Annotated in this window: 220 protein-coding genes, 4 tRNA genes, 2 pseudogenes, 1 riboswitch and 1 other annotated feature (1 of these 228 running past the window's edge); of the genes and pseudogenes, 66 read left to right on the top strand and 160 right to left on the bottom strand. The window is 67.2% G+C overall.

The features are described 5' to 3' along the window. Positions 1-1,309, top strand: partial view of a hypothetical protein gene (locus AC0VYB_RS05115; RefSeq protein ID WP_280559863.1) — the 3' portion only. The gene continues 1,352 nt to the left of window position 1, outside the view; only the last 1,309 of its 2,661 coding nucleotides appear in the window; the start codon falls outside the window, past its left edge; its stop codon occupies positions 1,307-1,309. 279 nt (positions 1,310-1,588) lie between these two features. Further along, positions 1,589-3,109 (top strand): sodium/proline symporter PutP, encoded by a 1,521-nt coding sequence (putP, locus tag AC0VYB_RS05110; RefSeq protein WP_095376861.1) that lies wholly within the window; start codon positions 1,589-1,591, stop codon positions 3,107-3,109. Positions 3,110-3,651: 542 nt separating this feature from the next. On the opposite strand, the gene rplQ is transcribed toward putP, so the two are convergent. From rplQ to AC0VYB_RS05075, 7 genes are all read right to left on the bottom strand, one after another. Beyond that, a complete protein-coding gene (rplQ, locus tag AC0VYB_RS05105) occupies positions 3,652-4,251 on the bottom strand; it encodes a 50S ribosomal protein L17 (RefSeq protein ID WP_259801805.1) in 600 nt (199 codons plus the stop codon). A 23-nt stretch (positions 4,252-4,274) separates the two neighbouring features. Continuing rightward, the gene (locus AC0VYB_RS05100; protein ID WP_009379253.1) at positions 4,275-5,273 is read right to left on the bottom strand and encodes a DNA-directed RNA polymerase subunit alpha; all 999 of its coding nucleotides are present in this window, start codon (positions 5,271-5,273) and stop codon (positions 4,275-4,277) included. A gap of 155 nt (positions 5,274-5,428) precedes the next feature. Beyond that, entirely contained in the window at positions 5,429-5,833 is a 405-nt protein-coding gene (rpsK, locus tag AC0VYB_RS05095) for a 30S ribosomal protein S11 (RefSeq protein WP_009379251.1), read from the bottom strand. A 51-nt stretch (positions 5,834-5,884) separates the two neighbouring features. Further along, positions 5,885-6,253, bottom strand: a complete 369-nt coding sequence (rpsM, locus tag AC0VYB_RS05090) for a 30S ribosomal protein S13 (RefSeq protein ID WP_009379249.1) — start codon at positions 6,251-6,253, stop codon at positions 5,885-5,887. 189 nt (positions 6,254-6,442) lie between these two features. After that, the gene (gene rpmJ, locus AC0VYB_RS05085; protein WP_009379247.1) at positions 6,443-6,556 is read right to left on the bottom strand and encodes a 50S ribosomal protein L36; all 114 of its coding nucleotides are present in this window, start codon (positions 6,554-6,556) and stop codon (positions 6,443-6,445) included. A 63-nt stretch (positions 6,557-6,619) separates the two neighbouring features. Then, positions 6,620-6,841 (bottom strand): translation initiation factor IF-1, encoded by a 222-nt coding sequence (infA, locus tag AC0VYB_RS05080; RefSeq protein ID WP_009379245.1) that lies wholly within the window; start codon positions 6,839-6,841, stop codon positions 6,620-6,622. A 432-nt stretch (positions 6,842-7,273) separates the two neighbouring features. Further along, positions 7,274-8,089, bottom strand: a complete 816-nt coding sequence (locus AC0VYB_RS05075; RefSeq protein ID WP_475385063.1) for an MFS transporter — start codon at positions 8,087-8,089, stop codon at positions 7,274-7,276. Between the two features lie 40 nt (positions 8,090-8,129). Here AC0VYB_RS05075 and AC0VYB_RS05070 point away from each other — a divergent pair, with 40 nt between their 5' ends. After that, positions 8,130-9,164: an IS30 family transposase gene (locus AC0VYB_RS05070; RefSeq protein ID WP_009381402.1), complete on the top strand. Its 1,035-nt coding sequence runs from the start codon at positions 8,130-8,132 to the stop codon at positions 9,162-9,164. Here the strand turns inward: AC0VYB_RS05070 and AC0VYB_RS05065 are convergent. Beyond that, positions 9,100-9,615 carry an MFS transporter gene (locus AC0VYB_RS05065; RefSeq protein ID WP_280559629.1) on the bottom strand — a complete coding sequence of 172 codons (516 nt, stop codon included), beginning with the start codon at positions 9,613-9,615 and terminating at the stop codon, positions 9,100-9,102. The genes AC0VYB_RS05070 and AC0VYB_RS05065 overlap by 65 nt on opposite strands. Positions 9,616-9,772: 157 nt before the next feature. After that, the gene (locus tag AC0VYB_RS05060) at positions 9,773-12,742 is read right to left on the bottom strand and encodes an alpha/beta hydrolase (RefSeq protein WP_475385062.1); all 2,970 of its coding nucleotides are present in this window, start codon (positions 12,740-12,742) and stop codon (positions 9,773-9,775) included. Positions 12,743-12,940: 198 nt separating this feature from the next. Between AC0VYB_RS05060 and AC0VYB_RS05055 the strand changes: the two genes are divergently transcribed. Next, a complete protein-coding gene (locus AC0VYB_RS05055) occupies positions 12,941-14,092 on the top strand; it encodes a MalY/PatB family protein (RefSeq protein ID WP_415711709.1) in 1,152 nt (383 codons plus the stop codon). A gap of 14 nt (positions 14,093-14,106) precedes the next feature. Here the strand turns inward: AC0VYB_RS05055 and AC0VYB_RS05050 are convergent, their stop codons facing one another. Continuing rightward, entirely contained in the window at positions 14,107-14,952 is an 846-nt protein-coding gene (locus AC0VYB_RS05050; RefSeq protein WP_415711710.1) for a PaaX family transcriptional regulator, read from the bottom strand. A 144-nt stretch (positions 14,953-15,096) separates the two neighbouring features. On the opposite strand from AC0VYB_RS05050, the gene AC0VYB_RS05045 reads away from it, so the two are divergent. Further along, complete coding sequence (locus tag AC0VYB_RS05045) at positions 15,097-15,342, top strand: hypothetical protein (protein ID WP_009379229.1); 246 nt, start codon at positions 15,097-15,099, stop codon at positions 15,340-15,342. Between the two features lie 63 nt (positions 15,343-15,405). Here the strand turns inward: AC0VYB_RS05045 and map (AC0VYB_RS05040) are convergent, their stop codons facing one another. The 32 genes from map (AC0VYB_RS05040) to rpsL all read right to left on the bottom strand — a co-directional run bounded on the left by map (AC0VYB_RS05040) (position 15,406) and on the right by rpsL (position 39,835). Further along, positions 15,406-16,242 carry a type I methionyl aminopeptidase gene (gene map, locus AC0VYB_RS05040; protein WP_259821435.1) on the bottom strand — a complete coding sequence of 279 codons (837 nt, stop codon included), beginning with the start codon at positions 16,240-16,242 and terminating at the stop codon, positions 15,406-15,408. Further along, positions 16,239-16,805, bottom strand: coding sequence for an adenylate kinase (locus AC0VYB_RS05035; RefSeq protein ID WP_009379223.1), 567 nt, complete (start codon positions 16,803-16,805; stop codon positions 16,239-16,241). Before AC0VYB_RS05035 ends, map (AC0VYB_RS05040) begins: the two co-directional genes overlap by 4 nt. Before the next feature lie 90 nt (positions 16,806-16,895). Further along, the gene (gene secY, locus AC0VYB_RS05030) at positions 16,896-18,197 is read right to left on the bottom strand and encodes a preprotein translocase subunit SecY (protein WP_095376708.1); all 1,302 of its coding nucleotides are present in this window, start codon (positions 18,195-18,197) and stop codon (positions 16,896-16,898) included. Positions 18,198-18,511: 314 nt separating this feature from the next. After that, a complete protein-coding gene (gene rplO, locus AC0VYB_RS05025) occupies positions 18,512-18,964 on the bottom strand; it encodes a 50S ribosomal protein L15 (protein WP_009379220.1) in 453 nt (150 codons plus the stop codon). A 1-nt stretch (position 18,965) separates the two neighbouring features. Next, positions 18,966-19,148: a 50S ribosomal protein L30 gene (gene rpmD / locus AC0VYB_RS05020; RefSeq protein ID WP_009379218.1), complete on the bottom strand. Its 183-nt coding sequence runs from the start codon at positions 19,146-19,148 to the stop codon at positions 18,966-18,968. Further along, positions 19,148-19,816 carry a 30S ribosomal protein S5 gene (rpsE, locus tag AC0VYB_RS05015; protein ID WP_063249168.1) on the bottom strand — a complete coding sequence of 223 codons (669 nt, stop codon included), beginning with the start codon at positions 19,814-19,816 and terminating at the stop codon, positions 19,148-19,150. Before rpsE ends, rpmD begins: the two co-directional genes overlap by 1 nt. Then, the gene (gene rplR / locus AC0VYB_RS05010) at positions 19,813-20,193 is read right to left on the bottom strand and encodes a 50S ribosomal protein L18 (RefSeq protein ID WP_009379213.1); all 381 of its coding nucleotides are present in this window, start codon (positions 20,191-20,193) and stop codon (positions 19,813-19,815) included. Before rplR ends, rpsE begins: the two co-directional genes overlap by 4 nt. Before the next feature lie 2 nt (positions 20,194-20,195). Further along, the gene (gene rplF / locus AC0VYB_RS05005) at positions 20,196-20,732 is read right to left on the bottom strand and encodes a 50S ribosomal protein L6 (RefSeq protein WP_009379212.1); all 537 of its coding nucleotides are present in this window, start codon (positions 20,730-20,732) and stop codon (positions 20,196-20,198) included. A gap of 17 nt (positions 20,733-20,749) precedes the next feature. Next, on the bottom strand, positions 20,750-21,148 hold the full coding sequence (gene rpsH, locus AC0VYB_RS05000; protein ID WP_009379210.1) for a 30S ribosomal protein S8: 399 nt from the start codon (positions 21,146-21,148) through the stop codon (positions 20,750-20,752). Positions 21,149-21,218: 70 nt separating this feature from the next. Further along, a complete protein-coding gene (rplE, locus tag AC0VYB_RS04995; protein WP_009379209.1) occupies positions 21,219-21,788 on the bottom strand; it encodes a 50S ribosomal protein L5 in 570 nt (189 codons plus the stop codon). Beyond that, positions 21,788-22,156, bottom strand: a complete 369-nt coding sequence (gene rplX, locus AC0VYB_RS04990) for a 50S ribosomal protein L24 (protein ID WP_009379207.1) — start codon at positions 22,154-22,156, stop codon at positions 21,788-21,790. Before rplX ends, rplE begins: the two co-directional genes overlap by 1 nt. Before the next feature lie 2 nt (positions 22,157-22,158). Next, entirely contained in the window at positions 22,159-22,527 is a 369-nt protein-coding gene (gene rplN / locus AC0VYB_RS04985; RefSeq protein ID WP_009379205.1) for a 50S ribosomal protein L14, read from the bottom strand. Positions 22,528-22,678: 151 nt separating this feature from the next. Next, a complete protein-coding gene (rpsQ, locus tag AC0VYB_RS04980) occupies positions 22,679-22,966 on the bottom strand; it encodes a 30S ribosomal protein S17 (RefSeq protein ID WP_063249169.1) in 288 nt (95 codons plus the stop codon). Beyond that, on the bottom strand, positions 22,966-23,217 hold the full coding sequence (gene rpmC / locus AC0VYB_RS04975) for a 50S ribosomal protein L29 (RefSeq protein WP_009379201.1): 252 nt from the start codon (positions 23,215-23,217) through the stop codon (positions 22,966-22,968). The genes rpsQ and rpmC overlap by 1 nt, the downstream gene beginning before the upstream one ends. Positions 23,218-23,219: 2 nt before the next feature. Next, entirely contained in the window at positions 23,220-23,636 is a 417-nt protein-coding gene (gene rplP, locus AC0VYB_RS04970) for a 50S ribosomal protein L16 (protein WP_009379199.1), read from the bottom strand. A 3-nt stretch (positions 23,637-23,639) separates the two neighbouring features. Beyond that, positions 23,640-24,455, bottom strand: coding sequence for a 30S ribosomal protein S3 (rpsC, locus tag AC0VYB_RS04965; RefSeq protein WP_009379198.1), 816 nt, complete (start codon positions 24,453-24,455; stop codon positions 23,640-23,642). Further along, complete coding sequence (gene rplV / locus AC0VYB_RS04960) at positions 24,455-24,841, bottom strand: 50S ribosomal protein L22 (protein WP_009379197.1); 387 nt, start codon at positions 24,839-24,841, stop codon at positions 24,455-24,457. The genes rpsC and rplV overlap by 1 nt, the downstream gene beginning before the upstream one ends. 40 nt (positions 24,842-24,881) lie before the next feature. Further along, positions 24,882-25,163 (bottom strand): 30S ribosomal protein S19, encoded by a 282-nt coding sequence (rpsS, locus tag AC0VYB_RS04955; RefSeq protein ID WP_009379196.1) that lies wholly within the window; start codon positions 25,161-25,163, stop codon positions 24,882-24,884. A gap of 15 nt (positions 25,164-25,178) precedes the next feature. Beyond that, a complete protein-coding gene (gene rplB, locus AC0VYB_RS04950; protein ID WP_009379195.1) occupies positions 25,179-26,015 on the bottom strand; it encodes a 50S ribosomal protein L2 in 837 nt (278 codons plus the stop codon). 30 nt (positions 26,016-26,045) lie between these two features. Next, positions 26,046-26,345 carry a 50S ribosomal protein L23 gene (rplW, locus tag AC0VYB_RS04945; RefSeq protein WP_009379194.1) on the bottom strand — a complete coding sequence of 100 codons (300 nt, stop codon included), beginning with the start codon at positions 26,343-26,345 and terminating at the stop codon, positions 26,046-26,048. Continuing rightward, entirely contained in the window at positions 26,342-26,995 is a 654-nt protein-coding gene (gene rplD, locus AC0VYB_RS04940; RefSeq protein ID WP_111474945.1) for a 50S ribosomal protein L4, read from the bottom strand. Before rplD ends, rplW begins: the two co-directional genes overlap by 4 nt. Positions 26,996-27,000: 5 nt before the next feature. Next, on the bottom strand, positions 27,001-27,675 hold the full coding sequence (rplC, locus tag AC0VYB_RS04935; protein WP_313451387.1) for a 50S ribosomal protein L3: 675 nt from the start codon (positions 27,673-27,675) through the stop codon (positions 27,001-27,003). Positions 27,676-27,686: 11 nt separating this feature from the next. Next, the gene (rpsJ, locus tag AC0VYB_RS04930; RefSeq protein ID WP_009379191.1) at positions 27,687-27,995 is read right to left on the bottom strand and encodes a 30S ribosomal protein S10; all 309 of its coding nucleotides are present in this window, start codon (positions 27,993-27,995) and stop codon (positions 27,687-27,689) included. Positions 27,996-29,087: 1,092 nt separating this feature from the next. Beyond that, positions 29,088-30,425: an ABC transporter ATP-binding protein gene (locus AC0VYB_RS04925; protein ID WP_313451384.1), complete on the bottom strand. Its 1,338-nt coding sequence runs from the start codon at positions 30,423-30,425 to the stop codon at positions 29,088-29,090. Between the two features lie 94 nt (positions 30,426-30,519). Further along, on the bottom strand, positions 30,520-31,356 hold the full coding sequence (locus AC0VYB_RS04920; protein WP_009379189.1) for a carbohydrate ABC transporter permease: 837 nt from the start codon (positions 31,354-31,356) through the stop codon (positions 30,520-30,522). A gap of 2 nt (positions 31,357-31,358) precedes the next feature. Continuing rightward, positions 31,359-32,252, bottom strand: coding sequence for a carbohydrate ABC transporter permease (locus AC0VYB_RS04915; protein WP_375544636.1), 894 nt, complete (start codon positions 32,250-32,252; stop codon positions 31,359-31,361). Beyond that, positions 32,249-33,559 (bottom strand): extracellular solute-binding protein, encoded by a 1,311-nt coding sequence (locus AC0VYB_RS04910; protein WP_009379185.1) that lies wholly within the window; start codon positions 33,557-33,559, stop codon positions 32,249-32,251. The genes AC0VYB_RS04915 and AC0VYB_RS04910 overlap by 4 nt, the downstream gene beginning before the upstream one ends. A 71-nt stretch (positions 33,560-33,630) precedes the next feature. After that, positions 33,631-35,355 carry a glycoside hydrolase family 13 protein gene (locus tag AC0VYB_RS04905; RefSeq protein ID WP_259801613.1) on the bottom strand — a complete coding sequence of 575 codons (1,725 nt, stop codon included), beginning with the start codon at positions 35,353-35,355 and terminating at the stop codon, positions 33,631-33,633. Positions 35,356-35,489: 134 nt separating this feature from the next. After that, on the bottom strand, positions 35,490-36,683 hold the full coding sequence (gene tuf / locus AC0VYB_RS04900; protein ID WP_009379181.1) for an elongation factor Tu: 1,194 nt from the start codon (positions 36,681-36,683) through the stop codon (positions 35,490-35,492). A gap of 115 nt (positions 36,684-36,798) precedes the next feature. Then, a complete protein-coding gene (gene fusA / locus AC0VYB_RS04895) occupies positions 36,799-38,904 on the bottom strand; it encodes an elongation factor G (RefSeq protein ID WP_009379179.1) in 2,106 nt (701 codons plus the stop codon). Positions 38,905-38,990: 86 nt separating this feature from the next. Beyond that, positions 38,991-39,461 carry a 30S ribosomal protein S7 gene (gene rpsG / locus AC0VYB_RS04890; protein ID WP_009379177.1) on the bottom strand — a complete coding sequence of 157 codons (471 nt, stop codon included), beginning with the start codon at positions 39,459-39,461 and terminating at the stop codon, positions 38,991-38,993. Continuing rightward, on the bottom strand, positions 39,461-39,835 hold the full coding sequence (gene rpsL, locus AC0VYB_RS04885) for a 30S ribosomal protein S12 (protein WP_009379175.1): 375 nt from the start codon (positions 39,833-39,835) through the stop codon (positions 39,461-39,463). The genes rpsG and rpsL overlap by 1 nt, the downstream gene beginning before the upstream one ends. 474 nt (positions 39,836-40,309) lie before the next feature. Here rpsL and AC0VYB_RS04880 point away from each other — a divergent pair, with 474 nt between their 5' ends. The 4 genes from AC0VYB_RS04880 to AC0VYB_RS04865 all read left to right on the top strand — a co-directional run bounded on the left by AC0VYB_RS04880 (position 40,310) and on the right by AC0VYB_RS04865 (position 44,965). After that, a complete protein-coding gene (locus AC0VYB_RS04880; protein WP_100227484.1) occupies positions 40,310-40,774 on the top strand; it encodes a Fur family transcriptional regulator in 465 nt (154 codons plus the stop codon). A gap of 103 nt (positions 40,775-40,877) precedes the next feature. Next, positions 40,878-43,088: a catalase/peroxidase HPI gene (gene katG, locus AC0VYB_RS04875; protein ID WP_009379166.1), complete on the top strand. Its 2,211-nt coding sequence runs from the start codon at positions 40,878-40,880 to the stop codon at positions 43,086-43,088. A gap of 171 nt (positions 43,089-43,259) precedes the next feature. Further along, entirely contained in the window at positions 43,260-43,943 is a 684-nt protein-coding gene (locus AC0VYB_RS04870) for a DUF1707 SHOCT-like domain-containing protein (RefSeq protein ID WP_009379165.1), read from the top strand. After that, positions 43,940-44,965: a 6-phosphofructokinase gene (locus tag AC0VYB_RS04865; RefSeq protein WP_009379164.1), complete on the top strand. Its 1,026-nt coding sequence runs from the start codon at positions 43,940-43,942 to the stop codon at positions 44,963-44,965. Before AC0VYB_RS04870 ends, AC0VYB_RS04865 begins: the two co-directional genes overlap by 4 nt. 127 nt (positions 44,966-45,092) lie before the next feature. On the opposite strand, the gene AC0VYB_RS04860 is transcribed toward AC0VYB_RS04865, so the two are convergent. Both AC0VYB_RS04860 and rpoB read right to left on the bottom strand, forming a co-directional pair. Further along, positions 45,093-48,965, bottom strand: coding sequence for a DNA-directed RNA polymerase subunit beta' (locus tag AC0VYB_RS04860; RefSeq protein WP_009379162.1), 3,873 nt, complete (start codon positions 48,963-48,965; stop codon positions 45,093-45,095). A gap of 70 nt (positions 48,966-49,035) precedes the next feature. Beyond that, positions 49,036-52,515 carry a DNA-directed RNA polymerase subunit beta gene (gene rpoB / locus AC0VYB_RS04855; RefSeq protein ID WP_144588003.1) on the bottom strand — a complete coding sequence of 1,160 codons (3,480 nt, stop codon included), beginning with the start codon at positions 52,513-52,515 and terminating at the stop codon, positions 49,036-49,038. Positions 52,516-52,776: 261 nt separating this feature from the next. Here rpoB and AC0VYB_RS04850 point away from each other — a divergent pair, with 261 nt between their 5' ends. The 3 genes from AC0VYB_RS04850 (at position 52,777) to AC0VYB_RS04840 (ending at position 54,615) form a co-directional block, all read left to right on the top strand. Further along, the gene (locus AC0VYB_RS04850; RefSeq protein ID WP_313451396.1) at positions 52,777-53,298 is read left to right on the top strand and encodes a PadR family transcriptional regulator; all 522 of its coding nucleotides are present in this window, start codon (positions 52,777-52,779) and stop codon (positions 53,296-53,298) included. Next, the gene (locus AC0VYB_RS04845) at positions 53,295-53,672 is read left to right on the top strand and encodes a hypothetical protein (RefSeq protein WP_313451398.1); all 378 of its coding nucleotides are present in this window, start codon (positions 53,295-53,297) and stop codon (positions 53,670-53,672) included. The genes AC0VYB_RS04850 and AC0VYB_RS04845 overlap by 4 nt, the downstream gene beginning before the upstream one ends. Before the next feature lie 166 nt (positions 53,673-53,838). Beyond that, entirely contained in the window at positions 53,839-54,615 is a 777-nt protein-coding gene (locus AC0VYB_RS04840) for an IclR family transcriptional regulator (RefSeq protein WP_313451400.1), read from the top strand. On the opposite strand, the gene AC0VYB_RS04835 is transcribed toward AC0VYB_RS04840, so the two are convergent. Together AC0VYB_RS04835 and AC0VYB_RS04830 are read right to left on the bottom strand one after the other, a co-directional pair. Then, positions 54,543-55,718 carry an alcohol dehydrogenase catalytic domain-containing protein gene (locus AC0VYB_RS04835; protein ID WP_313451403.1) on the bottom strand — a complete coding sequence of 392 codons (1,176 nt, stop codon included), beginning with the start codon at positions 55,716-55,718 and terminating at the stop codon, positions 54,543-54,545. The genes AC0VYB_RS04840 and AC0VYB_RS04835 overlap by 73 nt on opposite strands. 71 nt (positions 55,719-55,789) lie before the next feature. After that, the gene (locus AC0VYB_RS04830; RefSeq protein ID WP_313451405.1) at positions 55,790-57,055 is read right to left on the bottom strand and encodes an alpha-hydroxy acid oxidase; all 1,266 of its coding nucleotides are present in this window, start codon (positions 57,053-57,055) and stop codon (positions 55,790-55,792) included. Positions 57,056-57,232: 177 nt separating this feature from the next. Here AC0VYB_RS04830 and AC0VYB_RS04825 point away from each other — a divergent pair, with 177 nt between their 5' ends. The 3 genes from AC0VYB_RS04825 to AC0VYB_RS04815 all read left to right on the top strand — a co-directional run bounded on the left by AC0VYB_RS04825 (position 57,233) and on the right by AC0VYB_RS04815 (position 60,940). Then, positions 57,233-58,006 (top strand): SDR family oxidoreductase, encoded by a 774-nt coding sequence (locus tag AC0VYB_RS04825; protein ID WP_313451407.1) that lies wholly within the window; start codon positions 57,233-57,235, stop codon positions 58,004-58,006. 83 nt (positions 58,007-58,089) lie between these two features. Beyond that, positions 58,090-59,463 (top strand): MFS transporter, encoded by a 1,374-nt coding sequence (locus AC0VYB_RS04820; RefSeq protein ID WP_313451409.1) that lies wholly within the window; start codon positions 58,090-58,092, stop codon positions 59,461-59,463. Between the two features lie 13 nt (positions 59,464-59,476). Further along, complete coding sequence (locus tag AC0VYB_RS04815) at positions 59,477-60,940, top strand: aldehyde dehydrogenase (NADP(+)) (protein WP_313451411.1); 1,464 nt, start codon at positions 59,477-59,479, stop codon at positions 60,938-60,940. Here the strand turns inward: AC0VYB_RS04815 and AC0VYB_RS04810 are convergent. Continuing rightward, positions 60,930-61,994 (bottom strand): GNAT family N-acetyltransferase, encoded by a 1,065-nt coding sequence (locus AC0VYB_RS04810; RefSeq protein ID WP_475385061.1) that lies wholly within the window; start codon positions 61,992-61,994, stop codon positions 60,930-60,932. The genes AC0VYB_RS04815 and AC0VYB_RS04810 overlap by 11 nt on opposite strands. Positions 61,995-62,121: 127 nt before the next feature. Between AC0VYB_RS04810 and AC0VYB_RS04805 the strand changes: the two genes are divergently transcribed. Continuing rightward, on the top strand, positions 62,122-63,018 hold the full coding sequence (locus tag AC0VYB_RS04805; RefSeq protein WP_144588009.1) for an MBL fold metallo-hydrolase: 897 nt from the start codon (positions 62,122-62,124) through the stop codon (positions 63,016-63,018). 124 nt (positions 63,019-63,142) lie between these two features. Here the strand turns inward: AC0VYB_RS04805 and AC0VYB_RS04800 are convergent, their stop codons facing one another. From AC0VYB_RS04800 to AC0VYB_RS04730, 15 genes are all read right to left on the bottom strand, one after another. Continuing rightward, a complete protein-coding gene (locus AC0VYB_RS04800) occupies positions 63,143-64,288 on the bottom strand; it encodes a hypothetical protein (protein ID WP_144588011.1) in 1,146 nt (381 codons plus the stop codon). Beyond that, positions 64,285-65,100, bottom strand: a complete 816-nt coding sequence (locus AC0VYB_RS04795; RefSeq protein ID WP_144588013.1) for a hypothetical protein — start codon at positions 65,098-65,100, stop codon at positions 64,285-64,287. Before AC0VYB_RS04795 ends, AC0VYB_RS04800 begins: the two co-directional genes overlap by 4 nt. Next, positions 65,097-66,344, bottom strand: coding sequence for a hypothetical protein (locus AC0VYB_RS04790; RefSeq protein ID WP_063249181.1), 1,248 nt, complete (start codon positions 66,342-66,344; stop codon positions 65,097-65,099). The genes AC0VYB_RS04795 and AC0VYB_RS04790 overlap by 4 nt, the downstream gene beginning before the upstream one ends. A gap of 159 nt (positions 66,345-66,503) precedes the next feature. After that, positions 66,504-66,890, bottom strand: a complete 387-nt coding sequence (rplL, locus tag AC0VYB_RS04785; RefSeq protein WP_009379144.1) for a 50S ribosomal protein L7/L12 — start codon at positions 66,888-66,890, stop codon at positions 66,504-66,506. 57 nt (positions 66,891-66,947) lie between these two features. Beyond that, entirely contained in the window at positions 66,948-67,481 is a 534-nt protein-coding gene (gene rplJ / locus AC0VYB_RS04780; protein WP_009379140.1) for a 50S ribosomal protein L10, read from the bottom strand. A 298-nt stretch (positions 67,482-67,779) separates the two neighbouring features. Continuing rightward, the gene (locus AC0VYB_RS04775; RefSeq protein WP_063249182.1) at positions 67,780-68,649 is read right to left on the bottom strand and encodes an alpha/beta fold hydrolase; all 870 of its coding nucleotides are present in this window, start codon (positions 68,647-68,649) and stop codon (positions 67,780-67,782) included. Between the two features lie 131 nt (positions 68,650-68,780). Beyond that, positions 68,781-69,800, bottom strand: coding sequence for an alcohol dehydrogenase AdhP (gene adhP, locus AC0VYB_RS04770; protein ID WP_063249183.1), 1,020 nt, complete (start codon positions 69,798-69,800; stop codon positions 68,781-68,783). Positions 69,801-69,987: 187 nt separating this feature from the next. Further along, the gene (gene exaC / locus AC0VYB_RS04765) at positions 69,988-71,511 is read right to left on the bottom strand and encodes an acetaldehyde dehydrogenase ExaC (RefSeq protein WP_063249184.1); all 1,524 of its coding nucleotides are present in this window, start codon (positions 71,509-71,511) and stop codon (positions 69,988-69,990) included. A 100-nt stretch (positions 71,512-71,611) separates the two neighbouring features. Then, positions 71,612-72,883, bottom strand: a complete 1,272-nt coding sequence (locus AC0VYB_RS04760; RefSeq protein ID WP_063249185.1) for a helix-turn-helix domain-containing protein — start codon at positions 72,881-72,883, stop codon at positions 71,612-71,614. A 199-nt stretch (positions 72,884-73,082) separates the two neighbouring features. After that, entirely contained in the window at positions 73,083-73,778 is a 696-nt protein-coding gene (gene rplA / locus AC0VYB_RS04755; RefSeq protein ID WP_009379130.1) for a 50S ribosomal protein L1, read from the bottom strand. Between the two features lie 64 nt (positions 73,779-73,842). Beyond that, positions 73,843-74,280: a 50S ribosomal protein L11 gene (rplK, locus tag AC0VYB_RS04750; protein ID WP_009379129.1), complete on the bottom strand. Its 438-nt coding sequence runs from the start codon at positions 74,278-74,280 to the stop codon at positions 73,843-73,845. 214 nt (positions 74,281-74,494) lie between these two features. Then, positions 74,495-75,292 (bottom strand): transcription termination/antitermination protein NusG, encoded by a 798-nt coding sequence (gene nusG, locus AC0VYB_RS04745; RefSeq protein WP_009379122.1) that lies wholly within the window; start codon positions 75,290-75,292, stop codon positions 74,495-74,497. A gap of 90 nt (positions 75,293-75,382) precedes the next feature. After that, positions 75,383-75,661: a preprotein translocase subunit SecE gene (gene secE, locus AC0VYB_RS04740; protein WP_009379120.1), complete on the bottom strand. Its 279-nt coding sequence runs from the start codon at positions 75,659-75,661 to the stop codon at positions 75,383-75,385. A 101-nt stretch (positions 75,662-75,762) separates the two neighbouring features. Further along, a tRNA-Trp gene (locus AC0VYB_RS04735) sits at positions 75,763-75,835 on the bottom strand. Positions 75,836-75,942: 107 nt separating this feature from the next. Then, positions 75,943-77,526, bottom strand: a complete 1,584-nt coding sequence (locus AC0VYB_RS04730) for a metallophosphoesterase family protein (RefSeq protein WP_063249186.1) — start codon at positions 77,524-77,526, stop codon at positions 75,943-75,945. A 48-nt stretch (positions 77,527-77,574) separates the two neighbouring features. On the opposite strand from AC0VYB_RS04730, the gene AC0VYB_RS04725 reads away from it, so the two are divergent. Continuing rightward, positions 77,575-78,600 (top strand): adenosine deaminase, encoded by a 1,026-nt coding sequence (locus AC0VYB_RS04725; protein WP_063249187.1) that lies wholly within the window; start codon positions 77,575-77,577, stop codon positions 78,598-78,600. A 29-nt stretch (positions 78,601-78,629) separates the two neighbouring features. Here AC0VYB_RS04725 and AC0VYB_RS04720 read toward each other — a convergent pair whose 3' ends face one another. The 4 genes from AC0VYB_RS04720 to AC0VYB_RS04705 all read right to left on the bottom strand — a co-directional run bounded on the left by AC0VYB_RS04720 (position 78,630) and on the right by AC0VYB_RS04705 (position 81,587). After that, positions 78,630-79,703 carry a UDP-N-acetylmuramate dehydrogenase gene (locus tag AC0VYB_RS04720; protein ID WP_063249188.1) on the bottom strand — a complete coding sequence of 358 codons (1,074 nt, stop codon included), beginning with the start codon at positions 79,701-79,703 and terminating at the stop codon, positions 78,630-78,632. After that, a complete protein-coding gene (locus tag AC0VYB_RS04715; RefSeq protein WP_009379115.1) occupies positions 79,700-80,143 on the bottom strand; it encodes a MaoC/PaaZ C-terminal domain-containing protein in 444 nt (147 codons plus the stop codon). The genes AC0VYB_RS04720 and AC0VYB_RS04715 overlap by 4 nt, the downstream gene beginning before the upstream one ends. After that, entirely contained in the window at positions 80,140-80,589 is a 450-nt protein-coding gene (locus AC0VYB_RS04710) for an FAS1-like dehydratase domain-containing protein (RefSeq protein ID WP_063249189.1), read from the bottom strand. Before AC0VYB_RS04710 ends, AC0VYB_RS04715 begins: the two co-directional genes overlap by 4 nt. Before the next feature lie 101 nt (positions 80,590-80,690). Beyond that, a complete protein-coding gene (locus tag AC0VYB_RS04705) occupies positions 80,691-81,587 on the bottom strand; it encodes a hypothetical protein (RefSeq protein ID WP_144588015.1) in 897 nt (298 codons plus the stop codon). Positions 81,588-81,600: 13 nt separating this feature from the next. Between AC0VYB_RS04705 and AC0VYB_RS04700 the strand changes: the two genes are divergently transcribed. From AC0VYB_RS04700 to AC0VYB_RS04690, 3 genes are all read left to right on the top strand, one after another. Continuing rightward, the gene (locus AC0VYB_RS04700) at positions 81,601-83,430 is read left to right on the top strand and encodes a biotin carboxylase (protein WP_144588017.1); all 1,830 of its coding nucleotides are present in this window, start codon (positions 81,601-81,603) and stop codon (positions 83,428-83,430) included. A 41-nt stretch (positions 83,431-83,471) separates the two neighbouring features. Continuing rightward, on the top strand, positions 83,472-84,815 hold the full coding sequence (locus AC0VYB_RS04695; RefSeq protein ID WP_222064871.1) for a serine hydrolase domain-containing protein: 1,344 nt from the start codon (positions 83,472-83,474) through the stop codon (positions 84,813-84,815). A gap of 290 nt (positions 84,816-85,105) precedes the next feature. Further along, positions 85,106-87,367 carry a response regulator transcription factor gene (locus AC0VYB_RS04690; RefSeq protein WP_063249192.1) on the top strand — a complete coding sequence of 754 codons (2,262 nt, stop codon included), beginning with the start codon at positions 85,106-85,108 and terminating at the stop codon, positions 87,365-87,367. Positions 87,368-87,371: 4 nt separating this feature from the next. Here the strand turns inward: AC0VYB_RS04690 and AC0VYB_RS04685 are convergent, their stop codons facing one another. The 8 genes from AC0VYB_RS04685 to AC0VYB_RS04650 form a co-directional block, all read right to left on the bottom strand. Further along, a complete protein-coding gene (locus AC0VYB_RS04685; protein ID WP_063249193.1) occupies positions 87,372-88,772 on the bottom strand; it encodes an FAD-dependent oxidoreductase in 1,401 nt (466 codons plus the stop codon). 72 nt (positions 88,773-88,844) lie between these two features. After that, the gene (fdxA, locus tag AC0VYB_RS04680) at positions 88,845-89,171 is read right to left on the bottom strand and encodes a ferredoxin (RefSeq protein ID WP_063249194.1); all 327 of its coding nucleotides are present in this window, start codon (positions 89,169-89,171) and stop codon (positions 88,845-88,847) included. Further along, complete coding sequence (cobA, locus tag AC0VYB_RS04675; RefSeq protein WP_119296349.1) at positions 89,168-89,959, bottom strand: uroporphyrinogen-III C-methyltransferase; 792 nt, start codon at positions 89,957-89,959, stop codon at positions 89,168-89,170. The genes fdxA and cobA overlap by 4 nt, the downstream gene beginning before the upstream one ends. Continuing rightward, the gene (locus tag AC0VYB_RS04670) at positions 89,956-91,275 is read right to left on the bottom strand and encodes a sulfate adenylyltransferase subunit 1 (RefSeq protein WP_475385060.1); all 1,320 of its coding nucleotides are present in this window, start codon (positions 91,273-91,275) and stop codon (positions 89,956-89,958) included. The genes cobA and AC0VYB_RS04670 overlap by 4 nt, the downstream gene beginning before the upstream one ends. Next, positions 91,275-92,183, bottom strand: a complete 909-nt coding sequence (gene cysD / locus AC0VYB_RS04665) for a sulfate adenylyltransferase subunit CysD (protein ID WP_181365659.1) — start codon at positions 92,181-92,183, stop codon at positions 91,275-91,277. The genes AC0VYB_RS04670 and cysD overlap by 1 nt, the downstream gene beginning before the upstream one ends. Continuing rightward, complete coding sequence (locus AC0VYB_RS04660) at positions 92,180-92,905, bottom strand: phosphoadenylyl-sulfate reductase (protein ID WP_137825464.1); 726 nt, start codon at positions 92,903-92,905, stop codon at positions 92,180-92,182. Before AC0VYB_RS04660 ends, cysD begins: the two co-directional genes overlap by 4 nt. Further along, positions 92,902-94,617, bottom strand: a complete 1,716-nt coding sequence (locus AC0VYB_RS04655) for a nitrite/sulfite reductase (RefSeq protein WP_140955534.1) — start codon at positions 94,615-94,617, stop codon at positions 92,902-92,904. The genes AC0VYB_RS04660 and AC0VYB_RS04655 overlap by 4 nt, the downstream gene beginning before the upstream one ends. A 155-nt stretch (positions 94,618-94,772) precedes the next feature. Beyond that, positions 94,773-95,522 (bottom strand): sirohydrochlorin chelatase, encoded by a 750-nt coding sequence (locus AC0VYB_RS04650; protein WP_140955533.1) that lies wholly within the window; start codon positions 95,520-95,522, stop codon positions 94,773-94,775. Between the two features lie 214 nt (positions 95,523-95,736). Here AC0VYB_RS04650 and AC0VYB_RS04645 point away from each other — a divergent pair, with 214 nt between their 5' ends. Both AC0VYB_RS04645 and AC0VYB_RS04640 read left to right on the top strand, forming a co-directional pair. Further along, complete coding sequence (locus AC0VYB_RS04645) at positions 95,737-96,300, top strand: hypothetical protein (RefSeq protein WP_198500769.1); 564 nt, start codon at positions 95,737-95,739, stop codon at positions 96,298-96,300. An 89-nt stretch (positions 96,301-96,389) separates the two neighbouring features. Beyond that, positions 96,390-97,070 carry a GntR family transcriptional regulator gene (locus tag AC0VYB_RS04640; protein WP_140955532.1) on the top strand — a complete coding sequence of 227 codons (681 nt, stop codon included), beginning with the start codon at positions 96,390-96,392 and terminating at the stop codon, positions 97,068-97,070. A 91-nt stretch (positions 97,071-97,161) separates the two neighbouring features. On the opposite strand, the gene AC0VYB_RS04635 is transcribed toward AC0VYB_RS04640, so the two are convergent. The 14 genes from AC0VYB_RS04635 to AC0VYB_RS04570 form a co-directional block, all read right to left on the bottom strand. After that, positions 97,162-97,737: a DoxX family protein gene (locus tag AC0VYB_RS04635; RefSeq protein ID WP_140955531.1), complete on the bottom strand. Its 576-nt coding sequence runs from the start codon at positions 97,735-97,737 to the stop codon at positions 97,162-97,164. A gap of 43 nt (positions 97,738-97,780) precedes the next feature. Then, entirely contained in the window at positions 97,781-99,523 is a 1,743-nt protein-coding gene (locus AC0VYB_RS04630; protein ID WP_140955530.1) for an FAD-dependent monooxygenase, read from the bottom strand. A 19-nt stretch (positions 99,524-99,542) separates the two neighbouring features. After that, positions 99,543-100,268, bottom strand: coding sequence for an SDR family NAD(P)-dependent oxidoreductase (locus AC0VYB_RS04625; RefSeq protein WP_140955529.1), 726 nt, complete (start codon positions 100,266-100,268; stop codon positions 99,543-99,545). 134 nt (positions 100,269-100,402) lie between these two features. After that, a complete protein-coding gene (locus tag AC0VYB_RS04620; protein WP_140955528.1) occupies positions 100,403-101,392 on the bottom strand; it encodes a squalene cyclase in 990 nt (329 codons plus the stop codon). Between the two features lie 161 nt (positions 101,393-101,553). Further along, positions 101,554-102,396 carry a sugar phosphate isomerase/epimerase family protein gene (locus AC0VYB_RS04615; RefSeq protein ID WP_140955527.1) on the bottom strand — a complete coding sequence of 281 codons (843 nt, stop codon included), beginning with the start codon at positions 102,394-102,396 and terminating at the stop codon, positions 101,554-101,556. Then, positions 102,393-103,859, bottom strand: a complete 1,467-nt coding sequence (locus tag AC0VYB_RS04610) for a sugar porter family MFS transporter (RefSeq protein WP_140955526.1) — start codon at positions 103,857-103,859, stop codon at positions 102,393-102,395. Before AC0VYB_RS04610 ends, AC0VYB_RS04615 begins: the two co-directional genes overlap by 4 nt. A gap of 68 nt (positions 103,860-103,927) precedes the next feature. Then, positions 103,928-104,941: an inositol 2-dehydrogenase gene (iolG, locus tag AC0VYB_RS04605; RefSeq protein ID WP_140955525.1), complete on the bottom strand. Its 1,014-nt coding sequence runs from the start codon at positions 104,939-104,941 to the stop codon at positions 103,928-103,930. A gap of 63 nt (positions 104,942-105,004) precedes the next feature. Next, the gene (locus AC0VYB_RS04600) at positions 105,005-106,033 is read right to left on the bottom strand and encodes a Gfo/Idh/MocA family protein (protein ID WP_250786260.1); all 1,029 of its coding nucleotides are present in this window, start codon (positions 106,031-106,033) and stop codon (positions 105,005-105,007) included. Between the two features lie 2 nt (positions 106,034-106,035). Further along, positions 106,036-106,923, bottom strand: a complete 888-nt coding sequence (locus AC0VYB_RS04595) for a TIM barrel protein (protein WP_311200335.1) — start codon at positions 106,921-106,923, stop codon at positions 106,036-106,038. Next, on the bottom strand, positions 106,920-107,888 hold the full coding sequence (locus tag AC0VYB_RS04590; protein WP_140955522.1) for an NAD(P)-dependent oxidoreductase: 969 nt from the start codon (positions 107,886-107,888) through the stop codon (positions 106,920-106,922). The genes AC0VYB_RS04595 and AC0VYB_RS04590 overlap by 4 nt, the downstream gene beginning before the upstream one ends. Further along, positions 107,881-109,131: a Gfo/Idh/MocA family protein gene (locus AC0VYB_RS04585; protein ID WP_475385059.1), complete on the bottom strand. Its 1,251-nt coding sequence runs from the start codon at positions 109,129-109,131 to the stop codon at positions 107,881-107,883. The genes AC0VYB_RS04590 and AC0VYB_RS04585 overlap by 8 nt, the downstream gene beginning before the upstream one ends. 52 nt (positions 109,132-109,183) lie before the next feature. Continuing rightward, positions 109,184-109,972, bottom strand: coding sequence for an HpcH/HpaI aldolase family protein (locus AC0VYB_RS04580; protein WP_140955521.1), 789 nt, complete (start codon positions 109,970-109,972; stop codon positions 109,184-109,186). Continuing rightward, complete coding sequence (iolD, locus tag AC0VYB_RS04575) at positions 109,960-111,891, bottom strand: 3D-(3,5/4)-trihydroxycyclohexane-1,2-dione acylhydrolase (decyclizing) (protein WP_140955520.1); 1,932 nt, start codon at positions 111,889-111,891, stop codon at positions 109,960-109,962. Before iolD ends, AC0VYB_RS04580 begins: the two co-directional genes overlap by 13 nt. Before the next feature lie 66 nt (positions 111,892-111,957). Next, a complete protein-coding gene (locus tag AC0VYB_RS04570; RefSeq protein ID WP_250786242.1) occupies positions 111,958-113,505 on the bottom strand; it encodes an aldehyde dehydrogenase family protein in 1,548 nt (515 codons plus the stop codon). Positions 113,506-113,632: 127 nt separating this feature from the next. On the opposite strand from AC0VYB_RS04570, the gene AC0VYB_RS04565 reads away from it, so the two are divergent. Next, positions 113,633-114,706, top strand: coding sequence for a LacI family DNA-binding transcriptional regulator (locus AC0VYB_RS04565; RefSeq protein WP_475385058.1), 1,074 nt, complete (start codon positions 113,633-113,635; stop codon positions 114,704-114,706). A gap of 29 nt (positions 114,707-114,735) precedes the next feature. Here the strand turns inward: AC0VYB_RS04565 and AC0VYB_RS04560 are convergent, their stop codons facing one another. Then, positions 114,736-115,518: an alpha/beta fold hydrolase gene (locus AC0VYB_RS04560; RefSeq protein ID WP_140955518.1), complete on the bottom strand. Its 783-nt coding sequence runs from the start codon at positions 115,516-115,518 to the stop codon at positions 114,736-114,738. A gap of 60 nt (positions 115,519-115,578) precedes the next feature. Here AC0VYB_RS04560 and AC0VYB_RS04555 point away from each other — a divergent pair, with 60 nt between their 5' ends. Together AC0VYB_RS04555 and AC0VYB_RS04550 are read left to right on the top strand one after the other, a co-directional pair. Continuing rightward, positions 115,579-117,318: a condensation domain-containing protein gene (locus AC0VYB_RS04555; protein ID WP_137825455.1), complete on the top strand. Its 1,740-nt coding sequence runs from the start codon at positions 115,579-115,581 to the stop codon at positions 117,316-117,318. Further along, a complete protein-coding gene (locus AC0VYB_RS04550; protein ID WP_137825454.1) occupies positions 117,311-118,444 on the top strand; it encodes a DUF998 domain-containing protein in 1,134 nt (377 codons plus the stop codon). Before AC0VYB_RS04555 ends, AC0VYB_RS04550 begins: the two co-directional genes overlap by 8 nt. Before the next feature lie 260 nt (positions 118,445-118,704). Here the strand turns inward: AC0VYB_RS04550 and AC0VYB_RS04545 are convergent, their stop codons facing one another. Then, positions 118,705-119,025, bottom strand: coding sequence for a hypothetical protein (locus tag AC0VYB_RS04545; protein ID WP_232623869.1), 321 nt, complete (start codon positions 119,023-119,025; stop codon positions 118,705-118,707). A 263-nt stretch (positions 119,026-119,288) separates the two neighbouring features. Between AC0VYB_RS04545 and AC0VYB_RS04540 the strand changes: the two genes are divergently transcribed. After that, positions 119,289-119,711, top strand: coding sequence for a YkvA family protein (locus AC0VYB_RS04540; protein WP_137825453.1), 423 nt, complete (start codon positions 119,289-119,291; stop codon positions 119,709-119,711). A gap of 340 nt (positions 119,712-120,051) precedes the next feature. On the opposite strand, the gene AC0VYB_RS04535 is transcribed toward AC0VYB_RS04540, so the two are convergent. The 3 genes from AC0VYB_RS04535 to AC0VYB_RS04525 form a co-directional block, all read right to left on the bottom strand. Beyond that, positions 120,052-120,125 (bottom strand) — tRNA-Met (locus AC0VYB_RS04535). A 35-nt stretch (positions 120,126-120,160) separates the two neighbouring features. Beyond that, positions 120,161-120,233: transfer RNA gene (locus AC0VYB_RS04530), tRNA-Thr, on the bottom strand. Positions 120,234-120,380: 147 nt separating this feature from the next. Further along, a complete protein-coding gene (locus AC0VYB_RS04525) occupies positions 120,381-121,181 on the bottom strand; it encodes a glycerophosphodiester phosphodiesterase (RefSeq protein ID WP_137825452.1) in 801 nt (266 codons plus the stop codon). 227 nt (positions 121,182-121,408) lie between these two features. Between AC0VYB_RS04525 and AC0VYB_RS04520 the strand changes: the two genes are divergently transcribed. Then, positions 121,409-122,581, top strand: a complete 1,173-nt coding sequence (locus tag AC0VYB_RS04520; RefSeq protein ID WP_137825451.1) for a hypothetical protein — start codon at positions 121,409-121,411, stop codon at positions 122,579-122,581. Continuing rightward, positions 122,578-123,774 carry a M20 metallopeptidase family protein gene (locus AC0VYB_RS04515; protein WP_259800756.1) on the top strand — a complete coding sequence of 399 codons (1,197 nt, stop codon included), beginning with the start codon at positions 122,578-122,580 and terminating at the stop codon, positions 123,772-123,774. The genes AC0VYB_RS04520 and AC0VYB_RS04515 overlap by 4 nt, the downstream gene beginning before the upstream one ends. Before the next feature lie 22 nt (positions 123,775-123,796). On the opposite strand, the gene AC0VYB_RS04510 is transcribed toward AC0VYB_RS04515, so the two are convergent. The 6 genes from AC0VYB_RS04510 to AC0VYB_RS04485 form a co-directional block, all read right to left on the bottom strand. After that, the gene (locus tag AC0VYB_RS04510) at positions 123,797-124,348 is read right to left on the bottom strand and encodes a DnaJ family domain-containing protein (RefSeq protein WP_137825449.1); all 552 of its coding nucleotides are present in this window, start codon (positions 124,346-124,348) and stop codon (positions 123,797-123,799) included. Between the two features lie 163 nt (positions 124,349-124,511). Beyond that, complete coding sequence (locus AC0VYB_RS04505; protein ID WP_137825448.1) at positions 124,512-126,848, bottom strand: heavy metal translocating P-type ATPase; 2,337 nt, start codon at positions 126,846-126,848, stop codon at positions 124,512-124,514. Then, the gene (locus tag AC0VYB_RS04500; protein ID WP_181365657.1) at positions 126,835-127,707 is read right to left on the bottom strand and encodes a heavy-metal-associated domain-containing protein; all 873 of its coding nucleotides are present in this window, start codon (positions 127,705-127,707) and stop codon (positions 126,835-126,837) included. The genes AC0VYB_RS04505 and AC0VYB_RS04500 overlap by 14 nt, the downstream gene beginning before the upstream one ends. Before the next feature lie 316 nt (positions 127,708-128,023). Beyond that, the gene (locus AC0VYB_RS04495; RefSeq protein ID WP_232623868.1) at positions 128,024-128,275 is read right to left on the bottom strand and encodes a CDGSH iron-sulfur domain-containing protein; all 252 of its coding nucleotides are present in this window, start codon (positions 128,273-128,275) and stop codon (positions 128,024-128,026) included. Between the two features lie 18 nt (positions 128,276-128,293). Further along, the gene (locus AC0VYB_RS04490) at positions 128,294-129,553 is read right to left on the bottom strand and encodes an NAD(P)/FAD-dependent oxidoreductase (RefSeq protein ID WP_137825447.1); all 1,260 of its coding nucleotides are present in this window, start codon (positions 129,551-129,553) and stop codon (positions 128,294-128,296) included. Further along, a complete protein-coding gene (locus tag AC0VYB_RS04485; protein WP_212743309.1) occupies positions 129,550-129,768 on the bottom strand; it encodes a ferredoxin in 219 nt (72 codons plus the stop codon). The genes AC0VYB_RS04490 and AC0VYB_RS04485 overlap by 4 nt, the downstream gene beginning before the upstream one ends. Positions 129,769-129,995: 227 nt before the next feature. Between AC0VYB_RS04485 and AC0VYB_RS04480 the strand changes: the two genes are divergently transcribed. Beyond that, positions 129,996-130,211, top strand: coding sequence for a heavy-metal-associated domain-containing protein (locus tag AC0VYB_RS04480; protein ID WP_111473052.1), 216 nt, complete (start codon positions 129,996-129,998; stop codon positions 130,209-130,211). A gap of 123 nt (positions 130,212-130,334) precedes the next feature. Then, positions 130,335-131,699: an MFS transporter gene (locus AC0VYB_RS04475; RefSeq protein ID WP_137825446.1), complete on the top strand. Its 1,365-nt coding sequence runs from the start codon at positions 130,335-130,337 to the stop codon at positions 131,697-131,699. Positions 131,700-131,745: 46 nt separating this feature from the next. Here AC0VYB_RS04475 and AC0VYB_RS04470 read toward each other — a convergent pair whose 3' ends face one another. Further along, positions 131,746-132,336 (bottom strand): TetR/AcrR family transcriptional regulator, encoded by a 591-nt coding sequence (locus AC0VYB_RS04470; protein ID WP_137825445.1) that lies wholly within the window; start codon positions 132,334-132,336, stop codon positions 131,746-131,748. Between the two features lie 173 nt (positions 132,337-132,509). On the opposite strand from AC0VYB_RS04470, the gene AC0VYB_RS04465 reads away from it, so the two are divergent. Beyond that, on the top strand, positions 132,510-134,036 hold the full coding sequence (locus AC0VYB_RS04465; RefSeq protein ID WP_475385057.1) for an MFS transporter: 1,527 nt from the start codon (positions 132,510-132,512) through the stop codon (positions 134,034-134,036). Between the two features lie 76 nt (positions 134,037-134,112). On the opposite strand, the gene AC0VYB_RS04460 is transcribed toward AC0VYB_RS04465, so the two are convergent. Continuing rightward, positions 134,113-134,194: transfer RNA gene (locus AC0VYB_RS04460), tRNA-Tyr, on the bottom strand. 159 nt (positions 134,195-134,353) lie between these two features. Here AC0VYB_RS04460 and AC0VYB_RS04455 point away from each other — a divergent pair. After that, entirely contained in the window at positions 134,354-134,845 is a 492-nt protein-coding gene (locus AC0VYB_RS04455; RefSeq protein ID WP_137825443.1) for a YajQ family cyclic di-GMP-binding protein, read from the top strand. Between the two features lie 881 nt (positions 134,846-135,726). Here AC0VYB_RS04455 and AC0VYB_RS04450 read toward each other — a convergent pair. From AC0VYB_RS04450 to AC0VYB_RS04400, 11 genes are all read right to left on the bottom strand, one after another. Then, the gene (locus AC0VYB_RS04450; protein WP_137825442.1) at positions 135,727-136,155 is read right to left on the bottom strand and encodes a DMT family transporter; all 429 of its coding nucleotides are present in this window, start codon (positions 136,153-136,155) and stop codon (positions 135,727-135,729) included. Between the two features lie 42 nt (positions 136,156-136,197). Further along, the gene (locus AC0VYB_RS04445; protein WP_137825441.1) at positions 136,198-136,518 is read right to left on the bottom strand and encodes a DMT family transporter; all 321 of its coding nucleotides are present in this window, start codon (positions 136,516-136,518) and stop codon (positions 136,198-136,200) included. A 36-nt stretch (positions 136,519-136,554) separates the two neighbouring features. Next, entirely contained in the window at positions 136,555-137,043 is a 489-nt protein-coding gene (locus tag AC0VYB_RS04440) for a nucleoside deaminase (RefSeq protein ID WP_137825440.1), read from the bottom strand. Further along, positions 137,040-137,660 (bottom strand): DsbA family oxidoreductase, encoded by a 621-nt coding sequence (locus AC0VYB_RS04435; RefSeq protein ID WP_137825439.1) that lies wholly within the window; start codon positions 137,658-137,660, stop codon positions 137,040-137,042. Before AC0VYB_RS04435 ends, AC0VYB_RS04440 begins: the two co-directional genes overlap by 4 nt. Positions 137,661-137,754: 94 nt before the next feature. Further along, positions 137,755-138,234: a MarR family winged helix-turn-helix transcriptional regulator gene (locus AC0VYB_RS04430; RefSeq protein WP_250786243.1), complete on the bottom strand. Its 480-nt coding sequence runs from the start codon at positions 138,232-138,234 to the stop codon at positions 137,755-137,757. A gap of 32 nt (positions 138,235-138,266) precedes the next feature. Beyond that, a complete protein-coding gene (locus AC0VYB_RS04425) occupies positions 138,267-139,040 on the bottom strand; it encodes an aspartate racemase/maleate isomerase family protein (RefSeq protein ID WP_137825438.1) in 774 nt (257 codons plus the stop codon). A gap of 14 nt (positions 139,041-139,054) precedes the next feature. Next, positions 139,055-139,720 (bottom strand): transglutaminase-like domain-containing protein, encoded by a 666-nt coding sequence (locus AC0VYB_RS04420; RefSeq protein WP_111353167.1) that lies wholly within the window; start codon positions 139,718-139,720, stop codon positions 139,055-139,057. Next, positions 139,717-140,847, bottom strand: a complete 1,131-nt coding sequence (locus AC0VYB_RS04415) for an acyl-CoA dehydrogenase family protein (RefSeq protein ID WP_137825437.1) — start codon at positions 140,845-140,847, stop codon at positions 139,717-139,719. Before AC0VYB_RS04415 ends, AC0VYB_RS04420 begins: the two co-directional genes overlap by 4 nt. A gap of 11 nt (positions 140,848-140,858) precedes the next feature. Next, positions 140,859-141,233, bottom strand: a complete 375-nt coding sequence (locus AC0VYB_RS04410; protein WP_137825436.1) for an ectoine synthase — start codon at positions 141,231-141,233, stop codon at positions 140,859-140,861. Between the two features lie 56 nt (positions 141,234-141,289). Continuing rightward, the gene (locus AC0VYB_RS04405) at positions 141,290-141,550 is read right to left on the bottom strand and encodes an acyl carrier protein (RefSeq protein WP_137825435.1); all 261 of its coding nucleotides are present in this window, start codon (positions 141,548-141,550) and stop codon (positions 141,290-141,292) included. 3 nt (positions 141,551-141,553) lie between these two features. After that, entirely contained in the window at positions 141,554-141,787 is a 234-nt protein-coding gene (locus AC0VYB_RS04400; RefSeq protein WP_475385056.1) for a hypothetical protein, read from the bottom strand. Between the two features lie 110 nt (positions 141,788-141,897). Here AC0VYB_RS04400 and AC0VYB_RS04395 point away from each other — a divergent pair. Further along, a protein-coding gene (locus AC0VYB_RS04395; protein WP_435382378.1) for an IS3 family transposase occupies positions 141,898-143,090 on the top strand; the annotation gives its coding sequence in 2 pieces (ribosomal slippage) (positions 141,898-142,182 and positions 142,185-143,090; 1,191 coding nt in all). 26 nt (positions 143,091-143,116) lie between these two features. Here the strand turns inward: AC0VYB_RS04395 and AC0VYB_RS04390 are convergent. Then, a complete protein-coding gene (locus tag AC0VYB_RS04390; RefSeq protein ID WP_475385055.1) occupies positions 143,117-144,214 on the bottom strand; it encodes an AMP-binding protein in 1,098 nt (365 codons plus the stop codon). Between the two features lie 104 nt (positions 144,215-144,318). Here AC0VYB_RS04390 and AC0VYB_RS04385 point away from each other — a divergent pair, with 104 nt between their 5' ends. Continuing rightward, positions 144,319-144,909: a 4'-phosphopantetheinyl transferase superfamily protein gene (locus tag AC0VYB_RS04385; protein ID WP_137825433.1), complete on the top strand. Its 591-nt coding sequence runs from the start codon at positions 144,319-144,321 to the stop codon at positions 144,907-144,909. Here AC0VYB_RS04385 and AC0VYB_RS04380 read toward each other — a convergent pair. The 3 genes and pseudogenes from AC0VYB_RS04380 to AC0VYB_RS04370 all read right to left on the bottom strand — a co-directional run. Beyond that, positions 144,906-145,049 (bottom strand): annotated as a pseudogene (locus AC0VYB_RS04380) (IS5/IS1182 family transposase); the annotation flags it as partial. The gene AC0VYB_RS04385 and the pseudogene AC0VYB_RS04380 sit on opposite strands and share 4 nt — an antisense overlap. Before the next feature lie 295 nt (positions 145,050-145,344). Next, on the bottom strand, positions 145,345-146,253 hold the full coding sequence (locus AC0VYB_RS04375; protein WP_259800805.1) for an IS3 family transposase: 909 nt from the start codon (positions 146,251-146,253) through the stop codon (positions 145,345-145,347). Beyond that, positions 146,176-146,304 (bottom strand) — a sequence feature (AL1L pseudoknot). It overlaps the preceding gene by 78 nt. Then, the gene (locus AC0VYB_RS04370; protein WP_181365656.1) at positions 146,265-146,570 is read right to left on the bottom strand and encodes a transposase; all 306 of its coding nucleotides are present in this window, start codon (positions 146,568-146,570) and stop codon (positions 146,265-146,267) included. (Overlaps the previous feature by 40 nt.) Positions 146,571-146,931: 361 nt before the next feature. Here AC0VYB_RS04370 and AC0VYB_RS04365 point away from each other — a divergent pair, with 361 nt between their 5' ends. Next, entirely contained in the window at positions 146,932-148,017 is a 1,086-nt protein-coding gene (locus tag AC0VYB_RS04365) for a methylenetetrahydrofolate reductase (protein WP_140955514.1), read from the top strand. 38 nt (positions 148,018-148,055) lie between these two features. Next, entirely contained in the window at positions 148,056-150,377 is a 2,322-nt protein-coding gene (gene metE / locus AC0VYB_RS04360) for a 5-methyltetrahydropteroyltriglutamate--homocysteine S-methyltransferase (RefSeq protein ID WP_137826835.1), read from the top strand. Between the two features lie 18 nt (positions 150,378-150,395). On the opposite strand, the gene AC0VYB_RS04355 is transcribed toward metE, so the two are convergent. Then, positions 150,396-151,004: a TetR/AcrR family transcriptional regulator gene (locus AC0VYB_RS04355; protein ID WP_137826836.1), complete on the bottom strand. Its 609-nt coding sequence runs from the start codon at positions 151,002-151,004 to the stop codon at positions 150,396-150,398. Between the two features lie 36 nt (positions 151,005-151,040). On the opposite strand from AC0VYB_RS04355, the gene AC0VYB_RS04350 reads away from it, so the two are divergent. Continuing rightward, complete coding sequence (locus AC0VYB_RS04350; protein WP_137826837.1) at positions 151,041-151,835, top strand: alpha/beta fold hydrolase; 795 nt, start codon at positions 151,041-151,043, stop codon at positions 151,833-151,835. Between the two features lies 1 nt (position 151,836). Here AC0VYB_RS04350 and AC0VYB_RS04345 read toward each other — a convergent pair whose 3' ends face one another. After that, on the bottom strand, positions 151,837-152,766 hold the full coding sequence (locus AC0VYB_RS04345) for a GTP pyrophosphokinase (RefSeq protein ID WP_198500767.1): 930 nt from the start codon (positions 152,764-152,766) through the stop codon (positions 151,837-151,839). 11 nt (positions 152,767-152,777) lie between these two features. Next, positions 152,778-154,190: an FAD-dependent oxidoreductase gene (locus tag AC0VYB_RS04340; protein WP_137826839.1), complete on the bottom strand. Its 1,413-nt coding sequence runs from the start codon at positions 154,188-154,190 to the stop codon at positions 152,778-152,780. Positions 154,191-154,293: 103 nt separating this feature from the next. On the opposite strand from AC0VYB_RS04340, the gene AC0VYB_RS04335 reads away from it, so the two are divergent. After that, on the top strand, positions 154,294-154,449 hold the full coding sequence (locus AC0VYB_RS04335; RefSeq protein WP_475385054.1) for a hypothetical protein: 156 nt from the start codon (positions 154,294-154,296) through the stop codon (positions 154,447-154,449). Positions 154,450-154,455: 6 nt separating this feature from the next. Next, positions 154,456-155,217: an EamA family transporter RarD gene (rarD, locus tag AC0VYB_RS04330; protein WP_475385257.1), complete on the top strand. Its 762-nt coding sequence runs from the start codon at positions 154,456-154,458 to the stop codon at positions 155,215-155,217. Here rarD and AC0VYB_RS04325 read toward each other — a convergent pair whose 3' ends face one another. Genes AC0VYB_RS04325 through AC0VYB_RS04315 form a run of 3 tightly spaced genes read right to left on the bottom strand, consistent with a single transcriptional unit; the run spans position 155,218 to position 158,263 of the window. Beyond that, positions 155,218-156,228, bottom strand: coding sequence for a polyprenyl synthetase family protein (locus tag AC0VYB_RS04325; RefSeq protein ID WP_137826843.1), 1,011 nt, complete (start codon positions 156,226-156,228; stop codon positions 155,218-155,220). Positions 156,229-156,272: 44 nt separating this feature from the next. Beyond that, positions 156,273-157,574 (bottom strand): geranylgeranyl reductase family protein, encoded by a 1,302-nt coding sequence (locus tag AC0VYB_RS04320; protein WP_137826844.1) that lies wholly within the window; start codon positions 157,572-157,574, stop codon positions 156,273-156,275. Beyond that, entirely contained in the window at positions 157,571-158,263 is a 693-nt protein-coding gene (locus AC0VYB_RS04315) for a demethylmenaquinone methyltransferase (RefSeq protein ID WP_137826845.1), read from the bottom strand. The genes AC0VYB_RS04320 and AC0VYB_RS04315 overlap by 4 nt, the downstream gene beginning before the upstream one ends. Positions 158,264-158,400: 137 nt before the next feature. On the opposite strand from AC0VYB_RS04315, the gene AC0VYB_RS04310 reads away from it, so the two are divergent. Next, positions 158,401-159,765, top strand: a complete 1,365-nt coding sequence (locus AC0VYB_RS04310) for an isochorismate synthase (RefSeq protein WP_137826846.1) — start codon at positions 158,401-158,403, stop codon at positions 159,763-159,765. Between the two features lie 64 nt (positions 159,766-159,829). After that, complete coding sequence (locus tag AC0VYB_RS04305) at positions 159,830-161,335, top strand: HNH endonuclease (RefSeq protein ID WP_475385053.1); 1,506 nt, start codon at positions 159,830-159,832, stop codon at positions 161,333-161,335. 125 nt (positions 161,336-161,460) lie between these two features. Here AC0VYB_RS04305 and menD read toward each other — a convergent pair whose 3' ends face one another. Beyond that, on the bottom strand, positions 161,461-163,290 hold the full coding sequence (menD, locus tag AC0VYB_RS04300; protein WP_475385052.1) for a 2-succinyl-5-enolpyruvyl-6-hydroxy-3-cyclohexene-1-carboxylic-acid synthase: 1,830 nt from the start codon (positions 163,288-163,290) through the stop codon (positions 161,461-161,463). Between the two features lie 59 nt (positions 163,291-163,349). Between menD and AC0VYB_RS04295 the strand changes: the two genes are divergently transcribed. Then, positions 163,350-164,885 carry an alpha/beta hydrolase gene (locus tag AC0VYB_RS04295; RefSeq protein WP_475385051.1) on the top strand — a complete coding sequence of 512 codons (1,536 nt, stop codon included), beginning with the start codon at positions 163,350-163,352 and terminating at the stop codon, positions 164,883-164,885. Positions 164,886-165,002: 117 nt separating this feature from the next. Further along, positions 165,003-165,716, top strand: coding sequence for a sensor domain-containing protein (locus AC0VYB_RS04290; RefSeq protein WP_095376753.1), 714 nt, complete (start codon positions 165,003-165,005; stop codon positions 165,714-165,716). Between the two features lie 9 nt (positions 165,717-165,725). Here AC0VYB_RS04290 and AC0VYB_RS04285 read toward each other — a convergent pair whose 3' ends face one another. Beyond that, on the bottom strand, positions 165,726-166,859 hold the full coding sequence (locus tag AC0VYB_RS04285) for an o-succinylbenzoate synthase (protein ID WP_095376754.1): 1,134 nt from the start codon (positions 166,857-166,859) through the stop codon (positions 165,726-165,728). A gap of 103 nt (positions 166,860-166,962) precedes the next feature. Here AC0VYB_RS04285 and AC0VYB_RS04280 point away from each other — a divergent pair, with 103 nt between their 5' ends. The 3 genes from AC0VYB_RS04280 (at position 166,963) to AC0VYB_RS04270 (ending at position 170,123) form a co-directional block, all read left to right on the top strand. After that, the gene (locus tag AC0VYB_RS04280; protein WP_095376755.1) at positions 166,963-167,880 is read left to right on the top strand and encodes a 1,4-dihydroxy-2-naphthoyl-CoA synthase; all 918 of its coding nucleotides are present in this window, start codon (positions 166,963-166,965) and stop codon (positions 167,878-167,880) included. Positions 167,881-167,884: 4 nt separating this feature from the next. After that, on the top strand, positions 167,885-169,099 hold the full coding sequence (locus AC0VYB_RS04275) for an AMP-binding protein (RefSeq protein ID WP_063249228.1): 1,215 nt from the start codon (positions 167,885-167,887) through the stop codon (positions 169,097-169,099). 91 nt (positions 169,100-169,190) lie between these two features. Then, positions 169,191-170,123 carry a 1,4-dihydroxy-2-naphthoate polyprenyltransferase gene (locus AC0VYB_RS04270; protein ID WP_119296364.1) on the top strand — a complete coding sequence of 311 codons (933 nt, stop codon included), beginning with the start codon at positions 169,191-169,193 and terminating at the stop codon, positions 170,121-170,123. An 82-nt stretch (positions 170,124-170,205) separates the two neighbouring features. On the opposite strand, the gene AC0VYB_RS04265 is transcribed toward AC0VYB_RS04270, so the two are convergent. Beyond that, the gene (locus AC0VYB_RS04265; protein ID WP_009380541.1) at positions 170,206-170,532 is read right to left on the bottom strand and encodes a DUF4229 domain-containing protein; all 327 of its coding nucleotides are present in this window, start codon (positions 170,530-170,532) and stop codon (positions 170,206-170,208) included. A 157-nt stretch (positions 170,533-170,689) separates the two neighbouring features. Here AC0VYB_RS04265 and AC0VYB_RS04260 point away from each other — a divergent pair, with 157 nt between their 5' ends. Further along, positions 170,690-171,121 (top strand): PLDc N-terminal domain-containing protein, encoded by a 432-nt coding sequence (locus tag AC0VYB_RS04260; protein ID WP_009380543.1) that lies wholly within the window; start codon positions 170,690-170,692, stop codon positions 171,119-171,121. Positions 171,122-171,129: 8 nt separating this feature from the next. On the opposite strand, the gene AC0VYB_RS04255 is transcribed toward AC0VYB_RS04260, so the two are convergent. Continuing rightward, positions 171,130-171,681, bottom strand: a complete 552-nt coding sequence (locus tag AC0VYB_RS04255) for a MarR family winged helix-turn-helix transcriptional regulator (RefSeq protein ID WP_040342412.1) — start codon at positions 171,679-171,681, stop codon at positions 171,130-171,132. 57 nt (positions 171,682-171,738) lie between these two features. Between AC0VYB_RS04255 and AC0VYB_RS04250 the strand changes: the two genes are divergently transcribed. Then, entirely contained in the window at positions 171,739-172,461 is a 723-nt protein-coding gene (locus AC0VYB_RS04250) for an SDR family NAD(P)-dependent oxidoreductase (protein WP_475385050.1), read from the top strand. A gap of 358 nt (positions 172,462-172,819) precedes the next feature. Here the strand turns inward: AC0VYB_RS04250 and ccsB are convergent, their stop codons facing one another. The 14 genes from ccsB to AC0VYB_RS04180 form a co-directional block, all read right to left on the bottom strand. Then, positions 172,820-173,839 carry a c-type cytochrome biogenesis protein CcsB gene (ccsB, locus tag AC0VYB_RS04245; RefSeq protein ID WP_119296365.1) on the bottom strand — a complete coding sequence of 340 codons (1,020 nt, stop codon included), beginning with the start codon at positions 173,837-173,839 and terminating at the stop codon, positions 172,820-172,822. Between the two features lie 105 nt (positions 173,840-173,944). Continuing rightward, the gene (gene resB, locus AC0VYB_RS04240; RefSeq protein WP_119296366.1) at positions 173,945-175,597 is read right to left on the bottom strand and encodes a cytochrome c biogenesis protein ResB; all 1,653 of its coding nucleotides are present in this window, start codon (positions 175,595-175,597) and stop codon (positions 173,945-173,947) included. Beyond that, complete coding sequence (locus tag AC0VYB_RS04235) at positions 175,597-176,352, bottom strand: cytochrome c biogenesis CcdA family protein (RefSeq protein ID WP_040342424.1); 756 nt, start codon at positions 176,350-176,352, stop codon at positions 175,597-175,599. Before AC0VYB_RS04235 ends, resB begins: the two co-directional genes overlap by 1 nt. Positions 176,353-176,357: 5 nt before the next feature. After that, entirely contained in the window at positions 176,358-176,954 is a 597-nt protein-coding gene (locus AC0VYB_RS04230) for a TlpA family protein disulfide reductase (RefSeq protein ID WP_063249234.1), read from the bottom strand. Further along, entirely contained in the window at positions 176,951-177,592 is a 642-nt protein-coding gene (locus AC0VYB_RS04225; protein WP_119296367.1) for a histidine phosphatase family protein, read from the bottom strand. Before AC0VYB_RS04225 ends, AC0VYB_RS04230 begins: the two co-directional genes overlap by 4 nt. Continuing rightward, entirely contained in the window at positions 177,592-178,959 is a 1,368-nt protein-coding gene (hemL, locus tag AC0VYB_RS04220; protein WP_119296368.1) for a glutamate-1-semialdehyde 2,1-aminomutase, read from the bottom strand. The genes AC0VYB_RS04225 and hemL overlap by 1 nt, the downstream gene beginning before the upstream one ends. Next, positions 178,956-179,423 carry a MarR family winged helix-turn-helix transcriptional regulator gene (locus tag AC0VYB_RS04215; RefSeq protein WP_009380562.1) on the bottom strand — a complete coding sequence of 156 codons (468 nt, stop codon included), beginning with the start codon at positions 179,421-179,423 and terminating at the stop codon, positions 178,956-178,958. Before AC0VYB_RS04215 ends, hemL begins: the two co-directional genes overlap by 4 nt. Beyond that, on the bottom strand, positions 179,420-180,403 hold the full coding sequence (gene hemB / locus AC0VYB_RS04210; RefSeq protein ID WP_475385049.1) for a porphobilinogen synthase: 984 nt from the start codon (positions 180,401-180,403) through the stop codon (positions 179,420-179,422). Before hemB ends, AC0VYB_RS04215 begins: the two co-directional genes overlap by 4 nt. A 1-nt stretch (position 180,404) precedes the next feature. Further along, on the bottom strand, positions 180,405-182,024 hold the full coding sequence (locus AC0VYB_RS04205) for a bifunctional uroporphyrinogen-III C-methyltransferase/uroporphyrinogen-III synthase (RefSeq protein ID WP_238614638.1): 1,620 nt from the start codon (positions 182,022-182,024) through the stop codon (positions 180,405-180,407). Beyond that, positions 182,021-184,513, bottom strand: a complete 2,493-nt coding sequence (gene hemA / locus AC0VYB_RS04200) for a glutamyl-tRNA reductase (protein WP_227007279.1) — start codon at positions 184,511-184,513, stop codon at positions 182,021-182,023. The genes AC0VYB_RS04205 and hemA overlap by 4 nt, the downstream gene beginning before the upstream one ends. Continuing rightward, positions 184,510-185,202, bottom strand: a complete 693-nt coding sequence (locus AC0VYB_RS04195; protein WP_119296371.1) for a redox-sensing transcriptional repressor Rex — start codon at positions 185,200-185,202, stop codon at positions 184,510-184,512. Before AC0VYB_RS04195 ends, hemA begins: the two co-directional genes overlap by 4 nt. Before the next feature lie 58 nt (positions 185,203-185,260). Further along, positions 185,261-185,506: a glutaredoxin family protein gene (locus AC0VYB_RS04190; RefSeq protein ID WP_009380568.1), complete on the bottom strand. Its 246-nt coding sequence runs from the start codon at positions 185,504-185,506 to the stop codon at positions 185,261-185,263. A gap of 78 nt (positions 185,507-185,584) precedes the next feature. Then, positions 185,585-185,683, bottom strand: coding sequence for a 30S ribosomal protein bS22 (locus tag AC0VYB_RS04185; RefSeq protein ID WP_005504750.1), 99 nt, complete (start codon positions 185,681-185,683; stop codon positions 185,585-185,587). Between the two features lie 138 nt (positions 185,684-185,821). Beyond that, a complete protein-coding gene (locus AC0VYB_RS04180) occupies positions 185,822-187,018 on the bottom strand; it encodes an acetoin utilization protein AcuC (protein WP_119296372.1) in 1,197 nt (398 codons plus the stop codon). Positions 187,019-187,076: 58 nt separating this feature from the next. Here AC0VYB_RS04180 and AC0VYB_RS04175 point away from each other — a divergent pair, with 58 nt between their 5' ends. Together AC0VYB_RS04175 and AC0VYB_RS04170 are read left to right on the top strand one after the other, a co-directional pair. After that, positions 187,077-188,495: a TrkH family potassium uptake protein gene (locus AC0VYB_RS04175; RefSeq protein ID WP_051995634.1), complete on the top strand. Its 1,419-nt coding sequence runs from the start codon at positions 187,077-187,079 to the stop codon at positions 188,493-188,495. Beyond that, positions 188,488-189,150 carry a potassium channel family protein gene (locus AC0VYB_RS04170; protein ID WP_009380573.1) on the top strand — a complete coding sequence of 221 codons (663 nt, stop codon included), beginning with the start codon at positions 188,488-188,490 and terminating at the stop codon, positions 189,148-189,150. Before AC0VYB_RS04175 ends, AC0VYB_RS04170 begins: the two co-directional genes overlap by 8 nt. A gap of 74 nt (positions 189,151-189,224) precedes the next feature. On the opposite strand, the gene AC0VYB_RS04165 is transcribed toward AC0VYB_RS04170, so the two are convergent. From AC0VYB_RS04165 to AC0VYB_RS04155, 3 genes are all read right to left on the bottom strand, one after another. Then, positions 189,225-190,184 (bottom strand): hypothetical protein, encoded by a 960-nt coding sequence (locus AC0VYB_RS04165; RefSeq protein WP_162909040.1) that lies wholly within the window; start codon positions 190,182-190,184, stop codon positions 189,225-189,227. Positions 190,185-190,766: 582 nt separating this feature from the next. Then, positions 190,767-192,383, bottom strand: a complete 1,617-nt coding sequence (locus AC0VYB_RS04160) for a solute symporter family protein (RefSeq protein WP_095376695.1) — start codon at positions 192,381-192,383, stop codon at positions 190,767-190,769. Beyond that, complete coding sequence (locus AC0VYB_RS04155) at positions 192,380-192,721, bottom strand: DUF485 domain-containing protein (RefSeq protein WP_009380586.1); 342 nt, start codon at positions 192,719-192,721, stop codon at positions 192,380-192,382. The genes AC0VYB_RS04160 and AC0VYB_RS04155 overlap by 4 nt, the downstream gene beginning before the upstream one ends. 110 nt (positions 192,722-192,831) lie before the next feature. Between AC0VYB_RS04155 and AC0VYB_RS04150 the strand changes: the two genes are divergently transcribed. After that, positions 192,832-193,710, top strand: a complete 879-nt coding sequence (locus tag AC0VYB_RS04150; protein ID WP_259801049.1) for a LuxR C-terminal-related transcriptional regulator — start codon at positions 192,832-192,834, stop codon at positions 193,708-193,710. Positions 193,711-193,817: 107 nt separating this feature from the next. Here the strand turns inward: AC0VYB_RS04150 and proC are convergent, their stop codons facing one another. Continuing rightward, a complete protein-coding gene (gene proC / locus AC0VYB_RS04145) occupies positions 193,818-194,654 on the bottom strand; it encodes a pyrroline-5-carboxylate reductase (protein WP_119296374.1) in 837 nt (278 codons plus the stop codon). 166 nt (positions 194,655-194,820) lie between these two features. Next, a complete protein-coding gene (locus tag AC0VYB_RS04140) occupies positions 194,821-195,930 on the bottom strand; it encodes a sugar phosphate isomerase/epimerase family protein (protein WP_119296399.1) in 1,110 nt (369 codons plus the stop codon). 162 nt (positions 195,931-196,092) lie between these two features. On the opposite strand from AC0VYB_RS04140, the gene AC0VYB_RS04135 reads away from it, so the two are divergent. After that, the gene (locus AC0VYB_RS04135; protein WP_095376691.1) at positions 196,093-196,632 is read left to right on the top strand and encodes a GNAT family N-acetyltransferase; all 540 of its coding nucleotides are present in this window, start codon (positions 196,093-196,095) and stop codon (positions 196,630-196,632) included. A gap of 130 nt (positions 196,633-196,762) precedes the next feature. Here AC0VYB_RS04135 and glpK read toward each other — a convergent pair whose 3' ends face one another. The 8 genes and pseudogenes from glpK to AC0VYB_RS04095 form a co-directional block, all read right to left on the bottom strand. After that, positions 196,763-198,295, bottom strand: a complete 1,533-nt coding sequence (glpK, locus tag AC0VYB_RS04130) for a glycerol kinase GlpK (protein ID WP_119296375.1) — start codon at positions 198,293-198,295, stop codon at positions 196,763-196,765. Positions 198,296-198,364: 69 nt separating this feature from the next. Continuing rightward, complete coding sequence (locus tag AC0VYB_RS04125; protein ID WP_162909043.1) at positions 198,365-199,087, bottom strand: MIP/aquaporin family protein; 723 nt, start codon at positions 199,085-199,087, stop codon at positions 198,365-198,367. Between the two features lie 130 nt (positions 199,088-199,217). After that, positions 199,218-200,891: a glycerol-3-phosphate dehydrogenase/oxidase gene (locus tag AC0VYB_RS04120; RefSeq protein WP_101623984.1), complete on the bottom strand. Its 1,674-nt coding sequence runs from the start codon at positions 200,889-200,891 to the stop codon at positions 199,218-199,220. Positions 200,892-201,073: 182 nt separating this feature from the next. After that, positions 201,074-202,039 carry a Ppx/GppA phosphatase family protein gene (locus AC0VYB_RS04115; RefSeq protein WP_009380609.1) on the bottom strand — a complete coding sequence of 322 codons (966 nt, stop codon included), beginning with the start codon at positions 202,037-202,039 and terminating at the stop codon, positions 201,074-201,076. Between the two features lie 30 nt (positions 202,040-202,069). Further along, complete coding sequence (locus AC0VYB_RS04110) at positions 202,070-202,873, bottom strand: enoyl-CoA hydratase/isomerase family protein (protein WP_063249252.1); 804 nt, start codon at positions 202,871-202,873, stop codon at positions 202,070-202,072. A 2-nt stretch (positions 202,874-202,875) separates the two neighbouring features. After that, positions 202,876-203,996, bottom strand: a pseudogene (locus AC0VYB_RS04105) (bifunctional 2-methylcitrate synthase/citrate synthase). Then, complete coding sequence (gene prpB / locus AC0VYB_RS04100) at positions 203,993-204,898, bottom strand: methylisocitrate lyase (RefSeq protein ID WP_063249254.1); 906 nt, start codon at positions 204,896-204,898, stop codon at positions 203,993-203,995. The pseudogene AC0VYB_RS04105 and the gene prpB overlap by 4 nt, the downstream one beginning before the upstream one ends. Beyond that, positions 204,898-206,394 carry an MmgE/PrpD family protein gene (locus AC0VYB_RS04095; RefSeq protein ID WP_063249255.1) on the bottom strand — a complete coding sequence of 499 codons (1,497 nt, stop codon included), beginning with the start codon at positions 206,392-206,394 and terminating at the stop codon, positions 204,898-204,900. The genes prpB and AC0VYB_RS04095 overlap by 1 nt, the downstream gene beginning before the upstream one ends. Positions 206,395-206,610: 216 nt before the next feature. Here AC0VYB_RS04095 and AC0VYB_RS04090 point away from each other — a divergent pair, with 216 nt between their 5' ends. From AC0VYB_RS04090 to AC0VYB_RS04070, 5 genes are all read left to right on the top strand, one after another. Further along, positions 206,611-207,150, top strand: a complete 540-nt coding sequence (locus AC0VYB_RS04090) for a DUF4916 domain-containing protein (RefSeq protein ID WP_009380619.1) — start codon at positions 206,611-206,613, stop codon at positions 207,148-207,150. 374 nt (positions 207,151-207,524) lie between these two features. Next, on the top strand, positions 207,525-208,502 hold the full coding sequence (locus tag AC0VYB_RS04085) for a universal stress protein (RefSeq protein ID WP_063249256.1): 978 nt from the start codon (positions 207,525-207,527) through the stop codon (positions 208,500-208,502). 90 nt (positions 208,503-208,592) lie between these two features. Next, positions 208,593-208,701: riboswitch (TPP riboswitch) on the top strand. A gap of 25 nt (positions 208,702-208,726) precedes the next feature. Further along, positions 208,727-209,356 carry an ECF transporter S component gene (locus AC0VYB_RS04080; RefSeq protein ID WP_009380623.1) on the top strand — a complete coding sequence of 210 codons (630 nt, stop codon included), beginning with the start codon at positions 208,727-208,729 and terminating at the stop codon, positions 209,354-209,356. Next, a complete protein-coding gene (locus AC0VYB_RS04075) occupies positions 209,356-210,846 on the top strand; it encodes an ABC transporter ATP-binding protein (RefSeq protein WP_475385048.1) in 1,491 nt (496 codons plus the stop codon). Before AC0VYB_RS04080 ends, AC0VYB_RS04075 begins: the two co-directional genes overlap by 1 nt. Beyond that, positions 210,839-211,675, top strand: a complete 837-nt coding sequence (locus AC0VYB_RS04070) for an energy-coupling factor transporter transmembrane component T family protein (protein WP_131248338.1) — start codon at positions 210,839-210,841, stop codon at positions 211,673-211,675. The genes AC0VYB_RS04075 and AC0VYB_RS04070 overlap by 8 nt, the downstream gene beginning before the upstream one ends. Before the next feature lie 7 nt (positions 211,676-211,682). On the opposite strand, the gene AC0VYB_RS04065 is transcribed toward AC0VYB_RS04070, so the two are convergent. Then, positions 211,683-212,225 (bottom strand): hypothetical protein, encoded by a 543-nt coding sequence (locus AC0VYB_RS04065; RefSeq protein WP_259801045.1) that lies wholly within the window; start codon positions 212,223-212,225, stop codon positions 211,683-211,685. A 71-nt stretch (positions 212,226-212,296) separates the two neighbouring features. Between AC0VYB_RS04065 and AC0VYB_RS04060 the strand changes: the two genes are divergently transcribed. After that, positions 212,297-212,602 carry a biopolymer transporter Tol gene (locus AC0VYB_RS04060; RefSeq protein ID WP_259801044.1) on the top strand — a complete coding sequence of 102 codons (306 nt, stop codon included), beginning with the start codon at positions 212,297-212,299 and terminating at the stop codon, positions 212,600-212,602. A gap of 8 nt (positions 212,603-212,610) precedes the next feature. On the opposite strand, the gene AC0VYB_RS04055 is transcribed toward AC0VYB_RS04060, so the two are convergent. From AC0VYB_RS04055 to AC0VYB_RS04045, 3 genes are all read right to left on the bottom strand, one after another. Beyond that, positions 212,611-212,931 (bottom strand): putative quinol monooxygenase, encoded by a 321-nt coding sequence (locus tag AC0VYB_RS04055; protein WP_167559686.1) that lies wholly within the window; start codon positions 212,929-212,931, stop codon positions 212,611-212,613. Positions 212,932-213,144: 213 nt separating this feature from the next. Further along, the gene (locus AC0VYB_RS04050) at positions 213,145-213,747 is read right to left on the bottom strand and encodes a class I SAM-dependent methyltransferase (protein WP_009380648.1); all 603 of its coding nucleotides are present in this window, start codon (positions 213,745-213,747) and stop codon (positions 213,145-213,147) included. Between the two features lie 46 nt (positions 213,748-213,793). Continuing rightward, positions 213,794-214,669: a LysR family transcriptional regulator gene (locus tag AC0VYB_RS04045; protein WP_259801042.1), complete on the bottom strand. Its 876-nt coding sequence runs from the start codon at positions 214,667-214,669 to the stop codon at positions 213,794-213,796. Positions 214,670-214,802: 133 nt separating this feature from the next. Between AC0VYB_RS04045 and AC0VYB_RS04040 the strand changes: the two genes are divergently transcribed. The 3 genes from AC0VYB_RS04040 (at position 214,803) to AC0VYB_RS04030 (ending at position 217,895) form a co-directional block, all read left to right on the top strand. Then, a complete protein-coding gene (locus tag AC0VYB_RS04040; RefSeq protein WP_231882184.1) occupies positions 214,803-215,954 on the top strand; it encodes an NAD(P)/FAD-dependent oxidoreductase in 1,152 nt (383 codons plus the stop codon). A gap of 118 nt (positions 215,955-216,072) precedes the next feature. Continuing rightward, positions 216,073-217,632: an L-piperidine-6-carboxylate dehydrogenase gene (gene amaB / locus AC0VYB_RS04035; protein ID WP_063249261.1), complete on the top strand. Its 1,560-nt coding sequence runs from the start codon at positions 216,073-216,075 to the stop codon at positions 217,630-217,632. 41 nt (positions 217,633-217,673) lie between these two features. After that, the gene (locus AC0VYB_RS04030; protein ID WP_063249302.1) at positions 217,674-217,895 is read left to right on the top strand and encodes a PLD nuclease N-terminal domain-containing protein; all 222 of its coding nucleotides are present in this window, start codon (positions 217,674-217,676) and stop codon (positions 217,893-217,895) included. A gap of 66 nt (positions 217,896-217,961) precedes the next feature. Here AC0VYB_RS04030 and AC0VYB_RS04025 read toward each other — a convergent pair whose 3' ends face one another. Beyond that, positions 217,962-218,186 carry a hypothetical protein gene (locus AC0VYB_RS04025; RefSeq protein ID WP_131248340.1) on the bottom strand — a complete coding sequence of 75 codons (225 nt, stop codon included), beginning with the start codon at positions 218,184-218,186 and terminating at the stop codon, positions 217,962-217,964. Positions 218,187-218,324: 138 nt separating this feature from the next. Between AC0VYB_RS04025 and map (AC0VYB_RS04020) the strand changes: the two genes are divergently transcribed. From map (AC0VYB_RS04020) to AC0VYB_RS04010, 3 genes are all read left to right on the top strand, one after another. Beyond that, positions 218,325-219,092 carry a type I methionyl aminopeptidase gene (map, locus tag AC0VYB_RS04020; protein WP_063249262.1) on the top strand — a complete coding sequence of 256 codons (768 nt, stop codon included), beginning with the start codon at positions 218,325-218,327 and terminating at the stop codon, positions 219,090-219,092. 35 nt (positions 219,093-219,127) lie between these two features. Further along, complete coding sequence (radA, locus tag AC0VYB_RS04015) at positions 219,128-220,504, top strand: DNA repair protein RadA (protein ID WP_095376681.1); 1,377 nt, start codon at positions 219,128-219,130, stop codon at positions 220,502-220,504. Positions 220,505-220,565: 61 nt separating this feature from the next. Beyond that, positions 220,566-220,958: a VOC family protein gene (locus AC0VYB_RS04010; RefSeq protein ID WP_223290026.1), complete on the top strand. Its 393-nt coding sequence runs from the start codon at positions 220,566-220,568 to the stop codon at positions 220,956-220,958. A 56-nt stretch (positions 220,959-221,014) separates the two neighbouring features. On the opposite strand, the gene AC0VYB_RS04005 is transcribed toward AC0VYB_RS04010, so the two are convergent. Then, positions 221,015-221,791, bottom strand: a complete 777-nt coding sequence (locus tag AC0VYB_RS04005; RefSeq protein WP_227007280.1) for a hypothetical protein — start codon at positions 221,789-221,791, stop codon at positions 221,015-221,017. A 36-nt stretch (positions 221,792-221,827) separates the two neighbouring features. On the opposite strand from AC0VYB_RS04005, the gene AC0VYB_RS04000 reads away from it, so the two are divergent. Then, entirely contained in the window at positions 221,828-222,874 is a 1,047-nt protein-coding gene (locus AC0VYB_RS04000) for an HhH-GPD family protein (protein WP_131248341.1), read from the top strand. A gap of 125 nt (positions 222,875-222,999) precedes the next feature. Next, complete coding sequence (locus AC0VYB_RS03995; protein ID WP_131248342.1) at positions 223,000-223,875, top strand: alpha/beta fold hydrolase; 876 nt, start codon at positions 223,000-223,002, stop codon at positions 223,873-223,875. Positions 223,876-223,900: 25 nt separating this feature from the next. Here AC0VYB_RS03995 and AC0VYB_RS03990 read toward each other — a convergent pair whose 3' ends face one another. After that, positions 223,901-224,479 carry an amino-acid N-acetyltransferase gene (locus tag AC0VYB_RS03990; protein WP_009380675.1) on the bottom strand — a complete coding sequence of 193 codons (579 nt, stop codon included), beginning with the start codon at positions 224,477-224,479 and terminating at the stop codon, positions 223,901-223,903. Positions 224,480-224,617: the final 138 nt, after the last annotated feature.

Raw genomic sequence — 224,617 nt, 5'->3', positions numbered from 1 at the left:
GGCGGGGTCGGGCCCGCAGTCGTCCCCCGGCATCAGCGCACGCCTACTGACGTCGCTGTTCCGCACGGCCGGGCGGGCACCCTCGGCGCACAACACCCAGCCGTGGATGCCGACCGTCGCGGGCATCGCTGAGGACGGTGCCGTCGCCGAGGTGGGTCTCACCGTCGACCCGGACCGGACCCTGCCGGCCGGCGATCCCCGTTCCGAGGACCTCCACCTCTCGCTCGGGTGCTGGATCGAGGCGTTCGCGATCGCCGCCGCCGAAGCGGACCTCGCGGTCGACGTCACCTCCGTCGACGGGTGGGGACCGGGGCTCACCGTCGGGCTCGACGTGCGCAGCGGAGCCGGCCGCCCGGGCGGCTCAGATTCCCCTGTCGCTGCCTGGCCGTCGTTCACGGTCGCCGATCTCGAGCACCGGCAGGTCGACCGCGGCCCCCTCGCCCGTGACGAGGCGACCCTCGCCGCCGCCGTCGAGACGGCCAACATCGCACTCGCACAGTCCGGGGCCCGGCTCGTCGAGGTCCCGGACGGACTGTGGGCGCGACTGCTCGACCGCGCCGAACACTGGTCATTCTCCACGCCCGCCGTCTTCACCGAGACCCTCGCATGGCTGCGCTTCGACCCGCGCGATCCGACGTACCGCGAGGACGGACTCACCGCCGAGTGCCTGCGCATCCCGCCCATCCCGGCACGAGCGGCGGAACTCCTCAATCGGGCGCCTCTGCGCCCATTCGTCGCCCGGGCGGTCTCCGGTGCTCTCACACCGGTCGGGTGGTTCACGCGCCGCCCGCAGGAGCCTTCTGTTGAAACACCTCCGAGGCGCACCGGCGCACCCCATCACCTCATCCTTGCCGCCACTGAGGCTGCCGAGGACACAGAACTCGCTGACGACGGAACGCCCGCGGCGAACCTGACGACGTTTGCCTCGGCAGTTGCGGACTCTGGTCAGGCAGACTCTGCAAGCGCGGCCCGGGCGGATACAGTCCCGGCGTATACGGCCCCAGCTGACGTGGCGGCAATGGCTGACGTGGAGGCAATGGCTGCTGCGCGGGAGCTCCGTCTCGGACGCGATCTGCTGCGCACCTGGCTGCTCTTCGATCGGGCGGGCCTGCGCGTCGATGTCCACTCGGAGATCAAGGACTGCCCGGAGACCCACGCCTCTCTGCGCGACCTGCTCGGCAGGCAGAACTCTTCCGGCAGCGAAACCCTCCCCGACGGCAGCGCCAGATTCACCCGTCCCACCGCCGCGTTCTCCGTCGGCCGGTCGACGACCCGGGTTCCCCGCTCGCATCGGCGCTCGGACGCCTGAGGGACAACACCCCGACCGGGACGGCCCACGGAACCGTCCCCCGCATCGGCGAGGTATCCGGACCACCTCAGCGGGACAAACACCCGCCTCGGCGGGGTACCCGGACCACCTCAGCAGGACGGGACAACCGCCTCGGCGGGACGGGAGCGACGACAACCCGCCTTCATACCTGTCGACCGGACCGCGATTCCACCCCTGGGCGGATCTTCACACGGTATTCACACCCGGCTCATGCTTTACTGTAAAGTCTCCGGTGCTGATCAAAGGAGACGAAACCCCATGTCCGAGACAACGTTCCGCACCATCGCCATCATCCTCTACTTCGCGGGGATGCTTGCCATCGGCTGGTTCGCCTACCGGAAGACCAAGGACAGCCTCGACGACTACATGCTCGCCGGACGCGGACTGCGACCCAGCGTCGCAGCGCTGAGCGCCGGCGCCTCCGACATGTCGGGCTGGCTGCTCATGGGCCTGCCGGGCGCGATCTACCTCTCGGGCCTCGTCGAAGCCTGGATCGCGATCGGTCTCACCGTCGGCGCCTGGGTGAACTGGAAGTTCGTCGCGCCCAGGCTCCGCGCCTTCACGGAGACCGCCGGTGATTCGATCACCATCCCGAGCTTCTTCGAACAGCGCCTCCAGGATCGCACGCATCTGCTGCGCATCGTCTGCGGCCTCATCATCCTCGTCTTCTTCACCTTCTACGTCTCCTCGGGGATGGTCGCGGCCGGGAAGTTCTTCGAATCGAGCTTCGGCCTCAACTACCTCGCGGGCATGCTCATCGTCGCCGCGATCACGATGGTCTACACGCTCTTCGGCGGCTTCCTCGGCGCCACACTCACCGATGTCGCCCAGGGGCTGCTCATGTTCGCCGCCCTCATCGCCGTGCCCATCGTCGCCGTCATCAATGCCGGCGGACCCGCCGAGGTGATTGCCAACGTCCGGGAGATCGACCCGAGCCTGCTCAGCCTCTTCGGGTCCGGGTCGTTCTGGGCCAGTGGGACCTACCTCGCCGTCATCTCCTCGCTTGCGTGGGGTCTGGGCTACTTCGGCCAGCCGCACATCATCGTCCGCTTCATGGCGCTGCGCACCCCTGCCGATGCGACGGTCGCCCGGCGGATCGGTGTGGGCTGGATGGCGATCTCGGCGGCCGGTGCGATCGCCACGGCCATCGTCGGCATCTCCTACTTCTCCCAGCACGCCGATCAGGCGCCCACCGACCCGGAGACGGTCTTCCTCGACCTCGCGCAGATCCTCTTCCACCCGTTCATCGCCGGGCTCGTCCTCGCCGCGGTGCTCGCGGCGATCATGTCGACGATCTCCTCGCAGCTCGTCGTCACCTCCTCGGCACTGGTCGAGGACCTCTTCAAGATCGTCGCGAAGCGCGCTGGGTCGACGCGCACCCTCCAGGACAAGACGTACGTGCTGCTCGGCCGCCTCGGCATCCTCATCGTCGCGGTCATCGCCGTCCTGCTCGCAATCTCGCCGTCGAACAGCATCCTCGATCTCGTCGCCTTCGCGTGGGCGGGCTTCGGCGCCTCGTTCGGCCCGATCGTCCTGCTCACCCTGTTCTGGAAGAAGCTGACGAACTGGGGCGCGCTCCTCGGCCTCATCTCCGGTGCCGTCGTCGCCTTCGTGTGGGGTCAGCTCAACACCCCGCTGACGGATTCGATCTACGAGATCATCCCCGGCTTCGCAATCAACCTCATCGTCGCGGTCGTCGTCAGCCTCGCAACCTACAAGCCGAACCCGGAGATCGACGCCGAGTTCGAAGAGGGCGTGGAGCTCTCGAAGGTGAGGTGAACGCCGAGGAGGTCGCGAGCTGATCCGCGCCTCGTCCCCCTCCGCCGGTACGACCTGCGGAACCCGCGCACACGGCCCGCCACTCCCCAGAGGAGTGGCGGGCCGACGTGCTTCCGGGGCCGCACCGGTTTCGGCGGGTCGGTGTGCTTCCTGGGCCGCACCGGGTTCGGCGCTCGCGTGGATCGAGCGGCGTCTGCTGGAGACCCCATGGCTCGATCCACAGTTGCACGGAAATCCGCGTCCGGCGCGACGCGGAAATCGAGCCACGCGTGGAACGAGCGCAGGCTGGACCGCAGGACTGTCGATTTCTGAGCCCCGCGTGGATCGAGCGCGGGCGCAGTCGTCGAACCCGCGGAAATCCGACCCCGCGTGGATCGAGCCGCCCTCGCGCAGACACAGCGCCCCTCCCCCGCGCCACCCCTGTGAATGCACTGCAGGCGGGCACCCAATGACTGGGTGCCCGCCTGCGGTGTCAGGAACGGATCGGCCTCTCAGCGAGGCAGTGCCTCACAATCAGGCGCGGCCTCACAGAGAGGCGGCGATCACTTGTCCTTGCCGGCCTCGGGGTCGACGGTCTCGACGGTCTCGTCGACCTCGACGTTGCCTTCGGCGTCCTCGGTGACCTTGACCTCGTCGACGACGACGTTGCCTTCGGCATCCTCGGTGACGGTGACGTCGTCGGAAACGACCTCTTCGTCGGAGGAGTCAGAGGAGTCAGTCGAGGCGGCAGCGGCGGTCGCGGTGGCCTGCTCGGCCTCCTTCACCGTGGCCTGCTTCGGCGAGTAGGGCTCGAGGACGAGCTCGATGACGGCCATCGGAGCGTTGTCGCCGTTGCGGGGACCGATCTTCGTGATGCGGGTGTATCCGCCCGGACGCTCGGCCATGGTCTCGGCGATCGTCGTGAAGAGCTCGTGGACGATCGACTTGTCGGCGATCTGGGCGAGCACGCGACGACGGGCGGCGAGGTCGCCCTTCTTCGCGGCGGTGATGAGGCGCTCGGCCACCGGACGGAGGCGCTTGGCCTTCGTCACGGTCGTCGTGATGCGCTTGTGCTCGAAGAGCTGCGCTGCCAGGTTGTTGAGCATGAGGCGCTCGTGGGTGGGCGAACCGCCGAGGCGGGGGCCCTTCGTTGGGGTAGGCATAGTGGAAAACTCCTAGGTCTTGATCAGTACTGTTCGTCTTCGACGTAGGACTGGTCCTCTTCCGCGAGACCGGATTCGAACCCGGCAGGACTGTCCTTGAGGCTGAGTCCGAGCTCGTTGAGCTTGGCCTTGACCTCGTCGATCGACTTCGAACCAAAGTTGCGGATATCCATGAGGTCGGCTTCGCTGCGGGCGACGAGCTCGCCGACGGTGTGGATGCCCTCACGCTTGAGGCAGTTGTAGGAGCGCACGGTCAGATCGAGGTCCTCGATGGCAAGCGCCAGGTCGGCGGCGAGAGCGGCGTCGACCGGCGACGGGCCGATCTCGATGCCCTCGGCTTCGACGTTGAGCTCGCGTGCCAGACCGAACAGCTCGACCAGCGTCTTGCCTGCCGACGCGATGGCGTCGCGCGGGGTCATCGACGGCTTGGTCTCGACATCGAGCACGAGGCGATCGAAGTCGGTGCGCTGCTCGACACGAGTGGCCTCGACCTTGTAGGTGACCTTGAGAACGGGCGAGTAGATCGAGTCGACCGGGATCCGGCCGATCTCGGCATCGGCGTTCTTGTTCTGGGCGCTCGACACGTAGCCGCGTCCGCGTTCGATGGTGAGCTCCATGTCCAGACGGCCTTCGCCATTGAGCGTGGCGATGTGCAGGTCCGGGTTGTGGATCTCGACTCCGGCGGGAGCCGAGACATCGGCAGCGGTCACGGTGCCAGGGCCCTGCTTGCGCAGGTACGCAACGACAGGCTCGTCGAATTCAGACGACACGACCAGGGACTTGAGGTTGAGGATGAATTCGGTGACATCCTCCTTCACTCCCGGGACGGTGCTGAACTCGTGGAGGACGCCGTCGATCCGGATGGAGGTGACGGCGGCTCCCGGAATCGACGACAGCAGAGTGCGACGAAGCGAGTTGCCGAGGGTGTAGCCGAATCCGGGCTCGAGCGGCTCGATGGCGAACCTGGAGCGGTTGTCGGAGACGACTTCTTCCGTGAGTGTTGGGCGCTGTGCAATGAGCACGTGGGCTTCCTTTCAGCGAACATCCGCTATATGACGTTCGCACTGCACGTCATGGCAGTCGGCCATGAAGAACGGTTCGGTTTATGCGATGAATCCGTTCTGCCTCAGGCGGCGGGCACAGCGGCCCGTCGCCTGCGGCAGTTCCACGGAAAGGGTCAGCCGCGGCGGCGCTTGGGCGGACGGCAGCCGTTGAACGGAACCGGGGTGACATCCTGGATGGTGCCCAGTTCCAGGCCGGCGGCCTGCAGGGAGCGGATCGCGGTCTCGCGGCCCGAGCCCGGTCCCTTGACGAAGACGTCGACCTTCTTCAGGCCGTGTTCCTGCGCGCGGCGGGCGGCGGATTCCGCAGCCATCTGAGCGGCGTAGGGCGTCGACTTGCGCGAGCCCTTGAAGCCGACCTCACCGGAGGAGGCCCAGGAGATGACAGCACCGGTCGGATCGGTGATCGACACGATGGTGTTGTTGAAGGTGGACTTGATGTGCGCCTGGCCGGCAACGATATTCTTCTTGATCTTGCGGCGAGGCTTGCGCGCTGAAGCGGCGCGTGACTTGGGAGGCATAGGTTTTACTCCTGATCGAGGTGGTTGACGCCGGTCAACCGGGTGAGCATGTTACTTCTTCTTACCGGCCACGGTGCGCTTCGGTCCCTTGCGGGTGCGCGCATTGGTCTTGGTCCGCTGTCCGCGAACCGGGAGACCGCGGCGGTGGCGCAGGCCTTCGTAGCTGCCGATCTCCACCTTGCGGCGGATGTCGGCGGCGACCTCACGGCGGAGGTCACCCTCGACCTGGAACGTGCCCTCGATGTAGTCACGCAGCTGAACGAGCTCGGCGTCGCTCAGGTCCTTCACACGGGTGTCGGGGTTGATCCCGGTTTCCGTCAGGGTCTGGCGCGCACGCGTGCGGCCCACACCATAGATGTATGTCAGGGCGACCTCCACGCGCTTTTCGCGCGGGATGTCGACTCCGGCAAGACGTGCCATAGGTTCTTACTCCTGTTGATGTTTCGGAGGTGCTGATGCAGACCTGTCCTCAGTGACCTGAGGTCCTCGGCCCCCGACCGAAGGTATCGTCCTGCTCATGCCGGTCCGGCATGCGCAGGGGGCGAGGTCTGCGTGGGTGTGGTGCTGCTGGCAGCCCCGTCTCGGGGCTCCCTCTGCTCGAAGAGCTGCTCAGCCCTGACGCTGCTTGTGGCGCGGGTTGGAGCAGATCACCATGACTCGACCGTGACGGCGGGTCACCTGGCACTTCTCGCAGATCTTCTTGACGCTGGGCTTAACCTTCATCGTTTTTCCTTCTCTCGGCCGGTCTCCCTTCCCAGGGAATCCGGCGCGAATGATCGAAGATCCTTACTTGTAGCGGTAAACGATTCGTCCACGCGAGAGATCGTAAGGAGACAGCTCCACGATGACTCGGTCCTCGGGCAGGATTCGGATGTAGTGCTGCCGCATCTTCCCTGAGATGTGCGCGAGCACCTTGTGCCCGTTGCTCAGCTCGACCCGGAATGATGCGTTCGGGAGAGCTTCGACAACGGTGCCCTCGATCTCAATGACCCCTTCTTTTTTGGCCATATCGTTCGCTAACCTCGTATTCCCGCGAAACCTTCGCGTTCGACGTAATCGTCGATCGTCGGTCGGCACCGACGATCCCCACAGACTGCTCCGGCCCTCCCCCACCACATGAAAGGCTGTGGATGGCGTGACGCCGCCCACAACCGTGAATGGATGAGTTGAGTGAGAACAGACCAATCATCTACTCTACACCACGATTCGAAGATCTTCCAGGCGGTCCTGGATTCCGCGCGTGACTTCCCCTACAATCCCGGCTCCCCTCGCCGAGGCGGCCCGCCGGATCGGCGTCACGTCCGTTCCTCACACCCCGTCACCCCGCCGAGGCGGTGCCCCGAAGCGATGTCCCCGTCCGTTCCGCACACCCCGCTCCCCCGCCGAGGCGGCCCTGCCCGACCGTCGTCCGGCCCCGAGTCCCTCGCAGGGGCGGGGCACTCACCCGCGGGCGCGAGCCCCGTAGCCGGTGCGGATGCCCATGGCCACGGCGACGGCGAGGACGAGGAAGCCGAGCACGGTGACCCATGCGAAGCCGCCGAGTGAGAGCAGCGGACCGGCGAGTGCGGCGACCGCGGCCGCTCCGAGGTTCATCCCCGCATCCGAGAGTCCCTGCACGGGGATCCGATGCGCCGGGTCGATCTCCTGGGTGAGCAGGGTCGAGCCGGCGATGAGGCACGCCGACCACCCGAGTCCGAGGAGGAAGAGTGCGAGGGAGAGCCGGACGAAGGAGGACTCGCCTGCCGCGTCGATGAAGCCGAGGATGAGCGCGGCGGCGAAGAGCACCTGCCCGAGGAGGATGACGCGTCCGGGAGCGAACCGGTCGGTGAGGTAGCCGAAGACCGGGGAGAGTCCGTACATGCCGAAGATGTGCCCGGCGATCGTCACGCCGATGAGCCCGAGGCCGAACCCGTGATGGTCCATGTGGACCGGGGTCATCACCATCGTCACGACCATGATCATGTGCCCGCTGACGACGGAGAGGAGACCGAGGAGCGCACCCGGGGATCGGCGCACGGACGCCCAGGTGCCGCCTCGGCGATGGGCCGTCGGGGCGGCGCCGATCCGGTCCGCCCCGACGCCGGGACGATCGGAGCGCGGGGTCCGGAGGAAGAGGACGCAGACGAAGGAGAGGAGGTATCCGCCGACGGCGATGAGGAAGGGACCGGCGAAGGGGTCGATGCCGAGCGAGCGCCCGAGCCGGGCACCGGGTTCGGCGAGGTTGGGTCCGAGGGTGGTGTCATAGCGTCGAAGCAACACTCCCGGTCGGCGGGGGTCTGATCGGTGGAGTGTGCAGATGGCGCGGGTGGGGTTGTCGTTCAGCGACAGGTCGGAGATCTCGGCGGCCTCGAAAGCGGGCTGGTCGGTGCGGAGGATCGCCCGTCACCTGGGGCGTTGCCCGTCGGTGATCTCGCGGGAGCTTCACCGGAACTCGACGAAGACCCGCGGCTACCAGGCCGTGACCGCAGACGTCAGAGCGCAGCGTCGGCGAGCTCGCCCGCAGCAGCGGAAGGTCGCGGGGGATCCGGTGCTGCAGGCGAGGGTGGACGCCGACCTGGCCGCGTCCTGGACGCCGAACGAGATAGCGGGCCGGTTGCGTCTGGAGGCGACAGACCCGACCGTTGAACGCATGGCGAACTCTCCTGACGCACGCGGCCGAACCGTCTCCGGTGAGGCTATCTACCAGTACATCTACGCAATCCCGAAGGGTGAGCTCGCCCGCAAGGGCATCTTCCTGCAGTCCAAGCGGACCAAGCGCCGACCACGTACGACCGGGCGGACGCGCGGTGGCCCAATCGTAGGTATGGTCCCGATCGCGGAGCGAGGTGAGGACGCCGCCCAGCGTCGGGTGCCGGGGCACTGGGAGGGTGACCTGATCATCGGGAAGAACGGCACCTCGTGCGCGGCGACGCTGGTGGAGCGGATGAGCGGGTTCACCGGGCTGCTGGCCCTGCCCTCGAAACACGCCGAGCCAACCGCTGACGCGGTCATCGAGTTTTTCAACGACCTGCCCGAGATGATGAAGGCATCGTTGGCGTGGGACCAGGGCAGCGAGATGGCCCAGCACGCGAAGGTCTCCCTGGCCACGGCGATGCCGGTCTACTTCGCCGATCCCCACTCGCCCTGGCAGAGGCCCAGCAACGAGAACACGAACCGGCTCTACCGGGAGTATCTGCCCAAGGGCACGGTGATCCCCGATCACCAGCCCTACCTCACCACCATCGCCGAGGAGATCAACAATCGACCCCGCCGCCGACTGGGCTATCTCACGCCCACCGAGGCATTCGCTCGACTGCTCGCCGGCGAGCCCCATGTTGCTTCGACGCCTTGACATCGCCGAGGACCGACCCGACGGTCGTCGCCCACACGACGATCGACATCGCTCGACCCTTGAGCTGCTCAGGCGCGGAGTCGGTGGCCGCGTACCGGCTCTGCAGGCCCGAGGCAGTCGCGGACCCGAAGAAGCCCATACCGACGAAGAAGAGCAGGGCGATGCCCGCGAGGATGGCCACGACGATGAGGAGCGCTCCGGTGAGGGCGAGTCCGTAGCCGACGGCGAGCGCCCAGCGGCGATTGCGCACCTGCGCGAGACGCGCGAGCGGCAGAGCGAGCAGTCCTGCGCCGAGGATCGAGGCCGTCTGCGCGAACCCGGCGAGTTCGGTGCGACCGGTGAGCTGTTCGGCGAGGATGCCGCCGACGGCGAACCCGGTGGCCACGCCGATGCCGGCGAAGAGCTGCGCCAGACACAGCGCCCACTGATTGCGCACGAACGTGCTCGCCACGTTCCCCTCCTCATATCCTCGGTCCGCATCGATGCTAGCCGAGACCCGCAGACGCCGAGGCGGCCGGGAACGGTGGCGAGATCCGCTCCCGGCCGCCTGCAGTGCTCGACCGGTGGTGTCAGGCCCGACGGTCAGGGCCGCCGAGCCCGGCCCGAGCTCAGTGCTTCGCGCCCTTTCCGCGCGTCATCCGGTAGACGACTCCACCGGCGGTGAGCAGGGCGAGCGCTCCCGCGAGCAGGGGCCAGATGTCGGCACCGGTGCGCGGGAGGCTGCCGCCGGATCCGCTGCCGGATCCGCCGCTGCCCGCGCCGGGGGCGTCCCCGCCGCCCTTCGGGTTCTCGTCATCGCCACCACCGGAGCCATTGCCGCCGTCGGAGTCCTTGCCTCCGTCGGAGCCCTTGCCGCCCTTGCCGTCGTCGTCGCCGACGACGGTGAGCGTCGTGTTCGCCACGGTCTTGCCCTTCGCGTCGAGGAGCTGGACGACGTAGGTGCCCGGCTTCGCCTTCTTCGGGACGACGACCTTGCTCACGGCGTTTCCGCCGTTGTCGGTCGTCAGCGTGCCGAGCGTGCCTCCGGTCTCGAAGGCGACGGTGTAGTCGGCTTCCGAGGCCTGGTGCTTGACCGAGGCGATGACGCTCTCCCCTGCCGCGACCTTCTCCTTGTCGAGCGAGAAGTCGTCGGCGCGGAACGTGTCCATCCGGCACCGGTTGGGCAGGGTGATCGTCTCCCCGCGGTCATCGACCGCGGTGTCCGGTGTCGGCAGCTTGGGTCCGAAGTCCCCGACCTTGGGCAGTGTGCCTGCGGAGAGGAACTCGTTGACCGTCTGGTCCGTGCACGCCTTGTTCTCGTCCCGCGACATGTACGAGGTGTGCGAGGCACCGGAGACCGAGAGCAGGCTGCCGTCGATCGTGCGGGCGAGTTTGACGCCCGAGGCGTACGGGGTCGCCGAGTCGTGCGAGGTCGAGACGACGAGGATGTTCGGCACCGCGGTGAGCTTCTCCGGCTTGGGCAGGGTGCCCTTGAACTTCCAGAAGTCGCAGTAGTCGTAGACGCCCGGCGAGACCGACGCCGCCTGGAACGGTCCGGCTTCGTCGTAGCGCTTGGCCAGGTCGCGCAGCTCCTCGATGTCCGGCTTGTTCCCGTAGCTGTTCTCATCCGTGCAGCGGATGTTCGTGAACGCCTGGAGCATCGGGTCGTAGTGGCCGGTCTCGTCGCGGGAGTTGTACGAATCGGCGAGCGTCATGAGCACCCCGGCGGTCTCTCCGGCCTTGAGTTCGGTCAGCCCGAGCGCGAGCTGCGCCCAGAGGTCCTCGGAGTAGAGGGCCTGGATGACGCCGGTGCGGGCATCGCCGAAGGTGACCTCGCGGTCCTCGCCCTCGGATCCCGCCGGCAGCGGTTTGCCTTCGAGGGAGCGGAGGATCCCCTGCACGGCCGTGGTCAGCTCCGCCCTGTCGGTGATCCCATCGCCGAGGGCGCAGGTGAACGGTGCGTCCTTGAGGTCGGCGAGCCGGTCAGGGTACTCGAGGTTCGGGTAGGTCTCGCCCCACGTCCTGCCCTCGGTGCCCTTGGCCGAGCAGTCGAGCGCGAACTGTTCGAAGGTGTCCTGGAAGCCGGCGATCTGCTTGACCGAGTCGTCGGCGTCCTCTTCGGCGTCGGCCTTGCTCACGAGCTTGCCGTCGGCGTCGAGGTAGGCCTGCGGGTCCCTGTTGATGTCCTTGAGAGCCTTGTACGCGGAGACGTTGCCGGGGTCGACGGCGCCGTCGAGGACGAGCCGGCCGACGCTGTCGCCGAACTTCTGCGCATAGACGTACCCGAGCCGGGTCCCGTAGGAGAAGCCGATGAAGTCGAGCTTGTCGTCGCCACTCGTCGAGCGGATGAGGTCGAGGTCGCCGACGGCGTCCCACGTCCCCAGGTGCTTCATGAGGTTCTCCTGGCCTCCCTCACCGAGGTCGAAGAGCTTGCCGGTGTTCTCGATGCAGTCACCGGCGAACCGCTCCGCCTGGTCGTTGAGGATGTCCTCGGCGTTTTCACGGTCACCGGCCCACGCGTCCTCGGCGCGGTCGGCGTCGATCTGCTCATCGGTCGAGCACTGGGAGAAGGGCATCGAGCCGCCCGTGCCGCGCGGGTCGAAGCCGACGAGGTCGAAGTTCGCTGCGAGGTCGGGTTCGAAGAGTGCACCGGCGACGCCGAGCGTCATGCCCGAACCGCCCGGTCCGCCCGGGTTCCAGGCGACGGTGCCCTGCGGGGTGGTATTGACGAACTTCCCGTCGACCATCTTGCCCGAGGGGACCTTCATCATCGCGATCGCAACGTTGCCGGCGGCAGGATCCTTCGCGTCGATGGGAGCGATGAGGTAGCCGCAGACCGGGGTGCGTCCGATGCGCTCGGTGTAGTCGGGGTAGCCGAGCTTGCCGCAGTTCTCGGCGCTGAGGTCGACCTTCTGGTTGTAGTACTTCTTCAGGCCCGCGGGGATGTTGCCCGCGCCCTTGCCGCCGCCCTTCGGGTCGGGGATGCGGTAGGTGCCGTCGTCCTGGCGGAAGAGCTCCTTCGCCAGCTGCGGGTAGTACTCGTCGAGGTCACCCGCCTGATTCGCGTCCTCGCTGGGCTCCTCCGTCGGCTCGGCGCTCGCACTGGGCGACTCGGTCGGAGTCTGCGTCGGGTCGTCGGTCGGTGTCGGTGCTGCGGTCTCGTCAGCGACGACCGTGAAGTCCTCGCTCGTCTTCAGTCCGTCGTCCGACTTGACGATGTAGGTGCCGGGGGTCAGTCCCGATCCGTCGAGTTCGGTCTCGACGGTGCCGGATCCGGCGGGGACGACGACGTCCGTGCCGGCGACGGCTTCGTTGTTCGCCGCGTGGACGATGTGCAGCGTCGTCGCTGCATCGGAGGCGCGGACGGTGACGGGGATGACGAGCGAGGTCGAGGCGGTCACCTCGGCGTCGGTACCGAGGACGATCTCGAGCTCGTCGACGTCTGTCGCTTCGTCGGCTGCGGGCTTCTGGATGGACTCTGCGGGTGACTCCGCGGGACCGGCGGCCGCGGCGGGCAGAGCCCCCGCGAACAGCAGAGAAGCGCCGATGATCGACGCTCCCAGGACACGCGAAGACCGTCTCAATGTGATTCGGGTCATGCTCGTCATCGTAACGCACAGATAACGGTCAGGAACTTTTCAAGGTTTTCGTTATCGTTTCGTGACCGTGGTCACAGTTGCCGGGCTCTCGCCGAGGCGGTCGCGGCTGTGACGGAGCATGTCGGACGGACGATCGCGGCCGGCGGGTCGACTGCTAGCGTGAGTGAGGTCGCCATCATCGAGGGGAGAGCAGGGACCATGGACGATCTGGACGCCATCACCGAGGAATCGCTCGTCGCGAAGGGCGGGCGGAAGTGGTCGACCTACCCCGGCAGCCTCGGTGCGTTCATCGCGGAGATGGACTTCGGGGTCGCTCCCGTCGTCCGGGAGGCGCTGACGGAGATCGACGACCGCGACCTCTACGGCTATGCGCCTGCGCAGATCGTCGCCGATCTCCGAGAGGCGACGGCCGACTTCTGCGCCGAACGCTACGGCTGGCGGTTCCCCGCCGCGCACGTCGAACCGGCGAGCGACGTCATCGCCGCGTTCATCGCCGTCCTCGACCTCCTCACCCCCGCAGGGACGCCGATCGTCCTCCCCACCCCTGCGTACATGCCGTTCTTCGACGTCGCCAGGGTGACCGGTCGCGAGCTCATCGAAGTGCCGATGCTGCGCACCGAGACCGGATGGTCGGTCGACCTCGAGGCCATCGACGCCGCGCTGAGCCCCGGTGCCACCCTCGTCCTGTGCAACCCGCACAATCCCATCGGCAAGGTCTACACGGAGTCCGAACTCACAGCGCTGGCGGAGGTGGTCGAAGCCAACAGTGCCCGTGTGTTCTCCGACGAGATCCACGCTCCGCTCGTCTATGAACCGGCGCGCCACGTCCCCTACGCGAGTCTGAGCGAGACCACCGCCGCCCACACGGTCACGGCGACCGCCGCCTCGAAGGCCTTCAACATCCCCGGGCTCAAGTGCGCCCAGCTCATCCTCACCTCATCCGAGGACCGGGCCGAGTGGAAGCGACGCGGACTGTTCGTCTCCCAGGCGGCGTCGAATCCCGGGATTCTTGCGACGACGGCCGCCTACACCCGCGGCGGTGAGTGGCTCGCCGAGATCACCGCGTATCTGGCCGGCAACCGCGACCTCCTCACCGAACTTCTCACGGCGGAGCTGCCGAACATCCCCTTCCTGCCTCCCGAAGGCACCTATCTCGCGTGGCTCGACCTGCGCGGCTACGGTTTCGACGACCACCTCACGAAGCACTTCACCGAGACGGCGAAGGTCGCGCTCACCGAGGGCCGACTGTGCGGAGAGGTCGGGGCCGGACACGTGCGCCTCAACTTCGCCCTCCCCCGCCCCCTCCTGCGCGAGGCCGTCGAGCGCATCGTCGCCGCGACGAAGGGCTGAGGGATCGGCCCGGATCAGCCCTCGGGCAGCCAGTCGACGAGGTCATAGGAGGGGCTCTCCGCCGCAGCCTCCCGGACCTGCTGGTCGTAGCGGAGGTAGTACTCGAGGTTGCAGCGGTCCATGACGGCCCGGAACCGCTGTGACGGCTGCTCCTCGCCGACGAGGTCGACAGGCAGCAGCGGATTCTCCATCACCGCGCGACCGACCCGGAAGTAGAGGTCGAAGAACCGGCCGATCGGCAGCTCCGGCAGCCCGGTGCCGGGTCTGCCCTGTTCTCCGGCGAGGAGCGCGAGTTCGGCCTCGAGGGTCTCGATCTCCGTGCGTGCACAGTCGAGGTCGAAGGCGATGGTCGTCAGCCGTTTCGCGGACTCGAGGTCGTCAGGGACGAGGCGCGTGAACTCGTACCAGCCGCCGTTCGTCATCTCCGGCAGCTGCGCGACGAGAGCACGGGCATGGTCGTGGAAGCCGATGAGCAGACCCGACCGCAGCTGCCGGTACCCGAGCATCCGCGCCGAGTACTGGAAGCGGTCGCGCAGCTGGCGGGAGGCCTCAGGGATCGTGTAGATCGCGGCGTGGAAATGCCCGTCGAACTCCGGCGCCGTCCGCTCTCCGCCGATGTCGTGGAACTGGGAGAGGATACGTTCGCGCAGACGGTAGAGGGTCACCCGGCCTCGGCGCTCGGCGCTGACGAGCTCGCGCTGGACCATGCGGGTGAGCTGGTTGTGCACGCTTGAGGCCGAATACCCGTGGTCGGCGAGGATGCGCACGATGATCGGACCGGGCACGGCGCTCGCGCGCAGACACCCGAAGACGGAGATCACGTCGAAGGTGATCCTGGTCAGCCGGTAGCGATCGCCCACATCTGAGCTCCGTTTCGTGACATCTTGGACTCGGCCCACAGCCTGATCGTACCTTGAGAGCAGGCAGTCAGCCCCCGCGGATCCGGGGATGTTCCCCTGCTCGGAACGCTTCCCCACCTGCGCCGATGTGAAGAGAGGTCAGTCATGGACGATGAGAAGCACACCCAGACCCTGCGCACCTACCACCAGGCCCGCACGACCGCCGCAATCGCCGGAGGAATCGCGACGTTCCTCGCCTTCGCGATCTTCCAGATCGTCGGAGCCGGGATCCTCGACACCGCCGCGTGGATGTTCGCGCTCGGGGCGATGACGTTCTCCGGCGTCTTCGTCGCCAGCTACCTCGGCTACGCTGCCGCCGGCAAGCGGACCCGAGTCGACGCGGCCGCCTGATCCGGTCCTCCCCTGCCTCCCCTCGAGGCCCGGAGCCGCCCCTCTCGGCGACGAGGTGACGGGTCAGCTGCCCGCGGGCGGCACCGGCACGATCCCGAACGGGGCGAGCCCGGCCGCACCGCCGTCGGCAGCGGTGAGCACCCAGACCCCGTCAGCGTGCCGGGCGACACTGTGCTCCCAGTGGCTGGCCCGGGAACCGTCGGCCGTGACGACGGTCCAGTCATCGGCGAGCGTCACAGTCTCGGGGCTGCCGGCGGTGAGCATCGGCTCGATGGCCAGGCACATTCCGGGCCGGATCTTCGGGCCGTTCGACTTCGCCCGGTAGTTGAGCACCTCGGGTGCCAGGTGCATGGCCGTGCCGATGCCGTGCCCGGTGAACTCCTCGACGAGGCCGAGCGCAGGCGCCGTCTCGGTGACGTAGTCGTCGATGGCGTCCCCGATGTCGCTCACCTTCGTCCCCGTCGCGAACGCCGCGATGCCCGCCCACATCGCGCCTTCAGTGGCACGGGAAAGGGCACGGTCCGCCTCGGTGCCGGCGTCGTCCCCGCCGACGACCATCGTGAACGCGGAATCGCCGTGGAATCCCTCGACGATCGCCCCGCCGTCGATGGAGACGAGGTCCCCGCGCTCAAGGACACGCTTCCCGGGGATCCCGTGGACGATCTCCTCGTTGACGGAGATGCAGAGGACCGCGGGGAACCCCTGATAGCCCTTGAAGTTCGACGTCGCTCCGGCGTCCGCGATCGCGCGTTCGGCTGCCGCGTCGACCTCCGCGGTCGTGGCCCCCGGCACCGCGGCTGCACGGGCCGCATCGAGAGCCGCCCTGGTGACCAGGCCGGCCCGATGCATCCGCACGAGCTCGGCGGGGGACTTGAGCTCGATCCGCGGACCGAAGATCATCGCAGGGCGGCGAGGATGCGGTCGGTGATCTCGGCGACCTCGCCGAGGCCGTCGACCTCGCGCAGGAGCCCGCGTTCGCGGTAGATGTCGGTCAGCGGCTGGGTCTGCTCGGCGTAGACGTCGAGGCGGTGGCGGATGACGTCCTCGCTGTCGTCGCTGCGCCCTTCCTTCTCCGCGCGCGCGAGCAGACGGGCGACGACCTCGTCGGTGTCGGCGGTGAGCTCGACGACGCCGGAGAGCTCGGTGCCCGCCTCGGCGAGCATCCGGTCGAGTTCGGCGACCTGCGCAGCGGTGCGCGGGTAGCCGTCGAGGAGGAAGCCCTCACGTGCGTCGTCCTGGCTGAGACGATCGGCGACCATCTTGTTCGTCACCTCGTCGGGGACGTACTCCCCGGCATCCATGTAGCGCTTGGCGAGCTTGCCGAGCTCCGTCTCCCCCTTGACGTTGGCGCGGAAGATGTCACCGGTGGAGATCGCAGGGATGCTCAGGGCCTCGGCCAGCCGTGCCGCCTGGGTGCCCTTGCCCGCTCCGGGCGGGCCGATGAGGATGATGCGTGAACTCATATCTGTCCTTCCCAGACCGTGATCGGTCTGTGCTTCCAGGGCCGTGACCGACGCCGGTGCGGCGCCGCAGGCCCTCGTGGTGGCGCGGGATCAGCGCAGCAGGCCCTCGTAGTGGCGCTGCTGCATCTGGGCGTCGATCTGCTTGACCGTCTCGAGGCCGACTCCCACGATGATGAGCAGCGACGTGCCGCCGAACGGGAAGTTCTGGTTCGCGTTGATGAGGACCAGGGCGATGAGCGGGATGAGCGCGACGAACGCGAGGTAGAGCGATCCGGGGAAGTTGATCCTGCTGAGCACGAAGCTCAGGTAGTCCGCGGTGGGGCGGCCGGCGCGGATGCCGGGGATGAAGCCGCCGTACTTCTTCATGTTGTCCGCGACTTCCTCCGGGTTGAAGGTGATCGCGACGTAGAAGTAGGAGAAGAAGATGACGAGCACCGCGTAGGCGGCGATGTAGATCGGGTGGTCGCCGCGCGTGAAGTACGTGTTGATCCACTCGACCCAGCCCGTCTGCGGGTCGAAGAACTGAGCGATGAGGCTCGGCAGGTAGAGGACCGAGGAGGCGAAGATGACCGGGATGACGCCGGCCATGTTGACCTTGATCGGAATGTACGTCGACGTGCCGCCGAACATACGGCGCCCGACCATGCGCTTGGCGTACTGGACGGGGATGCGTCGCTGCGACTGCTCGACGAAGACGACGAGGGCGACGAGGACGAGTCCGACGGCGATGACGATGAGGAAGACGTCGATGCCCTGCTCGCTGAGGATCGCCCCGAGCGAGGAGGGGAACGCCGAGGCGACGGAGGTGAAGATGAGGATCGACATGCCGTTGCCGACGCCGTGCTCGGTGATCTGCTCGCCGAGCCACATGATCAGACCGGTGCCGGCCGTGAGCGTGAGGACGAGGATCGCCAGACCCCACCATTCGTTGTTGACGATGAGGTCGGTGCAGCCCTGGATGCTGCCGAAGAGCGCACCCGACTCCACGGTGGCGACCAGTGTCGTCGAGTTGAGGACCGCGAGACCGATCGTGAGGTAGCGCGTGTACTGGGTGAGCTTCGCCTGGCCGGAGGCGCCTTCCTTGTGGAGGGCCTCGAAGCGCGGGATGACGACGCGCAGCAGCTGGACGATGATGCTCGCCGTGATGTAGGGCATGATGCCGAGAGCGAAGATCGACAGCTGGAGCAGGGCGCCGCCGCTGAAGAGGTTGATCATCGCGAACCCGCCGGAGTTCAGCTGCGGGGAGGCCACGCACTCCTGGACCTTCGTGTAGTCGATGCCGGGCGAGGGGATGAACGAGCCCAGTCGGAAGATGACGATGATGCCCAGGGTGAAGAGGAGTTTGTTCCTCAGGTCAGGCGTGGTGAAGGCCCTCCGAATTGCGCCGATCAAGCGTCCTCCTCAGTGGGGGATGGAAGTCAGGGTCGCTGTCACGACCTGGCGAATGAGACAAATACCTGCAAAAGACTACCAGGGTCGAGGGTCCAGACCGAAACCGGGCGGGCCCCTCTCCCCCGGTTTCTCGCCGTTCTCCCCGCCCCGCCGTGACCGGGGTCTCCGCGGGTGCCGGGTGCCGCCTCGGCGATGGTGTCCCCGCTCCCCCGCCGAGGCGGTGGCTGGGTGCGCAGGGACGACGAAGGGGACGGTCACCGAAGTGACCGTCCCCTCTCAGCCGTGGTCCGACTCAGCGCAGGGCGCCGAACGGATCAGGCCTCGGTGGCGTTGCCGCCCGCAGCCTTGATCTTCTCGAGCGCGGAGCCCGAGAACTTGTCTGCGGTGATGTTGATCGCCACAGTGATCTCGCCCGTGCCCAGAACCTTGACCGGCTGCTTCGGGCGCACAGCGCCCTTGGCGACCAGATCGGCGACGGTGACGTCGCCGCCTTCCGGGAACAGTGCCGACAGCTTGTCGAGGTTGACGACCTGGAAGGTCACCTTCGCGGGGTTCTTGAACCCACGCAGCTTCGGCAGACGCATGTGCATCGGCGTCTGGCCGCCCTCGAAGCCGTGCGGAACCTGGTAGCGGGCCTTCGTGCCCTTGGTTCCGCGTCCGGCGGTCTTGCCCTTCGAGCCCTCACCGCGACCCACGCGGGTCTTCGCGGTCTTGGCGCCCGGGGCCGGACGGAGATCGTGGAGCTTGAGTGCGTCGTTGTTCGCCATATCAGTCCACCTCTTCCACAGTCACAAGGTGACGCACGACGTTGATCATTCCCCGGATCTCCGGACGATCCTCGTGCACCACCACATCGTTGATCCGCTTGAGGCCGAGCGAACGCAGCGAATCACGCTGGTTCTGCTTGCCGCCGATCTCGGACTTCTTCTGAGTAACCTTGAGCTTCGCCATCAGGACTTCGCCCCGCTTTCGGCGGCCGCACGCAGGAGAGCGTGCGGAGCGACCTCGTCGACGGGCAGGCCGCGGCGGGCCGCGACTTCCTCGGGACGCTCGAGGTTCTGCAGAGCCTTGATCGCAGCGTGGACGATGTTGATCGCGTTCGACGAACCCAGCGACTTGGACAGGATGTCCTGGACGCCGGCGGCATCGAGCACGGCGCGGACCGGACCACCGGCGATGACGCCGGTACCCGGAGCGGCCGGGCGGAGCAGGACGACGCCTGCCGCTTCCTCACCCTGGACGGGGTGAGGGATCGTCTTCTGGATGCGGGGGACGCGGAAGAAGTTCTTCTTCGCCTCCTCGACACCCTTCGCGATCGCGGCGGGCACTTCCTTCGCCTTGCCGTAGCCCATGCCGACCATGCCGTCTCCGTCACCGACGACGACGAGGGCGGTGAAGGAGAACCGACGTCCACCCTTGACGACCTTCGACACGCGGTTGATCGTGACGACGTGCTCGATGAACTGGCTCTTCTCCTCGCGGTCTCCGCGACCGCCGCGTCCACGGCCTTCGCCGCGTCCGCGACCCTGGCCGCGTCCGCCGCGGTTGTCACCGCCGCGGCTGTCGCCGCCGCGGTTCTCCGCAGTCTCCTGCGATTCCTTGTTCTCTTCAGTGCTCATAGGGCCAATCCTCCTTCACGGGCACCTTCGGCGATGGCCTGCACTCGGCCGTGGTAGGCGTTGCCTCCACGGTCGAACACGACGGCCTCGACGCCGGCTTCCTTGGCGCGCTGAGCAACCAGCTCGCCGACCTTGCGGGCCTTGCCGGTCTTGTCTGCTTCGAGTGCGCGCAGCTCGGCTTCCATGGTGGACGCCGATGCCAGGGTCTTGCCGACGGTGTCGTCGATGACCTGGACGAAGACGTGGCGCGTGGAACGGGTCACTGAGAGACGCGGGCGCTCGGCCGTGCCGCTGACGTGCTTGCGCAGACGAGCGTGACGACGCTTGCGAGCAGCTGCCCTGCCCTTGCCGTAGCTTTCCTTCTTGCCAAAGGCCATCTCTACTTACCAGCCTTTCCGACCTTGCGACGGACGTTCTCGCCGGCGTAGCGCACACCCTTGCCCTTGTACGGCTCAGGCTTGCGCAGCTTCCGGATGTTCGCAGCGGTCTCGCCGACCAGCTGCTTGTCGATGCCGTGGACGGCCACCTTGTTCTGTCCTTCGACGGTGAACGAGATGCCCTCCGGCGGTTCGACGGTGATCGAGTGGCTGTAGCCGAGAGCGAACTCGAGGTTCGATCCCTTCGCCTGCACACGGTAGCCGGTGCCGACGATCTCGAGGCCCTTCGAGTAGCCATCGGTGACACCGATGATCATGTTGTTGATCAGGGTGCGGGACAGTCCGTGGAGCGAACGCGATTCGCGCTCGTCGTCAGGACGGGCCACGGTCACGACGCCATCCTCGAGCGACACGGTGATCGGCTCGGCGATGGTCACGGACAGTTCGCCCTTGGGTCCCTTGACGGCGACATCCTGGCCGTCGATCTTCACCTCGACACCAGAGGGAACGGAGATCGGGTTCTTGCCAATGCGTGACATGCTCTTCTCTCCTTTCCTTACCAGACGTAGGCGAGGACTTCCCCACCCACACCCTTCTTGGCGGCCTGTCGATCGGTCAGGAGACCTGAGGACGTCGACAGGATGGCGATGCCGAGTCCACCGAGGACCTTCGGCAGGTTGGTCGACTTCGCGTAGACGCGCAGCCCGGGCTTCGACACACGGCGGAGGCCGGCAATCGAACGCTCACGGTTGGGGCCGAACTTGAGATCGAGGCGAAGGGTCTTCCCGACGGTCGCGTCTTCGACGCTCCACCCGGTGATGTAGCCTTCCTCCTTGAGGATCTCGGCGATGTTCGACTTCAGCTTCGAGAACGGCATGCTGACGTCCTCGTGGTAAGCCGAGTTGGCGTTGCGCAGACGCGTGAGCATGTCTGCGACTGGATCAGTCATTGTCATTGTGGGCTCATGCCCTTCCTCGTTACGGTTTCCGCCCGCGACGTGCGCGCTTGGACCTGCAACGTAGAGATCATTTGGTCTTGAACGGGAACCCGAGGTGACGCAGCAGAGCACGTCCCTCATCGTCGGTCTTGGCGGTCGTGACGACGGTGATGTCCATACCGCGGACGCGATCGATGCGATCCTGGTCGATCTCGTGGAACATCGACTGCTCCGTGAGACCGAAGGTGTAGTTGCCGTTGCCGTCGAACTGACGGTCCGAGAGTCCGCGGAAGTCGCGGATGCGCGGAAGCGCCAGGGAGATGACACGGTCGACGAACTCCCACATGCGGGCGCCGCGCATGGTCACGTGCGCACCGATGGGCTGGCCCTCGCGCAGCTTGAACTGAGCGATCGACTTCTTCGCCCGGGTCACGACCGGCTTCTGGCCGGTGATGAGGGTGAGGTCGTTGATCGCACCTTCGATGAGCTTCGAGTCACGCGCAGCGTCACCCACACCCATGTTCACGACGACCTTGGTCAGGCCGGGAACCTGCATCGGGTTCGCGTAGTCGAATTCGTCCTGGAGCTTACCGACGATCTCATCGCGGTAGACCTGCTTGAGGCGCGGCGCCGGACGGTTCGTGCTTGTCTCCGTCATCAGATCTCCTCCCCGGTGCGACGCGAGTAGCGGACGCGAACGGTCTTGGTGCGACCGTCCCGCTCGACCTTCTCCTCGCGGTATCCGACGCGGGTCGGCTTGTTGTCCTTGGGATCAACGAGCGCCACGTTGGACACATGGATGGGGGCTTCGTGAGTCTCACGGCCACCGGCGGTGCCGCCGGCCTGAGTCTGGGTTGCCTTCTTGTGCTTGATCACGCGGTTGACGCCCTCGACGAGGACGCGGTTGCGCTCGGGGTAGACGGCAAGGACCTTGCCCTGCTTCCCACGATCGCCGCCGCGCGACTGACGGGCACCTGCGATCACCTGGACGAGGTCGCCCTTCTTGATCTTGAGCTTGTTCGCCATGCTCACAACACCTCCGGTGCCAGGGAGACGATCTTCATGAACTTCTTGTCACGCAATTCGCGTCCCACGGGTCCGAAGATGCGGGTGCCGCGCGGTTCCCCATCGTTCTTGAGGATGACTGCTGCATTCTCGTCGAACTTGATGTAGGAGCCGTCCGGACGACGGCGTTCCTTGGCGGTGCGGACGATGACGGCCTTGACGACGTCACCCTTCTTCACATTGCCGCCGGGGATTGCGTCTTTGACGGTGGCCACGATGGTGTCACCGATCGAGGCGTAGCGCCGACCGGAACCGCCGAGGATCCTGATGGCCAGGATCTCCTTGGCTCCGGTGTTGTCGGCGACTTTGAGTCGCGACTCTTGCTGAATCACTGTTTTCTCCTGTCGTCGCGCTGGTTCTCACGATGGTGCTGCGAGCCTTGCGGAACGGATTCATTGACATACTCACCCCGTTCCCGGTAGCCGCCCATGGTCTCGCGGACGAGACCATGGGCGGGACCAGGAGGGAGGGGCGACGCCGGCTTTACTTGGCTCGTTCGACGATCTCGACGAGCCGCCAGCGCTTCGCGGCCGAGACCGGCCGCGTTTCGGCCACGACGACGAGGTCGCCGATACCGGCGGTGTTCTCCTCGTCATGAGCCTTGATCTTGACCGACTTGCGCATGACCTTGCCGTAGAGGCGGTGCTTCATGCGCTCCTCGATCTCGACGACGATGGTCTTGTCCATCTTGTCGGACACGACGTAGCCACGCGCAGTCTTGCGGGAGTTGCGCTCGGGGGTCGTCGCCTCGGGCTTGGTGGTCTCCGCCATCACTTGTCCTCTTCCTTCGCATCAGCGGGGTTCGGACGGATGTCCAGCTCCCGCTCGTTGAGCACGGTGTAGATACGAGCGATGTCGCGACGCACAGCCTTGAGGCGGCCGTGGCTCTCCAGCTGGCCGGTGGCCGACTGGAAACGCAGATTGAACAGCTCGGCCTTGGCCTTCTTGAGCTCCTCTGCCAGACGCTCGTTGTCGAAACCGTCAAGCGCGTCCATGGACAGGTTCTTCGAACCGATTGCCATGCTCACTCACCACCTTCGCGGGCCACGATGCGGGCCTTGAGCGGAAGCTTGTGGATCGCCAGGCGCAGGGCCTCGCGAGCAACTTCCTCGGACACGCCGGCGAGTTCGAACATGACCCGACCCGGCTTGACATTGGCGACCCACCACTCGGGAGAGCCCTTACCGGAACCCATGCGGGTCTCGGCGGGCTTCTTCGTCAGCGGTCGGTCAGGGTAGATGTTGATCCACACCTTGCCACCGCGCTTGATGTAGCGCGTCATGGCAATACGTGCGGCTTCGATCTGCCTGTTGGTGACGTAGGCCGGCTCGAGGGCCTGGATGCCGTAGTCACCGAAGGCCACCGTCGTGCCACCCTTGGCGGCGCCGCCCCGCTTGGGGTGGTGCTGCTTGCGGTACTTCACTCGACGAGGGATCAACATGTCTCAGCCCTCCGTTCCGGCCTCAGCCGCGGGGGCCTCGGCGCTGTTCTCAGTGGTACGGGCCGAGTCGTTCCGGCGGGCTCCGCCTTCCTGACCGCGGCCACGGCCGCCACGACCGCGTCCACGACCACGCGGGCCGCGGGCAGCAGGAGCCTTCGCCTGCTCGGCGGCAAGCTCCTTGTCGGTCATGTCGCCCTTGTAGATCCACACCTTGACGCCGATGCGTCCGAAGGTGGTGTGCGCCTCGTGGAATCCGTAGTCGATGTTCGCGCGCAGGGTGTGCAGGGGCACACGGCCTTCGCGGTAGAACTCCGACCGGCTCATCTCGGCGCCGCCGAGACGACCCGAGCACTGCACGCGGATGCCCTTGGCACCGGCGCGCTGCGCCGACTGGATCGCCTTGCGCATCGCACGGCGGAACGCCACACGGCTCGCGAGCTGCTCGGCAACACCCTGAGCGACGAGCTGAGCGTCGATTTCGGGGTTCTTCACCTCGAGGATGTTGAGCTGGATCTGCTTGCCGGTGAGCTTCTCGAGCTGACCGCGGATGCGGTCGGCTTCGGCGCCGCGACGTCCGATGACGATGCCCGGACGGGCGGTGTGGATGTCGACGCGGACACGGTCACGGGTGCGCTCGATGTTGACCTTCGAGATGCCGGCCCGCTCGAGGCCCTTGGTCATCATCTGACGGATCTTGACGTCTTCGAGCACGTAGTCGCTGTAGCGCTGCCCCGGCTTGGTCGAGTCAGCGAACCACTTCGACTTGTGGTCCGTGGTGATTCCGAGTCGGAATCCGTTCGGATTGATCTTCTGGCCCATTAGCGGTTCCCCTTCCGGCTCTTGCGCTGAGGCAGGTCATCGCCGCTGGCCAGGACCACGGTGACGTGGCTGGTGCGCTTCTCGATGCGGAACGCACGTCCCTGAGCACGCGGGCGGAACCGCTTCATGGTCGGTCCTTCGTCCACGAACGCCTCCGAGATGACCAGGTCGTTCTCGTCGAACGCAAGGCCCTCCTCGTCGGCCTTGACACGCGCATTGGCGATGCCCGAGGCGACGAGCTTGTAGATCGGATCGGATGCGGACTGTTCTGCAAACTTCAACACTGCAAGTGCTTCGGTCGCCTGCTGACCACGAATGAGGTCGATGACGCGCCGAGCCTTGCGAGGCGTGACGCGCAGGTAACGCGCCTTAGCCTTGGCTTCCATCGCTTCCTTCTCTCTTGTCTAAGATCGAGAGTCCCCCGCCTCAGCGGCGGCGACCCTTGCGATCGTCCTTTTCGTGGCCACGGAACGTCCGTGTGGGTGCGAACTCGCCGAGCTTGTGCCCGACCATCGCTTCAGTGATGAAGACCGGCACGTGCTTGCGTCCGTCGTGAACGGCGATGGTGTGTCCCAGGAAGTCCGGGATGATCATCGAGCGACGCGACCATGTCTTGATTACGTTCTTGGTGCCCTTTTCGTTCTGACGAGCGACCTTCTGGTACAGGTGCTCATCGACGAAAGGACCCTTCTTGAGGCTACGAGGCATAAGTCAGTACTCCAATCAGCGCTTCTTGCCGGTCCGGCGACGGCGCACGATGTACTTGTCGCTCTCTTTCTTCGGCCGGCGAGTGCGGCCTTCTGGCTGACCCCAAGGGCTGACCGGGTGACGACCACCGGAGGTCTTGCCCTCGCCACCGCCGTGCGGGTGGTCGACCGGGTTCATCACAACACCGCGGACGGTCGGGCGCTTGCCCTTCCAGCGCATGCGGCCTGCCTTGCCCCAGTTGATGTTCGACTGCTCGGCGTTGCCGACCTCGCCGACCGTGGCACGGCAGCGGGCGTCCACGTTGCGGATCTCGCCCGAAGGCATCCGCAGCTGAGCGAAACGGCCGTACTTCGCGACGAGCTGCACGGACGAACCGGCAGAGCGGGCGATCTTCGCGCCGCCACCGGGGCGGAGCTCGACGGCGTGGACGACGGTGCCGACCGGGATGTTGCGCAGGGCGAGGTTGTTGCCCGGCTTGATGTCGGCGCCCGGTCCCGCTTCCACCTGTGCGCCCTGCTTGAGGTTGTGCGGGGCGATGATGTAGCGCTTCTCACCGTCTGCGTAGTGCAGGAGGGCGATGCGCGCGGTGCGGTTCGGGTCGTATTCGATGTGTGCGACCTTGGCGGGCACGCCGTCCTTGTCATGGCGACGGAAGTCGATGACACGGTACTGGCGCTTGTGTCCGCCGCCCTGATGGCGGGTGGTCACGCGTCCCTGGTTGTTGCGGCCGCCGCGCTTGGGCAGCGGGCGCAGAAGCGACTTCTCCGGCGTCGACCGGGTCACTTCGACGAAGTCGGCGACCGAAGAGCCACGGCGGCCCGGGGTCGTCGGCTTGTGCTTGCGGATTCCCATGAGTCTTGTCCTTCTCTGGCGAAGGATCGCTTAGAGCGATCCACCGAAGATGTCGATCGATCCGTCCTTGAGGGCGACGATGGCACGCTTGGTGTCCTTGCGCTTCCCCCAGCCGGTGCGGGTGCGACGGCGCTTGCCCTGACGGTTCAGGGTGTTCACCTTGGCGACCTGCACATCGAAGATCGATTCAATGGCGTTCTTGATCTCGGTCTTGTTCGAGCGCTGATCGACGATGAAGGTGTACTTGCCTTCGTCCATCAGGCTGTAGGTCTTTTCCGAGACGACCGGCGCGATGATGATGTCGCGCGGATCCTTGAAGTTGAGACTCATGATGCGTCCTCCGATTTGCGGTTTCCGCCCAGGAACGCGGCAAGAGCTGCCTCGGTGAACACGATGTCATCGGCGATCAGCACATCGTAGGTGTTGAGCTGATCGGAGGTGAGCACGTGGACGTGGGGCAGGTTGCGCACGCTGAGGTAGGTGACCTCGTCGTCGCGGTCGAGCACCACGAGGGTGTTCTTCCGGTCGGAGAGGCCGGCGAGCGCGAGCTTCGCCTGCTTGGTCGACGGGGCGTCGCCGGTGATGAGGTTCTTCACGACGAAGACCTGATCGAGGCGTGCGCGGTCGGAGAGGGCACCGCGCAGGGCGGCGGCCTTCATCTTCTTCGGCGTCCGCTGCGAGTAGTCGCGCGGCACCGGACCGTGCACGATTCCACCGCCGTTGTACTGGGGAGCGCGGATCGAACCCTGACGGGCGTTGCCGGTTCCCTTCTGACGGTAGGGCTTGCGACCGCCGCCGCGAACTTCGGAGCGGGTCTTGGTCTTGTGCGTGCCCTGACGGGCAGCAGCGAGCTGCGCGACGACGACCTGGTGGATGAGCGGCACGTTCGTCTGCACGCCGAAGACCTCGGCAGGCAGGTCGACCGAGCCGGTCTTCGCACCGGTGGCATCGACGACGTCGACTGTCTTGACATCAGACATATCGTTCAGGCCTCCTTCGCGGCCGAGCGAACGAGAACGACGGCGCCCTTGGGGCCGGGAACGGCGCCCTTGATGAGCAGGAAGTTGTTCTCGAGGTCCACGGCGTGGATCGTGAGGTTCTGGGTGGTGTGCTTGACGGCACCCATGCGGCCGGCCATGCGCATGCCCTTGAACACGCGACCCGGCGTAGCCGCTCCACCGATCGAACCGGGCTTGCGGTGGTTGCGGTGAGCACCGTGCGAGGCGCCGACACCGGCGAAGCCGTGGCGCTTCATGACACCGGCGGTGCCCTTGCCCTTGGTCTTCGCGGTGACGTCGACCTTGACTCCGGCCTCGAACGTGTCGACGCCGAGCTCCTGGCCGAGCGAGTACTCGCCGGCGTCAGCGGTGCGCAGCTCGACGAGGTGGCGACGCGGGGTCACGCCGGCCTTCTCGAAGTGACCTGCGGTCGGCTTGTTGACCTTGCGCGGGTCGATCTCGCCGAATGCGATCTGCACGGCGGGGTAACCATCGGTCTCCTCGTCGCGGATCTGGGTGACAACGTTGTTTCCGGTGGCCACAACGGTCACCGGCACGAGCTTGTTCTGCTCATCCCACACCTGGGTCATGCCCAGCTTGGTACCCAGAAGGCCCTTGACCTTGCGGGTGGTCGGGAGAGCTGAGGAACGAGTGTTCGCCATTTTTCCCTCCCTTAGAGCTTGATCTCGATGTTGACGTCGTCAGCGAGGTCGAGACGCATGAGCGAATCGACGGCCTTCGGCGTCGGATCGACGATGTCGATCAGACGCTTGTGCGTGCGCATCTCGAAGTGCTCACGGCTGTCCTTGTACTTGTGCGGCGAACGGATGACGCAGTACACGTTCTTCTCCGTCGGCAACGGCACGGGGCCCACAACAGTCGCACCAGCGCGAGTGACGGTGTCCACGATCTTGCGTGCAGCACTGTCGATCACAGCGTGGTCGTACGACTTGAGCCGGATGCGGATCTTCTGTCCCGCCATGGCGTCGTCTCTTTCTTCAGTTCCTTCCGGCCATCAACCATCACCCGAGAATGCTCGGGCGTGGTCTGTGCCGGCTGACTATGACCGGCCCCCACGGTCGGGCGTGTCGGCTGTTCCTAGCGGAGAAATCCTTCGATTTCCTCGCGCGGTCCGACGGCGCTTCTACTCATTGGCTGCTCGGTCCGAACCCGCAGTGAAGCAGATTCATCGATCCGATAGTGTTCCGGGCTGTTCGCGGCCGAAGGCCGCAGTGCAGGGGTCAACACCCGAAACGCAACCTGACCATCTTGTCACAGTCCCGGTGTCCCGCGCAATTCCGGGCTTCTCGCTTGTGAGAGAAGTCTCAGCGAACCACTCCGGCTCCCCGCCGCCGACCCCTCACGAGTGAGAAGGGTCTCAGCCCCGAACTTCCTCCGTCCCGAAGAGCGCAGCTCGCACCCGACTGACTCACCAGTCCGCGAAGTCTCCGTCGGGGTTCTTTCGGCCCGAAGTCGCGTCTGTGGTCGCAGAACCGTGGACTCGCAAGCTCACCGTCCCGTTAGTGGTCGAAGAACCGAGGACTCACAAGCTCACCGTCCCGTTAGTGGTCGAAGAACCGAGGACTCACAAGCTCACCGTCCCGTGAGTGGTCGCAAAACCGAGGTAAATACGCCGAAATCGCCGATTCTCCTCGGTTTAACGACCACAAACGGGGTGGTTCGGCGGCTGCCCCTGCTCGAGGCGCTCGTCTTCCACCCGTCATGTCCGCCCCGCCGAGGTGGTCGTCCTCCACCGCACGAGCCGCCCCGCCGAGGCGGCCTCGACCTCTAACCGCAGCGATGACGACGCTTCTCAGGGCGGCAACAGCGCGTTAGTGGTCGAAGAACCGTGGACCCGCAAGCTCACCGTCCCGTTAGTGGTCGCAGAACCGTGGAAAATGCGCCCAGATCGCCGATTCGCCTCGGTTTATCGACCACACACGGGTTGGTTCGGCGGCTGCACCTGCCCGAGGCCGTCGTCCTTGACCCGCAAGTGCCGCCCCGCCGAGGCGGCCTTCCCTCACGCAACCGGAGTCGTTCTCATGCTTCGACGGCGGTGGTGAACTGAGTGGGGCTATGCCTCGGTGGCGGACTGAGTCTGACCGTTCTGCTGGACCTCGCCGTCGGCCCGGACCCCGCCGTTGCGCTGCGCCTGCCCGTTCCCGTTCTGCTGGGCCTTGGCACGGTCGAGCGCGCGCTTCCGGGCGGCCTCCGATTCGGCTGCCAGACGCTTCGCGTTCTCCGGGTCGCGGGTGAGGTTCTCCCCCGTCTCGGGGTCGAAGACCATGACCTTGGCCGGGTCGAACCAGAGGTCGACGGTGTCACCCTCCTGGACATTCGTCGCCGGATCGAGGACGGCGACGACCTGAGTGCGCGCGCCTTCGCCGTCGAGGTCCCGGTCGAGCTCTTCGAGGGCCTCGCGCACGGCGGGCGCCGCCTCGAAGGGCAGGTAGGCGTAGACCTCGTTGCCCAGCCATTCGGTGACGTCGACCTCGGCGCTGAGCAGGGCGCCGCGTCCGCGGCGCTCCTCGTCGATCGTCGCCGCATCGTGGAAGTCCTCGGGTCGGATGCCGGCGACGAGGTACTGGGGTGCGTCGCGCAGCTTCTCCCACTCGCCCTCGGGCAGGGTGAAGACGCCGAAGGGCGAGCGCAGCTCACCGTCGACGTTCTCCACCGGCAGGAAGTTCATCGGCGGGGAGCCGATGAAGCCGGCGACGAAGAGGTTGACCGGCTCGTCGTAGAGCTCCTGCGGACTGGCGTACTGCTGGAGGACGCCCTTCTTGAGCACGGCGACCTTGTCCCCGAGCGTCATCGCCTCGGTCTGGTCGTGGGTGACGTAGACGGTCGTCACCGCGAGGTTGCGCTGCATCCGCGCGATCTCCGTGCGCATCTGGATCCGCAGCTTCGCATCGAGGTTCGACAGCGGCTCGTCGAAGAGGAAGGCCTTCGCATCGCGGACGATCGCCCGCCCCATCGCCACGCGCTGACGCTGACCGCCGGAGAGGTTTGCAGGCTTGCGGTCGAGGTGGTCGCCGAGTTCGAGGAGCTTCGCCGCCCGCGACACCCGCTCGTCGATCTCCTGCCTGCTGTACTGGCCCTTGGCGAGGATGAGCGGGAACGCGATGTTCTCGGCCACGGTGAGGTGCGGATAGAGGGCGTAGTTCTGGAACACCATCGCCAGGTCCCGCTCCCGGGGTGCGGAGTCGTTGACCCGTTCGGAGTCGATGCGGAGGTCCCCCTCGGTGATGTCCTCGAGGCCGACGATCATCCGCAGAAGCGTCGACTTGCCCGAACCGGAGGGCCCGACAAGGATGACGAACTCGCCCTCGGCGATGTCGAGGCTGACGTCGTTGATCGCCGGGAATCCGTCGCCGTAGCGCTTGACGATGTTGCGCAGTTCGATCACTGACATGGTCGTGTGCTCCGTATCTGTGCGGTCACGATCCGCGGGTCCGCAGAGTGCTGCTCTGCGCTCCCGCGACCGGTGGCTGTGGCTGCTGGGCTGATCATCCCTTCACCGCTCCCGAGGTCAGGCCGGAGACGATCTGGCGCTGGAAGAGGAGGACGATGATGATGATCGGAATGGTGACGATGATGGCGGCCGCGGAGATCGCCCCCGCCGGCTCTTCGAACTGGCTGGCTCCGGTGAAGAACGAGAGTGCCGCCGGCACCGGGCGCGCCGCCGAGGTGGAGGTCAGGGAGATGCCGTAGACGAAGTCGTTCCAGGCGATGAAGAAGGCGATGATCGCGGTGGTGAACACGCCGGGCGCGGCCAAGGGCACGATGACCTTGCGGAACGCCTGGAAGCTCGTCGCCCCGTCGACCTGTGCCGCCTGCTCGAGCTCCCACGGGATCTGCCGGAAGAACGCCGCAAGCGTCCAGATCGAGATCGGAAGGGTGAGCGAGAGGTAGGGGATGATCAGGCCCGCCCACGTGTCGTAGAGCCCGATCGCCGACCAGATCCGGAACAGCGGGGTGACGAGGGAGATGACGGGGAAGATCGAGACCGCGAGCGCCATGGTGAGGATGAACTTCTTGCCGGGGAAGTCGAGCCGGGCAACCGCGTATGCCGTCAGGGTGGCGAGCACCACGGCGATGACGGTGGCGATGAGGCAGATGCCGATCGAATTCACGAGCGCCGGGAGGAAGAGGTCCTTGGCCGCACCCGTGAAGATGAGCTCGTAGTTCGACCAGTCGATCGCCGTGGGCCAGAACCGCTTGTTCGCGATGTCCCCGGGCGACTTGAGCGACAGGGAGACGATCCACAGCACCGGGAACAGTGCGTAGACGGCGACGATGAGGCTGATGACGATCCACCAGACTGTGTGCTTGCGACCCGACATCGTCACTCTCCCCTCGCCTGGGCCAAGTCGACCTTGAAGACCTTGATGAAGATGAAGCAGATGAGGGCGACGCTGAGGAAGAGGAGGACCGAGAGCGCCGAACCCATTCCCAGCTGGAGCTGGCCGATCGACTGGTTGTACGTGAGGAAGGAGACCGTCGCCGTGTTCTGGGCGCCGGCGGTCATGACGAAGACCGAGTCGAAGACGCGGAAGGCGTCGAGGGTGCGGAAGAGGAGGGCGACCATGATCGCAGCCTTCATGTTCGGGATGATCACCTTCGACATCCGCTGCCACCAGGAGGCGCCGTCGACGGTCGCCGCCTCGAGCATGTCGCCGGGGATCTGCGCGAGGCCGGAGAGCAGGAGGAGCGAGATGAACGGCGTCGTCTTCCAGATCTCGGCCGCGCAGATGACGAGGAACGCCGACCAGAAGTCGCCGAACCAGTCGAACTCGGGCATCGAGAGCCACGTCCCGACGAAGCCTGTGCCGAGGTCGAAGGCGTACTTCCACGAGAAGGCGGCGACGACGGTGATGATGCCGTAGGGAATGAGGATCGCGGTGCGCACCCACGGGCGCACTGCTTTGAGTGCATTTAGCATGACGAGGGCGAGTGCGAACCCGAGGACGAGTTCGACGGCGACCGTGACCACGGTGAGCAGCAGAGTCACCCCGACCGTCTGCCACCACAGCGGATCGGTGAGGATGACGATGTAGTTCTGCCCCCAGTTGACGAAGCGGTTGTCCGGGTCCGTCATCCGGTAGTTGAAGAACGAGAAGTAGACGGCCTGGAGGATGGGATAACCGGTGACGGCGAGGAGGATGATGACCGCGGGGGCCGAGAGCATCCAGCCCAGCCGCGTCTCCCCTCGCTGCCGGTTCGACACACGTGCCTTCACAGCAGCCTCTCCCCTCGGAGGATCTCGAGGATGAACTCCTGAGATCGTGCCGGCGTCGACTCGGGGTCGACGCTGCCCGGCGGATGCCAGGACTTCTGGATGCCGCCTGTCACCTCGTTGTAGTACGGGGTGAGCGGGCGGGCTGCCGAGATCTTCAACGACTCGGCGACGGTGTCGGCGACGGGGAACTCCTTCTGGACCTCAGGGTCGTCGAAGGCGGCGAGGTTCGAGGGAGCATTGCCGTCGGTGAGGAAGTACTCCGCCTGCTTCTCCGGCTGCCTGATGCACGCGACGGCCTCGTAGGCGAGGTCGGGGTTCTCGGAGAACGCGCCGACGCCGAGGTTGATCCCACCCAACGGCGGTCGCGCCTCCTGGGATTCGTCGACCCGGGGGTAGATCGTCCAGCCGATGTCGTCGAGCACCGCCTGGTCGAGGCTTCCCTCGTCGACGGCGGCCTTCGTCGCCGGGTAGATGAAGGGCCAGTTGACCATGAACCCGCCGTCGTCGGACTGGAACTCGAGCATCGAGGCATTCTCGTCGAGGTTGGACAGCTGAGGTCCGCCGACACCGGTGGAGCCGATCTTGGACATGATCTCCGCGGCGCTCCTGCCCGCCTCGGAGTCGATGCCGAGCTTGACCTCGTCGGCGCCGTCGGAGTCGGGGTTCGTCACGATCGATCCGCCGGCGGATTCGATCATCGCATTGATCCACACGGTCAGGGACTCGGCCCGAATGCCCTGGACGCCGACGCGCTTGTCCTGCTCCGCGGCGGCGTCGATGATCTGGTCCCAGGTGACCGGCTGGGACATGTCGAGGCCCGCCGCCTCGGCGACGGACTTCCGATACCACAGCAGCTGCGTGTTCGCCCAGAACGGGGTCGCGACGAGTTCGTCCTGGCGAGTCGAGGACTCGACGGAGGACGGGATGACGCCTTCGGTGAACTCGTTCACGTACTTCTCGGGAACCGGGGTGAGGTAGTCGGCGTTGGCCATCTCGGCGACGTAGACCGGGTCGAGGCTCATGATGTCGATCGAGGAGTCCTGCGAGGCGAGGCGGCGGATGAGCTGCTCTCGCTGGCTGGGTGCGTCGTTGGGCAGCAGGCTCGTCGAGATCCGGTACTTCCCGTCCGCCTCCGCGGTGCACTGTTCGGCGATCTTCGCCTGACCCCCGTTGTCGGGGTTGATGTACCACGTCAGCGTCGGTGTCGATGTTCCGCTCGCACAGCCGGTGATCCCGACGAGTCCGAGCAGGGCGAACGCGGCCAGGCCCGTTCGCCAGGGCCGGAGCTTCCTTGCCGTATGCCTCATTGCCTACCTGCCAGTCTGCGACGTTGCCGGTGGCACTGCCACCTGGATCACACATTACCTCAAGTCGGCACTCATGCCAGTGGCACCCACACTGCGCTCTCGCCCGACAGCGTCCCCTCGTCCCATGCGGCAGGTCCGCTTGCGGCCAGGGTCGGCCGCCCGACCGCCTCGGGCAGGGCGATCGGCACCTCCGAGAGGTTCGCGGCCACGAGCACCGCGGCGGTCTCCGTCGTCACGGTGAAGGCGAGGAGTCCCCGCCGCGGATCGTGGAGGGGGTGCCACGCGAACGCTCCCCGACCCATCCCGAGCTCCCGGCGGGTCCGGAGCAGTCCCCGGTAGAGGTGGAGCTGGGACTCGGGGTCGTCGTTCTGGATGTCATGGGCGAGGACGGAGTGGCCCTTGGGCTGGGGAAGCCACGTCTCCTCCCCCGCCGGCGTGCCGAAACCCAGATGCGGCGCCGAGGCGGACCACGGGTACGGGGTGCGGGCCCCGTCACGGCCGAGTTCGGCTCCGCGGCTGCGCGCATAGACCGGGTCGCGCCGCGCCGAGGCGGGCAGCTGCGTGTGCTCGGGCAGCCCGAGTTCGTCACCCTGGTAGATGTAGGCCGATCCCGGCAGTCCCAGTTCGATGAGCGCCATCGCCGAGGCGCGACGACGTCCCAGCGTGAGATCCGGCTGCGGGTCGTCGGGTCCGATGCCCCGCTGGTGGGGCGGAGGTTCGGCGACCCCGAAGCGGCTGGGGTGGCGGACGGTGTCGTGGTTCGAGAGCACCCAAGTCGGTGCCGGGCCGACCTCAGCGGCCGCGGCGAAGGTGCCCTCGATCGCACGGGCGAGACCGGGAGCATCCCAGCCGGCCATGAGGAACGTGAAGTTGAAGGCCTGATCCATCTCATCGGCGCGGACGTAGCGGAAGAGACGCTCGAGGGGTTCGACCCACGCCTCGGCGACGAGGATCCTCTCCCCCGGGTACGCGTCGAGGATCCTCCTCCACTCACGGTAGATCTCGTGCACCCCGTCCTGGTCGAAGAACGGCGAGGCGGCCGTCGGTGAGGACGAGGGCACCGGCTCGCCCGAGGCTTCGAGCGCGGGGACATGGTCGGGCAGCCCCTCGGCCTTGACGAGTCCGTGGGCGACGTCGACGCGGAAGCCGTCGACGCCGCGGTCGAGCCAGAAGCGCAGGATATCGGCGAACTCCTCGTGCACGGCCGGGTTCGACCAGTCGAGGTCGGGTTGGGTGGGGTCGAAGATGTGGAGGTACCAGTCGTCGCTGCCGGGCAGGCGGGTCCAGGCGGGACCGCCGAAGACCGAGGTCCAGTTGTTCGGCGGGGCGTCCCCACCCTCTCGGCCGGGGCGGATGACGTAGAGATCGCGGGCGGGGTCCCCCGCCTCGGCGGTCAGGGCCGCTTGGAACCACGGATGCGTCGACGAGGTGTGGTTGGGCACGAGGTCGACGATGACGCGGATGCCTGCGTCGTGGGCGCGGGCGACGAGCTCGTCGAAGTCGTCGAGGCTGCCGAAGAGCGGGTCGACGTCGACGTAGTCGGCGACGTCGTAGCCGGCGTCGTTCTGCGGTGAGGGGTAGAAGGGCGAGAGCCAGATCGCGTCGACCCCGAGGTCGACGATGTGCGAGAGGCGATCGAGGGTGCCCCGCAGATCCCCTACTCCGTCGCCGTCTCCGTCGGCGAACGACCGGGGGTAGATCTGGTAGATGACGGCGTCGTCGGACCACCTCGGCGAGGGCGGGACCGAAGGCTGGGGCCTGCCGCGCTCCTGCGGCCTCGCTGCATCTGTCGTCATGGGTCTCCTCACGGGATCGAAGTCCGACGTCTCCAGCATAGACGCGACAGGGGCCGCAATCCCTGTACGGGATTGCGGCCCCTGAACTGCTTCAGACCGGGGTCCGAAGGCTGAGTTCACTCAGACGAGTCAGATCACTCGATGATCTTGGTGACTCGACCGGCGCCGACGGTGCGTCCACCTTCGCGGATGGCGAAGCGGAGGCCCTCCTCCATGGCGATCGGCTGGATGAGCTCGACCGACATGTCGGTGTTGTCGCCGGGCATGACCATCTCGGTGCCCTCGGGCAGCGTGATGACGCCGGTGACGTCCGTGGTCCGGAAGTAGAACTGCGGACGGTAGTTCGAGTAGAACGGGTTGTGACGGCCGCCCTCGTCCTTGCTCAGGATGTAGACCTGGGCCTCGAACTTGGTGTGCGGGGTGATCGAACCCGGCTTGACGATGACCTGACCGCGCTCGACGTCTTCGCGCTTGGTGCCGCGGAGAAGCAGACCGACGTTCTCACCTGCACGGGCGTCCGGCAGGGTCTTGCGGAACATCTCGATGGCCGTGACCGTGGTCTTCGAGGACTTCGGCTTGATGCCGACGATCTCGATCTCCTCGTTGGGGAGGAGGACGCCGCGCTCGACACGACCGGTGACGACGGTTCCACGACCGGTGATCGTGAAGACGTCCTCGACGGGCATGAGGAACGGCTTGTCGACGTCGCGCTCCGGCTCGGGAACGAAGTCGTCGACCTGGTCCATGAGCTCTTCGACGGTCTTGACCCACTTCTCGTCGCCCTCGAGGGCCTTGAGAGCGGAGACCTGGACGACGGGAGCGTTGTCCCCGTCGAACTCCTGGCTGGAGAGGAGGTCGCGGACCTCGAACTCGACGAGCTCGAGGAGCTCTTCGTCTTCGACCATGTCGGACTTGTTGAGAGCCACGACGATGTAGGGCACACCCACCTGACGCGCGAGCAGGACGTGCTCACGGGTCTGCGGCATCGGACCGTCGGTGGCGGCGACGACGAGGATCGCGCCGTCCATCTGAGCAGCACCGGTGATCATGTTCTTGATGTAGTCGGCGTGACCCGGGGCATCGACGTGAGCGTAGTGACGCTTCTCGGTCTGGTACTCAACGTGCGAGACGTTGATGGTGATGCCGCGCTCCTTCTCCTCAGGTGCGTTGTCCACCTGGTCGAAGGCACGTGCCTCGTTGAGATCGGGGTACTTGTCCGCCAGGACCTTGGTGATCGCAGCGGTCAAGGTGGTCTTTCCGTGGTCAACGTGGCCGATGGTGCCGATGTTGACGTGCGGCTTAGTCCTATCGAAACTAGCCTTTGCCACTGGGTTCCTCCTCGTGGTTGGCAAAAGATATGCGGTTCATATCTTAGACCTTTGTTGGTTATCTTTCATTCCGGTGATGTTGTTCTACATCACCTTGGCGATGAGCCTTAGGAGATCACTCTCCGCCGCGCACCTTCTGGATGATCTCGTCGGCAACAGCCTTCGGGACCTCCGCGTAGCTGGAGAACTGCATCGAGTACACCGCACGGCCCTGGGTCTTCGACCGCAGGTCGCCGATGTAGCCGAACATCTCCGAGAGCGGGACCATCGCGCGGACGACCTTCACGCCGGAAGCGTCGTCCATCGACTGGATCTGGCCACGCCGAGAGTTGAGGTCGCCGATGACGTCACCCATGTATTCCTCAGGGGTGCGCACCTCGACTTCCATGACCGGCTCGAGCAGAACCGGGTTCGCCTTCCGGACGGCCTCCTTGAGGACCATCGAACCGGCGATCTTGAACGCCATCTCCGAGGAGTCGACGTCGTGGTAGGCACCATCGACCAGGGTGGCCTTGATGCCGACCAGCGGGTAGCCGGCGAGGACACCGAGCTGCATGGCGTCCTGGATGCCAGCGTCGACGCTCGGAATGTACTCGCGCGGCACGCGGCCGCCCGTGATGGCATTCTCGAACTCGTAGATCGTGTCGCCGTCGACCTCGAGAGGCTCGAAGGTGACCTGGACCTTCGCGAACTGTCCCGATCCACCCGTCTGCTTCTTGTGGGTGTAGTCGTACTTCTCCACGGCCCGACGGATCGTCTCGCGGTACGCGACCTGCGGCTTGCCGACGTTCGCCTCGACCTTGAACTCGCGACGCATGCGGTCGACGAGGATGTCGAGGTGGAGTTCGCCCATGCCGCGGATGACGGTCTGACCGGTCTCCGCGTCGAGCTCGACCTGGTAGGTCGGGTCTTCCTTGACGAACTTCTGGATGGCAGCCGAGAGCTTCTCCTGGTCGCCCTTCGTCTTGGGCTCGATGGCCACGGAGATGACGGGCTCGGGGAAGGTCATCGACTCGAGCGCGATCGGGTGTGCCGGGTCGCACAGGGTGTCACCGGTGGTGGTGTCCTTGAGGCCGATGAACGCGTAGATGTGACCCGCGATCGCCTCTTCGACCGGGTTCTCCTTGTTGGAGTGCATCTGGAAGAGCTTTCCGACGCGCTCCTTCTTCCCGCTCGTGGCGTTGAGGACCTGCTCACCCGACTTCACCTGTCCCGAGTACACGCGGACGTAGGTCAGCGCACCGAAGAACGGGTGCGTGGCGACCTTGAACGCGAGCGCCGAGAACGGCTCCTTGACGTCGGGCTTGCGGACGATCTCCTCTTCCTCGTTGCTCGGGTTGTGTCCGATCATCGGAGGCACGTCGAGCGGCGAGGGGAGGTAGTCGAGGACCGCGTTGAGCATGGGCTGGACGCCCTTGTTCTTGTACGCGGAACCGCACATGACCGGGAAGGCCTCGGAGTTGATGACGAGAGAGCGGATGCCGGCCTTGATCTCCTCGATGGAGACCTCTTCGCCCTCGAGGTACTTCTCCATGAGCTCCTCAGAGCTCTCGGCGACGTCCTCGACGAGCTGGGCGCGGTATTCCTCGGCCTTGTCCTTGAGATCCGCGGGGATCTCGATCTCGGTCATGTCCTGACCCTTCTTGGACTCGTCAGGCCAGATGTAGGCCTTCATCTCAAGGAGGTCGACGATGCCCTCGAACTCGGACTCGGCGCCGATCGGCAGCTGGATGACGAGCGGCTTCGCACCGAGGCGGTCCTTGATGGTCTGCACGGTGAAGTAGAAGTCCGCACCGAGCTTGTCCATCTTATTGACGAAGCACACGCGCGGAACGTTGTACTTGTCGGCCTGACGCCACACGGTCTCGGACTGCGGCTCAACGCCTTCCTTGCCGTCGAACACGGCGACGGCGCCGTCGAGGACGCGGAGCGAGCGCTCCACCTCGACGGTGAAGTCGACGTGCCCGGGGGTGTCGATGATGTTGATCTGGTAGTCGTGCCAGTAGCAGGTCGTCGCGGCCGACGTGATCGTGATGCCGCGCTCCTGCTCCTGCTCCATCCAGTCCATCGTCGAGGCACCGTCGTGGGTCTCGCCGATCTTGTAGTTCACACCGGTGTAGAACAGGATGCGTTCGGTCGTGGTGGTCTTACCGGCATCGATGTGGGCCATGATGCCGATGTTGCGGACCTTGTTCAGGTCGGTGAGCACGTCAAGTGCCACGGTGTCTCTCTCTCAATCGATGACTTGATCGACTCCCCCGGCCCCCGGTCGGTCCGGAGCGGACCGACCGGGGGCGGGGGCGACGATTACCAGCGGTAGTGGGCGAAGGCCTTGTTGGACTCGGCCATCTTGTGGGTGTCCTCACGGCGCTTGACTGCGGCACCGAGGCCGTTGCCGGCGTCGAGGATCTCATTCATGAGGCGCTCGGTCATCGTCTTCTCGCGACGCTGGCGGGCGTAGCCGACGAGCCAGCGCAGCGCGAGGGTGGTCGAACGAGCAGGACGGACATCGACCGGAACCTGGTAGGTCGCACCGCCGACACGGCGGGAGCGGACCTCGAGGGACGGACGGATGTTGTCGAGGGCCTTCTTGAGGTTGGCGACGGGGTCGTTGCCGTTCTTCTCACGAGTTCCCTCGAGGGCACCGTAGACGATGCGCTCGGCCGTCGACCGCTTGCCGTCGAGCAGGATCTTGTTGATCAGCTGCGTGACGAGCGGCGAGTTGAAGACCGGGTCGATGACGATCGGTCGCTTGGGTGCGGGACCTTTGCGCGGCATTACTTCTTCTCCCTCTTCGCTCCGTACTTGCTGCGGGCCTGCTGACGGCCCTTGACACCCTGGGTGTCGAGGGAACCGCGCACGATCCGGTAGCGCACACCCGGGAGGTCCTTGACACGGCCGCCGCGGACGAGCACGATCGAGTGCTCCTGCAGGTTGTGTCCCTCGCCGGGGATGTACGCGGTCACTTCGATCTGGCTCGAGAGCTTGACACGAGCGACCTTGCGAAGAGCCGAGTTCGGCTTCTTGGGGGTCGTGGTGTACACACGGGTGCACACGCCGCGACGCTGGGGGCTGCCCTTGAGGGCAGGGGCGTCGGACCCTGCGGACTTGTTATGCCGTCCTTTGCGGACGAGCTGCTGGATTGTCGGCACTAAGCGTTCTCCATTGCTTCTCGATGAACCTAATTCCCACATCGGTCGCGCATGCGCGTCTGTGAACCGTGGGACATATCCGACTGAACACCGGGTGAAGCTTGACTCCCGATGCCAGTATCCGCGCGATGTCACGCACCCTGCGGTCGGGAGTGTCGCAAGGACACACACGCGCAGAGGCCCGCGGTTTCGGCGGCCTGCGCCGGTCGCACTCACACTGGTCCCAGGCCTCACAGAACACCTGGCATGATCGTCCGACGACGCAGATAACACAATCAGTCGCATCCCAGAATATCGCGTGCGCGAGCCTCTGGTCAAAACCACCGGCACCCTGCCGGAACGGGAGCGCGAGGGCCTCCGCCCCGGCGAGACCGGGGTCACACGGCCCTCCGGCCCGGCAGCCACCTCGGCGAGGAGGCACGGCTGAGGACCCGCTTCCTTGACTCATTCAAGAAAACGGGGCAGGGTGAAGGTGTGTCAGAGGAAGAACGCGTGCACGCCGAGGACTATTCCGCGACCCTGCGGAGCAGTTCCCTGCGCGTGACGAAGCAGAGGGTCGCGGTGCTGGCGGCGGTGGACACCCACCCCCATGCCGACACCGAGACCGTCATCCGGTCCGTCAGGGAGAGCCTGCCGGACGTCTCCCATCAGGCCGTCTACGATTCGCTGCACACGCTCACCGCGGTCGGCCTCGTCCGGAGCATCCAGCCGTCCGGGTCCGTGGCCAGGTACGAGCGGCGCATCGGCGACAACCACCATCACCTCGTCTGCCGGTCGTGCGGTCTCATCGTCGATGTCGACTGCACGGTCGGCCGGGCGCCCTGTCTGAGTCCGTCGCACGATCACGGATTCGCAGTCGACCAGGCCGAGGTGACGTTCTGGGGACTCTGCCCCGACTGCCGCAGCGGCAGTGAGGGACCGAGCGACCGGGGAGACTGAGCAACGCACCTCTGTCGCGTGAACCGGCGCAGACGCCTGCGGGCAACCGCTGCCGAGGACCACAGCTGAGCCGCGCTGCGGCTCGAACCCGAAAGGAACCCCCATGTCCGAAACCTCCACCACGGGCGGCTGCCCGGTCGTCCACGGCGACTCGACGGCAACCGCGACCACCGAGCCCGGGTCCCTGACCTCTCCGATGCAGGGCGACGCCAACTCCCACTGGTGGCCCAACCGCCTCAACCTCAAGATCCTCGCGAAGAACCAGCCGGCCCGCGACCCGATGGATGAGGACTTCGACTACGCGGCCGAGTTCAACAGCCTCGACTACTTCGCTCTCAAGGCCGACCTCGCGGAGATGCAGCGCACGAGCGAGGACTGGTGGCCCGCCGACTTCGGCAACTACGGCCCGTTCATGATCCGCATGGCCTGGCACTCGGCGGGCACCTACCGCGTCCAGGACGGTCGCGGCGGCGGCGGTGAGGGCCAGCAGCGCTTCGCCCCGCTCAACTCGTGGCCCGACAACGTCGGACTCGACAAGGCCCGGCGTCTGCTGTGGCCGCTGAAGAAGAAGTACGGCAAGAAGATCTCCTGGGCCGACCTCTTCATCCTCGCGGGCAACGTCGCCCTCGAGCAGATGGGCTTCAAGACCTTCGGCTTCGCCGGCGGACGCAAGGACGTCTGGGAGCCGGACAACGACGTCTACTGGGGCTCGGAGACCGAATGGCTGGGCACCGACAAGCGCTACGCGGGCAACCGCGAGCTGCAGAAGCCGCTGGCGGCGACGACGATGGGTCTCATCTACGTCAACCCGGAAGGCCCTGAGGGCGAGCCCGATCCGCTCAAGGCCGCTGCCGACATCCGCGACACCTTCGGTCGGATGGCGATGAACGACGAGGAGACCGTCGCCCTCATCGCCGGCGGTCACACCTTCGGCAAGACCCACGGCGCCGGCCCCGAGAGCCACAAGGGCGCCGACCCCGAGGGCGCCCCGCTCGAACAGCAGGGTCTGGGCTGGAAGTCCGACTTCGGCACCGGGCACGGCAATGACTCGATCGGCAGCGGCATCGAGGTCACGTGGACCTACCATCCGACCCGCTGGGACAACGAGTTCTTCCACATCCTCTTCGCCTACGAGTGGGAGAAGTTCGAGAACGAGGGCGGCCACATCCAGTGGCGTCCGATCGACGGCGGCGGCGACGACATGGTCCCGATGGCCCAGGGTGAGGGACGCCGGGAGCCGCGCATGCTCACCACCGACCTCTCCCTGCGCTTCGACCCCGCCTACGAGAAGATCTCGCGCCGCTTCAAGGACGACCAGGCCGCCTTCGAGGACGCGTTCGCCCGGGCCTGGTTCAAGCTCACCCACCGTGACATGGGCCCGGCCACCCGGTACCTCGGACCCGAGGTTCCCACCGAGGAGCTCATCTGGCAGGACCCGGTTCCCGTCGGCACCCCTCTCAACGACGGTGAGCTCGAGCTCGTCAAGGCCTCGATCCGCAACTCGGGTCTGAGCGTGTCCCAGCTCGTCTCGACGACGTGGGCCGCCGCCTCCTCGCACCGCGTCTCCGACATGCGCGGCGGCGTCAACGGCGGGCGCCTGCGCCTCGAACCGCAGCGTGACTGGACGGCGAACGAGCCCGCGAAGCTCGCCGAGGTGATCGGCGTCCTCGAGGGCATCGCCGACCAGACCGGCGCCTCCTTCGCCGACGTCGTCGCGATCGCCGGTGCCGTGGGCGTCGAGACCGCCGCCGCCGCGGCCGGCCACGACATCACCGTCCCGGTCTCGACCGGTCGCGGGGACGCCTCGCAGGAACAGACCGACATCGAGTCGTTCTCCTACCTTGAGCCCACCCACGACGGCTTCCGCAACTACCTCACCCCGGATCTGCCCCTGGCCGCGGAGTTCCTCCTGCTCGACCAGGCGAGCCTGCTCGGGCTCACCCCGTCCGAGCTCACCGTCCTCATCGGCGGCCTGCGCGTCCTCGGGGCGAACTACGAGGACTCCGAGCTCGGCGTCTTCACCGACCGCAAGGAGCAGCTGACGAACGACTTCTTCGTCAACCTCCTCGAGCTCGGCAACACGTGGAAGGCCGTCGGCGATTCGGCGACGACGAACCTCTACGAGAACTACTCCCCCGATGGTGAGAAGCTGTGGTCGGGCAGCCGCGTCGACCTGCTCTTCGGTGCGAACTCCGAGCTGCGTGCGATCGCCGAGGTCTACGCCTCCGACGATGCGCAGGAGAAGTTCGTCACCGACTTCGTCCGTGCCTGGACGAAGGTCGTCGAAGCCGACCGCTACGACCTGAAGCGCTGAGCCGACCCCCTCGCCGAGGCGGTGGCACGGACCCCGCGCCACCGCCTCGGCGAGGGCACGGTTCCGCACCGCACGGGCGGTGCCCCAACCAGGGGCACCGCCCGTGTGCTGTCCCCGGTCGGCGGGTGTGGTCCCCGGTCGACAGGTGTGGTCCCCGCTACACTGGTGACCATGTCCGACGAACAGCCAGAGCTCCCCTCCCGTCCGCGGATCCGCGCCTCTGACAAGGACCGCGACGCCGTGCTCGCCGTCATCACCGACGCCGTCTCGAACGGTCGCCTCGACCCCGAGGAGACCGCTGAGCGGCAGGACGAGGCGATCGCGGCGAAGTACCTCGACGAACTCATGCCGCTCATCGTCGACCTTCCCGAGGGCAACGACCTCCACCGATCGCTCGAGGCGCAGACGGGCGGAACGACCCCCGGATCGCAGATCGTCCCCGGCAACCGACCCGCACCGCTGTCGCCGCTCGCCGCACCCGGCACCTCGGCGCCGGTGAACTCCGTGGCGATCATGTCAGGCCGCGAGATCGACGTCCCCGCCGGCACCGCCGAGGTGACGACGTACGCGCTCATGGGCGGGGACAACATCGACCTCTGCGAGGTGATGGGCCCCGGCGTCACCGTCGAGCTTCACTCCTTCGCGATGTGGGGCGGCAACGACATCTACGTCCCGCCGGGTGTGCGGATCAAGGACGAGACGATCAACATCATGGCGGGCAACGAGGTCCGGCAGTCCGCCCGCGGCGACGGATCGAACGGAACGCTCGTGCTCAAGGGCATGTCGCTCATGGCCGGCCACGACATCCACCTGGCGAAGGGCTACCGAGGAAAGGACCAGGGACAGCTGACATGAGAATCGGGATCCTCACCTCCGGCGGCGACAGCCCCGGACTCAACGCCGTCATCCGCGGCATCGTCCGCAAGGGAATCCGCTCCCACGGCTCCTCGTTCGTCGGGATCAGAGACGGCTGGCGGGGACTCCTCGAGGACGACGTGTTCGAGATGTCGATGCTCGATGTCCGCGGCCTGTCCGGACGCGGCGGCACGATCCTCGGCACCTCCCGCACTCACCCCTACGAGGACGGCGGTCCGGCGCGGATGCGCGAGGTGATGGCCGCCCACGACATCGATGCGATCGTCGCGATCGGCGGCGAGGGGACGCTTTCGGGTGCCTCGCGCCTCGTCGAGGAGGAGGGGCTCAACATCGTCGGGGTGCCGAAGACGATCGACAACGACCTCGACAACACCGACTACACGTTCGGCTTCGACACCGCCCAGTCGATTGCCACCGAGGCGATCGACCGGCTGCGCACGACCGCTGAGTCGCACCACCGGTGCATGGTCATCGAGGTGATGGGCCGCAACGTCGGCTGGATCGCGCTGCACTCGGGTATGGCCGGCGGCGCGCACGCGATCCTCATGCCCGAGTTCCCCGTCTCGATGGACCAGATCGGGCAGTGGGTGACCTCGGCGAGGGACCGCGGTCGCGCCCCGATCGTCGTCGTCGCCGAAGGCTTCGTGCCCGAGGGCCTCGACGAGCAGATCGCCGACCGCGGTCTCGACAGCAGGGGCCGGGCCCGCCTCGGCGGCATCGCGAACTACCTCGCACCCCTCATCGAGGAGACCACGGGCATCGAGACCCGCGCGACGATCCTCGGACACCTGCAGCGCGGCGGCTCCCCCACCGCGTATGACCGGGTGCTCTCGACCCGGCTCGGCATGGCCGCAGCCGACCTCGCCCACGACGAGCAGTGGGGGAAGATGGCGAGCCTCAAGGGCACCGACATCGTCGCCGTCGAGATGGCCTCGGCCGTCGACAGCCTCAAGACGGTGCCGCTCGACCGCTGGGAAGAGGCGCAGGTTCTCTTCGGGTAGCGGCAACACGCGCGGAAGGCGTCGCAACCGCTCGAGCGGCGGCCCAAGCGTGAATGCACGAGGGGCACCCACCGTGTCGGTGGGTGCCCCTCTGCCGTTCAGACCTCAGGCGGTCTCGAACTCAGACTCAGCTGAAGGCGCCGTAGTCGTAGTCCTCGAGCGGGATCGCGGAGCCGGAGTCGGCACCGATGCCCGCGTAGAAGTCACCGTAGCTGTTGGTGAACATCTCGGCCTTCGCCTCCTCCGTCGGCTCCACAACGATGTTGCGGTGCGTCTGGAGGCCGGTGCCGGCCGGGATGAGCTTACCGAGGATGACGTTCTCCTTGAGCCCCATGAGCGTGTCCGACTTGCCTTCCATCGCGGCCTCGGTGAGGACGCGCGTGGTCTCCTGGAAGGACGCAGCCGAGAGCCACGACTCGGTGGCCAGCGAGGCCTTCGTGATGCCCATGAGCTCGTCACGGGCCGAAGCCGGCTGTCCGCCTTCGGCGACGACGCGACGGTTCTCCGCCTGGTAGCGGCCGCGGTCGACGAGCTCGCCGGGCAGCAGGTTGGTGTCGCCCGACTCGATGACGGTCACGCGACGCAGCATCTGCCGCACGATGACCTCGATGTGCTTGTCGTGGATGCCCACGCCCTGCGAGCGGTACACCTTCTGCACCTGCTCGACGAGGAAGCGCTCGGCCTCACGGCGACCGCGGATGCGCAGCACCTGCTTCGGATCGACAGCACCGACGACGAGCTGCTCGCCCGCCTTGACGTGCTGACCGTCCTCGACGAGGAGGCGGGCGCGCTTGGAGACTGCGTGCTCGATCTCCTCGCTGCCGTCATCGGGGGTGATGACGACGAAGCGGGTCTTGCGGCTGTCGTCGATCTTCGCCCGACCGGTCGCCTCTGCGATGGGGGCGAAGCCCTTCGGGGTGCGGGCCTCGAAGAGCTCGGTGACACGGGGCAGACCCTGGGTGATGTCACCCGAGGACGCCGCCACACCACCGGTGTGGAAGGTTCGCATCGTCAGCTGCGTGCCGGGCTCGCCGATCGACTGGGCAGCGACCGTGCCGATCGCCTCGCCGATGTCGACGAGCTTGCCGGTGGCCATCGAACGACCGTAGTGCATCGCCGAGATCTGCGTGTCCGAATCCGCGGTGAGCACGGAGTAGACCTTGAGCTCTTCGATGCCGGCGGCCACGAGGGTGTCGACGACCTCAGCGGTGACGTCCGTCTTCGCCGGGACGATGACGTTGCCGTCGGCGTCGGTGACGTCGGAGACCGTGAGACGGCCGTAGACGCTGGTCTCGACGAACTCGTGCGGAACGAGGTTGCCGTCGTGGTCGCGCTCGGCCACGGGCAGGGTGATGCCCTTGGTCGAATCGGTCTCCGCGGTGCGGATGATGACGTCCTGCGAGACGTCGACGAGTCGACGCGTGAGGTAACCGGAGTCAGCGGTACGCAGCGCCGTGTCCGCGAGGCCCTTGCGGGCGCCGTGGGAGGCGATGAAGTACTCGAGCACCGAGAGTCCCTCACGGTAGTTCGACGTGATCGGACGCGGGATGATCTCACCCTTCGGGTTCGTCACCAGACCGCGCATACCGGCGAGCTGACGGACCTGCATCCAGTTGCCGGACGCACCCGAGTCGACGAGGCGGAGCACGGAGTTCTCCTCCGGGAAGTTCGTCCGCATCACCTGGTCGACCTTCTCGGTGGTCTCGGTCCACAGCTTGACGAGCTCGTTGCGGCGCTCGTCGTCGGTGAGCGCACCGAGTTCGTACTGCTGCTGGACCTTCGTGTCGAGCGCCTCGGCGTTGTCGAGGATCTCCGTCTTCGCCTCGGGCGAGACGATGTCCGACATCGCCACGGTGATGCCCGAACGAGTCGCCCAGTGGAAGCCGCCGGACTTGAAGTTGTCGAGCGTGTGCGCGACCTCGACCTTCGGGTACTCCTCGGCGAGGTGGTTGACGATCCGGCTCAGCGCCTTCTTGTCGATCGTCGAGTTGACGAACGTGTAGTCGGCGGGCAGGTACTCGTTGAACAGGGCACGGCCCAGCGTCGTGGTGACGTCGAGCGGCATACCCGGCTCCCAGCCCTCGGGAACCTCGAGGTCCGCACCCGGAACGACGTTCTCGAGGCGGATGGTCACGACCGAACCGAGGTCGAGCTCGCCGTGGTCGAAGGCCATGATGGCCTCGCCGAGGCTGGAGAACGACCGGCCCTCGCCGGCGAGTCCCTTGCGCTCCGAGGTGAGGTGGTAGAGGCCGATGATCATGTCCTGCGAGGGCATGGTCACGGGCTTGCCGTCGGAGGGCTTGAGGATGTTGTTCGCCGAGAGCATGAGGATGCGGGCCTCAGCCTGCGCCTCGGGGCTCAGCGGCAGGTGGACAGCCATCTGGTCGCCGTCGAAGTCGGCGTTGAAGGCCGAGCACACGAGGGGGTGGAGCTGGATGGCCTTACCCTCGATGAGCTGCGGTTCGAACGCCTGGATGCCGAGGCGGTGCAGGGTCGGTGCGCGGTTGAGCAGCACCGGGTGCTCGGTGATGACCTCTTCGAGGACGTCCCACACCTGCGGGTGCTGGCGCTCGACCATCCGCTTGGCCGACTTGATGTTCTGCGCATGGTTGAGATCGACCAGGCGCTTCATCACGAACGGCTTGAACAGCTCCAGGGCCATGGTCTTGGGCAGACCGGCCTGGTGGAGGCTGAGCTGCGGACCGACGACGATGACCGAACGGCCCGAGTAGTCGACGCGCTTGCCGAGCAGGTTCTGACGGAACCGGCCCTGCTTGCCCTTGAGCATGTCGGAGAGCGACTTGAGCGGGCGGTTGCCCGGTCCGGTCACAGGACGTCCGCGACGGCCGTTGTCGAACAGCGAGTCGACGGCCTCCTGGAGCATCCGCTTCTCGTTGTTGACGATGATCTCGGGGGCGCCGAGGTCGAGGAGCCGCTTGAGGCGGTTGTTGCGGTTGATCACACGACGGTAGAGGTCGTTGAGATCCGAGGTCGCGAAGCGGCCGCCGTCGAGCTGGACCATCGGGCGCAGCTCGGGCGGGATCACCGGGACGACGTCGAGGACCATGCCCTCGGGGTTGTTGTCCGTGGTGAGGAACGCGTTGACGACCTTGAGGCGCTTGAGCGCGCGGGTCTTGCGCTGTCCCTTGCCGGTGTTGATCAGCTCGCGCAGCTTCTCGGCTTCGGCCTCGAGGTCGAAGTCGAGGAGGCGCTTCTGGATCGCCTCGGCGCCCATGGCACCGGTGAAGTAGAGGCCGAAGCGGGCGAACATCTCGCGGTAGAGGCTCTCATCGCCCTCGAGGTCGTTGACCTTGAGGTTCTTGAACCTGTCCCACACCTGCTCAAGACGGTCGATCTCGCGATCGGCGTTCTTGCGCAGCTTGTCCATCTCCTTGTCGGCGACATCGCGCAGCTTCTTCTTCGCCTGGGCGGAGCCGCCCTCGGCCTCGAGCGCTGCGAGATCCTCTTCGAGCTTCTTGGCACGACGGTCGATGTCAGCGTCGCGGCGGTCGCCGATCTGCTGCTTCTCGACGTCGATCTTGTTCTGCAGGCTCGGCAGATCCCGGTGACGGGACTCCTCGTCGACAGAGGTGATCATGTACGCGGCGAAGTAGATGACCTTCTCGAGGTCCTTCGGCGCGAGATCGAGCAGGTAGCCCAAGCGCGAGGGGACGCCCTTGAAGTACCAGATGTGGGTCACGGGAGCGGCGAGCTCGATGTGGCCCATGCGCTCACGGCGCACCTTGGCACGGGTCACCTCGACGCCGCAGCGTTCGCAGATGATGCCCTTGAAGCGGACGCGCTTGTACTTTCCGCAGGCGCACTCCCAGTCACGGGTGGGGCCGAAGATCTTCTCGCAGAAGAGTCCGTCCTTCTCCGGCTTGAGGGTGCGGTAGTTGATGGTCTCAGGCTTCTTCACCTCGCCGTGGGACCAGCCGCGGATGTCATCCGCGGTGGCGAGACCGATCCTCAGCTCATCAAAGAAATTGACGTCAGGCACGTAAATCCTCTTTCCTGGCGATGGACTCGTGGTCCATCAGAAATTCTTGTGTCGGTTGGAGTGGAAGTGCTCAGACTTCTTCGACGGTCTGGGCTTCGCGGTAGGACAGGTCGATGCCGAGCTCTTCGGCTGCGCGGTAGACCTCGTCCTCCGAGTCGCGCATCTCGACCTGGCCGCCGTCGGAAGACAGGACTTCGACGTTGAGGCACAGGGACTGCATCTCCTTGATGAGGACCTTGAACGACTCGGGGATTCCCGGGTCGGGCAGGTTCTCACCCTTGACGATGGCTTCGTAGACCTTGACGCGGCCCGGGATGTCATCGGACTTGATCGTCAGCAGCTCCTGGAGCGTGTACGCAGCGCCGTAGGCCTCGAGGGCCCAGACTTCCATCTCACCGAAGCGCTGACCGCCGAACTGCGCCTTACCACCGAGCGGCTGCTGGGTGATCATCGAGTACGGACCGGTCGACCGCGCGTGGATCTTGTCGTCGACGAGGTGGTGGAGCTTGAGCATGTACATGTAGCCGACCGAGATCGGGTACGGGAACGGCTCACCGGAGCGACCGTCGAACAGCTGGGCCTTGCCCGAGGAGTCGATGAGTCGGTCTCCGTCGCGGTTCGGGGTCGTGGCGTCGAGCAGTCCGCGCAGCTCCTGCTCGTGGGCACCGTCGAAGACCGGGGTGGCCAGGTTCGTGCCGGCCTCGGCTTCGCGGGCGAGCTGCGGAAGCTCCTCGGCCCACTCGGGGTTGCCCTCGATCTTCCAGCCCTGCTTCGAGATCCAACCGAGGTGGATCTCGAAGACCTGGCCGATGTTCATACGACGGGGCACACCGTGCGGGTTGAGGATGACGTCGACGGGGGTTCCGTCGGCGAGGAACGGCATGTCCTCGACCGGCAGGATCGTCGAGATGACGCCCTTGTTGCCGTGACGGCCGGCCATCTTGTCACCGATGGTGATCTTGCGTCGCTGGGCGACGTAGACGCGGACCATCTGGTTGACGCCCGGCGAGAGCTCGTCGTCGTCCTCACGGTCGAAGACGCGCACGCCGATGACGGTGCCGATCTCGCCGTGGGGCACGCGCAGCGAGGTGTCGCGGACCTCACGGGACTTCTCACCGAAGATCGCCCGGAGCAGACGCTCCTCCGGGGTCAGCTCGGTCTCACCCTTCGGGGTGACCTTGCCGACGAGGATGTCGCCGTCGGTGACCTCGGCGCCGATGCGGATGATGCCGCGATCGTCGAGGTCGGCCAGGGCGTCGGGCGAGATGTTCGGGATGTCCCGGGTGATCTCCTCGGCACCGAGCTTCGTGTCGCGGGCGTCGACCTCGTGCTCCTCGATGTGGATCGAGGAGAGGACGTCGTCCTGGACGAGGCGCTGCGAGAGGATGATCGCGTCCTCGAAGTTGTAGCCCTCCCACGACATGAACGCGACGAGGAGGTTCTTGCCGAGAGCCATCTCGCCGTTCTCCGTCGACGGTCCGTCGGCGAGCACGGCACCGGTCTCGACGCGGTCTCCCTCGTCGACGATGATGCGCTGGTTGTAGGACGTGCCGTGGTTCGAGCGCTTGAACTTCGACGCACGGTAGGTCTGCATCGTGCCGTCGTCGGCGAGCACGGTGACGAAGTCAGCCGAGACCTCGGTGACGACGCCCGCCTTCTCCGCGACGATGACGTCGCCGGCGTCGACGGCCGCACGGTACTCCATGCCGGTGCCCACGACGGGGGCCTCGGACATGACCAGCGGCACAGCCTGACGCTGCATGTTCGCTCCCATGAGGGCGCGGTTCGCATCGTCGTGCTCGAGGAACGGGATGAGCGCCGAGGCGACGGACACCATCTGACGTGCGGAGACGTCCATGAAGTCGATCTGGTCGCGGAGCACCAGCTCGGCTTCGCCGCCGCCGCCCTTCGGACGTGCGAGGACCTCTTCCTCGGCGAAGCGCTGATCGTCGGTCAGCGGGGCGTTCGCCTGCGCGATGTTGTAGTCGAGCTCGTCATCGGCGGTGAGGTACTCGGTCTCGTCCGTGACGACGCCGTCGACGACCTTGCGGTACGGGGTCTCGATGAAGCCGAACGGGTTGATCCGGGCGTAGGACGCGAGTGAACCGATGAGGCCGATGTTCGGACCCTCGGGGGTCTCGATCGGGCACATGCGGCCGTAGTGCGACGGGTGGACGTCTCGGACCTCCATCGCCGCGCGGTCGCGCGAGAGGCCGCCGGGTCCCAGCGCCGAGAGGCGGCGCTTGTGGGTCAGACCCGCGAGCGGGTTGTTCTGATCCATGAACTGCGACAGCTGCGAGGTTCCGAAGAACTCCTTGATCGCGGCGACGACGGGACGGATGTTGATGAGCGTCTGCGGCGTGATCGCCTCGACGTCCTGGGTGGTCATGCGCTCGCGCACGACGCGCTCCATGCGGGACAGGCCCGTGCGGACCTGGTTCTCGATGAGCTCGCCGACGGCGCGGATGCGGCGGTTGCCGAAGTGATCGATGTCGTCGAGCTTGACGCGCACCTCGATCTCCTCGCCGTCGCGCTCACCCTTCGTCGTCTCGACTCCGGCGTGGAGCGAGACGAGGTAGCGGATGGTCGCGGCGATGTCGTCGACCGAGAGCACCGAGTCCGACAGCGGGGCATCGACGCCGAGCTTCCGGTTGACCTTGTAGCGGCCGACCTTGGCCAGGTCGTAGCGCTTGGGGTTGAAGTAGAGGTTGTTGAGCAGGTTGCGCGCAGCCTCGGCGGTCGCGGGCTCGGCGGGACGCAGCTTCTTGTAGATGTCGAGCAGCGCCTCCTCCTGCGTGGAGACGGTGTCCTTCGCCAGGGTCTCGCGGATCGACTCGAACTCGCCGAACTCCTCGAGGATCTTCGACTCGGTCCAGCCGAGGGCCTTGAGCAGGACGGTGACCGACTGCTTGCGCTTGCGGTCGAGGCGGACGCCGACCTGGTCGCGCTTGTCGACCTCGAACTCGAGCCAGGCACCGCGAGAGGGGATGATCTTCGCGGAGAAGATGTCCTTGTCCGTGGTCTTGTCGACGCTCGACTCGAAGTAGGCGCCGGGCGAGCGGACGAGCTGCGAGACGACGACGCGCTCGGTGCCGTTGACGATGAACGTGCCCTTGTCCGTCATGAGCGGGAAGTCGCCCATGAAGACCGTCTGGGACTTGATCTCGCCGGTGTTGTTGTTCATGAACTCGGCGGTGACGTAGAGCGGCGCCGAGTAGGTCATGTCGCGTTCCTTGCACTCGTCGATCGAGTACTTGGGAGCTTCGAACCTGTGCTCACGGAACGACAGCGACATCGATCCACCGAAGTCCTCGATCGGTGAGATCTCTTCGAAGATGTCCTCGAGACCGGAAGTGGTCGCGACGGAGTCGTCTCCGATTTCGATGGCTTCGGCGACGCGGTCCTGCCACGCTTCTGAGCCGATGAGCCAGTCGAAGCTGTCGGTCTGGAGTCCGAGCAGGTCGGGAACCTCGAGCGGTTCGCGGATCTTCGCGAACGAGATTCTCTTAGGGGGGTTAGCGGTCCTGGTGTTATCGTTGGCGGCGGCCAATGGGATCCTTCCGAGTGCTTCACCATCTGACGCGTTGCCACCCCACCCCGACCGGGCGCCTATCCGTGTGTCGGTTTCGACACCGGGCGACGACGTGGTTCACTGGAGTGGAACTGACCTGCCCCCCGCTATATGAAGGCACGCCACAGGCACAGCAACGCAAATATCAAGCTTATAGCATTCGGTCAAGTCCCGCAAGGTCCATGTCCGACCTTTCTCTCCACCCGTGACCTCGATATCCCTCAAGGGTATATTCAGGTCATGGTGTTCCTCCTCCTCGGACTCCTCCACGACGGACCCCGCACCCTCTATGACCTCCATCGGAGGTTCGCAGACGGGATCTCGCTCTTCTATGCCGCGAGCTTCGGCAGCATCCAACGCGCCCTCGACCGCGCTCGCGACAGCGGCTGGGTCACGGTCGACGACGTCCCCGATTCGGCGCGCGGGCGCAAGCTCTACTCGCTCACAGCCGCCGGGCGGGCACGCTGGCGGGAATGGATGGCCGAACCGCCCACCGGGTCGAATCCCGAGCAGACCATGCTCGCGAAGGTCTACCTGCTCGGCCGGTTGCCCGAGACCGAGCGCGCGGCATGCCTCGTGGAGATCCGCGCACGGCTCGACGCCGACGCGGCTACGCTGGCAGCCCTCGCCGCTGACCTCGATGCCGCCGAGGTGCCTGATGCGGCGATAGAGAAACATCGCTTCGAACGTGCCACGCTCGACTACGGCCTCCGCTCCCACGCCTTGGCCCTCCAGTGGCTCGGCGAACTGGAGGCGTCGTGACCCTCGCCCTGGTCATCGCCCTGGTGCTGCTCGCCGCCCTCGCAGTGCTCCAGATTCTCGGGGCGGCGGGGCTGCCCGTCGGCAGTCTGCTGTGGGGCGGACGAGAACGGGTGCTGCCGACCCGGCTGCGGCTCTCGAGTCTCGCGACTCTCGCGGCCTACGCAGTCTTCGCAGCCGTGCTGCTCAGCCGCACGGGCGTGCTGCCCGGCCGGGACTCCCCCGTAGTCGTCGTCGCGACGTGGGGCCTCGTCGGCGTCCTCGCACTGAGCACCATCGCCAACGCGTTCTCCCGCAGCCGTGCCGAACGCTTGACGATGATGCCGACCGGGGCGGTGCTCACCGTGGCCGTGCTCGTCATCGCCCTCGGCCGGTGAGATCCCCGGCTCGGCCCGGCGACCTCCGAAGGCTGGGCCCGGAACCTGCCGGGCCGACACTGAGTCGACCGAGTGACAGGTTCCCCGCCTCAGCGGCGTACGGTTCCGCACCCGGTCACGCATTCGATATATTAGAAGCCGTCCGACAAGTGGAAGATGTGAGACCATGACGCGATTGACGGCACCAGCGCTCAGGCGCGGACTGGACATACTCGAGCTCCTCATCGACGAGGACCGCGGGCTGAAGGTCCCCGAGATCACCCAGCGGTTGGACCTGCCCCGAGCAACGACCCACGAACTCATCAATACGCTGGCCGACCGCGGATACGTCGCTGTCTCCGCTGACACCGGCCGGGTCACCCTGGGCATCAGGACGCTGCGCCTCGGCGCCGGATACGAACGCAACCTCGACATCGCCGAGGTGGGCCGGCAGTGCGCCTCCGAGGTGGCCCGGGAGTGCGGGGAGACGGTGCAGATCGCGGTCCGCGACAGCGCTTTCGCTGTCTACATCGTCCGCATCGACAGCACCCACCCGGTCCGCCTGGTCTCCCAGGTCGGCTCCCGCCTGCCGGCCACATGCACAGCGGGAGGGAAGATGCTGCTGTCCGCGCTGCCTGCTGCAGAGCTCACCGCCCTCATCCCCGACGACGATCATCTCGAGCAGATGACCCCCCGCAGCATCTCGACTCTCGAGCAGCTCGACGCTGAGATGGCCCGGGCTCGCGAGAACGGGTGGATCGACGAGTTCTGCGAATCCAACGACCATGTCACCTGCGTCGCCGCGCCCGTGTACGGCAAGCTCGGGGAAATGGTCGCCGCGATGAGCATCTCGATCCCGATGCTGCGCTGGAAGGACGAGGACCGGGAGCGCTACGTCACGCTCGCCCGCAGTGGGGCGCTGACGATGTCCGAACTCCTCGGAGCTCCGGACACCCGCTCCTGAGCTGCCGGCTGCGGGACCATGATCGCCCGGCCCGGTTCGCTTCCGGCCAAGGACGCGTAGGCGTCGTTCACCTCGTCGAGGCCGAAGCGGGCGCCGAGGAGGCGCTCCAGCGGGAGCCTGCCGCTGCGGTAGAGGGAGAGGATCCGCGGGATGTCGACGGGCGTGTTCGCCGACCCGTAGAGACTGCCGACAACGCGCTTCTGCTGTTGGACGATCTGGTTGACCGGAAGGTCGACCTCGGCCCCGACCCGTCCGAGGCCGAGGGCGACGACGGTGCCGCCGGTGCCGACGAGGTCGAAGGCCTGCCGCAGCGTCTGGGGAAGGCCCACGGCGTCGACGGCCCAGGAGAAGGGGCGCGGAGAGATCCGGAGCAGCTCATCGGCGAGGTCCTGTGAGGCGGCGTTGATCGTGCGGGTCGCGCCGAGCTCGAACGCCTTGTCGAGTTTGGCGTCGACGGTGTCGACGGCGACGATCGGGTCAACTCCGATGAGGGAGAGCCCCATGACCACGCTCAGCCCGACGCCGCCGGCCCCGATGACCACAGCGCCCTGGCCGCTCGCCTCTGACATCTCGTTGAGGGCGGCTCCGACGCCGGTGACGACAGCACAGCCGGTGATCGCGGCGATCTCTGTCGGGATCTCGGCGTCGACGCCGATGAGGGAGGTCTGGGATACTACGGCGCGTTCGGCGGCGCAGGAGACTCCCATGAGGTGGTGCACGGGCTCTCCGTCGATGCTCAGTCGGGTCGTCCCGTCGATGAGTCCTCCGGTCGGGGCCATGAGGCGCCCGGACGTGCACAGTGCCGGTCGACCGGTGGCGCAGAACTCGCAGTTGCCGCAGCGGGGACGCCACATCGTGATGACCCGGTCGCCGGGCGCGAAGCGGGTCACGCCGTCGCCGACGCGTTCGACGACTCCGGTGCCCTCATGGCCGATCACCATCGGCATGCGCCCCTGCAGGTCGCCATGCATGTAGTGGAGGTCGCTGTGGCACACGCCCGTGGCGAGGATCCGGATCTCGACTTCTCCGGGGCGGGGCGCCTCGAGGTCGACGTCTTCGACGGACAGCGGCTGTCCGGGGGTGCGAAGCACTGCTGCTCTCATGGTCGGTGTCCTCTTCTCTCGTTGGCTCTCTGGTGTCGGTTCCGGTGCGGGGTCATGCGACAGGTTCGGCGTCATGCGCTCGCGGGGTCGGGCAGGCGGACGTGGGAGCTCCTGATCCCTGCGGTCGAGGCGAGTCCGAGCAGTTGGAGACTGCGCGCGTACTCCTCCCTGAGGATCTCGACCACCCTCTCCACTCCGGCTCTGCCACCGGCCATGAGTCCGTAGAGGTAGGCTCGGCCGATCATCACGGCGTCGGCTCCGCGCGCCACGGCGGCGATGATGTCGGCCCCGTGGCGGACGCCGGAGTCGAGGAGGACGGCCACCTCGGGCCCGACGGCTTCGCGGATCTCCGGGAGCACGGAAAGGGTTGCGGGCGCCCGGTCGAGCTGCCTGCCGCCGTGGTTGGAGACGATGACGCCGTCAGCTCCGTGGCCGACCACCTCGGCGGCCGTGCGCGGGCTGAGCACTCCCTTGACCAGGAGATCACCCTCCCATTCCGAACGGAGCCAGTCGAGATGGCGATAACTCAGCGTGGGCTCGAACGCGATGTCGGCGACGTCGACGGCGTTGACGGCCCCTCCGGCTAGGGCGGCAAGGGAGGCGAAGGTGATCGGTGCGGTGGTGAGCTTGTTGAGCGCCCACATCGGGTGGCGGGCCATTCCGGCGATCGTCTTCGGCGTCAGGGTCGGAGGGATCGTCAGTCCGTTGCGGACGTCTCTGAGCCGGTGTGCGGCCACGGGGGTGTCGACGGTGAGCATGATCGTCCTCACCCCCGCCGCTCGGGCCCGCTCGAGAAGCATCTCGTTGATGCCCTGGTCGCGGGTGAGGTAGAGCTGGAACCAGTTGTCCCCTCCGGGTGCGGCGCCGGCGACCTCTTCGAGCGTCGCTGTACCGACCGTCGAAAGCGTGTAGGGAATCCCGGCGGATGCAGCCACGGCTGCCACCGCGCACTCCCCGTCGTGATGCATCATCCTCGTGTACCCGGTCGGAGCCATCACCAGCGGCAGTGAGACCTCTCGACCGAGCAGCGTCGTCGAAAGATCCGGGTCGGCGACGGGTGAGAGGTATTCGGGAACGAACTCGACGCTGTCGAATGCGGCGCGATTGCGGTCGACTGTGATCTCGCGGTCGGATCCGCCGTCGACGTACTCGAAGACCGACCGCGGAGTGGTGCGCACCGCGACCGCACGCAGCTCGTCGACGCTGAGTGCCGCACTGAGCCCGCGCCGAACCGGGTCGAGGATCGGCGCGCGGAACCGCAGCAGGGACTTGAGTTCGGCCAGGTCGGGCAGTTGACGGCCCTCGCTGAAACGGGTGAGTCGATCGAGTCCGTCCACCACATATCTCCTTTGACGAAATATCAGACGCTGTCTTGTGTATTAGATTCTGACCGACCAGGCTCGACGCGTCAAGCGCCGCCGCTGCGGGCCGCGGGGTTGACTCACGCCCTACTCCCCCCGCATGATGTATCTCACAACCTAGACAACGTCTGATATTTCAAACAGGAGGGTTCTATGGATCTCGGTCTCAACGGAAAGGTCGCACTCGTCTGCGCCTCGACCTCGGGCCTCGGCGCCGCCACGGCCGCCGCACTCGCCGCCGACGGGGTGAGGGTCGTCGTCACCGGCCGCTCTGAGGAGCGCGCACGGCAGGTCGCCGCCGAGCTGCCCGGAGCCGAAGCGATCGCGGCCGATCTCGTCGCCCCGGGCGGAGCCGACTCCCTCATCGCGGCCGTCCGCGACCGGGTCGGCGACCCGGACATCCTCGTGCTCAACGGCCCCGGCCCCGTCCCGGGCACCGCCGAGGACACCTCCTCCGAGTCCGTCACCGATGCAGTCGCCACCCTGGTTACCCCTCATGTCCGCCTCATCCGGGCGTTCCTGCCGGAGATGCTCGGCCGTGGATGGGGACGGATCCTCTCGATCAGCTCAACAAGCATCGAGGCACCGATCCCCAACCTCGCGCTGTCGAACCTCGGGCGTTCGGCGCTGGCCGGTTACCTCAAGACCTTGGCCACCGAGGTGGCCGGTCGCGGAGTCACCGTCAACATGCTTCTGCCCGGGCGCATCGACACCCCGCGCGCGCATGCCGTCGACGAGGCCGCAGCCTCGCTCAAGGACTCGCCCGTCGCCGAGGTGCGAGCCGCCTCGGAGGCGGCCATCCCGCTCGGACGCTACGGCAGGCCCGACGAGTTCGGGGCGGCCGCAGCGTTCCTCTGCAGCGGCCCTGCCGCCTACATCACCGGCACTGCGCTGCGCTGCGACGGCGGCATGGTGCCGACGCTCTGAAGACCCCTCCCCTCCCCCGGACGTTCCCACCCGGGCATCTTCGCCCATCGCAACCCCCACCCATCACGAAGGAGTGATCGACCGTGAGCCTGAGCTCTGACACCGCACCGATTCCGAGCGCCTCCAAGGAGGACATCCGACGGGCCGGTCTCGCCGGCCTCATCGGCACCACCATCGAGTGGTACGACTTCTACATCTACGGCCTCGCCGCCGCACTCATCTTCCCCGCACTGTTCTTCCCCAACGCCTCACCGACTGCCGGCGTGCTCGCCTCCTTCGGCACGTTCGCCGTCGGGTTCATCGCCCGCCCCATGGGTGCCGTGATCTTCGGGCACATCGGCGATCGCATCGGACGCAAGACGACTCTGATGGTGACCCTGTTCATCATGGGTTCGGCGACCGTGATCATCGGGCTCCTGCCCGGATACGACACACTCGGCATCTGGGCGCCGACCCTGCTCGTCACCCTGCGCTTCCTCCAGGGCTTCGCCGTCGGAGGCGAATGGGGCGGGGCTGTGACCATGGTCGTCGAGACCTCACCCCGCCATCGCCGCGGTCTCAACGGCAGTCTGCCTCAGATCGGCGTCCCCGCCGGCCTCGTCCTCTCCTCCTCAGTCTTCGCCGTGGTCTCCGCGCTCCCGGGCGATGCGATGGAGGAATGGGCATGGCGGATCCCCTTCGTCCTCAGCTTCGCCCTCATCATCGTCGGGCTCTTCATCCGCTCGCAGATCAAGGAGAACCCGACCTTCCAAGCGGTCAAGGAGTCCGGCAGCCGGCGCAAGCTGCCCATCGCCGAGGCGTTCACCCGCCATTGGCGGGACATCCTCCTGTGCATCGGCCTCTACGTCGCCGCGGGAGTCCCGTTCTACATCGTCACCACATTCGTCCTCTCGTACGGCACCGACAACCTCGGCATCTCCCGTGACACGCTCCTCGGGGGTCTGCTCGCAGCCGCCGTCGTCGAGGCCGTGACCGTCCCGGCCTTCGGCGCCCTCTCCGACCGCATCGGTCGGCGCCCGGTGTTCTGCGCGGCCGCGCTACTCACGGTCGTCCTCGCCTTCCCCTTCTTCCTCATGCTCGCCTCGGGACAGACGGTCCTCATCTGGGCGGCGATGATCCTCGCCCTCGCACTCTGCCACGCCGGGATGTACGGACCCACAGCCGCCATGTTCGCCGAACTCTTCGGTCCCGACGTCAGGTACACGGGCACCTCCGTGGGCTACCAGCTCGGCGGAGTCGTGGCCGGGTTCCTGCCGCTGGTCTCCGGCGCCCTCGTCGCGTCCGCAGGCGGGGCCTTCTGGCCCGTCGCCCTGATCTGGGCCGGTGTCGGTGCGATCGGGCTCGTCTGCGTCCTCGTCATGGGCGAGACCCTGGGACGCGACCTCAGCGCGCAGACCCCATCGCAGTCAACCCCCTCGCCGTCGACCCCGAAGTCCACCGAACCGCTCAACCGATGAAGGAGCTCACCCGATGACCGCTGTCGCCATCGACACCCCGACCGCCCTCGACTCCGCCGTCCGCGCCGCGGCGACCGCAGCAGAGCAGAACGCTCAGGCCGACCCTGCCACGCGGGCGGGGTGGCTCGAGGCCATCGCCCGCGAGCTGCGCGCCGCCGCCCCGGAGCTCGTGTCCATCGCGGACCGCGAGACCCACCTCGGCGAGAACCGTCTGCACACCGAACTCCGGCGCACCGCCTTCCAACTCGACCTCTTCGCCGATGAGATCCGCCGCGGCTCCACCCTCGAGGCGACCATCGACCATGCCGATCCGGACTGGGGCATGGGACCCCGACCGGACATCCGCCGGATGAACGTCCCGCTCGGAGTCGTCGGCGTTTTCGGAGCCTCGAACTTCCCGTTCGCATTCAGCGTTATCGGCGGCGACAGCGCCTCGGCACTGGCCGCAGGGTGCGCGGTCCTCCACAAGTTCCATTCGGCGCACACCGAACTCGCCCGGCGCACCGGGCAGCTGGTCGTCGACGCTCTCGCCTCTGCCGGCGCACCGGAGGGTCTGTTCTCCCTCGTCGAGGGACGCGAAGCGGGAATCGCCATTGTCGAGCATCCGCTGGTCAGAGCCGTCGGGTTCACGGGATCGACGGCGGTGGGTCGGGAGCTCTTCGCCCGGGCGGCGGCACGTCCCGAGCCGATCCCGTTCTTCGGGGAGTTGGGCAGCACGAACCCGGTTTTCGTCTTCCCCACCGCCTGGCAGGCTCGCGGGGAGGCGATCCTCGATGCGTTCGCGGGCTCATTCACCGCGGGCGTCGGACAGTTCTGCACGAAGCCCGGGGCGCTCCTCGTCCCCGAGGCCGGAACCGACGTCGCCGATCGTCTGGGACGGGCACTCTCCCAGGTCTCCATCTCGGCGATGCTCAGCCCCGGGCTGCGGACGAGCTACGGCGCCGCGGTCGACGCGATGGCGCAGCGTCCCGGCGTCAGGGTGCTCATCGACGGCAGGTCCGCCGATGAAGTCCCTGATCCGACGGTGTTCGAAGTCGACGCCGAGGAGGTCCTCGCCGATCCCGGGATCCTCGGTGAGGAGATGTTCGGTCCGGCGACCCTGGTTGTGCGCTACCGTGACGAGGCGCAGCTGCGCCGCCTCGCCGACGTCCTCGACGGTCAGCTGACTACGTCCATCCAGGCCGATGCTGCGGACTCGGCGACCGATCTCGTCGACCTTCTCGCAGCCGCATCGGGCCGAGTACTGTGGAACGAATGGCCGACTGGGGTGACGGTCTCCTACGCCCAGGAGCACGGCGGACCGTACCCTGCCACCACGGCACCGGGCACCACCTCCGTGGGGACATCGGCGATCCGCCGCTTCCAACGCCCCGTCGCCTACCAGGGGTTCCCGGATGCGGCTCTGCCTCCCGTTCTGCAGGAGGCGAACCCGTGGTCGGTGACGCGCCGGGTCGACGGCGTCTACGTCAACGCCTGACCTTCTTCCACACGCTCGTCCACGCGAAGGCCTCGAAGCCGGCGAGGTCGTTGATCGCGAGCATCCACGCATTCTCCGCCGCATTCCATGTGTAGACCCGTTCGACGGCCGAATCCCGCAGCAGCGCCGCGTGGTTGGCCCTCTTCAACCGCGCGCCGAGGTGGTGCCCGCGGTGCTCGCGGATGACGAGCGTTCCGCCCTGGTCCCCGACCTCGGGGCGGTCGGCGAAGTGGGCAGCCTGGGTGTAGCCGGCGACTTCGTCGCCCTTCATCGCCAGCGCCGTCATCATCCGTTTGCCCGCTGCCTCCCGGTCGGCGTCGTTCGCACGCACCCGGTCGGCGTCCCAGAACTCCTCCTCCTCGAGGTCGGCGGCCCCGGGCGTGTCCGTCGACATCCTCCGTTGGAGGAGGGCGAGCGCCTCGAGGTGCTCCTCGGGGGTGGGTCCGGCCCACGTGAGGATCGTGTAGCCGTCGCCGCCGTCGTCCTCGGCGCCGAGGCCTCCCCCAGCCTCGCGGATCCGCGCGACCGAGCACCGTTCGAGCTGGCGCAGAGAATACCCGTGGGCCCGGGCGAAGGCGACCTCCGGCAGGGTCGAGGGCAGCGCGCCCGTCCCCGAGGCCGCGGCGACCCGCGCGTCCCGGAGGTTCTCCTCGACGACCCGCACCGGAGATTCGCCGAAGCTCGTCAGCGTCCGCCGTCCCTCCGCCGCCAGCTGCTCCTCCATGGCGGAGAGCAGCTCGGAGCCGAGTCCCTGCCGGCGGTGCTCGGGGTGGACTGAGACGTGGATCTCGGCGGCGTCCTCGTTGTCCTTCAGGCTGAGGTAGGCGATGCCCCTGGCGACGATGTCCCCGCCGAGGCGGCCGAGCCACACCGCGTGCGTGAGGTAGTCGTTCGTCCGCTGCAGCTGCCTGCGCACCTCCCCGGGGCGGGGGTCGAAGTCGGGTCCGAGGCCGGAGGCGGAGTTGACGAGGAGATCGAAGGCGACCACCTCGGCGACGGTGTCCTCGATCTCGGACTCGGACAGCGCGCCCGCCCGGATGTGCGTGATCTCCATCGATCTCCTTGTCCTCGTGTGCCGCGCCCGCCGCGGTGCGGGGCGCTCCGTGAGCGAGTCTAGCCGCAGACGACGCTGACACGGTCGGGTCCAGGTTCGGGTCGGTGCCCGCCCGTACACTGGGGCCATGACGACCACTGTTCTCACGTTCGACCCGGCCGCCGTCAACTCCGGGATCATCACCGGCACCAACCGGACCCTCATCGTCGACTCGAGCCCCGGCCCCGCCACGGCCGCCCGCCTCGTCGAGCGCGCACAGGAGCTCAGCCGCGCTGCCAACGAGATCGTCACCCCCATCGATCTCGTCATCACCCACGACCACTGGGACCACCACCTCGGCGCCGCCGCCCTCGTCGCCGCCGGCATCGACCGGGTCTTCGCCTCCCCCGCCTTCGCCGCCGATCAGGCCGCGAGCACGTGGATCTCCCTCGACGCCCTGCGGACCAATCCCGACACCGCGGACTTCGCCGCGAGCCTGCCGGAGGATCCCGGCGACCTCCTCGTCGAGGTCACCCCCATCGCCGAGGCGGGTGCGGAGCCCACGGTGGTCGACCTCGGCGACTTCCCCGTCGAGCTCTCGGTGCTCGGCGGACATTCCACGGCCGATGTCATCGTCAGCCTCCCCGAGGCCGGGATCGTCTTCACCGGGGACCTCGTCGAGGAGGGCTCCGCCCCGCAGGCCGGTGCCGACGCGTCCCTGAGCCATTGGGTCGAGAGCCTCCACGCGCTGCTCGCTCTCCCCGGGGCCGAGGTCTTCGTCCCCGGGCACGGGGTCCCCGTCGATCGGGCGTTCGTCGAACGACAGCTCGAGGACATCGACGGCTTCCGGCTCGCGTCCGTGCCCGGGCAGAGACCGGACACCGACCTGTCGACCGGGGGTTTCGGTGCCGACAGCGAGGACGTGTGGGAGGACGCGCAGGAGCATGAGCACGGGCCCGTCGCCGAGGTGACCCTGCCCTCCCGTACCATGCCCGGTGACCGCGACCGCACGATCCCGCGGGAGCTGACATTGCCGTTGGAGTGAGCCGGTCACTCGGGGCCTCGACTTTTGGACGCTCAGTGTCGATCTGCCGGCCCAGAATCGACACTCAGCGTCCTGGACACGGCCGCTGGACGCCGGTGACTCTCAGCAGATGGAGCCGGTCCGGTCAGGCCTCGCGGTCGAACTCTGGTCGTTCGCGGTGCAGCGCGGTGACGAGGTCGCCGCCGATCGCACCGAAGAGCGTGCGCGCCCAGATGCTCCGGGCCTCGACGTAGGGCCTGTCGCCGTCGAAGATCCACTGCAGTTCGCGCCCGGCGGCGAGGTCCTCTGCGCACATCCGGCACACGGGCACGCGGATGCTCTGCCCGTCGGCGTCGACGCGGGAGGTCGACTGCGCCTCACCGTGGAGCGGGTTGACCGTGCACAGGCTCTCCGGAAGGCTGCCCGTGCGACCGCGCCTCCTCCGGCCACCGCGCTGCGCCTCGGCGATCTCCCTGCCCGCCTGGCGGATGAGGACCATGGCCCCGGCGAGGTCGATCCGCGACGAGCTCGTGTCGTCGACGATGCGGCGGGCGATCTGGTAGGCGTCGAGGGCCCGCTCGACGCGGTCGGCATCGGCGGCGGGCAGGTCCGCGGTGTGGAGGCGGTCGATCGACTCGGCCAATGCCGTCGTGTCGTCGCTGATCGAATCCCGCAGCGAGTCGCGCTGGAGGGTGTCGACGCGGTCGAGGAGCCTCGAGGGCAGTCGGTAGGCCGCGCCCTGCCGGCGACCGCGCAACAGCCAGACACCGGCGATGACGAGGGCGAGGACGAGGATGGAGCCGCCGAGGAGGAGCGGGGCGAGTGATCCCGAACCGCTGTCTACGACGACTTCGCTGCCGGGCACCTCCTGCCCCGTGCCCGCCTGCGCCTCGGTGCGCTCCTGCGGATCGGCGTAGTAGCCGAGGAGGATGTTGAGCTTCGTCGTCGACGGGGTCGAGACGTTCCACTCCCCCATAGCGTTGGTGTACTGGTCCATGACCTCGATCTTCTGGTCCGTGTCCGCAAACGTCTGGTCGGCGATGAGACCGTCGGTGCCGTTGATCATGACGAACGCCCCCTCGCCGCCGTGGGCGACCTTGACCTGCTGGAGCAGCTCGCGATCAACGCTCGGGGCGTCGACGGCGATGACGTAGACGGGGAAGTCGAGACCCTCGACCGTCGTCGTCGCCTTCTCCATCAGGGCGGGGTTGAGCCGGTCGGCGACGGCCGGGTCGATCCAGAACGGATCGGCCCCCAGCGCCTCGGCGATCTGCTCTCCGGTCGCGGTCATCGGCGCCTCCCTCCGGTCGGTCCCGACTGCACGGGCGCACCCTTCCGACTGCGGACCCTGCGCACGACCCACACGAGGAGAATCGCGGCGGGCACGCCGAGGACGAGGCCGAAGCCGACAGAGGTGATCGCGGACACCGCAGGGTAGGCGAGCTCCTCGGGTCGCTGCTCATCGCTGCGCTCGTCGACGTACTCGAGCTCGGCGTAGGGTTCGTCGACCTCGGTCTGCTTGAGCACCCGCACCCAGTCCAGCGCCCTGCCGGGCGGGGTGGAATCCGCGGCCGGCAGGGGGTAGTCGACGATCCTTCGTTCGATGCCCTTGTCCGCGACGTCCTCACTGGTGCTGCCGACGACGAGCACAGTCGCCTTCTCCTCCGGCAGCTCCCGGGCGATGCGGGCGGCGACGAGCTTCCCCTCACCGTCGGCGTCGTCGAGATCGGACAGCGTCATGAACGCGACGTAGACGGGGACCTCGGACCCGTCGAGTTCGTCGCGCAGGGTGTCGAGTTCGGGGTCGGTGACCGCCCACGCCTGGTACGCGTCGACGTAGATCGGGTCGGAGGCGAGGTTCTCGGCGATCGTGCGGTAGCGGGTCCGGTCGTAGTCGGCGTCGAAGCGGGACTCGATGCGGTCGGAGTAGATCGAGTCGACGCGGATGTCGTCGCTGTTCGCCCGCTCGACGCGCTCGTCCTTCGCGTCGTCGAAGAGGGAGACGCTCCAGACGATCGCCCCGGCGGTGACCGCGGAGAAGACGACTGCGGCGATCGCGATGCGGATGAGGAGGGCAGTGCGGGAGGCACCGGAGCGTGTCATGACCGCCTCCCCGTCCGGACTGGGCGTTCGGCACCGGGCACGCCGTCGTCGAGGATGGCGTCCTCGAGCGGGGTGAAGCTGCCGAACCCGGAGAGCGCGTAGGCGTCGTCGCGCCGGAAGTAGGGCACGGGTCGGGAGGTGAGGACGGTCGGGTCCTTCGGCACCATGAGGCAGACGGGGTCGTGTCCGGCGTCGAGGTCGGCGATGCACGTCTGACAGGCATCGATGGTAAGCACGGTCCCCGACTGCTTCCACGCGATGCTCTCCACGGGCTTCGTGTGCGCGGGGAAGAAGTAGCAGAACTCGGGCGCGGCGGTCTCGGCCGATGCCGCTCGGCGGCCGAGGCCGTTCATCGCCCGCAGCGCCCTGTCGGTGCGCACGAGGGCCCAGATCGCCTGGCGGTGGGAGTGGTCGGGAGAGGACGCCCAGTCGGGGTGGGCATCGGTGACCGCGTCGATGGCCCGCTGCACGCGCAGCCCGCGGTCGCGGATCGCCCAGCCCTCCTCGTCGGCGGAGGTGGGCTCCGGGAAGGGCTCGAGCGCCCGCGTGACCTCGGGGACGAGGCGGTGACGGCGGACGAGCTCCGGTTCGGTCGTCAGCTCCGACTTCCACCGGTACCGCGTCTTCCGGGTGAGCACCCACGCGGTGAGCCCGAGGGCGGCTAGGGTGGAGACGCCGAAGACGATGCCGTCGGGGTTGCCGAGGTCGAGGCCGGTCGCCTCGATGTAGTCCCCCCGTGACTCGCCGACGTCGACCGGGTCGAAGTCGGGCAGCGGTGGTGCCGGTTCCCCTGTCGCGGCGGCGACGAGGACGCGGAGGTGGTAGTCGACGGCGAGTTCGATGGGGAGGAAGTCGTCGCTGGACGAGCGCTGCAGGACCTGGGAGTTCGGCGGCACGCTCGGACCGTTCCCATCGACGAGGTAGGACCGGCTGCGGGCGGAGGTCTCGGCCTCGGTGAAGAGGACGAGAGCCTGGTCCTCTCCCGTCCGGTCGAACATCTCGAAGGCGAGGTCGGCGGTGAACGCGTCCCACTGGTCGTGGTGGCCGATCCAGATCTCCGGAGTCACGGCGACGAAGACGGGGAGTCCGGATCGGGCGGCGTTCTCGGTCGCCGTCTCGACCGCGCTCCGCTGCCTGTCGGTGAGACCGGGGGCGAGCGTGGGGTCGACCCAGAGCGGGCCGGTGTCCCAGGCCCCTCTGATGCGGTCCCGCAGCTGTCCGAGCAGGCGGTCGGTCGTCGTCATGGTTCCAACTCTACGGTGGGCGCTCACACCTGTTGTCACAGCCATGGTGCGGATCTGCCACCTGCCGCCCGGACAGGGCGCTGGGACGACGCGAGCCCCACAGCCGGATCGGCTGCGGGGCTCGTGTCTCTGCGGTCAGTCAGGCTGCCGCGAAGGTGATCACTTGAGGGTGACGGTCGCGCCGGCAGCCTCGAGGGTCTCCTTGGCCTTCTCGGCGTCTTCCTTCGAAGCGCCTTCGAGGACGGCCTTGGGGGCGCCGTCGACGAGGTCCTTGGCTTCCTTCAGTCCGAGCGAGGTGAGTCCACGGACTTCCTTGATGACGGGGACCTTCTTGTCGCCGGCCGATTCGAGGATGACGTCGAACTCGGTCTTCTCTTCAGCGGCGGCTTCTCCGCCACCGGCTGCCGGAGCGGCAACGGCGACAGCGGCCGGGGCAGCGGCCTCGACGTCGAATTCCTCTTCGAACTTCTTGACGAAGTCGGAGAGCTCGATGAGGGTGAGCTCCTTGAAAGCTTCGATGAGCTCGTCTGCAGTGAGCTTAGCCATGGTGGCCAATCCTTCCTGTGGTGGTCACCTGCGGTGACCGGGTTGATGGGGTGATGCTCAGGCGTCTTCGGCAGGAGCGGAGTCCTGCTTCTCGCGGAGGGCATCGACAGTGCGCGCGGCCTTGACCAGCGGAGCGGTGAAGAGGTAAGCCGCCTGGTGGAGGCTTGCCTTCATGGCACCGGCTGCCTTCGCAAGCAGCACTTCGCGGGATTCGAGGTCGGCGAGCTGGTTGACATTCTCAGCGCTGAGGGCGGCACCGTCGAAGTAGCCACCCTTGACGACGAGCTGAGAATTCGCCTTGGCAAAGTTACGCAGAGCCTTGGCAGCCTCAGGCGGTTCGCCGTTGACGAACGCGATCGCGGTGGGCCCGTTGAGGAGCTCATCGAGACCGGTCACGCCGGCTTCCTTGGCTGCAATCTTGGTCAGCGTATTCTTTACCACGGCGTAGCTGACGTTCTCACCAAGAGAGACGCGCAGCTCTTTCATCTGCGCGACGGTGAGACCGCGGTACTCGGTCAGCAATACAGCGTCGGAGTTCTCAAACTGCTGCTTGAGCTCCTCGACTGCGGCTGCCTTGTCTGGCCTCGCCATGGTATTCCTTTCGTACAGGCGCCGGTCTGCGTCCCGACAACGAAAAAAGCGCTCCACGCAGGTACGCGCGAAACGCTTCGAGGCTGAGAACGCGGTTCTCACTGAAGGATCTCTGGCTCACCTGCGAGGGTCACTCCTTGCGGAGTCTTCGTCTGCGGGCACAGGGATCCGATGGCGGATTCATGCATTCCCACAGAGACCGACGGTCTTCGGTGTCTCCAGCTTAGCCAGTCCCCCCGCGCTCAGTCCAATCGGGAGCCGTTCGACCCCGGAGACACTGGTCACACCGCCGAAGTCCTCATGCGGTATGCGAACGCAGAAAGGGAACGAGAGATTCGACGAGTTCACCGGGAGCCTCCTCAGCCACGTGGTGACCGGAATCGATCGAATGCCCCGTGAGGCAATCGGCCCACTCACGCCAGATCTCCAACGGATCGCCGTAGAGGTCTTCGAGGTCGTCGCGGCGCGACCAGAGGATCTGCACCGGCATCCGCAGGCGTCTGCCGGCGGCTCTGTCCGCCTCCTCGTCAGCCCGATCGACGGTGAGTCCCGCTCGATAGTCCTCGAGCATCGCCGTGACCACCTCGGGATCGCGGGTCGCCCGACGGAACTCCGCGAAGTTCTGCTCCCCCATCACAGCGGGGTCGCCGGAATACCAGGCATCCGGATCGGCGTTGATCACGCGCTCCGGCACATCGGGCTGTGCGAAGAAGAACCAGTGCCACCACTGCGCGGCGAACTTCGCATCCGCCCGTCGCAGGTGCTCACTGATCGGCACGCAGTCGATCAGGACGGCCGCCTGCGTCCGTTCGGGGCAGTCGAGAGCGAGCCGCAGACCCACGTAGCTGCCTCTGTCGTGACCGACGATGCTGAAACGCTCGTGGCCGAGGGCGGTCATGACCGTCGCGATGTCTCCAGCTGAGGCACGTTTGGAATGCGGTCGGTGATCCGACGCCGGGCGCGGTCCTCGCGATCGCCCATAGCCTCTGAGGTCCGGAACGACCACCGTGAAGCCGGCACGGACGAGAGCCGGCGCAACGGCGTACCACGTCGACCCGGTACGCGGGTGACCGTGGAGGAGGACGACGGCCGGGCCATCCCCACCATGGCGGACATAGATCTCAGCGTCGCCGGTCCCAAAGGTCTCCGCGGTGAATGACTCGAACATGGAGTCATGGTCGCATGCCGCCCTGACACGACCCTCCCCAGACACACATGGGAGGACCGTGCCGGCGTTCGCAGCGGACGACGGCACGGTCCTCGGTCGGTGTGGGCGGAAGCGGGCACCGCCTCGGCGGGTCAGAACTCGATGACGACGCGACCGTCGATCTTCGCGTGGAGCATCTCATCGAAGACGGCGTTGATGTCCTCGAGGGGGCGCTTGGAGTAGGTCGGGTGGATCTTGCCGGCTGCATAGAACTCGAGGGCCTCGACCATGTCCTGGCGGGTGCCGACGATCGATCCGCGGATCGTCAGGCCCTTGAGGACGATGTCGAAGATCGGGGCCGGGAAGTCGCCCGGGGGCAGGCCGTTGAAGACGATCGTGCCGCCTCGGCGGGTCATGCCGATCGCCTGCCCGAACGCTGCCGGGTGGACGGCGGTGACGAGCACGCCGTGGCTGCCGCCGATCTTCTCCTGGATGACCTCGGCCGGGTCCTCGGCGAAGGCGTTGACGGTGATCTCCGCCCCGTGCTTCTTCGCCAGGGCGAGCTTGTCGTCGGCGACGTCGACGGCGACGACGCGCATGCCCATAGCCACCGCGTACTGGACGGCGATGTGCCCGAGCCCGCCGATGCCGGAGATGACGACCCACTGTCCGGGTTTGACCTCGGTGCGTTTGAGTCCCTTGTAGACGGTCACTCCGGCGCAGAGGACGGGGGCGATCTCATAGGGATCGGCGCCGTCGGGGATGACGGCGGCGAACTTCTCGTCGACGAGCATGTACTCCCCGAACGACCCGTCGACGCCGTAGCCGCCGTTGACCTGGGATTCGCAGAGGGTCTCCCAGCCCTGCCGGCAGTGCTCGCAGACTCCGCAGGCCGCCCACAGCCAGGCGTTGCCGACCATCTGGCCGACCTCGACCTCGGTGACCCCTTCGCCGACCTTCTCGACGATGCCCACGCCCTCGTGGCCGGGGATGAGGGGCACCTTCGGCTTGACGGGCCAGTCCCCGTGGGCGGCGTGGAGGTCGGTATGGCACACGCCCGAGGCGATGAGCTTGACCAGGGCCTGACCCGGACCCGGCTCGGGGATCGGGTTGTCCCCGACGACGAGGTCCTCGCCGAATCCTTCTACGACTGCTGCTTTCATTGCCGACATCATCGACTCCTTCGTTGTGATGGGGTGGTTCCGGGGTTTCGCTTGGAGGGGCGGCGTTCGCCGAGGTGGGGGTGCTCGGGTGGGGCGGGTGCACCGGGTGGAGGGGAATGCGGAGGACCGCCGAGGCGATCGGCCGTGACGGTCCTGCGCGCTGGGGTCCGGCGCGCAGGACCGGCGGGAGGTCGGCTCAGAAGAAGCCGAGGGCCTCGTCGGAGTAGCTGACGAGGAGGTTCTTCGTCTGCTGGTAGTGGTCGAGCATCATCTTGTGGTTCTCGCGTCCGATGCCCGAGGCCTTGTAGCCGCCGAACGCCGCGTGCGCGGGATACGCGTGGTAGTTGTTCACCCACACGCGACCGGCCTGGATGTCGCGGCCGGCGTGGTACGCGGTGTTGCCGTCCCTGCTCCACACACCGGCGCCGAGGCCGTAGAGGGTGTCGTTGGCGATGCGCATCGCGTCGTCGTAGTCGGTGAACGTCGTCACCGAGACGACGGGGCCGAAGATCTCCTCCTGGAAGATGCGCATCCCGTTGTCGCCCTTGAAGATGGTCGGCTGCACGTAGTAGCCGCCGGAGAGGTCTCCGTCGAGTTCGGCCCTTTCGCCGCCGATGAGGACCTCGGCGCCCTCCTGCTTGCCGATGTCGAGGTAGGAGACGATCTTTTCGAGCTGATCGTTCGAGGCCTGCGCACCCATCATCGTGTCGGTGTCGAGCGGGTTGCCCTGGACGATCTTCTCAGTGCGGGCGACGACGGATTCGAGGAAGTCCGCGGCGATGCCCTCCTGGATGAGCGCCCTCGACGGGCACGTGCAGACTTCGCCCTGGTTGAGGGCGAACATCGTGAAGCCCTCCTGCGCCTTGTTCCAATAGGCGTCGTCCTTGGCCATGACATCATCGAAGAAGATGTTCGGGCTCTTGCCGCCGAGCTCGAGGGTGACCGGGATGATGTTCTGCGAGGCGTACTGCATGATGAGCCGGCCCGTCGTGGTCTCACCGGTGAACGCGATCTTGCGGATGCGCTTGTTCGAGGCCAACGGTTTGCCCGCCTCAAGCCCGAAGCCGTTGACGACGTTGACGACGCCGGGCGGCAGCAGATCGCCGACGAGCTCCATGAGGACGAGGATCGAGGCCGGGGTCTGCTCGGCGGGCTTGAGGACGACCGCGTTGCCGGCGGCGAGCGCCGGAGCGAGCTTCCACACGGCCATGAGGATCGGGAAGTTCCAGGGGATGATCTGTCCGACGACGCCGAGCGGCTCATGGAAGTGATACGCCACGGTCTGCTCGTCGAGCTGGGAGAGCCCGCCCTCCTGGGTGCGGATCGCCGCGGCGAAGTACCGGAAATGGTCGACGGCCAGCGGCAGGTCGGCGTTGAGGGTCTCGCGGACGGCCTTGCCGTTGTCCCAGGTCTCGGCGACCGCGAGCATCTCGAGGTTCTCCGCCATGCGGTCGGCGACCTGGAGGAGGATGTTCGCCCGCTCCGTCGGCGAGGTCTTCCCCCATGCGGGGGCCGCGGCGTGGGCGGCGTCGAGGGCGAGTTCGATGTCCTCGGCAGTGCTCGCGGGCACCTCGGTGAAGGGCTGGCCGGTCACGGGCGTGGGATTGTCGAAGTAGTTTCCGTTCGTCGGCGGCACCCACTCCCCGCCGATGTAGTTCTCGTAGCGGGGCTTGAAGGTGACGAGAGAGCCGTCTTCGCCCGGCCGTGCGTATACCGTCATGGCAACTCCTTTGCTGCGATGTCCTCGGGAGTGATCCCCGATTGACGATCACGCTACAGAGGGCAACGTTGCATGAGCGTTGCATCGCCGAGGCGGGACCTCAGCTGCCGAGCGCCTCGAGACGGACGAGTGCGGCGGTGCGCTCGGGGGCGTCGGGCGGGGCGAGCCGGAGGACGGCCATGAGCACCTCGGTGTCGGACTGGTTCTCCGGCAGCCTGGCGAAGCGCCACAGCTGCTGCCAGGTCCCGTCCTGGAGCAGGGTCTCGCGCAGCAGCGCCTCGAGCTCGCCGCTGATCTCCCGCACCCCGGGGGCGTCGGAGTCGGGAAGCACCCGGCCGCGGTAGGCCTCGAGTGCGGTCTCGACGTCGCCCTGGCCCAGGGCCCGATGGGCGGCGTCGACGTCGCTGTCGAGATCGCCGACCAGGCGGTAGGGCCGTCCGGCCACCTCGAGGTCGCTGAGGGTGGCGATCGTCTTGCGCAGGCGCGCGATCTCCGCGCGCACGGTGACGTCGCTGCCTCCGGTCGGCCAGAGCCGATCGGCGAGTTCGGCATTGGTCAGCCCGGCAGGGCTGCGGTGGAGCAGGAGGAGGAGTTCGGCGTGGCGCTTCGAGAGTTCGATGCGCGCGCCGTCCGGCCCGGTCAGGGCGGGAGCCGAACCGCTGACCGCGAGGCGGACGCGGGCGGCGGAGTCCCGGTCCCCCACCTCGGCGGCATCGGCGCGGTAGAGCCGAGAGAGGCCTGCGGCGGCGGCCTGAGCGGTCGACCCGAGCAGGGGCAGGACGATCGAGGACACGGCATCGTCTCCCCCGGTGACGTCGATGATGCCGATGACCTCGCCGGTGCCGGGATGGGTGACGGGCACCGCGCTGCAGCTCCACGCGTGGACGTCGCTGGCGAAGTGCTCGGCCTGGCTGATCTGGACGGCCGAACGGGACTGGAGGGCGAGACCCGGTGCCGAGGTGCCCATCGCATCCTCGGACCAGTCGGAGCCGGGGACGAAGCCCATCGACTCGGCACGCTCGCGCACGGACCGCTCCCCCTCGACCCAGAGCAGACATCCCTGCTCATCGCCGAGGGCGACGAGGAGGCCCGCGCCGGTGGCCGGTTCGATGAGGTGAGAGCGCAGCAGCGGCATGATCGAGTGGAAGGGATGACGGCGGCGCACCTCGGCGAGCTGAGCGTCCTCATAGGCCACCCGGGCACGGACGCCGGACGGGTCGCGGAGTCGAACGAGGGAACGGGTCCAGGACTCGAGGACCGTCGATCGCACCCCGGGGACGCCGCGCCGCTCAGGGTTGGGTGCGGCGAGGTCGCTGTGGGCCCGACGCACGATGAGCTGATAGTCGTCGTGCAGCAGCGGTGTCGTGCTCATCGCAGTCCGCTCCACCTCCGTCGGCGGTCGTCATGCAGGTCACTGGGGTCATCCCAATCTATCGGCTGCGACGAACGTGAGCAAGGTCACCGGCGCACGTGAGGACCCGTGGGAGGCGAAGAGGCGCAGATGCGACGAAGGGCGGGAAGTGAGAGACTCACTTCCCGCCCTTCAGGCGCGGATCACTCCACGGTCGGAATCAGGCGCGCAGCGCGGCTGCGTCGACCGGGATGCCGGGACCGTTCGAGGTCGTGATGGTCGCCTTCGTGATGTAGCGGCCCTTCGAGGAGGACGGCTTGAGGCGGAGGATCTCCTCGATCGCAGCATCGAAGTTCTCCTGCAGGGCCTGCTCGGAGAACGAGGCCTTGCCGATGATGAAGTGGAGGTTCGAGTGCTTGTCGACGCGGAATTCGATCTTTCCGCCCTTGATGTCGGACACGGCCTTGGCGACGTCCATGGTCACCGTGCCGGTCTTCGGGTTCGGCATGAGGCCGCGGGGACCGAGCACCTTGCCCAGACGTCCGACCTTGCCCATCATGTCGGGGGTTGCAACCGCTGCGTCGAAGTCGGTGAAGCCGTCGGCCACCTTCTCCAGCAGGTCATCGGAACCGACGTAGTCGGCACCTGCTTCGCGGGCTGCCTCTGCACGGTCGCCGGCGGCGAACACCAGGACCCGGGCGGTCTTGCCGGTGCCGTGCGGGAGGTTGACGGTGCCGCGCACCATCTGGTCCGCCTTGCGGGGGTCGACCCCGAGGCGGAGGGCGACCTCGACGGTGGCGTCGTACTTCGCCACCGAGGTCTCCTTGGCCAGGTCGATCGCCTGAGCCGGTTCGTACTTCACATCTGCGGCGATCTTCTCAGCCGCGGCCTGGTAGGCCTTCGAGCGCTTTGCCATCTGCTTCTCTCCTTGCAGTCGTGGTCGGGGCTGCGTCCGTCCTGCCACAGTGGGATGTCTGGTCTCAGACCTCGATGTCGGTGGTGATGCCCATCGAACGAGCGGTGCCCGCGATGATGCGATCGGCCATGTCGAGGTCGTTGGCGTTGAGATCGGGCATCTTCGTCGTGGAGATCTCGCGGACCTGGTCGGCGCTGAGGTGCGCGACCTTGACGGTGTGCGGGGTCGCCGAACCCGACTTCACGCCGGCGGCCTTCTTGATGAGTTCCGCGGCCGGCGGGGTCTTGAGGACGAAGGTGAACGAACGGTCTTCGTAGACCGTGATCTCGACGGGAACGATGTTCCCGCGCTGGGATTCAGTCGCAGCGTTGTACGCCTTCGTGAATTCCATGATGTTGACGCCGTGCTGGGCAAGCGCCGGACCGATCGGAGGCGCCGGGTTGGCGGCACCTGCCTGAATCTGGAGCTTGACGAGGCCGGCTACCTTTTTCTTGGGAGGCATGTGCGGTCCTTAATCTTGAGAGTGTCCATGCGCCGAGAGAACGCGGCGCATCATCCGATGCCGGCCTGCCGATACAGGGCCGACAATCAAACCACACCATCATTCCACGCTCGCCCGGCTTCGGGCAAATGGTCGTGAGCGGGAACACAGGGTGGAAGAACGCGTCAGGGGCCCGGTCGGAACCGGGCCCCTGCGATGGTGTGCGCTGGTCGGGTCAGAGCTTCGAGACCTGGTCGAAGCCGAGCTCGACGGGAACGTCTCGCTCGAAGATCGACAGCAGCACGGTGAGCTTCTGGGAGTCCGGGCGGATCTCCTGGATCGTGGCGGGGTGGCCTTCGAACGAGCCCTCCTTGACGAGGACGGATTCGCCGACCTCGAACTCCACCTCGGTGATGGGGGCGGACTTCGCCGCAGCCTCGGCGGCCACGCCCTCAGCGGCGGCGGCTTCGGCCTGGCGCTCCTCGAAGACGGGAGCGAGCATCGTGAAGACCTCGTCGATCGAGAGCGGGACCGGGTCGTAGGCGTTGCCGACGAAACCGGTCACACCCGGGGTGTGGCGCACGGCGCCCCACGACTCGTCGGTGAGCTCCATCCGGACGAGCACGTAGCCGGGCACGCGCACGCGGCGGACCTGCTTGCGCTGACCGTTCTTGATCTCGACGACGTCCTCCATGGGGACCTGCGACTCGAAGATGAAGTCCTCGAGGTTGAGGCTCACGGCGCGGTTCTCGAGGTTCTGCTTCACGCGGTTCTCGTAGCCGGCGTAGGAGTGGATGACGTACCAGTCGCCCTCCTGCATCCGCAGCTCGGCCTTGAACTCCTCGGCAGGGTCGACGTCGTCGCCGGACTCGGCGGAATCGTCAGCGGCGGAGTCCTCAGCCGGTGCCTCATCGGCAGCGGTCGCGTCGACGTCGGCGGTCGCCTCGGTCGTCGACTCCTCGACCGTCTCGGTCTCAGGCGCGTCGACCTCAGTCTCAGGGGCGTCCTGTTCGGGTGAACTGGTATCCGACACCGATCAATTCCTCGCTTCGCGTGTAGTCGGACGGCTTGCGTGTCCGAAGGATGTGCTGTTTGTATCCAGGTTATCGCCGCACGGGGCGACTCACCACAGTGGCCAGAGCGGAGTTCCGCCGAAGACGAATCCGACGAGCTTGCCGAACACGAGGTCGAGGACCGTGACGATGACCATCATGACGAGGATGAACCCCAGCACGACGAGTGTGTAGTTGACCAGCTGCTTGCGGGTCGGGGTGACGACCTTCTTCAGCTCCGCCACGACTTCGCGGAGGAACTGGATGATCCGTCCGAAGAATCCGAGCTGCTTGCGACGGGAGGCGTTCTCAGACGCGTTTCCTGTCTTCTTTGCCGGTGTGTCGCTCACACATCCTCACTCGGTCGGAATCCTTTGGGACTGCTCAACTGCCTCAGCCAGTCAGTCTGCGCTCTGTCCGGCGGTGATCGCCGCGGCAGGCTTCGACTGCGCAGGGGTGACAGGACTCGAACCTGCAACCTACGGTTTTGGAGACCGTTGCGCTACCAATTGCGCCACACCCCTTCGATTCGACTCCCCCAGCTGAGGGGGTGTCCAACCACGAGAAACGAGCATACCGTCTCCCACCGCGATCCGTCGAACCGAGCACGGTCCGCGTGTGCCGTGGCCCCCTACTCACTCGGTTCGACGGGGTCGGCGACGAGGGGCTGCGGCTCGGGGAAACGCACCCACGGACCGATGCTGACCTCCTCACCTGGGGAGACAGTGATGATCTGGAGGTCGATGGGTCTCTTCGTCCGGTTGTCGACGCGGATGATGCTCACCGTGGCATCCATCTTCAAGGGACCCGGGGTGAGCGCGTTCGCGAGCGCTCCGCCTGTCGTCGAACTCACGTATCGCACTCCCCGACCAAAGGCCTCGGGTCCGACAGTGCGGTGCCAGTGTCCGCTCAGGGCGTAGTCCGCGCACCCGGAGTCGAGGGCCGGTTGGACGATCCTGGGGTCGTGGACGAGCATGACGTCGAAGTCGGCCGTGCACGCCTCGTCGCGCAGCCGGGCTGCGTATTCGTCGGCGGTCAGCTCGGTCTCGAGCTGGGGTCCGGAGCCGAACACCGTCCGGCGCGGATCGGGACCGCCGAAGAAGCGCACGCCCGCGAGCTCCGCCGTGGAGTCGTCGAGGACCGTCCACCCGCTGCGTCGGGCATGGCGGGCGGTCTCCTGCGAGTCGTGGTTGCCCTTGACGAACATCCGCGGCAGTCCCTCGGGCAGTTCGTTCCCGAGGACGTCGATGCAGTAGTTCTCGGCCGAGGTCCCCGTCATCGTCACATCGCCGGCGTCGATGAGTGCGTCGGCCCCGCTCAGCCGGGTGACCGCACCGACGACGCGAGCCATGCCGATGTTGCAGTGGACGTCGGAGCTGAGCACGAAGGTCGAGACGCCGGCCTTCCCTGCCGGCGGGGGCACCATGCCCTGCGAGGTCCAGTCGCCGCTGAGGGGGCGTTCGCTCCACGCTCCGCGAAGGCCGGCGAGGACGGCGTCGTAGAAGGCGTCGTTGTCCTCGGAGAAGTCCCTGACCGCGGTGAACGCCTGGTCGATGATCCCGCCGAGGCGGCCGGTCACCTGCGATCCGGCCAGCGGGGTCCCCGCGAACGCCGGGTCCGGCCGCAGCGGTTCCGGACGGGTGAGCGCGATGGCGCTCACCCCGGACAGGAGAAGGACGACGACCGCGCCGATCGCCGTGAGCTCCCGGCTCGCCAGTCCCCGCCGCAGCGCGGCGATCCGTGCCGGTCCGAGCAGGTGGATGCCGCCGACGACGGCTCCCGAGAGCAGACACACCGCGAGCGCCCAGCGGATGAGGATCTCCCGCGTCAGGCCCTCGACGATGAGGTCGATCTGGACCTGCGGGGCGGAGAAGAGCGAGGCATAGGAAGCGATGTCCCCACCGAGGGCGTCGATCGTCCCTCCGCCGCTGTCGGCGGCACCGCCGGAGGCCGAGGTCGTGTCCTCGGCGGCACCGGAGACGGGGATCTCCCCGATGTCGACGCTCACCCCCAGTCCGAGCGGCAGATAGTCCCCGGCAGGGACGAGGAGGGTGCCCAGCGGCCCGAAGTCGAGGGTGAGCCGCGAATCGGCGGTGACGCGGTACTGCGCCTCATGGGGGCCGAAGCTCAGATCGGCACGGGCGGTGAAGAGCGCCCAGGGCAGGGTGACGACGGTGAGGACGAGGAGCAGGAGGAGGAGACGGGGTGACGACACGGACCCATTCTAGGGATGCGCCCTGGTCGTCGGACTATCCTTGGGCAGATGACGGACCCTCTCGTGTCCCTGCCCAAGGCACACCTGCACCTGCACTTCACCGGTTCGATGTCGGCCGACACCCTGCAGGACCTCGCCGCCGAGGCGGGCGTGAGCCTGTCCGATCAGCTCTTCGCCGACAAGGTCACGGGACTGAGTCCCGACGAGCGCGGCTGGTTCCGCTTCCAACGCCTCTACGACATGGCCCGCGGCGTCGTCCGCGGGGAGGACATCATGCGCCGACTCGTCCGTGAGGCGGCGGCAGCCGACCGGGCCGAGGGGTCCCGCTGGCTCGAGCTCCAGGTCGACCCGACCTCGTATGCCCCGTTCGTCGGCGGCATCACCCCGGCCCTGGAGATCATCCTCGACGAGGCGGCGAAGGCCAGCGACGACGATTTCGGGATGGCGATCATCGTCGCCGCCTCCCGCACCCGGCACCCCCTCGATGCGCGGATGCTCGCCCGTCTCGCCGCCCACCACGCCGGTGAAGGTCCGGGCACCGTCATCGGCTTCGGACTGTCCAACGACGAGCGCCGAGGTGAGACCGCGGAGTTCGCCCGGGCCTTCGACATCGCCCGCCGCGCCGGGCTGCTCTCGGTCCCGCACGGCGGGGAGCTGCTCGGTCCCGAGCACATCCGCTCGGTCGTCCGCGACCTTTCCCCCGACCGCCTCGGGCATGGGATCCGGGCCGGTGAGGATCCGCAGCTGCTGGGCGAGATCGTCGAGGCAGGTGTCGGCTTCGAGGTGTGTCCGGGGTCGAACGTCTCCCTCGGCGTCTACCCCGACATCGATGAGGTGCCGCTGCGGACGCTTCTCGATGCGGGTGCGAAGGTCGCCCTCGGTGCCGACGATCCGCTCATCTTCCACACCCGACTCGTCGACCAGTACCGGTTCGCCGAGCAGCTAGGTCTCACCCCCGGCGAACTCGCCGGCCTGGCCCGTGACTCGTTCGCGATCTCGGCCGCCCCCGAGTCCGTGCGCGAGGCCGCCGGAGCCGACATCGACGCGTGGCTGGAGGACCGGACGACGGCCTGAGGGGCCGGGTTCCGGCCCCGGGCCCAGGCCTACAGGTTCGCGCCGACGAAGGTGGGTTCGGGCTCGAGGACGATCCCGAACCGCTCCTCGACTCCGGCGACGACGGTTCGGGCGAGGTCGAGGACGTCGGCGGTCGTCGCCCCGCCGCGGTTGGTCAGAGCCAGCGTGTGCTTCGTCGACAGGCTCGCACGAGCGCCCGGCAGGGCGAAGCCCCTGTCGAACCCGGCGCGCTCGATGAGCCAGGCGGCCGAGGTCTTCGTCAGCCCGGGGATCGGTGCCCCGCTGAGGGGATCGGTGACCGGGAAGCGCGGAGCCTCCGCGGGCAGCGCGGCCTCCGCGTCGACGATCGGGTTGGTGAAGAACGACCCTGCCGACCACGTGTCATGGTCGTCCGGGTCGAGCACCATCCCCTTCGACCGGCGCAACGCGAGCACGGCGTCGCGGACGTCGGCGGCCGGAACGCTCTCGCCTATCCCGACCCCGAGCGCCGAGGCGAGCTGGGCGTAGCGCACCGGCAGAGATCCCGGTCCGCGCTGGAGCGTGAACGTCACCGAGAGGACGATGTGGGCGGGGGTGCCCGCGGCCTGCTGGGCGCGTTTGAGCAGTGATGTGCGGTATCCGAACTCGAGCTCTGCGGCGCTCAGCGAACGGATCTGCCCGGCGACGCGGTCGTAGACCTCGACGGAGGTGATGAGCTCGGCGACCTCGGTCCCGTAGGCCCCGACGTTCTGGATCGGGGTGGCCCCGACCGATCCGGGGATCCCGGAGAGGGCCTCGAGCCCGGTGAGACCCTGCGCGAGCGTGCCGGCGACGAAGTCGTCCCAGTCCTCCCCCGCCTCGGCGGTCACCTGGGCATGGGTGTCGGAGAGCTCCGTGGTCTCAACGCCCTTCGTCGCGACGACGCCGACGGGACCGGCGAAGCCCGCATCGGCGATGAGGAGATTCGATCCGCCGCCGACGAGGAGGATGCCGGGCATCCGGGGTGCGCTCGGGTCGAGGGCATTGTCAGCGGCGAACGCGAGCAGCTCCTCCCGGGAGCCTGCGACCGTGAGGTCCGGGGCTGGCCCGCCGAGGTGGAACGTCGTGAGCTCGGAGAGGTTCACCGTCCGACCCGGATCTGAGTGCGGCTGAGCACGTCGGTGCCGCCTGCGGTGACGGTGGCGTCGATGCGCAGGGTGCCGACGGCCGGGTCGACGGCGCCGACCTTCGCCGTGAGGGTGAGCGCAGTGGTCGGCGTCGACGGCGGACCCGACTCTGCGTCGGGGACGAGGACGGGGGCGGAGAACCGGGTGCGGTAGTCGACGATGGCCCCCGGGTCGCCGAGCCATTCGGCGATCGGGGAGACGACGACGGCCATCGAGAGCATGCCGTGGGCGATGACGCCCTCGAGGCCGACCTCCTGCGCGAAGCGCTCCGACCAGTGGATGGGGTTGTGGTCGCCCGACGCGGCGGCGTAGTCGATGAGCGAGGCGCGTGAGAGCGGGATCTCGGTCTCGACGACGACGTCGCCGATTTTCAGCTGGGACAGGTCGACGAGGCTCATTCTCCGTCTCCTCTCACGACGATGGTCGAGGTCACCGTGACCACCGGCTGGTCGGCGGCATCGGTGATCTCGGTGCGGGTGGTGATCATGGCGTTGTCGCCGGCGGCACGGACGCCGTCGACGTGGGTCGTCGCACGCAGGCTGTCGCCCGCGACGATCGAGCGGGCGAAGCTGAACTGCTCCGAGCCGTGGACGACCTTCGAGAAGTCGATGCCGGAGTCGGGGTCGGAGATGTAGGCGGCCTCGCTGCGCTGCGCGATGATCACGGCGAACGTCGTCGGGGCGATGACGTCCCTGTACCCCAGGGCCTCAGCCGCGGCGGGGTCGAAGTGGTAGTCGGCCGTCGCGTTCGTCGCGCGGGCGAACTCGGCGATCGCCTCACGGGAGACGTCATAGGGACGCGGCAGGGTGTACGAGGTTCCCTGCTTGTCGGCATTCACCGGCATGTCTGCTCTCTTTCGACAAAGGTCGGTACTCGCCCCAGCCTAACTTCACCGACCCGGGCACGCGGAATCGGCGACTTCGGTCAAGGAACCCTCGCCCGTGGTCACGATTTCGCTTCCCATTCACCCAATTGGTGCACCATCGGCCTCAGGCGTCGAAAACTGAGATAAGTTGTCCCCATCACATCTGCTGTAGGCGTCACCCGAAGCCCCGGCAGAGCCGACGAAACCCCGGCGTCGGGCGTTTCCCTAAGGAGCACTGCAATGACGAACCACCCCTCGAGCTCATCGTCCGCCGCCCCCCGCGGCAACAAGGAGTCCGGAGGCTCGACCTCCGCGAAGTCGCCCGCATCGGCTGCGAAGACGTCAGCGACGAAGAAGCCTCCGGCGAAGACGACGACGGCGACATCGGCCGCCGCGAAGAAGCCCACGACGAAGACGGCGACGACGAAGGTGAGTCCGACGGCGAAGAAGACGTCCTCGACGGCGAAGTCGGGGTCCGCGAAGAGCGCCTCGACGGCGAAGAGCTCACCGGCGAGCACGAGCACGTCCGCCGGCAGGAGCGGCGCGGCGAAGACGAACTCGTCCTCACCGGCGAAATCGTCGACGACGACGCCGGCTGCCGCGAGCACGTCGGCGAAGCCGGCCACGGGCGCGAGCACGGCGGCGAAGCCGACCACGGGCGCGGCGACGAAGTCCGCCGCGAGCACGTCCTCCACGGCGAAGTCCTCGGCAGCGAAGACGCCCGCGGCGAAGTCCTCGACGCCGAAGTCCTCGACGGCGACCACGGCGGCGAAGAAGTCGACTACGAAGTCGACGGCGGCGAAGACGTCGACTGCGACGAAGTCGACGGCTGCCAAGGCTCCCTCGACGAAGAAGGCTCCCGCAGCGAAGAAGACTGCCGCGACGAAGTCTGCCGCTGAGAAGTCGACGGCCGCGAAGGCTCCGGCGGCGAAGTCGACCGCGCCCGCCGCTCCGGAGGCCAAGCGACGGGCGGTCAAGGACGGAGTCGCCGTGCCCGCTGCGGCGGCGACCGACCCCGCCACCGCTGCGGCACCCGCAGCCGCAGCACCGGCAGCCGCAGCTCCCCCGGCCGCCGCTGCGGCCCCCGCACCGGCCGCCCCGGTCGAACCGGCCCTTCCGCCGGCTCCCGGCACCCCCATCGCACCCGCGCCGGCACCAGCCGCCGAAGTGGCCGCCGCATCGGTGGCCGCCCCGGCCGCGGCACCCGCGGCCCCGGTGACCGCACCCGCTGCAGCCCCGGTCGAGCCCCTCGCTCCCGTCGAGCCCGGACTCACCGACCCCGCCGAGGCCGAGGTCCACGTCGGCACCGACGCCGCCTACGCCGGAAAGGAGGCCGACCGCGCCCAGCTGCGCCGCCCGCTGCGCAACATCTCCGAGGTCCGCCACTTCTTCCGTACGAACCAGACGCCGATCTACTTCATCGGCGCCACCCCGTTCAACCTCCTCGGTCTCGACCGCTGGGTCCGCAACTTCTCCTACATCACGTACTACGACGGCTGGGACGGGGGACACCCGCGCGTGTTCTCGCCCCGCTACAAGCCGTTCGTCGAGTTCGAATCAGGGGAAGCGATCAACAACTGGCTCCTGCTCAACGCCGAGGTCCGCGCGCACATGACCCGCAACGTCCCCCACGGCGAGCGCCCGAAGGTCGCCATGGTCTTCTTCGACGAGGAGACCGAATGGATCTGCAGGGAGCTCGGCTACGACCTCATCCTCCCCTCGGCGAAGCTGCGCAACCAGCTGGATTCGAAGATCGAGACGACGAAGCTCGGCAACGAAGCCGGTGCCTACTCGGTGCCCAACGTCCTCACGACGACCGACACGTACGAGGAGCTGACGAAGGCGTCGACGGAGGCCGGTCTCGGCACCGACCTCGTCGTGCAGACCCCCTACGGGGACTCGGGCAAGACGACGTTCTTCATTGCCTCCGAGGAGGAATGGGACAAGCACCGGGACGACATCATCGGCGAGCAGCTCAAGGTGATGAAGCGGATCAACAACACGCCTGTGGCGGTCGAGGCCGTGATCACGAGCAGCGGCGTCGTCGTCGGCCCGTTCCTCACAGAGCTCGCCGGATTCCCCGAGCTCACCCCCTACAAGGGCGGCTGGTGCGGCAACGAGATGACGCCCGATGTCCTCACCGCCGACCAGCGCGGGCGGGCCCGCGAGCTCGTCCGCCGGATGGGCGAAGGCCTGCGCAAGCGCGGCTACCGCGGGTTCTTCGAGGTCGACGTCCTCGTCGATCTCGACACCAACGACGTCTACCTCGGCGAGCTCAACCCCCGGATCTCCGGAGCCTCGGCGATCACCAACGTCACCGCGGGAGCCTACGCCGACGTTCCGCTCTTCCTCTTCCACCTCCTCGAGTACCTCGACGTCGAGTTCGACCTCGACGTCGACGAGATCAACGAACGGTGGGAGGAGCTCTCCGGAGCCGACGAGTGGAGCCAGATGGTCATCAAGGAGACCGCGCCGATCACCGAGTACATCACGCACTCGCCGCTGACCGGACAGTACTTCCTCGACCAGTACGGGACGCTGACGTACAAGCGGGCAGCACTCGACTGGCATCCTCTGCAGAACGGCAGCGAGGTCTTCTTCCTCCGCATCTACGGAGCCGGCGAGTACCGGTGGAAGGGCGCCGACCTCGGTGTCCTCGTGACGAAGAACCCGCTCCAGGTCGATGCCGACGGCAAGAAGTCCCTGAGCATCCGTGCCAAGCACTTCATCGACTCGATCCGTGCGATGTACGCCGGAGTTCCCGTCGCCGCGGAGGATCCCGCGCCGACGATCGGCGGACCGGGGGCGAAGGGCGACTGATAGTCTCGTCCTCAACCCCTGCACAGATCGAGAGGTGAAGTGTGACCGAAGCGTCTTCGGATCCGACCCTGCCCGACCCTGCCCTCGCGGCGGAAGGGTCGGCTCCTGCCGGTCCCTCCGCCGAGGCGGTCGTCGCCCCGACCGACCCCGCTGAGTCGCTCGCCCCGCACGCCGAGCCGATCCCGGTCGACTCCGGTGAGGGCGTCGACAAGGACAACTGGCAGGACGCCGAGCATGTGCGCTGGTCGTTCCAGCACGTCGACGAGGTGCTGCCGACGACGCCGATCTCCCGCGGAGACGGCCCGGTCGCGCAGTTCCCCGTCGACCTCCGGGATCTCGGCGGGATCGAGATCCCGGAGACGGAGTACTCCGCGGCCCGCAGCGTCCGCAGCGTCATCGAGTCGAGCGACACGGACGCGTGGATGGTCCTCCACCAGGGAACCGTGCTCACCGAGGAGTATTTCGGCGCGATGCGGCCGGAGACCGAGCATCTCCTCATGTCGGTGAGCAAGTCGCTGGTGGGCACGGTCGCCGGGGTCCTCGTCGGCGCCGGGGAGATCGAGACGAGCCGACTCGTCACCGACTACGTCCCCGAGCTCGCAGAGTCCGGGTATGCAGGAGCGACGGTGCGCGACATCCTCGACATGCGCTCGGGCATCCGGTTCTCCGAGAACTACCTCGACCCGGAGTCCGAGGTCCGGCAGATCGAGCGGGCCATCGGCTGGTCGGAGGAGGAGCCCTCCCCCGAGGCGGTGGGCATGTACGCCTACCTGCGCACGCTTGAGCAGAAGGCCCCGCACGGCGGACCGTTCGAGTACCGCTCGTGCGAGACCGACGTGCTCGGCTGGGTGTGCGAGAAGGTCGCCGGTGAGAGCATGCAGACGCTCATGTCGCGGGTGCTGTGGTCGCGCATCGGTGCCGAACGCGACGCCCTCATCGCCACCGACCAGTTCGGCGTCGGAATGTTCGACGGCGGCATCAATGCCACCCTGCGCGATCTTGCACGCTTCGGCTACCTCTACTCGAATCGCGGCGTCTCGCTCACCGGCGAACAGGTCGTCCCCACCTCGTGGATCGGCGACACGCTCACCGGCAGCGAGGACACGAGGCAGGCATTCGCCGACAGCCCCGGCGACAACCGGATGCCCGGCGGGATGTACCGCAACCAGTTCTGGTTCCCGTACCCGGACTCGCACGCCTTCCTCGCGCTCGGCATCCATGGGCAGATGATCTACATCAACCCCGGAGCCTCCTTCGTCGGCGTCAAGCTCTCCAGCTGGGGGCTGCCGCAGGACGCGCGGAAGCTCTTCCCGACGATCCGGGCCTTCGACGCCCTCGCGAAGACCGTGGCCCGCCCCGACGTCGACGCTCCCGCCGCGCGGTGAGGTCAGCCGCAGCCCTCGTGCCCCGGGGGCTGCGGACCACCCATCCGCCGCGGCGGGCCCGGCCGCCCGGCGGCAGGGATTCCTGCCGGACAATTGCGACCCCGAAGTCACATCGACGTCATCGAAGGTTACCGACGGGTCATCCCGGCGCTTCCCGCGCAGATTCGCGCCCCGGCTGAATGTAGCCTTGGAAAGTGCTCCGACCCAGGAGCTGCAGCGTTCCCCAGCTGCGCCAGTGAGCCGCGGCGCCTCCGCCGAGGTTCGCCTCACGCACGACCGAAGGCACACAGGTGATCCCCCATCCCCCGACGCACTCCTCCCCCGAGCCCGGCCCCTTCGACGCGATCCTCGGTGAGCGGATCGACGATCTCGCCGAGTTCTCGGCCGGACTGACCGCTGGGACGCTGTCGGAGGAGACCGTCCGCACGCTGTTCGACCTCACCGCCGGTCATATCAGCCTCGCCCGCACCGTCGTCAGCGGCGCCCAGCGCGCACGGGTCGCGCTCGACGCCGTCGCCGCCGATGACTACAGCACCCTGCTCGCCCCGTTCTCCCTCGATGCGGACTCCCTCGACTGGGACTCCCCCGCCGTGCGCCTCTTCCTCCTCGTCGCGCAGGTCGAGACCATCGAGGCGCCCCTCATCGCGCTCGCCCATCGCGCGATCCCCCGCATCGGCGAGGCACCCGACGACGCCGTCCCGAGCGCCGACGAGCTCACCTCCCAACTCGTCTTCACCGGGGTGCTCAGCCTCTGCCCGAAGCACGCGGGCAGCTATGTCATGCCGGGCCTCATCCGTGCCGTGGCCCGCAGGATCGGTCCGAATCCCCCGGAGGGGCGGATCTCGCCGAGGCAGGCGCTCGGACTCGAGCTCGAGGAGTCCCACCGCTCCCTCCTCGACGTCGGCACGGTGCGTCCCGATGCGCTGCTCGCCCTCATCGGCGATCTCGGGGCGTGGTCTCTGCTCACCGAGGTGTGGTCGGAGCGGGGCTTCAACGTCTTCTACCCGGAGTTCGTCGCCGCCGTCCACACGATCCTCTCCGTCCCCGCCTCCGTCGTCCGCGGGTCGCTCGTCCTCGCCGAAGCGCAGAGCGCGGCCCGAGAGATCGCGAACATCAGCAACCGCACGGGATCGACCGACCCGCGTGAGGTCCTTCCGCTCGTCACCTTCGACCGCCTCGACGTCCCCACTCTCGAGCAGGAGAGGGCGCGCCTCGACGACGGTGACTTCACCGCCGACGAGGTGGCGGTGATGACCCTGCGGACCATGCGCGACCGCCGGCAGCACGGCGATCTCGACGGCGCAGTGGCCGCCGCCGAGGCGGGCATGGAGCTCATCTTCGCCCGGCAGTCCGGCTCGGGCTCGCTCTCGCGCCTCTACGATGCCCGTCTCCTCATGGAGCGCGGCCTCGATCTCGCTCGTACCGGGGACGTCCGCCGAGGCCTGCACCTCGTCGAACGCGCCGTCGTCATCGCCGAATCGATCCTCCCCTTCGAGCCCTTCCCTCTGCTCCCGTCACTCGCGGTGGCAGCCGTCGGCTACATCGCTGCGGGTTTCGGCCCGAAGAGCGAGCAGGTGCTCTCCCGCTACGACGAGCTGCGGGCCCGCTTCGAATTCCACACCCTGCAGACGGACTACATCGCCAACACCCCGCGCCTGCACCGGGCCCTCGACCAGCTCGACCTCGTCGCCTCCGCCGCGGCGATCGCGCTCGCGCGCACCCTCTCCCCCGCCCATCGCGGATCCGGCGTCTTCCGCTACGGCGAGGCCCTGCACGCGATGTACTCGGGCAATGCGGAGCTCTATCTCAAGGAGCACGCGCTGGCCCCGGAGTCCCCGATGGCCGGTCATGAACCGCAGGTGATGGGGTCGACGTTCTCGTTGACGACGATGCTCTCCGTGGCGACCGGAGCGCTGCGGGAGGCGCAGGCGCTCGCGTCGAAGGCGTCCCGACTCGACCGGGAACACGGTCTCTCCCGCGCCCGTGTCGCCTTCGCCCTCGGCCAGCACGACGTCGTCGACTCCTTCACCTCCCAGGTGCTCATCACCGGCACCGACCCACGGGAGAAGGGCGCGGCCCTGGCACTGCGTGCAGCAGCCCTCGTCCGCCGCGGCCGCGAGGCGGCGGCACTGGCCGATGTGCGCAACGCCCTCGACTACTGTGTCGTCTCCGGTTCGGTCCTGCCCTTCGCGCTGCTGCCGAGCGACCTCCGGTCGTACTTCGTCGAGATGACCGTCGACTTCCCGCAGTGGGAGTGGATCGCCGACACGTTCGCGATGTCCCCGGTCACCGGAGCCCAGCTGCGGGCGCGTCTCCTCGATCTGCCGGTGACGATGTCGGAGGCCAGGGTGGAGAACCGTCTGCTCGACTCCCATGAGCTCGATCTGCTCTACCGACTCGAGAAGGCCACACCGCTCGCGCGCATCGCCGCCGATCTCTCCCTCGCCGAGGGCACGGTGAAGAACCGTCTCTCCGCGATCTACCGCAAGCTCGGGGTCCGCAACCGCCGGGACGCCGTCGAGTACGGGTACCGCAACGGCTACTTCTCGTAGTGGATCAGCTCACGGACTGGGCGCGCGCGGCATCGCGGGCGGCGGCGAGCATCCCCTCACGGGTGGCGATCTTCACCCTCTCACGACCCCGAACCTCACCAGCGGCCTTCTCGGCAGCCTCGACCCGGTGGTACCCCTCCCAATCCACGAAATCCACACCCTTGGACTCGAGGAGGTCGACGATCGCCGACTCCTCGGGAAACACCGGCTCCGACAGAACACCCGCACCACGATCAGCGATGAGATGCCCGATCGTCTCCAGAGCATCACCCTTCGTATGCCCGATCAGACCCACTGGACCACGCTTGATCCAGCCGGTCGCATACACACCCGCCACCACATCAGCAGACGGGGCTTCGGCCTGATCCAAGGTGTCGACGACACGCCCCTCATGGTTGGGGATGACACCCTGGCGCGGATCGAACGGCAGCTGCGGCAGTGCTGAGCCGGCATAGCCGACGGCGCGGTAGACCGCCTGTACCGGCCAGTCCACGAACTCGCCCGTGCCGCGGACGTTGCCCGTCCCGTCGAGCTCCTGACGCTCGGTGCGCAGACCTTCGACCTGCCCATCGCCGAGGATCTCTGTCGGGGCATGGAGGAAGTGCAGATGCAGCCGCCTGCTCGCACCGGTCGGTTCACGCAGCGTGAAATCGGTCAGCGTCTTCGCCACCTGCTTGACCTGATTCGATGACTCGATCGCCTCCATCGACCCCTCATCGAACTCGAAGTCCTCCGGATAGACGATGATGTCGACATCCGGCACATGCCCGAGCTCCCGCAGCTCGAGCGGGGTGAACTTCGCCTGTGCCGGACCCCTGCGGCCGAACACATGGACGTCGGTGACCTTCGAGGACTTCAGACCCTCATACACATGATCCGGGATCTCCGTGACCTGCATGTCATCGGCCTGCTTCGCCAGCACCCGGGCCACATCCAAGGCCACATTCCCATTCCCGATCACCGCCACGGACTCGGCCTCGAGCGGCCAGGACTGGGAGACATCCGGGTGCGAGTCGTACCAGTTGACGAAGTCCGCCGCCCCGAACGAGCCCTCAAGGTCGACGCCGGGAATGTTCAGAGGCGCATCCGTGATGCACCCGGTGGAGAAGATCACCGCATCATACCGGTCGGTGAGTTCGTCCAAGGTGATGTCGGTGCCGTAGTCGACGTTGGAGAACAGGCGGATGTCTCCCCGGTCGAGGACTTTGATCAGGGCGTTGATGATGCCCTTGATCCGCGGATGATCCGGAGCCACTCCGTAGCGGACCAGACCGAACGGGGTTGGGAGTCGCTCGAAGAGATCGATGCTCACCTCGAAATCACGCTCAGCCTTCGTCAACAGATCAGCCGCATAGATCCCAGCGGGACCGGCACCGACAATAGCCACACGGAAAGGACGGGTCATGGTTCTCCTCAGTCGTCGTCGGGCACATCGACTGTGTGCCCGGTCAGGGTCGGGGTCGTGAGGGAGTTGCCCTCACTCCTCGGTGTTCTGCGGCGGCAGGGCCGCGATGATGGGGTGGTCGAAGGTGCTCACGCCGAAGCCGGCGGCACCTCCCGGAGAGCCGATCGTCTCGAAGAACTCGACGTTGGCGGTGTAGTAGGACTCCCACTGCTCGGGCACGTCGTCTTCGTAGTAGATCGCCTCGACAGGGCACACGGGTTCGCATGCCCCGCAGTCGACGCATTCGTCGGGATGGATGTAGAGGCTGCGTTCGCCTTCGTAGATGCAGTCGACGGGGCATTCCTCGATGCAGGCCCGATCCTTCACGTCGACGCAGGGCTGGGCGATGATGTAGGTCATGGGGTCCTCGTCAGGGCTGGTCGGTGGTTCTGGTCGAAGGCACCGGCGGCGTAAGGGCTGAGCCGGACGACGTCGCCGACGATGACGACGGCCGGTGAGCGCACACCCCGGTGTGCGGCCTGGAAGGCGATCGTATTCAGCGTCCCGACCGTCACCCGCTGGTTCTTGCCGTAGCCGTCCTCGATGATCGCGACGGGGCAGTCGCCGCCGCGGTCGCCGCGGGCGAGCACCATCGCCGAGTGGGTGAGCGTCCCGATGCCCATGAGGACGACGACGGTGTGGTCGCGTCCCCCGCCGAGGTCGCTGAGCTGGTCGTGGCCGGTGACGACGGTGTACGTCGTAGCCAGGCTGCGGTGGGTGAGCGGGATCCCGGCCACCGCGGGCACCGAGTTCGCGCTCGTCACGCCGGGGACCACCTGGGCGACGATCCCTGCCTCCCGGAGGTGGGCGAGCTCCTCACTCCCGCGGCCGAAGACGAACGGGTCCCCGCCCTTGAGTCGCACGACCCGGCGGCCGGCGCGGGCCTGTTCGACGAGGATCTCGTTGATCCGCTGCTGCGGCACCGGGTGGTGTCCGGGGGTCTTGCCGACGTCGATGATCTCCGCGTCCAGCGGCTCTCCCCGTTCGGCGGCGAGGTCGTCGAGGACGGTGCGGGCGCCGAGGCGGTCGGCGACGATGACGTCGGCGGTCTCGAGCGCGCGCAGTCCCCGAACCGTGAGCAGGTCGAGGGTCCCGGGTCCCGCGCCGACGAGGAGGACGCTGCCGGGGGCGAAGCGGTCGATGCTCATCCTTCGTCCTCCTCGGCGGGGGTGTGGATGCCGGCGGCCACGGTCGCTCCGGTCTGCTCGTCGATGACGAGGAATCCTCCGGCACGGCCGTGGATGCGGAAGTCGGGCAGGGTGAGCGCCGCGGACAGCCGCACCTCGGCCACGCCGATGTCGTTGCCGGCGAGCACCTCGGCGGGTTCCGATGCGTTCGTGAGCAGGTTCCGGCGGGATTCGATGCCGATGATGCCCTTGACGGTCGTCGTCCCGGCCTTGACGAGCACTCGGTCGCCGGTGCGGAGGCCTGCGGCGGTGAAGGGGAAGACCTCGGCGCGCAGGGTCTTGCGCACAGGCGGCAGGCTGCCGGCGGCGGCGAGCACGCTGCCGCGGGCGGTGTCGATGTCGTCGGCCAGCCGCAGCGCCACCGAGAGCGGGGCTCCGGCGGATTCGAGCGGGCCGTCGGCGGTGTCGATGCCGGTCACTCTCGTGCGCATCCCGGCCGGGTGGACGTCGATCTCGTCGCCGACGCGGACCCGTCCCGACGTGATCTGCCCGGTCACGGCCCGGTAGTCGCGGAAGTCCTCGGGATCGAGTCCGGGGGCGAGTCCGCCCTGCGGGCGGAGCACGGACTGGACGTCGAGGCGGAAGGGCTCGAGGTCGGCTTGGTCCTCCTCGATGCTCGGCAGGGTCTCGAGGAGTTCGAGCAGGGAGGGACCCTCGTACCACGGGGTGTTCGCCGAGGCGGCAGCGACGTTGTCCCCGGCGAGCGCGGAGACGGGGATGAGGTGGGGTGCCTCGAGGCCGATCTCCTCGGTGATCACACCGACCTCACGGGCCACCTCGGCGAAGGCGGCCTCATCGTAGTCGAGGAGGTCGATCTTGTTGATCGCGACGATGACGTGGCGGATGCCGAGGCGGTGGACGACGGTGAGGTGGCGGCGGGTCTGCTCGGTCGCGCCGTTGCGGGCGTCGATGAGGACGACGACGGCATCAGCGGTCGTCGCGCCCGTGACCATGTTGCGGGTGTACTGGACGTGTCCCGGGCAGTCGGCGAGGATGAACGAGCGCCGGTCGGTCGCGAAGTACCGGTAGGCGACGTCGATCGTGATGCCCTGTTCGCGTTCGGCGCGCAACCCGTCGGTGAGGAGGGCGAAGTCGAATTCGCCGCCGACGAAGCCGCGTTCGGCGCTCGTGGCTGTGACCTGCGCGAGCTGGTCGGCGAGGATCGCCTTCGCGTCGTGGAGGAGGCGGCCGACGAGCGTCGACTTCCCGTCGTCGACGGACCCGGCGGTCGCGAAGCGCAGCAGGGTCTTCGTGGTGGTGGGGGCGATGGTCGTCATCAGAAGTATCCGTCCTTCTTCCGGTCCTCCATGGCGGCGGCGGAGATCCTGTCGTCGGCGCGTGTGGCGCCGCGTTCGGTCACGGTGGTCACGGCCACCTCGGCGACGACGGCGGCGATGTCGGCGGCGTCGGATTCGACGGCGCCCGTGCAGCTCATGTCCCCGACCGTGCGGTAGCGCACGGACTTGGTCACGACGGGTTCGTCCGCGCGCGGGGCGGAGAACTCTCCCGTCGCCCACCACATGCCGTCACGGTGGAAGACTTCGCGGTCGGCGGCGTAGTAGAGGGGCGGAAGGTCGATGCCCTCGCGGGCGATGTAGTTCCACACGTCGAGTTCGGTGAAGTTCGAGATCGGGAACACGCGGACGTGTTCGCCGGGCACGTGACGGCCGTTGTAGAGGTTCCACAGCTCGGGCCGCTGGTTGCTCGGGTCCCACTGGCCGAACGCGTCGCGCAGGGAGATGATGCGCTCCTTCGCCCGGGCCTTGTCCTCGTCCCGGCGGGCCCCGCCGAACACCGCGTCGTAGCCGCCGGCGGCGATCGCGTCGATGAGCGGCTGGGTCTGCAGGGTGTTGCGGGTGCCGTCGGGGCGTTCGCGCAGCCGTCCGTCGTCGATGTAGTCCTGGACCTTCGCGACGGTGAGTTCGAGGCCGAAGCGCTCGGCCGTGCGGTCGCGGTAGTCGAGGATCTCCGGGAAGTTGTGCCCGGTGTCGACGTGGAGGAGGCCGAAGGGGATCTTCGCCGGCCAGAACGCCTTCTGGGCGAGGTGGAGGACGGTCACGGAGTCCTTGCCGCCGGAGAAGAGGAGGACCGGCTTCTCGAACTCCGCGGCGACTTCGCGGATGATGTGGATGGCCTCGGACTCGAGGACGTCGAGGGTCGTCGGTGCCTGGTGGTCGATGCTCATACGTGCAGCCCGCATTCTGTCTTGGAGAAACCTGCCCAGCGTCCGGCCCGGGGGTCCTCCCCCGGGGCGACGGGACGCGTGCAGGGCTCGCACCCGATCGACGGGTAGCCCTGGGACATGAGTGGATTGACCGGCACGCCGAAGGCGCCGGCGTAGTCGAGGAGGTCGTCGAAGGACCACGCGGCGACGGGGTTGACCTTGATGAGGCCGTTCTTCTCGTCGAACGTGATGAGCGGGGTGTTCGCCCGCGTCGGCGCCTCATCACGGCGCACCCCGGTGAACCAGAGTTCGTAGCCGGACAGGGACTTCTTCAGGGGCGCGACCTTGCGGCGGGCGCAGCACAGGCCCGGGTCGCGGGCGAAGAGCTCGGCCCCGAATTCGGCATCCTGCTCGGCCACGGTCTGCTCGGGGAGGACGTCGACGATGCGCACATCCATCGTCCGGGCCACCTCGTCGCGGGTCTCATAGGTCTGGGCGAAGTGGTAGCCGGTGTCGAGGAAGAGGACGTCGACGCCGGGCATGTACTGGGCGACGAAGTGCGGCAGCGCGGCATCGGCCATCGAGCACGCGACGGCCGCGGCCCGGGTGTCGACGTTCCGCGAGACCCAGCGGATGACGTCGGCGGGGGCGGCTTCGGCCACCCCGTTGTCCGGGTCACCGGCGAGCTCCCGGTTCCCCGCCTCGGCGAGGGCACGGAGATCATCGAGGGTGCGCGTGCTCATACCAGCTCCTCATCGTCGACGCGGTGCGCCCATTCGGAGAACGTCTCGGATTCGCCGCGGCCGTCGAGGAAGCGGCGCACGAGCTTCTCGACGTAGTCGCTGAGGTTCTCCGCGGTGACCTTGAGTCCGCGCACGGTGCGGCCGAGGCCGGCCTCGTCGCGGTCCTGCGAGGCCAGTCCCCCGCCGACGTGGACCTGGAAGCCGGGCTGCTGGGTGCCGTCCTCGGTGGTGACGAGCTGACCCTTGAGGCCGATGTCGGCGGTCTGGATCCGGGCGCACGAGTTCGGGCAGCCGTTGAGGTGGAGGCTGATCGGGTGGGGCAGGTCGATGCCCGCGAGACGGGCCTCGAGCTGCGCGACGGCATCGGCGGCGGTCTGCTTCGTCTCGACGATCGCGAGCTTGCAGAACTCGATGCCGGTGCAGGCCATCGTCGAGCGGCGGAAGAGGTCCTTCCGGCTCGAGAGCCCGAGGGCGTCGAGACCGGCGACGACGTCGTCGATGTCGTCCTCTGCGATGTCGAGGAGGAGGATCTTCTGGTGCGGGGTCGTCCGCAGCCGGGTCGAGCCGTACTTCTCCGCGAGGTCGACGATCTGCCCGAGCAGGGTGCCCGACGCCCGACCGGCGATGAGGCTCACCCCGATGTAGTACTTCCCGTCGGCCTGCCGGTGCACGCCGACGTGGTCACCGGCCGTCAGCGGCTTGTCCGGGGCGGGACCGTCGGCGAGTGCGTAGCCGAGGTACTCGGTCTCGAGGACTTCGCGGAACTTCTCCGGACCCCATTCGGCCATGAGGAACTTCAGGCGCGCCTTGTTCCGCAGCCGGCGGTACCCGTAGTCGCGGAAGATCTCCGTGACGCCCAGCCAGGTCTCGACGACCTGGTCGGGGGCGACCCAGGCGCCGAGGCGCTCGGCGAAGCGGGGCACGGTCGACAGGGCACCGCCGACCCAGAGGTCGTAGCCGATGCCGTGCTCGGGGTGTTCGACGGCGACGAACGAGCAGTCGTTGATCTCGTGGACGACGTCCTGACTGGGGTGACCGGTGATCGCGGTCTTGTACTTGCGCGGCAGGTTCGCGAGGCTCGGATCCCCGATGTAGCGGCGGGAGATCTCCTCGATCGCCGGGGTCGGGTCGATGAGCTCGTCGGCGGCGATCCCGGCCACCGGCGAGCCGAGGATGACGCGCGGGACGTCCCCGCAGGCCTCGGTCGTCTGCAGACCGACCGCTTCGAGGCGGCGCCAGATCTCCGGGACGTCCTCGATGGCCACCCAGTGGAGCTGGATGTTCTGCCGGTCGGTGAGGTCGGCCGACCCGCGGGCGAAGTCGTTCGAGATGTCAGCGATCGTCCGCAGCTGCTCGGTCGTGAGCTTGCCGCCGTCGATGCGGACCCGGAGCATGAAGTACTCGTCCTCGAGCTCGTGGGGTTCGAGGGTGGCGGTGCGACCGCCGTCGATGCCGGGCTTGCGCTGGGTGTAGAGACCCCACCAGCGGAAGCGACCGTGCAGGTCATCGGGGTCGATCGAGGCGAACCCGCCCTTGGCGTAGATCTCCTCGATCCGCGCGCGGACGTTGAGGCCGTTGTCCTCGGCCTTGTCGACTTCGTTCTTGTTGAGCGGTTCGTGACCGTCGATCTTCCACTGTCCGTTGGACTTCTTCGGTCGCGCTGCGGCCTTGCCTGCGGGCTTCGCGCCGCGCTGCTCCACATCTGTGGACATAGCCAACTCCCCATGCTGGTGCGATTGCTTGGTCAGTCACGCTACAGGCTAACAGAATTGCTCAACAAATTAGGATGGCCAAAGCCTGTCATGTTTCGACATATGACGGTCCGCGACAGCGGAAGACGTTTCCGCAGGGCGGGCTTGACGCAGCCTCAGAGGACTGCCATCATGCGCTCGCGCACGATGTCGACGAGCAGCGGCGACGCTGGTGACGTGCCGTGCAGCAGGGGGTCGGCGAGGCGTCCGCCGACGCCGTCGACGAGGCGCGCGGCGAGGTCGTCGAAGTAGCCGGGGGCGAGGAGGAGGTTGGCGACGACGAGGCGCTCACCGAGGCGGCACTTCTGCTCAACAATGTCACGGAGATTGTCGCGTTCGCCGGCGAGGAACGCCGTCTGCACGGGCCGGCCGAGGCGGTCGGCGAGGAGGCGTCCGACTGCGCGGCTCGCATCGTTGGCGCGCTCGTCGCTCGAGCCGGCCGCGACGAGGACGACCTCGTCGTCGGCGGTCAGGGCCCCGATGCGCTGTGCGAGGAGTTCCGCGAGCCGCGGGTCGGGCCCGAGGGTGCCGGCGACGCGGATGTCGCGCACCGCCTCGTGGGCGGAGCCGGCACTGTCCGGGGCGGGGCCGCCTGCGGCGGTGACCGCCTCGGCGAGGTCGACATGGACGTGATAGCCCGGGGAGAGGAGAAGGGGGACGAGCACGCTCGGCCGGTCGGCGGGCAGACGGCGGAGCACCTCGGCGACATCCGGGGCCTGCACGTCGACGTGCCCGAGGACGACGGTGTCAGTGATCCCGCGCTGCCGCACGTCGGCGGCGACCGCCTCGGCGAGGGCGGTGATGACGGCCTGCCCCTCGGGGGACGAGGTGCCGTGGGAGATGAGACCGAGCGCAGGGGTGGGCATCGGCTTATCGTGCCAAGCCGGGACTCGCGCGGTCAACGCCGACGTCACACGGCGTCGTCGGCGCACAGTGCCGTCGGCGCACGTCGTCGGGCCGTTGTTGCGTCGGGTCGGACACCGATGTCGCAGAATGCGCACATCGTCAGGCCCGCGGACGCGGGGTTCCGCGGAGAGAATGGCATCAGTCCCACCCCGTCACCCCACCCGAGGAGTCCCGATGTCCCCCATGCTCACCGCCCCCAGGATGCGCGCCGTCGTCGCCGCGTCCGTGCTCGCGCTCAGCCTCGGCCTGACCGGCTGCGGAGCCGGCGGGGAAAAGGATGCGCCCGCCGATGACACACCGTCCTCAGCGGACCCGAGCACTCCGGATTCGACTGGGGCGGGGTCGACCGCGCCGAGTTCGTCCGAGGCGGGGTCATCCGAGGAGGCGTCGACGGAGGGGGCACCGTCGGAGGATCCCTTCGCCGATTCCGCCCGCGCCCAGTCGTGGGCGAGCGACGAGGGGATGGACATCGACGCCGACGGCAACGGCACGATCCCCGCCGCCTCGCTCGAAGCCGATCTCGTCGATCTCTTCAGGAACAAGTTCGACCTCGAGGTCGAGGAGGCCACGTGCGACACGGACATGGAGGTCACGGCGTGGAGCGGCTTCGAGCCCTGCGATGTCGTCGTCAAGGACATGACGTACTTCGGCACGGTCGAGCTCATCGACCACAAGGATGCGATGGTGAAGTACGAGGTGCTGTTCCCGGGACTCAACAAGGACGACGTGAGCTTCTAAGCTGGGAGTGGGTCGCGCACGGAGTTTGTTCGCGCACGGAGTTTGTTCGAACAACACCGGCATTTGCGAATATAGGCTAGAGTGGCTCCATGTCACGTCAACGGGCGAGCACCGACAAGGTGCACGGACAGATCCGCGCCGACATCCTCGGCGGCGTCTTCGCGCCCGGGCAGAAGCTCAAGTTCGCCGATCTCGGGCAGCGCTACGGTGCGAGTGTGAGCGCGATCAGGGAGTGTCTGACGCGGCTGACGGAGCAGAGGCTCGTCGTCGCCGAGCCCATGGTCGGCTTCCGCGTCATGCCGCTGACCGCCGAGGATCTCTGCGATCTCACCGACACCCGCATCGACCTCGAAGTCCTCGCCCTGCGCGGGGCGATCGAGCACGGCGGAGTCGACTGGGAATCCGATCTCGTCGCCGCCCATCACCGCCTCGAGCGCACACCGATGACGGCACCCGACGCGCCGCGGACGATGTCCGATGAGTGGGAGCAGGCGCATACGGCCTTCCACGCGGCCCTGCTGGCCGGATGCCGGCGCCCCCGACTGCTCGCGATGACCGAGTCGCTGCGCGACGCCACCGCCCTCTACCGCCGCTGGGCGGTGCAGCGGGAGCCGAAGCGCGACGGCATCGACGAGCACCGCGCGATCCTCGAGGCGGCGCTGGCCGGCGACGTCGACGCCGCGACCGAGGCGCTGCGCGCGCACTATGCGACGACGGCGGAGATCCTCTCCGAAGGGCTGTCGTCGCCCCTTCCCCGCACCCAGGGGTGAGAGGCACCGCTGGGTCGGTGCAGAGTGTCGGGCGCAGGCTTTTCAGGCACAGAAACGGGCGCGTCGCCGGAATCGCGACGCGCCCGGCCCGTCAGTTCGCGGGGACGGTCTCCGTCTCGGTGACGACGACCGATTCGTCGGCGGCGTCAGCGGCCCGTGCCTCTGCGGCCTCCGCCTCGGCGCGGTTGCGCTGCGACCACACGATGAACGCGGTCGCCGGGACCGCGGCGAGGGCGAGGGAGGCGAGTCCGCTGGCGACGCCGTACTTCTTCGTCAGCCCGAGCGCACCGTCGACGGAGTACTCCCCGGGCCCGGTGAACCCGAGGACCCCGGCACCGGCGGCGTAGAGCAGCGGCAGCTCGTATCCGCCCTTCATCGCCCACAGGCCGTTCTTCGCATTCACCGAGGCGGCCACGGCGAGGGTGCCGCTGACCATCGCCGCACCGAGCGGCGTGCCGGCACCGAGGAGGAGCATCCCGGAGCCGACGGACTCCGTGGTCGCGGCGAGCTTGACCATCGACTTGCCGGGGACGAAGCCCCACTTCTCGAACATCGGCGCGGTGCCGTCGGGTCCGCCCCCGCCGAAGAGCCCGAAGGCCTTCTGCGAGGCGTGCCCGAGGATGAGTCCGCCGACGACGCCGCGCAAGAGCAGCAGTCCTGTGTTCATGGTGTCTCCTAACGGTTGAGCTGTGAGTGGACAGGTGGTGCGGTCAGCGGGAGAGGATCGCGGCGGCGGCCTCCCGCAGGGCGGCCTCGGGATCGGCGACCATGCCCGGAGCCCGCCACCCGATGTAGCGGTCGGGCCGGACGAGCACGGCGCCGCCGTCGCCGACTTCGCGCGCCTTCGCCCAGGCGCCGTAGGCGTCGTCGATGTCCTCACCGCGACCGATCGACCGAGTGCGCAGCGGGATGCCGAGGTCGGCGGACACCGCCTCGGCGGCGTCCTCCCAGGCTTTGCCGCCGATCCCGGTGAGCAGGGTGAACTCCCCGCCGCCGGTGAGGTCGAGGGTCGAGACCTTCCGTCCGTCCGCCACGACCCACACGTGCGGCAGGTAGGCGCCCGGCCACGTCGTCGGCTGGTAGTAGAGCTCGGCATCGCGGGTGTAGGCGGGCATCGGCTCACCGTCGGTGACGGCCGCCGTCGACTCGTAGCGCTGACCGAGCTCCACACCGTGGGCGTTGAAGTGGTACTCGTTCTGCGCGAGCACATCGTCGAGGTGACTGCGGCTCGCCGCTCCGGCCGGGGTGTCGCTGAAGAACTCGTCGAGCGCGGCCTGCCCTTCGGCATCGGTCTGCCCGATCCGGCAGCCGAGGGCCGAGGGCACCTGCCCGAAGGCCTGCACACTGGCCAGGGCCCGGTCGACGACCTGGCGGCCGACGGGCCGGCGTTCGGCGTCATACGTGTCGAGCAGGTCGGGTCCGGCGAGGCCGGTGACGACGTGCGCGAGCTTCCAGGCGATGTTGTACCCGTCCTGCACCGAGGTGTTGCTGCCGAGGCCGTTGGCCGGCGGGTGCCGGTGGGCGGCGTCCCCGGCGAGGAAGACACGTCCGCGGCGGTAGGTCGATGCGACGAGGTGGTTCATCTGCCATTCGCTCACCCCTTTGATCCGCACGTCGACGCTCGGATCGCCGATGACCTTGCCGATGCGCTCCTGCAGTCCGTCCTCGCTCGTGTCGATCGTCTCCGTCTCGGGGTCGTAGACGACGATGAGCACCCATTCGGTCCACGGCCGCACGGTGACGAAGGTGCCGGCCCCGAGCCAGAAGTCGCGGCCGGGCTGGATCGTGAAGAAGAGCGCTCCGGGGCGGTGTGCGCGATACTTCTCGAGGTCGGCTTCGATCCAGATGTTGATCGCCGAGCCGAGACCGGTCTCCCCTTCGAAGGGGAAGCCGAGCTCCTCGGCGATGAGGCTGCGACCGCCGTCGGCGGCGACGACGTACTGCGCCCGCACGAGGTAGTGCTCACCGGTCGCACGATCGAGCATCTCGGCCTCGACGTGGTCGGCGGTCTGGCTGATCGCGACGAGCTCGGTGGAGAACCGCAGGTCGCCGCCGAGGTCCTCGGCCCGCCGGCGCAGGATCGGCTCGAGGTCGTGCTGGCCGATGTTGCACATCGAGCTCGGGCTGGCATTGGCATAGTCGGCGCGACGTGCCGGTCCGCTCCCCCAGGCGTCCATCCGGGCGAGCTCGCGGCCGGCGACGCTCGTGGCGAAGACGTTCGTGCCCATGCCGTCTCCGGGCAGGGAGGCGGCGAGCACCTCGTCCTCGATGCCGAGGTCGCGGAAGATCTCCATCGCCCGCTGATTGGTGATGTGGGCCCGCGGGGTGTGCGCGGTGCTCGGGAACTTGCTCACGGTGATGGCGTCGATGCCGTCCCTGGCCAGGCACGCGGCGGCGGTGAGTCCGGCAGGGCCGGCGCCGACGACGAGGACGTCGGTGGTCTCGATTCTCATGGTGGTCGTCTCCTGCCGCTCAGATCGTGTGCATCGCGGAGTCGACGACGAGGTTGGCGGCGTTGATGCCGCGGTTGTCCATGAGCGCGAAGGACGCGTCGACGATGTTGTCCGGGGTCGGCAGGCGCTTGCCGGGGGTGCGCTGGCGCGCGGCCTCATAGGCTTCGGCGCGCACGGGGTCCGCGTTGTCGACGGCGTCCGTGCCGCCGACGACTCCGGGGGTGATGACGTTGACGCGCACCGGTGCGATCTGCACGGCCAGGGAGGTGGCGAGGCCGACGACTCCGGCGTTGGCCATGGAGATCGTCGTCGATCCCGGGAACGGACGCCACATCGACAGGCCGCTGAACATGAGGACGGATCCGTCGGCGGCGAGCTTCGGCAGGGCGTAGTGGACGCTCGTCGCATAGCCGACGTTCTTCATCAGCGAGGTGTGGGCGCTGTCGTCGGGTCGGAAGTCCCTGATGTCGTTGTTGTCGCGGTCGAGGGCGACGAGGACGAGGTGGTCGATCGGCCCGTCGACGGAGTCGAAGAAGGCCTGGAGCGACGCCCAGTCGGTGAGGTCGCAGACACCGTGGCGCGCGTTCTCCCCGAGTTCGGCCGCGCGCTCCGCGTTGCGCTGCGGGTCCCGGCCGGTCACCGTGACTCGGTCCCCGCGGGCCACGGCGGCGCGGGCGATCTCGAGTCCGAGGCCGCGGGTGCCGCCGATGACGACGATGTGCTCATTGGTGGTGCTCTCCGGCATGATGCCCTCCTGAGTCGACTGCGTTGTCGCGTGACATCAGTTCTACACGAGAACTTTCGAAGCCTCAAGATTTTTTCGAATATTCTCATGAGAGGCGGAGGCAGCATGGGTTCGGCAGGGGATCGTTGCCCGACTCAGGAGGGAGTCGCGGCGTCCGCAGTGTCAGCGGCCCCCGGAGGGTTCGCGGCGTCCCACCAGTCGAGGACGCGCAGGGCCTGGAGGGTCACCCACTTCGACGGTTCGCCCGCGGGGACGTCGACGTGGAACCAGACGTCGCCGGCCAGCCGGTGTCCCTGCAGCCATGTGCCGTCGGCCTGGCGCTGGTCCCGGATGCGCTCGATCGCGTCGGCCAGACGCGGATCCGGCCGCGTTCCGTCGGTGAACGCGGCGTCGCGGAAGTAGTCCGCGGCGGCGAGGATGCTGTAGTGCCAGCGCCTAGGGTGCGCGAGACTGAACGCGTTCATCGAGAATGGCTCGCCGGTGCTCAGGCGCCGGTAGAGGTCGCGTTTCAGCAGATACTCCTCCCCTGCGGCACGCGCCTGCGCGACCCGTGTGACATCGCCGGTGCGCTGCTGATAGTCGAGAAGGGCGCCGAGGGCGTTGAGGGTCGAGTGGAAGGACGACCGGGTCGAGCCCTCGACCCATTCGCAGTTCCAGCCGCCGTCGTCGAGCTGATGGTCGAGGAACCACTGGGCGATCCCGTCGACGTCGGCGCCGAGCCACAGGCCGTTCGACAGGGTCCACGCATTGATGCACACGTCGACCTCCCCACCCCAGTACAGCAGGTCCTTGAACTCCCACCGCACGGGCGCGAGCTTCTCCGCGGTCCCGGCGAGCACCTCGGCGTCGATGCCCCATTCGCGCAGATCCTTGAGCGCCCACGTCGTCGCCGTCCACGGCTGCTCACCCTCCCAGCTGAAGTCGGCGGGGAAGAACGGACCCCCGGCCCACTGGCCGTCGGGGTCCTGCCGCGCGAGCAGGTCGCGCCCGAACCCCTCGGTGGCGACTGCGGCCCGGGTGGCCTGCCAGGTGTCCTCGTCGGCCCCGAGGAGGTCGCGCTCGACCTGCCAGCGCAGCGCCGGATCGGAGTCGAGCAGCCAGTCCCTCATACGTGTGTCGATCATCGTCGATCTCCTCCACAGTCGGCTCGGAGCCCACTTCAGCCCGTGAGGTCGGGCTCACGGCCACCAGCTTAGTCCCGGTCGCCCCTGACGTCACGGGTTTGCGCGCGCGACATCGGCCGCGAGCACCCCCGGCCACTCAGCAAGGTCGGCCGGTGTCCGGGTCATCTGAAAGCTGACAGTGTCGTGGTCCGTGCCAGTTCCAGCCCTTCGCGCAAGGGTCGCTGTCGATGCTCCGCTGAGAGGATCTCCACTCCCCACGGGCCAGCGAAGCCGATGGCACGCATCGTCTCGACGAAGCCGGCCACGTCCTGCACCCCCTCCCCGATGAGTCTGCGGTTGTCCCGGGTGTCTTCGAAGAGTGTGCCGACCACCTCGGCGTCTGCGTCACAGAGTTCGACACCGAACACAACGTCAGCGTTCACACTCTCAGACAACTCGGCAAACGACGTTCCCGCACGGAACACATGCCAGAAATCGATGATGAGACCAGCGGCCGGGTGCGCGACTTGATCGATGAGCTGAGCACCCTGCGGGACCGTTGCGATCATTCCGAACGGGAAGGGCTCCAATGCCACGCGTGTTCCGTGCGCTTCGGCTTCGATCGCCAGACGCCGGAGGGGCTTGACGAACGGTTCGAGGTCATCGACCTGCGGTGCCATTGCGGTCGCGATTTTGATGAACGACGCACCGAGAGACTGCGCAGCGTCGAGCAGATCATCCCAGTCCCGCCGCCAAGCCCCATCGTCGGTCCACCATCCGGAGCACAACTCGACTTCGACGTGCGTCAGCTCCGACGATCTGATGTCGTCAGCCAAACGGTCGTAGCCGATGGAAGCCCGCACACGGCGCAGATCGTCGAGAACGAAGCCCAGGCCCTCCCATCCAGATGCCGACACCTCCCGGACACGCGTCTGGGCATCGTATGGGCTCAGTTCGGAAGCGCGCAGCGGCGCAGTGTCTCCGGCGCTGGTCCAACACGAGGCGATCAACGCAGGTTCGGTCATGACTCGTCTCTCAGCTTCTTCCAACCCCGGAAGTCATAGGCCATTCCCGACTCTATCCCCTCTTCCATCTTCTCCAATGAGATGCCCCGTGTTTCGGGAACCTGGGTGGCGACGAAGATCAGGGCAATGACCCCGACCCCGGCGAACACGAAGAACACTCCGGAAATGCCGATCGCAGCGACCATAGAGGGAAAGACCAGAGCGATAACCCCGTTCATCCCCCACCCGAAGAGCTGCGAGATGCCGATGCCGACGCCTCTCATGGGCAGAGGGAACACCTCGGCCAGCCATACCCAGACCGCAACGTTCAGGAAAGTCTGCATCGAAGCGACGAAGCCGACGATGAGGGCGAGGATCACCCAAGCACGGAGGGGGTTGTCTTCAGACATGTACATCGAGCACAGTCCGATGAGCAGATGGAAGGTCGTCGTGAGCGTGAGTCCGATGAGGAAGGTCGTGCGGCGGTCGACTCGGTCCATCATGTACAGCGCGACGAATCCTCCGATCACTGCCACGACTCCGGGGGCGATGTTCGCGATGAGGGCCGCATTCGCCGCGAAACCGGACTCGATGAGGACGATCTGTCCGTAGTACATGATCGAGTTGATGCCGGTCAGCTGCTGGCACACGGCGACACCGATGCCGACGAGAACGATCCTGATCAGCCACTTGTTGAAGACGAATTTCCGGTAACCGACTCGTTGGTCACCGGTGGTGGCTTCGGCAACCTGCTCCACAGCACCGAGTTCCGCGACGGCACGCTCTTCGGTACGCACGGTTCGCAGCACAGCCAACGCCTCTTCGTGTCGGTCGTGTTCGACAAGCCATCGCGGCGACTCCGGCATCCGCAGCATTCCGATGAACAGGCAGATCGCCGGCAGCGCGCAGACGGCGAACATCACGCGCCAGATGCCGTCGATGTGTCCCCAAACATTGCCGATGATGGCGTTGACGACGAAGGCTGCCAGCTGGCCGGAGACAATCGCGACTTCGTTGCGTCCGCTGATCGAGCCACGGATCTCGTAGGGTGCAAGTTCGGAGAGGTAGACGGGAACCACGATCGACGCACCGCCGACTGCCAGACCGAGCATGATTCGCCCGGCGACGAGCACCTCCAGGTTCGGCGCGAAGACAACGACAAGTGTTCCGAAGAAGAACAGACCCGACAGCATGAGGATAGTCCGCCGGCGCCCGATCATGTCACAGATCTTTCCGCACGACACCGCGCCGACAGCGGCAGCGAAGACGAGGGAGCTCGTCACCACTCCCTCGCTGACCGCTGTCAGACCCAGTTCCTGGGACATCGGGCGGAGAGCACCGTTGATGACACCGGTGTCATAACCGAAGAGCAATCCTCCGAAACACGCGATGATTGAAATTAGACCGATCCGCTTCCGGTGAGGACCGGTCTTGGGCATTGTCGGCAGCGCCGAGTCGTTCGACATTACTGAGTTGGCAACCATGGTGGTCTCCTATGCTGGGTGCTTCTTTGCACTGCGGGTTGCGCCTGAGCGCTGACCCGGGTCGGCGCTCAGGCGCCGCGGTCGATCTTGACTGCACGTCCTTCCCTCGCTGAAAGTCCTGCGGCATTGGCGAGGACGAGCGCCTCCCGGCCGTCGGCGAACGTCGAACATCTCGAGGCTTCTCCACGAACCAGCTTGCAGAACTCGCGAAGCTCGTCGACGTAGGCCTCGGCATAGCGTTCGAGGAAGAAGTGTTGGAACGGGGCTCCCGCCTGTACCGCCGAGGAGTTCGAGTACCTGAGGAGGCTCGTTCCGGCGTTGCCGACTTCGAGCATTCCCCGGCCGCCGAAGACCTCGATGCGCTGGTCGTAGCCGATCGCGCTGTGCCGCGAGTTCACAATCGTGATCTGGGCACCCCCAGCCGTGCGCATGAGCACCGTAGCGGTGTCGAAGTCGCTGAGCTCGGCTGCTCCTTCGTCGAACATCTGAGACCCGGTGGCGAACACCTCGACGATGTCGGGCGCGAAGAACCGCGCCATGTCGAAGTCGTGGATGGTCTGATCGCGAAACATTCCTCCGGTCGTCCGAAGGTTCTCGATCGTCGGTGGGGCCGGGTCACGACTGATGATCATGAGCTGTTCGAGGTCGCCGACGTCACCGGCCAGAAGGCGCTCCCTTGCGGCGGCGAAGCTGCGATCGAATCGCCGGTTGAAGCCCACGGCGAAGGGGACGTCGGATTCCTCGACCATCGGAGCCAACTCGTCGACTCGCTCGATGTCGAGATCGATGGGCTTCTCACACAGGATGGGGATCTTCGCCTCGATGGCCTCGGCGATGAGGCCGGCATGAGTCGAAGTGGGGGAGGCGACGATCACGGCGTCGATTTCGCCTGAATCGAACGCCCGGCGGGGCTCCGCCGAGGCGGAGGCTCCGTGCTCGGCGGCGATCCGCTCGGCACCTGCGAGGTGGGGGTCGACGACCCAGGTCAGGACGGTTTCCGGCAGTGCTGCGATGCTGGCGGCGTGGACCTTGCCGATGCGTCCGGTTCCGATCAGGCCGAAGCGAAGCTGTTCGCTGGACATTGGTGGGTTCTCCTTGTGGTGGAAAAGGGTTGCATGGACGGAGAGGGAGGCACAGTGGATTCGTCACCACTCGATTCGGGTCGGTCGTCCCGTGCGCGCGGACTCCTCTGCCGCCATGGCCAGTCGAGCGGCGACGATTCCCGCCGATGGCGGAGTGAGCGAGTCCGTTTCCCCTCGCACCATGGCGAGGAAGTGCCTGATCTCACCACGGAATGTCGCCGCGAAGCGATCCATGAAGTCTTCGTACGTGGTCACCGAGGGTGCTGTGCCGGATTCGAGAGGTTCAACCGGTGTATGGTCATCGACACCAGCGGAGAACGCCGCGTCGCTGCCGTAGACCGATGTGGCGACGTCCTGTCCTGACGCCACATTGCGCCCGCCGCTGACAAGCGCCTGGCTTCCTGAGGCGAACGTGATCACCGCCGATGCGGTGTCGAAATCGTCGCAATCTGAGTAGACCTCGGCATCGAGGACGCCCCCGGTGGCGTAGACGGACACAGGCCGGTCGTCGAGAAGCCAGGGAATGGTGTCGAAGTCATGGATGAGGAGGTCACGCCATATGCCCCCTGAATGCGGGATGTAGTCGGGATCAACGTGTCGGTGGTCATGGTTTACGGCGTGAATCAGGCGGATCGGGCCCATGGAGCCGCTGCGGATGCGCTGCCGCAGCCTCTGATGACCCTCGTCGTATCGCCGGTGGAACGCGACCATGATCGGCACTCCGTGCGACTCGAGCTGTTCAGACAGCTGGGGGATCTCAGCCAGGTCGAGACTCAGAGGCTTCTCGACGAGGCAGGGTACGCCATGCTCGACGGCATACCGAGTCAGGTCCGGATGCGTACCGGTCGAGGTCGAGATGATCACTCCGTCAAGACCATCGGCCCACGCGTCTGACAGCGTCCGCATGGAGATCTTCGGTTCCGCTTCGACCTCGCTTTCAGCCGAGAGCGAGACGGTGAGCGACTTCCGCGTTGCGTCGAGCCGGTCCACGCTGCGGCCGATGAGCACCAGCTCAGCGTCGGGGGCTTCCAGGACGACGTTGCGCGCGTGGAGCTGTCCGATCCGACCGAGTCCGACAACCCCGATGCGCATGCTCATCGGACTTCCCTCACGATCGATCGAAGATAGTCAAGGCTCTCCCGCGCCTGCGTCATCGGCCCGTCGCCCGCTTCTGGGTCGGCAACGACGACGGTGTCCTGTTCGAGAGTGAACCACCCGTCGAAGCCGGCTTTGACCAGAGTGGTCACGATCGCACGAATGTCGATATCTCCTTGGCCCAGCGGCCTGTACATTCCACCGACGACCGCGTCGTAGTATGTCGAGTCCCCGGCGCGCACCTGTCGGGCGTGGGAGAGCGAGACGTCCTTGAGGTGAACGTGGGAGATCCGTTCGGCATGGTCCTTGACGAAGGCCAGCGGGTCGATGCCCCCAATGAACATGTGTCCGGTGTCGAAGCAGATGTCGACGGCGCTGCCGTTGAGGACGTGATCGACATCGTCCGCAGTCTCCACCATCGTCCCTACGTGAGGATGAAGTGCAACCCTGACGCCATCTGCGGCCGCTCGCGAGACGATTCTGTCGATGTTTGCGCACAGGGTCTGCCACCCGTCGTCATCAAGGGGCGGCCTGACGTGATCGTAGCCGTCGATTCCGGTGGCCGCCGCGAGGACGAGGGTATCCGCTCCGGCAGCGACGAACGAACGCAGTTCCGCTTCGATCTGCGGGAGAGGATCAACCTCCGGGTCGTGGATGACTGCCGGGACGAAGCCTCCGACCGAACGCATGGAATGACGATTCAGGAGCTCTGCTCTGGTCTCGGGATCGACTGGCAGGAAGCCCTCCGGCCCGAACTCAGTGGCGTCGAATCCGAGCTCCTGCATCTCCGTGAGCACCCTGTCGGGCGCGAGTTGATAGCCCCACCCGGGGACCTCGCAGACTCCCCAGGAGATCGGGGCAGCTGCAATCCTGACATCGGCCATCATCGGACTCCGTTCTGTGTGAGGGGACCGCCGAAGCTGAGGTCGGCGGCGTTGACCACTGCAGTTGGACGTCCACCCTCGAGCACGTTCCTCACTGCCTGTGCCGCAGCGACGAAGGTCGCGCGACTCGATTTTGTCGTCAACCCCATGACATGTGGGGTGAGCACCGTTCGGGGATGCTGGTAGAGGGGATGCGGTCGGGGCGGCTCCGGGTCGAACGAGTCCAAGCCGACTCCGGCGAGTCTCCCCGATTCGAGACCCTCCAGCGCCGCGTCTTCGTCCACGAGTCCGCCGCGGCTGGTGTTGACGAGAATCGTGCCCGGCTTCATCTGTTCGATCATTCGGGCATTGACCATGTGCCGAGTGCTCTCGGTCAATGGCACATGCAGGGAGATGACATCGGAGCCCCGAACGATCTCCTCGAACGTGTCCACACGATTGGCGGAAGGAACCTCGGCGATCGGATCGTAGATGCGCACGGTCATTCCGAAAGCCTCGGCGAGTGCCTTCACGCGCTTCCCGATATTCCCGAAGCCGACAAGACCCAGGCTCGCCCCATCGAGATCACCGACGGGCACCTCCGTGCGGGCCGACCATTGGTCGGAGCGCACAAGGTCGGTCAGCTGCCCGAGCGACTTCACCAGATGGAGGATGTGGGCGAGCGCTCCCTCAGCGACGGCGGTGGAGTTCACACCCGGCGTCACGGCTACCGGGATGCCCCTGTGACTGGCGGCAGCGATATCGATGTCGTCGACCCCGACCCCGGTGCGGGCGATGACTCTGAGTTCGGGCATGTCATCGAGTTCGGCTGGCCCCACCCTGACTGCGGCCCGGACGATGGCTCCTGCAGCTCGCCGGAGTTCGGCATCGTCGGGGGTCGGAACGAATCGCACTCCCGGTCCGAGCACGGGTGCGACAACATCGCTCGGGACCGGCCCCAGGCCGACGACGGTCATCGTCTCAGTCATGGGTCACCGCCGTCTCCGAAGCTGCCCATCCCTGCTTCACGGCCGCCGAGGTACCTTCGACCTGCTCGACAGACTGCCAGTTCTCGTCGGCGATAGCTTGCTCAGCTGCGTAGACGACCCTATTGGCCGCCAACGCGTCATGGACGTCGGCATGTGCGGAATCTGCTCCGATATGGGCAAGCAGAAACTTCTTCGCCTCGATGACCTTGAGATCGTCGTAGCCCATCGAGGTGCCGGCCCCGGGCTGAAATTTCGAGAAGTCTCCGAATTCTGGGCCGGCCATGATCCGCGTGAAGCCGACATGGGGTCCGCGATATCCCAGAGCCAGTTCGAGCTCGTTCATCCTCTCGAAGTTCCACCGCAGAGAACCCTCAGTCCCGTAGACCTCGAAAGAGTACTCAGCACGAGGTCCGACGCTCACGCGTGACGCTTCGAGGGTGCCGACGGCTCCTGCGCCCTGGGCATCGGGGCCGAACTGCACGAGCAGTCCCGCGTAATCCTCGTTCTCCACGGGGGCCATCTCCCCACCTTCGACGACGGAGAAATGCGTGCCGCTGCCCATTTCGAGTTTGGGCCGTTCGGCGTAGGCGGTGTTCGACACCCCTGTGACTCGGTCGATGGGACCGACGACGTAGTGAGCGAGATCGGTCAAGTGACCGAGCAGGTCGCCGAGCACGCCCGAACCGGCGAGTCTGCGCACGAAACGCCATGACAGTGCACCGTTGGGTTCAGAAGAGTAGTCGGCGAAGAATGCTCCCCGTACATTGATGATCCGACCGAGCTGACCTTCGGCGATGATCCGACGGGCATATTCGATGGCAGGAGCATTGCGATAATTGAAGCCGACGGCGGTGACGATGCCCGCATCGTCTGCGGCCTGCGCCACCGTTTCCGTCTCTTCGGCGGACCGCCCCACCGGCTTCTCGATCCACAGGGACTTGTCTGCTCTGGCGACAGCTGTGCCGATCTCCTCGTGTAGGAAGTTCGGTGCACAGACGGAGACAACGTCGACGTCGGGATGTTCCAGGACCTCGTGATAATCCGTTGTGGCGGACTCATAGCCGAGCACATCGACGGCGTAGTCGGCGCGGTCCCGGTTTGTGTCGGCGGCGATGACGAGGCGCGGCCTGATGCCGAGTTCGGGGTAGACGACCGAAAGACTGGAGTAGGCGCGGCTGTGGAGCTGACCCATCCAGCCGACGCTGATGAGTCCGACGCCGATTTCGTGCTGTGGAGTGTTCATGGTGCTCAAGGCAGTTCCTTAGGTAGCAGAGTGAGGTTGACGTAGGTGCGGCTCAGGGTCTCAACACTGAGACGAGGTTCTGAGCTGCGGCGGCCAGGAGAGTGGAATCCGAGCCCACCGGCAGGAAGCTGAATCCCTGATCTGCTCGCATGGCAGCCGCGTCGGCATCGGCGCAGAGGATTCCTGCGGCAGTGCCATGTCGTCGCGCGGCGGTCACGACGGCCGACAGCGCCTCCTGGAACTCGGGTGCGTCGAAGTCCAAGGGAACTCCCAGGGCGTAGGAGAGATCGAGCGGACCGACGAAGACCACGTCGACGTCCGGATGCGCGGCGATCGCGTCGACATCGGCGAGTGCCCCGACGGTTTCGATTTGGACGATGGTGAGGACATCGCCGTTCGCCGCCGACAACGCTTCTCGGTCCATTCCCCAACGGACCGACCGGTTGTACGTGGCCACTCCCCTATCTCCTGTGGGCGGATAGTGCAGGTGCGGGATGATCGCTTCGACCTCCTCGGCAGAGTCGACTCGGGGAAGCATGACACCTGCGGCTCCGGCATCGAGGACCCGACCGATCCTGATTCGGTCAGGCGTCTCGACACGAACCAGCACTGGAGTGCCGTAGGCTCCTGCCGTGCTCACGGCATCGCCGACAGATCGTTCGTCTCCGCCCCCGTGCTCGAGATCGATGAGCACCCAGTCGAGCCCTGACGCCGCCAGCACTTCCACGGCCATAGCCGATCCCAAGCCTGCAAAGGATCCCAAAGTCGTCTCCCCCTTGCGGATGCGGCCGGCGAGTGCTCCCTGATCGAGTGGTGTCCGGAACGTGCTCACACGTGCCATCGCTGCTTCTCCAATCCCTGTTCGTAGTCGGCTCGGAGTTCATGCACTCCTGCCTGTTCGGCGACTTCGGCGGGAGCGACGTCCCAGAACACTTCCGACCCGGGCAGATCAACCAGGGGAATCGTCGGAACGACGATGGCGACAGGACCGCGTGCCGAACGGGTCCGTTCGAGGACATCGCGCACCTCATCTGAGGTCTCGACTCTGTAGGTCTGAGCGCCGAGGCCTTCGGCGATCTCCCGCAGGTCGATGCGGAGGTAATCTCCGGACAGTCTGCGGTCCTCATCGTTGCGGTATCGGAAGTCGTTGCCGAACTGCTCGCCGAACTTCATCATCTGCAGGCGCCTGATCACCTGGAATCCGTGGTTTTCGGAGATCACGTAGGTGATGTCGAGGCGTTCCTGGGCAGCCGTGAGGATCTCCGTGGGGTTCATGAGGAACGTGCCGTCGCCGATGAAGACCGTGACCCGCCCGGTACTCTGCGGATCAGCGAGGCGGACACCGATGCCGGCTGGGATCTCGTATCCCATGCAGGAGAATCCGAATTCCAGGTGACAATGGCGATCATCCGTGGCGTCCCAGACTTTGAGGAGGTCACCGGGCGGACCTCCGGCTGCGGCGATGATGGTGTCTCCGGGACGGGCGTGGTCCTGAAGAAGACCGATTAGCTGGCCCTGGGTGATTACGGCGTCCGTGTCGGGAATGTTGAGGTGGGCGTGCTCAGCTGCGTCCTTGTCGAACTGCGTGTCGGGGTCGAGGGCGGCCTGGCGGATCGGAGCCCACCGCTCCTTGTGTGCAGCGATCTCGTCTGCCCACGACCCGCTGACCCGATAGCCGCCTAGGGATTCTGCGAGCGCATCGATGCCGAGGCGGGCATCTGCCACGACGGCGGCAGCACCCTGCTTGATCGCGTCGAGTTCTGCGATGTTGATCGACGCGAAGCGCACTTCGGGGTTCGCGAACATCGTCTGCGATCCCGTTGCGAAGTCAGTCAGTCGGGTGCCCACGCTGATAATGAGATCGGACTCCGCGACGAGCCGATTCGTTGCAGGGTTCCCCTCCAGTCCGATCCCGCCGAGCGCCCACGGTGCCGCCCTCTGCACGGCTCCCTTGCCGCCGAACGTCTCCGCAACAGGGATTCCCGTCGCGTCGGAGAATCGGGCCAGAGCTGTCTGCGCCTGCGAGTAGAGAACCCCTCCCCCAGCGATGATGAGCGGCTTGGTCGAGGAGGCGACGAGTCCTGCGACTGCTGCGATGTCAGTTGGCTGAGGGATGGTGCGTCGGATCTCCCAATCCCGGGGAGAGAACATCTCCAACGGGTAGTCGAAGGCGTGGGATTGGACGTCTTGAGGCAATGAGAGAACGACGGCGCCGGTCTCGACAGGGTTGGCGAGCACACGGAATGCCTTGGGCAATGCGGTGACGAGCTGTTCGGGACGTGTGATGCGGTCGAAGAATGTCGACACCGGCCGAAACGCGTCGTTGACGCTCAAGCTGGGATCCTGCGGGTTCTCGAGCTCCTGAAGCACGGGCCCCTGTCGTCTGGTGGCGTAGGTGTCTCCGGGGAGCAGAAGCAGCGGCAGTCGATTGACTGTCGCGGTCGCGGCGGCTGTCACAAGATTCATAGCGCCCGGGCCGATTGAGGCAGTGACCGCCAATGTCTGAAGGCGACTGCTGGCTTTCGCGAGGGCAGTGCCGGCGTGGCCGAGCGCCTGCTCGTTGCGTCCCTGGATGAACGGCATGTCGTCGGCGTACTGGGCGAATGCCTGACTGAATCCGGCGACATTGCCGTGTCCGAAGATTCCGGCGGCCGCGGGAATGAAGCGCTGTCGATGCTCATCGAGCACAGAATGCTGATTGATGAGGTAGCGGACGACGGCCTGAGCAACGGTCAGTCGCACTGTCGGTTCGTTCTTCATTGGTGCTCCCTGTTGACTCGAATGGTGCTGGGTGATCGGCATGGATTCGCTGTTCGATGGGTCGGGCTACGACCGCCACGGCCGACCGTGGAGGACGACAGTCTTCGCCTCCGTCATCTCTTCGACTGCGGCCCGCGGTCCCTCTTTGCCGATTCCGCTGGCTTTGAGTCCCCCGTATGGCATGAGATCCGCTCGCCAGAGAGGCGTCCAGTTGATGTGGATGCTTCCGGCGTCGACGTCGCGCATGTATCGGATGGCGGCGTCGATGTCATTGGTGAAGATGCCGGCGGATAGGCCGTACTCGGTCGTGTTCGCCAGAGCGATCGCAGTCGCCGTATCAGGTGCATCGGTCACGGCCACAGCGGGTCCGAAGATCTCCTCCTGCGCGAAACGCGAGTGGGGATCGACTCCGCTGACGATCGCCGGCTCGACAATGGCTCCCGATCGATCGCCGCCGAGTTCCAAGGACGCGCCGTCTTCAACGGCGCGCAGAATGGACTCATGGACGCGCGTCGCTTCGCGTTCGGAGATCAGTGTTCCGACTGTTGTCTCAGCCGCGCTCGGATCACCGGTGCGATGTTGAGCGACCTCGGCGCGGAGGGCGTCGAGGAAATCGCCGTGCACCGCTTCGTGGACGATGACACGTTGGACCGAGATGCAGACTTGGCCTGCATTCGTGTAGCCGCCGGCGGCGACGGCCGCGGCAGCGAGCGGGATATCCGCATCCGGCAGAACTACGACAGGGGCCGACGAACCCAGCTCGAGCGAGAGCTTCTTCACCCCGGCCACTTCCGCAATATGGCGGCCGATTGCAGTGGATCCCGTGAAGGATACCTTCCTGATCCGCTGGTCCGAAGAAAGCCTGTCGCCGATTTCTCCCCCGGGTCCGGTGAGCACTGAGAGCACTCCTTCCGGAAGTCCCGCATCGACGAAACACTCGGCCAGGGCCAGTGCCGTGAGCGGTGTCGTACTGGCCGGTTTGAGGATGACGGCGTTGCCTGCAGCCAGCGCCGGGGCGATCTTGTGATTGACGAGCAAGGCGGGGTAGTTGAAAGGCGTGATCGCAGCGACGATGCCGACGGGCTGTCGCAGAGTGAAGCCGACCTTGTCGAGCCCGGTTCCGGGATTGGCATCGAGCGGAAGGCTCTCGCCGTAGAGCTGGGTGCCCTCGAACGCGGCCAGTCGGATGATCGATCCCGAACGGCTGGCTTCCCCCTGCGCCTCCTTGAGCGTCTTGCCGTTCTCTGCCGACAGCGTCTGTGCGATCTCCTCGGCTCGTTCGTCGGCCAGGTCCGCAGCGCGCATGAGAATCGAGAAGCGTTCGTGCGCAGGAGTGGCCCGCCACGTCTCAGCCCCGACGACCGCAGCTTCGACAGCCGCATTGACATCGTCGGCGCCGGCGATCGAACACTGCCCCACGACACGGTGATCGTAAGGCGAGACGACGTCGCGCATCGCCCCCGGCCCACTGCCGCGCTGCCACCGTCCACCGATGAGCAACTCATGACGCACCATCGCGTACTCCAAACTTCCAGCTCGATTGCATTCCCTCCACTTTGAACCGGTCCAATTCGTTTGCAAGAAGTTCCGCAAGGCACTTTTGGACCGGTCCAATACGGAGACAATGCGAACTTAGTGTGACCCGCCTCATGCTGTCAACCCCCTAGCGCGGATCCGATTTCGCGCTGTCGCGGATCGCCCGTCCATCAGGCGGAGATCCTGCGTGTGTGATGATGTTGTCATGGCGAACACGGGGGCAGATTCTGCGTCGGGTCAGCGGTCACGGCCCACAATCCGCGATGTCGCCGCGCGCGCCGGAGTCTCCAAATCACTGGTCTCACTCGCTTTCACCGATCCACAGAAGGTCGGTCCTCAGCGCCGGGAACTCATCCTCGAAGCCGCTCAGGCTCTCGGCTACGAGCCGAACTTCCTGGCTCGTTCGTTGGCCAGGGACTCCGCGCCCTTCGTCGGAATCCTCGTCGTCAATCTGCGCAACCCGATCTTTGCCGAGATCGCCGAGGCAGTCCGTCAAGAGCTAGATCTCAACGGCGAATACGGGCTGATCACCAGCGCCGCGATCACCGACTCGGATGACCTTCCGAACAGCTACGGTCGCATCGATCCGCGGGTTGTTCGCATGCTGCAGGATCTGCGCCCGAAGGCACTCATCGTCGTCGGAACGGTGCCGGAAGAGGAGGCGATGTTCCGCGGAATACCAACGGTGTACGCAAGTGCAGCACCCAGGCCGAACACCGAACACTCCTCTGTGCGCATGGACGACGCTAAAGGCATGGAGCTCGCCGTCGACCATCTCGTCTCACTGGGCCATACGAGAATCGGATTCATCGGCGGTCGAGGCGGAGCGGTCTCCGCCGGACGAGCCCGGGCTTTCATCACAGAGATGGAATCCCGCGGATTGCAAGCAGTGGTCGAGCCGGCGGGCTTTTCGGAAGCTGAGGGCTATCGCGCGGCAAATGACCTTCTCAGCCGGGACCGGCGGCCCAGCGCCGTCGTCTGCGTCAACGACATTTCAGCGATCGGAGTTCTCGCTGCTGCCGATGATGCAGGCGTGGTCGTACCGGACGAACTCGCCGTCGTCGGGTTCGACAACATCCCACTTGCCGACCTCAATCGCATCTCATTGACTTCGGTGGACCCGCAGAACCGAGAGATCGGTCGCTTGTCGGCCCTTGCCGTGCTCGAACTTCTCGGAGCACAAGGAACTCCGCCGTCTGAATCACTCATCACTCCCGACCTCGTGATTCGGGGTTCGACGCTAGCCCACCGGCCGCAGGAAGCCCCGCCGTCCGATTGACACCGCTGAGCAGACAGTGATCCCAGCCATCAGTCCTGGTGTCGAGCCACATCGGCGGCGAGCACCCCCGGCCACTCAGCGAGGTCGGCCGGTGTCCGGGCGATGATGAGCTCGGAGTGCGGAAGCACGGCGTGGAGCGCCTCGGCCGTGGAGAGCGGATGGGCGGGGTCATCGGCCCACGCGAGGATCGTCGTGCGCGTCTCCACCCCGGCGAGCGCCTCGGTGGCGGGCAGGTCGCTGGCCGCGGCCCCGCGGAGCACTGCGGGCAGGAGACGTTCGGGAACCTGCGGAGTGGTCTCCGGTGCGTCGGCGAGCGCAGGGGGTCGGACGGCGCTCGCCCCGACGGCCAGGTACTCGGCGAAGCCGCCGCCGGCGACGAGGTCGGCCGCTTCGAGGTAGACCTCGGCCTGCGCCGGACGCGTCTGCCAGGCCGTGGGCGGGACGACGAGGGTGAGACCGGAGAAGCGCCGCGGGTCGGCCACCGCGGCGTGGAGGAGGGTGGCGGCGCCCATCGACGGGCCGACGCCGTGAACCGTCTCCCCGGGGAAGTGGAGGCCGAGAAGCGTGAGGAGGTCGACGGCCAGACGGGACCAGCGATAGTCGATGGCCGCGCTCCGGCCGGTCGATTCCCCGTGGCCGCGCGCGTCATAGCGCAGCAGACGGGTGCCGCTGAGACCGACGCCGAGGTCGAGGTGGAGCACGCGGTCGCGAGCTCGCGACGACGTCAGACCGTGGAGTTGGACGACAGCTCGTCCGCCCTCGTCGCTGAGCTCGGCGGCGATGTCGGCACCGTCGACGGCATGTCTCGACATCACGGACCAGACCTCCCCACCTGCGGCTCCCTGCCGTGGCTCTCACGTTAGAGTAGCGACATGCGTTTGACCAACGTGTCTCACCTCAACCTCCCGTTCGGCCGCCTCTACGGCTACGACGTCGTGACCGGGCCGCTCGGACGCAGGCGCCCGATCTCGTTCGACCAGCAGCGGCATGTGGCCGCCGGAGCGCGCCCCGGATCGTGGATGGCGCTCTCGCTGCGCCTGCCCGGCGATGTCGACCGCGATGCTCTCGCCGTCGCCTGGTGGGCGGTCATGCAGCGGCACGGCACCCTGCGCACGGCGTTCTTCACCGATGACGACAACGAGGTGGGTCTGGCCGAGGTCGAGCTCCTCTCAGGGCGCTGGCGTGAGCATGCGATCGCCCAGGGCGAGGCCGTCAACAGCGCCCTGCGCAGCGTCCTCGATGAGGCGTGCACCCCGTTCGCCCGGCCCTCCCACCGCCTCTGCGTGCTCGAGACCGCGGCCGGGTCGACCGTCATCATCGGGGCCGATCATGCGCACGTCGACATGTGGTCGATGCTCGTCATCGCCCGCGATCTCCTCTCCGCGCTCTCGGCGATCGCCGTCGGCGAGGACCCCGATCTCGGTCCTGCCCCGGCGTTCTACGAGCACACCCTGGCCCTGTCCGAACCGGGACCCCCGCCGGAGCGGGTGAGCTCCCGGTGGCGGGAGATCCTCGAGGCCGGTGGTGGCTTCATGCCCCGCTTCCCGCTCCCCCTGGGCGACTCGACCGCGCACCTCGAGCGGGTCGTCGTCCGCGATGTCTTCGACGTCCACTCCTCGGCGGCGTTCTCCGCCGAGGCCCGGGCCGAGGGTGTCTCGACGCTGACCTTGGCGCTCTCGGCGATGGCGGAGATCACCCGCGAGGTCGGCGGAGGCCCGCTGCGCGCGGTCTTCCCCGTCCACAGCCGGTATGAGGAGCGCTGGAACGACGCCGTCGGCTGGTTCATCACGAACTCGGTCCTCGAGATCACCGACCCGGCCCCGCGGGCGAGCGCGGCAGCGGTGCGGGAGGCCATCGACCTCGGCTCCCATCCCCTCGCCGAGGTCCTCGCACCGTGGGGCGGCATGCCCGAGGCCCCGGGGATGTTCGCGATCTCCTGGCTCGACCTGCGCAGGCTGCCGGTGCGCATCGACTCGACGGGACTCGACGCCCAGTACGTGGGCGCGACGATCCGAACCGACGGGGTGATGCTGTGGTTCATCCTCGACGAGAACGGCCTCCACCTGCGCTGCCGGTACCCCGATTCCGAGCAGGCCCGTGCCAACGTCGGCGGGTGGCTCGATGCGCTCGTCGCCCGGATGCAGGACATCGCCGCGACCTCCTCAGGCGACGCCCTGCGCGTGGCCGGCGAGGAGTTCCGCGTCTCACGGGCCCGCCGCGGTGACGTGCCCGCGATCCTCACTCTCCTGGACGGCGATGCTCCCGGCGCCGAGGTGCTCGACCGGCTCCATGCCGCGATCACTCGGGATCGCGCCCACTATCTCGCCGTCGTCCGCGATGAGCGCGCCGAGGTCGCCGGGACGATGCAGCTGACGTTCGTGCCGGGGTTCTCCCACGGCGGGGCGCTGCGACTGGAGATCGCCGGGTTCCGCGCCCGTTCGTACGGGCTCGGGGAGGCGATGCTCGCGTGGGCGCATGAGCAGGGCCGCAACCGCGGAGCCGATGTCGCGCAGATGACGACGGAGGTCGATTCGGAGCTCGTCACCGCCCTCGGCTACACGCCCGAGCAGGGCCGGTTCGTTCGCCGGCTGGCCGGTGACGACGATGGGTGACTCCGATCCTCGCCGAGGCGGTCCCCGGCTCCTGACCTCAGCCGACGGTTCGCGGTCGGTCAGGACACTGACGACACGGCCCGGGCGCTCCTCGCGCACTCGGCTCGAATCCCTGGCGACGCGGCTGTCGATCATCGCGTTCGTCGTCGTCGCGGTCGGAGTGGGCGTCTCGATCCGCGGTGAGACCATTCCGCTCGGCGGGGAGGACTCCCTCGGCGCGCTGACGGGATGGTGGACGGCGCTGACGGCGGGACTGGGATTCGGCCTGTCGTATCTCCTCGCCGGCCGGCGGAAGGAGCTGGCGTGGCGACGACGGCTGCCGCTGGTCAAACGCGCCCTCGATCTCCTCGCCCTCACCTCGGCGGTGGCGCTCGTCGCCAACATCGCGATGCACGCGATCTTCCAGGTCTTCCAGCTCGGCTTCCTCGGCCTCGAAGTCGACTGGCTCGGCGGGGCCGCCCTGGCCGGGGCGGCCGCCTCGGTGATGACGTACTTCGCCGTGGTCATCGGCGATGACGTGACGAGCGTGGTCGTCGTCGGTCTCGTCGTCACCGGGCTGTTCATGGGCACGCTGGCGTCGATGATCCAGTCCCCGGAGGCGACGTGGTGGCAGTTCCACTTCTCGCGGCTGGGCAACGACACCGGCGTCAACGGGTATCAGTTCAACGTCTCGCTGCTCATCACCGGTCTGCTGCTGACGACGCTGGCGAACTTCATCGGCCGCGACATCGACCTCGGGCTGCGGCACCGCGGCATCCGGGAGCCCGGGCGCGTGACCGTGCTGACGTGGGAGTTCGCGGCGATCGGGATCTGCATGATCGTCGTCGGGATGGTGCCCGACGCCGTGAACTTCCCCGTGCACGTCAGCGCGGGGGCGGGGATGGTCGCGGCCTTCGTCGCGTTCTTCCTCACCCTGCTCCGGATGGTCCCCGGTCTCCCCCGCGACTTCACGGCGACGTCGTTCACGGTCATCGCCGCGATCGCGGTGGCCATCGCGCTGTGGGTGCCGCTGGGCTACTACAACCTCACAGGCATGGAGACGATGGCTGCCGGAGTGCTCTTCGCGTGGCTCTTCCTGCTCGCGCGGATGACGCGCGCATATGCGGAGCCGCCGGTGACGGCTTAGACTCACGCCGCGCATTCAACCTCTCGCCGCTCGTTCAACTCTTGCCGTGATCGTCACTGCTTCGGCGACTCACCGGCCGCTCATTCAACACTTGGCATGAATATGTCGCCTTCGGGGTCCAGTTTTTAGCGCCAACTGTTGATCGAGCCTGTTGCGTATCGGGGAAGCTCGAAGCAGGGGCATGAAAGAGCCCCTCACCCGGATCATCATCACAGGTGAGGAACCAATGGACTCCATCGATGTTGCTGGAATGGACGACTCTATTCGGGGACAGCACCGAAAGTGAACGCAGTATCGCCATCGTTCGCGTCGGATCCAGACAAGCGGATGAGATCCGTCTTCCTCGGCGTGTCCAACGATGTGAACGGTTCGCCTTCGAGTTCGACGAACAGTTCTACGCGGCGCCCTCTCTCGTTGTTGCTGATCCAGTCGAGGACTTCGTGGAGATCTCTGGCATCTGCGAGCACAAACGCTTCGAGGTTCCACGCTTCTGTCCCGGACCGCTCCCAGAAGTTGACGCGGTAGGTCGGCGAGTCATCAATGCACGCCCCTTCAGAATGAACAGTTTCGTCTGCTCTCATCTCATTCCGTTTCATTCGACTGGTGCGAAGGTGACGGTGATCTCTTCGCTTACATCATTGGTAGCAGATTGTGGGTTGCCCATCTTCCCACAAGCCACTCAAGCGCGGGGTGCTCTTCGCGTGGCTCTTCCTGCTCGCGCGCATGACGCGCGCATATGCGGAGCCACCGGTGACACCTTAGACTCGCTGACGGGCTCGGCAGACTCGCGCACGTGGCCGAGGCCGCCTGCCTGAACCGCCCGTCCTCACTCCTGGAGCGCACTGTGCCAGATTGGCTCGTCATCGTCCTCTCGGTCATCGCGGGACTGCTCGTGCTCTGGATCGCCCTCATCGTCACCCTGTGGGTCCAGCAGCGGCGCCTCGGCAGGACCGTGAATTGGCGGGAGATCGTGCGGCTCGTCCCCGACGTCGTCCGCCTCATCAGGCGTCTGGCCGCGGATCCGCAGACACCGACCGGCACACGGTGGATGCTCGGCGGGCTGCTCGCCTACCTGCTGCTGCCGATCGACCTGGTCCCCGACTTCATCCCGGTGCTCGGGTACGCCGATGATGCGATCTCCGTCGTTCTCGTCCTGCGCTTCGCGATCCGCCATGCGGGCATGGAGAGTATCGAGAAGCACTGGCCCGGCACCGAGGCGGGCCTGCAGAGCCTGCTCACGCTGACGAACGCGAAACTGCAGAGGTAGGCGGGCGTCCGGGTTAGCGATCGGGTGAGCGAACAGCCACGCGAACGGACGAAGTCGCGTGTGAACGGACGGCCGGGCCGCACTCCGCACCGGTATCCCGCCGCTCGTTCAACACTTGGCGTGTTCATCACCGCTCCGGCGACGCCGCGGCCGCTCATTCAACAGTTGGCGTGAAAATCGCGCCTTTGGGGACGACATTTTCACGCGAACTGTTGATCGAGGGGCCGCCCTGTCGATCGAGGGCCGCCCGGGACGCCGGCCCGCTCCCCCGCTCGGCGGTGGCCGAGAATTGAAAACGCCCCCCACCCGGAACAATCTCCCAGGTGAGGGGCTTATCGAGTAGCGCGGGGGAGGCTCGATCTCCCGACCTCACGATTATGAGTCGTGCGCTCTAACCAGCTGAGCTACCGCGCCTCGAATCAAGCGCCGCGGTTTTCACGCGGCACGAGAGCCCCGAAAGGGAATCGAACCCTTGACCTTCTCCTTACCATGGAGATGCTCTGCCGACTGAGCTATCGGGGCAACAGGTAAGAATTTACACGGGTTTGCGCGACCGGAGCAAATCCGTCCCCGGTGACCTCACTCACAGGCAGCTTCGCCCACGCCCGTCCCCGGCTCGCGCCGGAACCGCAGTACCATCGGGGCCGCCGCTCGAACCCGCTCGGACGCCTACTTCACAGGGTCGAACCGACCCGCGAGGAACCCCTGGAGCCGGCCCGGATGGTTCGTGATGATCCCGTCGACCTCGGCGTCGAGGAGTTCCCGCCACTCGTTCATCTCATCGGCCGTCCACACGAACACCCCGAGGTCGTTGTCCCGGATCTCCTTGACGATCGACTTCCGCAGCGAGAATCCCCTGAACGACGGATTGATCGCCACCGCACCGAGGCTGCGGGCCGTGGCGATGTCCTCGGGCCGGGGCACCATGCGCAGGAGGAACCGGGTGACCATCGGCAGCAGGTCCCGGCATGTGGCCAGCGTGTCGGTGTTGAACGCCTGGACGACCATGCGATCGGCGGTGCCGGTCTCGACGACGAGTTCGGAGATCCTCGCCACCGCCCCCGGCGACCACTCCCCCTTGAGCTCGAGGAGGAGTTCGCCGCCTCGGTGCTGGATGTCGCGCATCACCGCCGCGAGCGTCGGGATCCGGATGCCCATGAACCCCGGCCCCATCCACGAACCCGCGTCGACGAACGAGAGCTCCTCAGCCGTGAGCTTGACGACCGGGCCCTTGCGGTTCGTCGTCCGGTCGAGGTCGGGGTCATGGAGGATGACCGGGACCCCGTCGGCACTCGTCGAGGCGTCGACCTCGATGAAGTCGACGTCGAGCGCCCTCGCCGCATCGACGGCGGCCAGACTGTTCTCGGGAACGACGGCCGAATATCCGCGGTGGGCGATGACGAGCGGGCGCGTGCCGGAGCCGGGTCGCTCGGTGATGCCCCGCTCGCGCAGGAACTGGAGAAAGCTCATGCCTCCACCCTAATTCCAAAGCAGTCATGCCACGCACGCGAATCGGAGAACATCGCCGGTCTTGCATTCTGGATACTCAGTGCTCTATCCCCGCCGCCCAGGAGTAACGTACGCTTCTGAGAATCGGTGAACATCTCGGAATCCGGGATGGCGATTCTCCGATCCGACACCGCACCACCGCAGTCCGCAACCGCTCCACCACCCTGTCGCTTGACGAAAGGTTCGCCATGGAGGCCATCTTCGCCGCCACGATCCTCCTCGCCTTCATCGCCCTCGGCGAGTTGGTCTCGATCTGGTCGAAGGCCCGCATTCCCAGCCTGCTCGTCGCGATGCTCGGCGTCTTCATCTTCGCGAAGATCGGCATCGTGCCCGAATCCGTCGTCGACGACTCGATGCTCGTCCAGATCTACACGATCCTCGTCGCCCCGCTGCTCTTCCACATGGGCACGCTCATCCCCCTGCGCATCATGCTCAAGCAGTGGCGTTCGGTCATCATCGCGGTCTCCGGCATGCTCGTCGCCGTCCTCCTCATCCTCGCGATCGTCGCGCCGCTCTTCGGCTTCGAGACATTCGTCGCCGGGTCCGGCCCGCTGGCCGGCGGCATCGTCGCCACGAGCCTGACGACCGAGGGCCTGACCGCCGCGGGCGCCGCCTCGTCGATCATCGTCCTCCCGGCGCTCGTCCTCATGCTCCAGTCGCTGCCGTCGATGCCGCTGACGAACTTCCTCCTGCGCCGGTATGCGACGAAGCTGCGCGACAGCGGCGAACTCCACGAGATGGCGCTGGCCCACCACGAGGAGGAACAGGAGGCGGCGACGAAGAAGAAGCTCATCACCCTGCCGTCCTACCTCGTCGACAATCAGCTGTTCATGCTCTTCCTCATCCTCGTCGGCGGTTCCCTGGCCACCCTGCTCGCGATTCCCACGCAGATCCCGTCGTCGATCCTCGCACTCATCCTCGGCATCCTCGCCACCGCGATCGGGCTGTCCCCGGACAGAGCGATGGAGCGCTCGAACTCGTTCGGCATCGCGATGGCCGGTGTCATCGCGATCGTCATGGCCCCGCTCGTCACCGCGTCCGTCGAGGACGTCCTCCGCGCCTTCCTGCCGACCGTGACGATCCTCGTCGTCGGCGGCGCCGGCATCGTCATCGGCGGGTTCATCGCGACGAAGCTGCTGCGCTGGCGGGCGCCGCTGGGCATGTCCGTGGCCCTGACGGCGATGTACGGCTTCCCCGCCGACTACCTGCTCACCAATGAGGTCGCCCGGTCGATCGCCCGCGACGACGATGAGAAGGAAGCCCTCCTCAACGTCATGCTCCCGCCGATGCTCGTCGGCGGATTCACCTCGGTGAGCGCCGGATCCGTCGTCATCGCCAGCGTCCTTGTGGGTCTGCTGTGAGAGATCTCCTCGCCGAGGCGACCGCCCTCCTTCCCGACCTCACCGCGCTGCGGCGCGACCTCCACGCCCACCCCGAGGTCGGTCTCGACCTGCCGCGGACGCAGGCCGCGGTGCTCGAGGCGATCGCCGACCTCGACGTCGAGGTGACGACGGGGACGGGAACCACCTCGGTGGTCGCCGTCCTCCGAGGCACCCACCCGGACCGCGGCGCCGACGCACCCGCGGTCCTGCTGCGCGGGGACATGGACGCCCTGCCGCTCACCGAGGCGACCGCCGAGCCGTTCGCGTCGACGAACGGGGCGATGCACGCATGCGGTCACGACCTTCACACCGCCGGTCTCGTCGGAGCGCTGCGCCTGCTCGCGGCACACCGCGACGAGCTCAGAGGCGATGTCGTCGCGATGTTCCAGCCCGGCGAGGAGGGGTTCAACGGGGCGTCGGTGATGATCGACGAGGGCGTGCTCGACGCGGCCGGGTCACGGGCGATCGCCGCCTTCGGCGTGCACGTCAACACCAGTGAGCGCGGGATCGTCTCGACGAAGCCGGGGACCCTGCAGGCCGGGTCGAGCGTCCTGCAGGTCACGGTGCACGGTCGCGGCGGGCACGGTTCGCAGCCGACCCAGGCCGTCGATCCGGTGCCGGCGCTCGCGGAGATCGTCACCGGCCTGCAGACCATGGTCACCCGGCGCGTCGACCTCTTCGATCCCGTCGTGCTCACGGTCACGCAGCTGAGCGGCAGCGAGGCGGTCAACATCATCCCGGAGCAGGCATCGCTGGGGGCGACGGTGCGCACGCTCTCGCAGGCCTCGCTGGAGACCGTACGGGATCAGGCGACGCAGCTGGCCACGGGCATTGCGGCCGCCCACGGGTGCACCGCCGAGGTGGACTTCGAGGTCCAGTATCCCGTCACCGTCAACGACGCCGCCGAGACCGCGTGGGCTGTCGACCGGCTGCGCGACCTCCTCGGCGACGATCGGGTGCAGGTGGTGGCGCAGCCGATCATGGCGAGTGAGGACTTCTCCTTCGTCCTCGCCGAGGTGCCCGGGACGTACATGATGCTCGGTGCCGGGCGCACCGATGTGCCGGCGGAGCAGCAGGGCGACAACCACTCCCCGTTCGTCATCTTCGACGACACGGTGCTCACCGAGCAGGCCGCGATCCTCAGCCACCTCGCGATCACGCGGTTGGCCTAGGGTCTGGTCTCCGGCGCCCGACTCAGCGCTTCCGGCGGAGACGCCACCAGCGAGGTCGTCGGCGTCCGGGCTGATCAGGGTCGATGTGCTCCTCGGCGGGGGCTGGGTCCTCAGCAGCGGCAGAGTCTGCTGCCGCAGCTTCGGCTGCCGCGCGCAGTGCGGTGCGGCGCTGTCGCCAGGAGACCACCTCGGCGTCGATGTCGCGGGGCGGGGTGAAGACCGGGGGGCCGGTGCGGAGGTCGAGGACGGCTTCGCGCACCCGGGCGTTGAACCCGGTGAGATAGTCGCGGACATCCGACTCCTTGGCGAATGCATCGAGCGTGTCCTCGAGGACGGCGCTCTCCTTGCGCAGCTGGAAGGCGGCGGGGGCGACGCCGCTGATGTCCTCGGCGTCGAGCTTCTGCTTGATCCACCAGTCGGGGTCCTCGGAGCTGTGGAGACCTTTGAGCGGCTTGCCCATGCCCGGCAGGTTGTCGAAGTCGCCGCGTCTGACGGCCTTGTCGATCGCCGATTCCGCGACCGCGTCCCGGTCGGCGAGCGAATTCATCCGCCGAGGTGGTTCCTTCGCTCCCATCGCTGCCCCCTCCACTGTGGTGCTCTCCACGGTAGTGGGGGGATCCGGGCGTGACAATGCGGGTCCCCCGATGTCGGTGTCATGACAGAACCGGGCGGGAACGCCACAGGGCCCGATGGTCACGCGTTTCCGCTGAACATCGGGCCCTGTGAGTCTGCGTGGATCAGGCGCTGACGGGATCGCGCGGAGCCCTGTCGGTGACTGCTTCGGACACCTCCATCGCGCGAACATCGGCCTGACCCTTGAAGCCGCGCAGACGAAGGCTGTTGCTGACGACGAACACGCTGGACAGCGCCATGGCCGCGCCGGCGAGCATCGGGTTGAGCAGACCGAACGCAGCGAGCGGGATCGCCGCGGTGTTGTAGGCGAAGGCCCAGAACAGATTGGTCTTGATCGTCCCAAGCGTCTTCCTCGCCAACCTGATCGCGTCTGCCGCTGCGCGCAGGTCCCCGCGCACAAGGGTGATGTCGGCGGCTTCGATCGCCACATCGGTGCCGGTGCCCATCGCGAGCCCGAGGTCGGCCTGAGCCAAGGCTGGAGCGTCGTTGACGCCATCGCCGACCATCGCGACTACCTTTCCCCTCTTCTGCAGATCGGTCACGACATCGACCTTGTCCTTGGGCAGAACCTCAGCGAAGATCTCGTCGATGCCGACCTCGGCAGCCACCTGCTCGGCAACCGCCCGATTGTCGCCGGTGAGCAGGACCGGGGTGAGACCGAGTTTCCTGAACTGGGAGACGGCTTCGACGCTCGTCGGTTTGATCCGGTCGGATACGACGATCACCCCGCGCGCCGCTCCATCCCAGGCGACGGCGATCGCTGTCTTGCCTTCTGCTTCGGCCTTCCGCTTCGCTTCAGCAAGGCGACCGTCAAGGCGCACCGACCAGTCAGCGAGCAGACTCTCCCGTCCGGCGACGATGGCATGACCATCGACGATCCCTTGGACTCCGCGCCCCTCGACGTTGCCGAACGACTCCGGCACGGGGAGCTCACCGATCTCCGATGATGCACCCGCCGCGATCGCCTGGGCAATCGGGTGCTCAGAGGCGCTTTCGAGGGCACCGGCGAGACGGAGCAGCTCAGATCGCTCGACCCCGTCGGCGACGTACGCTCCGGTCAGCGTCATCTTGCCGGTCGTCACCGTCCCGGTCTTATCGAGGACGATGGTGTCGACCTTGCGTGTGGACTCGAGAACTTCGGGACCTTTGATGAGCACTCCCATCTGAGCTCCCCGTCCGGTTCCGACGAGCAGTGCTGTGGGCGTCGCAAGCCCCAGAGCGCACGGGCACGCGATGATGAGCACGGCCACTGCGGCGGTGAACCCGGCCGCGAGTGGGAATCCGGCTCCGATCCAGGCACCGAGAGTGACCACGGAGATGCCGATCGCGACGGGAACGAACACCCCTGAGACGCGGTCGGCCAGGCGCTGGACTTCGGCCTTGCCCGACTGGGCGTCTTCGACGAGCTTGGCCATCTGTGCCAGCTGCGTATCGGAGCCGACGCGGGTGGCGCGCACGACGAGTCGGCCTCCCGCGTTGACTGTGGCACCGGTGACCGTGTCGCCCTCAGTGACCTCGACGGGCACCGATTCTCCGGTGAGCATCGAAGCGTCGATCGCCGACCGCCCGGACACGATGACTCCGTCGGCACCGATCTTCTCGCCGGGGCGGACGACGAACTCGTCGCCGACTTCCAGCTCCTCGATCGGGACGCGCTGCTCCTTGCCGTCGCGGAGAATCGCGACGTCTTTAGCCCCAAGTTCGAGGAGGGCTCTCAAAGCGGCTCCTGCGCGTCGCTTCGATCGTTTCTCGAAGTAGCGGCCGAGGAGGATGAAGGTGATCACTCCCGCGGCGACTTCGAGATAGATCGAGCTGAGCCCGTCGGATCGGGAGATCGTGAATTCGAAGGCGTGGGTCATCCCTCGGTCGCCAGCCGTGCCGAAGAACAGGGCGACGATCGACCACAGAAGTGCCGCGGTGGTGCCGACCGAGATGAGGGTGTCCATCGTTGCCGTACCGTGCTTGAGATTCATCCAGGCCGCACGGTGGAACGGCCAGCCTGCCCAGATCACCACGGGAGCGGCGAGCACGAGAGACGCGAATCCCCAGTAGTCGAACTGGAGTGCCGGAATCATGGCCAGAGCAATGACGGGCACAGCCAGAACCGCTGAGGTGAGCAAGCGGTTCCGCAGTGACCGCAGTTCTGCGTCCTCGACTGACTCGGGATCCTCACCAGGAGCATCGCTGGAACCCTCGGCTCTGGGAGCCGGCATCTTCGCGGTGTATCCGGTCTTCTCGACTTCGGCGATGAGCAGCTGCGGGTCGTACCCGTCGGGCGTGGTGACACTGGCCTTCTCCGTCGCGTAGTTGACGCTGGCGGTGATGCCCTCGAGCTTGTTGAGCTTCTTCTCGATGCGGTTCGCGCAGGATGCGCAGGTCATCCCTCCGATCTGGAGTTCGACATCCTGGCCAGCGGCCGCGGAGGCCTCAGTTGTGCTCATCGTCATCACCGTCACTCTGCGAGTTGAGAGCATTGTCTGCGCGTGGAAGGGACACCGTGGAACCCTCGTCGCCGGCATCGAGGACGAGGGGTGCAGAACGCACCGTTCCGTCGATCTGGAAATCGAAGTACAGCAGGTACCGTCCAGCCGTCGGGACGTTGGCCATGAAAGTGACGTCGGGGCCGGACAGATCGTCCGGGTCCGGCTCTTCGCCTTCTGGGTGCACGTGCATGTACGCCAGGTCGCCCTCGCGCAACGCCACCAGGTGGCCGAATGCACCGAGATACGGTTCGAGGGCTGTGACTGGTGCGCCCCCGTCTGTCACGCTCAGTGTCAGAGCGGAATTCTGCCCGGGGATGAGGTCACCGGCGACTGAGACCTCATAACTGTCGACGTCGCTGGTCGTGACCTCTGTCTCGGCCGGAGCAGCAGTGAAGTCCCCGTTGACGGAGACTGTGGTCGACAGGGTCAGACCGTCCCCTCCCGCGGGCACGAAATCAGCGAAGACTCGGTATTCTCCGGCTTCGTCCCATGACCATGGGATCGTCCACTGCCCGTTCGGGTCCATCGTCGGATGGACGTGACGGAACTGCTGGCCATCGGCGCGCACGACGATGAGGTGGAGCTCCTTCTCGTGCTCCCTCTCGAAGTCTGTGACGACCTGACCGGTGGTGTCAGTCACCGTCAGAGCCAGTTGACCCTCACTGCCGGTCTCGGTCGGGGCTGTCACCCCGGCGATGGCAAAGCCGTTCTCAGCCTGACTCAAGCCCATCGCCATGCCCGCACCGGCATGGTCCATCCCTTCCATTCCCCTGTCTCCATTCATGTCAGCACTCCCTGCTTCATCGTCGCTGTTCATCTCGGCATGGTCGCCGGATCCCTTCGTCCAGTCGTCGACGACTTCCTGCGGTACAACGGCGTTGGCCGTGACCGAGGCGGCGCCGAAGAGGACGACGAGGCCGACGCCGAAGAGCGTCAGTTTCACCGGTGCGCGCATCAGACCCTCCTCGTTTCGCTGTCGCGCAGCCGAACTCTGCACGCTGTTGCGTCAACGCCAGTCTGGTCATTCCCGCCACGTGGCCAGCGGCCCTTCTTCGGTGCAGTGATCTCCATTGTGGGCACCCGTCTCTCCCTTCGCTCGGTTCATGGATACTATACCCCCCTAGGGTATAAATCTAGTCCTTCTCTCCGTGATCCTCCGCACGACCGGCATCGGTGAAACCGTGCCGCTTGTGACTGCCGTCGCAGAACGGCTTGGCAGCGGAATGTCCGCACCGACAGAGGAAGACCGCCCGGTGCTGGACCTCGTAGATTCCACCGCCGCCGTCAGTGACCTGGAATGTTCCCTTGACCTGGAGAGGTCCGTCGTCGACGACCTTGATTGCGGTCGGAGGGGTGGAGCCCTCGGATCCCGGCGTCATGCTCATGTTCTTTCCTCCCTGATATCAGTGCCCTGGGCCCGGCCCAGGGGATAAGGTTCCGGCGCGAATTGCCGCGCCCTCCTCGGCGATGACCCGCCTATGACGGGCCAGGCTCGAGGCACTGCCGACCCCGACCGCCCCGACGAGGTAGTCGTTGAGTGTGTAGACGGCGACGAACCGCCCGCTAGCCGGGCTGCCTTCGGCGATGGCCACGCGGTCGGCGAGGTGGGGCATTCCGACGGCGAGGATCTTCTGGTCGTACTGGTCGGACCAGAACGTGGGGACGGGGTCATGCTGGGCAGGGTGCTCGCGCCCATCGAGCTCACTGAGCAGGACCCGCGCGGCGCTTGCGGCCTGCTCCGCGGCGTTCGACCAATGCTCGACACGCACGGTTTCGACGGGGAAGAGCGGGTGCGGCCAGCGGACGACATCACCGGCGGCGACCACGGCAGTCCACTGCTTTCCAGAGCGGTCGAGGACACGCAGTCGGCTGTCGGTTCGCACACCGTCGTCGATGAGGACATCGTCCCCCGCGAGCCAGTCGACGTTGGGCAGGGAGCCGACTGCGGCGACGACGAGCTCGGCATCGAGTGATCGCCGACCGTCGACGTCGACGCGAAAGCCGTCCGAGGTCCTGGCGACCTCCGTCACGGTGCACTCCGGCATGAGATTGACTCCATGGCGATAGTGGATGTCGCCGATGTACTGACCGACCGGGCGCCCGAGTGCATGCTCGAGCGGCTGGGCCGTGCGAGCGAGGAGGTCGACCTGCCAACCTCTCGACCGGGCGGCGGCTGCGACTTCGGTGCCGATGTACCCGGCGCCGATGACGACCGACCGCCCCCGCCCCTTCATCAGGGTCGCACGCAGCCGTTGCGCGTCACGCAGAGTGCGGACGCTCGGCACATCAGCGGAACCCATCCCATGGGAGAGACGCTTCGGACGCAGACCCGAGGCGATGATGAGCCCGTCGAAGCGAATGGTCGAATCGTCGTCGAGGAACAGGCGCCTCTCGCGCATCGAGGAGGCGACGACAGTCTTCGCGATGAAGGCGTCAGCAGTCGGCTTGTCGGCCCGCGCGAACCGGATGTCGGCTTCCCGCTGCGTGCCCTTGAGCAGGCCCTTGGTCAGCGGAGGACGATCATGATCAGCATCGCCATCGCCATCGATGATCGTGATATGACCACTGAAGCCCGCCTTGCGCAGTGCTGTCGATGCGCGAGACCCCGCGAGGCCGCTGCCGACGATGACGACGCGCTGATTCTCCCAGCCGCAGCGACTCATGGCTGTCCCCCACCGGCGCCGAACTCCACGAAGGTGATCGCGCGAACCGGACAGCTCTCGATGGCGGCCCTGACATCGTCGAGCCACACCTCATCAGGACGCTGGTCGTAGTGCAGGACGAGATCGTCGTCCAGCATGAAGACCTCGGGGGCGCTGAGTGCGCACAGTCCATTGGACGCACAGATCCCTCGATCGACGTTGATTCTCACCCTCATCACTGTCCTTTCCTGAACTCACTCGAAATCGTTCATCCGAGTACGAGTTGATTTATACCCTACTGGGGTATAGTGTTCTTCGCAAGCGGAAGTCCTGCAACGGAGTACGGGTTCGGTGGCGCCCTTCCCCTTGCCGCCGACGTCGCCCGCTCCCGCGCCCAAGGGTTTCCGTGGGCTATGAGTACCGAGAACGACTGGGAACCAGTCGAGAGAAGGAGTCCACAGCAATGAGCACGAACACCTACGTGGTTGAGGGAATGACCTGCGGCGGATGCGCCGGCAAGATCACCGAGGCCGTCGAGCAGATTCCCGGCATCACCGATGTCGATGTCGACCTGTCGACCGGCGGGATCACTCTCACGGCCGACCAGCCGGTCAGCGATGAAGCCGTCCAAGCCGCCGTCGAAGGCGCCGGCTACAGATTCGCTGACACCCGGCAGTGAACTCTGCTGAGTGAGCCCCGGCCCGACCACGGTGATCACCGGCTCGGGCCGGGGCTCGTCACGTCAGGACCGCGCCTGTCACCACCTCTCGCACACCATTGCCCGATTCCAGGAGGCCCCACAATGAAGCTCTTCGCGATTCGCGACTATCGGCACCTGTTCAGCGCTCAGATCATCGCCCTGTTCGGCACCGGGCTGGCCACCGTCGCGCTCGGCCTCTTGGCCTATGACCTCTCCGGTCCCAGCGCAGGGGCAGTTCTCGCGACGGCCCTGACGATCAAGATGGTCATGTACGTCGTCATCGCTCCCATCGCCGGTGCCTACGCCGACCGGCTCCCGCGGAGAGCCTTCCTCACTGTCCTCGATGTCGTCCGGGCGGGTGTCGTCCTCGCTCTGCCCTTCGTCACCGAGGTGTGGCAGATCTATGTCCTCGTGGGAGTGCTGCAGTCCGCCTCAGCGGCATTCACTCCGACGTTTCAGGCTGTGATCCCTGACATCGTGACCGATAGGTCGCAGTACACCCGTGCGCTGTCGGCTTCTCAGGTGGCGTACACCATGGAGAGCCTCCTCAGCCCGGTCCTCGCAGCGGTAGCGCTGACGTTCATGACGTTCAACTGGCTCTTCATCGGCACAGCGATCGGCTTCATCGTCTCCGCCGGCCTCGTGCTGTCCACACGCATCCCGAATGCCGCCGACACCGGGCAGTCTCGGGTCTGGGACAGACTGTCTGCCGGGGCGGCGACGTTCTTCGCCACCGCTCAGCTGCGTGGCATCCTTGCACTCAATTTCGCTGTGGCCGGTGCAGGGTCGATCGTAGTGGTCAACACAGTCAATTATGTCCGCGATATCCTCGGCGGCACACAGGCCGATGTCGCCTGGATGCTCGCCGCTTCTGGGATGGGAACTCTCATCGCGGCTCTTGTGATTCCGCCGATCCTCGACCGCGTCGCCGATCGGACGGTCATGTTCGTCGGTGCCGCGGTCCTGTCCGTGAGCATGATCGGCGCAGTCGTCATGGCGTTCTCCGCGGTTGCGGAATGGGCGATCACCGCGCCGCTCTGGGTGCTCATCGGCGCCGGGATGGCTCTCATCGTCACCCCGACCGGACGAGTCATCCGCAGCACGGTCAGTGATTCGGGACTGCCCGCTGCGTTCGCTGCGCAGTTCTCGCTCTCGCATCTTGCGTGGCTGATCACCTACCCGATCGCCGGCTGGCTCGGCACCACCTTCGGCTTGGGCTGGGCCTGGAGCGTGCTGGCAATGCTCACCATCGCGGGAGCCATCACGGCACCTCTGCTCTGGCCCTCGCACCCCCTCGAAGAGGCCGACCCCGAACCCAGCGGGATCGACAGCACAGGGTCGGAAGTCGACGCGCCCAACCATCGGGGCGCGGACGGGGTGTGCTCGGTCGACGAGCGTGCGGCAGTCGACAACAGAGGCGAGGCCACCCTGCGCGAGGCTCAGTGCGGCTGTGTCAAACCGATCTGACGAGCTTCATCGGCCACCCTCCCGGATCCGCGAGGACTCCAAGCTCTCAGTCCGCGGCGAATGCGCTGAGCAGAACGGCGACGATGTAACCAGTCGCCTCCTTCGGATCGAGCCTGCCCGCTGCTGATTCCTCAGCAGCGGCGTTCATCACCGCGTGGGTGACGGCGAGCAGCCATTCGACGGAAAGATCACTGCGAAACGCTCCTTGAGAACGACCGCGTTCAAGGAGCCCCCGCAATCGCGCCTCAGCCTTCTCGTGCATCTCGCGAATTCGGCTGGCCGGGATCTCGTTCTGAGCCGCCACCAGCAGAGTGCTCACCTGGTCGAGCAGCGTCCAGCTCGGTTCGATCAGGCGGGCGAACGCCCCGGCCGCTTCGCCGTCGATGTCAACTGCGGACAGGACGGCCTCGGCTCGCTCCAAAGCATCGGACAGCGCGGCATCGAGGAGCTCGGCGCGGTTCTTGAAATGCCCGTAGAGCGTCATTCTCCCCACTCCCGCCTCCGCGGCGATTTCAGCGATCGACGCATCCGGGTTCTTCCGCAGCGCTCGAGGCGCTGCGGCAAGAATCGCCGCACGATTGCGTTGGGCGTCGGCACGCTGGTTGGCCTGCTTGGATTCATTGTTCTTCGCAGCCATCGGCTCACCTCGGAAATCGGATCAGAAAACTAACTCGTACGGGAATGAATGAGATAGTATCACGGTTATAACTCGTACTCAGATGCATGAGTTATCAGGGGCCAATGGCCCGTCGTCCGAATCGAAGGAGGACTGATCATGAAAACTTCACGACACAGCTATGGGGGTGCCCGATGACCGGCGACCCGCAGGCACCGGCACGCACCGGAGCCAAGCAGTGGTGGGGGCTGGCGACACTCGTCCTGCCGTCGACACTGCTGTTCATGATGCTCACCATTCTCTTCCTGGCAGCGCCGAGCATGGCCATAGACCTTGAGCCGACGAGCACTCAGCTGCTGTGGATCCTCGACATCTACGGCTTCGTCATGGCCGGATTCCTCGTTGCCATGGGCGTCGTCGGTGATCGTGTCGGCAAACGGCTGCTCATGGTCATTGGTGCGATCGGGTTCGGCGCGATCTCGATCGCGGCCGCGATGACGACCGATCCGGGCATGATGATCGCCTGGCGAGCCGTGCTGGGGCTGTTCGGAGCGATGATGGTGCCCTCAACTCTCGGCCTCATCTTCGTCATGTTCGCCGATGCCAAAGCACGGGGAATTGCCATCGGCGTCTGGGCGGGCGGAATTTCAGCCGGTGTCGCGCTGGGACCCCTGCTCAGCGGAATCCTGTTGGAGAGCTTCGGCTGGCAGGCGACCTTCCTCGTCGCCGTCCCTGTCATGGTGTTGGTGGCGATCGGTGCCCCCCTGCTCCTTCCTGAGCACAGGGATCCCAACGCCCGCATCGACCTCTTCAGTGCCGTGCTCCTCGTCGCCTCGCTGTTGGCCATCATCTACGGAATCAAGCGTTTCGCAGCGCAGGAGCCCGCGGGCCCGTCGATCGGCCTGCTGATCGCGGGAGCGCTGGTGGGCCTGTGGTTCGTCATCCGGCAGCTGCGTGCCGAGCGACCGTTGTTGGATGTGCGGCTGTTCGCCAACAGAACAGTCAGCGCCGCCCTCATCGTGTTCATGCTCTCTGCGGCAGCGCTCGGAGGGGTCTACTCCCTGTTCACCACCTACCTTCAGTCGGTGCAGGGACTGTCGCCTCTACAGGCCGGATTCGCGATCCTCCCGGCCGCGGTTGTGCTCATCGTCGTCTCGACATTGGCGCCGGTGTTCGCCCGACGATTCCGACCGGGGAATGTCATCGCGATCGGGTTGGCGACGCAGGTGGTCGGGTACGGCATCTTCACGCAGCTGGATGAGGGCACTGGACTGGCCCTGGTGATTGCCAGCTTCGCGCTGACATATCCGGGAGTGGCGCCCGCGATGGCGCTGACGACCGACCTCGTCGTCGGATCAGTGCCGCCGGAGAAGGCCGGCGGTGCATCGGGCCTGGCGACGACGGCCAATGACCTCGGAATCTCTCTGGGTGTGGCCATCATCGGCAGCATCGGGGTGTTCGCGTACCGGTCGAGAATCTCCGAACTCCTGCCCGACGGCCTCCCGGACGAGGCCGCGGCAACAGCCGAATCCGGAGTCGACGGCGCTCTCGCTGTCGCGTCCGAGTTGCCGGCCCAGCTCGGTGATGCGCTGGTCGAAGCAGCGCAGCAGGCGTTCAGCAGCGGCCTCAACGCTGCCGCTGTCCTCTCGGCGATCATCGCTGCGCTGACTGCGATCATTGCCGCCACACGGTTGCGACACGTGCAGCCCACCGGCAAGTGATTCCACGCCCGCAGAGAACGCCACAGGGCCCGATGTTCACGCGTTTCCGCTGAACATCGGGCCCTGTGAGTCTGCGTGGCAGATGCAGGATTCGAACCTGCGAAGGCAATGCCGGCTGATTTACAGTCAGCTCCCTTTGGCCGCTCGGGCAATCTGCCGCAGTTGGCGCTCGAAGAGCACTCAAGAAGAATACTAGGCCCGTGTCGCGATTGCCAACTCGGTTGACGCAGGTCACACCGGCCCCTCTCGACTAGACTCGTCTGCAGACCAGGCACGGGTTCCGACCGGCATCACTCTCACCTGAAGAAGGAGCTTCCATGGCCAGCGAATCATCGTTTGACATCGTCAGCAAGGTCGACCGCCAGGAGGCCGACAACGCCCTCAACCAGGCGGCGAAGGAGGTCAACTCCCGCTACGACTTCCGTGGCACCGACGCCTCGATCGCGTGGAGCGGCGAAGCCGTCCTCATGAAGGCCAACAGCGACGAACGCGTCAAGGCCGTCCTCGACGTCTTCCAATCGAAGCTCGTCAAGCGCGGCATCTCCCTGAAGTCCCTCGACTCGGGTGAGCCCTACCCCTCGGGCAAGGAGTACCGCATCGACGCCTCTCTCAAGGAGGGCATCGACAAGGACGAGGCGAAGAAGATCTCGAAGATCATCCGCGACGAAGGACCCAAGGGGGTCAAGGCGCAGATCCAGGGCGACGAGCTGCGCGTGAGCTCGAAGAAGCGCGACGACCTCCAGGAGGTCATCGCCCTCCTCAAGGGCAAGGACCTCGACGTCGACCTGCAGTTCACGAACTACCGTTAGTCTCCGCGAGATTGCAAGGCAGAACCCGTTCCAGTCTGCACAGAGTCCGCAGAAGGATAACTGAGTCCATCAGGGCGGTGCCGGCGGTGCGGGGTTTGTCGTCCGCGTTCGGCCATAGATTTGAGCACCGGTATAACGCGGGTGACGGCGCCAAGTGTCTAATCGCGTGATGCACGGTCACCATGTCGCAGCCTGAGGCGATGAGGCCCTAAGCATATAAGTTCCAGAGGTCATGAAACGTGTACTCTTCCATACCGCACTTCGATCGAGCTTCCCGCCAATAGTGGCCGCCTCTCCCCCGCTGGAACAGAGTCCCGCCGTCAGTTAACAGCCATTGGCAGCGGTCATCTTCACGAATCCGGTAAGTAGCAATAAGCGCTTATATGAGTTCCACCAGCTCCTCCGAGACACGGAAAGTCCGCTTCGACCCGCACTTCGGATCCTCGACCTGCACGCCGCTGTGAGACGCCCGTTACATTCATTGTCAAGCAGCAGCCGGGGTCTTCGCCTCGTAGAAGGCCTCGGCCCTGACCATCGCGAACAGAACATTGAGCCGGCGCCGAGCCAGACACCGAGCCCGAGAAGGATCAAGCCTGGCCAGTGGACTGCCACCGGAAGGATCGCGCTTCCCAGGCCCATGCACGCCAGTGCGATCGTCACGACGAAGCGACGGTTCTTGACCCAGTTCCGCCCCAGGAGCAGGAGTGGCTGGATGGCCACCACCATCAGCATCACGATGCTGATCTGGGCTCCGGCTGACATGCCGAGTGCGTCGAGAGTGCTCGGCGCTGTGGTGTAGAAGGTGTAGAACGCGGCGAGGCCCCCGCCGGCGGCCGTGGCGATTCGAGCCACGGTGCGGGCGGGGGCGGGCCGAGCCAAGGTCACTGATGCAGGTCCGGGGAGGTAGTGGCGGTGTCGTCCTTATTCTCAAGCTTCGGGCTGTCGGCGAGCTTGAGCCAGATCACTCCGCCGATGATGACGGCCAGCCAGAAGGCCTTAACCAGGGTGAGGGTTTCGTCAAAGAACACCGGCCCGAGCAGGGCGGCCCCGACCGCACCGATGCCGGCCCAGACGGCGTAGCCGATGCCGACATCAATCCTTTTCAGGGCCACGCTGAGGAAGAACAGCGTGAAGAGGAAGAAGACGATCGCGACGAGGGACCAGGTGAGGTCTGTGAAGCCCGCGCTGCCGTTGACGCTGAGGGCATATCCGATTTCGAATACTCCGGCCAGGAGGAGGGCGAACCAGGCGCCGGCCTTTTTCTCAGTCGTTTCGACAGTGGTGGTCTCGTGAGCTGCGGTGGAAGTCATGGGTGAGATTCCTTTCTCGAGATGGGTGAAGTGAACGCGGGATTAGGCAGTGCCGGCGAGGTTGAGGCCGACGACGCCGGCGATGACGACGCCGATGCCCAGGAGCTTCTTCCAAGTCAGCTTCTGAGAGAGGAAGAGTGCGCCGAGGATGACGATGCCGACACCGGCCAGGGAGGTCCAGAGCGCGTAGCCGACGCCGACGTCGAAGGTCAGCAGGGCCAGGCTGAGGAAGAAGGTGGCGATGCCGCCGTTGACGAGGGTGGCGATACTCCACCAAAGTTTGGTGAAGCCCTGCGCCTTTCCGGCAGAGATGCCGACGGCGACTTCGAAAATGATGGCGATGCCGAGGTAGAGCCAGCTCATGATGGTTGTCCTTTCAAGGGTGCATTCGGACGCTGGTCAGCGTCCGTAATTGGTCTGTGTGTGCAAGTAGCGGGAGAACGGTTCATTTCCCCGTTCTGTCGGAAGGTGGTTGAAGAGGTGGGACCGGAGCTCTTCGGTGATGCCCAGCGAGGGGTAGCTGGTGCGGTAGTCGAAGCCCCATTCGGCAGCGGTGTCGCGATCGACGGCGACGTAGATGGCGTCCACGCCGTGATCGATCGCGAAGCGATAGCACAGTCCGCAGGGCTCTCCGGTGGCCACCAGCGTGGTGCCGGAGAGGTCGTCGCGGTCATTTGCGTTGAGCACTTCGCGCATGGCGACGATCTCAGCGTGAGCGGTCGGGTCACCGGTTTCCCGCACCCGGTTGACGCCGAATCCGGAGATGACGCCGCTGCCGTCGACGAGCACGCCGACGAAGGGCAACCCTCCGGCCTCGACATGCTCGAGGCACCTCTCGACCGCCTCATCCATGACCTGGACGAGGACATCCGATGGGACGGAAGTCATGATCGGCCCTCGGCGGCCGTCGCGCCCTCGACGAGCGTGTCGACAGTCTTCTTCAGCCGAGCGGCGCTGGGCACCCCGCGTAGGAGCTGACCTTCGACCATGATGCCTGGCACGGAGGTGACGCCCACGGCGTTGACCGCGTAGTCCTGATCTGCCTGCTGCCGGGCACGTCGTTCCTCACTGCGAAGGGCCTGTTCGGCCTCCGCCCGATCGAGTCCGACCGAAACCGCCACGTCGAGAATCACCTCATCTTCACCGATGTTCCGGTCGTCTTGAAAGAAGGCTTTGAACATCGCCTCGGAGTACGCCTCGGCCTTGCCCTGCTCCTGGGCCAGTTGCAGCACCATGAACGCCTTCTCCGTGCGCGGCTGGGGAGAGATCGTCGGCAGGGTGATGGGAACATCAAGCCGGTCGGCCATCGGGTAGACGGCGTCTCTCCAGATCCGCGGCAGGTAGTCGTCCTCGGGGCGCAGAGTGGGAACGGGATCCGGTCGCAGTTCGAAGGGCCGGATCGTCACGTCGACGTCGCGGTCACGCTTGAGTTCCTCGATCGCTCCCTCGACGAGGAAGCAGAAGGGGCAGACGTAGTCGACGAAGACATCGATTTTCGTAGTCATGGTGGTCATCCTTTCGGTTCAATATGTATTCTGTTTGTATGTGCATGCATATATAACGGTAGAGATCGCCCCTCCTTCTCCAGGGTTGGCAACCTTACGAGACGAGCTTGCTGATGGTCTCGAAGGAACGGTCGAGGTCACCGAGGTCCAACTGCGGGTACTGCCTGGCTGCCCCGCTGAGGAGTTCGCAGATCTTCGCTTCGTAGGGTTCGCGGATCTCTGCCACGGAGTTGAGGCCTTTCTCGGTAATGACGGCGTAGACCCCGCGCCCGTCGTCGGGGCAGGCGTCCCGGAACGCGAGCTCCTTGTCCTCCATGCGGCCGACGAGCCGGGTCACAGAACTCTGGTTGAGGCCGACCCTGTGGGCGAGCTCGGTGATACGCAACTCCCGGTCCGAGGTTCTGCTCAAATGCAGGACTGCACGATACTCGGTCAGACCGATGCCGTAATTATCGACGAGCCATTTGCCCAGTGTCGCGTCCACCGCGGCGACGATCGCCGTGACCTGCGCCCATGCCGTGCTCAGATTGCGGGCCGGGGGGGTGTCTGCTGCCTCAGATGATTCCATGTACATGCACGTAACACTATCGTGGGCGCCCTTCTGAGTCAACCCGCGTCAAATAGGCATCCGTATCCTCTCACCCGGGACCTCAGGTCGGTGCCGTCGAGGCTTGACCACAAGAGAACTTGATTGGCGGTGAGCATCGTGATGCCGAGCATGGACTCCAGATGGTCGATCGCTCCGATGGCTCGCTGTCCGTTGCCGGCGACGAACACTGCCTGAGCGCCGGTCGCCGCGACCAGTTCCTCCACTGCTGCGGCAGTGGCCGCCGGAGTGATGGTCAGCGGGCCTCCTGTAGGGCCACTGGGGGTTGCGGAGATGATGTCGATGCCCTGGTCGAGGAAGTAGGCCTCGCCGGCTCGGCAGAGGTCGTCGTCGAACCAGGACGGCGCCATGATAGCGATTTTTTTCAGACCCAGCTTTCGGATCGCGGCGGTGGCCGCGGTACCGGTGGTGTCGAGCTTGATGCCGTGGCTGACCGTTGCCAGGCGTGTGAGCAGTTCTTGCTCACGGTGTGCTCCGATCTTGAACGAGGAGCTGGTGAAGGCCAGTCCGATGGCGTCCAAGGGAGAGCTGGAGAGGCTGTCGACCGTGCGGTCGATGATATCTGGAGCGATGAACTGCAAGACCGGGTCATGGGCGATCTTCTCGTCGATTGTCCCGCCTGGGTGCATCGGGCTGAAGTCCACGCGTGCTCCGTGAATGGTGCTGCGTGTGCCGGCGAGCATCGCCTGGGCTTCAGCCTCCGGGCCGATGTCGGCGTGAGGGGTGACGATTCCGAGTTTGAAGTCGGATTCCCAACCGTCGTATTTCCACATATGTCCTTTCCTTTCTAGTTCGGCAACGTCGTTCCGGCCAGGCTCAGCGAGGTCGGAGTGCGTCCGTAGTCGGTGACCATCTTGGGGTGCTTGGCCGCGATGAGCGAGAGCAGTGTGTCCATGTCCGGATCGACGTAGGAGCGTTGCTCGCCGCTATAGATCATCCTCGTGCTGTCACTGTTGCGCTGTTCGATGGCGTCGCCGCTGGGATTGAAGCGGAGGACGTCGATGCCGTAGAGCATGCACAGCAGCGTGTTGAAGATGGGCGCAGCTTTGATCCATCGACCGTTGAGGTAGATCCGTGCGAACCAGTGCAGGAACTCCTCACCTCCGACGAGCTCGTGCATCGCGGCGTCGGCGACGTGGTTGGTGACCACGTCGGAGCACAGCACGGCTGGAACTCCGAGCTTGCGGCACCCGGCGACGAACAGAATGCTCTTGTGCAGGCAGAAGCCGGAGGGTTCATCGACAACGTCGGAGGCGCCGAGGTCTGTGTGCAGCGCGACGTTGAAGACGTTGTAGTCGATAGTGTCGCGGACAGCGTCGTGGAGGCGTTCGACGGCCTTGGCGATATTCGCTTCGCTGTAACAGCCAGCGTCCTCGACGAACTGCGCAACGCTCGGGGCGTCGTAGTCGAGCACGGCGGTTGCCTGGGTCAGCTGGAGGTCGCGGGCGATCATGAGCTCACTCCTAACATGGTGGCGATCTTAGTGCGCAGGAGGTCATTCGATCCGGAGTAGATCGCTCCGGGGATCGCGTCGAGGAGGTTGCTCGCCAGCGGTGCCGTGGTCAGGTACCCGTTGCCGCCGTGGACACGGATGGCATTGATCGCCGAGTCGACGTTGGCCTCGCTGATGAAGACCTTGGCCGCGGCGATCGGGACGGTCACGTCCTCGAAGCCGTCCAGTCGTTCCGCGATAGATTCCAGCAGGGCTCCGCCCAGTTCGATGGCGATCTGGGTCTGCACGATCCGGTCCGCCACCAGCTGATTGCTGCCGATGCTGCGCCCGAACTGTTTGCGGTCGTTGACATACTGCACTGAGCGGGTGACCAGCTGCTCCATTTCGCCGATATTGCCGGCGAAAGCCAGCAGGATCTCGCGTTTCATGACCTGGTCGAGGATCAACAGGCCTGCGCCGCTGTGCCCGATCCGGTTGGTGATGGGTACCCTCACGTCCTCCAGCGCGACCTCTCCGATCGGCGAGGTGGTCAGCCCGGCCGTGGGCAACTGCTGGGAGGTGTCGACACCGGGCCATCCGGTCTCGACGAGGAAGGCTGAGAGCCCCTTGTCGGCGCCGTCTTCGACGGTCTTGGCGTAGATCACCAAGGTCGAGGCGATCGGTGCGTTGGTGATGAACCGCTTCGCTCCGTTCAGGACGTAGTGGCCGTTGCTGAGGACGGCAGTGCTCGTCATCTTCATCACGTCTGAGCCGGCGTCGGCCTCGGTGATGGCGTGCCCACCGATGGCGGTGCCGGATTCGGCCGCCGGAAGGTAGCGGTCCCGCAGTTGTCGATCTGCGAATGCGCGCAGGCAGTAGATGGTACTGGCCAGCTGAGTCACTGCTGAGAAGGTCAGTCCCCGGTCCGGGCTGGTGCGCCCGAGTTCACGGACCCGGTTGATGGCGGTACTCATCCCTGTGCTGCCAATGCCCTCGGCAGCGAGGAGGCTGAACAGCCCGCTCGCGGCAGCAGCATTCCACAGTCCCGTTGGAAAGCCATCCTGCCGTGAGGATGGGGTCGTGGGCGTGTACTCGCGCAAATGGTCGAGGAAGCTCGACCATGGGTCGTCGGTCAGAATCGTGCTCATGCTCGTCCTCCTCAGTAGGTGCTGAAACCGCTAGCGCTGAGCACGTGCTTCTCGTCGCCGCGGATCGGCGGGTTGAAGACGCTGACGAGTTCGAGATCCTCGTGGTCCGATGCCCGCAAGTAGTGGGGCTCGTTGCCGTCCAGGACGTAAACCACGCCGGGAGTAACCTCGAAGAAGTTGCCCTGGGTGTCTTCGACGTTGCCCGAGCCGCGGATGCAGTAGCAGGCTTCGAGGTTCTTCCGGTACTCGAGCTTGGACTCGGTGCCGGCGCGGACGACGGTGTGGGCCAGGGCGAAGCCCATGTTGTCGTTCTCGACCAAGAGGCGGTGGCTGGTGCCATTGCCCCACTCGACAGCGGAAACGTCATTCTTGGACCTGGTGAACATGGAGGTACTCCTTTTCTTCTAGAAGGGATTTCGGTGATGGTTGGTCGTGATGGAGGTCAGGAGGCCAAAGCGTCGGTCCGGTTGGCCGCGATGAAGCCGGTGATGCCTTCGGGAGTCTTCAGCTCGTCCGGGTTGATAGGGATCGTGTTGATCGGAATCTTGTAGGTCCGGGCACACCAGCCCAACAGCTGGACGGTGGTGACGCTGGTGAGAATGCCGGTCGTGAGCAGGTCGACATCGTCGGGCAACTGGTCAGCGGTGATATCGGTGGCAAAAGTCTCGACAATGTACTGCTTGACCTCGTGGATGGTGGACATTCGTTACTCGCTTTCTACGTGTGACTTGATGGTGGGCAGATCAGGTTTGCCGTTGCCGTTCAAGGGAAAGGGGCCGTCGAAGGCATGCAGCTGGTTCGGCATCGCGAAGGCAGGTAAGTGAGCGCTCATCGCCATGCGAAGCTGGAACCCGTTGACGAGGCGGCCATGGTCGGGCACAGTGTAGGCCAGATGCAGCTTCTCGTCGGAACCGGAGTTCTCTAACCACGCGCAGGCCATGCCGACCAGGGCCGTCCGGCGCGCGCAATGCTCGATCTCTTGGGACTGATGCAGGGTTTGGTGACATCTGATCTGGCTTGTACACAGGCAAGCCTGGAAGGATAGACACCATGCCCCAGCCCTATCCGAAAGAGTTCCGCGATGACGTCGTCCGCGTGGCCTTGAACCGCGACGAGAAGACCACGATCGGACAGATCGCCAAGGACTTCGGCGTCCACGAAGGCACCATCGCGAAATGGCTCCGCCAGGCCGAGATCGATGCTGGTAACAAGCTCGGCAATACCACCGACGAATCCGCTGAACTGCGGGAGCTGCGGCGGCGGACTCGCCTGTTGGAGCAAGAGAACGAAGTCCTGCGCCGCGCGGCTGCGTATCTGTCGCAGGCGAATCTGCCGTCAAAAGGCTCTACCCGCTCGTGAGAGAGCTCGCCGTCGACGGTATTCCCGTGGCGGTGTCGTGCCGGGTCTTGAAGCTCTCGCGCCAGCCCTACTACCGGTGGTTGGCCACGCCGGTCCCTGAAGCCGATATCGTCGAAGCGTACCGGGCCAACGCCCTGTTCGACGCCCACTGCGACGATCCCGAGTTCGGATACCGATACCTCGCCGATGAAGCAGAGTCGGCCGGCCATCCCATGGCAGTGCGCACCGCGTGGCGGTTGTGTTCGACCAACTCCTGGTTCTCAGCCTTCGGCAAGGGCCGGGGTAAGAATGGAAAGAAGCCCGGTCCACCCGTCCACGACGACCTGTGTGCCGTGGTCGACGAGGACGGTCGGACCCGGCACAAGTTCACAGCCGATGGCGTGAACCGGCTCTGGTTGACCGACATTTCGGAACACCACACCGATGAGGGCAAGCTGTACCTCTGTGCGATCAAGGACGTCTACTCGGGCCGGATCGTCGGCTACTCGATGAGTGCGCGGATGAAGGCCCGGTTGGCTGTTGACGCTCTCGAGATGGCGGTGGCCCGCAGGGGTGGTGATGTGGGCGGATGCACGGTACACAGCGACCGTGGCAGTCAGTTTCGATCAAGGAAATTCACTCAGAGTCTGGCTTGCCACGGCCTTGTTGGGTCGATGGGCCGGGTCGGTGCTGCTGGCGACAACGCGGCCATGGAGTCATTCTTCGCCCTGCTGCAGAAGAACGTTCTCGACCGTCGCCGGTGGGTGAGTCGGGAGCAGTTGAGAATCGCGATCGTGACGTGGATCGAGCAGACGTATCACCGTCGTCGGCGGCAAGCCCGGTTGGGTCGTTTGACACCTGTCGAGTACGAAGCAATTATTGAGTCACCTGCAGTCGCAGCGTGACACCCGAATTGTCACCTCTCCTTGCATCAGTCCCCTTCGAGATTCACGCGCTGCCCGCGGACTTTGACCATGCGGTCGCGGCGGCCCTGGTACATCAGGTGCCCGCTTGACCAGCTGGCCTCATCCTTCATCGGGTACAGGCCCTCCCCGGTCAGCGGCAAGGGAGCGATGGTTCCCTCAGCGATGTAGCCGAGCGCCATCCACGGCGTGCGTACGAGCAGTTCCCCGTCCATGGCTTCCTCAGCCGCGTGAAGGCGGGCCAGGTCTCCGTCGGCGTCGAGGTAGACCTCGCAACCGGAGATGGGTTTGCCGATCGGTAACGTCTCAGCGGCGGCGAACTGCTCGGCCGAGAGTGTCTCGATGAGGCAGTCGTTGACCTCAGTGGCGCCATAGACGTTGTGGAACGTTGCTGTGGGGAACAGGCGCGTCGCGGCGGCACGCAGGGGTTGTGCCACGACGCCGCCGGTGAGGACGACGTCGTGAACCGAGGGGTACTCCGCATCCCTTGCGGCGTTGAGCAGTGCGTCTAGTGTGGAGGGAACGACCTGGACGAACGTCGGTCGGTACTCATCGAGCATCCGGGTCAGGTATGCCGCGTCGTGCAGTCGCGCTGCCTCCGCTGCCACCACCGTGCCGCCGGCGACCAGAACGGCCCAGGTGTCGAGGAGGGAGACGTCGAAGTTCCAGGGGCTCAGACTCAACGAGACCGTCGCGTCCTCGAAGCCGAAGTACTCGCTGCCCCAGTTCAGGAAGTGAGCCAGACCTGTCACGGGGAGGGCGACGAGCTTGGGTGCTCCCGTCGAGCCGGAGGTGGGCAGAGCGAGCACGCCGCCCTCCGAAGCGTTCGTGGAGGTCGAGCGTGTTCTGGCGAACTGTTCGACCTGCTCGGCGATCGTCTCCACGTAGGCGGCGGAGGCCGAGGTGGGCACCAGCGCTGCAACTCCTCCCCTGTTGAGAAGGCTGACGCACTCATCGATGAGGTGACGGTTCTTCGCCGCGCGGTAGATGCCGTACTCACGACCAGTGATGTCGTCCTTGCGCTCGTCTTCGCCTTCGACGATGGTGCCTGGTTCCAGGCTCAGGCCAGTCACCGCAGTATGGACGCTCGTGACTGTCATGCTCATGCTGTCCCCTTCCGTGTTCGTTGCGCGTCGAGCCGATCGGCCCGGATCGGATCCGGTCTGATCACCTCGAATGTTCTTCGATGTACATGCATTAACCTAGACTAGTGCTTGTGCATACATCAAGGTTTAACGGCGAAAACGCCAAAATGTGTCATAGATCACCGTCGCCCCTCCGTCTCTGGACGGCCTCCTGGCACAGCGGCGATGACGTTGCCGCGCTCCTTGTCGAACGAGCACTCGGGACCGAGGCCAGGCGCTATTTCCGCAGTTCAGACCGGTGTTTTCCTCTTTGTTACGAGGACAAGTACTTCTCGGTCTCACACTCCGCACTGACCGCCGCGGTAGTGGTCGCCGACGTGCCGGTCGGAGTCGACATCGAACAGCGACTCTCTTCGCCCGGGTGCGCGGACCTTGCCTGTGCCTGGTCGCCTGGCGAGCGTGCTGAACTCCAAGGCGAGGTTGCCGTCGAGCGTGTCTCCACCGAGATCTGGACGGCGAAGGAGGCCGCTGGCAAAGCCCTCGGGGTGGGATTGCAGGCGATGCCCTCAGCTATTGAGTCATCTCCTGTGCTCACTGCCGCCGCGCACAGGACCATCGTGATGCCCTCGGCGGTCGGGGAGCTCGTCCACCTGGACTCACATGGCATGTGGCACGGTGAGAGCCATCTCCGGATCGCATGGAGGCAGGACAGTTAGGGCGTGTCTGATAAATACTGTAACCAGGCGATCACACCGTTGAACACGACAGCGGCCCGGTAGACGACGGCGAGCTTGTCATATCGAGTGGCCGAGCTGATGAGTCTTTGTCGATAGGCCCCCGCGGGAGCGGCCAACGGCGTGGTCAGGCGACTCGATCAGCAGAGCCCTGTAACTCGACGATTCCCCGTTACATTCATTGTCAAGCAGCAGTCGGGGTCTTCGCCTCGTAGAAGGCCCCGGCCTTGACCATCGCGAACTGAACATTGAGCCGGCGCCGAGCCAGACACATGACTGCCGCAATATGACGCTTACCCTCAACCCGTTTCCGGTCGTAATACGCCTTCGACAACGAGTCATGACACGACGCCACCCACGCCGAGTGGAACAACGTTTCATGCCCCGGGTTTCGTAGAGGCTCCTTTTCCTGGTTTCCTAAGCAGCCACGGGTTCTGCCGCGGACTGGTTGACCCATTCAGAATGGACCTCGATCGGCGGACGGTACCCGACCGCTGAATGCAACCGCTCCTGGTTGTACCAGGCCACCCACGCAGACGTCTCCGCGAGCACCTCGATCAATCCTGACCACACCCGTCTGTCAATCAGCTCAGCCTTGTACACCGAGTTCAGAGCCTCAGCCATCGCATTGTCATACGAATCTCCACGCGATCCCACCGACGCGACAAGCTCGGATTCCGCGAGAGCCTCGCCATAGCGAATCGACCGAAATTGAACCCCACGGTCGCTGTGGTGGACCAGCCCCGACACATCTTCACCAGCCCGGAATTTCGCCGCTAGCGCCATCGTCAAAGCGTCCCTGGCCAGCGACTCCCGCAGATGGTTCGTCACCTGCCAGCCCACGATCTCCCTGGTGAACACATCAAGGATGAACATCGCGTACACCCACCCAGCCTGCGTCGGCACGTACGTGATATCGGCGACCCACAGACAGTTCGGACCAGCAGCCGTGAACTCACGGTCGACGAGATCGTCCGGGCAGTCCTCAGCCCTGGCTGAAGCCGTTTTCGGACGCTTCCGTCTCCGCCGGATCCCGTCGATGCCCAACTGGGCCATCAACCGCTCCACCGTGCACCGGGCCACCGGCCCGAACTGGTCGGCGTAGCCGCGGTTGATCGCCTTCCACATCTTCCGTACTCCGTAGCAGGAATAGTTCGCCTCATAGACATCCTGGATCACCACCATCAGAGCCTGGTCCCGTCGGGCCCTGGCTGATGGTTGACGTTTCTTGTACGCGTAATACGAGCTCACAGCAATCCGTGCAGCAGTCCCGGACAAGGCGCGCACGATTGGCTCGACTCCGAACTCGTGTTTGTTCTCGTCGATAAAACCGACGACTACTTCGATGGGCGGTCGAGCTCCGCCGCGAAGAAAGCCGACGCCCTCTTCAGGATCTCGTTGGCTCGTTTCGCCTCAGCCAGCTCTGCCCGTAGCCGGCGGTTCTCCGCTTCCAGGTCGACTGACTCAGTCGGTGTGGCTTTACCGGAGTCCTTGTGCTTGCGTACCCAAACTCGCAGGGTCTCTTTGCTCAGGCCGAGTTCCTTCGCGACGCGGGTGATGGCTCCGTTCGCAGTGTCCGGATCGGCTTGGGCATGGATGACGAGCTCGACAGCACGAGCCTTGAGTTCGTCGGTGTATTTCACTGGCAAGAGAGAATCTCCTTCTTCCAATCTCCCTGCCTCTATTATCCCCGGGGCATGACACTGCGAACGTCAACACCGAGACCCTTCAGTCCGCAAACAGCCCGCAGAAATCTCACGAAAGCACCACTTCCGGCAGGCATCACCACCAATCCACCAGCCTTTGAGACCCTAGAACTTGCGACACTCAGTCAATTCGAGAACCGCTCAAAGTCAGTTCACCAGTTCACCAACTACCGGTGACCATGACGGATTCCGACCGTTCATGACCTCGCGCGACCGCGTGCGTCCGACATAAGTCGAACCGTGACGCCGTGCGCCATGAGCGGCGCGGTGGACATGCCGACCTTGGCACGATGTCGGCATGTCCACATCACTGACACACCCGGATCCTGTCCTCGACTCCTCATTCCGCGACGTCGACCGGCGACCGCCGATCGACCACCGCCCACCACGACCCCACCCCGACGCCGACGCAACGGTCCGCGAGCCCCGCGCCTCCGCCTCGGCGCCGGTCAGCCTCCCCCACCCCGAACCCGACTCCGAGCGCCACCACCCCCTCGCGCTCTCCTTCGAGGTCATGCCGCCCCGCAGCGCGGCACAGGCGGCCGGCACCCCCGAACTCCTCGCCCTCCTCGATGAGCTTCACCCCGACTACCTCGCGGTGACGAGCTCGGCGAAGAGCAACTGGCTGCACGGCACCGCCGACTTCATCCGCATCATCAGCGAGACCACTCAGCTGCGTCCGCTCGCCCACCTCGCCTGCACCGCCGGCACCGCTGACGAGCTGCGCGGCTGGATCCGCCACCTCCTCAGCGCCGGAGTGCGCGGATTCCTCGCCATCCGCGGCGACTTCCCCACCGGCACCGACCGCGTCCCCGCCGGGCACCTCCCCCACGCCGACGCCCTCGTCCACCTGCTGCGGACCATCGAAGCCGAGCACACAGCCAAACTCGCCGCCGGACGCCTCGGGATCGGGGTCGCAGCCTACCCGTCCGGGCACGCACAGTCCTCCGGCCCCGACGAAGACCTCGATGTCCTCGCCGCCAAGCAGCGCCTCGGCGCGGACTTCGCCATCACCCAGCTCTTCTTCGACCCGGGCCACTTCGCCCGGCTCCGCCGCCGTGCGGACCTCGCCGGGATCACCATGCCGATCATTCCCGGCATCCTCCCGATCACCGACATCCGCCGCCTGCACACGATGAGCAGGCTCGCCGAGCTGCCGGTGCCCGACCACCTCCTCGCCCGCTTCGACGGAGCCGCGAGCCCTCAGGCCCAGCGCCGCATCGGACTCGAGATGACCGCCGAGCACGTCGCGACGATCCTCGACCAGGGCGCCGCCGGCCTGCACTTCTACACCTTCAACGACCGGACGACGACGATCGACCTGCTCGGAGCGCTCGACCGCCTCGGCGTCTCACTCCACCCCACCCCCGTGCCCGCCCTCTGAGGCGCACCACATCCACCCCACCCTGCGAAGGAGACATCATGACGACCCCCTTTCCCACCGCGACGATCACCGGCTACCCCCGCATCGGCCGCCGGCGCGAACTCAAGACCGCGCTCGAACGGTTCTGGGCCGGCCGTATCGACGCCGACGAATTCGCCCAGTCCGTGCGCGCCCACCGCGTCCAGACCTACCACCGGCTGGCCGAACTCGGCCTCACCGAGGACTACGCGATCCCCGCAACCTACAGCCACTACGATCACGTCCTCGACACCGCGCTCACCGTCGGCCTCATCCCGTCGGCGACGCTGGGCACAGACTTCGACCTCGGCGAATACTTCGCCCTCGCCCGCGGCACCGCCGACCGCTCGCCCCTGGAGATGACGAAGTGGTTCGACACGAACTACCACTACCTCGTCCCCGAGCTCGAGGATTCGACGCAGTTCAAGGCCCACCCGCAGCACCTCCTTACGCTCGTCTCCGAGGCGCGCGCCGCCGGGCACCGGGTCCGTCCCGTCCTCGTCGGCCCGGTCACGCTCCTCACCCTCGCGAAGACCGCACCGGGCACGACGACGGCGCCGCTGGACCGCCTCGACGAGCTCACGGCCGTCTACCTCGATGTCATCAGCGTCCTCGCCGCGGCCGGCGTCGAATGGGTGCAGATCGACGAACCCGCCCTCGTCGCCGATGCGCACGAGTCAAGCGATGACGAACTCGCCGAGGCGGCCGCCCGGGTCTACGGCACGCTGACCTCGGCACTCACGCACACGAAACTTCTCGTCACCACCCCGTACGGTTCGCTCCAGGCGGGTCTGCCGGCACTCGCGCACTCCGGGATCGCCGCCCTCGGGGTCGACATCTCCGCGGCCACCCGCCGCCTCGATCCCACCTGGCTCGACCGGATCGCCGCCGAGGTGCCCGCGTCGGTCCGCCTCGTCGCCGGAGTCATCGACGGTCGCAACGTCTGGGCCGACGACCTCACCGCGACCCTCGACGTCCTCACCGGGCTGGGTCGGGATGAGGTGAGCGTCTCGACGTCGACGTCCCTGCTCCACGTCCCCCACACGGTCGCCGACGAGCCGAATCTCCCCGTCGACGTCGCCGGGTGGCTCTCCTTCGCCGAGGAGAAGGTCACCGAGGTCGAAGCACTGGCCGCCGCCCTCCGTGACGGCCCGCAGGCCCGCCCGACGGCGTTCGCCCGGGCCGACCGGGCGCTGCGCACGCGCCGCGAATCCGCCCGGGTCCACAACCCGGCCGTGGCCGCGCGCGTGTCCGCGGTGGCCGGCCACGACGGTCGCCGCGGCGCGGCAGCCGACCGGGCCCTCGCCCAGGAGGCCATCGCCGTGCCGGTGCTGCCGACGACGACGATCGGTTCGTTCCCCCAGACCGCCGAGGTGCGACGGGCCCGAGCCGACCATCGTGCGGGGCGGATCGACGCCGAGGCCTACGAAGCGGCAATGCGGGCGGAGATCGACCGTGCCGTCGACCTCCAGGAGCGCCTCGGACTCGATGTCATCGTCCACGGCGAACCCGAGCGCAACGACATGGTCCAGTACTTCGCCGAGCACCTCGACGGGTTCGCGACGACGGAGAACGGCTGGGTCCAGTCCTATGGGTCCCGCTGCACGCGGCCGCCGATCCTCTTCGGCGACGTCTCCCGCCCGGAGCCGATCACCGTCGCCTGGTCGACGTACGCGGCGTCCCGGACGACGAAGCCGGTCAAGGGCATGCTCACCGGCCCGGTGACGATCCTCGCGTGGTCGTTCGCCCGCGAGGACGTCACCCTCCAGGAGTCCGCGGACCAGATCGGGCTGGCGCTGGCCGATGAGGTCGCCGACCTCGAAGCCGCGGGCATCGGCATCATCCAGGTCGACGAGCCGGCGCTGCGTGAACTCCTGCCCCTGCGCCGGGCCGATCGCGCGTCCTACCTCGACTGGTCGGTCCGCTCGTTCCGCCTCGTCGCAGCTCAGGCGGCGCCGGCCACGCAGATCCACACCCATCTGTGCTATTCGGAGTTCGGGGAGATCATCGAGGCGATCGACGCCCTCGACGCCGACGTCACGAGCATCGAAGCCGCCCGCTCGCGCATGGAAGTGCTCGCCGACATCGCCGCGGCGGACTTCGCCCGCGGCATCGGGCCGGGCATCTACGACATCCACTCCCCCAGGGTGCCGAGCGTCGTCGAGCTCACCGAGCTCATCGAGACCGCGCTCGAGTCCGTCGACGCCAGGCGGCTGTGGATCAACCCCGACTGCGGGCTGAAGACCCGCGGGTACGCCGAGGTGGAGCCGGCTTTGGCGAACCTCGTGGCGGCACGGGATGCGGTGCTGACCGGCGTCCGGGCAGGCCAGGCCCCCGGGTGATCCCGGGCTGAGTCGCGCTCACGCTTCGGCGGTGCGGGTCCCCCACAGGGCATGGGCGGCGAGATCGGCCGCGCGCAGCAGCCGCTCGCGGCTCATGCCCTGGTTCGATTGGGCGGAGAGTCCCAGCCACACGGCCTGCACGGCGTCGGTGAGCGCTGTCGGGGACGCGTCGGCCGGCAGATCGCCGTCCTCGACGGCCCGGGTGAATCGGGCGTGGAGCAGCCGCGCGTTCTCCGTCTGCATGGCGCTGATGATCTCTCCCGCGTCGCTCGCGTCCGCCGAGTCCGTGATGATCGCGCTCGTCACCATGCACCCGGGATGGTCCGCGGGATCCTGCGTGAACTCGATGATCGACTCCCGCAGCAGCGTCTCGACGACCTCGCCGATCGCATCCGAAGCAACGGCTCGCCGGTAGATCTCGGCATAGCGGTTCGCGTAGACCTCGACCGCCTCGGCGAAGAGACCGGCCTTGCTCCCGAAGGCGGCGTAGAGACTCGAACTCGAGATGCCGATCGCCGAGGTGAGCGCCCTCGTCGACGTGCCGGAATACCCGTGACGCCAGAACAGCCGCGCCGCCTCGAGCAGCGCCTGGTCCCGTTCGAAGGCCGGAGGCCGTCCACGCATCATCCTTGAATTCTAGAGCAGTCGGTCCATAATTGATTTATGGAGCAGATGATTCAGAAAGCGATTCCTCTTGCCGACGGCCATCTCACCGTCGACGTCTACGGCGATCCCGAGGGCGATCCGGCCGACTCGCTCGTCGTTCTCCCGGGGGTGATGAGCGATGCGCGGGCGTGGCGCCGGTTCGCCGCGGCGCTCACCACCTGGGCGCGCGTCATCGTCGTCAATCGGCGCGGTCGGGCCCCGTCATCGGAGCTGCCGGAGGGTCATTCACTTCTCACCGAGGTGGCCGACCTGGGCGCTGTCCTCGATGCCTTCGCTGCCCGGCAGCTCTTCGCGTGGAGCTTCGGCGGACTCGTCGGCCTGCACGCGGCCAACGACCGCCGCCTCGACCACGTCATCGCCTACGAACCCGTCATGGCGCCCTTCGGAGAACACGCACTGCCAGCGCTCGAGGCAGCCCATGAGGCCGCGGACTGGGACGCGGCCGTCGAGATCATCAACGTCGACGTCTCGGGATTCGACGCCGACCATGTCGCGGGCCTGCGCGCGAACGAACACGCGTGGCGGATGCTCGAGGAGCTCGCACGCCCTCTCTACCCGGAGCTGCGCGCGATCGCCACCGCCTCGGTGCCGGCCGAGTTCGGGGCCCGAGCGCACCGCATCGATGTCCTCATCGGGGAGGACGACCTCGGCGCCGCCCCCTATGGGACGAGCGTCGCCGACGTCCTCAGCCTCACCCCGCGGGCACGCACCCACACCGTGCCCGGCCAGGGGCACATGGCGCATCTCGAGGATCCCAGCGGTCTCGCGGCCCTCGTCGACACCCTGCGGTGAGCTACGCTCCGCGCGGCAGCTCGGTGGGGATGTAGTAGAGGCCCTTCGAGTCCTCTTCGACGCTGACATGAAGGCGATCGTCGACGCGGACGAAGTCGCTGACCTTGATCGTGCCCTTCTCCCCGCTGAGCTCGCGCACCGCGAACGCGGGGATGAGGCCCTGACGGCCGTCGGAGTCCACGGCGAGCGCGTACTTCGGGCCGGTCGCCCGGACCCGAACGTCGACGGCACGGCGTTCCTCGGCGCCGGCGAGCACACCGGCCTCGGGCTCCGGATTCGTCAGCGCCGAGAGCTCGACGGCCAGGGTGTCGGCCATCTCGTCGACGGTTGCGAGCATGTTCGCCATCGCGCGGGCGAACTCGCCGTGGAGTTCGCTCGGCTTCATCGCCGCGCCCGGCTTGTACATGTCCTCGTGCGTGAGCTCGCCCCACGCATCCTGCAGCCGCGTCTTCACCTGGACCTCCGCGTACACCGGTTCCCCGTGGTCGGAGGGGATGCGCAGGGTGACGTGGCACGCGCGGTAGCCGCTGGCCTTCGGGTGATCGACGTAGTTCTTCTCTTCGATGAGTTCGAACGCTCCCAGCTGCGCGGGGTCGCAGAGGGAGGTGAACATCATCTTCTGGTCCCGCGGGGACTTGCAGAGGACCTTGACCCCGACGATGTCCCTGATCTGGTCTTCGACATCGATCGCCGAGGTGACCGTGACGTCCGGTTCGGCAGCGACCTTCTCTGCGAGCTTGGCGAGGGTGCGCGCCGGATCCTTGATCCGGTGACCGTCGACGTCGAGTCGCGAGATGTCCTTGTCCTTGAGCAGGCCCCGCTGCTGCTCCTTGAGCCAGACCTTGATCCGCGTCGCCGTCGCCTCCCACACGTCGAGCCGCTCAGCGTAGGCGGCATCGACGTGTCGTCGGAGGTCGGAATCGGCGTTCACGCGGGGTCGGCTCAGTGACCGGAGACGGGCGCCGAGGCGGTTGCAGCGTGGTCGCGGGCGGCGGCCAGCATGCCCTCGCGGGTGGCGATCTTCACCCGTTCACGGCCCTCGACGGCTCCGGCGGCCCGTTCGGCGGCATCGAGCCGGTGGTAGCCCTGCCAGTCGACGAACTCGACGCCCTTGGCCTGCAGCAGTTCGACGATCGAGTCCTCGGCGGGAGCGACCGGCTCGGCGAGCACGCCGGCGGCGCGGTCGGCGAGGATGTGGGAGATCGTCTCGAGGGCATCGCCCTTCGTGTGCCCGATCAGGCCGACCGGGCCCCGCTTGATCCACCCGGTGCTGTAGACGCCGGCGACGACATCGGACTCGGCCGCCTCGCTCTGATCCACGGCGTCGACGACGCGCCCCTCATGGTTCGGGATCACCCCGCGGCGCGGATCGAACGGCAGCTGCGGCAGTGCGGAGCCGGCATAGCCGACGGCGCGGTAGACCGCCTGGACCGGCCAGTCGACGAACTCGCCCGTGCCCCGGACGTTCCCCGTCCCATCGAGCTCCTGACGCTCCGTGCGCAGAGCCTCGACCTTCCCATCGCCGAGGATCTCCGCGGGGGCATGGAGGAAGTGCAGATGCAGCCGACGCTTCGCCCCGGTGGGTTCGCGCATCGTGAAATCGGTCAGCGTCTTCGCCACCTGCTTGACCTGATTCGATGACTCGATCGCCGCCATCGACCCCTCATCGAACTCGAAGTCCTCCGGGTAGACGATGACATCGACGTCGGCGACATGGCCCAGCTCACGCAGCTCGAGCGGGGTGAACTTCGCCTGCGCCGGGCCCCTGCGCCCGAAGACATGGACGTCCGTGACCTTCGAGGACTTCAGACCCTCGTACACGTGGTCCGGGATCTCCGTGACATGCATGTCGTCGGCCTGCTTCGCCAGCACGCGAGCGACGTCGAGTGCGACGTTGCCATTGCCGATCACCGCGACCTGCTCGGCCTCGAGCGGCCAGTCCTGGCTCACATCGGGGTGGGCGTCGTACCAGTTGACGAAGTCCGCCGCACCGTAGGAACCGGGGAGGTCGACGCCGGGGAGGTCGAGCGGGGCATCGACGAAGCAACCGGTGGAGAAGATCACGGCGTCGTAGCGATCGGTGAGCTCGTCAAGCGCGATGTCGACTCCGTACTCGACGTTGGAGAACATCCGGATGTCTCCCCTGTCGAGGACCTTGATCAGGGCGTTGATGATGCCCTTGATCCGCGGGTGATCCGGCGCCACCCCGTACCGGACCAGCCCGAACGGCGTCGGCAGACGCTCGAAGAGATCAATGCTGACGTCGAAATCACGCTCAGCCTTCGTCAGCAGATCAGCCGCATAGATTCCGGCAGGACCGGCACCCACAATGGCCACACGGAACGGACGAGTCATTCTCACACCTCTCTAGACATTCGGATACGATTCTATCGCCTATATAGGTTCTCCTAACACTCACGTGACGAACCTCGCACGTGTTCCGCCCTAGACTTTCGTTGTGAACACTCCTGCCGCTCCTGACGACAGCGCCTTCCGGCGCCTCGGACTCATCTACGGCTCGTCGGCGTACCTGCTCTGGGGTCTGCTCCCGCTGCTCTTCGCCGCCGCGGCTCCGACGAGCGCGCTCGAACTCGTCGCCAACCGGGTGATCTGAGCGCTCATCATCTGCGCGATCCTCCTCGTCTTCGCCCGCGGCTTCGCCCGGACGTGGGCGATCATGCGCTCGGGCAGGACGTTCTGGCTGCTCGCGCTGGCCGCGGTGCTCATCGCGATCAACTGGACGACGTTCATCTACGGCATCGACACCGGTCACCTCGTCGAGATCTCCCTGGGCTACTACCTCAATCCGCTCATCTCGATCGGCCTCGGCGTCGTCTTCCTCGGGGAACGGCTGCGGCACCTGCAGTGGGCGGCCGTCGGTTTCGGGCTCGTCGCCGTCATCATCGTCGGCCTCGGGCTCGGCCGCGTGCCCTACCTGGCGTTCTCCGTGGCCCTGTCGTTCGGGTTCTACGGGCTCGTGAAGAACAAGGTGGGAGGCAGGATCGGCGCGCTCGAGGGGATGACGGTCGAGACGGCGATCCTCGCCATTCCCAGCCTCGCCTACCTCGGCTTCCTCGCCGCGGCCGGCACGCAGACGTTCACCGGCTTCGGCGCCCTCCACGTCGTCATCGTCCTCGCGACGGGACCGGCGACGGCGATTCCGCTCATCCTCTTCGGTGCCGCCGCCAGACGGATCCCCCTGTCGTGGATCGGCATGCTCCAGTACATCGCACCGACGCTGCAGTTCATCATCGGCATCACCATCCTCGGCGAGTCGATGTCGGTGACCCGGTGGATCGGCTTCCTCATCATCTGGATCGCCGTCATCCTCCTGTGCACGGACATGATCCGGCAGAGCCGCCGGCCCCCGACGACGGGGTGATCAGCGCGAGCGGGAGACCACGGAGTCGGCGAACTCGAAGAGGGAGTCCTTGACGATGCCCTCCGGCAGCGGGGCCAGCGCCTCCTTGGCCGCCTGCGACCAGCGCACCGCCTCGGCGCGGGCCTCATCCGTCACCGGATGGGCGGCGAGCGCGGCACGGGCGGTCTCGAGCGCCTCATCCGAGCTGAGATCGGCGTCGAGGAGACCGACGATGCGCACCGCCTCGGCGTCGCCCTTCTCCGCTGCGGCACGCACGTAGAGCACGGGCAGGGTGGGGACACGTTCGCGCAGGTCGGTGCCCGGCGTCTTCCCCGACTGGGAACCGGTCGTCGTGAGGTCGATGATGTCATCGGCGAGCTGGAAGGCGATGCCGACCTTCTCCCCGAAGATCCGCACCGGTTCGACCAGCGCCGGATCGGCACCGGAGAACATCACGCCGAACTGCGCCGAGGCGGCGATGAGCGACCCCGTCTTGTCCGCGAGGACGTCGATGTAGTGCGCGATCGGATCCTCGTCCTCGGTGGGACCGGCGAACTCGGCGAGCTGCCCGAGGACAAGGCGCTCGAAGGTCTCCGACTCGATCTTCACGGCCTCCGGTCCGAGACCCGCCGTGACGAGCGAGGCCTTCGAGAAGAGGAGGTCGCCGGTGAGGATCGCCACGGAATTGCCCCACACCTCGTGGGCGGCCGGCGCACCCCGGCGCACGGGAGCGTCGTCCATGACATCGTCGTGGTAGAGGGAGGCGAGGTGGATGAGCTCGACGGCCACGGCGGCCTCGATGACCTCGTCGCACTGCGGCTGCCCGAGGCGGGCGGTGAGGAGGACGAGGTTCGGGCGGGCACGTTTGCCGCCGGCGGCGAGCAGATGCTTCGACGCGGTGTCGGGAAGCTTCCGCGTCTGGTCGGTGACCGCGTAGAGACGCCGCTCGACGATGTCGAGCTGTGCGGCGATGTCGGCCGCGAGCTGGGCATCGGCACCGATGAAAGTCACCGGAGAGGCTAGGTGGCTCATGTCCTCGTCATTCGTCATAGTTATCGCAGGGTACCTTGCAGGGCTCACGCGTTGCTCGTGGCCGGGACGATCCGGGTGAGAGTGGCAATCACCCGGTCGATGAGATCGGCCTCGGTCATCGTGGGGTCGCGGTAGAGGTTCGCCAGCAGTCTGACGACGAACTCCATCACAACGTCAACACCCATACCGTACTTGATTCCGAAGTGCATCAGTGCCGGATGGCCGATGATCGCAGCGAATACCCTGCCCAACGTGAAGTAACCGCCCAGGGAATCCCCGATGAGCGCCGGGTACTCGGTGAGCTTGCTGCGCATGATCCGCTCCGGGTAGCGGGCATAGGTCGAGATCACCTCGGCGGCGGTGCGGGCGGATTCGAGGGCGTAGTCGATGCCCTCCCCGTTGAACGGATTGACCATCCCCCCGGCGTCGCCGATGAGGAGGAGACCCTTATGGAAGTGCGGGGTGCGGTTGAACGCCATCGGCAGGGCCGCGGACTTGATCGGCCCGAGCGCCGTCGTCTCGTCGATCCCCCATTCGCCGCCCATGTCGGCGATCCACCGCCCGATCACCGCCCGCAGGTCGACGGAGCCGAACCGCGGTGAGGTGTCGAGGAGACCGGCGCCGATGTTGATCGTGCCGTCGCCCATCGGGAAGAGCCACCCATAGCCGGGCAGCACCTCGGACTGGCCCTCGGCGTTCGTCGACCGCATCTCGACCCAGCTCTCGATGAAGTCATCGGCGTGCCGGGGCGAGGAATGATAGGCGCGCACCGCCACTCCCATCGGCCGGTCGTCGCGCTTCTCCAGGCCCATCGCCACGGCCAGGCGGGAGGAGACGCCGTCGGCGGCGACGACGATCGGCGCCCGGAAATGGGCGTCGGGTCCGACCCGCCGACCGCGATGATCGGTTCCGGCGGCATGGACCCCGCGGATCCATCCGTCCTCGCCGATGTCCGGGCTCAGGGCCTTGACCTGCTCGAACAGGCGGGCCCCCGAGCGCTGGGCATGCCGGGCGAAGGCCTCGTCCATGCTCATCCGCGGGCGGGTCAGCCCGTAGTTAGGAGTCCCGTCGATATCGGGCCAGGCGATCTCGAGCCGGTGACCTCCGCCGATGAGGCGCAGCCCCCGGTTGCGGTGCCAGCCCTCGTCCTCCGGAGTCTCGAGGCCGAGGAAGCCGACCTCCTTGACCGCCCGCGGGGTGAGCGCGTCACCGCAGATCTTGTCCCGCGGGAACCCCGACTTCTCGAGGATGACGACATCGTGCCCGGCCTGGGCGAGATACGTGCCGAGGGCCGACCCCGCAGGTCCCGCCCCGACGACGATGACGTCGGCGTCGAACTCGTTCACGGCTTGAGCGCGTGGTGGACGGCGACGATGCCGCCGGAGAGGTTGCGGTACTTCACCTGGTCGAATCCGGCTCGTAAGATCTGAATGGCGAACTCGTCCTGGTCGGGCCACGCGCGGATCGACTCGGCGAGGTAGACGTACGCCTCAGGGTTCGACGACACCGCGGTGGCCACGGGCGGCAGCGCCCGCATGAGGTACTCCTTGTAGACGCGGGCGAACGGCGAGAACGTCGGAGTGGAGAATTCGCAGACGATGAGCCGGCCGCCTGGCCGGAGCACGCGCAGCATCTCGGCCAGCGCCCGATCGACGTCATGGACGTTGCGGATGCCGAAGGAGATCGTCACGACGTCGAAGCTCTCGTCCTCGAACGGCAGATCGAGGGCATCGGCATAGACGAAGTCGATCTTCGGGTGCCGGCGGCGGCCCTCGGCGAGCATGCCCTCGGAGATGTCACCGGCGACCACCTCGGCGCCGTGATGGGTGAATGACATCGACGAGGTGCCGGTGCCGGCGGCGAGATCGAGGACCCGCTCCCCCGGCCCTGCGGCCACGGCGTAGGAGACGCTGCGCCGCCACGCACGTGCCTGCCCGAGCGAGAGGACGTCGTTGGTGATGTCGTAACGGGAGGCGACGTCGTCGAACATCGAGGCGACGTCAGCGGGCTGCTTGTCCAGCTGGGCACGGTTCATGGCCTCATTCTCTCAACACGAGGTGCCCGCGGGCGAATCAGTCGCTGTGCACCTGCACACACCCGGCGCCGAGCCGCGCACCCGGGCCCGACCCTGTGCCGCGATCGGCGAGCGGGCTCGGATACAGTGGCCATGCCATGACTACGACGCTCTCCGCCTCCGACATCGCCACCGCGACCCCGCGTCTGCAGGTCCGCTCCCGCTTCGTCGACGACGTCGACCCCGGCCCCGGCTTCCCCTTCGGATCCGACCTGCCCACGACCGTCGAGCAGACGCTGGCACTGCTGCCCACCTCGGCGTTCTCCTGCTGGGTCAGGGACACCTCCGGACTCATCGGCTTCGGTCGAACCCTGCGCATCCGGGCGCGCGGGCGCGACCGGTTCCGGCAGCTCTCGGACGCGTGGAAGACGATCACCGCGGCCGCGGTGATCGAGGACGAGGTCGACCTCCTCGGGTCGGGGCTGATGTGCTTCGCGACGGTGACGTACTCGCAGGACTCCGCCGTCGACTCCCTCATCCACATCCCCGAATTCGTCATCGGGCGCCGAGGCGGTCGCGTGTGGATGACGACGATCGCGACCGAGGACGCGACCCCGACACCCCCGGTCCTGCGCGAACAGCCGCTGCGACCGGTCACCTCGGCGCAGGCCTCCCCCGGCCACCTCGACGAGGACACGTGGGCACGTCTCGTCGCCACCGTCTCGGCCATGCTCACCCCCGTCGACGGGGCCGCCGAAGTCGATGCCGACTCCGATGACCCGACCCTGCGCAAGGTCGTCCTCGCCCGCGACGAGGTCGTCACCACCGACGAGGAGATCGATGTGCGCTCCGTGCTCGGTGCGCTCAACCGCAGCTACCCGAGCTGCTGGACGTTCGACGTCGCCGGACTCATCGGCGCGACCCCGGAGCTGCTCATCGGCGTCGACCACGGCCGCGTGACCTCCCGGGTGCTCGCCGGCACGTACCGGGTCGAGAACGACCCGACGACGGAGATGGCCGCGGCCCGCCAGGTGCTCAGCGCGCACAAGGACAGCACCGAGCACGCCTTCGCGATCGCCTCCCTGCAGCGCAGCCTGGGATCCGTCGCCGACGAGGTCTCCGTCGACGAGCGTCCCCACCTGCTGCCCCTGGCCAACGTCATCCACTCCGCCTCCGATGCCACCGGGCAGCTGCCGGCGGACTCCGGGCTCAACGCCCTCGACGTCGCCGCCGCCGTCCACCCGACCGCCGCCGTCGGCGGATACCCGCAGGCCAGCGCCGTCGCGCGCGTCGACGAACTCGAACCGCTCGACCGCGGCCGCTACTCCGGTCCGGTGGGCTGGATGGACGATCGCGGCAACGGGCAGTTCGGCATCGCGCTGCGCTGCGGACAGCTCGAGGACCGCAACCGGATCCGTCTCTTCGCCGGGGCCGGGATCATGCCCGATTCCGATCCCGCCACCGAGGTGGCCGAGACGGAGGCGAAGTTCGCCCCGATGCGGAGGGCGCTCGGGTTGGAGTAGGGGGTCGGTTCTGATCTCGTGTCGGTTCTGATGTCGTGTCAGGACCGGTCAGTAGCGTTGTCGTATGGACGCGAAGGATGACACAGCTGTTCCGGGGGACGGTGAATCCGACCTCTCCTTCGCCGCGCCGAAGTTCGCCGGTGTCGTCCGTGATTTCACTTCGATGCTCCTCGATCTGGCCTCCTCGGCCAATGCCTGCGAGGCTCAGGACCGCATCCGTCTTCTCGAGCGTCTCACCGCGACGATCGCCGCCGTCCAAGCCAGCGAGGCCGTCGCGCTGCACGCCCATCGGGGAGCCGAGGACACCGTGAATGAGGTGCCGGCCAGCAAACGCGGCACGTATGCCGGGCACGAAGTCGCCTATGCGAATAACACGGCACCGGCCTCCGGACGGAGATTCCTCTCGACCGCCCATGCTCTCGTCGACGATCTCCCGCACACCTTCGCCGCCCTGGCCCGCGGGGACATTCCGCAGAGTCGTGCCCGTACCGTCGCCGAGCGCACCGCCGGACTCACCCACGAGCAGCGGGTCCGCATCGATGACGAGCTCAAGGACCGCCTCACCCACACCGGAAACAGACGCCTGAGCCGTGAGGTGCGGGCACTCGCGTATGAGGCCCGCGTCGACGACGATCCCGCCTACGAATGGGAGAGCTCCAACGTCGCCGTGGCGGACCGGCACGTGTCCTTCGCCGACCTCGAGGACGGCATGGCCCGCGTCAGTGCCGTGCTGCCCATGATCGAAGGCATCGCCGTCGTCGACCACCTCCGCCAGTCCGCCCTGAGTCGAATCGCAGATGGCGAGGCCGAGGGGCGCGATGAGAAGCAGCTCATGGCCGACCTGTTCGTCGAACGGCTGACCGGGCAGGGCGCAGCCGGCGACGTGCCGGTCGAGGTCGCCGTGGTCATGGAGGCCGAAAGCCTCTTCTCCGACGGGCGGGTGCCCGCCTGGCTGCCGGGCTATGGTCCCCTGCCGGCGAAGACGGCGCGGGAGTTCCTCGCGGCGTCCGACGCGCAGACTTTCCTCCGGCGAGTCTTCACATCCCCCACGACCGGGCAGCTGGTCGGCATGGACTCGAAGTCGCGGAAGTTCACCGGTCAGCTGCGGAAGATGGTGATCTTCCGCGACGACGTGTGCCGGTCCCCGGGATGCGACGCTCCGATCAAGCACGTCGACCATGCGCAGTCGGTGGCCGACGGCGGCCCCACGGAGTGGGAGAACGCATCCGGACTGTGTGCGGCCTGCAATTACGCGAAGGAGAAGGCCGGCTGGAAGCACGAGGCCACTCCGGGCACGCTCACCGTCACCACCCCGACCGGGGAGCGCTATCGGGCGGACACTCCGCCTCTCGTGACGAAGTTGCGCGCCCGAGGCCGGAGCACGCCGAGCAATCGAAACGGCCCACCGAGGCGGCCGGGAGGTGAGGCACCCACCTTCGAAGTTGTTCCCATCAGGCCGGACGGCGACGACGCCCAGCCGCCGCGCACTGTCGAGTCGCCAAGCACCGTCGAATCGGTCAGCACCGTCGAATCGGTCTATCGAGAGTTGATATTGCGGGACACGGGGTGAGGTCCCGGCGACGCTTGACGAGCTCTGTGCGACGCCGGACAAGTTCTCGGCGATGCCGGGTCAGCCGTGCATGGTGGCCACCGTCGCTGCCGTGCGGGGTGAACACGACAACTCTGCCCGGTGCGTCAGGCGTCGTGGTCGGTCGGCTGATCGGTCGGCGGTGAGGTGAGATCGACTTCGATGATCGTCCGGCGGCTCCGGTGTCCGGCGGCAGACTGAGATCCGGCCTGGGTGTCGGCGAAGACGGCGGAGAACTCCTCGAGCGTGGACACCTGCGCATGCTCCCAACCGTATGCGGCGGCGAGGTCGGCGAAGCGTCTGCCGTGGGGCACGGTGAAATAGCGCTCGAGGTGGTCAACGACGTGGTCCTGCGAGTGCTCGAGTCCTGAGAAGATCGCACCGCCGTCGTCGTTGAGGACGACGATGACGACGTCGCCGGCCTGCTCGCGCGCCGGGGTGAGCAGACCGCCGACGTCGTGGAGCAGCGCGATATCACCGATGAGGAGGACGACCCGCTCCCCCAGCCCGAGAGACAGCCCTGTCGCCGTGGAGACGAGCCCGTCGATTCCCGCCAAGCCCCGCGACGCATGGATGCGGGCGCGGAGATCGGTGGCACCGCTGAGGTAGCGCACCGAGTTCGAACTCGCGACGAAAAGGGTGATGTCCTCTGCGGCGAGGTGCTCGGTGATCGCCCGCGCGGTCGACTGGGGGTTCGCCTGCGCGGTCGGCTGGGGGTTCACGGCGGGCGTGGCGAAGGACTCTCCCGCCTCGACCCACTCGCGCAGCCAGGCCGCCTCGTCGGCTCGATTGTCGTCGGTCACGGTCAGCACGGTCGCATCGATGTCATCGGGGACGCGCTGCACCGACACAGAGTCGTCAGCGAGCAATGCGGCGACGGGCCTCGTCAGGGTCGGTTTGCCGTGGACGATGACCGTCCGGATCGCATCTCTCAGGTCCGTCCGTTCGCTGAGCACCCGAGCATGGGCGGGGACGAAGGTCGCGACACCCGCCATGGGCCGTGTCAGCGGACTCGACGGTTCGGCGAGCACCGGCAGATGACGATCGGCGGCGAGAGCTCGCAGTCGGTCGGCAGAGTGGCCGCCAGCATCGCCGGCGACGATGACGGTTCCATCGGTGACAGTTACCTCGACCCTTGGAGCGTCAGCTGTTTCAACTGCCGTCGTCTCGGCAACATGCGTCGCGGCCACGTCAGGACCGGTCACATCAGTCCCGGCCACGTCGGGACCGGCAGCGTCAGCTCCGGCCGCGACAGCCTCGGCCGCATACGGCCTGGACTCATCCCGTCCTGTCTCATCCCATGCCGTCTCATCCCATCCCGCGATCTCATCGGTCCACGCCCGCAACTCGTCGGGCGTCGGGACCAGCGGGGTGTCGAACTGGACGTTGACCTGGACCGGTCCGGCCGCCTCGGTGCCGGTCCCTCCGACCGGACCCACCGCAGTGCGCACCGCCCCCGTCACCACCCGGTCGACGACGTCCGCGTCCTCGCCGGCGGGGACATCGATACGGGCACGGACATCGCTGAGCACCTGCGCCTGGTCATCGATGGTCTGATTCGCGCCGGTCCCTCGGAGCCTGGCGGGACGGTCGGCGGTCAGGGCGATGAGCGGCAGGTGCCCGTACGCGGCCTCGAGGACAGCCGGATGGAGGTTGGCCACCGCCGACCCGGACGTCGTCACGAGCGCTACGGCAGACGCGACTTCTCCGGTCTGCGCACCGCGCACCCGCAGACCCCGCGCAAGACCGAGCGCGAGGAACCCGGCGTCGCGCTCATCGAGGCGGACGTACGTGCGGATGACCCCCGCCTCGGCGAGGGGGGCGAGCGCGTAGACGAGCGGTGCGGACCGGGACCCGGGGGCGAGGACGACCTCCCTGACTCCGGCTGCGACCAGACTGCGGGCGATCTGCTGCGCCACTGCGCTCGAATTCGACATCACCCGATATTCAACCACTTACCCTCCTGCGGTTCACGTTGATCCTCTAGGCTCGCTCCATGCGCCGATCGATCCTCTTAGCGGTTGGAGCACGCGCCGTCCGATCGCTCACGGCCGCCCGCTCGTACCGCGGCCGCTTCCCCGTCCGCGACCAGAACAGTGCCTTCCTCGGTCCCGAGCCCCGGGGCAAGGACGCCCGCAGGTGGCACATCCGCGACAAGCGGAAACTCTCACCGAGGCTGCGCGAATTCTTCATCTACTCCCCCGCCCTCGGCTGCACCGTCGGAGTCCGCGTCCTCCTGCCGGGCATCCCCGCCGAGGTCAGCCCCGTCATCCACCTCTTCCACGGCGGCGGCGACGACTTCCGCTCGTGGACGGACTTCGGTGCCGCCGAGGAGCTCACCGCCGACACCCCCTACCTCGTCGTCATGCCCGACGGCGGTGCCGGCACCTACTCGCGGGTCGCCGTCGGCAGCGAGGTTCACGACTGGCCGACGTTCCACACCACCGAGATCCCCGAGTTCCTCGCCAAGACCTATTCGATCGACACCGACCGGGAGTCCCAGCTGCTCGCCGGCCTGTCGATGGGCGGGTACGGGGCGATGAAGTACGCGGCCTGGCATCCCGACCGCTATGGGGCGGCCGCGGCGTTCTCCTCCCCGCTCGACCCGCTCTCCGCGGTTCCCGCCTTCGACATCATCGCGATGCGCGAGGGCGCCCGGTCGATGACGCTCTTCGGCGACCGGGAGGCCGACCGCAGCGAATGGATCGCGAACTCGCCGTACGGTCTCGCCGAGAACCTCCGCGACATCGACCTGTGGTTCTCCGCAGGCTCCGGCAGCCTCGAGGAGTCGAAGGACCGCGACCTCCTCGAGACCATGGTCAACCAGCAGGGTGAACGGTTCTCCGCCCGGCTCAACGCGCTCGGCATCCGACACTCGTGGTTCCCGCGGACGACGGGCCTGCACAACTGGACGAGCTGGCAGCGGGAGCTCGGGGCGTGGCTGACGACGCTCGAGAGGCACCGCAACTACGAGAGCTCGCGACCGTCCCGGCGCCGGGAGGACTCCCGCATCGCCGACGGCGGCGAATTCTCCTACCTCACCGGCCATGCGCTCTTCGACATCCACGGCTGGCGGGTCGAGATCTCCCGGCGGCGAGCGCAGATCATCCGCTTCGGGTCCGTGAGCGCCGCCGGCTTCTCCCTCACCGGGACCGGAAGCTTCCGCGTGCGCACCCCCGGCCTGTTCCAGCCGGGCGGGAAGTACGACATCACCGTGACCGGTCCCACCGGGGTCAACGAGTACCCCCAGCGGGCCGACAAGAAGGGGCGGCTGACGTTCACCGGGCGGCTCGCCGCAGCCATGCACGACCCCATCATCCCTGGTCGGCGCACACAGCACTTCACGACGCTCGGTCAGGAGGAGGTGACGACCGTGCGTATCGCCTCCGCGGAGGAACCGGAGACGCCGATCCGAGAGGAGCACGACCACACGACAGGGCACCCTGCAGAAGGTGTGTCGGATGTGCACGACGATGTGCCCGAATCGGCACACCCGCGCGGAACGGACCCGTCAGCACTCGATTACAGTTGATCCCAGCCGCCACCCAGCGGACTACCAGGCACCCGCCTGAAAGCCGGGCGTGACGCCCCGCCGCTCCCCCGCTCCAGCCGCACCTGACGGCTGTACCCAGACTCGAGAGGTCGACCAATGAAACGCCTTCTGCCCGCCATCACCCTCACCGCCGTCCTCGCCCTGGCCGGATGCACCGGCGGCGGCTCCTCGGACTCCGCCGACTCCGGCCAGGACTCCGGCTCGCAGCCTGCGGCCGAGGAGACCCAGGCCGCGAAGCAGCTCGACGAGGCAGCCCTGACGAACATCATCGAGACCACCGATTTCGACGGCAAGACCTTCAAGCCGATGGACGCCTCCGCCGTCTCCAGCGGCGAGGCCGCGAAGGCCCTCGAACAGGCCGAATTCGAGCCCGCCGAGTGCAAGGACCTCGCCATGGCCGGCCTCAACGCCGCGCAGGCGAGTGCGGGGACCACCGTCGTCGGCGTCGCCTCCGACAACACGATGAGCGTCGGCCTCTCGAGCTTCCCCGACGAGAAGGCCACGACCGATCAGTTCTCGACTTCGAGCAAGATGGCCGAGACCTGCGGGGATGTGACGATGACGATGCAGGGCATGGAGATGCAGATGACCTCGGAGACCTTCGACGCGAAGGTCGCCGGAGCCGACGAGGCCGTGGGCACCCGCACCTCGATGGAGACCGGCGGAGCTCCGGCGATGTCGACGCAGAGTGTCGTCGCCCGTGTCGGCAACACGGTCGTCACCGCCGCCAACCTCTCGCCGCAGGGCGACGAGCAGGACGCGGTCAAGGTCGCCGAGGCCGCCGTCGAGGCCGTCAAGAACGCCGGCTGAGTTCAGCCCTCACTCGGTGGGCGAGCGCAGGACGTCCCAGCACGCCTGAGCCCGCCGCAGCCACCACTCCGATCGCCCCGGACCCGCATCCAGTGCCCTCAGGCGCTGCGGGTCCGGGGCGATCCGCGTCACGGGGATCCGACCGTCCGTGGGCACGAGGCCATCGGCGACGACATCCTCGGCGAAGAGACGAGCCGTGCCGAGACCGCACGCGGGCATCTCACCGAGGACCTCCCTGCTCGCCGCGGTGACCGGCAGGCTCGCGGCCAGCTGCGCACCGGCGGCCAGACCCACGGAGGATTCGAGCGCCGAGGACACCACCGCCGGCAGCCCACTCTCCGCGACGATCCTCCGGGCCGCAGCCACCCCACCCAGCGGTTGGACCTTGACGATGACGACCTCGGCGGCACCGAGCCCGGCCACCCGCAGGGGGTCCTCGGCCTTACGGATCGACTCGTCGGCGGCCAGGCGCACCGGCAGGCCCCGGGCGGCCAACTCCTCCCGCAGCCGCGCGAGGTCCTCGACCCCGGGCACGGGCTGTTCGAAGTACTGGAGACCGAACCCGGCGAAGGCCTCGGCGGCGTCGAGCGCCTCGGCGAGGGTGTACTTCGCGTTCGCATCGAGGCGCAGCTCGACGTCGGGGCGGAGTCGGCGCAGCTCGCGCAGGCGGGCGAGGTCCTCCGGCAGGGAGGCGATCCCGTTCTCCGCGACCTTCGCCTTGACCGTGCCCACCGCACCGAAGCGGGCGAGGATCGACTCGACCTCGGCGACGGGACGGGCGGGAAGGGTCGCGTTGACAGGGACGGACGTACGGGCGGTGGGACGGCCGGGTTCGGTCGAGGCCGGAGTCGGGGCCGTCGAGGTGGAACCCGGGCGCGCCTGCCCCGGGAGGGGGCGGTCCTGCCCTGACTCCGGTGGGAGGAGACCCGCGAACTCGAGTGCCGCCTGCAGCCACCGGGAGGACTCGAGGGGCCCGTACTCGAGGAACGGGGAGAACTCCGCCCAGCCTGCGGGGCCTTCGAGGAGCATGACCTCACGCTCGGTGATGCCCCGGAACCGCGTGATCATGGGCAGCCGGAGGACGTGGACGCGGGGCAGGAGGTCGGCGATGGAGGCGGGGAGATCCCGGGCGGTGGCGGTCATGGGGCCACCCTACCCATAGGGTGCGGGACCGCCCCATAGGACCCGTGACCGGCATGCACACCCTGACCTCGGCGCCACCTCGGCGCGCGTTAGGCTGGGGACCATGACCGTCTCCGAGATCTTCGATCCGACCCGCTGGCGCGAGGTCGCAGGCTTCGACTTCACCGACATCACCTACCACCGGGCGATCGACGCCGACGGTGACGACGTCGGTGCCGTGCGCATCGCCTTCGACCGTCCCGAGGTCCGCAACGCCTTCCGCCCGCACACCGTCGACGAGCTCTACCGCGCTCTCGACCACGCCCGCCAGACCTCCGACGTCGGGGCGGTGCTGCTCACCGGCAACGGACCGAGTGAAAAGGACGGCGGGTGGGCGTTCTGCTCCGGCGGTGACCAGCGCATCCGCGGCCGCTCCGGCTACCAGTACGCTTCGGGCGAGACCCGCGAGAGCGTCGATCCGGCACGGGCCGGTCGCCTCCACATCCTCGAGGTCCAGCGCCTCATCCGCACGATGCCCAAGGTCGTCATCGCCGTCGTCCCCGGCTGGGCGGCCGGCGGCGGACACAGCCTCCACGTCGTCTGCGATATGACGATCGCCTCGCGGCAGCACGCGAAGTTCAAGCAGACCGACGCCGATGTCGGCTCCTACGACGCCGGGTACGGCTCGGCGTACCTGGCGAAGATGGTCGGCCAGAAGAAGGCGCGCGAGATCTTCTTCCTCGGCCGCACGTACTCCGCGCAGGAGATGGCCGACATGGGCGCCGTCAACGAAGTCGTCGACCACGCCGAGCTCGAAGACGCGGCCCTGACGATGGCCGAAGAGATCCTCGGCAAGTCCCCGAACGCCCAGCGCATGCTCAAGTTCGCCTTCAACCTCGTCGACGACGGCCTCATGGGCCAGCAGGTCTTCGCCGGGGAGGCGACCCGACTCGGCTACATGACCGACGAGGCCGTCGAAGGCCGTGACGCATTCCTCGAGAAGCGCGACCCCGACTGGTCGCCGTACCCCTGGTACTACTGAGCCCGTGGCAGAGCTGACCCCAGCACAGCTGCCGGAGGCGATCGACCGGGCCCTTGCCGGGGAGTCGATCCTCCTCCTGCCGACCTCCCGGACCGGGTCCATCGCCGAGGCGGACCCCGCCCTCTGGCGCGGAGACGGACCCTCCCCCGCCCTCATCCTCCACACCTCGGGGTCGACGGGGGCAGCGAAGGCCGTCGCCCTCTCGTCCGAGGCCCTGACCACCTCGGCGCGGGCGACGGAGCGCTTCCTCTCCGGTCCCGGCCGCTGGTACCTCACCCTGCCGGTCAACCACATCGCGGGCTTCCAGGTCGAAATGCGCGCGCGCCTGGCCGGGGAGGACCCGGTCCGCTCGACCGCCGCCTCGTTCACCGCAGCGAACTTCGCCGAGGACGTCCGGGCGCTCGTCGCCCGCGGAGGCGAGCGCCCGCGGTACACCTCCCTCGTCCCCACGCAGCTGCACCGGATCCTCGCCGACCCCGCGGCCACCTCGGCGGCTGCGGACTTCACGGCGATCCTCCTCGGCGGATCCGCGATCTCCCCCGCCCTGCTCGAAGGAGCGGAAGCGGCGGGGCTGAAGATCGTGCGGACCTACGGGATGTCGGAGACCGCGGGCGGGTGCGTCTACGACGGCCGACCCTTCGACGGCGTGGAGGTGAGCATCACCGAGGCCGGCACGATCGACCTCACCGGACCCGTCGTCGCCGACGCCTACGTCGCCATCGCCGGGGACGGTGCCCTCACCCCGATCGACTCCCCGGCCCTCGTGGGCACGGGTGCGGGGAGGACGATCCGCACCTCCGACCTCGGGCGGATCGATAACGGGGTGCTCAGCGTCCTCGGCCGCGTCGATGACGTCATCGTCTCCGGCGGGGAGAACGTCTCCCCGCACGCCCTCGAATCCGCCCTCCTGCCGGCCTGGCAGGGCCACGGCATCGCCGAGGTGCTCGTCACCTCCGTGCCCGATGCGGAGTGGGGCCAGCGGATCGTCGCCCTCGTCCGCCTCGGCGAGGCAGCCTCGGAGGCGGTGCGGGCACGATCGGGATCCCCCACCGGACTCGGTGAGGTGCTGCGCGGCCTCGTCCCCCCGGACACGGCGGGAATGCTTCCGCGGGAGGTCCTCGTCGTCGATGAGATCCCCGTCCGTTCGATCGGCAAACCCGACCGCAGACAGGCCGCCGAGGTGGCCCGGGCACGGCTGCAGATGCTCACCGAACCGTGACCGATCGATGACCGGAGGGAAATTCCCGATCAAGTGAACTCTCGGTAATATGAGACGGTTCAACCAACCCGGAGGAAGGTGTCCGACCCCTATGGCAACTGCCGCGCAGTGGATCTCCGGCGCGCGACTGCGGACGCTGCCGCTCGCACTCGCCCCCGTGCTCATCGGCACCGGAGCGGCGATCGGAGCGGTCGGGGGCTTCACGTCGTTCATCATCGGCGACTACACGAACGACGGGCACGAGCACTCGTTCTCGGGGATCGTCTTCAAGGGCTTCCTCGCCCTCCTCGTCTCCCTGTTCCTCCAGATCGGCTCGAACTACGCCAACGACTACTCCGACGGCGTCCGCGGCACCGACGATGTGCGTGTGGGACCTGTGCGGCTGACGGCGACCGGTCTCGCCGAGCCGTCAGCGGTCAAGCGCGCGGCGTTCATCTGCTTCGGCATCGCCGGTCTCGTCGGAATCGCGCTCGTCCTCATCTCGCAGGCGTGGTGGTTCCTCCTCGTCGGGGCCGCGGCTGTGGCCGCCGCGTGGTTCTACACCGGCGGGACGCGGCCCTACGGGTACCTCGGACTGGGCGAGGTGTTCGTCTTCATCTTCTTCGGTCTCGTCGCCACCCTCGGCACGATGTGGATGCAGGTGGGAGCCCTGACCCTGAGCGGGTGGACAGGGGCCGTCTCGATCGGGCTGCTCGCCTCGGCGGTGCTCATGGTCAACAATCTTCGCGACATCCCCACCGACACCGAGGCGGGGAAGATCACTCTCGCCGTCCGCCTCGGCGACCATCGCGCGCGCATCGCCTACGCGATGCTCGTCCTCACACCCTTCGCGCTCTTGGCTCTCGCCATCCTCGACGGGCACCCTGCTGTGGCGCTTGCGGTGCTTGCTCTCGTGCCCGCGCTCTCAACGCTGAAGACCGTGCTCAGCGGGACGACCGGCGAAGGGCTCATTCCGACGATCAAGTCGACTGGGCTCACGGCACTGTGCTTCGCGGCGCTCATGGCGCTCGGTCTCGCGCTCTAGTCGATCTCTGCGGCGGGAAGCCGCGGACGGCATTCGTGCTCAGCGACTGAGTGCCGAGCTCGGCGGCGGAGCTGTGGGAGTCTCAGGCTCCCGATTCGGGCTTCTTGGCTTCTGACTTCGTCTCAGTCGCTGCGGCCTCGTCGGCGGCGTTCTCATCGACGAGGCTGTCCTCGAACGACTCATCGGCGCCCTTGCGCTTCTTGGACTTCCTGCGGTTGGCGAGCCGGTGCTCGATGTCGCCGGCGACCTTCGCCCGCATCCCACCAAGCGCGAGGTAGCTGATGAGTGCGCCGATGAGGATCGCCGCGACGGCCATGACGAGAGTGAACCCGAGGAAGGGTTGGAGAAGCAGCCCGACGGCGACGATGATGCCGAGCCGGGCGAGGGTGTAGATCCAGAAGCTGCGCATTGCACCCATTCTAGTCGGGTCAGCCTGCGTGGACTCTCAGAACCGCGCGCGGCCGTCCGGGGTGCAGCCGTGCACCGGTGATCGGGCAATGCGTCCTGTCGAAACTCATCACCCCCTGACTGAGCGGGTCTTCAGGTTGGTCGACTATCCTTGATCCATGGCTCGAGTACTCATTGCCGGGATAGTCCTAGCGGCAGCGATCACACTGTACGGACTCTTCGACTGTCTGCTGCGCGATCGGAGTCTCGTCCGAGTCCTGCCCAAGCCCGTCTGGGCGCTCATCATCCTCATCATCCCGATCATCGGCTTCGTCCTCTGGTACGTGTTCGGGCGCGGTTCCGAGGCCAGGCCCGACCCCTCGCCGAGGCGCAGCGGACCCACCGCCCCCGACGACGACGAGGACTACCTCCGCCAGGTCGACCGCGAGGTCAAGCTCGGCAAGCATCGCCCCCGTGACGACGAGCCGACCGACTCCGAGACCCCTCCCGGGGACACCCTCGATCCCGAGGACCGTCCCGACGACCCGGACTCCGAGGACGAGCACGGCTCAGAAGGCTCCAAGGGAGAGGGCCGCGGCCACACGGGCTGAGGCCGGCGTCAGTCGCGGGTGCCGACCTGTCCTGGGTTGCCATCACCTTGAGCGCCGAGCACCCTATGGAGATGTGCGAGCAGACGTCGGAGTGACGCAGCCAGATCATCACGCTCATGCTGTGGGAGACCCGCAAGCAGCCCTTCCTCGTGGCGCAGGACGGCCTCGACCAATTCGTCACTGACCCGCCGCCCGCGGTCGGTCAGCTCGACTTCCGCGACTTTCCTTCCAGGCGCGGTCACACGGCGCACGTACCCTTGCGCCTCTGCACGATCGACCCTCTGCGTGATCGCCCCCTTGGTGATGAGCGATGCTCTCGCCAGCTCACCCGTCGACATCCGATACGGCTGTCCTCCGCGCCGCAGTGTCGACAGCAGATCAAGCGTGGCCGGATCGGCATCGTGTCGCCTCAGCAGTCGATTCCGGTCATCTCCGAGCAGTTTCGACGCATGCCAGATCCGCGTCACGATGCCGATCGAGTCGCCCGGCAGGTCGGGGCGTTCGCGTGCCCAAGCACCGGTGATCGAATCAGCAGCGTCGCCGGGGTTGTCAGAGCTCATGTCTTCAGCCTACCGTGTTTAGATCTAAACGTTTAGATCTGAACGGAAGGACTGACCATGCCACGCACAATCGTCATCACTGGGGGCGGAACCGGGATTGGCCGCGCCTGCGCAGAACGCTTCGCACGGGAGGGCGAGCACGTCATCATCACCGGGCGGCGCCGGAGCGTCCTCGAGGCTACGGCTCGGGAAGTCGAGGGTGACATCGTTGTGAGACCCGTCGACGGCACCGATTCCGGCCAGGTCGAACGATTCGCAGAACAGCTGGAAGCCGTTGACGTCCTCATCAACAATGCCGGGGGCAACACCGATTTCGAACGCCCGCGACCCGCCAGCCTCGCCGACATCGCGGCGGCATGGCATGCGAACCTCGACGCCAATCTTCTCAGCGCCGTGCTCATGACAAGCGCTCTTCTGCCGAGCATGCGCGAGAACGGTCGCATCCTGTCGATCGGATCCATCGCCGCCGACAAGGGCGCGGAGTCCTACGGTGCCGCCAAGGCCGGAATCGCGTCATGGAACATCGGCCTGGCGCGCGAGGTCGGCGCCCGCGCAATCACCGCCAACGTCGTCTCTCCGGGATACATCGCAGACACGGAGTTCTTCGGTGACAACCTCACCGACGAGCCCCGGGCATCGCTCATCGACGCTGCGATGACGAAGCGCGCCGGGGCTCCGGAGGACATCGCAGAGACCATATGGTTTCTCGCATCGGCCGGCGCCGGTCAGATCACCGGCCAAACGTTCGCCGTCAACGGCGGAGAGCAGCCGACGCGCTGACTTCTGCCCGATCGAGTGCCTTCTGTGTCCGTCAGGCGCAGCGCACAAGGCCGGGACACAGAGCTGAGACCATGGGGCCATGGTGCTGGCCGTGACGGCGCTGCCCACCCCTGTATCACCCAAGACCCCACTTGTGACCCCAGTTGTGGTCGAAGAACCGAGGCCAAAACGCGAAAATGGCCGATCTGGCTCGGTCTTCCGACCGCACACGGGGTGGCGGCCACCGGCCACCGGCCACCGCTCCCGCCTCGGCGCGAACCAACGCAGTTGTGGTCGATATACCGAGGCCGAAACGCTCAAACGGCGTTTCGGCCTCGGTTTATCGACCACAAACGGTCTCGGTAGGGAGGAGAGAGCCTCACCCGAGCCCGGAGTAGGAGTGGAGTCCGTTGAAGTAGACGTTGACGACGGTGAAGTTGAAGATCACCGAGGCGATGCCGATGAGGTTGAGGACGGCGACCTTCGTCGGACCCCAGCCGCGGGTCGCACGGGCGTGGAGGTAGGCGGCGTAGATGACCCAGACGACGAAGGTCCAGATCTCCTTCGTGTCCCAGCCCCAGTAGCGGCTCCAGGCGACCTCGGCCCAGATGGCGCCGGCGATGAGGGTGAAGGTCCACGTGATGAAGCCGACCGCGGCGAGCATGTAGGAGGTGCGCTCGAGGTCGGTGCTCGACGGCAGGCGGCGCATGAAGCGCAGCAGTTTGGGATCCTTGTCCTCGCTGACGGTCTTGAGGATCTGGAAGACGGCGAGGATCGCGGAGATCGAGAGCAGAGCGGTCGAGAGGATCGCGATCGGCACATGGATGGCGATCCAGTAGGAGTCGAGCGCCGGGATGAGCTGCGCGGCGGGCGTGTAGAACACCGTGATCGCCAGGCCGAGCGAGAGCAGCACCGCACCGGAGAGGAAGGTCCCGAGGTAGCGGATGTCCTTGCGGGTGAGCACGATGAGGTAGACGATGACGGTGATGGCCGTCGCCGTGAGCACGTACTCCATCATGTTGCCCCACGGCACACGCATCACCGAGAACGTGCGGGTGAGCACCGAGGCGACGTGGAGGATGATGGCGAGGACGAGCAGCGAGGTGCCGATGCGGGCGCCGCGACGGGCACGGCCCTTGAGGTCCTCGGCACCGCCGGACGCCGACCCGGAGCCGGAGTCCTCACCGGCAGCCGGCCGATCGAGCAGAGCTGTCGCGGTCCGCCTGTTGGTGCGTCTGACGGTGCTCGGCTTCGCGGCGACCGTCGCACCTTCGGAGCGCTTGAGCTCACGTCCGCCGAAGAGGTCGAAGGCGTAGAAGATCATCGCAACGGCGTAGACGACCATCGCGGAGACGATGAGCTGGTTCGACCACATCGCCAGATTAAGGTTGACGTCCATGATTCCTCCGCACCGTGAGGTGCTCAATTCCTAGCGTTGTCGGACTGCCGTGCTCGCTGCAGGGCAGCACACGGACACGATTCTACTCCCTGTAGTAGGCCCGGCTCATCTTTCCCTGTCGTCATCGTCGTCGCGGCTCTCGCTGCCGAGGTCCTTGGCGAGTTCGCGCGCGGCGCGTTCGACCATCGGATCCTCGCCGCGGGCGAGCGCCGCCACTTCGACATCGGCGCCCTTGATCCGCACCCACATGCGCCGGCGCGGGATGAACAGGGAGAGTCCGAGGCCGATGAGGACGAGGGCGGAGCTGATGAACATGAGCGCCTGGGTCGGGTCCTGGGAGATGTCGACGGCGATGAAGCGCTTGACCCCGTCGAACGTCACCGAACCCCCGTTGGGCAGCTGCTGCGTCTCTCCCGGAACGAGCTGGATGACGAGCGGATCGCCTGAGGCGTCGGTCATCTGCGTCATCCTCGAGGCGTCGAGGGTGTACACCGACTGCGGCACCCCCGAATCGAGGCCGAGATCACCGGTGTACCCGCTCATGACGAGGTAGGGATTGCGCAGCTCTGCGAAGTTCGAGACGAGGTCGCCCTGCTCGTTCTGCGTCGCCGTCGGCAGCAGGACGCCGACGAATCCCATCTGCTCACCCGCGGCATCGGGAACCTTGATGGCCCCCTCCGAGGTGTAGCCGGGGTCGCCGTTGGCGGGGATGAAGACCTGTGGGCCGGAGCGCACGACCTTGCCCGTCGCGTCCCGCACCGTCACCTCGGGAGCGTACCCGTTGCCGGTGAGGTAGATGCCGGTGTCGGCGACGCGGATGGGTTCGTTGACCTTGAGCGTCTCCGTCTTCGACTTCCCGTCCACCGTCGAGGTCACCTGCGCTTCGAAGGTGCGGGGCTGACCGAACTGGTTGCCGAGGGCCTGGTCGTCGAAGGTCGCTTCGAAGTCGTCGAGGGTGAGGCGGAACTGGGGAAGATTGTCGGGATCGTAGTAGGTGCCCGGATCGAAGGAATCGTAGGCGACGAGGGAGTTCGTGAACGTGTCCCCCTCGACGAGGACGCGCTGACCCTCGTACCCGAAGAGCGATCCGATCGCCATGGTCAGGGTCGTCATGAGGACCGCGATGTGGAAGACGAGGTTGCCGGTCTCGCGCAGGTAGCCGCGTTCGGCCGCGACATGGTCACCGTAGCGGGAGGTGCGGTAGCCGAGCTTCTTCAGCCGGGCCTGCGCGGCGTCGAGGAACTCCTCGTCGGTGAGTTCCCCGTCCTCGACCTCCGCCGAGGTGAACGCCACGTATCCGGGCATCCTTCCCAGCCGCCGCGGTCCCTTGGGAGGCGCGGAGCGCATCGCCTTCCAGTGCTGGCCGGCGCGTGGGACGATGCATCCGACCAGCGAGATCATCAGCAGCAGGTAGACCGCGGAGAACCAGATCGAGGAGTAGACGTCGAACATTCCGATGGCGTCGAGGAAGCCTCCCCACGCCCCGTTCTCGTCGAGGAAGGTGTTCACCCGCCCCGGATCCTGGATCCGCTGCGGCAGCAGTGAGCCGGGGATCGACGCGAGCGCGAGGACGAGGAGGAGGATGAGCGCCACGCGCATCGTCGTCAGCTGCCGCCACGCCCACCGGCACATGCCGATGAAGCCGAGCTGCGGTTGGGTCACAGCGGTGCGATCCGGGCCCTTCCCCGACGCGAGCGCCGTCGGGCCTGCGTCGCGGCCGCCCGCGGTCGTCGTGTTGTCAGCAGTCTTGTCTGCCACTAGATCACCACTTCAAATCCATAGATGAGTCCCTGCAGGGAATTCATCCACTGGTTCCACAGTCCGATGGCCATGACGAAGCCGAGCGCGATGAGCAGGGCGCCGCCGATGCGCACGATCGTCGTCTGGTGCTCGCGCACCCAGGAGAGGCGGCCGGCACCCTTGTGGATGGCGATCGCCAGGAAGATGAAGGGGATGCCGAGGCCGAGGCAGTAGACGAACGCGAGGAAGGCGCCGCGCCACAGCGTTCCGTCGGAGCCGAAACTCAGCGACATCGTCAGCACGGCTGAGAGCGTGGGCCCCACACAGGGTGCCCACCCGATCGCGAACGTCGCTCCGAGCACCGGCGCACCCCAGAGTCCCGCCTTCGGCTTCTTCTGGATCCGCCGTTCCCTCTGGAGGAACCCGAAGGCTCCCATGAAGACGAGCCCGGCGATCATCACTCCGACGCCGAGGATCCGGATGACGATGTCCTGCCATTGGGAGAACAGGGCGCCGAGGGCGGAGAAGCCGGTGCCGAGGATGACGAAGACGATGGTGAACCCGAGCACGAAGAGCGTGATCCCGAGGACCACGCGCCACGTCTCCTTGTCCTTGAGGGAGGATCCGCTCAGTCCGGTGACATATCCGACGTAGCCGGGCACGAGCGGGAGCACACACGGAGAGACGAAGGAGACGAGTCCGGCAAGCGCTGCGGCACCGGCCGCGAGCAGCAGAGGACCGGTGAGCACCGCCTGGGCGAAGTCCGCCCCGATCCCACTCACTCCGCCAGCACGTCCTCGATGAGTCCCCTGAGAGTCGACTCGTCGACGGCGCCGACGACACGGGCCGCGGCACGGCCCTGCGCGTCGAGGATGACGGTCGACGGCGTCGCCTGCGGCGGCAGGACACCGGAGAGGAGGGCGACCATGTCACCGTTCGAGTCGATCATGTTCGGGTACGGGATCTGGTAGTTCGCGATGAACGCGCTCGCCTCGGGCTCCTGGTCCCGGACGTTGACGCCGATGAACTGTGCCCGGTCGGCGAACTCCTCGGAGACGGCTTTGAGGTCGGGGGCCTCCACTCGGCAGGGCGGGCACGCGGCGTACCAGAGGTTGATGACGGCGGGCTTCGGGCGGATGTCGGCCAGCGACATCTGCGTGCCGTCGATCGTCGTGAAGCTCAGGTCGAGCGGTTCGCCGCGGTCTTTGACCGGCACCTGGGAGACGACGCCGGATCCGGAGACGTACCCCTGATCGGATCCCGCCTGGGCGGCGAGGTCGTCGTTCTCGCTGCACGCGCTGAGGACGAGCGCTGTGCCTGCGACGATGCCGGAGAGGACCGCTCGTCGGCCGAGGGGCCGGTTGCCGCCGATCATGCTCCTGCCACCGCGTGGCCGGGCTGGAGATCCGCGCAGATGTTCTCGTAGCTCACGGATACCAGTGTAGACGAGTCGAATCTGAAACTCGTGACAGAGGCCAGAGCGCATTCGCGTTTGCGCGGGTCGTGGACGAGGGAGCGTCCTTCGCCGGCGAGCCTGGCCATCCAGATCGGAAGCTGATGGGAGACGACGACGGCCTCGGCGTCCTCGCCGTGGGGTGCGAGTCGGGCTCGGAGGCTGGCCATGGCCGCCTGCATCCGCAGCACGATCTGCCGGTAGGGCTCGCCCCACGAGGGGATGAGCGGGTTGTAGAGGCGCACGAGGTTCTTCGGTTCGCTGAGCTTGCGTGCCGAGAGCTTCTGCCCCTCGAACGAGTTCGCCGCCTCGATGACGCGGTCGTCGGTGGTCACCGGCAGACCGAGGCGCTCGGACAGCGGGGCCATCGTCTGCTGCGCGCGCAGCAGCGGGGAGGCGACGAGCGCGACGGGCTGCGTGTCGGCCTCCGCGAAGTGCTCACTGACCCGGCGCGCCATCTCGTGACCGCGCTCGGTCAGCCCGAAGCCGGGGATCCTGCCGTAGAGGATGCCCTCGGGGTTGTCGACTTCGCCGTGGCGGACGAGGTGGATCGTCGTCATCACGCCTCCTGGCCGGCGGGCTTATCGGGCACCGCAGCGGCGGCCTTCGCGGCGGCCGGGAGGGCCGCGACGATCCGCTCGAGGATCTCGTCGGTGTGGGCGTAGGAGAGGAACCACGCTTCGAAGGCGCTCGGCGGCATGTGGATGCCGGAGGAGAGCATCGAGTTGAAGAACGCGGAATAGCGCTCGACGTTCTGCGCGCGGGCGTCGTCGTAGTCGACGACCTCGCGGTCGGTGAAGAAGACGGAGAACATCGAGTTCGCCGACTGGATCGTGTGGGCAACCCCCTCGGCGTCGAGTGCCTCGGCGACCGCGGGACGGAGGATGTCGGCGGCCCGCCCGATGTGCGAGTAGACGTCGAGGTCGGTGGTCAGCCGCAGCGTCGCGAGTCCCGCTGCCGTGGCGACCGGATTGCCTGAGAGCGTGCCCGCCTGGTAGACGGGTCCGGCCGGGGCGAGGTGGGCCATGACGTCGGCGCGACCGCCGAAGGCCGCGGCGGGGAATCCGCCGCCCATGACCTTGCCGAACGTGAAGAGGTCGGCCGGTCCCTCGGGGTAGCCCAGCGTCTCGGACTCATAGCCGTACCAGCCGGCTGCGGAGACGCGGAACCCGGTCATCACCTCGTCGCTGATCATCAGCGCACCGTGCGCCTTCGTGAGTTCGCGGATCGTGTTCGTGAAGCCGTCCCGGGGCGGGACGACGCCCATGTTGCCGGGACTCGCCTCGGTGATGACGCAGGCGATGGAGTCCCCGTGTTCGGCGAAGACGGCGCGCAGGCCCTCGGCGTCGTTGTAGTCCACGACGATGGTGTCCTCGGCCTGGGCCCCGGTCACCCCCGGCGTGTCGGGGAGGGAGAAGGTCGCGAGCCCGGATCCGGCCTGCGCGAGCAGCGAGTCGACGTGACCGTGGTAGCAGCCGGCGAACTTGACGACCTTGGGTCGGCCCGTGAAGCCGCGGGCGAGGCGGATCGCGCTCATCGTCGCCTCGGTGCCCGAGGACACCAGGCGCACCTCCTCGACGGGGTCGACTCGGGAGACGATCTCCTCGGCGAGTTCGACCTCACCGACGGACGGGGTGCCGAAGGAGAAGCCCTTGACGGCGGCCTCCTGGACTGCGGCGAGGACCTCGGGGCGCGAATGGCCCATGATCATCGGCCCCCACGAGCCGATGAGGTCGATGTAGTCGTTGCCGTCGGCGTCGCGCAGCCAGGCCCCCGTCGCCGAGGTGATGAAGCGCGGGGTGCCTCCGACCGCCCGGAACGCCCGCACCGGCGAGTTCACCCCGCCGGGGATGACGCGTTCGGCTCGGGTGAAGAGCGCCGCCGATTCGGTGGTCGGCTGGTTCGCGGTGGTCCGGGTCTCGGTCATGAGTTCTCCTTCGCCCTGAGGTGCCGGGTGACCTTCGTGAAGATGGTTCCCAGCGTCGCCATCTCCTCGGGTTCGAGCAGATCGACGAGGTTGTCGCGCACGCTCTCGACGTGCGTCGGGGCGGCCGAGACGAGGAGGTCCCATCCTGCGTCGGTCATCGCACAGCTCACGCCGCGACCGTCCTCGGGGATCGGGCACCTCGCCAGGAGCCCCTTCTTCTCCATTCTCGCAACACTGTGGGTCAGACGCGAACGCGACATCGTCGTGTCCGCGGCGAGCTGCGCCATGCGCAGCGAGCGGTTCTCGCTCTCGCTCAGGCGCACGAGGATCTCGTACTCGGGCAGGCCGATGCCGAAGTGCTCGCGCAGGTCGGCTTCGACCTGGGTGTGGAGCAGCTGGCTGCCCGTGAGGTACTTGCGCCACGACTTCTGTTCGGCGGTCGAGAGCCAGCGCGGTTCGCTCATCGTCGGCCTCCCGTCAGCTGCCGGGCGACCTCGGTGGCCCAGTAGGTGAGGATCGCGTCGGCTCCGGCGCGCTTGAAGCCGATGAGGGACTCCTCGATCGCCCTCTCCCGGTCGATCGCCCCGGCCGCGGCCGCGAACTCGATCATCGCGTACTCCCCGGACACCTGGTACGTCCACACGGGCACCGGGGACTCGGCGGCCACCTCGGCGAGGACGTCGAGATAGGGCTGGCCGGGCTTGACCATGACGATGTCCGCGCCCTCGGCAAGGTCGAGGTCGAGTTCGTGCATGGCCTCGCGGCCGTTCGCGGGATCCTGCTGGTAGGTCTTGCGGTCGCCCTTGAGCTCGGAGTCGACGGCTTCACGGAAGGGCCCGTAGAACGCCGAGGCGTACTTCGCGGTGTAGCCGAGGACGACGACATCGGTGAAGCCGTGGTCGTCGAGGGCCTCCCGGCACACGGCGACCTGGCCGTCCATCATCCCCGAGAGACCGACGACGTGGGCACCGGCGCGGGCCTGGGCGACCGCCATCGACGCGTAGCGCACGAGGGTCGCGTCGTTGTCGACGCGGCCGGTCTCGTCGAGCACGCCGCAGTGGCCGTGGGAGGTGAACTCGTCGAGGCAGAGGTCGGCCATGATGACCGTCTCGTCGCCGAACTCATCACGCAGCAGTCGCAGCGCCCGGTTGAGGATGCCTTCGGGATCATCGGCCTGTGACCCGGTCTCGTCGCGAACCTCGGGGATGCCGAAGAGCATGAGCCCGCCGACTCCGGCCGCAACCGCTTCGCGTGCGGCGTCGAGGAGCGAGTCGAGGGTGTGCTGGACGACCCCCGGCATGCCCGAGAGCGGCGCGGACTGGCTGAGGGACTCCTTGACGAACATGGGCAGGACGAGGTCGGCCGGATAGAGCCGCACCTCGCTCACGAGGCGGCGCATCGCCGGGGTCGAGCGCAGGCGGCGCGGACGGATGATCGGTGCCATGTCAGGCCTTCTTTCTCCGGCGTTTCTGGCTGGGGCGCATCGGGGTCTGCCCCGCGGCGAGGTCCTCATCGCGCATCGTCGTCGCAAACGCGACGAGTCCGTCGATGAGGGAGGTGAGGTTGGCCTCCTCGGCGAGGACGTCGACGCGCAGGCCGTGCTCCTCCGCGGTGTTCGCCGTGGCCGGTCCGATGCAGCAGATCACCGAGGTGGCCGCGGGCTTGCCGGCGATGCCGACGAGGTTGCGCACCGTCGACGACGACGTGAAGAGGAACGCGTCGAAGTCGCCGGCCTTGATCGCCTCCCGGATCGGCGCCGGCGGCGGGGAGGCGCGAACCGTGCGGTAGGCGGTGACGTCGTCGACGTCCCAGCCCTTCTCGAGCAGGCCGGCCACGAGCACCTCGGTGGCGATGTCGGCACGCGGCAGGAGGACGGTGTTCATCGGGTCGATGTCGTCGACGTAGTCCGGCCAGGAGGCGGCGAGTCCGCGGGCGGAGTGCTCGCCGTCGGGGACGAGGTCAGGGGTGATCCCCCAGTCGAGCAGCGCCGCGGCGGTGCGTCCGCCGACGGCGGCGACCTTGACACCGGCCAGGGAGCGGGCGTCGAGGCCGAAGTCCTCGAACCACATGCGCACGGCGCGCACGGCATTGACCGAGGTGAAGCCCACCCATTCGTAGGATCCGTCGACGAGGCCGCGGATCGCCTTCTCCATCTGCGTGGGGGTGCGCGGCGGCTGGACCGCGATGGTCGGCACCACGGTGCCGACGGCGCCGAGCTCGGCGAGCGCCTCGGCGGTCGAGGTCCCCTGCTCCTTCGTCCGCGGGATGAGGACCTGCCAGCCGAACAGGGGCTTGGTCTCGAACCAGCTGAGCTCTCCGCGGTCCTCCACGCCTTGGCCCATGATGACGACCATCCGGTCCCCCGCGGACCGGCACAGGGCTGCGGCCTGGCCGAGGGTCGTCTCCACCGTCGTCTGCTCCGTCGTCGAGATCCCCCAGCCGACGAGGACCTTCGTCGTCTCGTCCCAGCCGTCGGCGAGCAGGGCACGGAAGGCCTCTTCGTGCTCGGCGGCGGTGCCGGTGAGCACGTGCGTGGTGTTGCGGTGCTTGGACACGTCGACGTGGGTCTGCGGGCCGGACTCGATGTAGCGCACCGAGCGGACGCGGTTCGTCGTCAGCGGAGTGCCCGTGTAGGCGGCGGTCGCCGCGGACAGGCCGACTCCGGGGACGATCTCGACGTCGATGCCGGCCTTGCGGCACACGGCCGCCTCGGTGGTCGTCGTCGTGAAGAGGAGCCCGTCGTCCGAGCTCAGGCGCACGACGGTCTTGTCGGGGCGGGCGAGGTCGGCGAGGCGGCGCCCGCGGGTCGAGGCGGCCTGGCCGAGTTCGGCGGCGTCGATGACCTCGGCCGCCTGCGGGACGTAGGCGGTGACGATCTCTGCGTGGACCTGGGCGTCGTAGACGACGAGGGAGGCGTCAGCGAGGATGTCGGCACCCCGGGCGGTCATCAGTCCCGCCTCCCCGGGTCCGGAGCCGATGAAGACGACGCGTGGGGCCACCGGCAGCAGCCGACGGGGCTGGACCTGTCCCGTCGGCGCTTTCTCCGGCATCTCCGCGCTGCTCATGCGCGCCCCTGGGACGACGATTGGGCGGCGGCCTTGACGGGGGTGAGGTGGTCCGACGACTGCGCAGGGTCGATGTCGAGTCGGCGCAGCAGGTCCTCGGCGGCGGCGGTGCCGAGTTCGTCGGCGACACGGGCGATCTCCTTGCCCGCAACCTTGAGCGCTTCGTCGTCGCGGGAGGAGAGGTCGCCGTCGACGACGGGCAGCGGCGCGGACATCCGGGTGCGGGCGATGGTGCCGCCGTCATCGGCCATCATCGCGGTGACGACGACCTCATCGCCCTCGATCGTCGCAAGGGCCCCGATCGGGGCCGAGCAGCCGGCTTCGGCGCGGGAGAGGATGGCCCGTTCGCAGGTCACGGCGAGGTCCGTGGCCTCGTCGTGGAGGCGGCGCAGGGCCGTGCGGATGGCGACGTCGCCGGCCATGAGCTCCTCGTCCTGGGTGAACGGGCTGTCGGCGCCGCGGGTCTCGATCGCCAGCGCCCCCTGTCCGGGAGCGGGAAGCATCGTGTCGAAGTCGAGGAGGTCGGTCGCCTCGGCGAGGCGCCCGATGCGACGGACACCGGCTGCGGCGAGGACGACGGCATCGAGGCGGCCGTCGCGGACATGGGCGATGCGGGTGTCGACGTTGCCGCGGACCCCGCGGACCTCGATGTCGGGGCGGGCGGCGCGCAGCTGGACGGCGCGCCTCGGCGAACCGGTGCCGACGACGCTGCCGGCGGGCAGCTCGCTCAGGCTGAGGCCGTCGCGGCCGATGAGGACGTCGGCGGGATCGACGCGGGGCGGGATCGCTGCGAGCTGGATCCCCGGCTCCGGCGTCGTCGGCAGGTCCTTGAGCGAATGGACGGCGACGTCGATCTGGCCCTGATGGAGGGCCTGGCGCACGGCGGAGACGAACACGCCCGTGCCGCCGAATCCGGCGAGCGGGGACATGTTGACGTCGCCTTCGGTGACGACCTCGACGATCTCGACCCGCCAGCCGGTCAGGGCCGCGATCTGGTGGGCGATTGCCGTCGACTGCGAGCGGGCGAGTTGGGAGCGGCGGGTGCCGAGTCGGATCGTCCGGCCCGTCGGATGCTCGGGTTCGACGACGTCGAGGGTGTGGTCGGCGACGGGACGAAGTCCGTCGGCTTCGATGTGCTCGGGGCTCGAGGCCTTCGCGACCTTCGTCTCCGGGGTCGCCTTCGCGTGGGCGACCTTGATCGTCGGGAGGTCGAAGAGCTGGATGAGGGCCTGGGCGTAGTCGACGTCGGAGTCGGAGACCGCGAGCTCCTTGACCTTGACGGTCGGGGTGTGGATGAGCTTCTCGGCCACACGGTGCAGCGACTTGCGGATCTCGGCGAAGACCTTCTCGTCGACGGATTCGCCGATCTTCTTCTCCAGGCGCTCGGTCTCGGCGGCGATGACGTCCTTGGCATGCGTGCGCAGGGCGGTGACGGTGGGGGCCACGGCGCGCTCCTTCGCCCCGGACTCGAGCTTGTCGGCCTCCTCGGCGATGATAGCGCGCACGGCTTCGACGGTCTCGACGACGGCGGCGTCGCGTTCGTTCGCGGAGCTCGTGAGCAGATTGCGGATCTCACCGAGGCCGAAGAGGGCGACGTGTTCGAACTCGCGCACGCTCGGGTCGATGTCATGCGGCAGGGCGAGGTCGATGAAGGCCTTGTTCGCCGCGGACTTCGAACTCTGCGAGAGACCGGCGACGATGTCGTCGCGGGTGACGACGACGCCGCGGGCGCCGGTGCAGGAGATGATGAGGTCGGCGTCGGCGATCTCCTCGGCGAGTGTCCGCGGAGTGAGCTCACGGGCACGACCGCCCACCTCGGCGATGAGGCGTTCGGCCTTCTCGATCGTGCGGTTGAGCACGGTGAGGTGGTTGACGCCCTCCTTGTGGAGGCCTGCGACGACGAGGCCCGACATCGCGCCGGCCCCGATGACCAGCGCGTTCGCCGCGCGCAGCGAACCGATGTGGGCCTGGGAGGCCTCCAGGGCGGCACCGAAGAGGGAGCGGGCCACCTCGTCGAGGCCGGTCTCGGAATGGGCTCGCTTGCCCACCCGCAGGCTCTGCTGGAGGGCATGGGAGAGGTCGGAGGTCAGGGCTCCGGCGGCCATCGAATCGGTGAACGTCGAGCGCAGCTGACCGAGGATCTGGGCCTCGCCGATCGCCATCGAGTCGAGTCCGCAGGCGACCTTGAGGAGGTGCTGGAGGGCCTGGGAGTCGTAGTGGGCGTAGAAGTGCCCGGCGATGTCCTGCCATTCCTTGTCGATCGAGGACACGAGTGCGTTGCCGAGGTCGGCGAGCCCGCCGTGGAAGGCGGAGACGTCGGCGATGAGTTCGAGGCGGTTGCACGTCGAGAGGACGGCGAGACCGTCGACGCTCGCACCGCCGAGGGCGTCGGTCCGCAGACGGTCGACGTCATCGGTGCCGAAGGCCAGGGCGTCGAGCATGTCGATCGGCGCCGACTGGTGGGAGATGCCGAGAACCAAGAGAGTCAATTGCTGTGCTCCTCAACTGGAGTGCCGGCGTTGTCATCGAGCGCCGAGTAATACGCGAGTACTTGCAGCTCACTGGCCAGATCCACCTGTCGGACCCGCACGGAGTCCGGGGTCTCGAGCACTGTGGGTGCGAAGTTGAGAATGCCGCGCACGCCGGCGTCGGCGGCGATGCGCGCCGCCGCCGGTGCCGCGGAGGCGGGAACCGCCATGACCACGAGGTCGATGTCATCGGGCCAGGTGGCGAGTTCGCTGAGGTCGGAGACGGTGAGCGCTCCGATGGTGGTGCCGATCTTCGCCTCGTCGACGTCGAAGATCGCTGTCAGCCGCAGGCCCCGGCCGCGGAAGCCGGCATAGTCGGCGAGCGCGGAGCCGAGCCGTCCGGCGCCGATGATCGCCACGCTCTGAGCGTGGTCGAGGCCGAGGAAGGACCGCAGCGTCGCCGCCAGCTCCGCACACGCGTAGCCGACGCCGCGGCGTCCGGGGCGGCCGAGCTGGGAGAGGTCCTTGCGCAGGATCGACGGGGAGACGCCGCTGCGGCTGGCCAGCGCCTCCGAGGACACGGTGGTCTGGCCGGTGGCCGCGATCGTCTCGACCGTCTGGAGGTAGATCGGGAGTCGGGAGATGACGCGCTCGGGGACGTCCTTGCGAACGACACCCTCGATGCTGCCCGCGGAGAGAATCTCGCCCACTGGACCGTGTCACTCCTTCACTCTGCTCATGCGTTCCGGGCTGCGGCCGCTGGGCGCCTCATGCGCCCAGCGCCTCGAGCGCCCGGGACAGCCTGTCCCGGTCGACCCGGTGGAAGCTGTGCTGTCGTCCTTCGAGGAGCACCACGGGGACGTCCCAGCCGTACCGGCCGGTCAGCTCCTCGTCGGTGTCGATGTCGATCTCGGTCACGGTGACGTCCCTGCCGGACACCACCTCGGCGACGGTGGCCTTCGCGGTCTCGCACAGGTGGCAACCGGCGCGGGTGAGGAAGGTCAGCTCGACCACGACACACTCCTGTTGTGAAGGTGACAACAAACCCCGCCGAAATGGGATTCGAGCGGGGGCGTAGGACCGTACCCGGTCTTACTTCTTGTTGCGACGCTGGTGACGTGTCTTGCGAAGCAGCTTGCGGTGCTTCTTCTTCGACATACGCTTGCGGCGCTTCTTGATGACTGAGCCCACGCGGGTACCCCTTGTGCTTGTCGGTGGAGGTGAACTTCAGGTGCCCACCCTTTGAACTAACCGTGCAATTCTATCGCCCCGGCCCGTTCTTTCCCAAAACTGTGTCGAGATCCACAGCGGGCGCGGAGGCCGTTCGGGTCAGTCGAAGTACGGGTCGAGGCCGAAGAAGGGGAAGAGGTTCTTCCGGGTGCCCATGACCGCGCGGTCGAGCTCGGTTTCCGGGTCGAATCCGTGCGACCACGGGGTGAAGGAGCCGTCGAAGCCGTCGGTCATCGTCAGCGGCGCTTCGCGGCCGGTCTTCGTCTGCGCGTAGTGCGCCCAGCGCCCGGGGATCCGTGTCCCCGGGTCGATGTCGGCGTCGGCGGCGATGGCGATGAGGTTCGTCCAGGCGCGCGGCACGACATCGATGATCGCGTACCCTCCTCCCCCGGTCGAGAGCCACCTGCCCTCGGCATGGTCCTCGGCGAGCCGGCGGACGCGTTCGGTGGCGACGCGCATCGCATCGATGCTCAGACGCATGTGGGTGAGCGGGTCCATCCGGTGTCCGTCGCACCCGTGCTGGGAGACGATGACCTGCGGGGAGAAGGCCTCGACGAGGGCGGGCACGGTGGCGTCGAAGGCGCGCAGCCAGTCCTCGTCGCCGGTGCGCGGGGGCAGGGCGATGTTCGCCGCCGAGGCGGCCGCCCGGAGCCCGCCGATGTCTGCCGGGTACCCGGTGCCGGGGAAGAGGTACTTGCCGGACTCGTGGATGGAGATCGTCAGCACCCTCGGGTCATCCCAGAAGAGGGATTCGACGCCGTCACCGTGGTGGGCGTCGAGGTCGATGTAGACGATGCGCTCGAAGCCGGCGTCGAGGAATTCGGTGATCGCGCCCGCGACGTCGTTGTAGACGCAGAACCCGCTCGCCTTGTTCGCCATCGCATGGTGCATGCCGCCGGAGAAGTTCACCGCGCGGCGGTAGTCGCCGCTGGTGATCGCCCGGGCCGCATCGACCGACCCCTGGAAGAGCATCGCCGAGGCGGAGTGCATGTTCTCGAACACGGGCACGTCGTCGGTGCCGAGCCCGAACCGCTCCGCCTCCCCATGGTCGAGTCCGGCGGGACTGCCCGCCTCCTTGACGGCGGTGATGTAGTCGTCGTCGTGGACGCGGGCCAGCGCCGCCTCGTCGAGGTCGGAGATGGAGCGGACGTCGACGCCGTCGCGGTCGAAGAGCTCGAAGTCGATCGCAAGCTTCGCGGTGAGGTCGAGTCTCAGGGGGTGCATCGGATGGCTGGGACCGAAGTCGTACCCGGTCACCGCCTCGTCCCAGACGACGTAGACATCGCTATCTGCCATGGGGCAATGCTATATGGCGCGGCTCACCTACGGGGATTCGCCCCTTGTCCGTCCTACCATGGAGTCTGTGTCCACCAATTCCCCCTGGAGCCTCGACCGCTTCCTGCGCCCGGGGCGCTGGGTCCGCGACTTCGTCGACGACCTCGCCGTCGCCTCCCCCGCGCGGCTGGCGATCGTCTCGTTCGTCGCCGTCGTCGCGGTCTTCGCCGTCATCCTCATGCTGCCGGCGAGCATGCGCGACCCCGCATCGGTCCCTCTCTCCGAGCACATCGCCAACGCCGTCTTCGTCGCCGTCTCCGCGGTCTGCGTCACCGGCCTGACCCCGGTGGTCACCGAGGACTACTGGTCGGACTTCGGCATCTCCGTCATCACCGCCGGCATCCAGGTCGGGGGTCTCGGCATCCTCACCCTCGCCTCGCTGCTCGGGATGGCGGTCTCGAGGCGGCTGGGAGTCCGGCAGCGCCTCATCGCCCAGCAGGCCACCTCGGCGCTCAACCTCGGTCAGGTCGGCACCCTGCTCAAGACGGTCTTCGTCACGATCCTCACCGCCGAGGCGATCCTGGCGATCCTCCTCTTCCCGCGCTTCCTCATGCGCGGCGACAGCGTCGGCGATTCGATCTGGTACTCGGTGTTCTACGCGATCTCCGCGTTCAACAATGCCGGCTTCACGATCCACCCGGGTGGGGCCGAGTACTTCTCCGAGGATCCGTGGATCCTCTCGCTCATCATGATCGGCGTCTTCGTCGGCTCCCTCGGGTTCCCCGTCGTCCTCATGATCGCGATGAACTGGAACCGACCGAAGAACTGGGACCTGCACACCCGCCTGACCCTGACGACGACGACGATCGTGCTCGCGCTCGGGTTCGTCTTCCTCCTCCTCTTCGAATCCGGCAACCCGAAGACCCTCGGGGACAAGAACGCCGGCCACACGCTCATGGAGGTCCTCTTCATGGCCGTGATGCCGCGCTCGGGCGGGTTCTCGACGATGGATGTCGCCGATATGAGCCAGTCGACGCACCTGCTCATGGACGTGATGATGTTCATCGGCGGCGGGTCGTCATCGACGGCGGGCGGCATCAAGGTGACCACAGTGGCCGTGCTCGTCCTCGCCGCCTACGCCGAGGCGCGGGGCCTCACCGATGTCAACGTGTTCGGTCGCAGGCTCACCGCCTCGACGATCAAACTCTCGATCTCCATCCTGCTCACCGGCGCGACGATCGTCTTCGTCGGCACCCTCGTCATGCTCCAGATCAGCGACGAATCCCTCGACCGAGTGCTCTTCGAGGTGATCTCGGCGTTCGGCACCGTCGGGCTGAGCGCCGGCGTGTCCGCCTCGGTCTCGGAACCGGGGCTCTACACGCTGTCCGTCCTCATGCTCATCGGGCGTCTCGGTACGATTACACTGGCGGCAGCCCTGTCCATGCAGGACTCTGCCCGTCTCTACCGCTACCCCGAAGAAAGGCCGGTCGTTGGCTAACGAGAACTCCTCCATCCTCGTCATCGGGCTCGGACGCTTCGGCTCGGCGACTGCGGTCACGCTCACGCGACTGGGACGCGAGGTCATGGCCATCGAGCACAACGCCGAGCTCGTCAAGGACTGGAGCGGCAAACTCACCCACGTCGTCGAGGCCGATTCGACGAACATCGACGCCCTGCGCCAGGTCGGTGCCGCGGACTTCCAGACCGCGGTCGTCGGCATCGGCACCTCGATCGAGGCGAGCGTGCTCACGACGGCGAACCTCGTCGACCTCGGGGTCTCGCAGGTGTGGGCGAAGGCGATCTCCCCGGCCCACGGCAAGATCCTCCACCGCATCGGCGCCCACCACGTCCTCTACCCGGAGTCCGATGCCGGCATCCGCGTCGCCCACCTCGTCAGCTCCCGGATGATGGAGTACATCGAGTTCGACGAGGGCCACTTCGCGGTCGTCAAGATGCGCCCTCCGCGGGAGATCCAGGGGTTCACCCTCGGCGAGGCGAAGGTCCGCGACAAGTACGGCGTGACGATCGTCGGCATCAAGAGCCCGGGCCGCGACTTCACGTACGCCGAACCGACCACCCGCGTCGGCAAGCAGGACCTCCTCATCGTCGCGGGCAATGTCGAACTCCTCAGCCGCTTCGCCGGTCGCCCGTAGGGGGCGTCGCGCTCTCCTGGGGCAACCGCTCGGTGTGAATCCGTATGGCATGGATCGATCCATGCCATACGGATTCACACCGAGCGATTGCGAGTCACGCGCCCTCGCAGCCACGGAGCTTGCCCGTAGAGCTTCGTCGCGAATGCTTCGAGGTCCATCACCTCGGCGAAGGTGAACCTCACGATGCGGTAGCCCAAGGCGACCAGGCGGTTGAATTGAGTCGCCTCCTTCTGCAGCCGCGCTCCCCCGTTCTCCACGTATTTGGCGGCCCCGTCGACGAAGAGCACAGTCTTCGCCACCCGGTCCATGAAGTCGACGCGCGCGACGAGTCGGCCTTTCTCGTGGACCTGCACCTGCTGTTCGAACCCGCAGAGCCCGAGGAGGCTGAGGTTGTAGGAGCACCGGCTCTCCGCGTAACTCTCCGAGCGAGCGCCGATCCGACCGATGAGCCGCGCGGCACGCGCCCGCCCCTTGGGCAGACGCGCGAGCACGGGGGCGAAGTGCTCCTCCACCGCCTTCCGCTCCAATTGCCCCACGTCGGGCGGATATCCGAATCGCCCTGCACTGGCCTCCTCGGCCCCGAAGACTGAGCGCCTCACGACCGATTCCATCGCGGCGAACGCCCCCGGCTCCCCGATCTGCGGAATCAGGTCCAGGCTTGTCAGCGCAGGTGAGGTGAGTCGCATCTTGCCGACCATGACGGTGTCGGCTGCAGGCACCTCTCGCGTCGTCCGGCTGACGATGCCGGTCCTCAGTCTGTGCGATGGCGAGGCGATGTGGATGCGCTGGGTTCCCACACGATACAACGGCAGGTCGTGGATGCGAGCCGCAGAGACGCCGCAGATGACGTCATCCACCCGGTAGTGGGGGTAGGACGCGATCTTGAGTTTCTCGAGCAGGTCGGCGTATTCGTAGTCGTGCTTCTGTGTGCTCTGAGCGTGCTCCCTGACTCGCCGCAGCCAGTCCTCATCGGTGATCAGCTCGGCGATCCGCGCATGCTGGGGATTCTCGCACCGGCGGATGACGCTGTACATCCCGCGGGTGAGTCTGAGCAGACAGCAGTCCACCGCGGACTTGACGACTCGGCTGTGCACTCCATGTGCTCGAAGCTCCTGTGAGCGGATGACGTTGTACATCTGCACACGGTCACCGCGGGACTTCGACAACGTCAATGGGGACGCAGTCGGCCTGTGGAGTGTTCGTCGGCGTCCTCAGGCGATCTGAGCACCGGTCGCAGACATTCCCACAGCCGATCGCACAGAAGTGGCGCCGGTCGCTGCGGACGGCGGGCAGCGGGAGAACAGGGCACCCGAGCGCGGACGATGCCCGTCGCGCCGGTCCCAGACCCAACCGACTGCGCGACTGGTCGGCCGAGCGCGAGCCCCAGACGCCGGCGGCTGGTCGCAGTGTCATCCACAGTTCGGCGAGCGCAAGTCGCAGAGATGACAACCGCTCGGTTCCGATCCCTATGGTATGGATCAGAGTCCTCCCTGGGGATCAGAACCGAGCGGTTGCCGCTGCAGCGGGTCAGCGGGGCGTCGGCAGCGGGGCGTCGGAGGCAGCGCCGCAACGGCCGCCCGCCGCAGCGCCGCGCCGACCGGCGCGCCTCACCTCGTCTAGTGCTCGACGGCCGCCTCGGCGCCGAAGCCGGTGTGGGCACGGACGTCCATCTCGGCTGCCAGCTCGGGACTCTCGACCGTCCTGTCGGTGATCGACCCGAGCCACCCGAGGATGAACCCGAGCGGGATGGAGATGATGCCGGGGTTCGACAGCGGGAAGATCGCGAAGTCGGCGCCGGGGATCATCGCGGTCTCGGAACCGGAGACGACCGGGGAGAATGCGATGAGCAGGATCGCCGAGCCCAGTCCGCCGTAGATCGACCACACCGCACCGCGCGTGGTGAAGCGGCGCCAGAACAGCGAGTAGATGATCGTCGGCAGGTTCGCACTCGCCGCGACCGCGAAGGCGAGCGCGACGAGGAACGCGATGTTCTGTCCCTGCACCCCGATCCCGCCGAGGATGGCGACCGCGCCGATGACGACGACGGTGCGGCGGGCGATCTTCACCTCAGCGTCGGGGTCCTCGACCTTGCCCTTCTTGATCACGCTCGCGTAGATGTCGTGGGCGAAGGATGCGGCTGCGGTGATCGCGAGCCCCGCGACGACGGCGAGGATCGTGGCGAACGCGACCGCGGAGATGAAGCCCATGAGCAGCGGACCCCCGAGCTGGAGGGCGAGCAGCGGAGCCGCGGAGTTCACCCCGCCGGGAGCGTTCTTGATCGCATCGGCGCCGACGAGCGCGGCCGCACCGTAGCCGAGGACGAGGGTGAAGAGATAGAACGCGCCGATGAGCCAGATCGCCCAGACCACCGACCGCCGCGCCTCCCGGGCCGTGGGCACCGTGTAGAAGCGCATGAGCACGTGCGGCAGACCCGCGGTGCCGAGGACGAGCGCGAGGGCGAGTGAGATGAAGTCGAGCGGGTTCGACCCGTACTGGAGTCCGGGATTGAGCACGCCCTCCCCCACTCCCTCGGCGGCATTGGCGACTGCGTTGGAGAGCAGGGTCGAGAGGTTGAAGCCGTTGAGCGCGAGCACCCAGATCGTCATCGCCCCGGCTCCGGCGATGAGGAGGACCGCCTTGACGATCTGCACCCAGGTCGTGCCCTTCATGCCGCCGACGAGGACGTAGAGGATCATCAGGGCGCCGACGACGGCGATGACGAGCGACTGTCCGAGTTTGCCGTCGATGCCCATGAGCAGCGAGACGAGACCGCCGGCTCCGGCCATCTGCGCGAGCAGGTAGAAGAAGCACACGGCCAGCGTCGAGATCGCCGCGGCCATGCGCACCGGGCGCTGCCGGAGGCGGAAGGAGAGCACATCGGCCATCGTGAACTTGCCCGTGTTGCGCATGAGCTCGGCGACGAGCAGGAGCGCGACGAGCCAGGCGACGAGGAAGCCGATGGAGTAGAGGAACCCGTCGTAGCCGTTGACGGCGATCGCCCCGCAGATGCCGAGGAACGACGCCGCCGAGAGGTAGTCGCCGGAGATCGCGAACCCGTTCTGCGGCCCGCTGAACGACCGTCCGCCCGCGTAGTAGTCCGACGCGGTCTTGTTGTTCCGGCTCGCCCGCAGGACGATGAAGAGGGTGACCGCGACGAAGGCCGCGAAGATCGTGATGTTGAGGATCGGGTTGTTCTCGACCTCTGTGGTCGCCTGAGCGAAGATCTCGGTCATCGGGTGACTCCTTCCGATTCCTGTTCGAGGCGCTCACGGATCGCGGTGGCCGGTGGGTCGAGCTTCTTGTTGGCGAACGAGACGTAGAACATCGTGATCGCGAACGTCGTGACGAACTGCAGCAGGCCGAGCACGAGGCCGACGTTGATCTCCCCGACGACCTTCGTCGACATGAAGTCGTGCGCGTACGTGCTGAGGATGACGTAGAGGAAGTACCACGCAAGGAACGCGATCGACAGTGGGATCACCACTGAGAAGCGCTTGCGCTTGAGTGCCTTGAATTCGGGGTTCTCCTCCTCGGCGAGGAAGTCCACCCCTCTCGGCGACGGATCGGACATGGTTTCTCCATTCGAATGTGGTTCGAGCGTCAGTGGTCTGAATCACACATCGTCAACCTATCGTCCGCTCGGTCATGGGGAATACCACCGAAAGTTGGTAGCGTATTCACATGAACGTCATGGCCAAGGAAGCTCGGGCGCTGAAATCCGAATCCCGCCGTCTCTTCGCCGAGGCGGTCGACTCCCTGCACGCGAACGGCACCGGCGACGTCGTCTTCGGCGGCATGGTCGAAGAGGGGGCGGTCGCCGTCGAGGCGGTCGCCGGAGCGAGCCGGGACGGTCTGGCCTCCCTCATCGTCAGCACCGGCCGCGGCCTCGGCGGGCGCGCCCTGACCGAGGGCACCCCGCAGCTCACCCGTGACTACGAGATCGACCCGTTCATCACGCACCATTACGACGAGGAGGTCCTCGGCGAGGGCATCCAGGTGCTCATCGCCGTCCCCACCCTCCTCGGCGGCGAGGTCACCGGGATGGTCTACTGCGGACATCGCAAGGCCTACGCCGAGGCGGCCCCGCAGACCGGCGACCTCGTCCGCCGGGTGCGACAGCTCTCCGTCGACCTCGGGCGCCTCGGACTGCGCCGACCGCAGCCGGTCACCCCGGTCGTCGAGCCTCTCGCCGACCTCGACTCCTCGAGTCGCGAAGCGCTGCGCCGCACGTTCGCCGAGCTGCGGGCGATCCGCTCCGACGTCGCCGACGACGCCACCCGCGAACGGCTGACCTCGATCGAGACCCGACTCGCCGACATCCTCTCCGGGCACAACCCGGAGTCCGCTCCCGAGCCGACGACGTCGGTGAGCCTCTCACCACGGGAGACCGACATCCTCTCGCACGTGGCCCTGGGATGGTCGAACGCCCGCATCGCCGAGGCACTGGGACTGCGGGAGTCGACCGTGAAGTCCTACCTCAACACCGCGATGGTCAAGCTCACCGCACGCACCCGACACGAGGCCGTGTCGATCGCGCGAGCCGCGGCCATCCTGCCCTGACACGACGCTCGGCACGGCACCCTGGCCGCCGGACACAGCAGTGTTGCCGCTGGGCCGGCTCGGAACGCAGCAACCCGAACGCCTCGGAACGCATCCGCCCGATCGGATCACCCGTCGATCGCGGCGGAGTTCTCCTTCTCCATCTCGAGCGAGCGGTCAGCGGCCGCGGTGACGGCCGCCTCGGCGAGGTCGAAGATGCCGCCGTCGATGAAGGTGTTGAGCGCGGCCAGGGTGGTCCCGCCCTTGCTGCTCACGGCCTTCCGCAGGGCCGCGGGGTCAGGGTTGTCGGCCAGCAGGCGTCCGGCGCCGTCGGCGGTGGCGACGACCATCTTCGCTGCAGTCTCCTCGGTGAGCCCGAGCTTGACGCCGGCGGTGATCATCGCCTCGGCGAGGAGGAAGAAGTACGCCACACCGGACCCGGAGATCCCGGTCATGGCGGGGATCTCGGCTTCGTCGAGGGGGACGACGAGGCCTGCGCCCGAGAGCAGCCTGCGCAGAGTCGCGGCGGCGGTCGGGTCGACTCCGGGAGCCGGGGACAGGGCGATGACGCCGTGGCCGATCGCGCTCGGGGTGTTCGGCATGATCCGCACGATCGGGCTGTTCGGGGCGAGTCGGGCGAGGTCGGCGGCGGAGACGCCGGCGGCCATCGACACGAGCACGGACTGCCCGGTCAGGGCGGGGGCGAGGTCGCGCACGGTCTCGGCCATCATCCACGGCTTGACGCCGAGGAAGACGAAGTCCGCGGATTCGGCCGCCGCCCGGTTGGCGTCGGGATCATCCTCCACCGAGGTGACGGTGGCGGCAGGCAGGGCGGCGGCGAGGCGCTGCGCCGAGGCGGCGGAGTGCGTCGTCGCCCGCACCTCGATGCTCGGATCCGCGTCGAGGATGCCCTTGATGAGCGCCGTGCCCATATTGCCGGTGCCGATGGAAGCGATCGTGGTCATGGAGGTCAGCCTTTCTGAAGTCGTCCCTCCCCGATGGTGTCAGAGGAGCCGGTGACCGCGAAATCGGTGCCGCGACCGCGCGACAAGAGTGGGCGGAACTCCGAAGGGGTGCCCTCCGTGCGGGCACGCCGCAGGCACGGCGCAGGCAGGTGACGAGGTCAGATGGTCAGCTCGCGTCGGCGGAGGCGCGCTTCGACGACGCTGACCGGTGAGAAGTCCCCGGTTCCGGCGAGGTCTCCACAGGCGACGCCTCCCCAGGAGTCGTCGGCTCTGAGTGGGAGGTCCCACCGTCCGGTGCACCAGCGCCCGCAGCCCCGGTTCCGGAGCCCGCGGACCCCGACCCCTCCCCCGGCACACCGTCGAGTCCGAGGTGCTTGCGGGCGACGGCGAGGGAGTCGGCGAGCATCTGCTCACGGGTGGACTTCTTGGCGACGAAGCGGGTATTGACCTCGACGACGACGTCGCCGGACCAGTTGTGCTTCGCGAGGTATTGGAGCGTCTCGGCCACGGGCATGGTCCCCGCCCCGGGCACGAGGTGCTCGTCCTTGAGCGAGCCCGCACCGTCGGTGAGGTGGACGTGGCGCAGGCGCGGGAAGATCTCGGCGACGGTGTCGAGCGCGTTCATCCCCGCCGTCGAGGCGTGGGAGAAGTCGAAGGTGAGAGCGTCGTAGTCCTCGTCGAGCGGGTTCCAGTCGGGGTAGTAGACGAGGATCTCGCGCACTCCCGCCCGCCACGGGTACATGTTCTCCACCGCGAGGACGACTCCGGTCTCCTCGGAGACCTCTCGCACCCCGTCGACGAATTCGCGCGCGTACGCCCCCTGCCAGCGGAAGGGCGGGTGGAGGACGACGGTGGTCGCCCCGACCTCGCGGGCGAGGTTCGCTGTGATCCGCAGCTTCTCCCAGTGGTCCTTGTGGAGGACGCGGGGCAGGAAGAGCAGCGTCGGCGCGTGCAGCGACATGACGTCGAGGCCGGTGTCCGCGGCGAGTCCGGTGATGAGGTCGACGTCCCTCGTCTCGGCGTTGTGGGTGACCATGATCTCGACGCCGTCGTAGCCGATCGACGAGGCCTGCGCGAACGTCTCCTCGACGGTCATCGGCGAGACCGACGAGGAGGAGAGTCCGATCCTGATCGGGTGGTCGGAGACGTGATGGGTGTCGTGGTCGTACACCTGGTTCGCCGCGAAGAACTCACGGTGGCGCCGGGAGTTCGACCGCGCCGAGTTCTTCGCAGTCAGAACCTTGCGCCCCGACTTCGACTTCTTCGCCTTGCTCATCTCCACCAGTCTAGTCCTCCTCGCCGGCCCTGCCGCTCCGGTTTTCCTCGGAATCGTCCCTCGCCCTCTCCTCGGAATCACCCACTCGCCTTCTCCGCGGAGTCGCCCACTCGCCGTGGTCTGGGAATCCCCCTCGCCGAGGTGACCGGATAGTCTGTGCCCATGATTCCTGCCGACGTCCGTCCCGCCCGCGTCTCCGACGTCCCCCGCCTCGCCGAGATCCACGTCGCCGCATGGCGGGCCGCCTACCGCGGCATCATGGCCGACGAGTTCCTCGACGGATTGGACGAGGACCGTTTCGCCGCGAACTGGACTCAGGCGCTCAGCGACCCCGACAACCGGGTCCGCAACTTCGTCGTCGTCGCGGGCGACCGGATCCTCGGCTTCGGCGGGGTGAGCGCACCCCGTGACCCCGCCGAGGTGCTCGACCGTCTCCCCGTCACCGCGGACCTCGGCCAGCTCGCCCATATCAACCTCGCCCCCGAGGCCTTCGGCACCGGGGTCGCCGCCGTCCTCTTCACCGCACTCGAGGACGAGCTGCGCCACGACGGCTATGCACGCGCCTACCTCATGGTCGCCGAGGGCAACGACCGGGCGATGCGCTTCTACGAGAAGCAGGGGTGGGCGCGCACGGAGATCACGCACGTCTACGACGGCGTCGAACCCGCGGTGCCCGAGCGGATGTACACGGTCGAGCTCTGAGTCTGGCCGCCTCGGCGGGGGTCTGGTCCGCTGACCCGGCGACAGACACCCGGCTCCGACAACCCGAAGGGCGCCCAGCCACTCGGCGAAGGGTGGCTGAGCGCCCGGAAGGCGGCTGAGACGGCGCGCGTCAGCCGTAGAGCTCCTCGACGTCCTCGTCGACCCAGCCCTTGGACTTGTCGACGGCTTTGTTCCACAGGCGGTAGACGCGGGCGACCGTCTCGTCGTCCATCTCCGGCACCCAGCGCTTGTCCTCGTGCCAGTTGTTCTTCACGTCCTCCTCGCCGCTCCAGAACTTCACGGCGATGCCCGCTGCGTACGCGGCACCGAGCGCCGTGGTCTCGATGACCTCGGGGCGTATGACGGGCACGCCGAGGAGGTCGGCCTGGAACTGCATGAGCGTCTCGTTGGCGACCATGCCGCCGTCGACCTTGAGCTCGGTGAGCTCGACGCCGGAGTCGAGGTTCATCGCATCGAGGACCTCACGTGACTGGAAGGCGACCGATTCGAGGGCGGCCCGGGCGATGTGGTTCTTATTGACGTACCGGGTGAGGCCGACGATGACGCCGCGGGCGTCGGACTCCCAGTGCGGGGCGAAGAGACCGGAGAACGCGGGCACGATGTAGCAGCCGCCGTTGTCCTCTACCTGCTTCGCGAGCACCTCGACCTCGGGGGCGTCCTTGATGAGTCCGAGGTTGTCCCGGATCCACTGGACGAGCGAACCGGTCACAGCCACGGACCCCTCGAGGGCGTAGACCGCGTCGTCCTCGCCGATCTTGTACGCCACGGTCGTGAGCAGGCCGTTCTTGCTCGCCACCGGCTCGGTGCCGGTGTTGATGAGCATGAAGTTGCCGGTGCCGTAGGTGTTCTTCGCCTGCCCCTTCTCGAAGCACGCCTGCCCGAAGGTCGCCGCCTGCTGGTCGCCGAGGATGCCGCAGATCGGGGTGTCGATGAGCAGGGTGTTCTTCGCGCCGTAGCCGTAGATCTCCGAGCACGACTTGATCTCCGGCAGCATCGACATCGGGATGCCCATGTCGGCGGCGATCTCCTCGTTCCAGTCGAGGGTGTCGATGTTCATGAGCATCGTCCGCGAGGCGTTGGTGACGTCGGTGATGTGGACTCCGCCGTTGACACCACCGGTGAGGTTCCACAGCACCCACGAGTCCATCGTGCCGAAGAGCAGGTCGCCGTTCTCCGCGGCCTCCCTGGCGCCGTCGACGTTGTCGAGGATCCACTTGGCCTTGGGACCGGCGAAGTAGGTCGCCAACGGCAGGCCGACACGGTCCTTGTACTTGTCAGCGCCCTCGTCGCCGCCGAGTTCGTCGGCGATCTTCTGCGTGCGCGTGTCCTGCCAGACGATCGCGTTGTAGACGGGTTCGCCGGTGTTCTTGTCCCACACCACCGTCGTCTCGCGCTGGTTGGTGATGCCCACGCCCTCGAGCTGGTGGCGGTTGATGTTCGCCCGCGACAGCGCCTGGCCGATCGCTTCGTTGGTGTTGCGGATGATCTCCTTCGGGTCGTGTTCGACCCAGCCCGCGCGGGGGAAGATCTGCTCGTGCTCGAGCTGCCCGCTCGAGACGATCTGCCCGTTGTGGTCGAAGACGATCGCCCGCGACGAGGTGGTGCCCTGGTCGATTGCGAGGATGTACTTGTCCTGGCTCATGAAGACTCCTGTGTCCGTTCGGCGCCCGGGGCGCCGAGCTTCGTGGTGGTATCTAGGATGTCACTGTTCTCAGATGAAGGCGTTCGAGACGAGGCCGGCGAGGACGCCGCCGAGGATGGGGCCGACGATCGGCACCCACGCGTAGCTCCAGTCGGAGCTGCCCTTGTTCGGGATCGGCAGGATCGTGTGCGCGATGCGGGGACCGAGGTCGCGAGCAGGGTTGATCGCGTAGCCGGTCGGCCCGCCGAGGGAGGCGCCGATGACGACGACGACCAGTGCGACGGCGAGGGGTCCCAGCCCGCTGGGGGTCCCGCCGAAGAGGAGGATGATGAAGACGAGGACGAAGGTGCCGATCGCCTCGGTGAGGACGTTCCAGCCGTAGCTGCGCACCTCGGGCCCGGTGGAGAAGGTGCCGAGGATGTTGCCCGGCTCGCCTTCCGCGTCGTAGTGCTTCTTGTAGACCAGCCACGCGAGGATCGCACCGAGGGTCGCACCGAGGAGCTGCGCGAAGAGGTAGGCGAAGGTCGTGCCCACCGTGATCGGAATGCCCGGGGCGTACTCGGTGGCGCCGCTGGCGAGGATGCCGAGCGTCACCGCGGGGTTGAGGTGGGCGCCGGACTTGTAGGCGACGTAGACGCCGGCGAAGACCGCAAGTCCCCAGCCGAGCGAGATCATCAGCCAGCCGCCGGCATTGCCCTTGGTCTTGGCGAGCACCGCGTTCGCGACGACGCCGACGCCGAGCAGCAGCAGCATCGCCGTGCCCGCCGTCTCATGGAGGAGGATCGTGCCAATCGTTCCCATAGTGGGTGAACTCCTTTGTTGAGATGGGATGAGATGGGGATCGTGGTTGACCCGGTGAGGGTCGGAGCGGCGGGGGCGACGTCCTCGTCCCTCCCCCGCCGAGGCGGTGTGCCGTGTCCTCCTAGCGTGCGCTCCAGCTGTCGGTGACGAGCGCTGCCGCGGCGGCGTCGTCGTGCGTGGACTCCGCGGCGACCTGGGCGTCGACGTGGGTGCGGAAGGCCGCGACCTCGGCGGCGACCTTCTCCGCGTCCCAGCCGAGGACGGGGGCGATGATCTCGGCGACCGCCTCGGCGGCGGCCTTGCCCCGGTCCCTGACCTCGTAGTTGAGCCGCATCCGGCGCTCGAGGACGTCCTCGAGACGGACGACGCCTTCCGAGGTGGCAGCGTAGTGGGCTTCGACGCCGAGGTAGCGCTCGGCTCCCGGCAGGGGCTGACCGAGTTCGGGGTTGTCGTCGATGAGGTCGAGGAGGTCCTCGAGCATCGTCCCGTAGCGGCGGATGAGACGCTTGACCCGGGCTTCGTCCCAGCCGTAGCGCTCGGCGATGCCGGCCTGGCCGCGGCGGACCGCGCCCACGCCCTGGGCGCCGAGCAGCGGCACGGACTCGGTGAGCGAGGTCCGGTCGGCGGCTTCGTCGCCGAGTGCGAAGTCGACGGCGTCCTCGGCCATCACCCGGTAGGTCGTGAACTTGCCGCCGGCGATCGCCGAGAGGCCGGGCTCGACCTCCATGACGGTGTGCTCGCGGGAGACCTTCGTCGAAGCCTCGCCGTCCTTCTCCACCGGCTGGAGGAGCGGTCGCAGACCCGAGTAGACGCCGATGACGTCGTCGCGGCTGAGCTTGTTCTCGAGGATCGCATTGGCGTGCTCGAGGAGGTAGTCGATGTCGTCGGAGGTCGCGACCGGGGCGGCGACGTCCTCCTTCCACGGGGTGTCCGTGGTGCCGATGACCCAGTAGCCGTCCCACGGGATGACGAAGAGCACGGACTTCTCGGTCTTCGAGATGATGCCGGTGTCCGGGTCGGCCTTGATCTTGTCCTGATCGACGGTGATGTGGATGCCCTTCGAGGCGAGCACCTTGAGTCCGGCGTCGGCCTTCGCGAGGTCCTGCTGCTGCTCGGTCCAGACGCCGCCGGCGAGGATGGTCCGGCGGGCGTAGACATCGAACTCACGGCCCGAGACCTCGTCGCGCACGCGGACCCCGGACACCCGGTCCCCGTCGTGGAGGTAGTCGATGACGGAGACGTGGTTGGCTGCGGCGGCGCCGAAGCTCACGGCCGAACGCACGAGCGTCATGACGAAGCGGGCGTCGTCGACCTTCGCGTCGTAGTATTCGAGCGCACCGACCGCTGCGTCGTCGGCGAGGCCCGGGAAGTGCGCGCTCAGCGCCTTCTTGCCGAGGTGGCGGTGCATCGGCACGGCGCGTTTGCGCCCGGGCCGCGTGGCCATCGTGTCGTAGAGGAGGACGCCGGAGCCGATGAAGGCCCGGTCGATGAGGCGGTGCTCGAAGGGGAAGACGAACGCGACGGGTTCGACGAGGTGGGGTGCGGTGTGCGTGAGCAGCAGGTCACGTTCCTTGAGCGCCTCGGCGACGAGTTTGAAGTCGAGCATCTCGAGGTAGCGCAGTCCCCCGTGCATGAGCTTCGAGGACCGCGAGGAGGTGCCCGAGGCCCAGTCGTGGGCGTCGACGACGCCGACCTTGAGTCCGCGGGTGGCGGCGTCGAAGGCGGAGCCCGCTCCCGTCACCCCTCCCCCGACGACGAAGACGTCGAGCGGGTCGTCCGGACTCGTCGCTTCCATGGTGTGCAGGGATTCTTCACGGAACGAGGGGGATAGCTCGCCGTTTCGCATTGCGCTCTTGCCTCCAGAGATCGGGGAATCTGCCCCGTGGCGGCCGGCCGAAGGTGACTGGCCGGTAATCACAAGCTAACAGGTGCGGAGAGCAAATGGGAACAGATCCGACTGTGAGACCGGCCATCGATTCAGTCGGCGGTTCTGCCCATCGCCGAGGTGGTCTCCGCCGAATCCAACAGGTCGAGTTTCCGCATGATGATGCCTTCGCGCAGCGCCCATGGGGAGATGTTCATCACCGTGATGTCGAAGATCGTGAAGGCCGCCTCGGCGACGATGGCGCCGGCGAGCACCTGACCGGCGCGGGCCTCCGAGACCCCGGGCAGCGTGGCCCGTTCGGCCGGGGTGCGCGCGGAGAGGGTGTCGATGATGCCGGGCAGGTCGCGGCGGAAGAGCTTGCGGGGGACGTAGATGCCGTCCCCGCTCGGGGCGGCTCCGGCGATGCGGGCGAGCGACCGGAAGGTCTTCGAGGAGCCGACGACGTGGTCGGGGGTGCCGACGCGGTTGATCTCCCCGGCGATGCGCCCGATCTGGGCGCGGGCGTACTTGCGCAGCCGGTGGATGTCCTCGGCGTCGGGGATCTCCCCGGGCAGGAAGTCGGCGTACGTGCGTCCGGCCCCGAGCGGGACGGAGACCGCCGCCTGCGGATACTCGTCCTGGCCCGCGGCGATCTCGAGCGAGCCCCCGCCGATGTCGAGCAGGAGGATCTTCCCGGCCGACCATCCGAACCAGCGGCGGGCGGCGAGGAACGTCACCCGGGCCTCGTCCCTGCCGGACATGACGGTGAGGGTGACGCCCATCTGCTTGCTGATCGAGGCGATGAGCTCCTCACCGTTGGGGGCGTCCCTGACCGCCGAGGTGGCGAAGGCGAGGATCTGCTCCGCGCCCTGGTCCTCGGCGATCTCGACTGCCTCGGCGACGAAGTCGCGCAGCCGCTGCTGGCCCTCCTCACCGATCGAGCCGTCCGGGCCGAGGTACTCGGCGAGGCGGAGGATCTCCTTGTGCGAGGTCGCCGGCAGCGGCGGTGCCCCGACGTGGGCATCGACGACGAGGAGGTGGACGCTGTTGGATCCGATATCGAGGACGGCGAGGCGCATTGGCTCAGTGTATCCCGCGGCAGGGGCTCCTCAGCCCCGCCAGTCGCCTGCGCTGAAGCCGAACTCGGGGGTCTTCTTGGCGAAGAACGCCTCCTGGCCGCGGGCGATCTCCGCCCGGTAGGCCTCATCGAGCCACCGAGGCGGCTGCCCGCCTCCGTCGAACTCGCCGTCGAGGACGGCCTTGGCCCCGATCTGACTGAGCTGGGACAGGGACGCGATGCGCTCCCCCAGCTCCTGGGCGCGGGCGAGCGGGTCGTCCGCGGTCTCGTGGATGAAGCCGAGGCGCTGCATCTGGTCGACGTCGACGATCGAGGCCGTGAGCAGCAGGTACCGTGCCCACGCGTCGCCGAGCACGCGGGCGAGACTCCTCGTCGGTCCCGGCGGGTAGACGAGTCCGAGCTTCGCAGCGGTGACCCCGTACGTCGACCCGGGGGCGGCGATGCGGATGTCGCAGGCGGCGGCGATCTCGGTGCCGCCGCCGACGCAGTTGCCCTCGATCGCGGCGATGGTCACGGTCCGCGCAGAGGCCAGGGCCGCCTCGGCGGAGGAGTTGAGCTCCCAGAAGTCGGCGATGGGGACGTCGAGGTCGGCGATGTCCGATCCGGCGGAGAAGTGCCCGCCGGCACCGGTGATGATCAGCGCTGCGATCGTGTCATCGGCGTCGACGCCGGCGATGATCTCCGGCAGAGCCCGCCACATCGCCCGGGACAGGGCGTTGCGCTTCTCCCTCCGATCGAGAACGAGGGTCCCGACGCCACCGGTGACGGTGAAGTCGAAACCCTCGAGGTCGACCGGACGGTACCGGCCCGGGGTGGACCGACCGTCGGTGCTCATGCTCAGCCCCGGCTGTCGGGGACTTCGCGCTGCGGCTGACCGTCGTAGGCGCTGAGCGGGCGGATGAGCGCGTTCGAGGCCTGCTGCTCGAAGATGTGCGCGGTCCAGCCGGTGATGCGGGCCATGACGAAGATCGGCGTGAACTGCTCGGTGTCGAATCCCATGAGGTGGTAGGCCGGACCCGACGGGTAGTCGAGGTTCGGATAGATGCCCTTGCGGGAGACGAAGTCCTCTTCGAAGGTGTTGTAGAGGTCGAGGAGGTCGGTCGCGCCCTTGACCTCGGCCATCTCCTCGAAGGCCTTGCGCATGGTCGGCACGCGCGAGTCGCCGTTCTTGTACACGCGGTGTCCGAAGCCCATGATCTTCGCCTTGCGGGCCAGGGCGTCGTCGATCCATGCCGAGGCCTTATCGGCCGTGCCGACCTCTTCGAGCATCGCCATGACGGCTTCGTTCGCGCCGCCGTGCAGGGGTCCCTTGAGGGCACCGACGGCACCGGCGACGGCCGAGTAGAGGTCGGAGGTCGTCGAGGTGATGACGCGGGCGGTGAACGTCGAGGCGTTGAACGAGTGCTCGGCGTAGAGGATCATCGAGATGTCGAAGCTGCGCACGACCTCGTCGGCGGGAACCTCGTCGAAGACCATCTTGAAGAAGTTCGCCGCATAGTCGAGGTCCTTCGTCGGCGCCACCGGGTCGAGCCCGTGGCGGCGACGGTGGTCGATCGCGACGATCGTCGGCAGCTGCGCGTAGAGGCGCTCGGCCTTCGCGAGGTTGGCCTCGGGCCTTTCGACGTCGGCCTCGGGGTCGACGGCGCCGAGGTAGGCGACCGCGGTCTGCACGACGTGCATCGGGTGAGCGTCCTTGGGCAGGCCGAGGATGATGTCGACGAGCTCGGCGAGATCTCCCGCTGGGCGTGCTCACGGGCCTTGAACTCGGCCAGCTGCTCCTCGGTGGGCAGTTCGCCGTTCCAGATGAGGTAGGCGACGTCCTCGAAGTTGCGCTTGGCCGCGAGCTCCTGCACGGGGTATCCGCGGTAGGTCAGCGAGTTGGTTTCCTGGACTACCTTCGAGACGGCCGTGGTGTCGACGACGACTCCGGCGAGGCCCTTCTTGATTTCTTCGGTCACTGGTGACCCTCCTGTGAGAAGTTGAATACGGCCGCGTCGAAGTCGTTGTACGCGGCGTAGTCGATGGTGTCGTAGAGGTCCGCGCGGGTCTGCATCCCCTCGAGCAGGTCCACCTGGGTGCCCTTGTCCCGGATCGTCTGCAGGCCCGACTTGATCGCACCCATGGCGAGACGCAGGGTCGTGACCGGGTAGATCACGAGTTTGACCCCGACGTTCGCCAACTGCTCTGTGGTGAACAGTTCGCTCTTTCCGAATTCCGTCATGTTCGCCAGGATCGGCACGTCGACGCTGGCGGCGAAGCGCTCGAACTCATCCAAGTCGCGCATCGCCTCGGGGAAGATCATGTCGGCACCGGCGTCGACGTAGGCCTTCGCCCGGTCGATCGCGGCATCGAGTCCCTCTCCCGCACGGGAGTCCGTGCGGGCGCAGATGACGAAGTTCTCATCCCGGCGGCCCTTGACGGCGGCCGCGATGCGCTTGGTCATCTCGACCGTGGTCACGACCTCCTTGCCGTCGAGGTGGCCGCACCGCTTCGGGTTGACCTGGTCCTCGAGGTGCATGCCGGAGATGCCTGCGTCCTCGAACTCCTGGACGGTGCGGGCGACGTTCATCGCCTCGCCCCAGCCGGTGTCGGCGTCGATGAACGTCGGCAGGTTCGTCACCCGGGCGATCGCACGACCGTGGTCGGCCACCTCGGTGAGGGTGGTCAGACCGATGTCGGGCACGCCCATGGCTGCGGAGAACGCGCCCCCGGAGATGTAGACGCCCTCGAAGCCGATCTGCTCGATGATCTGGGCGTTGATCGGGTTGATCGCGCCGGGGAACTGGACGATCTCGTCGCCGGCGAGGAGCTCGCGGAACCTCTTCCGGCGCTCGGCCGGTGTGGTCGTTGCCCCGAGCATCAGAAGATGCCCTTCGAACCGCTGTGCTTCAGCCCTTCGACGGCGAAGCTCAGCTGGCCCACGCCCGCTGCGTCGAGGCTCTCGAGGTTCTCGGCGAGGTCGAGGAAGCGGTTCGCCTCGGCCTCGGTGAGGATGCCCGCGGAGAGCGTCCGGAACTTCTCGACGTAGTTCTCGCGGACGAACGGGCGGGCACCGAGCGGGTGGGCGTCGGCGACGGCGATCTCGTCGGTCAGAGTCGACCCGTCCTCGAACTCGATCTCCACGCGGCCGCCGAAGGCCTTCTCGTTCGGGTCGGTCGAGTGGTAGCGGCGGGTCCACTCGGGATCCTCGGTCGTCTCGATCTTGTGCCAGAGCTCGACGGTCTCGGGACGGGCGGCCCGCTCGGGGGTGTACGAGTCCTCATGGTGCCAGCCGCGGTCCTCGAGGGCGACGGCGAAGATGTACATGATCGAGTGGTCGAGCGTCTCGCGGCTGGCCTTCGGATCCATCTTCTGCGGATCGTTCGCGCCGGTGCCGATGACGTTGTGCGTGTGGTGCGAGGTGTGGATGATGATGCGCTTGATCTTCGTCAGGTCCTCGATCTCACCGCCGAGCTTGCGGGCGAGGTCGATGAGCGCCTGCGCCTGGTATTCGGCGGAGTGCTCCTTGGTGTAGGTGTCGAGGATGGCGCGCTTGGCCTCGCCCTTGCCCGGCAGCGGGATCGTGTAGCGGGCCTCGGGGCCTGAGAGGATCCACGCGATGAAGCCGTCCTCGCCTTCGTAGATCGGGTTCGGGGCGCCTTCACCGCGCATCGCCCGGTCGACGGCCTCGACGGCCATCTTCCCGGCGAAGGCCGGTGCGTGGGCCTTCCACGAGGAGATCTCACCCTTGCGGGACTGGCGGGTCGCCGTCGTCACGTGCAGGGCCTGCTGGATTGCCTGGAAGGTCACCTCGGTGGGCAGGTGGAGCATCGCCCCGATGCCGGCCGCGGCCGAGGGGCCGAGGTGGGCGACATGGTCGATCTTGTGCTGGTGCAGGCTCATGCCCTTGACGAGGTCGACCTGGATCTCGTACCCGGTGGCGATGCCGTTGATGAGGTCCGCTCCCCCGATGCCCATGTGCTGGGCGACGGCGAGGATCGGCGGGATGTTGTCACCGGGATGGGAGTACTCGGCGGCGAGGAAGGTGTCGTGGAAGTCGAGTTCGCGCACGGCCACGCCGTTGGCCCAGGCCGCCCACTCCGGGGAGAAGCGCTCGGCGAGGGGAAGTCCGAAGATCGTCGCACCCGGGGTGAAGGGGTGCGCCTGTGCCTGCTCGCGGGCGTGGGTGGGGGCCGAACGGTTCACCGAGGCGGCCGCGACGGCGGCGTTGTCGATGACGCGGTTGATCACCATCTCGGTGACCTCGGGATCGACGGGCGTCGGGTCGGAGGCGACCTCGGCGATCTTCCAGGCGAGCTGATCCTCACGAGCCAGGTTCTCTGAGCTCTTGTGGGTACGGACCTCATGATCAATCATGGACAATCCCTTCAATCGTCGTTGACCGCTGCGGGCCATGTCACGACCGCCGCTGGCCGGAGAGTGGTTGACTCAACTGTAGGCCACGTCACTGCGACGCTGCGGCCCGGCCGGAGTTTTATCTTGACATCAAGATACTTTACCCGACCGGCATGAGCCGCCTCGACCCCCCTCCTCCCACCCGTCCGTCGAGGTGAACTGTGACATAATCGGGATATGACCCGCACTGCCCTCGACTTCGACGAGAACTGGTTCGACGACAACGAGTTCGCCCAGCTTCGTCGCCGTCTCCCCATCCCCTATGTCAATGCCATCCCCGTCCGCGTCGGAGAGGCCGGCGATGTCGAGGAGATCGGCCTCCTGCTGCGCCGCCTCGACGACGGCACCCTGGGTCGCGAGGTCGTCGGCGGCCGCATCCGCTACCACGAGTCGATCCGCGCGGCTCTGCTGCGCCATGCCGAGAACGACCTGGGTCCGCTCGCGCTGCCGGTCGTCCCCCCGGCCATCGCGCCGTTCCACATCGCCGAGTACTTCCCCACCGAGGGAGCGGCGCTCCTCCACGACCCGCGTCAGCACGCGATCTCGATGTGCTTCGTCATGGAGGTCCGCGGCGAGTGCACCCCGCGCGCGGACGCGCTCAGCCTCGACTGGCTCACGCCGTCGGAGGCGCTGCGCGAGGACATCGCGAGCGAACTCTCCCACGGTCAGGAGCACATCATCCGCGCGGCCCTGAGTTACCTCGGCTTTCCCATCTGAGGCCGGGCTGTCCATCGGGCCTGCGCCCGGCGCCTACGCGGGGTGCCGCCCGGTTTTCCGCGGCGCGCTGCGACTCGAGGACGCTCAGTGTCGATTCGCGAGCCAGAAATCGACACTTGGCGTCCTCGACTCGGCAACCCCATGCGCCCGCCGGCCGCTCAGCCACCCCGCGGGCGTACAGCCACCCCGCGGCGCCACAGCAACTCGGCGGTGCCACAGCCACCCCGCGGCGCCACAGCAACCCGGCGACCGCCTCGGCGACTTTTCTACACGCTGTAGAAGTGCACTGGTAGACTGGAGGCGACGACGACGGATGTGGTTTTCGGGGCCGCCGTCATCGTCAGGGTTGGTCAGGCCCCGTCGAGAGGACTGCCATGAACGCTGACGCCCACCGGAACCCCGCTCGCCAGGCCGCTGCGAACCCGACCGATGACCGCGCCGCCGACCCGCGGCCCGCCGAGTCCGGACTCAGCCGCGACCTCGGCGTCCTCGTCGGCTTCGACGGATCCGAACTCGCGGCCCTGGCCCTGCGCTACGCCGCGATCGAAGCCCTCCACCGCGGCGTCCCCCTGACCGTCGTCACGGCGTTCACGATGCCGCTGATGATCTACCCGAACATGGCCTCCATACCCTCCGAACCCGAGGACGAGGCCGCACTGCGGGGAGCCGAGAAGCTCCTCGCCGAGGCGTCCGAACTCCTCGCCGATCATCCCGAACCCGTGACTTACGCGGCCGAATCCGGCGACGCCGCCGGCGTCCTCGTCAACCTCAGCTCCAACGCCGAGGTGGTCATCGTCGGCGCCCGAGGGCGCGGCGGGTTCCTCGGTCGCATGCTCGGATCGGTCTCCACGGCCCTGCCCCCGCACGCGCACTGCCCGACGATCGTCGTCCCCCAGCACTCAGCACAGCGCGGCGAGGCCCGCGGACCGGTCGTCGTCGCCGTCGACGGTTCGGAGGCCGCGCGGATCGCGATGTTCACCGCCGCCGAGGTGGCCGCCTCGAGGGAGGCCGGACTCGAGGTCGTCTCCGTCCTGCCCGCCGGCGAGGAGTGGCTCTACTGGTATCCCGAGCTCGAGCTCGGCGCCGACGTCGCCGACCGTCGGCAGAAGCAGCTCGAGACCGCGCTCTCGGCGGAGGCGGATGCGCTCGGCGAGCAGTTCCCGGGTCTGCCGATCTCCACCTCGGTGGTCGTCGGCGATGCGACCGCGATGCTCTCGGAGGCGACGAAGCGGGCGCAGCTGACGGTGATGGGCACGCGTGGTCGCGGAGCGGTCAAGAGCGCGCTGCTCGGCTCGGTCTCCCGCGGGGTCCTCCACCATGCCGAGGGTCCGGTGATGATCGTCCCGAGCTGACCACAGCCGCACGACACATGACGACCATCGCCGCCTGCCTGATCGCCTGACGCGGTCCCGACAGGCGGCGCGGCGGGTGCTGTACAGTAAGTCTCACGACAGGGGAGCGCCAGCAGGGGCGCTGAGAGTGCAGATCATGCTGCAGACCCTCGAACCTGATGCGGCTAGCACCGCCGAAGGAAGTCGAGACTCTTCTACCCCTCCTTGAGACACGAGGAGGCACAATGCCGAGAACCACCGCGCCCGGAACCGCCGCGAAGTCCGCACCCGCCTACACGCAGGCCCCGCCGACGAAGAAGTGGCGCGTCGTCGACTACGTCGTCACCGCGGTGCTCGGCATCGCGGTCGGCCTGATCTTCTGGGTGCTCGCCGCCAGCTGGAAGGTCATCGAACTCGGCTTCCAGGCCTTCCCGCCCTCGATCGGACTCATCGCCGGACTCTGGGTGCTCGCCGGACCTCTGGCCGGCGCCATCATCCGCAAGCCCGGTGCCGCGCTGCTCTGCGAGGTGCTCGCCGCGATCGTCGAGGGCGTCCTCGGCTCCCACTTCGGCTCGACCGTGCTCCTGTCGGGCTTCATCCAGGGCCTCGGTGCCGAACTCGTCTTCGCCGCCTTCGGCTACCGGAGGTTCACGCTGTGGGTGACGACGCTGTCCGGTCTCGTCGCAGCCGCCTTCATGGCCGTGAGCGAGAACATCCTCTACAACGCCGAATGGCAGCTGACCTACCAGCTCGCCTACGCCGTGTGCGCGATCGTCTCCGGCATCGTCATCTCCGGCATCGGTGCGTGGTACGCCTACCGTGCGATCGCGAAGACCGGGGCGCTGTCCTCGTTCGCCTCCGGCCGCATCCGCTGATGGGTCTGCCGATCCGCGCTCGCGGCTATTCGTGGCGGCACGCCGATCGGGACACGCTCGCCGTCGGCCCCCTCGACCTCGACATCGCCGCAGGTGAGAAGGTTCTCCTCCTCGGCCCGTCAGGGGCGGGGAAGTCGACACTGCTCCACGCGATCGCGGGTGTCCTCCCCGTCGAATCGGGTGAGGCCGGAGGAGAGCTCGTGATCGGTGACGCCCCACCGGATCCTCGCCGAGGTGTGACCGGGCTCGTCCTCCAGGACCCCGATTCGCAGGTGATCTTCTCCCGCGTCGGCGACGACGTCGCCTTCGGAATGGAGAACCTCGGGATGAGCGCCGAAGTCATCGACGAGCGCATCCCCGCCTCCCTGGCAGCGCTCGGCCTCGACCTGCCCCTCGACCACCCCACGGCCGCACTCTCCGGGGGCCAGAAGCAGCGCCTCGCACTCGCCGGCATCCACGCGATGGCCCCCGAGGTCATCGTCCTCGACGAGCCGACGGCGAACATCGACCCCGCCTCGGCGGCCTCGGTCCGGGACGCGGTGCTCACGGTCCAGGCGGCCACCTCGGCGACGATGATCGTCGTCGAGCACCGGGTGAGTCTGTGGTCGGACGACGTCGACACTGTCATCGTCCTCGGGCAGGACGGCGTCGTCGCGCAGGGATCGCCGTCCGCGGTCTTCGGTGATCCCGGCCTCGCCGAGGTGCTCCGGGCCACCGGGATCTGGGTGCCCGAGTCCGGCTCCCGCACTCCCCCGCGTCAGCCGGGAGCGTTGCGATCCGGCGAGCCGGGAGGGACGGTGCTCACCGCTGAGAGGCTGAGTGCGGCCCGGCCACGGGCGGGGGTGCCTGCGACCACCGACCTCTCGCTCGAGATCCGAGCCGGCGAGGCGGTCGGCATCGTCGGACCCAACGGCGCCGGCAAGTCGACGACGGCGCTCACCCTGGCCGGACTCATTCCCGAGTTCGCAGGCGAAGTGCGCGCCCACGGGACACTGGCCGAAGGCGCAAAGCACGACCGGCCCTTCCGCTGGCCGTCGGCCTTCCTCGCACCGAGGATCGGAATGGTCTTCCAGGAGCCCGAACACCAGTTCCTCAAGGCCAGCGTGGCCGACGAGCTCGCCCTCGGCCCCAGGTTGGCCGGATGGAGTGAGAGCGAGGTCGAATCGCGGGTGACCAGACTGCTCGAGACGCTCGGGCTCACCGAGATCGCTGACGCCCACCCGCAGGGACTCTCCGGGGGCGAGATGCGGCGGCTGTCGGTGGCGGCGATGATCGCGCCCAGGCCGCGGGTCCTCATCGTCGACGAGCCGACATTCGGTCAGGATGCGCTGACCTGGGCGGGACTCGTCGCGCTCTTCCTCGACGTCCTCGACCACGGCAGTGCGGTCGTCGCCGTCAGCCACGACCACGACTTCCTCGACGCGATCGGGGCGAGGCGTGTGAGCCTCGGAACGAGCGCGCAGCCGCTGCGAGGTGAGCGCGTTGAGTGAGGCTGCGCCGGCCCGAGAGAGGGTCGCGATCGAGGATCCCGGTCAGCTCATTCCCGTCGTCCGGTCGACTGCGCTGGTCCGCTGCAATCCACTGACGAAGATCGCCGTCGCCCTCATCCTCATGGTCGGGGCGCTGCTGAGCATCGACATCGTCTCGGCCGGGGTCATCCTCGGCTTCTCGCTGCTCGCTCTGCCGCTGAGCGGGCTCGACCTGTGGGCGGCATTCAAGCGCCTGTGGTTCCTGCCGCTCGGGGCGCTGCTCGCGGCATGGGGCACGGCGATCCTCGCGGAGAAGACCGGGGCGGTCGTCGTCGATCTCGGTCCGATCCTCATGACGACCGGGTCCCTCGAATCCGCGGCGGCGATCTTCGTCCGTGCCCTCGCGCTTGCCGTCCCGCTTGTCGTCCTCGCCTCGACGATCGATCCGAGGGATCTCTCGGATGCGCTCGTCCAACATCTGCGACTGCCGGAGACCGTCGTCGTCTCGGTGCTCGCGGCCTCGCGTCTGCTCGGCCTCCTCGTCACCGAATGGCAGACCCTGGCGATGGCGCGTCGCGCCAGGGGGCTGGCCGGAGGTTCCGTGCTGCGGCGCACCGGCAGCCTCTTCGCCGGGATCTTCGTCCTCCTCGTCCAGTCGATCAGGCGGGGGACGAGGCTGGCGATGGCGATGGAGGGTCGCGCCTTCGGGCGACGGGGACGCACGTGGCGGCGACGCTCACGATTCGGGATCGCCGACGCGGTCGTCGTGCTCACCGCGATGGCCGTCACCGTGGCGGCGATCGCCTCGGCGCACCTGCTGGGGACATGGAACCCGATCATCCCCGGCTGAGGCGGGCTCACACCTGACCGATGAGGTCCTTGAGGTGGGAGCGCCAGTCCTCGAGCGCCTCGGCGCTGGGCAGCTTCGAGGCGGTGAGGGCGAGGAGGGTGCGGTCGTCGTCCTTGGGTTCGGCGGCGGCTTCGACCTTTGTGCCGTCGACGAGGTTCGCTCGCCAGTAGGAGCGCTTGGGTGTGGTCGAGACCCGCGGATCACCGTCGAGCGCGACTCCGCCGAGTTCGCCGTCGACGAGGGCGGCGACGCGGTCGATGACGTCGCCGCGCTCGCCGGTCACCGTCCGGGAGACGGCGACGTCGAAGGTGCCGTCGGCGCGCTGGCCGGGGACGCGGCGCCCGATCTCCTGCTCATAGGCGACGACGGCCCCTTGCACCCACCATCCGTGGTTGTCGACGACGCCGTCGAACTGCGGGTAGAGAGCGTCGGCGAGTTCCTTGTGGCTCGCGTCCTTCCCGCCGGCCTTCTCGAGGCGCTGCCGGGTCGTGGACCAGGGCTCGCCGAGGGCCCGTTCGATGGACTCGATGTTCTGCGCTTTCGTCGCCATGGTCTGAGTCTATGACGCGTGCGCGGTCGCGGCATCGCTGCGGCTCTGCCTGCTCGACGTAGACTGCCGCCATGGCGGGCGAGGCTGAGTACACCGACGACGAGAAGTGGCTGGTCGTTCGCGGTCGGCGATGGCGGCGGACCGATCCCGCCCTGCCCGATCGTGTCGTCGAGGACCTCAAGAGCCACCTCGGTCGGGCGCGCAACGCGGTGAAGTCGGCGAGGAAGGCCGAGGATTCAGCGGCACTGCGGCGAGCCCGGGATCGCGTCGACCTCGCGAAGAGAGGGCTGGGCGAGCGCGGGGAGAAATGGTGGGAGCTCCCCGTCGATGAACGGCTGACCCGAGCCGAGGAGGCTCTGAGCGAGCTCAGTCGATGACGACGAGCTCAGTCGATGACGAGTTCGCCCATCTCGTCCCAGCCCTCGCCGTCGATCTTGCGGGAGATGATCTTCGGTGTCGAGGCGAGCAGCGGACGCATGGATTCGAGGCCGGCGGCGAAGTGGTCGCTGTTGACGTGCGGCTCGGCGCCCTCGTCGGTGAATGCCTCGACGAGCACGAACTCGTTGGGCTTGTCCAGGCTGCGCGACCATTCGAACCAGAGGTTGCCCGGTTCGGAGCGGGTGCCTTCGGTGAAGTCCTTGACGACGGCGGGGAAGGATTCCGCGTTCTCAGGCTTGACGTCGAATTTCGCGACGATGAAGATCATTGTGCTTCCTTGTCTCTCGGCAGCTGGTTCTCCGGTCATGTCATCAGGTACCGGTTGCGGGCAACCGGCCCTGTCACCACCCAATCATGAACCGCGCACTTTGACGAGTTCGCCGGCTCGGTTCCCTTCCCTGCGAGGAGGATCCGGTGCGATTCGCAGCCCGATTTCGGATCGGATGCTCCTCGCTGAGGCCCGCGGCCTTCCGCCTGCCGATCAGACCCGTTCGGCGATGAGGACGAGGAAGCCGCTGTCGGGCTCGAACGGGTGGATCTCCCACGTCGAGAGCTTGAGGCTGACGATCATTCCGCTCGCCTCGACATCGTCGATGAAGTCGTCGAAGTCATACCCGCGTCCGGCCCCGAAGCCGGCGACGAAGCGGCCGCCGTGCTTGAGGGTCGACCGGATGTTGGCAAGCGTCTGTCGCCGGGAGGCCGGATCGAGGAAGGCGAGCACGTTGCCGGCGCAGACGGTGACGTCGATGTCAGTGATGCCCGCCGCCGCGAAGTCGAAATCGGCGATGTCGCCGGTGTGCCATTCGCCGGAGGGGAAGTCCTCCTCGGCGACGGAGATGAGGAATTCGTCGAGGTCGACCCCGTAGACCGTGTGACCGGCACCGATGAGCAGTCCGCCGACTCGGCCGGTGCCGCAGCCGGCATCGAGGATCCGTCCCCCGCGCGGTGCCATGGCGTCGACGAATCGCGCCTCTCCCCCGATGTCGTGCCCGGCGTCGACGAGCTTGCGCCAGCGCTGGGCGTAGTTCGCGGAATGGTCGGGGTTGTTCGCGCGGATCCGGTTCCACTGGTGGTCGAAGCTCATGGCCTCAGTGTATTCCCCGGGCGCCTCCCAGCAGCGCCGGAACCGCTCATGCGAGGACCTCGGCGACCACCTCGGCGACGGAGGCGACGGGGGCGGGAGGTTCGGGCGACGTGAGGACGATGATGTTCCGTCCTCCGGCGCCGTCCACGGGATGGAGGTCGATGTCGTGCCCGACGAGGGCCATCATGATCGGCGTCGCCAGGGTGAGTCCGAGCCCGGTGCCGGCGAGGGCGAGCGCGACTGCGGTGTCGGTGACGATGTGCGTCTCCTTCGCGTTGATCCCCATCGCCGAGGTGGCCAACCGCATCGCCCGCCCGAAGAGGTCCGTGGCCGGAGGCAGGATCCAGTCGGCCTCGGCCAGGTCATCGGGTCCGGGCAGCGGCGCACCTCGCGGGGTGACGACCCCGAAGGGTTCGGTCGCCACCGTCGTCCACCTCAGTCCGCGCATCGGCGGCAGCGGCACGGCCGGGTAGTCGATGCCGATGCCGAGGTCGATCGCGCCTTCGATGACGGCCGCCGACATCGTCTCGACGTTGACCTCGCGGGCGCGGACTTCGATGTTCGGATGCCGGCGAGCGAGGATGGCGACGATCGCCGGCAGCGCGACGACCGACGTCGACCCGAAGACGCCGAGGGTGACGATCGCCTCCGAGCCGAAGTCACGGCCGAGCATCGCCGTCTCCGCCTGCTGGTGGGCGGCGAGGATGTGGCGGGCGCGCGGCAGCAGGGTGCGACCGGCCTCGGTGAGGGTGAGACCCCGACCGCGACGGAGGACGAGGTCGGCACCGACGGTGCGCCGCAGTGCGCTCATGTGCTGGGAGACCGCGCCGACACTGTAGCCGAGCTGGTCGGCGGCTCGCGTCATCGACCCGAGCTCAGCGACGGTGACGAAGGTCTGCAGCTGCCCGAGCGTCCATGCCATGGGCTCACCCTATGTGTTTTAAGGAATCGTGAAAAGCGTGTTCACGAACTCTGCCTTGTCCTTAACTGTGAGGGACAGCACAATGGTGTGCAAGCCGACGAAGGCGTCGGCCGTACACAGAGCGAGGTGGAACGTGCAGGCTGATGTTGTCGTCATCGGCGGCGGGGTGATGGGCGCCTCGATCGCTGCGAACCTGGCCGAACGCGGCGCCGGGACCATCGTCCTCGTCGAACGCGACGTCCCGGGATGCGGGTCGACGTCGAAAGCGGCAGGCGGAGTACGCTGCCAGTTCTCCGACGAGGTCAACATCGCCCTGTCCGTGCGCAGCCTGGAGATCCTCCGCACCTTCGAGGCGGACTACGGCGTCGACATCGACCTCGTGTCCAACGGCTACCTCTTCCTCCTCGACTCTCCTGAGTCGGTCGCGGCGTTCGAGGCCAACGTCGCCCTCCAGCAGCGCATGGGCCTCGACTCCCGGATGCTCACCGTCGCCGAGGTCGCCGAGCTCGCTCCCTTCGTCGACACCACGGGTCTCCTCGCTGGGGCATTCAACCGCGGCGATGGGCACTGCACGCCGGAGGCCGTCGTCGCCGGCTACATCTCGGCCGCCCGGGCGCGCGGAGTCACGGTGCGCAAGTCGTGCGAGGTCACGGGATTCGCCACGAGGGGTGCCGCGGGGAAGCGGACGATCACCGCGGTGGAGACCTCGCTGGGTCCCATCACCTGTTCGCAGGTCGTGTGCGCGGCCGGGGCATGGTCGGGCCTCATCGGGGAGATGGCCGGCGTCGACCTTCCCGTGACCCCGCTGCGCCGCGAGATCATGGTGTCCGAACCGGTCGACTTCGACACATCGACGATGCCGTTCACCATCGACTTCGCCACGAGCTACTACGTCCACCCCGAAGGTCCCGGCCTCCTCTTCGGCTGCCCCGACGTGGAGGACCGGTGGGGCTTCGACGAACGCCGCGACCCCGAGTGGCTGTTCCGACTCTCCGAACTCATCGAGCAGCGGACCCCGGACCTCGCCGACGTCGAAGTCAAACGCGGGTGGGCGGGTCTCTACGAGATGACCCCCGACCACAACGCACTCATCGGCCAGGCGCCCGAGCTCGACGGATTCACCTACGCGTGCGAGTTCTCCGGACACGGGTTCCTCATGGGTCCCGCGGTCGGTGAGGTCGTCGCCGACATGATGACCGGACGCACCCCGTTCGTCGACGTCTCACCCCTGAGCAAGGACCGTTTCGCCGCCACCGGCCTGCGCAAGGAGCTCAACATCGTATGACTGCTGACCATGCCCCTCCCTCCTGGTCGGCCCGCACCGACCCGATCGATGCCCGCACCGTACCTGACACCACTGACACAGCCCACCGGAGCAGATCTCCGCTGACGAAAGGACCACGATGACCACCGCACCCACGGCCACGACCGCCCTGCCCTCCGATGACACGATCACCGGTCTCCTCGATGAGGGCTTAAGGGCCTGCGGTGTCGACGCCGCGGTCCTGTCACCAGATGCCGGCACCGGGACGACGCTCACGGCCCGCTCCCCCATCACCGGGCAGGTCCTCGGGACACTCGTCGCGGATACCCCGGAGACCGCCTCGGCGAAGATCGGACAGGCTCTCACGGCCTTCGAGACCTGGCGCGACGTCCCGGCACCGGTGCGCGGTCAGCTGGTGGCCCGGTGGGGTGAGCTGCTTGCCGAGCACAAGGAGGAGCTTGCCAAGATCGTCACCGTCGAGGCCGGCAAGACCCCATCCGAGGCCGCCGGCGAAGTGCAGGAGATGATCGACATCTGCGAGTTCGCCCTCGGTCAGTCCCGCCAGCTGTGGGGCAAGACGATGCCGAGCGAGCGCCCCGGCCACAGGCTCATGGAGACGTGGCATCCTCTCGGCGTCGTCGGGGTCATCTCCGCCTTCAACTTCCCCGTCGCCGTGTATTCGTGGAACACCGCACTCGCGCTCGTGGCCGGGGATGCCGTCGTGTGGAAGCCCTCGGAGAACGCCGTCCTCGCCGCCCTCGGTGCCCAATCCCTGCTCGCCCGAGCCGCCGCCGAGGTGGGGGCACCGGAAGGGCTCGTGCCCGTGCTCATCGGGGGCCGGGACATCGGTGATGCGATGGTCCGCGACGACCGCGTCGCCCTCGTCTCGGCGACGGGGTCGGTGCGGATGGGACGCGAGGTCGGGCCAGTCGTCGCCGAGCGCTTCGGGCGGGTGCTGCTCGAACTCGGCGGCAACAATGCCGCGATCGTCGCCCCGAGCGCCGACATCGACCTCGCCCTCCGTGGTGTCGTCTTCGCCGCCGCCGGGACGGCTGGTCAGCGGTGCACGACTCTGCGAAGGCTCATCGTCCATGAATCGATCGCCGAGGCCTTTGTCGAGAAGATCGTCGCCGCCTACCGAACGTTGAGCATCGGCTCCCCCACCGAGGACGGTGTCCTCGTCGGCCCGCTCATCAACGAAGCAGCGTACGAGGCGATGCAGAAGGCGCTGCGCCAGGCGGAGGACGAAGGCGGGGAGATCCTCGTCGGCGGCGGCCGGGTGCTCGCCGACGAGCGACCCGACGCCCACTACGTCGAACCCGCCGTCGTGCAGATGCCCGCACAGACCCCGGTGATGGAGTCAGAGACGTTCGCCCCGATCCTCTACGTCGTCACGTACACCGACCTCGACGAGGCGATCACGCTCCACAACGGTGTGCCGCAGGGTCTGTCCTCGGCGATCTTCACCTCAGACCTCGCCGAGGCGGAGACCTTCCTCTCCCGGTCCGACTGCGGTATCGCCAACGTCAACATCGGCACCTCGGGTGCTGAGATCGGCGGCGCCTTCGGCGGGGAGAAGGAGACCGGCGGAGGACGGGAGTCCGGGTCGGATTCGTGGAAGGCCTACATGCGCCAGGCCACGAACACGATCAACTACTCCGGTGAGCTGCCTCTGGCGCAGGGCGTCGAGTTCCTCTGAGGAGCGCGGGCGGTTGACTGCGTCTGCAGTAGACTGTGACCATGCCAGCCGAGAATCCCATCCTCCCAGCGACCTACGACATCGTCTGGTCCGGAATCGTCGTCGCCGGACTCATCCTGACGATCTGGGCGATGGTAAGCATCCTGCGCCCGGGGTTCGACCCTCGCGCCCGTCTGGTCTGGGCGATCATCGTTCTGCTGCTGCCCGTCGTCGGGGCAGCCCTCTGGTTCTACTACCGCACGCTTCCCCGCTGCGCCGCGTGATTGATCTCGGGTAGGCGCAGGCGCTCGGGACTGGTTCTCCTGGACTCAGTCGGCCCGCCCACCATGTCAGCGGTTCGGCGGATGCGGGCTCTCCCCAATGTCACCTCGGCGGGAGTGGAAGCGCTTCCAATGGTCATAGAGAGTTGCGGCCAGGCCGCCCAGGGAAATGAGCGGGAAGACGATGAGCCAGAGCGGCCACCACTGCTCTCCGTTGCGCAGCGCTTCCTCTCCGTTGAGCAGCGAGAGCGCCAACGACGTTCCGAGGGAGAAGGCGACGATGAGATTCCTCATGGTCGCGAACTTATCGGTGTCCACGTCTCGACTCAACCACCTTCGTTGACGCGATGATGCCACCGGCAACCCGCCGCGCCCGCATCTGCCTCGGAGAACTAGAATTGCCGGTGAGCACAGACGACAAGGAGCACACCCGTGATTGAGCTGAAGACACCCGCCGAGATCGACAAGATGGCGGTGACCGGTCGCTTCGTGGCGAAGACGCTGACCGAACTGTCTGAGACAGCCGAACCGGGCATGAATCTCATGCACCTGGAGAAGCGGGCGCGCAGACTCATCGAGGAGGCCGGCGCGAAGTCGTGCTATTGGGACTATGCCCCGTCCTTCGGCTCGGGCCCGTTCCGCAACGTCATCTGCCTCTCCGTCAACGACGGCGTCCTCCACGGCAAGCCGCACGACTACGTCATGCAGAACGGTGACCTCCTCACCCTCGACTTCGCCGTCTCCATCGACGGCTGGGTCGCCGACGCCGCCCGCTCGGTCGTCGTCGGCGAGGGCAGTGACGAGGACCAGCGCCTCATCGACTCGACTTGGGCCGGGCTGGAAGCCGGCATCGGCGCCGCCCAGCCGGGGGGCCGCCTCGGCGACATCTCGCAGGCGATCGGGGACGTCGCCGACGAACAGCGGATCCCGGTCAACCTCGACTTCGGCGGGCACGGGCTCGGGCACACGATGCACGAGGACCCCCACGTCGCCAACCGCGGCAAGGGCGGCCGGGGCATGGTGCTCAAGCCGGGCCTGACGCTGGCGATCGAACCGTGGTGGTCGTTCACCTCGAAGAAGCTCAAGGTCGACGAGGACGGCTGGACGCTGCGACTGGCCGACGGCTCGAACGGCGCGCATTCGGAGAACACCATCGCCATCACCGAGGACGGCCCGAGAGTGCTCACGACGCTCGACTGAGCGTCCGTGTCCGTGCCGCATGCCAGACTGATCCCATGTCCTACACCTGCACCGAATGCGGCTACTCGACCGTCAAATGGCTCGGCCGCTGCCCCGAATGCCAAGCCTGGGGAACGCTCGAGGAGAAGGGCCAGACCGCCTCGACGGTGAAGACGAAGGTGAAGAAGTCGAGCGGCGCGAAGTCGATCACGAAGGTCGACTCGACGCTCGCGGTGGCACGCAGGACCTACGTCGATGAGTTCGACCGCGTGCTCGGCGGCGGGATCGTCCCCGGCGGGGTCATCCTGCTCTCCGGTGAGCCGGGGGTCGGCAAGTCGACGCTGCTGCTCGACGTCGCAGCCCGGGCCGCGAAGTTCGAATCGACCGTCCTCTACGTCACCGGCGAGGAGTCGGCCGGACAGGTGCGCCTGCGGGCGAACCGGATCAACGCCCTCGAGGAGAACCTCCTGCTCGCCGCGGAGACGGACCTGGGAACCGTGCTCGGCATGATCGAAGCCGAAGACCCCGACCTGCTCATCGTCGACTCGATCCAGACCCTGGCCTCCTCCGAGGTCGACGGCGTTCCCGGCGGTGTCACGCAGGTGCGCGAAGTCGCCGCCGCCCTCATTCGCGAAGCCAAGGCCAGGTCGCTCTCCACGGTGCTCGTCGGACACATCACGAAGGACGGCACGATCGCCGGACCCCGTCTGCTCGAGCACTTGGTCGATGTCGTCTGCACGTTCGAAGGCGAGAAGCACTCCCGACTGCGCATGCTCCGGGCGGTGAAGAACCGCTTCGGACCCACCGACGAAGTCGGGTGCTTCGACATGGAGGAGAACGGGATCAGGAGCCTCGAGGACCCCTCCGGCCTCTTCCTCTCCCGCAGCACCGGCTCGAATCCCGCCGGAACGTGCCTGACCGTCACCCAGGAGGGCAAGCGTCCACTCCTCGTCGAGGTCCAATCCCTCGTCACCGAATCAGTCGCCGGGCAGGCGCGTCGATCCGTCTCCGGCGTCGACTCCTCCCGAGTGGCGATGATGCTCGCCGTGCTCAGCCAGAACATCTCGACGACGAGCTTCGCGAAGTCTGACGTCTTCACCGCCACGGTCGGCGGAGCCAGACTCGCCGAACCCGCCAGTGACCTGGCGATCTGCCTGTCCCTGGCATCGGCGGCGAAGGACAGCGCCCTGTATGCGAAGTTCGTCGCGATCGGTGAGATCAGCCTCTCCGGTGAGATCCGCAACGTGCCCAACATCGGCCAGCGGCTCAGCGAGGCGGCGAGACTGGGCATGAACCGCGCAATAGTCGCCCGCGGCGCCCTGCGCGGGGTAACCGTCCCCGACGGCATGGTCGTCAAAGAGTGCGAGCATATCGCCGAGGCGGTCGCCACCGTCGTCAAGGACAAGTCAGAGGACCCCGCGGACAGCAAGTGAGCTTGCCTCCGTCTCGAAGAAAGTCCGGGACAACGGAGAGAAAACAGGGCATGCTTGGAAGATGACGACCACAGTGTTTCCCACGCTGAGGACCACCGACATGGAGGCCACGACCACCCTGCTCGTCACCCTCGGCTTCACCGAGCGACTCACGGTTCGCGACGACGAGGACCCGAGTCTCATCCTCCACGCCGAATACGCACTCGGCGACACCGGAGGCATCATGGTCGGTTCGGTGCGCCACGACGGTTCGGCCCTCGACAGCGTCGGTGGAGCCTCCATCTACGTCGTCGTCGCGACCGAGAGGGAGGTCGACCGGCTCTACCGGGAGATCATGGAACTCGGCCATGCGATCGTCAGACCGGTGGCCACACAACCGCACGGCGGCAGGGAGTTCGACTTCCGTGACCACGACGGCAATTCGTGGGGCGTGGGGTCCTACCGCGGGGCTTGAGGCCCGTCCTGGACTAGAATCCTCAGACCCGTCCGGAAGCAGAACCCTCAGGCCCGTCAGGGCGAAGAATCCTCCGAGCCCGCAGTCTCTTTCGGAGAGGCGTCCTCGGACTTCTTCTTCTCCTCGTCCTTCGCCTTCTTCTCCTCGGCTTCCTTCTTCTCCTTGGCCTTGGTCGCCTCATCCTTCTCGAGCTCGAACTGCGCAGGAGCGCTCTCCTTGTCGCCGAGCTTGACGACGAGGGCGTACTTCCCCGGGGCGAAGCCCTTGTCCGTCTTGTTGCAGTTCTTGTCGACGCGGACCCGATTCCATTCGAACTGCGCAGTCTTCTGCGACTGCGGCGCGAACTCCGTCGGCGCCTCGGCGTTCTCGTCATCGTCGGCGGCGCAGTACTTCGACGACCAGACGACGTCGGAATCCTGCATGACGACGAATTCCTGCTGCTTCGTCCCCACCTCGATGAGGCAGGTGGCCGTGTGGTTGTTCGCCACCGTCATCTCGAACTTCGGCTTCGCGTTCTCGTCGTAGCTCTTCTTGTCGACCTTCGCGCTCACAGCGACGGCCTTCTCCGGGCACGCACCGCTGGCTGCCTTCTCGTCCGGCACGGGAGCCTGTGGGGTGGGTGAAACGGTGGTCGGGGCCGGCTCGGCCGTCCGCTCTCCCCCACCGCCGGTCAGAACCTTCGTGATCCCGACGACGCCCAGGACGAGGAGACCGATGACGACGAGGCTGAGCACACCGAGCGTGATCCGACGCCGACGGTAGACGTGCGCAGGCAGCTTCCCGCTAGACTGGCGGGGCTGCTGCGGCTGCGAACCACGATCGGAAGGAGTCATCGCAATGAGCCTAGGCAATTGCGAATGAGCATCCAAATGACACACCGCACCACGTCCCAAACTGGGATCACCCCCACAGATGCGGCCTTCCCGGACGTGCCCGAGGCTGACATCGCCGAGGTTCGGGCGACGATCATCGACTGGTTCGCCACCGCCGAAAGACCCCTTCCCTGGCGGGATCCCGAGACCACCGCCTGGGCGGTCCTCGTCAGCGAGATCATGTCCCAGCAGACTCCTGTCGCCCGCGTCGAACCCCGGTGGCGGGCGTGGATGGCGAAGTGGCCGACCCCGGCTGATCTCGCTGCCGCCCCCACCGCCGAGGTGCTCCACAGTTGGGATCGCCTCGGCTACCCCCGCAGGGCGCTGAGGCTGCAGGAGGCCGCCCGAGTCATCGCCGAGGAACGGGACAATCGAGTCCCTGAAACCGCCGCCGAGCTCGAGACCCTGCCCGGCATCGGGTCCTACACCGCGGCCGCGGTCGCCTCCTTCGCCCACGGCCAGCGCACGACCGTCCTTGATACCAATGTGCGCAGGGTCCTCATCCGGGTCTTCGCCGGCCGGGACCGGCCCAGCACCTCACCGAGCAGGCGGGAAACACAGTGGGCGGAGCAGTTCGTCCCAGCCGTCGATCATGTGCGGTGGAACGCCGGGGTGATGGAGTTCGGGGCCCTCGTGTGCACCGCCCGCAGTCCGAAGTGCGATGACTGCCCCCTCGCCGAGGTGTGCGCCTGGAATCGCTCAGGACGCCCCACTTCGGCGACGAAGCCGAGGACCCAGAAATGGGCCGGGACGGACCGACAGCTGCGCGGGGCGATCATGGACGTCCTCAAGGCCCGACACGAAGAGACCCTCGACGAGGCGGCGGACGATCGACACGACGGCGTCCCCTTCGACCTCCTCACCGCCCCCACGGCGGCCCTCGATGAGGACATGGTCGAATCCCTCGGAACGGCCACCTCGGCGAAGCTGAGGAGGATGCGCGACCTCAGCGCCGACGCAGAGCGGATCGCGCGGCTGGCAGCCGATCTCGTCTCGGACGGCCTGGCCGCACGACACGGGGATCGTCTCAGCCTGCCGCGGTGACGGACCGGCCGCCGGCCACGGTGCGGACACGGGACACGGACATCGGAGTCCTCGACTCCTCCGGACCCTCACAATTCCCTCAACGCACCTTGCCTCGTGCGCGGATCCTGTTGTTAGATGAGACCATGGACGCGCGCTTCATCACCGTCGACGACAATTCGTTCCACTGCCTGGTCAGCGAGCCTGCTGACGACAGCGCTGAAGCAGTGATTCTGCTCCACGGCTGGCCGCAGACCGCAGGTTGCTGGCGCGATGTCATTCCCAGACTGCACGGACCGGACGCGGATGCCCGGTACCGTGTCGTCGCACCCGACCTGCGCGGCTATGGGCTCAGCGACAAACCGGCGGACGGCTACGACAAGCGGAGCATGGCCTGGGACATCCTCGGCATCATGGACTCCCTCGGCATCGACCGCGCCCATTTCGTCGGCCATGACCGCGGCGGTCGAGTCGCCCATCGACTCGCCCTCGACTCGCCCGAGCGGGTCGCCACGCTCACCGTCCTCGACATCGCCCCCACCCATGCGATGTTCACCAACGGCCGGATGCGGACGGCTGAAGGCTACTTCCACTGGCTCCTCCACATGCAGAAGGACCTCCCGGAGGCGCTCACCGCAGGCAGGACCGCTGAGTACCTGCGCTACTTCTTCGAACGCTGGACGGTCCGCCGAGACCGGCTCGATCCGCACATCGACGACTACGTCCGCGCCTTCGAGCAGCCCGGGGCCATGCGGGCGGCCTTCGATGACTACCGCGCCACCCACGAGGATGTCGCCGTCGACGAAGAGGACTTCCGCGCGCAGCGGAAGCTGACGATGCCGGTGCTCGCACTGTGGGGTGCCGGCGGTCTGGCCGCGAACACGGACATCGCCACCGTGTGGGAGTCCTACACGGAGCACGTCGACGGACGCGCCATCCCCGACTGCGGCCACTTCATCCCCGAGGAGGCACCGGAGACCCTGGTCTCCGAGCTCCGGGAGTTCTGGTCGCAGTCCCGCTGAGCCGCGACCCGGGATCGGCAGCTGCCTAGAGGTACTTGATCATCCGGGTGTTGCCCAGTGTGTTCGGCTTGACCCTGGCGAGGTCGAGGAACTCGGCGACGCCCTCGTCGGCGGAATGGAGGAGTTCGACGTAGACCTCGGGCGAGACGGGGATGCCCTTGATCGGCTCGAACCCGAGGGACCCGAAGAACCCGGTCTCGAAGGTGAGACAGAAGACTCGGTTGACGCCGATCTCGACGGCGTCGGCGAGCAGCTGGCGGATGAGCGCCTTGCCGACTCCCCTCCCCCGGTAGTCCGGGGAGGTCGCTACGGTGCGCGCCTCGGCGAGGTCGGCCCAGATGATGTGCAGTGCCGCGCAGCCGGCGAGGATCTCCGAACCGTCAGGCTGCTCGTCGACGACGAGCCAGAACTCCTGGAGGGACTCGAAGTAGGTCACGGTGTCCTTCGCCAGCAGGATCCGCTGTTCGGCCAGAGGCTCGACGAGCGCTTCGATGCCCTTGACGTCTGATGTCCTCGCCCGGCGCAGGCGCAGCCCGCTCGGCAGCCCATGCGGCTGGTGGTGGTCTGCGGCGACGAGTCCGTGGTCGAAGGCGGCTGAGCTCATGCCCTCATTCAACACCATCGTCGGCGCAGGACTCATCGTTGTCCGCACCCGAGTCGGGGGCGGGCTGAGCTCCTCCGCAGACAGCGAAGCGGCCTCGGGGCGAAGAACCGTGGTTCTTCGCCCCGAGGCCGCTTGCGG

Source organism: Brevibacterium sp. Z349TD_9, assembly GCF_056173565.1.
The sequence above is the reverse complement of the archived record's forward strand: the minus strand, read 5'-3'. Positions and strand labels throughout refer to the sequence as shown.

Bases quoted from the DNA above. Each gene is read 5' to 3' on its own strand.
- putP (WP_095376861.1), top strand. From the start codon at position 1,589: ATGTCCGAGACAACGTTCCGCACCATCGCCATCATCCTCTACTTCGCG.
- rplQ (WP_259801805.1), bottom strand. From the start codon at position 4,251: ATGCCTACCCCAACGAAGGGCCCCCGCCTCGGCGGTTCGCCCACCCAC.
- rpsK (WP_009379251.1), bottom strand. From the start codon at position 5,833: ATGCCTCCCAAGTCACGCGCCGCTTCAGCGCGCAAGCCTCGCCGCAAG.
- rpsM (WP_009379249.1), bottom strand. From the start codon at position 6,253: ATGGCACGTCTTGCCGGAGTCGACATCCCGCGCGAAAAGCGCGTGGAG.
- rpmJ (WP_009379247.1), bottom strand. From the start codon at position 6,556: ATGAAGGTTAAGCCCAGCGTCAAGAAGATCTGCGAGAAGTGCCAGGTG.
- infA (WP_009379245.1), bottom strand. From the start codon at position 6,841: ATGGCCAAAAAAGAAGGGGTCATTGAGATCGAGGGCACCGTTGTCGAA.
- AC0VYB_RS05070 (WP_009381402.1), top strand. From the start codon at position 8,130: ATGGCGCGGGTGGGGTTGTCGTTCAGCGACAGGTCGGAGATCTCGGCG.
- AC0VYB_RS05060 (WP_475385062.1), bottom strand. From the start codon at position 12,742: ATGACCCGAATCACATTGAGACGGTCTTCGCGTGTCCTGGGAGCGTCG.
- AC0VYB_RS05055 (WP_415711709.1), top strand. From the start codon at position 12,941: ATGGACGATCTGGACGCCATCACCGAGGAATCGCTCGTCGCGAAGGGC.
- AC0VYB_RS05045 (WP_009379229.1), top strand. From the start codon at position 15,097: ATGGACGATGAGAAGCACACCCAGACCCTGCGCACCTACCACCAGGCC.
- map (WP_259821435.1), bottom strand. From the start codon at position 16,242: ATGATCTTCGGTCCGCGGATCGAGCTCAAGTCCCCCGCCGAGCTCGTG.
- AC0VYB_RS05035 (WP_009379223.1), bottom strand. From the start codon at position 16,805: ATGAGTTCACGCATCATCCTCATCGGCCCGCCCGGAGCGGGCAAGGGC.
- rplO (WP_009379220.1), bottom strand. From the start codon at position 18,964: ATGGCGAACAACGACGCACTCAAGCTCCACGATCTCCGTCCGGCCCCG.
- rpmD (WP_009379218.1), bottom strand. From the start codon at position 19,148: ATGGCGAAGCTCAAGGTTACTCAGAAGAAGTCCGAGATCGGCGGCAAG.
- rpsE (WP_063249168.1), bottom strand. From the start codon at position 19,816: ATGAGCACTGAAGAGAACAAGGAATCGCAGGAGACTGCGGAGAACCGC.
- rplR (WP_009379213.1), bottom strand. From the start codon at position 20,193: ATGGCCTTTGGCAAGAAGGAAAGCTACGGCAAGGGCAGGGCAGCTGCT.
- rplF (WP_009379212.1), bottom strand. From the start codon at position 20,732: ATGTCACGCATTGGCAAGAACCCGATCTCCGTTCCCTCTGGTGTCGAG.
- rpsH (WP_009379210.1), bottom strand. From the start codon at position 21,148: ATGACAATGACTGATCCAGTCGCAGACATGCTCACGCGTCTGCGCAAC.
- rplE (WP_009379209.1), bottom strand. From the start codon at position 21,788: ATGACGGAGACAAGCACGAACCGTCCGGCGCCGCGCCTCAAGCAGGTC.
- rplX (WP_009379207.1), bottom strand. From the start codon at position 22,156: ATGGCGAACAAGCTCAAGATCAAGAAGGGCGACCTCGTCCAGGTGATC.
- rpsQ (WP_063249169.1), bottom strand. From the start codon at position 22,966: ATGGCGGAGACCACCAAGCCCGAGGCGACGACCCCCGAGCGCAACTCC.
- rpmC (WP_009379201.1), bottom strand. From the start codon at position 23,217: ATGGCAATCGGTTCGAAGAACCTGTCCATGGACGCGCTTGACGGTTTC.
- rplP (WP_009379199.1), bottom strand. From the start codon at position 23,636: ATGTTGATCCCTCGTCGAGTGAAGTACCGCAAGCAGCACCACCCCAAG.
- rpsC (WP_009379198.1), bottom strand. From the start codon at position 24,455: ATGGGCCAGAAGATCAATCCGAACGGATTCCGACTCGGAATCACCACG.
- rplV (WP_009379197.1), bottom strand. From the start codon at position 24,841: ATGGAAGCCAAGGCTAAGGCGCGTTACCTGCGCGTCACGCCTCGCAAG.
- rpsS (WP_009379196.1), bottom strand. From the start codon at position 25,163: ATGCCTCGTAGCCTCAAGAAGGGTCCTTTCGTCGATGAGCACCTGTAC.
- rplB (WP_009379195.1), bottom strand. From the start codon at position 26,015: ATGGGAATCCGCAAGCACAAGCCGACGACCCCGGGCCGCCGTGGCTCT.
- rplW (WP_009379194.1), bottom strand. From the start codon at position 26,345: ATGAGTCTCAACTTCAAGGATCCGCGCGACATCATCATCGCGCCGGTC.
- rplD (WP_111474945.1), bottom strand. From the start codon at position 26,995: ATGTCTGATGTCAAGACAGTCGACGTCGTCGATGCCACCGGTGCGAAG.
- rplC (WP_313451387.1), bottom strand. From the start codon at position 27,675: ATGGCGAACACTCGTTCCTCAGCTCTCCCGACCACCCGCAAGGTCAAG.
- rpsJ (WP_009379191.1), bottom strand. From the start codon at position 27,995: ATGGCGGGACAGAAGATCCGCATCCGGCTCAAGTCGTACGACCACGCT.
- AC0VYB_RS04925 (WP_313451384.1), bottom strand. From the start codon at position 30,425: ATGTCAGTGATCGAACTGCGCAACATCGTCAAGCGCTACGGCGACGGA.
- AC0VYB_RS04920 (WP_009379189.1), bottom strand. From the start codon at position 31,356: ATGTCGGGTCGCAAGCACACAGTCTGGTGGATCGTCATCAGCCTCATC.
- AC0VYB_RS04910 (WP_009379185.1), bottom strand. From the start codon at position 33,559: ATGAGGCATACGGCAAGGAAGCTCCGGCCCTGGCGAACGGGCCTGGCC.
- AC0VYB_RS04905 (WP_259801613.1), bottom strand. From the start codon at position 35,355: ATGACGACAGATGCAGCGAGGCCGCAGGAGCGCGGCAGGCCCCAGCCT.
- rpsG (WP_009379177.1), bottom strand. From the start codon at position 39,461: ATGCCGCGCAAAGGTCCCGCACCCAAGCGACCGATCGTCATCGACCCG.
- katG (WP_009379166.1), top strand. From the start codon at position 40,878: ATGTCCGAAACCTCCACCACGGGCGGCTGCCCGGTCGTCCACGGCGAC.
- AC0VYB_RS04870 (WP_009379165.1), top strand. From the start codon at position 43,260: ATGTCCGACGAACAGCCAGAGCTCCCCTCCCGTCCGCGGATCCGCGCC.
- AC0VYB_RS04865 (WP_009379164.1), top strand. From the start codon at position 43,940: ATGAGAATCGGGATCCTCACCTCCGGCGGCGACAGCCCCGGACTCAAC.
- AC0VYB_RS04850 (WP_313451396.1), top strand. From the start codon at position 52,777: ATGGTGTTCCTCCTCCTCGGACTCCTCCACGACGGACCCCGCACCCTC.
- AC0VYB_RS04840 (WP_313451400.1), top strand. From the start codon at position 53,839: ATGACGCGATTGACGGCACCAGCGCTCAGGCGCGGACTGGACATACTC.
- AC0VYB_RS04835 (WP_313451403.1), bottom strand. From the start codon at position 55,718: ATGAGAGCAGCAGTGCTTCGCACCCCCGGACAGCCGCTGTCCGTCGAA.
- AC0VYB_RS04825 (WP_313451407.1), top strand. From the start codon at position 57,233: ATGGATCTCGGTCTCAACGGAAAGGTCGCACTCGTCTGCGCCTCGACC.
- AC0VYB_RS04815 (WP_313451411.1), top strand. From the start codon at position 59,477: ATGACCGCTGTCGCCATCGACACCCCGACCGCCCTCGACTCCGCCGTC.
- AC0VYB_RS04810 (WP_475385061.1), bottom strand. From the start codon at position 61,994: ATGGAGATCACGCACATCCGGGCGGGCGCGCTGTCCGAGTCCGAGATC.
- AC0VYB_RS04805 (WP_144588009.1), top strand. From the start codon at position 62,122: ATGACGACCACTGTTCTCACGTTCGACCCGGCCGCCGTCAACTCCGGG.
- AC0VYB_RS04800 (WP_144588011.1), bottom strand. From the start codon at position 64,288: ATGACCGCGACCGGAGAGCAGATCGCCGAGGCGCTGGGGGCCGATCCG.
- AC0VYB_RS04795 (WP_144588013.1), bottom strand. From the start codon at position 65,100: ATGACACGCTCCGGTGCCTCCCGCACTGCCCTCCTCATCCGCATCGCG.
- AC0VYB_RS04790 (WP_063249181.1), bottom strand. From the start codon at position 66,344: ATGACGACGACCGACCGCCTGCTCGGACAGCTGCGGGACCGCATCAGA.
- rplL (WP_009379144.1), bottom strand. From the start codon at position 66,890: ATGGCTAAGCTCACTGCAGACGAGCTCATCGAAGCTTTCAAGGAGCTC.
- rplJ (WP_009379140.1), bottom strand. From the start codon at position 67,481: ATGGCGAGGCCAGACAAGGCAGCCGCAGTCGAGGAGCTCAAGCAGCAG.
- AC0VYB_RS04775 (WP_063249182.1), bottom strand. From the start codon at position 68,649: ATGTTCGAGTCATTCACCGCGGAGACCTTTGGGACCGGCGACGCTGAG.
- adhP (WP_063249183.1), bottom strand. From the start codon at position 69,800: ATGTCGGCAATGAAAGCAGCAGTCGTAGAAGGATTCGGCGAGGACCTC.
- exaC (WP_063249184.1), bottom strand. From the start codon at position 71,511: ATGACGGTATACGCACGGCCGGGCGAAGACGGCTCTCTCGTCACCTTC.
- AC0VYB_RS04760 (WP_063249185.1), bottom strand. From the start codon at position 72,883: ATGAGCACGACACCGCTGCTGCACGACGACTATCAGCTCATCGTGCGT.
- rplA (WP_009379130.1), bottom strand. From the start codon at position 73,778: ATGGCAAAGCGCTCGAAGGCCTACCAGGCCGCGGCTGAGAAGATCGCC.
- rplK (WP_009379129.1), bottom strand. From the start codon at position 74,280: ATGCCTCCCAAGAAAAAGGTAGCCGGCCTCGTCAAGCTCCAGATTCAG.
- AC0VYB_RS04725 (WP_063249187.1), top strand. From the start codon at position 77,575: ATGACGGACCCTCTCGTGTCCCTGCCCAAGGCACACCTGCACCTGCAC.
- AC0VYB_RS04715 (WP_009379115.1), bottom strand. From the start codon at position 80,143: ATGAGCCTCGTCGACCTGTCCCAGCTGAAAATCGGCGACGTCGTCGTC.
- AC0VYB_RS04710 (WP_063249189.1), bottom strand. From the start codon at position 80,589: ATGCCGGTGAATGCCGACAAGCAGGGAACCTCGTACACCCTGCCGCGT.
- AC0VYB_RS04685 (WP_063249193.1), bottom strand. From the start codon at position 88,772: ATGACCCGTCCTTTCCGTGTGGCTATTGTCGGTGCCGGTCCCGCTGGG.
- fdxA (WP_063249194.1), bottom strand. From the start codon at position 89,171: ATGACCTACATCATCGCCCAGCCCTGCGTCGACGTGAAGGATCGGGCC.
- cobA (WP_119296349.1), bottom strand. From the start codon at position 89,959: ATGAGCATCGACCGCTTCGCCCCCGGCAGCGTCCTCCTCGTCGGCGCG.
- AC0VYB_RS04670 (WP_475385060.1), bottom strand. From the start codon at position 91,275: ATGACGACCATCGCCCCCACCACCACGAAGACCCTGCTGCGCTTCGCG.
- cysD (WP_181365659.1), bottom strand. From the start codon at position 92,183: ATGAGCATCGACCACCAGGCACCGACGACCCTCGACGTCCTCGAGTCC.
- AC0VYB_RS04660 (WP_137825464.1), bottom strand. From the start codon at position 92,905: ATGAGCACGCGCACCCTCGATGATCTCCGTGCCCTCGCCGAGGCGGGG.
- AC0VYB_RS04655 (WP_140955534.1), bottom strand. From the start codon at position 94,617: ATGTCCACAGATGTGGAGCAGCGCGGCGCGAAGCCCGCAGGCAAGGCC.
- AC0VYB_RS04650 (WP_140955533.1), bottom strand. From the start codon at position 95,522: ATGCCCACCCCTGCGCTCGGTCTCATCTCCCACGGCACCTCGTCCCCC.
- AC0VYB_RS04645 (WP_198500769.1), top strand. From the start codon at position 95,737: ATGTCCCCCATGCTCACCGCCCCCAGGATGCGCGCCGTCGTCGCCGCG.
- AC0VYB_RS04640 (WP_140955532.1), top strand. From the start codon at position 96,390: ATGTCACGTCAACGGGCGAGCACCGACAAGGTGCACGGACAGATCCGC.
- AC0VYB_RS04635 (WP_140955531.1), bottom strand. From the start codon at position 97,737: ATGAACACAGGACTGCTGCTCTTGCGCGGCGTCGTCGGCGGACTCATC.
- AC0VYB_RS04630 (WP_140955530.1), bottom strand. From the start codon at position 99,523: ATGAGAATCGAGACCACCGACGTCCTCGTCGTCGGCGCCGGCCCTGCC.
- AC0VYB_RS04625 (WP_140955529.1), bottom strand. From the start codon at position 100,268: ATGCCGGAGAGCACCACCAATGAGCACATCGTCGTCATCGGCGGCACC.
- AC0VYB_RS04620 (WP_140955528.1), bottom strand. From the start codon at position 101,392: ATGATCGACACACGTATGAGGGACTGGCTGCTCGACTCCGATCCGGCG.
- AC0VYB_RS04615 (WP_140955527.1), bottom strand. From the start codon at position 102,396: ATGACCGAACCTGCGTTGATCGCCTCGTGTTGGACCAGCGCCGGAGAC.
- AC0VYB_RS04610 (WP_140955526.1), bottom strand. From the start codon at position 103,859: ATGGTTGCCAACTCAGTAATGTCGAACGACTCGGCGCTGCCGACAATG.
- iolG (WP_140955525.1), bottom strand. From the start codon at position 104,941: ATGTCCAGCGAACAGCTTCGCTTCGGCCTGATCGGAACCGGACGCATC.
- AC0VYB_RS04600 (WP_250786260.1), bottom strand. From the start codon at position 106,033: ATGCGCATCGGGGTTGTCGGACTCGGTCGGATCGGACAGCTCCACGCG.
- AC0VYB_RS04595 (WP_311200335.1), bottom strand. From the start codon at position 106,923: ATGATGGCCGATGTCAGGATTGCAGCTGCCCCGATCTCCTGGGGAGTC.
- AC0VYB_RS04590 (WP_140955522.1), bottom strand. From the start codon at position 107,888: ATGACTGAGACGATGACCGTCGTCGGCCTGGGGCCGGTCCCGAGCGAT.
- AC0VYB_RS04585 (WP_475385059.1), bottom strand. From the start codon at position 109,131: ATGAACACTCCACAGCACGAAATCGGCGTCGGACTCATCAGCGTCGGC.
- AC0VYB_RS04580 (WP_140955521.1), bottom strand. From the start codon at position 109,972: ATGGCACGTGTGAGCACGTTCCGGACACCACTCGATCAGGGAGCACTC.
- iolD (WP_140955520.1), bottom strand. From the start codon at position 111,891: ATGAAGAACGAACCGACAGTGCGACTGACCGTTGCTCAGGCCGTCGTC.
- AC0VYB_RS04565 (WP_475385058.1), top strand. From the start codon at position 113,633: ATGGCGAACACGGGGGCAGATTCTGCGTCGGGTCAGCGGTCACGGCCC.
- AC0VYB_RS04560 (WP_140955518.1), bottom strand. From the start codon at position 115,518: ATGTCGAGACATGCCGTCGACGGTGCCGACATCGCCGCCGAGCTCAGC.
- AC0VYB_RS04555 (WP_137825455.1), top strand. From the start codon at position 115,579: ATGCGTTTGACCAACGTGTCTCACCTCAACCTCCCGTTCGGCCGCCTC.
- AC0VYB_RS04550 (WP_137825454.1), top strand. From the start codon at position 117,311: ATGGGTGACTCCGATCCTCGCCGAGGCGGTCCCCGGCTCCTGACCTCA.
- AC0VYB_RS04545 (WP_232623869.1), bottom strand. From the start codon at position 119,025: ATGAGAGCAGACGAAACTGTTCATTCTGAAGGGGCGTGCATTGATGAC.
- AC0VYB_RS04525 (WP_137825452.1), bottom strand. From the start codon at position 121,181: ATGAGCTTTCTCCAGTTCCTGCGCGAGCGGGGCATCACCGAGCGACCC.
- AC0VYB_RS04520 (WP_137825451.1), top strand. From the start codon at position 121,409: ATGGAGGCCATCTTCGCCGCCACGATCCTCCTCGCCTTCATCGCCCTC.
- AC0VYB_RS04510 (WP_137825449.1), bottom strand. From the start codon at position 124,348: ATGGGAGCGAAGGAACCACCTCGGCGGATGAATTCGCTCGCCGACCGG.
- AC0VYB_RS04505 (WP_137825448.1), bottom strand. From the start codon at position 126,848: ATGAGCACAACTGAGGCCTCCGCGGCCGCTGGCCAGGATGTCGAACTC.
- AC0VYB_RS04500 (WP_181365657.1), bottom strand. From the start codon at position 127,707: ATGAACAGCGACGATGAAGCAGGGAGTGCTGACATGAATGGAGACAGG.
- AC0VYB_RS04495 (WP_232623868.1), bottom strand. From the start codon at position 128,275: ATGAGCATGACGCCGGGATCCGAGGGCTCCACCCCTCCGACCGCAATC.
- AC0VYB_RS04490 (WP_137825447.1), bottom strand. From the start codon at position 129,553: ATGAGTCGCTGCGGCTGGGAGAATCAGCGCGTCGTCATCGTCGGCAGC.
- AC0VYB_RS04485 (WP_212743309.1), bottom strand. From the start codon at position 129,768: ATGAGGGTGAGAATCAACGTCGATCGAGGGATCTGTGCGTCCAATGGA.
- AC0VYB_RS04480 (WP_111473052.1), top strand. From the start codon at position 129,996: ATGAGCACGAACACCTACGTGGTTGAGGGAATGACCTGCGGCGGATGC.
- AC0VYB_RS04475 (WP_137825446.1), top strand. From the start codon at position 130,335: ATGAAGCTCTTCGCGATTCGCGACTATCGGCACCTGTTCAGCGCTCAG.
- AC0VYB_RS04470 (WP_137825445.1), bottom strand. From the start codon at position 132,336: ATGGCTGCGAAGAACAATGAATCCAAGCAGGCCAACCAGCGTGCCGAC.
- AC0VYB_RS04465 (WP_475385057.1), top strand. From the start codon at position 132,510: ATGACCGGCGACCCGCAGGCACCGGCACGCACCGGAGCCAAGCAGTGG.
- AC0VYB_RS04455 (WP_137825443.1), top strand. From the start codon at position 134,354: ATGGCCAGCGAATCATCGTTTGACATCGTCAGCAAGGTCGACCGCCAG.
- AC0VYB_RS04450 (WP_137825442.1), bottom strand. From the start codon at position 136,155: ATGACTTCCACCGCAGCTCACGAGACCACCACTGTCGAAACGACTGAG.
- AC0VYB_RS04445 (WP_137825441.1), bottom strand. From the start codon at position 136,518: ATGAGCTGGCTCTACCTCGGCATCGCCATCATTTTCGAAGTCGCCGTC.
- AC0VYB_RS04440 (WP_137825440.1), bottom strand. From the start codon at position 137,043: ATGACTTCCGTCCCATCGGATGTCCTCGTCCAGGTCATGGATGAGGCG.
- AC0VYB_RS04435 (WP_137825439.1), bottom strand. From the start codon at position 137,660: ATGACTACGAAAATCGATGTCTTCGTCGACTACGTCTGCCCCTTCTGC.
- AC0VYB_RS04430 (WP_250786243.1), bottom strand. From the start codon at position 138,234: ATGTACATGGAATCATCTGAGGCAGCAGACACCCCCCCGGCCCGCAAT.
- AC0VYB_RS04425 (WP_137825438.1), bottom strand. From the start codon at position 139,040: ATGTGGAAATACGACGGTTGGGAATCCGACTTCAAACTCGGAATCGTC.
- AC0VYB_RS04420 (WP_111353167.1), bottom strand. From the start codon at position 139,720: ATGATCGCCCGCGACCTCCAGCTGACCCAGGCAACCGCCGTGCTCGAC.
- AC0VYB_RS04415 (WP_137825437.1), bottom strand. From the start codon at position 140,847: ATGAGCACGATTCTGACCGACGACCCATGGTCGAGCTTCCTCGACCAT.
- AC0VYB_RS04410 (WP_137825436.1), bottom strand. From the start codon at position 141,233: ATGTTCACCAGGTCCAAGAATGACGTTTCCGCTGTCGAGTGGGGCAAT.
- AC0VYB_RS04405 (WP_137825435.1), bottom strand. From the start codon at position 141,550: ATGTCCACCATCCACGAGGTCAAGCAGTACATTGTCGAGACTTTTGCC.
- AC0VYB_RS04400 (WP_475385056.1), bottom strand. From the start codon at position 141,787: ATGGCCTGCGCGTGGTTAGAGAACTCCGGTTCCGACGAGAAGCTGCAT.
- AC0VYB_RS04390 (WP_475385055.1), bottom strand. From the start codon at position 144,214: ATGAGCATGACAGTCACGAGCGTCCATACTGCGGTGACTGGCCTGAGC.
- AC0VYB_RS04365 (WP_140955514.1), top strand. From the start codon at position 146,932: ATGTCCACATCACTGACACACCCGGATCCTGTCCTCGACTCCTCATTC.
- metE (WP_137826835.1), top strand. From the start codon at position 148,056: ATGACGACCCCCTTTCCCACCGCGACGATCACCGGCTACCCCCGCATC.
- AC0VYB_RS04355 (WP_137826836.1), bottom strand. From the start codon at position 151,004: ATGATGCGTGGACGGCCTCCGGCCTTCGAACGGGACCAGGCGCTGCTC.
- AC0VYB_RS04350 (WP_137826837.1), top strand. From the start codon at position 151,041: ATGGAGCAGATGATTCAGAAAGCGATTCCTCTTGCCGACGGCCATCTC.
- AC0VYB_RS04340 (WP_137826839.1), bottom strand. From the start codon at position 154,190: ATGACTCGTCCGTTCCGTGTGGCCATTGTGGGTGCCGGTCCTGCCGGA.
- AC0VYB_RS04325 (WP_137826843.1), bottom strand. From the start codon at position 156,228: ATGAGCCACCTAGCCTCTCCGGTGACTTTCATCGGTGCCGATGCCCAG.
- AC0VYB_RS04315 (WP_137826845.1), bottom strand. From the start codon at position 158,263: ATGAACCGTGCCCAGCTGGACAAGCAGCCCGCTGACGTCGCCTCGATG.
- AC0VYB_RS04310 (WP_137826846.1), top strand. From the start codon at position 158,401: ATGACTACGACGCTCTCCGCCTCCGACATCGCCACCGCGACCCCGCGT.
- AC0VYB_RS04305 (WP_475385053.1), top strand. From the start codon at position 159,830: ATGGACGCGAAGGATGACACAGCTGTTCCGGGGGACGGTGAATCCGAC.
- menD (WP_475385052.1), bottom strand. From the start codon at position 163,290: ATGTCGAATTCGAGCGCAGTGGCGCAGCAGATCGCCCGCAGTCTGGTC.
- AC0VYB_RS04295 (WP_475385051.1), top strand. From the start codon at position 163,350: ATGCGCCGATCGATCCTCTTAGCGGTTGGAGCACGCGCCGTCCGATCG.
- AC0VYB_RS04290 (WP_095376753.1), top strand. From the start codon at position 165,003: ATGAAACGCCTTCTGCCCGCCATCACCCTCACCGCCGTCCTCGCCCTG.
- AC0VYB_RS04285 (WP_095376754.1), bottom strand. From the start codon at position 166,859: ATGACCGCCACCGCCCGGGATCTCCCCGCCTCCATCGCCGACCTCCTG.
- AC0VYB_RS04280 (WP_095376755.1), top strand. From the start codon at position 166,963: ATGACCGTCTCCGAGATCTTCGATCCGACCCGCTGGCGCGAGGTCGCA.
- AC0VYB_RS04270 (WP_119296364.1), top strand. From the start codon at position 169,191: ATGGCAACTGCCGCGCAGTGGATCTCCGGCGCGCGACTGCGGACGCTG.
- AC0VYB_RS04265 (WP_009380541.1), bottom strand. From the start codon at position 170,532: ATGCGCAGCTTCTGGATCTACACCCTCGCCCGGCTCGGCATCATCGTC.
- AC0VYB_RS04260 (WP_009380543.1), top strand. From the start codon at position 170,690: ATGGCTCGAGTACTCATTGCCGGGATAGTCCTAGCGGCAGCGATCACA.
- AC0VYB_RS04255 (WP_040342412.1), bottom strand. From the start codon at position 171,681: ATGAGCTCTGACAACCCCGGCGACGCTGCTGATTCGATCACCGGTGCT.
- AC0VYB_RS04250 (WP_475385050.1), top strand. From the start codon at position 171,739: ATGCCACGCACAATCGTCATCACTGGGGGCGGAACCGGGATTGGCCGC.
- ccsB (WP_119296365.1), bottom strand. From the start codon at position 173,839: ATGGACGTCAACCTTAATCTGGCGATGTGGTCGAACCAGCTCATCGTC.
- AC0VYB_RS04230 (WP_063249234.1), bottom strand. From the start codon at position 176,954: ATGATCGGCGGCAACCGGCCCCTCGGCCGACGAGCGGTCCTCTCCGGC.
- AC0VYB_RS04225 (WP_119296367.1), bottom strand. From the start codon at position 177,592: ATGACGACGATCCACCTCGTCCGCCACGGCGAAGTCGACAACCCCGAG.
- hemL (WP_119296368.1), bottom strand. From the start codon at position 178,959: ATGACCGAGACCCGGACCACCGCGAACCAGCCGACCACCGAATCGGCG.
- AC0VYB_RS04215 (WP_009380562.1), bottom strand. From the start codon at position 179,423: ATGAGCGAACCGCGCTGGCTCTCGACCGCCGAACAGAAGTCGTGGCGC.
- hemB (WP_475385049.1), bottom strand. From the start codon at position 180,403: ATGGCACCGATCATCCGTCCGCGCCGCCTGCGCTCGACCCCGGCGATG.
- AC0VYB_RS04205 (WP_238614638.1), bottom strand. From the start codon at position 182,024: ATGAGCAGCGCGGAGATGCCGGAGAAAGCGCCGACGGGACAGGTCCAG.
- AC0VYB_RS04180 (WP_119296372.1), bottom strand. From the start codon at position 187,018: ATGGCAGATAGCGATGTCTACGTCGTCTGGGACGAGGCGGTGACCGGG.
- AC0VYB_RS04175 (WP_051995634.1), top strand. From the start codon at position 187,077: ATGGAGTCTGTGTCCACCAATTCCCCCTGGAGCCTCGACCGCTTCCTG.
- AC0VYB_RS04165 (WP_162909040.1), bottom strand. From the start codon at position 190,184: ATGTACAGCGTCATCCGCCGGTGCGAGAATCCCCAGCATGCGCGGATC.
- AC0VYB_RS04160 (WP_095376695.1), bottom strand. From the start codon at position 192,383: ATGACCGAGATCTTCGCTCAGGCGACCACAGAGGTCGAGAACAACCCG.
- AC0VYB_RS04155 (WP_009380586.1), bottom strand. From the start codon at position 192,721: ATGTCCGATCCGTCGCCGAGAGGGGTGGACTTCCTCGCCGAGGAGGAG.
- AC0VYB_RS04150 (WP_259801049.1), top strand. From the start codon at position 192,832: ATGAACGTCATGGCCAAGGAAGCTCGGGCGCTGAAATCCGAATCCCGC.
- proC (WP_119296374.1), bottom strand. From the start codon at position 194,654: ATGACCACGATCGCTTCCATCGGCACCGGCAATATGGGCACGGCGCTC.
- AC0VYB_RS04140 (WP_119296399.1), bottom strand. From the start codon at position 195,930: ATGAGCAAGGCGAAGAAGTCGAAGTCGGGGCGCAAGGTTCTGACTGCG.
- AC0VYB_RS04135 (WP_095376691.1), top strand. From the start codon at position 196,093: ATGATTCCTGCCGACGTCCGTCCCGCCCGCGTCTCCGACGTCCCCCGC.
- glpK (WP_119296375.1), bottom strand. From the start codon at position 198,295: ATGAGCCAGGACAAGTACATCCTCGCAATCGACCAGGGCACCACCTCG.
- AC0VYB_RS04120 (WP_101623984.1), bottom strand. From the start codon at position 200,891: ATGGAAGCGACGAGTCCGGACGACCCGCTCGACGTCTTCGTCGTCGGG.
- AC0VYB_RS04115 (WP_009380609.1), bottom strand. From the start codon at position 202,039: ATGCGCCTCGCCGTCCTCGATATCGGATCCAACAGCGTCCACCTCCTC.
- AC0VYB_RS04110 (WP_063249252.1), bottom strand. From the start codon at position 202,873: ATGAGCACCGACGGTCGGTCCACCCCGGGCCGGTACCGTCCGGTCGAC.
- prpB (WP_063249254.1), bottom strand. From the start codon at position 204,898: ATGCTCGGGGCAACGACCACACCGGCCGAGCGCCGGAAGAGGTTCCGC.
- AC0VYB_RS04095 (WP_063249255.1), bottom strand. From the start codon at position 206,394: ATGATTGATCATGAGGTCCGTACCCACAAGAGCTCAGAGAACCTGGCT.
- AC0VYB_RS04090 (WP_009380619.1), top strand. From the start codon at position 206,611: ATGACCCGCACTGCCCTCGACTTCGACGAGAACTGGTTCGACGACAAC.
- AC0VYB_RS04085 (WP_063249256.1), top strand. From the start codon at position 207,525: ATGAACGCTGACGCCCACCGGAACCCCGCTCGCCAGGCCGCTGCGAAC.
- AC0VYB_RS04080 (WP_009380623.1), top strand. From the start codon at position 208,727: ATGCCGAGAACCACCGCGCCCGGAACCGCCGCGAAGTCCGCACCCGCC.
- AC0VYB_RS04075 (WP_475385048.1), top strand. From the start codon at position 209,356: ATGGGTCTGCCGATCCGCGCTCGCGGCTATTCGTGGCGGCACGCCGAT.
- AC0VYB_RS04065 (WP_259801045.1), bottom strand. From the start codon at position 212,225: ATGGCGACGAAAGCGCAGAACATCGAGTCCATCGAACGGGCCCTCGGC.
- AC0VYB_RS04060 (WP_259801044.1), top strand. From the start codon at position 212,297: ATGGCGGGCGAGGCTGAGTACACCGACGACGAGAAGTGGCTGGTCGTT.
- AC0VYB_RS04055 (WP_167559686.1), bottom strand. From the start codon at position 212,931: ATGATCTTCATCGTCGCGAAATTCGACGTCAAGCCTGAGAACGCGGAA.
- AC0VYB_RS04050 (WP_009380648.1), bottom strand. From the start codon at position 213,747: ATGAGCTTCGACCACCAGTGGAACCGGATCCGCGCGAACAACCCCGAC.
- AC0VYB_RS04045 (WP_259801042.1), bottom strand. From the start codon at position 214,669: ATGGCATGGACGCTCGGGCAGCTGCAGACCTTCGTCACCGTCGCTGAG.
- amaB (WP_063249261.1), top strand. From the start codon at position 216,073: ATGACCACCGCACCCACGGCCACGACCGCCCTGCCCTCCGATGACACG.
- AC0VYB_RS04030 (WP_063249302.1), top strand. From the start codon at position 217,674: ATGCCAGCCGAGAATCCCATCCTCCCAGCGACCTACGACATCGTCTGG.
- AC0VYB_RS04025 (WP_131248340.1), bottom strand. From the start codon at position 218,186: ATGAGGAATCTCATCGTCGCCTTCTCCCTCGGAACGTCGTTGGCGCTC.
- radA (WP_095376681.1), top strand. From the start codon at position 219,128: ATGTCCTACACCTGCACCGAATGCGGCTACTCGACCGTCAAATGGCTC.
- AC0VYB_RS04010 (WP_223290026.1), top strand. From the start codon at position 220,566: ATGACGACCACAGTGTTTCCCACGCTGAGGACCACCGACATGGAGGCC.
- AC0VYB_RS04005 (WP_227007280.1), bottom strand. From the start codon at position 221,791: ATGACTCCTTCCGATCGTGGTTCGCAGCCGCAGCAGCCCCGCCAGTCT.
- AC0VYB_RS04000 (WP_131248341.1), top strand. From the start codon at position 221,828: ATGACACACCGCACCACGTCCCAAACTGGGATCACCCCCACAGATGCG.
- AC0VYB_RS03995 (WP_131248342.1), top strand. From the start codon at position 223,000: ATGGACGCGCGCTTCATCACCGTCGACGACAATTCGTTCCACTGCCTG.
- AC0VYB_RS03990 (WP_009380675.1), bottom strand. From the start codon at position 224,479: ATGAGCTCAGCCGCCTTCGACCACGGACTCGTCGCCGCAGACCACCAC.